Origin of the sequence: Streptomyces sp. NPDC088400 (assembly GCF_044753355.1) — a bacterium.
Lineage (GTDB): Bacteria > Actinomycetota > Actinomycetes > Streptomycetales > Streptomycetaceae > Streptomyces.
Window position 1 is genome coordinate 171,213 of the sequence record NZ_JBIVMZ010000007.1, and the last position, 230,686, is coordinate 401,898.

A 230,686-nucleotide genomic window follows, 5' to 3' on the forward strand; every position below is an offset into this window, starting at 1 on the left:
AAGGTCGTCGACCGGGTGCACATGGTCGCCGACCACGAGGGGCTGGCCACCTGCCGGCTGCTGGCCCGCACCGAGGGCGTCCTGGTCGGGGAGTCCGCCGGGCTCGCCGTGTTCGGCGCGCTGCACCACGCCCACCACCACCCGGGGAGCCGCATCATCGTGGTGGCGGCCGACGACGGCGCCAACTACCTCGGGGAGACCTTCGACGACGACTGGCTGTGGTCGCGCGGCCTGTTGCAGACCATCGAGGAGGCAGGACTGACCTCGCTCGACGCTCTGGTCGAGGCCGCCCACGACCCGGTCAGCCCGGCGGTGCCCGAGGCCCGCGCGGGAGCCGACGACCTGACCGCACCGACATGGTGACCGGCGCGGAAGGACCGGCGATTCCGGCCAATCTGGAACGGCTGACCGCGCGGATGGACGAACTCGGCCTGGATGCCGTGGTCGCCACCACGTACGAGAACGTCCGCTACCTCACCGGCGTGTCCAGCGTCGCCCTGGAGGTGTTCCCGCACTCCGGGCAGTTCTACGCCGTGGTCACCCGTGACCGGCCCGAACAGATCCGGCTGGTCACGTCCCGCTGCGACGCGGACCAGGTTCAGGATGTCCTGCCGCCGGTGGCCTCGGCCACCGGATACGGCACCTTCCACCGGGAGCGGGGCGAAGACGTCGTCCTGACCGACGACGAGGAGACGCTGTGGCGGATCGCGGTCGACGGGCCGGCGCCCGCCACCGCCCTCGACGCCCTGGTCCACACCCTGCGGGCGGCCGGGCTGGACCGCGCGCGTATCGCCGTCGACGAGGAGGGCGTGCCGCACGGGTATCTCGACGCGCTGCGTGAGGCGGTGCCCGGGGCCGCCGTACGGCTCGGCTCCGAGGTGCTGCGCTGGACCCGGAAGGTCAAGACGCCCGAGGAGATCCGGCGGCTGACGGCGGTGGCCGCTCTCACTGAGGAGGGCATCCGCGCGGTCACGGCCGCGGCCCGCCCGGGGGTGACCCAGCGCGACCTCGTGCGCGAGTTCGAGACGACGGTGGTCGCCGCCGGGGCCCGGCCGAAGTTCACCCTGATCCATTTCGGCCGTGGTGGTGTGGCGGGCCAGGCGGTGTCCCGGGAGCCACTGCGGCGCGGCGACTCGCTCTGGCTCGACGTCGGCTGCGTCCTGGACGGCTACTGGTCCGACATCGCCCGTCTTCACAGCCTCGGTGAGCCCTCCGAGCGGCTCGCCCGCTACCACGCGGCCATGGTCGCCGGGGAAGACCGGGCGCTCGCCATGGCCCGCCCCGGCATGACCGGCAAGGAGCTGTTCGACCTGGCCGTGGAGGCGGTGCGCGAGGCGGGGGTGCCGCACTACCGTCGCCATCACGTCGGCCACGGGATCGGCGTGGAGATCTACGAGCCCGTCCTCATCACCCCCGACAACGACGACTGTCTGGAGGAAGGCACCGTGGTCAACTTCGAGACGCCGTACTACGAGTTCGGGCTCGGCGCGGTGCAGATCGAGGACCCGTTCGTGGTGACCGCCGGCGGGAACCGGCTGCTGACCACGTTGGATCGGCGTCTGACAGTGATCGGCTGACGGACGATCGCCGCACCGGCGTCTGACAGTGCTCGGCTGACGGACGATCGCCGCACCGGTCTCGGCGGCCGGCTGCCCGGCCGGGTCGTCGTGCCCTCCTCGCGCGTCGATCCGGCCCGGGATCTGTCCCTCGGCTTCCGCGAGATCGCCGGGACGCGGGCCGGGCCACGACTGTGCCTGGTGGAGCCGTTCGCCCGGGTCCCGGTCGTGCTGGACGGCGCCGATCCGCACGGAGACTTCCCGCGCGACACCGCGGTGGCCAGAAGCGCATGTGAGCGCTCCCTTTCGGTTCGGCCTTCCCGCCGTGGGAATCGCTGACGTAGGGCCGGACGCGGCGGGCCCCCACCCGCCGCGTCCGGCCCCACGTCAGCCGGCCCTCAGAACCTGGCTTCGTGCATCGGTCTCATGCCAGGTACCGACCACGACGACTCGGGTGCCGCGCCCCGCCCCGGTTCCAGATCGCCGGTGAGTATGGCGTGATGCAGCCGCTGAAGCATCCCTGAAGGGTCCACACCCAGCTCCTTGATCAGGCAGTCCCGTGCGCGCTGGTAGACCTGCAGGGCCTCGGAGCGGCGTCCGGCACGGTGCAGCGCGACCATCAGCTTGGCCTGGAACCCCTCGTGCGTGGGCTGCGAGGCAACCAGCTTGATCAGTTCGGCGAGCAACTCGTGGTGTGAGCCCAGCTTCAGATCCGCCTCGATCCGCAGTTCCAGGACGCTCTTGTGGATCTCCTCCAGCCGTAACGCCTCGGAGACCAGTACCGGACCGGGGTTCATGTCGATCATCGCCGGGCCGCGCCACAGCGCCAGGGCCTCCCGCAGGGTGTCTGCCGCACGCTCGACGTCGCCGGCCGCCAGCTGGACCCTGCCCTGCTGCGCCAGCGCCTCGAACCGCAGCGAGTCCAGGTCTTCGGAGGGCAGCCTCAGCATGTATCCCCCGACGAAGGTGCGCAGTTCGTCCTCCGGGCCCCGGCCCGTTCCCGAACCGCCCGCCAGCCGCAACGACTTGCGGAGCTGGTAGATGTACGTCTGGAGCGTCGTGGCCACACTGCTGGGAGGGCGGTCCTCCCATACCTCTTCGATCAGCTGCTCGTTGCGCACCACCTGGTTCGCGGACATGGCGAGCAACGCCAGAATCCGCCGAGGTTTCGGTGCCGTGGGAGTGATGTTCTTGCCGTTCACTGCCACTGAGAATGGACCTAAGAGGCTGATCTGCATGGCCTCCACACCCTTCCGTTGTGAATGCAAAGAACCGTTTTCCGTACCGGGCGCAGACGTCGGAAATCGCGTCGTCCGCCGCGCAGTCGGGACGGCACCAGACAGAGATAGCGTGCTGTGATGAGGCCGGATGTCGACGCGTCCGAGTAACCCTCCGGCATTTCACCCGCAGGACATTCCCGGTGAAATCGGTCAGGGGGCGTTACCTGCGCGCCACATCATGCGGCGACGAGGTGAAGATCTCCTGGCAGGGCGCCCTTTCGGGAACCGGTCGCCGACGGCCGTCGACCGCCGTCGCCCCTACGCGCGATGCGTGACGCGGACACCGGCGACCCGTGGAGGGTCTGCGGCGCCTACTCACGGTCGACTTTCGCTCAGACGAGCGAGCGTCGTACGCATGGCCACGCGGTCGTGGCGGCGAGGGGCGCGGTAGGTGGTCGAGAAGAGTAAGACATCCTGTCAATCCCCCGATTTTCTGGATGGCATGGTGCCGTTCCCCCGGTACATTCCTGGCGGGCCGGGTCCGTTGTCGCCATGGGCAAAAAGCTGCGTTCCAGACTATGCCGTGCAGAATATCCTTGCGCAAGTGAACAGCGGATTCCGGCAGTTGCGACGATGAATATGCACGGGCAGGGCCTGGCTACACCTATTCCGCACCGGACCACGAGTCCCTGTCATACGGACTCGGGCCGGCCGACAGGAAACACGAGGTCAGCGGAATTGCGACCAGAGCGCTCGTTCTTCGGGCTCCGGCGGAGTATTCGGAATGAGCCGTTCTGGGTGTCCCGGAACAGGCCCCCCAACGCCCTCGCCCGCGGCCGGGTTCGGTGATTCCGGAGCCGTTGGTCCCCGTCTCCGGTCGGCTCCCGAATCCGGGTCGGGCTGTGGGTACGGGTCGCACATGAAGACACCGGGCGCCGGCGGCATGCCGCCGGCGAAGGTGCCCATGATCTGGGCTCCCGTGCCCAGGTCACGTGCCAGTGCCAGGAACATCCGGCCGCACCGTCGCAGAATCCCCCGTGCCTTCATCCGCGGACCTCGCCCTCCGTGTCGACTCCGGTCCTCCGTATCCTGTGCGGAACGGCTCGACTTCCAGTCAAGGCACAGTAAAGTCACATCCCGGCCCGCTCGTGACGGTATGTCGCCCGCCTCGCGCCCGGTCGCCGCACTCACTCGACGCGGCAGGAGGCCAGGGCCACCAACACGACCGGCCGGGGGGGGGGGGGGGGGGGGGGGGGGGGGGGGGGGGGGGGGGGGGGGGGGGGGGGGGGGGGGGGGGCGGGGGCGGGGCCCCCCCCCCCCCCCCCCCCCGGCCCCCCCCCCGCCGCCCCCCCCCGCCCCCCCCCCCCCCCCCCCCCCCCCCGCGCCCCCCCGCCCCCCCCCCCCCCCCCCCCCCCCCCCGGCCGGTTGCGTGTCGGGTGTCGGGTGTCGGGAGCCAGGGGGAATGCCCTGCCGTCAGGAGTGCTCGATCGCCACCCGGGGCAGCCGCTTGGCCAGCCCTTCGGGAAGCCACCAGGCGTAGCGGCCGAAGAGGTGCATGACCGCGGGCAGGACGAGGCAGCGGATGATCACGGCATCTACGAAGACCGCCACGGCCAGGCCGAAGCCGAACTGCATGAGCATCCGGTCACCGCTGAACATGAAGGCACCGAAGACCACGATCATGATCGCGCCGGCGGCGGTCACCACTTGGCCCGTGGTGGCCAGGCCCCGGCCGATCGCCAGGGCCGCGTCCTTGCCGCGCTCCCACTCCTCGTGCATACGGGAAAGCAGGAAGACCTCGTAGTCCATGGAGAGACCGAAGACGATCGCGAAGATCATCACCGGGACGTACGCCTCGATCGGCCCCTTCTCCATGCCCAGGGCACCGTTCTGGAAGACCAGTGTCATCACGCCCATGGCGACGCCGATGCTGAGCAGGTTGAGAACCGCGGCCTTCAACGGAATCAGGATCGAACGGAACACCAGAAGCAGCAGAAGCATCGACAGGCCCACGACCACGGCGATGAACACCGGCAGCCGGGAGGCCACGGCGTCGGAGAAGTCCTCGGCGGAGGCGGTGCTCCCGCCCACCAGGAAGGTGCCGTCCGTCTTCGCGGCGACCGACGGCAGCACATCGTCCCTCAGTTGGCCGACGAGCTCGTTGGTGGCGCCGTCCCGGGGGGCGGAGTCCGGGAAGACGATGATCGTGGACAGGTCCTCGCCCACGGACTGCGGAGGCAGCGCGGCGGCGACGCCCTTGGCACCTTCCAGCGCCGTGCGCGCCTCGGTGGCGGCTGCCGTGTCGCCCTCGGCGAGCACGATGAGCGGTCCGTTGAATCCCGGCCCGAAGCCGTCGGCCAGCAGGTCGTACGCCTGTCGCGTAGTGGTGGAGCGGTCGTCGGTACCGGCGTCGGCGAAACCGAGCCGCATGTCGAGCGCGGGCAGCGAAAGGCCGGCGAGCAGCGCGGTCGGAATCAGAGCGGCTGCCCAGGCCCGCCGCTGGACAGCGCCGGACCAGCGGCTCCAGCGCTCGCCGCCGGCACTCCTGCCCTTCTCGACACGGCGGCGCACCTGCTTCTCGATCCGGCCGCCGAAGACGGCCAGCAGGGCGGGCAGCAGCGTCAGCGACGCGATCATCGTGAGCAGCACGGTCAGGGCGACGGCCACGGCCACGCCCTGCAGCGCGCCCAGGCCGAGGACAACGAGCCCGAGAAGGGCCACGATGACCGTGCAGCCGGCGAAGAACACCGTGCGCCCCGCGGTGTCGATCGCCCTGATGGTGGCGGTACGCCGGTCGGTGCCGTCGATCAACTCGCTGCGGAAGCGGGAGAACACCAGCAGGGCGTAGTCGATGCCGACGCCGAGGCCGACCAGCATCATCAGCGGCGCGGTGAAGTTGGCGATCGTCGCGACGTGCGAGGCGAGGACGATCAGGCCGAGGGTGGTGCCGACGGCGAAGAGCGCGATCGCCACGGGCAGGACGGCCGCGAAGAGCGACCCGAAGAGCAGGACGAGGATCACCAGGGCGGCGAGGATGCCGATGCCCTCGGCGGAACCGCTGTCCTCACCCTGGGCGGCCCGGACCGGGTCGCCCGACAACTCCACGCGCAGGCCGTCGGTACCGGCCTTCTGCGCGGTGTCGATGATCTTCTGGGCGTCCTCGGCCGGGATGTCCTCCGACTGTTTGTCGAGCGCCACCGTGGCGTAGCCGATGGTGCCGTCCTCGGACAATGCCTGGCTGTTCCGGTAGGGGCCGGCGACGCTGACGACGTGCGGCTCCTTCTCGACCTGGGCCAGCATCGACTCGGCACGCTCGCGCGTCTGCGTCCCGGCGAGGCCGCCGTCCGCCTTGAGCACGATCGTGATGGTGGAGCCGGCCTGCGCGGGAGCCCGCTCCTGGAGGACGTCGAGCGCCTTCTGCGAATCGGTGCCCGGCAGTCCGAAGTTGTTGCGGTAGTCGTCGCCGACCGCCTGGGAACCCAGGCTCACCGCCACCAGGACGACAACCCAGCCGACCAGCGCCCACCAGCGACGGCGGTACGACACCTGGGCGACGCGTTCGAAGAGGCTCGGCCTCGCCGTCCCCGGCGAGTCACCCGCCTCGACAAGGCTCTCTTGGGACGTGGCCATCGCGGTTCGACCTCCCTGATCCGTGGCATCACCCCACCACGATAGATAGCTTGGCTACATGTAGGTGACCGACACTAACACATGGCGTAGATTGTCTACATGATGTCTGAAGCGCTACGGGGCCATCTGGACGCGCTGATCCTCGCGGTACTCGAAACGGAGCCCCTGCACGGATACGCGGTCATGGAGGCCCTCCAAGTGAGCAGTGGCGGAGCTCTCGACCTGCCGACCGGGTCGCTGTATCCCGCGCTGCGCCGGCTCGAACGCGCGGGGTTCGTGGAGAGCGAGTGGAGTACGGTCGGCGGCCGTCGCCGTCGCACGTACCAACTCACCTCGGCGGGCAGTCGCGCGCTGGCCAACGAACGAACAAAATGGCGAGATTTCGCCGCCATGGTCGACGGAGTCCTGCGGCCGGGCTCAGCGACGACCTGACGGCGAGTGAGCGGTCGGCACGTGAGGTGGCCGTGCCGACAGTTCGGTGTGCCCGCGCGGCGGAGGACAGAGGTGTGCCGCAGGCGACGACGAGGTACCGGGCGGCTCCCCGGGAGGTCGCTCGCCGAGATCGGGCCCGGCCGGAAGCGGTCCGGCCGGTGGTCAGGCCGCCGTCAGACAGCGCCGGCCCGACACCGCGATGCCGACCAGCGGGATGCCCAGCAGCAGGGCCGTCATCGGCAGGCCCGTCGGGCTCAGGAGCGACTCCGTGGCCGTGCTGTAGAACGTCAGCAGCACCCCCAGCACGGCGAACACGGCACAGACGACGAACGCGAAGAAACCGGCCGCACGGACGAGCTTGCGGCGTGGGCCCAGGTAGCGCACTCCGGCACCGGTGGCGATCGCGACCGCCAGCGCCATGCCGATGGCACCCCCGCCGGTCCACCGCACCACGGAGTTGACCAGGTCGTATCCGGTGCCGGTGGCGTCGTCCATGCCGTGGCCGGCCAGGCGCAGCAGCATCCACCAGGCGACCGGCTGGATCGTCAGGACGGCGGAGATCAGCACTGCGGTACGCCGGCCCTGGGCCAGCGCCAGCTCGGTCTGGTAGTCGGGGGCGATGGTGCCGACGGGTCCGAAGTCGGCCACCGCACGCCGCTCGGCACTCGCCCGGTCCAGGCCGCTCTCCTCGTATGCCTCGGCCGCGTCGATCAGCCCGTCACGGGCCTCTGCGAGCAGGTCGGCCTTGACCGTCCGTGGGCCGTACAGGGCCTCGTCCAGCTCAGCGACGTATCGGTCAATCACCCGGGTCTCCCTGGAGCTCCTCCGCCGCGTGCATTTTTCCCTGAGTATAAGAATTTCGGAACACCTGCCGATCAGGGACATCCCTGAGGTATCCCTGAACCAGCCATCGTCCTCACGGATGGGGTCCAGCGGTAGCCGTCCGGTCGTGCGCGGCGCCGTTCCGGGGCCGAACGGCGCCCGCGAGTACCCCGGCCCGGTCGTGCACCCCCGCCCGGACCGAGGTTCCGCGGTGGGCCCGGCGTCAGCCCGCGTCGGCGGGCGCGAGCAGCCCCGGGTCGTCGAGGAGGTGCTCGACCAGGTCGGGAACCGTGGGGCGGTCGAAGACCAGGGTCGCGGACAGTCTCAGGCCGGTCGCGGCGGCCAGCCGGTTGCGTAACTCCACCCCGGCCAGGGAGTCGAAGCCCATGTCCTTGAACGACTGGTCGAGGTCGACCTCGTCGTCGTCACCGTAACCGAGCACCGTCGCCACCTCGCTCACCAGCAGATCCGCCAGCACCTCGCGGCGGCCGTCCGCGGGCAGCGACGTCAGCCGCCGGGACCACGCCGGGCCGCCCTCGCCCTCGCCCTCGCGCCGGTGAGCCGGGCGACGGGCCGGTGCGCGGACGCCCAGGCCACTGAGCAGCACCGGCAGGCCACCACTGTCCGCAAGGGCGCCCAGCGTCGGCCGGTCCCATCGGACCGGCAGCACATGGGTACCGCCCGTGGCCAGCGCGGCGTCGAACAGGGCCAGTCCCTCGGGCACCGACAGCGCGGCCACACCGCTCCGCCTCATCCGTGCCCGGTCGGCCTCGGACAGCTGACCGGTCATACCGCTGTCCGGCTCCCACAGGCCCCAGCCGAGCGAGGTACCCGTCATGCCCGCCGCCCGGCGGTGGTGGGCCAGTGCGTCCAGGAAGGAGTTGGCGGCGGCGTAGTTCGCCTGTCCCGCCGAACCCAGGGTCGCGACGACCGAGGAGAAGGACACGAACGCGGACAGCCGCATCCCCGCGGTCAGTTCGTGCAGGTGCCAGGCCGCTGTCGCCTTCGGGGCGAACACCCGGTCCACGGCGTCCGGCGTGAGCGTCTCGACGGTGCCGTCCGCGAGGACCCCCGCCGCGTGCACGATCGCGGTGAGCGGGTGCGCCTCCGGGATGTCCCGCAGCAGACCGGCCACCGCCGTCCGGTCCGTGAGGTCGCAGGCCACGAACGACACTCGCGCGCCCTGTCCGGTCAGTACCTCCGCCAGCTCCCCGGCCCCCTCGGCGGTCGCACCCCGGCGTCCGGCCAGCACCAGATCGCGCACGCCGTGGTGGGCGACCAGATGGCGGGCCAGCAGCCTGCCCAGCGTGCCGGTGCCGCCGGTGATCAGGACGGTGCCTTGCGGGTCGAAGCCGGGCGGCAGGGTCAGCACGACCTTGCCGGTGTGCCGCGCCTGGGCCAGATGACGCAGGGCCCGCGCGCTCTCCCGCACCGGCCAGGTGGTCACCGGCAGCGGTGTGAGCACACCTCGGCCGAACAGACCGAGCACCTCGGCGAGCATCCGTTCGACGTGCTCGGGCGCGGCCCGCAGCAGGTCGAAGACGTCGTAACGGACGCCGGGATGACGCCGGCGCACGTCCTCGGCGTCCCGGATGTCGGTCTTGCCGATCTCGACCAGGTGGCCGGAGGTCCCCAGCAGTCGCAGCGAGGCGTCGAGCAGCGGGCCAGTGAGCGAGTTGAGCACGACGTCGGGGCCCGCTCCGCCGGTGACATGACGGAACATCTCCTCGAAGTCGTCGGTGCGGGAGTTCGCGATGTGATCGTCCGCGACGCCGGCCGCGCGCAGCGTGTCCCACTTGCCGGGCGAGGCGGTGGCGAAGACCTCCGCCCCGAGATGCCGGGCGAGCTGGACGGCCGCGAGACCGACCCCTCCGGCCCCGGAGTGCACCAGGACCCGGTCGCCGGGGCGCACACCGGCCAGCTCGACCAGGCAGTGGTATGCCGTCAGATACACCACCGGCACCGTCGCGGCCCGCACGAACGACCAGCCGTCCGGGATCCGTGTCAGCAGCTGCCGCTCCGTGACGGCCACGGGGCCGAACGCGTTCCTCCGTACCAGGCCCATGACGTGGTCGCCGGGCCTGAGGTCCCGGACCCCGGGCCCCGTCTCCAGGACGACGCCGGCGCCCTCCAGGCCCAGGCCCTCCTGGCCCGGAACCATGTCCAGGACCACCACCACGTCACGGAAGTTGACGCCCGCCGCCCGCATCGCCACCCGGACCTCCAGCTCGCCGAGGGCCCGCGTCCGGTGGTCGTCCGGGACCAGGGCGAGCCCGTCCAGGGTGCCGCTCGTGCGGACGTCCAGGTGCCAGCTGCCGCCCGGCGGTGCGGTGAGCGTGGCGCGCGGGGGTGCGGCGGTCAGCCGTGGCGCGTGCCAGGCGGTGCCGCGCCAGGCCAGCTGCGGTTCACCGGTCGCCGCCGCCGCGGCAAGCCGGTCCGCCCGGCTCTCCCCGGTCCGTTCGCCGTCCAGATCGAGGAGCGTGAACCGACCGGGGTGTTCGCTCTGGGCGCTCATCAGCAACCCCCGGACCGTGGCGGCCGGGAGGTCCGGTGCGGGCGCGCCCGCACCCACCGCGACCGCGTTGCGGGTCATCACCAGCAGCCGTGCCGAACGCAGTTGGCCGGCGGCCAGCACGTCCTGCGCGAGCGCGAGCGCGGACCGGGCGGCCTGCCGGCCGGCCGCCGCCGGGTCGTCCTGGCCGGACGCGGTCTCCCGCGGTCCGGGGGGCCAGAACACCGCCACCAGATCCGGTACGGGGGCGCCCTCGTCGAGCGCCGACAGCAGCGCGGGGAGATCGGGGTGAACCACGGCCTGCGGCAGGTCCGGGTGCGCGGTGCCGAGCACCGCCCAGCGCGCGGCCCGATCGGGCGCGTCGGCGGACACCGGCTGCCAGTCCACCTCGAACAGGGCGTCCGCCGGTGTGCGGTCCGGTGCCGTCACCGCGGCGCGCGGGGTCGGGCGCAGGACGACCTCCCGCACGGTCACGACCGGCGCCCCGGACGGGTCGGTGAGCAGCAGCCGGGCCCGCTGGTGCCCGGTGACCGTCACGCGCACGCGTACCTCGTCCGCCTCCACGGCGTGCACCCGCACCCCGGCGAAGGAGAACGGCAGCAGGATGTGCTCGCCGCTGTCCGTCCGGTCCAGCGCGTCGATGACGAGGGCGTGCAGGGCCGCGTCCAGCAGCGCCGGATGCACGGCGAACCCGGTGACATCGGTGTCCGGGTCGAGCCTCACCTCGGCGTACAGCTCCTGCTCGCGCCGCCAGAGGGCCCGCAGGTTCCGGAAGGCCGGACCGTACTGGTAACCGGCGGCGGCCAGCCGGGCGTAGGCATCGGTGGTGTCGAGCGCCGCCTCCCCGCTCCGCGGCCACGGCACCGGCTCGTCCCGCACACCGTCAAGAAGCGGTGCGAGGGTTCCCGAGGCATGGCGGGTCCACCGGCTGTCCGCGCCGCCCGCGGCCCCGGCGGACCGGGAGTGCACCGTGAAGGCGCGGCTGCCCGTGGCGTCGGCGCCCGAGGCGGCGAACTGAACATCCACCGCTCCGTCGGCAGGCAGCACCAGGGGTGTCTCCAGCACGAGTTCGTCCACGGCGAGGCCGCCGAGCCGGTCCGCGGCGTGCGACGCGAAATCCAGCAGGGTGGTGCCCGAGAGCAGCGCCGTGCCGTGCACGACATGGTCGGCGAGCCAGGGCCGGTCGGCTGCCGAGATCCGTCCGGTGAGCAGCAGGCCCTCGTCGGCGGCCGACTCCACCGCGGCACCGAGCAGCGGATGCCCGGTCGTCATCGCACCGAGCCCGGCGGAACCGGTGACGGGCGACGACGAAAGCCAGTGGCGGCGGCGCTGGAAGGCGTAGGTGGGCAGTTCGACCGCGTCCGCGCGGCCCGGCGGCAGCAGCGTCGGCCAGTCGACCGGCGTGCCCCGTACATACGCCTCCGCGAGCGAGGCCAGCAGCCGGCGACGGCCGCCGTCGCCCCGTTGCAGGGTGCCCAGGGCGGAGCCGGGGACCCCGGCTGTGTCGAGGGTGTCCTGGACGGCGACGGTGAGCACCGGGTGCGGGCTGCACTCGATGAACAGCTCGTGTCCCGCGTCGATCAGTGCGGTGACGGCGTCGTGGAACCGCACGGGGGCGCGCAGACTCCGGAACCAGTGCTCCGCGTCCAGGCGCGTGGCCTCGTCGAGCAGGCCGCCCGTGAGTGTCGAGTACAGGGGGATCTCGGGGCGGCGCGGGGCGACCGGGGCCAGCAGGTCCAGCAGCTCCTGGTGCAGCGCCTCGACGTCCGGGGTGTGCGAGGAGTAGTCCACCGGGACCACGCGCGCGTGCACGCCTTCGGCGTCCCAGGCCGCGACCAGGGCGGCCAGCAGCGGCGCCGGGCCCGCGATCACGGTGGCCGCCGGACCGTTGACCCCGGCGATGTGCACCCGGCCCGTCACGGCGGGGTCGGCGAGCCGGTCGCGGACCCGGTCGGCCGGCAGGGCGACCGAGGCCATGCCGCCGGTGCCCGCCAGCCGGACCAGGGCCCGGCTGCGCAGGGCGACCACCCGGGCGGCGTCCGGCAACGACAGGGCGCCCGCCACGCACGCCGCGGCGATCTCGCCCTGGGAGTGTCCGACTACCGCGTCGGGCACCACACCATGGGCACGCCACACCTCCGCCAGCGATACCATCACGGCCCACAGCGCGGGCTGGACGACGTCGACCCGGTCCAGTGCGGCGGCGTCCGGCGCGCCGGTCAACACGTCGGTCAGCGACCAGTCGGTGTACGGGGTGAGCGCCTCCGCGCACTGCTGGACGCGGTCCCGGAACACCGGGGAGCCGTCGAGGAGTTCGCGCGCCATGCCGGCCCACTGCGAGCCCTGCCCGGGGAAGACGAACACGGTCCTGGCCGCCCTCGCCCGGCCCCGGATCACCCCGGGCGGGTCGTCGCCCCGGGCCAGAGCGGTCAGCAGCGCGCGGAACCCGTCCAGGTCCTCGGCGAGCACCACCGCCCGGTGCTCCAGCGCGGCGCGGGTCCCGGCCAGCGCCCGGGCGACGTCGGCCGTGCGCGGCGGGGGCGAGGCGGCCAGCGCGTCGGTGAGCCGCGCGGCCTGCCTCGCCAGGGCCGGTGCGCTGCGTGCGGACAACGGCCACACCGACGGGCTCCCTTGCGGGGCGGGGCCCGTGCCGGGCGGGTCCGCAGGGTCCGGCGCCGGTGTCAGTGCCGGTGCCGGTGCCGGTACCGGTACCGGTACCGGTGCCTCTTCCAGGATCAGGTGGGCGTTGGTTCCGCTGATGCCGAACGAAGAGACGCCGGCCCGGCGCGGTGTGTCCCGGCGCTGCCACGGACGGGCCTCGATGAGCAGTGCCACGCTCTCCTCCCGCCACTCCACGTGCGGCGTCGGCGCATCCACGTGCAGGGTGCGCGGCAGCCGTTCGTGGCGCAGGGCCTGCACCATCTTGATGACCCCGCCGACGCCGGCGGCGGCCTGCGCGTGTCCGATGTTCGACTTCAGCGAACCCAGCCACAGCGGACGGCCGGCGGGTCGGTCCCGGCCGTAGGCCGCCAGCAGCGCCCGGGCCTCGATCGGGTCGCCGAGCCGGGTGCCCGTGCCGTGCGCCTCCACCGCGTCGATGTCCCCCGAGGAGAGCCCGGCGGCGCACAGCGCGTCCCGCACGACCTGCTCCTGGGCCGGCCCGCTCGGCGCGGTCAGCCCGTTGCTCGCGCCGTCCTGGTTGACGGCGGAGCCACGGACGACGGCCAGCACCCGGTGTCCGTTGCGGCGGGCCGCCGACAGGCGTTCCAGGACGATCAGGCCGACGCCTTCGGCCCAGGAGGTGCCGTCGGCGGCGGCGGCGAACGGCTTGCAGCGGCCGTCACCGGCGAGTCCCTGCTGCCGGCTGAACTCCAGGAACATGCCCGGCGTCGCCATCACGCACGCCCCGCCGGCGAGCGCGAGATCGCACTCGCCGGCCCGCAGCGAGCGGACCGCCAGGTGGAGGGCGACCAGTGAGGAGGAGCAGGCGGTGTCGACGGTGAGGGCCGGGCCACGCGAACCGAGGGTGTAGGCGATGCGTCCGGAGGCGACGCTCGTGGTGGTGCCGGACAGGAGATAGCCCTCGACGCCCTCGTCCCCGGTGCGGGTCAGCGACCCGTACTCCTGGGCGGTGACTCCGGCGAACACACCGGTGGGGCTGTCCCGCAGGCCGGTCGGATCGATGCCGGCGTGCTCCAGCGCCTCCCAGGCGGACTCCAGCAGCAGTCGCTGCTGGGGGTCCATGGCGAGGGCCTCGCGGGGGCTGATGCCGAAGAACTCCGCGTCGAACTCGTCGGCGTCGTGCAGGAATCCGCCGAGACGGGTGACGGTGTGTCCGGCGGCTCCGGCATCCCCGGCCGCATCGTGGAGTTCGTCGATGCGCCAGCCCCGGTTCGTCGGGAACGGGGAGATGGCGTCGGTGCCGGAGTCGACGAGACGCCACAGGTCCTCGGGACCGCGCACCCCACCGGGGAAGCGGCAGGCCATACCGACGATCGCGACGGGATCGCGGTCCCGGTCCCGGAGGTCGGCGAGTTCCTGCCGGGTCCGGTACAGCTCCGTGGTGGCCCGTTTCAGATACGTACGCAGTCTGGTCTCGGTCATGACGGCCCCGGAGTCGTCTTCGGGACCCGGCCCGGGATCAGGCGTCGAACTCGCGGTCGAGGAGGGCGAAGATTTCGTCATCGGTGGCGGTTCCGATCTGCTCGGTGAGGTCGTTGACGTCGTCGGGCACGTGCGCGCTCCGGGTGCCGGGGAGGACGGACAGCAGGGCCCGCAGTTCGCGGACGAGCCGTTCGCCGTTCGCCGGGTCCGGCGGTTCCTCGGACAGGGCCGTCCGCAGTCGGTCGAGGGCCGCGGGTACGGCGGAGGCCGGTTCGGGCCCGGGGCGCGTCAGCTCGCTCAGGAGGTACTCGGTGAGACCGGCGGGCGTGGGCCGGTCGAAGACGAGGGACACCGGCAACGGCAGTCCGGTCAGCTCCCGCAGACGGTCGCGGTACTCCACGGCGGTGACGGAGTCGAACCCGGCGTCGCGGAAGGAACGGTGCGGGTCGATCGCCGCCGCCCCCGGATGTCCGAGTACGGCGGCGGCCTCGGCCCGCACCAGCCCCAGCGCGGAGCGATACCGCTCCCGACCGACGCGACCTGCCAGCACGCGGTGCCAGTAGGGCTGGTCGGCGAGCTCTTCGGGCCCTGCGACCGGGCCGATCCCCGCGGGCGTCTCGGCCGCGGGCGTCTCCGCCGCGGCGGTGGAGGCCGGGGTGGTGGGTGCCGGGGTGGTGGGTGCCGGGGTGGCCAGGACCGGCGCGGTGGCCGCCGGCGGTCCCGGGGTCCCCAGAGGCCGGTCGGTGCGCGGTGCGGGTGGCAGCCAGTGGGGGTGGCGTTGGAAGCGGTAGGTCGGCAGGTCGGCGCGCGGGCCGGGAGCCAGCAGCGCGGACCAGTCGATGTGCCGGCCCGCGGCATGCAGTCGGGAGACGGTGGTGAGCAGGGCCGTCGGCTCGTCGTGGCCGGGGCGGAGTGTGGCGGTCAGGAGGGGGGCCGGAGCCCCGTCCGGGTCGGCGGGCGGCAGACAGCGGGCTGCCTGCACGGTCAGGGCCGGTTCGGGTCCGACTTCCAGGTAGGCGCCGGTCCCGTACGCGTCGAGTGTGCGCACGGCGTCGGCGAACCGGACGGTGGCCCTCACGTGCCGGGTCCAGTAGTCCGGTGAGCACAACTGCTCGGCGGTGGCGAGGGTGCCCGTGACGTTGGAGACGACCGGGATGCGGGGCGGGTGGTAGTCCAGGCCGGCGGCGACGCCGCGGAACTCGTCCAGAATCGGGTCCATGAGCGGCGAGTGGAACGCGTGGCCGACCCGCAGCCGCCGGGTTCTGCGCCCCCGCGCGGCCCAGTGTGCGGCGACCCGCTCGACGGCGTCGGCCGCGCCCGAGACGACCACGGACTCCGGTGCGTTGATCGCGGCGACATCCACGGCGCCGGGGGGCAACGCGGCCCGCACCTCCGCCGGGCTCGCCCGCACCGCGAGCATCGCGCCCTCGCCCGGGGCCCCGTGCATCAACCGGCCCCGGGCGGAGACCAGCGCGGCCGCGTCAGGAAGCGAGAGCACGCCGGCCGCGTGGGCGGCGACCAGTTCACCGACGGAGTGCCCGGCGAGCACGGACGGCCTCACGCCCCAGGACTCCAACAGCCGCAGCAGGGCCGTCTCCACGGCGAACAGGGCGCATTGGGCGTAGTCGGTGCGCCAGGCGAGGCCGTCGGCGTCCGGGGTGTGGAACAGCAGGTCGTGCAACGGCCGGTCGAGATACGGGTCGAGGTGTTCGCAGATCTCGTCCAGGGCCTCGGCGAAGGCGGGGAAGGCTGTGTACAGGCCGCGGCCGGACCCCGGCCAGTGGACTCCCTGCCCGGTGAACAGGACCGCGAGCGCCGCGTCTTCCTGCGCACGGCCCTTGATCACCGCCGGATCGGGGCGTCCCTCGGCGAGGGCGTCGAGAGCGGCCAGCGGCGGTCGCCCGTCCGTCGCCGGCAGCACGGCCCGGTGTTCGTGGTGGGCACGGGCGGTGGCCAGGGTACGGGCCGCGTCGGCGGGTTCGGTCCCGGGGCGGCGCAGATGCGCGGCCAGGGCGCGGGCCTGGGCCCGTAGCGCGGGGGCGGTGCGGGCGGACAGCAGCCACGGCACGGGCGCGCCGGGCACGGCCTCCTTCCCCGGGCCGCCGAGGAACGGCTCCCCCGGCGTTGTCGCCGTCGCGGCCCGCTCCCGCGATCCGCCGGGCACGGCTTCCGGCGGCGCGGCGAGAACGACATGGCAGTTGGTGCCCCCCATGCCGAAGGAGGAGACTCCGGCGAGCGGCGGTTCGTCCGGGCGGGGCCAGCCGGTGAGAGCGGCCTGTACACGCAGGCCCAGGTCGGCGAGGGGGACGGCGGCGTGCGGGGCGGTGAAGTTCAGGCTGGGGACGAGTCGCCGGTGACGTATGCACAGTGCTGTCTTGAGCAGGCCCACCAGACCGGCGGCACCCTCCAAATGCCCGACGTTGGTCTTGGCGGAACCGACACGCAAGGCGTCGCCGGGGCCGCGTCCCGCACCGTGGACGGCTCCGAGGGCCGCGGCCTCCACCGGGTCGCCGACCCGGGTGCCGGTGCCGTGCAGTTCCACGTACTGCACCCGGGCGGGGGCGACACCGGCCGTCGCGCAGGCGCGGCGCAGCACCGCTTCCTGGGCCCGGCTCCCCGGCACGGTCAGCGGGTCCGGTCCGTCGTCGCTGTTCATGGCCGAACCGAGGACGACGCAGTGCACGCGGTCGCCGTCGGCGAGGGCGCGTGCGAGCGGCTTGAGCACCACCAGGGCCGCGCCCTCGCCGCGTACGTAGCCGTCGGCCCGCGCGTCGAAGGTGCGGCAGCGGCCGTCCGGTGACAGCGCGCCGAACCGCATCGTCGCCAGGAGGCTGCCGGGAGCCAGGTTGAGGTGGACCGCCCCCGCGAGCGCGAGACCGGCCTCCCCGTTCCGCAGGGCCGCGCAGGCCAGGTGTACCGCGGCCAGGCCGGAGGACTGCCCGGTGTCCACGGTGAGGCTGGGGCCACCCAGCCCCAGGAGGTGGCTGATCCGGTTGGCGATGACGCCGCGGTGGACACCCGGCAGGGTGTGCGCCGTGACGGCGGCGGCGCCCCGTGCGTGGGTGAGCTGCGCATAGTCGTCGGCCATGGCGCCCACGAAGACGCCGGTGCCGCTGCCGCGGAGGCGGGCGGGCACGACGAAGGCGTCCTCCAGGGCCTCCCAGGCCAGTTCCAGCATCAGACGCTGCTGCGGGTCCATGGCCACCGCCTCGCGCGGTGAGATGCCGAAGAATCCCGCGTCGAAACCGGCCACGTCCGGGAGGAAACCGCCGCGCGCCGGAGCGGCCTCGTCCGTGCCGAGCCGGCCGTAGCGGCCCGCGGGCGCCTCGGTGATCGCGTCGTGGCCGTCGCGCAGCAGGTCCCAGAAGGCGTCGGGGCCGGGCGCGCCGGGCAGTCGGCAGGCCATGCCGATCATCGCGATCGCCTCGGGAGGCGCGGAGGTTGCCGCCGGGGTGCTCAAGGTGGTACTCCCTCGTGGGTCGGGTCGCCGGGGTGGTCGGTCGTGGGAGCGGAGACGGCGGCCGGTTCGCCGACGCGGACGCCGCCGGGTGCGGACACAGCGGCCAGTTCGCCGACGCGGACGCCGCCGGGTGCGGAGGCGCCGGTCGGGCACACCGCGGCACGGGCGTGAACCCCCGTGCGGGCAAACGGAGTTCAGGCGTCGGTGCGGGCGAGGACGCGGCGGAGCACGGTGTCCAGCGCGTGTGCGGGGTCGGGCCGTGTGGTCGCCGCACGCCAGGCGACGAAGCCGTCGGGGCGGATCAGGACCGCGCCGGTCTCCGTCACGCCCATGGCGTCGTGCCAGGACCGGTCCCGCTCCGTCACCTCGTGGCCGACGCGCAGCACGTCGAGGACGCCGCCGGTCCGCCGGGCCACGGCGCGCGCGGCGTCGTCCCATTCGGTCGCCTTGGAGCCCGCCATGAGCAGCGAGCGGCCGCGTACGAGGGAGAGTGTGGACACCGTACGGCCGTCGTCGGCACCGAGCCACAGGTGCGGCACCCTGGTGCCCGGGGTGCCGGACAGGGTGCGCGGGTCGGCGAAGTCGGCGGTGCCGCCCGCCTGTTCCCGTTCGCCGTCGATGACAGCGGCGGAGTGGTACCGGTATCCGAACATGACGCTGAGGGTGTCCGCGATGCCGGTCTCTGCCGGTCCGCCGCCGGCGCCCGACCGGGCTTTGAGGCGCAGCGCCGCCTGGCGCATGATCGCCCGCCCGACGGGTCGGCGCTCGGCGTCGTAGGTGTCGAGCAGGGCCGGCCCGGCCTGCCCGTGCAGTACGGCGGCCAGCTTCCAGGCGAGGTTGTGCGCGTCCTGGATGCCGGTGTTGGCGCCGTAGCCGCCCACCGGCGGGATGACATGGGCGGCGTCGCCGACGAGGAACACCCGGTTCTGCGCGTACCGTTCGGCCACCAGCGCCGCCATCTCCCACGGCAGGGCGCTCAGGACGGTCACGGGCAGGTCGCTCACCCCGACGGCGGCACGGACCAACTCCGTGCAGCGTTCGGGAGTGTAGGCCGGGAACGGGTCGGTGCCCGGGTCGTGGGTGACGATGAGCGTGCCCTGCCGCAAGCTGTCGTCGTGCCCGAGCACGCCGTCGACCAGGGAGTTGGCGATGCGGCACACGGCGAAGCGGCGTCCGCGCAGGGGGCCGCGCAGATCCGCCCTGAAGACGATGCTGATCTGATGACGGAGGGTGCCGCGGCCCTGCCGGGCGATGCCGAGACGTTCGCGTACGGAGCTGTGGGCGCCGTCGGCCGCGATCAGATAGCGCGCGCGGACCCGGCGTTCGGTGCTGGTCTCCCGGTCGCGGAGCGTGGCGGTGACGCCGTCGGCGTCCTGTGTCAGTTCGAGCAGTTCGGTGCCGAAGCGGACGTCGGCGCCGAGGGCGCGGGCGCGACGCAGCAGGATCGGCTCGACGCGGTCCTGGCTCAGCGAGAGGATGCGGGCGACGGGGCTGATGTCCCCGACGTCCTCGGGTTCCGGTATGCGGGTCACGGAGATCTCCCGCCCGGCCAGCGACTCGACCTTGCCGTTGAGGGTGTGCCCGGCGTAACCGGCGGCTTCGGTCAGCAAGTCGTCGGTCACGCCGACAGCGTCCAGCAGCTCCAGGGTGCGCGGGTACAGACCCCAGGCGCGCGGGTGGACGGAGGTGCCGGCGTGCCGCTCGACCAGGATGTGCCGCACGCCGTGCGAGGAGAGGAACAACGACATGGAGAGTCCCGCCAGGCCGCCACCGACGACCAGGACGGTGGCGGTCTCCTCGTGGCCGGGAGTGGTGTCCTCGTGCACGTCAGGCCCCTTCCGCGAGTGCGCGGGCCCCGGTCGGGGCCCATGTTCCGGTGAGCCTGTCAGGGGGCTGTGAAGGACGGCTCGAATCGCGCTCGCGCGCCGGTCCTCTCGTCCGACGCCGTAGGCCCTGTCTGAGGGATCCTTGCGCCGACCGGTCTTATTTCACCCGGAAGTTGGCCATCATCCCCATGTCCTCGTGCTCCAGGTTGTGGCAGTGGAAGACGTACCTGCCGCGGTAACCGGTGAAGCGGGCGATGATCTCCATCTCCTTGCCGGACTGGAGGTCGACGGTGTCCTTCCACCCCGCGTCGTAGGGCCCCGGGTCGTTCTGGTTGCGGCTGAGCACCTGGAAGTGGGCGAGGTGCAGATGGACGGGGTGGTGGGCGTCGCCGTCGAAACGCCAGATCTCGGTCGCCCCGAGTTCCGGCTCGGCGTGGTCCCGCTCGGGGTCGTACACGCGCCCGTCGATGTCCCAGCCGTCGTCGCCGCGCTGGTTGAAGTCGAACTTGCGGGTCACGGTGGCCGAGGAGCGGCTGAGCGGCTCGAAGTCCACGAGCTTGGTGGGCACCCGGCTGTCGTCCGCGGCCTTGCGGACCACGTGGAACCGCATGACCTTGCCGGTGCCGCCACTGTCGAGCTTGTTGACCATGTCGATCCGGGTGCCGACCGGGAACCGGGAGAAGTCCACCACCACGTCGAACCGTTCGGCCGGGGCCATCTGGATCTCGTCGTGCGCGATGGGCCGGCCCAGCAGGCCGAGGTCGCTGCCGATCTGCGCGAAGGCGCTGCCGGACTGCGGGCCCGGATCCAGGGCGAGCCGGTAGCGGCGCGCGTTCGAGGCGTTGAGCAGCCGGAACCGGTAGCGGGTATTGCTGACCTCCAGGACCGGCCAGGGCGCGCCGTTGACCAGGACGACGTCTCCGAGCACGCCCTCCATGAAGTCCCCGGTGACGCCGTGCTCGCTCTTCAGGTCCGGGTCGACGGCGGGGTAGTCGAAGGCGCCGCTCTCAGTGAACGAACGGTCGCAGATCATCAGCGGGATGTCGCGCTCGCCCTTGGGCAGCGGCAGGTTGTCCTCGTCGTCGTCGTGGACCAGGTGGAAACCGGCGAGGCCGTAGTAGACCTGCGGGCCGGTGAAGTCCATCCGGTGGTCGTGGTACCAGAGCGTGGCCGCCTGCTGCTCCAGCGGATAGTGGTACTCCCGGCTGCCCTGGGAGACGTTGCCGCCGTGCGCGTCGTGGCCGTCCCAGCCGCCGCGCGGCAGAATCAGGTCGGTCGGGAAACCGTCGTGCTCGGCGGGGGTCCGGCCGCCGTGCAGATGGACGGCGACCGGGACGTCCAGTTCGTTGGTGTGCCCTACGACGATCGGCCGGCCGCTGCGGGTGGCGAGCGTGGGCCCGGGGAAGAGGCCGTTGTAGCCCCAGATCTCTGTTCGCACGCCGGGGAGGATCTCCACCTGGGCGGGCTTCTGGACGATGTCGTAGTAGTCGACGCCCCCTTGCGTCCTCGCGGGCTTCAGGACGGGCGGGATGGGCAGCGGGGCCTGGAACGGGGTGGGGTGCCTGGCCCCGCTCTTGCGTAACGAGCCGGTGCTCTCGCCCTCGTCCTGACAACCGGTCAGGAGGGACGCGGCGGGCAGTGCCACGGCGGCACCCCCGGCGAGCCGCAGCAGTTTCCGGCGGGTCAGGGACATCCCAGGCTCCTCACTGATGGTGGGAGCGGCCGCCGTTGTGCCGTCCCACGCGTCTGCGCGCCGGCGACCACCCCCGTGGCTTTGACGGGAATTCTACATGTAGTAGTTCTACTTATGAGGTGATCTCGTGGCACGCGTCGCCCGCCCGGCACATGGGCCGCGCACGCGGGAGGAGGCACCCGGTCCACGAATGCCTCCTGCGCCGCCGCACGGCGCCATCCTCAGCGCACGCTCGTCGGGGGCGCCGACGCGGCGGCCCCGGTACGGGACAGGAGCCGGCCGCGCAGCGGGCCCGACGCCACAGCGAGGGCGGTGCCCGCCAGCAGTGCCAGCGCGGCCAGCAACAGGTAGTAGACGGCGTCGGGGACGACACCGGCGAGCTGTGCCAGTCGCCCTCCCGCCGCCGCGCCGACTGCCGCTGACAGCCAGAACATGCCGATCATCCGGCCCGTGTACCCCGGCGGAGCCACCTCGGCAGCCAGGCTCAGTCCGATGGGCGCGACGGCCAACTCCCCGCAGACCAGCAGCAGATAGGCCGCCACCAGCCACAGCGGCGACACCGGTCCCCGCACCGCGGCGGAAGCCGCCGCGGCCATCACCACGAAGGCGGCGCCGCCCAGCAGCAAACCGGCGGAGAACTTGGCCGGCGCCCCCGCCCGGCGGCCCAGCCGCACCCACAGGACCGCCGCGAGCGGCGACAGCAGCAGGAGAAACAGTGGCTGGACGGACTGGAACCAGCTGGCCGGCACCTCGAACGCCCCCACCGTACGGTCCACCTCGTCCCGCGCGAACAGATTGAGCAGCGCGGGCCCTTGGGCGAACAGCAGCCAGAAGACGGAGGACGCCGCGAGCATCCACGCCATCGCCCGCAGCCTCACGCGCTCCGCCCGGCCGACAACAGGCGCGCGCAGCAACGCCCGGTAGTACAGCACCGGGACGGCCAGGACCATCAGTCCTACCGCCATCAGCACCCGCTGAAGCGACAGCGTGCCGGTCGCCGCAGCCACCACCACCGCCAGTGCGGACAGCCCGACGGCCCAGCCTGCCCGGCGCAGCACCCGCCGCAACTCCCCGCCGGCCAGCGGCCGTTCCGGACGTACGCCCACGTCACCGAAGTGCGACCGGCCCGCCACGTAACAGACCACGCCGATGACCATGCCGAGCGCGGCGGCACCGAACCCCAGGTGCCAGTGGACCGTCTCGCCGAGGAATCCGGTCACCAGGGGCGCGAGCAGCGCGCTGACCTGAACGCTCATGTAGAACAGGGAGAACGCCGCCTCCCGGCGCTCGGGAGAGTTCTGGTAGAGGCGGCCGATCATCGCCGCCATACCGGGTTTGACCAGGCCACTGCCCGCGATCACCAGCCCCAGCCCCGGATAGAGCCACCCGGCGGACGGCACCGCGAGCAGGACATGGCCGGCGGTGATCAGCAGCCCGCCGTACAGCGTGGCGCGGCGGGCGCCGAAGAGCCGGTCCGCCAGCCAGCCGCCCGGCAGCGCCGCCATGAACACCAGAGCCAGGTAGAGGCCGGACAGTGCGGCGGCATCCGCCTCCGTCATGGCGAGGCCGCCGTCGTCGCGGTCCGACACCAGGTAGAGATAGAGGATGGCGAGCATCCCGTAGAAGCTGAACCGCTCCCACAGGTCGACCACGAACAGCGTGCCGAACCAGCGCGGTTGTCCCGCGAGGCCGATCCGCGCCTGCCCGCTCACCACGTGTCCCCGCTGCCCGCCGGCTCCGGACGGTGCAGCATTTCCACCACCGCGCAGGACCAGGTGAAGCCGGCGCCCACCCCGGCCAGCAGGCACAGTTGGCCCGGTGCCAGTGCGCCGGTGTCCACCAGGTGCCCGAAACCCGCGAACTGGTCGCCCGCGCCCAGGTGACCCACCCGCCGGCCCCACGACCACGTGGTCCGTTCCACATCGATGCCCAACGGCCCCAGGAAGTGGGCCTCCAGACGGGGCCGCCCCAGGTGCGGAAGCACGAACCGGTCCAGGTCCGCCAGTGTCACCCCGGCGTCCGTCAGACAGCGCTTGAGCACCGTCCGCTGGCCCTCGTCGATCCGGCCGAGCACACTGTCCAGGCCGGTGGCGGCCACGAAGTCGCGACGCGGCGGCTCCAGGTCGACCGGCCGGCGGACCGCGAACGGCGCGTCGCCGAACGGGTCGTTGCCCCGGTGCATCCCCTCCAGGCCTGGATCGGCGTGCGTCGTCAGGGCCAGGACTCGCGCGAACCCGCCGCGCCGCGACAGCACGAGAGCGGTGCCACCGTCGCCGTACGCGGTGCCCGCGTCGCTGCGCCACCGGTCGAAACCCGGCGGGCAGAACCGGTCCCCGGTGGTGATCAGGGCCTCGGACCGGTCCGTACCGCCGGCCAGGCAGCCGGCCGCCAGGTGCAGGGCGGCCATGCCGCCGTTGGACATCTGGCGCACCTCGATCGCCGGACAGGTGTTGCCCAGGGCCACCCGCTGCACATAGGACGCGGGGGCCCACATGTCGTGGCCCTGATAGAAGGTGGTGGCGTGCAGCAGCAGGTCGATGCCGGCGGGAGCGGACCCGGCCTGTGCCAGGGCCGCCCCGGCCGCTCGTGCCGCCATCTCCGGTCCGGACTCCCCCGGGGAGACCCGGACCGACTCGACCTCGCTACGCCACCACGCCCGCCGTCGGCACAACCCGGCGGCCTCGACCTCGGCCAGGGTCGTCGCGGGCGGGAGCCGACGGCCGGTGCCGGCGATATAGAGGTCGACGGGGGTCACGTGGACGCCTCCACGAAGGCCGCGACGACCTCGTACACCTCGAAGAAGCGGTCCCGCCCGCGGTCCTGGTACGGCCGCAACGGCGAGGTGGACGGCCGGTGCCGCGCGGTCTCCTCCCAGGCGCGGAAGGCCGCGAGGCTCTCCCACTCGCTCATCACGACCAGGCTCCCCGGATCACCCGCGGAGCGGAGCAGTTCGTTGCCCCGCAGCCCCGGCGTTCCCGAGAGGTTCCGGCTGATCTGCTCGTACGCCCGTTCCACCGCTCCCGGATCGCCCGCGGGGGCCCGGTGCCACAGCAGTACCCGGGCCCGCGCGGTCACGGGGCGGTCCCGGCGGACGCGCCGGGCAGGAAGTGCACCCCGCTCATGATGTGCATCGAGCCGCCGCGCCGGTACGGGTGCAGCTTGGTGCGGTGCTCCACATGGGCGTCGCTGTGCTCGAACTCCCGGAAGCGTTTCTCGTCGGCCCAGTCGCTGATCACGTAGTAGACCGACTCCTCATCGGCGCCGCGCATCAGCCACTGGCCCAGGTTGGCCGGATGACCGGTGATGACGTTGCCGATGGACAGCCAGGTCCGCTCGAAATCGTCCTCCATTCCCGGGTTGATCTCGAACCGCAGCAGCACCCGGAAGAGCGTGCCGTTCTCCGTCATCCTCAGATCCCTCCGTCCACGGCGAGGGTGGCTCCGGTCATGTACCGGGACAGGTCGCCGACGAGGAACAGCACCACATCCGCGACCTCGTCCGGGGCGCCGAGCCGCCCCAGGGACGTCAGCGCCCGGTAACGGGCCTGGAGCGCCTGGTACTGCTCGGGCGGCAGTGCCGCCGCCGCCTCGGTCTCGATCACCCCCGGGTCGACCATGTTGACGCGGATGCCGCGGCCGCCCAGTTCCTTGCACAGGGACCGGCTCAGACCGGTCAGACCGGCCTTGGCCGCGGTGTAGTGCGCCCGCTGCGGGAGGCCGACCGTGGCCACCCGGGAGCCGATGTTCACCACCGAGGCACCCTGCCCGAGCAGGGGCAGTGCCCCCTGTGTCACCAGGAAGGCGGCCGTGAGATGGGTGTCGATCACCCGGTGCCACTCGTCCTCGGCGAGCTCCGCGAAAGGGATGTGGCTGATGACGCCCGCGTTGTTGACCACGGCGTCCAGCGAGCCGTACCGGGCGCGCGCCTCCTCCAGCAGGCTCCGGACCTGGGCCGGATCCGTGACGTCCGCGCGCACCAGGTGGTGGCCGCCGGGTATCTCCTTCAGCTCGGAGGCGAGCGAGGCGGCCGCCTCGTTCTCCTGCCGGTGGCAGGTGAGGACGTTGGCCCCGGCCCGTGCCAGGGTGAGCACGATGGCCCGCCCGATGCCCCGGGTGCCGCCCGTCACCAGTACGTTGCGGTCGGTCAGTCGCACACTCGTCATCGTTTCTCCCCTGTCTGCCGGGCGGTGGTGCGCCGGGCGGCGGCCTCGACGCGTTCCTTGATGTGCGCCATCTGCACGGCGCTGTTCTTCTCCAGGTGCGCGGCCATCGCCGGGTCGTCGAAGGGCATCTCGTCCTTGACGTGGAACTCCTGGACCCAGCGCATCTCCACGCCGCCGTCGACCTCGCGGTAGTCCCAGAACAGGCGCATGAACTCGAACGGGCCGGTCTCCACCCGGTGCGCCCGCACCGTGCGGGTCGCCGGGTCGGCGGTGCGCACGGAGACCCAGTCGCGCACCTCGCCGTTCTCGTCCGGGTGCGTCGTGAGCCGGAACCGCACGGTCTCGTCCCGCCGTTCCAGGACGTCGACCCGGGCGTACTCGGTGAACAGCGCCGGCCAGGACTCGACGTCGTTCGTCATGTCCCAGACCAGGTTCATCGGCGCGTCGACGCGCACCGAGCACTCGGTGCGGGCGCTCATGGGGCCACCGCCCCGGAGAGCCGGCCGCGGACGTACCCGGCCAGTTTTCCGGGCGTGCTCAGCTCGGGGACCAGGTCCTCGGGAATGGCCGTGCCGTACTCCTTCTCGATCTTGCTGATGATCTCCAGCAGAGCCAGCGAGTCGTACCCGAGGTCGATGAACTCCAGGCCGGATATGTCCGACTCCAGGTCCACGGAGTCGTCGACTCCCACAGCTACGCGCATCACACGACGCAGATCGTCCAGGGTGAAGTCCTGCATGGATTCCTCCAGTTGGCGTGCGAGGTATGGGTCAGTCCCGGACGGCCCGGACGACGAGGGCGGAGTTGAAGCCGCCGTGTCCCCGGGCGAGCACCAGCGCCGTACGGACCGCCGTACGGCGGGGTCCGTCGAGCACCAGATCGATGTCGCAGCCCGGGGCGAGTTCGGTGACGTTCGCGGTGGGCGGGATGACGCCGTCGCGGATCGACAGCAGCGCCGCCACCACGTCGAGGGCGCCGGCTCCGGCGTACAACCGTCCGGTCATCGACTTCGGCGCGGTCACCGGCACCCGGTGCGGGCCGAACACCGCCGAGAGGGCCTCGGCCTCCGCCCGGTCCAGGTGCGGGACCCCAGCGGCGTCGGCGAACACCACGTCCACCTCCGCGGGCGCCACGCGGGCATCCGCCAGGGCCCGTTCCACGGCGACGCGCAGCGTCGGTGGCCGCCCGCGCCCGGGGGCCGGGTCGAAGGTGGCCGCGTAGCCGGCGATCTCCCCGTAGCGGTGCGGGGCCCCGCGTTCGGCGGCCCGCCGCGCGTCCTCGACGATCAGGATGGCGCCACCCTCGCCCGACACGTAGCCGCAGGCGTCGGCGTCGAAGGGCAGATAGGCGCGGGCCGGGTCGTCGCGGCGGCTGAGGTGTCCGGGCAGCTGGGCGACCAGCCCCGCCGGTGACATGGCCGACTCGGTGCCGCCCACCATGGCCAGCCGGTGCCCGCCGCGCAGCAGCCGGCGGCCCTGCCCGATGGCGTCCAGGCCGCCCGCCTGCTCGCTCACCACGACACCGCACTGTCCGCGCAGCTTGTGCCGGATCGACAGCTGCCCGGTGGTCGCCGCGAAGAACCAGGCGATCGACATGTACGCGCCCACGTCGGAGGGCGAGCCGCTCCACAGGTTCTGCAGCTCGCGCTGGCCGAACTCCACGCCACCCGTGGCGTTCGCGGTGACCACGCCCATCTCGTACTCGGGCAGTTCGGCCGGTACGACACCGGCGTCCGCGATCGCCATCGCCCCGGCCGCCAGCGCCAGATGGCTCATGGTGGAGGTCTCCACCAGCAGCCGGCTCGGCACGTGTTCCGCCGGCTCGAAGCCGCTGACCTCCCCGGCCAGCGTCACCGGGTACGGCGAGGGGTCGAACCGTTCGATCCGGTCGATGCCGCTCTTACGGTCCAGCGTCGCCGCCCAGTAGGCCTCGGTGTCCGTTCCGTTGGGGGCCATCACACCCATCCCGGTGACCACGGCCGTCATGCCGGCACCGCCTCCGGGTCGGCGACCACGATGGCGCTCTGGAACCCGCCGAACCCGCTGCCGACGGACAGCGCCACGTCCGTGCGGTGCTCACGCGCCGTCACCGGCACGTAGTCCAGGTCGCACTCGGGGTCGGGCCGGGTCAGGTTGGCGGTCGGTGGTACGACGTCGTGCGCGACGGCCAACGCGCAGGCGGCCACCTCGATGGAGCCGATCGCCCCGAGCGAATGCCCCACCATCGACTTGATGGAACTCATCGGCACCCGGTAGGCGTGCTCCCCCAGGGTCTGCTTCACGGCCGCGGTCTCGTGCCGGTCGTTCTGCCGGGTGCCCGAGCCGTGGGCGTTGACGTAGTCGACGTCGTCCGGGTTCAGCCGGGCCTCGTCCAGGGCCACCCTGATCGCCTCCGCCATCTCCCGGCCGTCCGGTTTCAGTCCCGTCATGTGGTATCCGTTGGCGCGGCCGCCGTATCCGGCGATCTCGCAGTAGACGCGCGCGCCGCGACGGCGGGCCGCCTGGAGCGACTCCAGAACGAAGAAGGCGGCGCCTTCCCCCAGGACGAGCCCGCGCCGTTCCGCGTCGAAGGGGCGGCATGCCGCGTCCGGCTGGTCGTTGAAGGTGGAGGTGGCCTTGATGGCGTCGAAGCAGGCCAGGGTGATGGGAGAGATGGGCGCGTCGGTCGAGCCCGCGATCACCACGTCGGCGCTGCCGTCGCGCAGCAGGCCCGTCGCGTGCCCGAGCGCGTCGATGCCCGAGGTACATCCCGACGACACCACCGCGGCCGGTCCCTCGGCCCCGCACGCCCACGCCACCTCCCGCGCCAGCGAGCTGGGAGCGAGGTAGTCGTAGAGGTGGGGTACCGCGTACGCGTGGTCGACGAGCCACTTGCGTCCGCCGTCGCTGACCACTCGGTACTCCTGCTCCAGGCCCGTCGTGCAGCCCACCGCGTTCCCCACGGTGACCGCGGTGCCGGTGGGCTCCAGGGAGCCGAGGTCGAGCCCCGAATCGAGCAGCGCCTCACGGGTGGCGACGACGGCCAGTTGGGCGGCACGGTCCATCCGCCGGATCTCCTGCGGGCTCAGTCCATGTGCGGCCGGGTCGAAGTCGGCCTCGGCGGCCACCTGGCAGCGGAAGCCGGCCGGATCGAAGAAGGTGATCCGGCGGGTGGCGGTACGTCCTGCCGTGAGCATCGACCAGAACGCGTCCCGGCCGATCCCGCCGGGTGCCACCACGCCGATGCCGGTGACGGCGACGCGTGACGCGTTCACCGCGCACCGCCGACGCGCGGGGGCGGCTCGTCCGACCGGTCCGGCAGGAACTCCGTGTCGACGTGGCCGAGTTCCGGTCGCGGCGCCAGCGGTGCCAGGTGGAAGATCAGCCGCGCCGGCTCGCTGCCGGGGTTGACCATGCGGTGGCGCACACCCGTCGGAACCATGACCGAGTCATGCGCCGTGAGGTCGATCAGCTCCTCGTCGATCCGGATCCGCAGCTGTCCGTCGACGACGTAGACGAACTCCTCCGAGTAGGGGTGGAGATGCTCGCACACGTACTCTCCCGGCTCCAGCGTCAGCGAGCCGCCGAAACCGGATGTCGATCCGACGGTGCGCGGGCTCAGCAGGACGCGGACGTCACCGCCGCGCCGCCGGTTCGGTTCGACCTCCGCGCGGCTGATTTTGCGCACCACGGGTGGGGCGGTCACGTTGTTCTCCTCGTCGCCGGGGACGCCGGCACCGGTCGCGTTCACCGGCCGGGCGTCCAGGTGTAGAACGCCTCGGCCATGGCGTCCTTCGGCTCCTGCCAATCGGGGTCGTACGGCGTCATGTACCTGGCGAGCCTGGTGTGGATGTCCTGGTAGAGGGGGTGGCTGCGCGCCCGGTAGAGGTTCTCGGTGATGTCCTGCTCGGCCTCGACGAGCTGGAAGTACAGGCCGTGGAACCTGAACAGGGTGCGGCGCGAGACGCCGACCATGTGCGGCAGTTCGGTCGCGTCCGACTCGGCCCAGATCTTGGCCACCGCGTCGGTGTCCTCGGGCTTCATCTTCGCGACGACAAGTGTCCTGTGGACCATTGATGCCTCCTTGTTCCCTGTGGGTCGATCCTCTCGGCAGGGGCTCAAGCCCCCGTGAAAGCTGACTCGAAGCCGTCAGCCGGTGATCCGGAACCGTCCGATCCGCACCCGTGAACCGGCCAGCAGCAGCTCGTCGCGCGTGGGCCGCCGGTCGCCGGGCAGCCCCACCCGCAGGGCGGCGACCGCGTGGGGCCCCTGCCGAGCGGCCAGGTCGCCGAGCAGGTCGGCGACCTCCTCCGGGCGCTCCACGATGCTCGGTTCGGCCGTCCGCCAGCGGCCCCGGAGCAACAGCCGCACCGGCCGGCCGGCGCGCAGGTTGACCGGCCAGCCGGTGCCCACGCTGGTCGCGAGGACCTCGGCGGCGATGTCCCCCCAGGGCCGGTAGGCCACCGGAATCCGGTAGCGGTTCCCGGTGCGGCGGCCGGTGTACTCCAGCAGCATCAGCCGCCGGCTGGCGAGCATGTGCAGCGGGGACAGCAGCAGCGGCCGGACGATCCAGTTGGCCGCCCGGGCGAGGGCGACCGGCGGCGGCTTCCAGTCGTCGGACGGCGGGCCCGTACCGCTCATGCCAGCGTCACCAGCTGGTAGAAGCCGTCGAAGACGCGCGGCCGGCCGGACGTGGTGCTGGTGACCCACGAGGACAGCACATAGCCGCCGGGCGGCAGCGACACCCCCAGCCACCCGAAGCGTCCCGGGGACAGCGGCGGGGAACCGACCGCACCGCCGGTGATCGGGTACGACGGCGGCGTGGTGCCGTCGCGCAGCGCGGCGAAGAACGCGTCGATCTCCGCGGCCGTCGTCCCCGGCCGCACCGGCAGCAGGACGGCCTCGTTCAGCGCTCCGGATTCGTTGACCACGAAGTGGGTCCCGGTGGAGTGCAGTCGTCCGCCCGGCACCCAGAACCCCGACCGGGTGTGCCGGATGACATCGACGGGCTCGGGCAGCCCACCGTTCCCCGGCCCCTTGACGGTCAGCACGTGCGCCACCGGACGGGCGGAGCCGTCGAAGTCGTAGGAGAGCAGGTAGTAGCGGCCGGGGCGCAGGACCGTGCTGAACGTCACCTCGTTGCCGGGCTGCACCGCGGCGCCACCGAAGTTCACCGACTCCCGCTCCACCACGGCCGCCGCGGCGGCGGCCTCGGCGGGCGTGGGCGCGGTGGTCATGCGGGTCAGGTCGTCGAGGTACGTGTCGATCGGAACGCGCACCTGGACGAGAGGCAGTCCGAGTCCGCCCGCCGTGGGCGTGGTGACGCGGAAGGTCACCGGGCCCGCGGGCACCGTCGCCGGTGCGGTGATCGTGTCGGGGGTGACGACGACGTCGTGGACCACTGTCCGGTCGGGGCGGCGGGCCGGGGACGCGGTCGCCCCGGACGCGGCGGGCAGCACCCCCAGCAGGGCGGCCGTAGTCGCGCCGGCGCCGAGCAGCATGCGCCGCCTGGACAGTCCGTCGAGGGACGCGGGGCCCCCGGGCGCGGGGGCGTGAGGGAGAGAGGTCACGGTACGGGTCTCCTTACGGATTGCGGCTGTTGCGAGGGGAGCGGGGGCGGCGGCGCCCCCGACCTCACGGGGCACTACACCTGGGCCGCGGTGGCGGCCGGCTTCGTCTTGTGGCCGACGATCAGCATGTCGGCATCCGTCAGCGGCACCGTCTCGGTGCGCCCGAACCCGGCCTCGGCGAGCCACGACCGGCAGTCGGCACCGGTGTACTCCGAGCCGCCCGCGGTGACCAGTTGCATGTTCAGGCTGAGCAGGAGGTTCTTCGGATCGCGCCGCTCGTCGTCGATGAGAGCGTCGTAGATCAGCACCGCGCCGCCCTCGGGCAGTGCGTCGTGGGCCTTGCGCAGCAGAGCCAGCCGTTGCTCGTCGTTCCAGTCGTGCAGGACGTGGCCGAAGACCAGCACGTCGGCGGTGGGCAGCGGGTCGGTGAAGAAATCACCGGCGTGGAAGTCGAGTTGGCCGGCCAGACCCAGCCGGTCCATGTGCTCGTCGAAGAACGGTTCCACCGGGGGCAGGTCGAAACTTTTTCCCCGCAGGTGCGGGTTGACCTTGGCGATCGCCGCGGCGAGATTGCCGCGGGCACCGCCGATGTCGATGAACGAGCGGCGCCCGCTCCAGTCGAACTCCTTGGCCAGTGCGGGCCCGACCAGCGCGTTGGCGCCGTCCATGGCGATCATGAAGCCGCGGACCGCCTCGGGCTTGGCGTAGAACTCGTCGAAGTGTGTGGGTCCCTTTGTCTGCGGTGCGCCGGTGCGCAGCAGTTCCGTCAGCTGCGCCCACAGGTTGAACTGCCAGTTCAGCATCTTCAGGAAGCCGCCCCGGAAGGGGAGCTTGGCCTCGTCGAGGTAGAGGTCGGCGGCCGGGCTGTTGCGGTAGACGTCGCCCTCGCGCTCCAGCGCCCCGAGGCCGACCAGCGCGTCCAGGAAGTCACGGACGGCACGCGGGTGCAGCGAGAGCCGCTCGCGGATCTCCGGTTCCCGCGCCGGTTCCCCGGCCAGCAGGCTGAACAGGCCGAGTTCGACGGCGCTGAGGAGGGTCTTGGAGGCCCAGTAGCTCTGCCCGAGCTCCAGCAGGGCGGCGGGTTCGGGGGCGGTGGGTTCGGGGGCGGTGGTGCCGGAGGTGCCGTGGGCGTGCGTGTCGGGCATGCGGAACTCCCTGGGAGACGAGCGGACGGGGAACAACTGCGGGTGGGGCCGGCGTACGCGCCGGCTCACAGGTCGAGGCGGACGCGGTACTGGTCCAGCCAGGCGTTCAGTTGGAAGAGCAGCTCCACGTGAGTGCGGGCCACCCAGGCGCGCGGTCCGGTGATCAGAGCCTGCGGGTCCTCGGTGAACGCACGGGCCGCTTCGGTGTCGATCAGCCCCGCGGCCGGCGCGTCACGGTCGGCGGCCAGGCGGCGCAGCCCGTCGCACAGGGCGCGCGCGTAGGCGATGTCCTGCGTCACCGGGTAGGGCGACTTGCGCCGTTGCAGGATCGATTCGGGCAGCACGTCCGTGAGCGCCGCGCGCAGCAGGCTCTTCTCCCGGCCGTCGAAGCCCTTCATCGACCACGGCGCGTTGAACACGTACTCGACCAGCCGGTGGTCGCAGTACGGCAGCCGCAGGGCCAGGCCCAGCGACTGTGCCACCGATTCGCTGTGCGGCAGCAGGGTCTCCAGCCAGTTCGTGACGTTGAGATACCAGATCTCCCGCATCCGGCGCTCCTCCTCGGAGGCACCGGTCACGTGCGGGACACGTTTCATCGCCTCCTGGTAGCGGTCGGAGCAGTAGCCGGGCACGTCCAGCTTGGCGAGCAGGCCGGCGTCCAGCAGGTCGGTGCCCATCCCGTGGCGGCCGCCGCTCCACTGCGCCATCGCCGTCCATGGAAACGTCTTCGCCGCGAGCAACGGAGGCATGGACATCCACATCGTGCCGCCGAAGACGCCATCGGCGGCGTCGCCGAGGACCGCCACGTCGGCGTGCTCCCGGATGGCCCGGAACAGCACGTACAGCGAGGTGTTCATGTTGCCCAGCGGGCTCGGCACGTCCTTCGCGCGCAGTGTGTTGGCGATCACCACCGGGTCCAGCAGGTCGTCCGTGCCGAGCACCACGTCGGTGTGTTCGGCGCCGACCCGTTCGACCAGCTCCCGGGCGTAAGGGGCGTCGGGCGTGGACCACACCTCGTCGGCCTGGAACGCCTTCTCCTGCTGAAAGGAGGCGGTGAAGGTGCGCAGGGGCGGTCCGCCGCGTTCGCGCAGCGTCCGGGCGGCGAGCGCCGTGACCCCGCTGGAGTCGAGACCGCCCGAGAGCATCATGCACACCGGCACATCGGCGTCGAGCTGTTCGGCCACCGCCCGCTCCAGCAGTTCCCGCACGGTGCGCACGGTGGTGTCCAGGTCGTCGGTGTGTTCCCGCGCCTCCAGCGCCCAGTAGCACTCCTCGCGCAGGCCCGAGCGGGTCACCCGGACCAGGTGTCCGGGGCGGACCTGGTGCATGCCGCGGAAGACGCCGTGCCCGGGGGTGCCGGCGTACGACAGGATCTCCCGCAGACCGTCCATGTCGACCACCGCTTCGACCAGCGGGTGAGCCAGGATCGCCTTGCGTTCCGACGCGAAGAGCACACCGTGCGCCGTGGGGTGGTAGAACATCGGCTTGTTGCCGAGCCGGTCCCGGGCCAGCAGCAGCTCCTGGCTCCGGTGGTCCCACAGGGCGAGCCCGAAGACACCCACCAGCCGCCGCACGCACTCGGCGCCCCAGCGCAGGTAGGCGGCGAGGACCAGTTCGGCGTGACCGTCGCCGCGGAAGTGGTGCCCGGACGACTCCAGTTCCCCGCGCAGCTGGGGCGCGTTGTAGATCTCCCCGTCGAGGGCGGCGACGGCCAGTGTCTCGGCGTCGGCGGTGAAGGCGACCGGCTCGGGCAACGCGCCCGGGGCGAGCGTGATCTGGCGGCGGTGGCCGAGCACCGCGCGTGCGCTGGACCAGAGCCCCTCTCCGTCCGGGCCGCGGCAGGCCATCGTCGCCGTCATCGCGCGGACGGTGGCCCGCTCATGCGTCAGGTCGCGACGGTGGTCGACCCATCCGGCGATACCAGACATGTGAGCTCCTCGTGTTGGGGTCGGCAGGTCGGTGGAGCGGCTTCGCGCGCCCGGCGGTGAACGGTGCGGGCGGCGGGCCGGGGCGTTCGCCGCGGGCTGCGGGTACGGGTCGTGCACGGCCCGGGCTGCCGGTGCCGGTGCCGACAGGCTGTCCCGCATCCCTCGCGCGGTTCTCAAGCCGGGGTGGAGCGGGCCCGGCACCGCCATGCGCACACCCTCGTGTCGAGCCCGCCTCGAACCGGTCTTGAGGCCGCACCGGCACCGTCCAGCGATGTCGTCCCATTCGTCGTCATCCGTTCCGCCACGCGCGGAGTAAGGAGAGGGGCCCATGATCGAACTGCTGGGCACGGCCGCTGTCATCGGCAGCGGCATCGTGGCGGGCGTGTTCTTCGCCGTGGCGGTCAGCGTGCTGCCCGCGGTGCAGACGCTGCCCGCCGACCGGTACGTGGAACTCCACCGCAAACTCGGCGAGGGATACCACCCGGTGATGCCATTGGTGGTCACCGTGGGAGTCCTCGCCGACCTGGCCCTGCTGGTGCTGGCCGACAACGGCGCGGTACGCGTTCTGTTCGGTGCGGCGCTGGTGGCCCTGATCGGGGTGCAGGTCGTCTCCCAGTTCGGCAACGTGCCGATCAACAAGCGGGTGCACGCCGTCGATCCGGCCGCCCTGCCGTCCGGCTGGCAGGACCCGCGGCCGCCCTGGCGCGCCTGGCACCGGCTGCGCACCGCTTTCGCCCTGGCCGCCCTGGCCGCCAACGCCCTGGCCGTGGCGCTGCTGTCATGAGCGCCCCTTCCAGGCCCACGACGACCCCCGAGGAGCCGGGGAGCGCGCCCGGGTCCCCGCGTCCGATGCGGGCGCTGGCCGTGGTGCTGCTGGGCGCGTTCATGAACCAGTTCGACGTCATGGCCGTGAACGTCGCGGTCCCGGAGATCCAGCGCGACCTCGGCGCCGGTGAGGCCGCCGCGCAATGGGTGCTCGCCGGGTACGCGCTGCCGTTCGCGTTGCTGCTGGTCACCGGGGGCCGCCTGGGCGACCTCGCGGGACGCCGTCGGGTCTTCCTCATCGGGACCGTGGGATTCACCCTCGCCTCGGCGCTGGCCGCGGCGGCCGGAAGCGTGCCGCTGCTGGTGCTCGCCCGGGTCCTGCAGGGTGCCTCCGCCGCCCTGATGGGGCCGCAGGTCCTCACGGTGCTCCAGGTGATGGTGCCGCCGGCGCGTCGCGGCCCGGCGATGGGCCTGTACGCCGCCGTGATCGGCCTGGCCAGTGTCGCCGGACCCGTCCTGGGCGGATTCCTGGTCCAGGCCGACCTGTTCGGCTGGGGCTGGCGCTCGCTGTTCCTGGTGAACCTTCCGGTGGGCGTGCTGTCCGTGGTGGCCGGGCTGCGCCATCTGCGTGAGTCCCGGGAGCCGGACGGCCGCCGGCTGGACCTGGCCGGGGTCGGGCTGGCAGCGGTGGCGCTCCTGCTGTTCCTGTGCCCGCTGACCTACGGAAGGGAGTTGGGCTGGCCCTGGTGGGCGTGGGCCGCGCTGGCCGCCTCGGCGCCGGCCCTGGGGCTGTTGGTCGTACACCAGCGGCGGCGGGAGAGGACGGGCGGCGCCCCGTTGATCGCCCTGCGCCTCTTCGGTGAACGGGCTTTCACCGCAGGGGTGTTGGTGACGTTCAACCTGGCGGCGCTGATGACCGGGTTCTTCTTCGTCTTCGTCCTGTTCCTGCGGCACGGCCTGGACTTCGGGGCGCAGCGGGCCGGGCAGAGCCTGCTGCCGTGGGCACTGGGCACCGCGCTCGCCTCCTTCCTGGCGATTCCGCTGGCCCGGCGGCACGGGCGTCGGGTGCTGGTCGCGGGGAACCTCGCGGCGGTGGCGGGCGTGACGCTCCTGACCGTCACCGTCGCGATGGCGGGCCGTTCCCTGTCGGTGCCCGAAGTGGTGCCGGGACTGCTGCTGTTCGGCATCGGTATCGGCCTGGTCAGCACGCCGGTGCTCAATGTGACGCTCAGTGGGGTCGTCCCCGCTGACGCGGGCTCCGCCTCCGGGGTGTTCTCCACGTTCCGCCAGGCCGGCGCCGCCGTCGGGGTCGCCGTCACCGGCGGGGTGTTCTACGCACTCGTCGGCGACCCGGCCACCGCGCGACCCACGGACTACGTCGATGCCGTCGTCGCGACCATGCTGCTGCAACTCACTGTTGTCCTCGTGACGTTGGGCCTGGTGTTCTTGCTGCCCCGCGAGAGCGGCAGCGCACCGCGCCCCCGGAAGGACTGAGCCACCCGGACGACCCACGCACAGGCGTCGGCCCCGGCCACCGGACGAAACCGGCGGCCGGGGCCACGGCGATGGGAACGGAGCCGCAGACGGAAACGGGGAGGCCTCAGCCCGCCGGCGTACGCCCCCGCAGTCGCCGTACGCCCCGGACGACGGCCGCGGCGATGCCGATGAGCATGATGCCGCCCCACAGCATGTCCGGCACGTTCGTCCCGGCCGGTATCGCGCACACCAGGAACAGCGCGGCCAGCGCCCAGGTCCGGCGGTCGGGGCCGGGTGCGGCGCCGCGGGCCCGCAGCGCGAGACAGGCCGCCGGCAGCAGCAGGACCAGGGACCACCACAGGGGCGGCTCGTAGCCGTCCACCGTGTTCTTCACCGGGGTGACGGCCAGCGCCAGCGGCAGCACCCAGACCGCCGCGAAGTAGCAGCCGGTCACCACCGCGGAGACCACCCACCACGGCCTCCAACCGCCGCCCGGTGAGGCGCGGAAGGCGAGCTCGGCCCGGTCCGCGATGTTGAACGGTGAGTACAGCCGGTGCCGCCGTCCGGTCACCAGCGTCGGCAGTGCCGTCACCTCGGCCCCCGCGTACCGGGTCAGCGCGCACAGCACGAACCCGAGCAGCGTGTACAGACCCAGCCCGTCGTGCAGTGCGGCCGGTCCGATGTCCAGGGGGTACGCCAGCGAGGGGAGCAGGAACAGCGCGGTGCCCGTCCACGGGCTCACCCGGTCCAGCAGCCACGCCGACAGGAGCCGGTACACCACCGTGTAGACGGCGGCGACCAGCACGAAGCACAGGACGGTCCGCAGGAAGTACGCACCGTCGAACCGGCTGTCGCGGTCCACCCGGTACCACACGGCGACGGCCGCGAAAAGCAGCCGCAGGACCCTGCCGGCCGGCGGCATGTCCAGCCCCACGACGGGACGGCCGTCCGCGCCGGCTACGGGCCGGGGCGGCCTCAGCGCCGCCCGTGGTTCGCTCGTCATTGCGCACACCTCCGGAGTACGGAAACGGAAGGGCCCTGAGCCAGGCGTCCTGGCGGGCCGGCGACCGGAACTACAGCAGCACGCCGATCGCCACGGCATCGACGCCGAGGGCGACGAGCGTGAAGGAGGCGCGCACCAGGTTCCAGTCGCGCCACCGGACCCGGCGGTGCAGCAGCCGGTCGAAGTCGGGCGGCAGGGACTCGGGGTCGAGCGTCTTGAGCCACTTGTTGATCGGGACGTTCCGCGTCAGCGAGACGAGGACCGTACCGGCCAGCAGCAGCACGGCCACGGCGTACAGCACCCGCGCGGCGTCCGCGGAGACGGTCACGGCCAGTACCAGGTTCGCCGCGAGCGCCGTGAGCAGACAGGCCGGCATGAAGGGGTCGAACCGCGTCACCAGCAGCTGGTGCAGGGCGACGTACCGCTGCGGCGGCAGGGTCAGGAGCAGGGGTGCGCCGAGTACGGCGATCATCATGCCGCCCGCCGCCATGCCACCGGCGACCGCGGCCACCGGCACGAGGATGTGTGTCAACCACTCCATGACTCCGCGCTCTCCGTTCGCCCGGGCAGCACGGCTGCCGACCTGTGGCGCCAGCGTCGGGGGACGCTCTCAAGCACGCGCGGAGGATCGCTGGAGGGGTGCGCCGGGGCCGCGGTTCCAGGGCGTCTCCACGGGTTTTCGAGCGGTCGCGCCCAGGATGCGTCCGGTCGAGCCTGGAGGTGAGCGCTGTGGAACCCACGAAGACAGCCCCGTATCTGCTGCTGTGGTCGGCGTCGGACAAGGAGCGGGAGGACCGCCGACGGCATGCCCTGCGCCGGTATCTGACCCTGGACAGGACACCGGACCGGTTGCCGCGCGCGGTTCGCCTGGCCGCCGGCCGGCCGGCGGCCGGTCCCGTGCGGGGCGCCGCCGTCGTCGACACTGTCGACGAGGCCGTCGGCGCGCTGTTGGGACCTGCTTCGCCCCGCGCGCCGCAGCGCCGGCCCGTGGCGCTGCTCTTCCCCGGCCAGGGCAGCCAGCACCTGGCGATGGCCACGGGCCTGTACGGCTACGAGCCCGTGTTCACCCGGGCCCTCGACCAGGTCTTCGCCGTGTTCGGCTCCGAGGGCCACCGGCTGCGCGAGGAGTGGCTGTCCGGCGACCCGGATGTCCCGCTGGACGACGCGACCCGCGCCCAACCCCTGCTGTTCGGTATCGGTTACGCGCTGGGCCGCATGGTGCTGGGCTGGGGCGTCGCACCCGCGGCGCTGCTCGGACACAGCGTCGGTGAACTGGTCGCGGCCACCCTGGCGGGCGTGTTCACCCTGCCGGACGCCGTCCGCGTCCTGCGCGACCGGATCGACGCCGCAGTGGCCACCGGTCCGGGTGGCATGCTCGCGGTCGCCGCGTCCGCCGACGAGTTGGCCGGGTACCTGCCGACGGGCGGTCAGGTGGCGGTCGCCGCGGTGAACGCGCCCCGCCAGACTCTGCTCGCCGGACCCGGCCCACAGCTGCGGGAAGTCGAGGAGAAGCTGCGCGCCGACGGCCTCACCTGCCGCAGGACAGCCGCCCTGCAGGCGTTCCACAGCCCCGTCATGGAGCAGGCCACCGCACGGGGCCGCAGCCTGGTGGCGGCCGTACGGCCCGGGCCACCGGCCTGGCCGCTGTACTCCGGCTACACCGGTGGTCCGCTCGACTCGGCCCACGCGGTCCGGCCGGACTTCTGGGCCCGGCAGCTGGCAGACCCCGTGCTGTTCTGGCCGGCGCTCGACGCGCTGCTCTCCGACGGACGCCATCTATTGCTGGAGGCCGGTCCGGGCCAGGGCCTCACCGCGATCGCCCGTCAGCACCGGGCGGTGCGCTCCGGCGCCAGCACCGCACTGCCCCTGCTCCCGGCCCGCCCGAGCCCGCCCGAAGAACACCGCCGCACCCTGCTCACCGCACTCGCCCGCCTGTGGACGGAGGGCCACTCCCTGGAGTCACCCGTCCCGAACCCGATGTGCCCCTGACCCTCGCGGCCTGGGGGGGGATCGCGCGGGCGCCCGGCCCGCTGCCCCGCCCACCCCTGACCGTCTGATCGTTCATCCCGTTTCGGAGGTCCCGACCGTGTTCGAGATGCTGCTCAACGCCGATATGCAGGCCGCGGCGCTCAACGTTCTCGTCTGGACGACAGCCGCGGTCTGCGCCGGGCGGTGGCCGGTGGAACGGTCGGCGCGACGGAGCCGGGCCCGAGCCGTGACGCTGCTGGCCCTTCTCGGGCTCGGCACGCTGCTCGTCCTCATGAGGATCACCACCGTCACGCTGATGGGCCGGCAGAGCCCACTGTTCGTCACCGACCGGCTCGCCGTGGCCCTGCCGGCGCTGGTCGTGCCGGCCGTCGCGGCTCTCTTCGGCACCTTGCCGCGCCTGGTGGCCTGGTCCCGTCGGCCGTCCCTGCGGTCCCGGACCGCCGCCTTCGCGCCGACGGCCGTGGTGCCCCTGCAGACCACGGCGCTGGGAGCCATGGTCGGCCTGTGGACGACGCTGTTCACCGTCCTGGCCCCTCCCCTGCTGGGACCCGCGCTGCTGATCCACTCGGCGATGGTGCTGTTCGCCGCGCTCGCCTGGTTCCGGCAGACCCGGAGGTGGCCGGCCGCCCGGTCCGGCGCGCGCCGCCGGGCCTCCCGCCCGGTGCGGGCGCTGCGCACCGTGGCCGCGCTGACCGCCGTCGCCGTCGCCGGTACCGCTCTGGTGAACCTGGCCGCCGCGAGCAGCCGGCTGCCGGACAGCATGAGCATGGGGCCCTCGGACGGCGGAGCGGGCCACCACTCGGCTGGGAAGTCCGCCACCGGGGCCGGCACGACCTCGGTGACCGAGCTGACCGGACCGCGCGACGAGCGCCCCGATCGCCGCTTCACCCTGGTGGCGGCCGAGCGGACGCTACGGCTCGCCTCCGGCCGAACGGTGCAGGCCTGGGCGTTCAACGGCCAGGCCCCCGGGCCGACGCTGCGGGTGAGACAGGGCGAGCTGGTGGAGGTCACCGTCCGCAACCGGCTGCGCGACGCGAACGTCTCCGTGCACTGGCACGGCGTGGACGTGCCGAACGCCGAGGACGGTGTCCCGGGCATCACCCAGGAGGCCGTCCGTCCCGGCGGCACCCATGTCTACCGATTCCGTCCCGAGGAGTCCGGCACCCACTGGTACCACTCCCATCAGCAGACCTCCGTGCAGCAGATGAAGGGGCTGTTCGGCGCGCTGATCATCGACCCGCCGAAGCCCGACCCGGTGGACCACGACTGGTTCCTCGCCATGCATTCCTGGCAGACCCGCGGCGACGACTCCGTGCCCGCGCTGGGCCTCGCCGACCGGCTGGAGCGGCGGCGGGCCGCGCCGGGCAGCCGGGTGCGTCTGCGGTTGCTCAACTCCGACCGCCTCACCCACGAGTTCTCCCTCACCGGGGTCCCCTTCCGGGTCACCGCCCTCGACGGCAACGCCGTCCACGGGCCCACTCCTGTCAGCGACCGCAAGCTCGCCCTCGGCGCGGGTGCCCGCTACGACGTGGAGTTCGTCATGCCGGACCATCCGGTACGGCTCACCGAGATCCAGGACTTCGTCGGCGCGCGCGACCGGGGCCTGCTGATCAGCGCGGACGGTCGCGGCACGGCCGTCCCGGATCTCCCCTCCCGCGCGTTCGACCCCACGGCCTACGGCACGCCCGCCCCGACGCCGTTCGGCCCCGGCAGCCGGTTCGCCCGGACCAAGACGATGATCTTCGACAACGAGATCAGCTTCTACGACGGCCGGTTCCGCATCACCTGGACCCTCAACGGCAGGACGTTCCCCGACGCTCCGCACCTCACCGTCCGTGAGGGCGACCTGGTCCGGCTGCGGTTCGCCAACCGCAGTCATTTCGACCACCCCATGCACCTGCACGGCCACCACGTACTGGTGCTGAGCAGGAACGGCCGCCCGGTGACCGGCTCTCCGGTGTGGCTGGACACCGTGAACGTCCGCGTCGGCGAGGTGTGGGAGGTCGCCTTCCGCGCCGACAACCCGGGCATCTGGATGGACCACTGCCACATCGGCGAACACGCCGTACTGGGGATGATGATGCATCTGTCGTACGAGAACGTCACCACCCCCTACCGGGTCGGCGAGGGCACCGGAAACCGGGCCGAATGACCGGCCGCGCCTTCGAGGCCACGCGGACCCGAATCCCCCGCGCCAGGACAGGAGAGCGAACGTGACGCACACGCACGACAAGGCCCCCGACGGGCAGAGGCGGTTCTCGCCCAGTGCTCTGCCCGGCATGACCCCCGGCCACCAGCTGATGTTCTTCCCGGTGGTCGCCGCTGTCAGCCGCGCGATCTGGGCGCTGGCCCGGCTCGGCGTCGCCGACCACCTGGCCGACGGCCCGCGCGAGGCCGCACAGCTGGCCGAGGCCGTCGGAGCCGATCCGGACGCACTCGCCCGGGTGCTGCGGGCCGCCGCCGCGATGGGTGTCTTCTCCCGGCTGCCGGACGGGCGCTTCGCCCTGACCCCGGCCGCCGAACTGCTGCGGTCCGATGTGCCGGACTCCCGCCGCGACCAGGTGCTGCTGCACGGCGACGACCTCACCTGGCTGCCCTACCGGGACATCCTGGACACTCTGCGGACCGGCGGACCGGCCTTCCCCGAGATCTTCGGTCGGCCGTACCACGAGCACCTGCGCGCCGACGCCGACGCCGCCGGACGTGTCGCCCGGACCGTGGCCGAGACCCACCGCGGCAACCTGGACTACCTGACCTCCCTGATCGACCTCACCCCTTTCTCCCGGGTGGTGGAACTGAGCGGCGACGGTCTGTTCCTGGAGAAACTGCTCAGCCGCCACCCGCACTGCTCCGGAACCGTCGTAGCGGACGCGGCGTCGCTCCCCCGGGACGCGCAGGCCCACCTGCTCAAGCAGGTCCTCCACGAGCTCTCCGACACGGAGGCGCTCCCCGTACTGCACGCCGTACGGGAGGCGATGGGAGACGCCCCCGAGCGGCGCCTCTTCGTCCTGGAGCGGGTGGTCGGCGCGAGCTCCCCCGACCTCGCGGCCGTGGTCGACCTGGACATGCTTCTGATCACCGGAGGCCGCGAACGCACCGCCCCCGAGTGGTACGACCTGTTCACGGCGGCCGGCTTCGAGGTCCTGACCGCACCGGCCCAGGGCGCTTGGACAGCCTTCACCTGCCGCCCGTCCCGCACACCGTCACAACGAGCGTCGGACACGGACGCGGCATAGCCGGAAGACCGGAGCCTGTGGACGTCCACCGTCGTTGCGGGCGAGGATGGCGTCGCTTCCGGACCGGACCGGAACGGAACGGACCGGACCGGACCGGACCGGATTCGAGGAGAGGCGCCCATGAAGCTCGACCTGGTCCACCCTGAACTGCGCCGCAGCGTGACGCGGATGCCGCGGATGCCGATCCGCCGGACGTGGGGGCGGCGCGCCGTTCGCGCCCTGATCGTCCGGCACGGGCCGGGCGAACCGGTCGAGGGCGTCGACGTCCGCGAAATCGACGAGGGGCGGGGCATGCGCCTGTACACCCCCGCCGGTGGTGGTTCGGGGGCGGCGCTGCTGTGGGTGCACGGCGGCGGGTACGTCATCGGCGATGTCGTCCAGGACGATGCTTTCTGCTCCACGACAGCTCGCGAGCTGGGCATCGTCGTCGTCTCGACGAACTACCGCCTCGCCCCCGAACATCCCTTCCCGGCCCCTCTCGACGACGTCTTCGCCGCCTGGCAGTGGTTGCGGGAGTCGGCCGGGACCCTCGGGGTCGACCAGGAGCGCATCGCCGTCGGAGGCTCCAGCGCAGGTGCGGGTCTGGCCGCCTGCCTGGCGCAGCGGCTGCACGATGCCGGCGGGGCCCGGCCCGCCGGGCAGTGGTTGTTCTCTCCGATGCTCGACGACCGCACCGCCGCGCGTCGCGAGCTCGACGTGGTGCGGCACCGGGTGTGGAACAACGCCGCGAACCGGACCGGTTGGGGCGCCTACCTCGGGGGCGAGCCCGGCGGTCCGAGCACCCCCGACTACGCTGTCGCGGCCCGGCGCGCCGACCTGCGCGGGCTGCCACCGGCCTGGATCGGCGTGGGCGACATCGACCTGTTCACCGACGAGTGCCACAGCTACGCCGAACGCCTCCGCGATGCGGGCGTGGCCTGCGACTTCGACCTCGTCACGGGCGCTCCCCACGGCTTCGAGGCCTGGGCTCCCGACACGCGCGTCGCCCGTGGGCTGCTGGAGCGCGGCCGTGTCTGGCTGGGTGCGCGGCTGACGGGAACGACCTCTTCGGCCCCCGGCGGGTCGTAGCGCCCCTCCCGGCACCATGTGCCCCGTCGCGGCGCCCGGCACGCGCGCTCGCCGCGTCGGCCGTGCGCGGCTTGGTCGTCGGCCCCCCGCTCTGACATCATAGGCAAACGGAACCTTGTTCCGAAAAGTGGGACAGGGAACATGGTGCCGCTCGGCGAGTGCGGTGGCGGAGGGAGCGGCGCGGTGAAAGACAGCGACGAGGGCGCGGGGCACCCGCCCCAGTCCAAGCGGGCGGACGCCCGGCGCAACAAGGAAACTCTGCTCGACGCGGCCGCCGCGGTCTTCGTCACCTCAGGCGTGGAAGCGCCGGTACGCGACATCGCGGCCGAGGCCGGCGTCGGACTGGGCACGATCTACCGCCACTTTCCGACGCGCGCGGACCTCATCATCGCCGTCTACCGGCACCAGGTCGACGCCTGCGCCGAGGCCGGTCCGGCCCTGCTGGCGACCAGCGCGACGCCGCACGCCGCGCTGGCGCAGTGGATCAACCTCTTCGTCGATTTCCTGGTCACCAAACACGGACTCGCCGCCGTGCTGCAGTCCGACAACGCCGGCTTCGACACACTGCACGCCTATTTCCTCGACCGCCTCGTGCCCGTGTGCACCCAACTGCTCGACGCCGCGGCCGGTTCCGGCGAGATCCGGTCCGACCTGACGGCCTACGAGCTCATGCGCGGCGTCGGGAACCTCTGCATCGGCGCGGACAGCGATCCCCGCTACGACGCACGTCGACTGGTCGAGCGCCTCGTCGCGGGACTGCGGCAACCGCGCTGACCCGCGCCCTCGCCCTCCTCGGCACGCTACAGCTCGTGCCAACTGCGCGTACCTGGAAGGGATTGGCCGGGAACGGACCACCGCCCCCGCCCCCGGCCCCGGCCCCTACAGATCCGCGCCAGGCAGGCCCTCGGGCAGGGACTGCCGCGCGGCCTCGGGCACGTCCGGGCAGAGCGCCTTCAGCAGGTGTCCGAAGATGGCGTCGTCGATCGGGCTCGGCTGAGCCGTGCCGTCCGCGTCGAACCGCTGGTACTTCATCAGGTTCCAGCCCATGGAGAACTGGCGCTCGCCGTCGAGACTCGACAGCGCGTACGTCCCGGCACCGAAAACCGCCCCGTCGTGGCCCCAGAAACGGCCGCAGGGCAGGTCGAGCGCGTAGACGAGAAGGCGCCGTACATGCCGGCCGCGTGGACGCCGTCGAGGTTGCCGCGCAGGGCGCCCCGGTCCAGTCCTCCCCCGGTCTCCGAGGCGGCGGACGCCGTGGACACGGAGGTGGTCATCAACAGTGCGGCGCTCACGGCGGCACCGACGATCCGGTCGCTTGTCATCCGGCCACTCCCCCATCCGGCCACGCCACGAAGGGACGATTCTTCCGAACTCCGGTCGAGTGACGCGTCCTTCGGACGGGCCGCCGGTGCTCCGCCCTCCGGCCGATGTGGCCCTGACGCATCGTCATCAAGGGCGATTCGCACACGGGCGCCTCCGGGGTACGGCGGATCAGCTCCACCCAGCGGTCTCGAACACACCTTTCATTCATTTTTCACCAATAATCGGCACTCACGGGTGGAAAAATCACGGACGACATCGCAGCGAGCGAACGAGGGGAACCGCACCATGCGTCTTTCGTGGACAACGGCCGCCGTCACGACCTGTGCCACCCTGGCGATCTCGACCACCGGCATCACCACCGCCCTGGCGGGACCCGCCGGTCAGACCCGTACGGCAGACCGCGCGGCCGCACAGGCGCCACGGGGGACGGGAGAACAGACCTTCAAGGCCACACAGACCACGGAGGCGACGGAGTCCACGCTGAGCCTCACCCTGGACGCGGCCACCGGCGGCAAACCCCAGAAGTTGTCGTCGGCCGACCGCCGGCTGATCGCCGGCCTCCTCGGTGAGCCGGTCGGACAACTCAACTCCGCCCGGCCGGCCGCCGCCGGACCGAACGCCACTCGCGGGGCGAGGGGCCCCGCGACACTACGATGCGACAAGAACCCGAGCTGGAGCGACGCCCGCGGAACTCTGAACGCCCGCTTCAACTGCCATCACAACACGATCAACTGGGGCTACAAGATCTCCGCGCAGGTGCGGGCCGTCATCACCGGCAAGGTCACGGAGAAGGGCGTGTCATGGTGGAACAACGGCAAGCGGAAGCCGAACAACGCGGGCCACGTGGTGGCGAAGAACTATCACTTCCACGGCACGCTCAAGCCGGTGAAGCACGGTGACCACGTGCAGTTCCAGGACCACATGACGTTCCGGGTGAACATCGGCGGGAAGCCCGGCACCGGCACCCTCACCTGGGCCGCGGACGTCAAGGCGAAGAAGTAGCCGGGCCCGCGATGAACCTCGACACCGACTCCGTACGCGACTGGGCCGAGAGCATCCTCCGCCAGCTCGACGCACCTCCCGGGCACACACTGGACGTCACACCGGCAGAGCCCGAGGACGCCCCCGGCCCCGAACTCGCGACCGGACAGGCCGGATTCACCTCCCGCCTGCGGACGCACGGGGGCGTGAGCGGCCCTGCTCAGGCCACGCCGGGGGACGAGGTCACCGTTGTGCGCGTCACTCTCGGGTACGCGGACGAGACCTCGACCAGTGTGCTCATCGACCTGGCCATGGGTGAGGACGACGCGGTGGCACTCCTGGCCGACCAGTTGCAGGACAGCGTGCTGGAGAACACCGGTGGCTCCCCGGCACCCCCCTGCCCGACCCCCCGCCACACCCACCCGGCGACGGCCCGAGTGGTGAACGGCACCGCCTCGTGGATCTGCCCCCAGGACAGCACGTCCCGGCCGATCCTCCCCATCCCGTAGGCAAGCCCCGAACAGCCACACGGTGACCGTCGGCATCAAAGCGGATCTCAGACGGCGAGCGCAAACGACCGATCAGGGCGGACCGGTGGCTGTTCCGGCGGGGCCCCAGGGGCTATTCCGGCGGGGTCGGGGTCTCGTCGCAGCGGTACATCACCTGGATGTCCAGCTCCAGCTGGATGGTGGGTCCCACGATCGCGATGCCCCTGGCGAGCATATTCCCCCAGTTCAGGGTGTATTCCTCCCGGTGGAGTTCGGTCCGGGCCTTGGCGGCGCACCGCAGTTCGTCGCCGTAGCCACCGTTGACGGATCCGAGGTAGTCGGTCTCCAGCTGCACGGAGCGGCTGTTGCCGTGCAGGGTGAGGCTGCCGTGGACGGTCCACTTGTTGCCCGGCCGGGGCTGGAAGCGGTGGCTGACGAAGTAGATGTGCGGGTAGTTCTCCACATCGAGGAAGTCCGCGGAGCGCAGGTGGTCGTCGCGGGTCTTGTTTCCGGTGGTGATGCTGGAGGCGTCGATGGTGCACTCCGCGTAGGAGTCCTGCGGCCGTTCCCCGACCTGCACGCCGCCCTCGAAGCGGGTGAACCTGCCGTGCACATTGGCCATACCGACATGGCGTGCGATGAACCGGATGGCGGTGTGCGGCGGGTCGAAGAGCCAGATGCCGGGCTCCGGCGGCTCCAGCGGGCGGGAGTGTTCCATCGAGATCCGTGACAGGTTCTGCCGGCCGGCGAAGATCTCGACCGTGGTCTGGACGGGCAGCAGACCGTCGGCCGTGATCAGTACGGAGTAACGCCCGGTGGGCAGGCCGATGGTGAGCGTTCCGAACGGGTCGGTACGGCCCCTCATCACCACGTGTCCGGTGTGGTTCGCCTTGACCTGGACCTCGGCGCCGTCCAGCGGATGACCGACGGGTCCGACGACTTCGAGGGCGAGGACTCCTGCGGTCAGAGGGACCCGGGACAGCAGCGCGGTTTCCTTGCGGCTGCCCTTCGCCTTGTTGCGCCTGAGTAGCGAGAGGCCCATGGTGACCCTTCATTCGTGTGCGTGGTGGTCCTTGAGCGGGTGGTGCTTGTCGCGTGCGTGGTGGTCCTCGTGTGGCGGGACTTGTGCGTGCGCCTCACGGCTTCCCTTGGGCCTCACTCACCGTCCCGGGCAAGGATCTGCCCCAGTGCGAGGGTGAGAAGCTTCGCCGCCGCGGGATCCGCGCCGGGGTGGCGGAAGGCGATGTGGTTGTCGGGACGTACGAGCAGACAGCCGCCGTCACCGGTCTCCCGCAGTCGCGCCCAGTCGCCGTACGGGTCCTCGTACTCCTGCCCGGGGCCGATGACCGCGGTGGCGATCTCCAGTCCCCAGCGCCGGGACGCGGCCTCGGCCGCCTCCCGCCAGCAGTCACCGCCGATTCCCGTGATCACGGTGAACCGGCCCTGCCCGCCGACGTCCAGAGTGGACAGGCCGGTGCGTCCGCGCGTGATCCAGGCGTGGGGCAGCCGCGCACCCGGCCGGGTCGTCGGCTGGTAGTGCAGTTCGGCGTCCCGCGCGTAACCGGGATCGGGGGTGCCGTCGGGAACGACCGCCGCCGAGCTGTAGCGCTGGTTCATCTCCACGCCGTGCGCGTTGAACTCGTACACCTTCGCGGCGATGGCCTCGCGGAGCCTGTCCCGGGCCGACTCGCCCTCGGGCGTGGCGGCCTTGCGGGCTTCCACCCGGTCCCACAACTCGTCCGGGTCGTCGGTCGAGAGCAGGTCGAGCGATTCGAAGAGGGGCAGGGTCTCGCCGATGCTCTTGTTGGCGCGCTCGACGATCTGCTTCCCCACCGGCACCCGCTCGGCGTCGTAGGTGTCCAGCAGGGCGGACGAAGCGGTGCCGTCGAGGACGAGCTTCAGCTTCCAGGCCAGGTTGTAGGCGTCCTGTATGGACGTGTTGGAGCCGAGGCCGTTGGACGGCGGATGGCGGTGCACGGCGTCCCCCGCGCACAGCACACGGCGGTCCCGGTAGCGCTCGGCGTAGAGCTGATTGACGGTCCACGACGAGGTGGAGGTGATCTTCACGGGTACGGTGTCGTCACCGATGAGGGGGCGTATCACCGACAGCGCGTAGTCCTCGGTGAGTTCGGGGGCGCCCTGGTCGAGATCGTAGCCCCAGACCACCATCCATTCGTTCCACGGGCGGACACATCGCACCAGCCCCGCGCCTATCCCGCCGACCGTCGCTCCGGGAGCGAGTACCCAGTAAAGGGTGCCGGGACGGTGGGCGGTATAGGCGCTGAGATCGGCCTCGAAGACGATGTTGAGGCTGCCCGCGATGCCCGTGCGGCCATTGACCGGCAGGCCGGAGTTCTCGGCGACTTTACTGCGACCGCCATCAGCACCGATGAGGTATTTGGCGTGAATCTCGTAACGGTCGCCGCGGAGCCGGTCCTTGACCAGTGCGGTGACGCCTTCGTCGTCCTGCTCGTGCGACAGGTACTCGGTATGGAAACGGAGCGAGGTACCACGGGATACGGCGGCCTCGACGAGTACCGGTTCCAGCAAATGCTGGGGCATGTCGCACATGCGGCTCGGGCCGGCGAGTTCGTGGCGCGCCCGGACCAGGGGGTCGTTGCCCCAGGAACGCAGCCGGCCCAGCTCGTCACCGGCCAGGCTGGAGCAGAAGACCGTGTTGCTCATCAGGTGCTGCGGCGTGGCCTGCGCCACCACCCGGTCCTCGACTCCGAGGTCCCGCAGGACTTCCATCGTGCGCTGGTTGGTGATGTGCGCACGGGGCGTGTCCGCGAGGGAGCCGTAGCGGGTCACGGCGATGTTCGGCACACCGTAGGTGCTGAGGGCGAGCGCCGCGCCCGCCCCCGCCGGACCAGTGCCCACGACAAGGACATCGGTCTCAATTCTCTGCACGGCTCAGCCACTCCTGTTCGCAAAGGTGAGGGGGACGGCGCAAGTGGTGCCGAAATACTAGCCCGTGTAATGCACCCTTCAACTTCGAGCTGTGACCACGCCTTGAAAAGCGGTCAGCCATGCGGTCCATTTCGTGTGCAAGATATGGACGGAAAGTGAATGCACTTCGCCGAATATTCATGAGCCGTCGGGCCCCGTCGCCGAACTCCCGCTATTCGGCCGGGAATCACGACCGCGCCCGGGGGTGGTCCCCCGGGCGCGGTCGGCGCGGTATGCGCACGCGATGTGTCGCGGATCGTTACGTAGACATCGTCATGTGAGCATCGCCATGCGAGCACCGATATGTGAGCGCCGTTGTACGCGCCGTTACATGAGTGCCTTCATGGGCTTCGTTGCACGGGATCCGTTCACGGGCGGCGTTACACAGGTCCGTTCATGACGGCGTTTACACGAGTCCGTTCATGGCGGCCTTTACAGGGGTCCATTCATGGGCGTCCTCCGGTCCTCACGTGAGCAGGTACGCCTTCACGACCGTCACGTCGTAGGTGTTGTCCTTCGTGTCCGTCAGCTTCGCCTTGAACGAGACCGACGTGGCGTCCTTCGGGTGACTCAGCGACAGGCTCTTGCCGCCGCCCTCGCCCGTGACGACCGGGGTCGAGGCCCACGTCGTACCACCGTCGTAGGAGACCTGGACGGACAGCGACTTGAGGCCCTTGCCCGCCGCCGGGCCCTGGACGGACAGCGGGACGGTGAGCTTCTCGCCGGCCGCCGCGGTGCTCGCCGGGCTCAGCTCGGGGGCGAACCGGACGGTGGACAGCGGGAGTTCCACCGGTTCGGTGCCCGAGGACTCCTTCGAGGTGAACGTCCAGGCCGCGGTGAGGCGGGTGGTGACTCCGGCCACCGTGGTGGAGCGGGTCGCGTCCGTGCTGACCCGGTACGGGACCGACGCCGACGGCAGACCGGTGGCGCGCCGGCAGAGTTCGCCCTTCGCGTCGACGACGTTCTTGCCGTCGGCGGTGATCACCGTCCGCTGCTCGGTGACCCCGGAGACACCGAAGTGGCCGGCCCCGTCGCTGAACTCGGGTACGCACACCTCCAGTTCGTCACCGAGGCGCAGGGCGGTGGAGCCGGAGCCGACCTTCGGACCGAACACCCCGGTGTTGTACGTCTTCTCGTACGTCTTCTTCGGCTCGTACGTCGCGGGCGCGTCCGACTTGAGGTGGACCCCGTCGTCCGCGTCCTCCGAGGACGGCTGCTGGGCGACGTTGAATTCCCACTCGAAGCCCTTGGGCGCGGTGACGTACGACTTCACCGTGGCCGGCAGGGCGAACGGGGCGGAGACGGTGCCCATCCCGAACGACTCGTTGCCCCAGAAACCGTTGACGGTGCCCTTCCGGTTCGCGGCGGACGCGCCGATCTTCAGGTTCACCTGGGCCAGTTCGCCCAGGGCCGCCTTGTGCGTGAAGCCGGTGTAGAGCGAACCGGTGCGGTTGTAGAGGAGGTTGTAGCCGGTGTTCCCCTTCTGCCAGAAGCCGCCGACCTGGGCGCTGAACTCGTTCGCGGGCAGCGCCGGGCCGACCTGGGCCGTCCTGAAGCCCTTGAACGAGTCCAGGAAGTAGCTGCCGCTGTAGCCTCCGCCGGGCGACGCCAGCGAGTAGTTGAGATAGCCGGCGACGTGCTTCGCCGACTCCGGCGCGGCGATCTCGACCGGCTTGGCTGTGCGTGCGTCGAAGGTGATCGTGGTGTTCCCACTGACCGAGATCTTCGGTCGCACCATCAGCGCGGTGTCCGGTTCGGCGTCGCCCTGGGGAGTCGCCACCCCGGCGCTGATCAGGTAGGTGCCCTTGGGCACCCTGGCTTCGATCGTGCCGTCACCGTCGGTGTCGTACGGATTCTCCCAGAAGTCGCCGAGATGTTCGTAGACGTCGGTCTCGGCCTGGGCGGGCTTGCCCTTGGTGTCGATGAACTTCAGTGTGAGGTCGTACGCCTCCGCCTCACGCGTGACACCGAACGAGGTACGGACGCTCTGGCCGCCCTCGGCCGCCCTGGCGACGATCGCGCCGGAGTAGGCGCCGTTCAGGCTGCCGACCGCGGTGTCCGTGGTGAGGTCGACGCTCGCGGTGCCGCCCGCGGGTACGGTGACCCGCTCGGCGCCGAGTGCGAAGAATCCGGCCGGGGCCGCCGCGCCCTCGGGACCGATGGTCTCCAGCGACAGATCGAGAGTGACCGGCTCCTGGCCGCTGTTGCGGTAGGTGACCTCCTTCGTCACCGGCTTGTCGTCGGTGTGCGGCCACTGCTGGACGCCGAAGCTCACCGACGTCTGCTCGCTCGCCACCGTCTGGGTGATCGCCCTGGTCAGGTCGGCCCTGCCGGTGCCCTGCTGGAACGGCGTCAGCCCGGTGCCAGGCTTGGCGGAGGCGGTCAGCGTCTGCTTGATCAGCGCACCGGTCCAGTCCGGATGCCGCTGCGCGAGGAGCGCCGCCGCGCCCGCGACGTGCGGGGTGGCCATCGACGTACCGGACATCGAGACATAACCGTCGCCCGCCGGGTCACCGATAACACCCTGGGCGGCCTTCGCCGCGACGATGTCCACACCGGGCGCGGTGATGTCCGGCTTCAGAGACCCGTCGGCCGTCGGCCCCACACCGGAGAAGTCGGCGATCCCGTCCTCGCGGTCGACCGCGCCGACGGTGAGTGCGGACGCCGCGCTGCCCGGGGAGCCCACGGTCCCGGCGCCGGGGCCGTCGTTGCCCGCCGCGATGACGAAGAGGGTTCCCTTCTCCGTGGACAGCTTGTCCACGGCGGCTTCCAGCGGGTCCGTCTCCGTACTGTCCGTGCCGCCGAGGCTGAGGTTGGCCACCTTCGCGCCCTGGTCGGCGGCCCACTGCATCCCCTCCACGATGCCGGACTCGCTGCCGTAGCCGCCGTCGTCCAGCACCTTGCCGTCGAGGATCTCCGCGCCGGGGGCGACGCCCTTGTACTTGCCGCCCGACTTGGCACCGGAACCGGCGGCGGTGGACGCCACATGGGTGCCGTGGCCGACGTGGTCGACGGTGTTGCCCGAGCCGGAGAAGTCCTTCTGCGCCACCTCGACGCCCTTGAGGTCCGGGTGCGTCTCGTCCACCCCGGTGTCCAGGACGGCGATCTTCACGCCCTTGCCGTCGTACCCGGCCTCCCAGGCGGCCGGGGCGCCGATCTGCGCGACGCTCTTGTCCAGGCTCGCCCGGCGCCTGCCGTCGAGCCACACCCGCCCGATGCCCGGAGCCGCCGTACGTACCGAACTCCGCTGCCCACTCGGCGCGGTGAGTGCCTGCCAGACCTCGGAGGAACCGGTCTTGGGCGCGGTGAGCGCCTCACCGCCGATCGCGGGCAGGGTACGGCGCACCGCGACGTCCGCGGCCGAGATGGCCGACTTCAGGCGCGCCCTCTCCTCCGTGGACGACTGTGTGGACGGCTCCGCGGACGACCGCGTGGACGACTTCGTGTACGACACGATCAGCGGCAGTGTGTCCCGGTGCGCGTCGTCGTAACGGCTCTTGATGAGCTCGGTGACGTTGAACAACCGCCGGTCCAGAGTGCCTTGGGCCACCAGACTCGCCGCGTCGGACGGCACGGCATACGTCGCGCCCTTGACCCGGCTGACGGATATTCGGACCCCCTCGCGGCCCTTGGCGTGCTGGACCCGCGTGACCCGGCCCTTGGCGTCCACGTGGATCCGGTCCCCGGTGATCAGGGTGACCACGGACGACTCGCCACGCGCCTGCCCCGCTCGCTCCGCCTGCTCCGCTCGCTCCGCCTGCGCGGCGAGCGTGTTCCCGCCGCCCGTGCCACTGCTGGTGCCGGTGGCGGCCCCTGAAGCGGCGCCCGTGGTGAGCCCCGCGGTGAGCAGGGCCGCCACCATGGCCGCGCCCGCCCTGTTTCTGCCGCTGCTCACGGCTCTATTCACACTTCTGCTCGCGCTTCCGCTCACGCCTTTGTCTCTGCTCCTGAGCAACTCGCCCCCAACGGTGAGGTGATGAATCGGCGGTGCATACCCCGTATGCCTCGCGTCGCGTCCCGGCTCCGCCTTTAAGTCCGACCGGACTAAGATCAACAGGGATCGCTCGGCACGGAAGACGTAGGACGTCCCGGACGGGTTCATCCGCGCGACGGCCGAATCGACGCGACCGCTCGGCGAGGCCCGTAGCAAGGACCGCCCCGACATTGCTCGAACCCTGTGCTCCGTGAGACGGGCAATACAGTGCGACATCGACCGGTCGAGCGACCTCGCCCCGCAGCTCGTCCGCATCGAGTGACCTCGCGTCGCGAGCCGGTGAGCCCTTTCCGGCCACGGTTTCCTGTCCTGTTTCCCGGTTGCTGTGGACAGCCCGCTGCGTCCGGTGGAGTGTGTCCCTTGCCCCACAACCCCCTTGTGCAGAAGGAGAATTCGCCATGCCCGCAGAGTCACGTGTGCCTGTGCGATCCGCGTCCCCACGTCTGCCCCGCCTGCTTGCGGGTACTGCCCTCGCGGTCGCCCTCGGCGCTATGTCACTCCTCATCCCCCACCCCGCGTCCGCCGCCGACCCCACCACGCTGACCAGCGGGTTCTACGTCAACCCCGACTCCTCACCGGCCGTCTGGGCCCGTGACCACCCAGGCGACTCGCGGGCCGCCCGCGTCCAGTCCTCCATAGGCTCGCGGCCGATCGCCCGCTGGTTCGGCACCGGCAGCAGCGCGTCGAGTGTGGCGAGCTACGTCGGTGCCGCGGACAGCCACGACAAGCTCCCCGTCCTGGTGGCCTACAACATCCCCGGCCGTGACGCCTGCGGCGGCCACTCGGGCGGCGGTGCGGGAAGCGTCGGCGCCTACCGCACCTGGATCGCGTCCTTCGCCGCCGCCATCGGGACGAAGCCCGCGGTGGTCGTCATCGAGCCGGACGCGCTCGGCGACTTCGCCTGCATGTCCTCCACGCAGGTCCAGGAACGCCTGGACATGCTCCGCTACGCCACCGAGAAATTCCGGGAGAAGGCGCCCAACACCTCCGCCTACCTCGACGGCGGCAACGCCGGCTGGGTCGCCCCGGCCACCATGGCGAGCCGTCTCAACTCGGCGGGCGTGCACAACATCCGCGGCTTCTCCGTCAATGTCTCCAACTACTACAGCACCGGCGCGTCCGTCTCGTATGCCTCCTCCGTCACCTCGGAACTCGGCGGCGGCGCCGGCTTTGTCGTCGACACCAGCCGCAACGGCAACGGCAAGGGCTCCAGCGGCGAGTGGTGCAACCCGGCCGGCCGCAAGCTGGGCACACCGCCCCAGACCGGCGGCGGAGCGGACATGCTGCTCTGGATCAAGACGCCGGGCAACTCGGACGGACAGTGCGGCATCGCCCCCACGGTCCCTGCCGGAGTGTTCAGTCCGGACATCGCGGTCCGCCTGATCGACGGCGTCTGACCGTAGACCGAGTCGACAACCCTGCGGGCCCCACCGGCAGACCAGCCCGTTCGGCCAAGTGCCGAGCGGGCTCGCCGAACGATGTCGCGCGGGAGGCGGGGAACGCGCGGACCATCGCCGAACAGTGCGAGCGCGTCCCCCAGGCCGGGAACGAGGCGGCCGAGTCCGAGGCCGGCGGCCATCGCGATCAGGATCCACCCGGCGAGGAAGCGGTCGAGGAACGACAGACGTCCGGCCACCGGCCCTGCGGACGCCGCCGTGGTGGTGGCTTCGGCGCTCACGAGACGGCCCCGGCGGATTCGGTTCGGCGGGCGGCTTCGGGTTCGGCGGGCGGCTGTCCGGCGGGGCGGGTGAGGATCGCGGCCAGGTGGTCGGTCATCCCGGGCAGCGGCCGGTAATACACCCATGTCCCGTACCCAGCTCGCGCTCGATGTCGCCGGCCGCGAACCGGGCGCACGTCAGCCACACCGTGGTTGGAACCCGATGAGCCCCTGATCAATACTGGGACCAGGACTTCGTGGAACGAACGTCTCGAGAGACCGCATTCAGGGAGGCCCGCACGATGGTCACGGTTGTTTTCGGCGCCCGGGGGAACGTCGGCCGCCATGTCGCCGGAGGTCTGGCGGCCCTGGGCGTGCCGGTCCGGTCGACGAGCAGGACACGGGACGCCGCCCATGTGGCGGCTGATCTGGATGCACCGGAAACGTTGCCCGCCGCGCTGGAGGGCGCGTCGCAAGTCTTTCTCTACGCCAAACCCACGGGCATCGACGGGTTCGTGGCGGCCGCTCGTTCGGCCGGGGTGCGGCACGTGGTGCTGTTGTCGTCCGGGGCGGTCGTGCAGCCCGGCGCCAACCGTAATCCGATCGCCCGGGATCATCGGGTCGTGGAGGTGGCACTGGAGGAGTCCGGGCTGTCCTGGACCTTCATCCGGCCGGGAATGTTCGCGACCAACACCCGATGGTGGTGGACACAGGCGATCAAGGGCGGGGAAGCTGTGCGGCTTCCGTACCCGGAGGCGCTGACGGCTCCCGTCAGCGAGCGGGACATGGCCGCCCTCGCGGTGACGGCGCTGACCGAGCGGGGGCACGGGCGACAGGCGTACACGCTGTACGGTCCACAGGTGCTCACCCTGCGTGAACAGGTTGGGCACATCGGCTCGGCCATTGGCAAGAAGATCGCCATCGAGACGGTCACACCCGAACAGGCGCGGGCCGATCTGGGCAGGACGATGCCCGCGATGGGAGTAGAGGCGATCATGCACGCGTGGGAGGCGGGCGCCGAGACCGTCCCCGAGACCTCCGCCATCGTCGAAAAGCTCACCGGAAGGCCTGCCCAGACATTCCCGGAGTGGGCGCGGGACCACGCCGACGACTTCCGTCCGTGACAACCGGGCTTCCTTCACCCCTCTCCATACGAAACCGAGTTCGCGACCAGGTTCAACTCGCCGCAGAGATCCGCCGGTTCTTCCACCGCCGCCGACGTCGGCCGCACATCGTCCACGGCTGCTTCGGTGGTCCAGACGTCCGTTACGGCTTCGGATGCGGCAGGACCGCGATCCCGTCCAGTTCGACCAGGGCCTGTTCGTCCCAGAGCCGTACGACACCGATCACCGCCATCGCGGGATACGCGCGGCCCGCCAACCGGCGCCAGACGCGGCCGAGTTCGGCGGCGTGGGCCGGGGGCGGCCGGTGCTCGGCCCATCTCGCGTAACCCAGTAGGCCACGCTTCACGTCGGTCGGTGTTCTCCTGCCAACGGTCCAGCCAAGCCAGGATTGTGCGGACGGCTTCGCGGTGGCCGCCGACGGTGATAACGCGTCGAGCAGCAAGGGCCGGCAGCGCAAGCACGCCCGTAATTATCTGGTGCCCCTCCCGGCAACCTTTGCCCTGTCGCGGCACTGGGGTTGTCAAACGACTCCCGCAGGTCAGCTCGAAATGCTCTCTCCTGTCACATGAGTTACATGGTTGGCTCCTTGAACACGCGGCCCACCTCAAATCCTCGGCAGAGGGAGGCCGGGCATCTGCGGGTGGCGCAAGTGCTGCCCGCCGTCGTGGACATGCAGCCGAAACGTCTCCGGTCCCGGCCGACCCGCCGCGTCGTAGGCGCTCAGGACCGTCTCAATGCGGTCCCACAGCTTGACCGGGCCGCCTTGTCGCAACTGCCAGGCGCCGTCGTCTGGGGTGAGGGTAGCGGCGGATCCGGTGATGACGTCGATGAGGTGCACCACCTCGCCGACCGTGGTCATCTGTGCGTCCGGCGCGGCGCTTTGGGCGAGGAACCGCAGATGGAAGGCTTCCTCGGTGGCGGCGGTGATCCTCTCCGGGCTGTGTTTCGCCTTGCGGTAGGCCTCGGGGAGGCCGGCGGCCCAGTGGGCGGGGTTCCCGAACGCCGGGGCGGCGTGCGTCCGCGCGGACATGAAGGAGACGGTGCCGCTCAGCAGATGGCCTTCGGCGGTGCCGTCGCCCTCGACGGTCAGCAGGACGCGGGCGTACCCGTAGAGCCAGCCGCTGAGGGTGAGCAGGATCTTCCCTCCGGGCCGGGTCTGGGAGATGAGGGCCGGAGGGACGGCGCGGAAGGAGCATGCGGCTACGATCCGGTCGAAGTGCGCCTCAGGCCAGTACCCGTACAGCCCGTCGGCGACCGCGAGCGTGGGGGTATGGCCCAGGCCGAACAGTGCGTTCGCCGCCGTCTCCAGGCGGTGCGGGTCCACCTCGATGCTGGTGAGGTTGGCGGAACCGAGGCGTTCGCACGCGAGCGCTGTGGAGTAGCCGGTCCCGGTGCCGATCTCCAACACCTTGTGCCCCTCGGTGACCTCCGCGTCCGTCCACATCCGCAGCACGAGCGACGGCAGGGTCGACGACGAGGTCGGGGCCCCGCCGTGCCGGTGGGCGGGCTGCTTCCAGTCCACTTCGTCACCGTCGAACTGCGTGATCAGCGTGGTGTCGGAGTATGCAGCGGCCAGCCACCGGCCGTAGTCGAGCTCGGCGGTGACTGGCTCCCACACTGTCATCCCCTGCCCGTCGCGCTTGTCGGCGGGCAGGTAGAAGCCGGGCACGAACCGATGCCGGGGCACCGTCTCGACCGCCTGGTGCCAAGCCGGATCGGAGAAAACGTCATCCGTGGCGAGGGACTTCGTCATGGCCTCGCGCAGGCGGGCCGCGTCGGTCTCAAGGTCAGCGGGCATGGTCACGGGCCGCTGCCTCCTTTCTGCTCAGGATGTCGGCGAACGCCTCGGTGATGGCCGGGGCTTCGGGCAGCCAGCCCCATTGCCCGTTCGGATTGCACTCAATGGCCGTCCAGGATTCGGGCAGGCGTTCGTCGCCGGTGAGGCCGAAGTCGAAACAGCCGAAGGCCAGGCCGAACAAGGCCAGGTATCTGTGCAGCGCGGCCTCGATCAGGGCCGGGACGCCGACGGGTGTGTGGATGAGGTTGTTCCAGTCGCCTCGGCGCCAGTCCAAAGCACCGTCCGGTGCTTCGACCCGGCTGGCGAACACCTGCCGCCCGACCACGGTGACCCGTGCGTCGCCGGTCTTGGGGATCTCGGCCTGGAACAAGTGCGGCATCACGGTGAGCGAGTCGTCGAAGGTGCCCGGATCGACGCGCTGGGCCCAGATCGCTCCAGCGTGCCCGTCCTCACCTGCGGGCAGGCCGCGGAACGGTTTGTAGATGATGTGGTCGTGCTCAGTGGCGAACTTCCGTGCCTGCTCGGCGTCGTTGGTGACCAGCGTCGCCGGAACCGTGAGACCGAGCTCGGCGAAGCTTTGCAGTTGGGCGGGCTTGAAGTCCGCACGGCTGACGGCGGCCGGGTGGTTCACATACCTCGCGCCGCGCAGGTTGTGCAGGATGCCGCCGAGACCGTGCCGAGCCTCGGCGGCGGCGAAGTCGCGCTGCTGGGCGGGCAGGGGGGCGAAGCGGACGGAGTACGCAGTGGGGCGACGGTAGTACACCGCCGCCACCTCCCCCAGTTCCACCTCGCGGCTTGCCGTACGCAGCCGCCCGCCCCATACCGGTGCCCCGGCGCCGATGCGGGCGCCGAAGGTCAGTCCGGGCCCGATATCGGCCGGGTCGACCCGGGCGACGGGCACCTCACGCTCGTTGAGTGCGGCGATGACCAGGTCGGCGGTGACGTCCTCCAGGGACGTGACGACCAGAACGAGGGGAGCCACTGGTCAGTCCGACTCATAGTCGGTGGTGTTGTCGTCCTGGGTCTGCGGCTGTGGGGTCTGCCCGTCACCGCCGCCGGACACCGAGGCAGTGCCCTTGGTCTTGTTGGTGCCATGCTTGCCCATCTCCACCACCTGGCCGGCGGCGTCGGTGTAGCAGGCGGTCTGCGTGGCCCCGTCCAACGTCACCGCCGCGTAAGGCGGCGGCCCCACCGGCAGCCGGTCGGTGACCAGCCGCATCGCCCACGGAGCCTCGGGCGCAAGTGTCACCATGCGAAATCCCCTTCCCTCACACAGGCGGGTAGCCCGGACGGCTCCCGCCTGAACAGAATCCGCCCACCACACGAACTCTGACCAGTAGCGTAGGTGTCGCGAAACGTCGCGGAAAAGACACGCTCCGTGACATTGTGTCGGGAGGGCGAGCACCCATGGCCAGCAGGACCAGCAACCCGCACCTCGCCCTGTGGACCGCCGCGAGCGGCCTGTCCCACGGCGAGATCGCCCGCCGGGTCGCCGCCGAAGCCGTTCGCCAAGGTCACCGCCAGATCACCCCGGACGCCACCCGCGTCCGCCGCTGGATCGACGGCGAACGCCCCCGCCCGCCGGTGCCCACTTTGCTCGCCGCCGTGCTCTCCGAGACGGTCGGCCAGCCGCTCACTCCCGGTGATCTCGGCCTCACGGCGGCCGGAGCCGTTCTGGATACGATCCAAGTCCCGCTGCTGACCGAAGCAGCCGCCCAGACCCTGGCCGGATGGACGCAGATGGACCTGTTCATGGACCGCCGCGAAACCCTCAAACTCGCTGTTGGGGCCCCGCTGATCCTCGCCGCCGAGCGGATGTTGGGTGGCACAGCCCGGCCCTTGAACCGGGCCGCCCAGGGATTCGACACCGACACCGTCACCGCGCTCGAAGAGGTCACCGCGTTCTTCACCCGAGCCGATGCCACGAAGGGCGGCGGACTGTACCGCTCCGCAATCGTCGCGCAGCTCGCCGAAGTCGCCCGCCGCATTCAAGACGGCGTTCCGGCCGGCCTGCGGGCCCGGGTCTTCGCCGCGACCGCCGACCTGGCCGCGCTCGCCGGATGGGTCAGCCACGATTGCGGCCGGTATGCGACGGCACAGCGCTACTGGAGCTACGGCATCTACGCGGCGGGCGAGGCCGGGCAGCCCGACCGAGGGGTGGAAATCGTCACCCGCATGTCGCACCAGATGATCTACCTCGGTCGCCCGCGCGATGCCCTCGGCCTCCTCGAAGTGGCCGCCGCGAAGGCTGACCGACCTGCGGCAAAGGCCCTGGTCGCCTCGCAGACCGGCCGGGTGCATGCGGCCCTCGGCGATGAGCACCAGGCCGAGACACATCTGGGCACTGCCGACGATCTTTTGGCAGACGGCCTGGGCGAGGTGCCCACGTGGGTGGCGTACTTCGACGCCGCCGAACACGCCGGCGCCCGTGCCGTATCCGCCCGCGACCTCGCTGCACTCGGCCGTCCCCACGGTCCCGCGAGCGTCTGCTTCCACGACGCGCTGGAGCTGCGGGCCCCTGGCTTCGAGCGGGTCCGTGTCATGGACCGCGTCGGGCTGGCCGCCGCGCTGTTCGACGAGGGCGAGGTCGAGCAGGCCGCTGCTGCTGCCCAGCAGGCGCTGGACGATGCTGCCCGTATCGACTCGGCGCTCGTGGCCTCCCGGCTCAACACCCTGCTGGACGCCACCCGCCCTTACCGCACCGCCTCGGTCGAAGAGGTCCGGGGACGGGCGAGGGACCTCGCCGCCGCCAGGCCGACGACAGTCGCGGCCTGAGAGCATCGGAATCATGGGCAAGCACCGCCGACCCGGGCCACCGAACCAGCCTTCCCGCGCCACCGCACGTGTCGACCCCAACGACCCGCTCGCTGCGTACGTAAAGAGGAGGCGTGCGCCCATGGACCAGTACCGGCGCCACCGCCCGCTGCACGGCGGTGCCGGCCACCTCCACCCCAGCGAAGCGAGGGTCCTCGAAGAGTGGACCGGTTTCGCGTACGAACCAGTCGGCACGGCTCCCGATCTCGCTGCGGCGCAGGCATGGGTGCATGATCTCGATCCCGGCACCGTGGATGGTGAAGAGTAGAGGCACGCCCGCCGTGCCCGGCGGCACCACGCATCTCATGTCATGTGGCGTCCCGGTTCTGATCGCGCATCATGTTCCGCAGGGCCTGCCGGGCGGAGATCAGGTCGTCCTGTCGCGCGGGCGCGTCAGCTCCTCGTTCCGGTGCGGGAACTTGACCGCCTCGATGAGCCGGACTCAAAGGCAACCGGCCCGCCGGGGCAGGGTCTGTGGGCCGCAGTCGGCCGGAGAGGTCAGGCTGCTGCCTCGTCCGTCGCGTGCAGCTCGACGTTGTGGGTGCGGAAACCACCCCGGGGCCTTTCTCGAAACCTGCCGAAGCATGCCGGCCGGCCGTCACGGCAGGACCGCGATCCCGTCCAGTTCGACCAGGGCCTGTTGGTCCCAGAGCCGTACGACACCGATCACCGCCATCGCGGGATACTCGCGGCCCGCCAACCGGCGCCAGACGCGGCCGAGTTCGGCGGCGTGGGCGCGGTAGTCCGCGATGTCCGTCGCGTAGACGGTCACCCGGGCGAGGTCGTCCGGGCCGCCGCCCGTCGCCGCGAGTGCGGTCAGGAGGTTGCCGAGCGCCCGCTCGAACTGGGCGGGAAGTGTTTCCCCCACGACCTTCCCGGTCCCGTCGAGCGCGGTCTGTCCGGCCAGGAGAACCAGTTGGCCGCCGGTGGCGGTGACCGCGTGCGAGAAGCCGGTGGCCGGGGAGAGCCCGGCGGGGTTGAGGCGCTCCAGGCTCATCCGTACAACTCCTTCGCGATGATGGTGCGTTGGACCTCGGTGGCGCCCTCGTAGATCCGTGGCGCCCGGACCTCGCGGTACAGGTGCTCCAGCGGATGGCCGCGCCGGAGGGCGCGGGCGCCGTGCAGTTGTACGGCGGCGTCGACGACGTACTGCGCGGTCTCGGTCGCGAACAGCTTCGCCATCGCCGAGCGCCGGGGTACGTCCGGTGCGCCGGTGTCGTACGCCTCGGCCGCCGCGTACACCAGCAGCCGCGCGGCCTCGGTACGTGTCGCCATCTCCGCGACCTGGTGCGCGACCGATTGCAGGTCCTTGAGCGGGCCGCCGAACGCGGTGCGGGCCGCCGTGTGGCCCAGCGTCGCGTCCAGGGCCGCCTGTGCCATGCCGACGGCGAAGGCGCCGACGCTGGGGCGGAAGAGATTGAGAGTGTTCATGGCGACCCGGAAGCCTCCGCCCACCTCGCCGAGGACATCGTCCCGGGACACGGACACGGCGTCGAAGGCGAGGGCGCCGATGGGGTGCGGGGAGAGCATCTCGATCGGGGAGCCGGTCAGTCCCGGCCGGTCGGCGGGGACGAGGAAGGCGGTGACTCCGCGCGCTCCGGCGCCCTCCTCCGTACGGGCGAAGACGGTGTAGAAGTCGGCCTCGGGGGCGTTCGAGATCCAGCGTTTCCCGCCCGTCAACAGCCAGCCGTCGCCGTCCGGTAGCGCCCGCAGGGCGAGCGCGGCGGCGTCCGAACCGGCGCCCGGCTCACTGAGCGCGAAGGCGGCCACGGCGCGGCCGGCGCGCACCTCGGGCAGCCAGCGGGCCCGCTGGCGGTCGGTGCCGGCCTGGACGACGGGGTACGTGCCGAGGCCCTGGAGGGCGAGCGCGGTCTCGGCCTCCGTACAGCCCTGGGCGAGGGATTCGCGCAGCAGGCACAGGTCCAGCGCACCGGCTCCGGCCGACCGGTCGCCCGGACCCCCGCCGTCCCTACCCTGACCGTCCGCGCCCGCACCCCGGTCGCCCGCTCTCCCGAACAGCCTTTCCAGCAGGCCGAGTTCGCCGAGCGCCGCGATCAGGGGCCGGTTCACCCGGCCCGGCTCGCCCTTCTCCGCGAGCGGGCGCAGCCGCTCCTCGGCCAGGGCCCGCAGTTGCGCGCACCAGTCGGTCTGTGCCGGATCGAGCGAGAATACGGGCATCCGAGCTCCCACTTCCTGCGCCTTTATCGCGGACCGTTGACTGTCGTCAACTTCACGATACGCTCGATGGGCGACCTCGACGACGCCCCGGACAGGGCCTAGGGGGCGAACCATGGAGCTGGAGCTGACACCGTCGGCCCACATCGACACCTTCGCGCGCGACCATCTCCCGCCCGCGGAGCAGTGGCCCCACCTCGTCCCCCTGCCGCCCGGGACGCGCTCGCCCGACCGTCTGAACTGCGCAGCCGAGCTGCTGGACCGTACGGCCGAGCGGTTCGGCGCGGACCGCCCCGTCTTCCGGACACCCTCGGGGGAGATCTGGTCGTACGGGGAGCTGCGCGGGCGCGTCGACCGGATCGCCCACGTCCTGACCTCCGATCTGGGCGTGGTGCCGGGGAACCGGGTGCTGCTGCGCGGGCCCACGACCCCCTGGCTGGCGGCCTGCTGGCTGGCGGTGCTCAAGGCGGGCGCGGTGGCCGTCACCGTACTGGCCCAGCAGCGGGCGCACGAGCTGGCCACCATGTGTGAGATCGCCCGGGTCCGCCATGCCCTGTGTGACATCCGGTCGGTGGACGATCTGGTCAAGGCGGAGGTGCCGGGGCTGCGGATCACGGCGTACGGCGGGGACGCGCCGGACGATCTGCTGCGGCTGGCGGACAGCAGACCGGAGCGGTACGCGGCGGTGGAGACGGCGGCGGACGATGTGGCGCTGATCGCCTTCACCTCGGGAACGACGGGCCGGCCCAAGGGGTGCATGCACTTCCACCGCGATGTGCTGGCCGTCGCCGACACCTTCTCGCGTCAGGTGCTGCGCCCGGAGCCGGGCGACATCTTCGCGGGCAGTCCACCGCTCGGTTTCACCTTCGGTCTCGGCGGGCTGGTGCTCTTCCCGATGCGGGCCGGGGCATCGGCGCTGCTGCTCGAACAGGCCCGCCCCGCCCAGCTGTTGGCGGCGGTGGCGGAGCACCGGGTGTCGGTCCTGTTCACCGCGCCGACCGCGTACCGCGTGATGCTCGACGAGCTGAGCTCGAAACCGTACGACGTCTCCTCCCTCCGGCGCTGTGTGTCGGCGGGCGAGAACCTGCCCGCCGACACCTGGCGTGCCTGGCACGAGCGGACCGGGCTGCGCGTCATCAACGGCATCGGGGCGACCGAGCTGCTCCACATCTTCATCTCGGCCGCCGACGACGCGATCAGACCGGGCACGACCGGGGTGCCGGTGCCGGGGTGGCAGGCGCGCGTCGTGGACCGTTCGGGTGCGCCGGTGCCCGACGGGGAGCCGGGGCTGCTGGCCGTACGCGGCCCGGTGGGCTGCCGGTATCTGTCCGATCCGCGCCAACTGGAGTACGTACAGGGCGGCTGGAATCTGACCGGCGACACCTACATACGTGAGCCGGACGGCTACTTCCGCTATGTCGCCCGCGCCGACGACATGATCATCTCGGCCGGTTACAACATCCCGGGCCCCCAGGTCGAGGACGCGCTGCTGGCCCATCCCGATGTGGTGGAGGCGGCGGTGGTCGGCCGTCCCGACGCGCTGCGCGGCGAGATCGTCGCCGCGTATGTCGTGCTGCGGGACGGGGTGGCGCGCGACGAGGGGACCGCCGGGGAGTTGCGGGGATTCGTCAGGTCCCGGCTGGTGCCGTACAAATGCCCGCGCGCGATCGTCTTCCTGGACGCCCTCCCCCGCACCCCCACCGGCAAACTCCAGCGCTTCCGGCTGCGCGGTCCGGCGCCTGGGAGCGCACTGAACGAGTGAGTCCGACACCCCCTGAGGTGATCACGTGGGAGGGGCAGGATCTAGGGTTGTCACGTGGCCGAGCAGCACACCCCCCGTTCCCTGATCGTCACCCTGTACGGCGCGTACGGCCGCACACCGGACGATTCCCCGCTCCCCGTCGCGGAGTTGATCCGCCTGCTGGGAGCACTCGGCGTCGATGCGCCCTCCGTACGGTCGGCCGTCTCCCGGCTCAAGCGGCGCGGCCTGCTGATCGCCGAGCGCACGGCGGACGGCGCGGCCGGATACGTGCTGTCGGCCGAGGCCCGCCAGCTGCTCGACGACGGGGACCGGCGGATCTACGCCCGTCCCTCGCCCCGGCTCTCCGACGGCTGGGTGCTGGCCGTCTTCTCCGTCCCCGAGGCCGAACGCCACAAGCGTCATCTGCTGCGTTCACGGCTGGGCCGGCTCGGCTTCGGGACGGCGGCGCCCGGTGTCTGGATCGCGCCGGGGCGGCTGTACGAGGAGACCCGGCACACCTTGCGGCGGCTCCAACTCGACCCGTACGTCGATCTGTTCAGCGGAGAGCATCTCGGCTTCGAGGCGACGGACCGCGCGGTGGCCCGCTGGTGGGACCTCGACGCGATCGCCGCCCTGCACGAGGAGTTCCTGGCCGCGCACGAGCCGGTACTGCGCGGGTGGGAGGAGCGGAGCGTGACGGAGGAGCGGGGCACGGCTTTGGCGCAGGACGCCTACCGCGACTACCTGTTCGCGCTCGACTCCTGGCGCCGGCTTCCGTACGCCGACCCCGGCCTGCCCGCCGAGCTCCTGCCGGAGAACTGGCCGGGCGAACGGTCCGCCGATGTCTTCGCCCAGTTGCACACCCGGCTGCGCGACGCCGGGCTGGAGTTCGTACACCGCCCGCTCACCACAGGGCGCCCGCTCACCGCAGAGTGAGGCGCGGCTTCGGGTCGTCGGTGCGGCCCGCCGGGGGCGTGCGGCTGCCCGCGCGGTACGGCAACGGCCAGGGCGCGGCCGGGCCTTCGTAGCCCTGGTCGGCCGCCGCGTGCAACGTCCAGTGCGGGTCGTAGAGATGGGGACGGGCCAGCGCGCACAGGTCCGTACGGCCCGCCAGCAAAAGGGAGTTGACGTCGTCCCAGGAGGAGATGGCGCCGACGGCGATGACCGGGACGGACAGGGTGTTGCGGATCCGGTCCGCGAACGGCGTCTGGTACGAACGCCCGAACTCGGGCTTCTCGTCGGGGACCACCTGGCCGGTCGAGACGTCGATGGCGTCGGCGCCGTGCGCGGCGAAGGCGCGGGCGATCTCGACGGCCTCCTCGGCGGTGTTTCCGCCCGGCGCCCAGTCGGTGGCGGAGATACGGACCGTCATGGGCCGGTCCTCGGGCCAGTCCGCGCGTACGGCGTCGAAGACTTCGAGGGGGAAACGCAGCCGGGCCGCCGTCGAACCGCCGTACGCGTCGGTACGTCGGTTGGTGAGGGGGGAGAGGAAGCCGGAGAGCAGGTAGCCGTGGGCGCAGTGCAGTTCCAGCAGGTCGAAGCCGCTGCGCTGGGCCCGCCGGGCGGCGGAGGCGAACTGTTCGCGTATCTCGATGAGTTGGCGGCGGTCGAGCTGATGCGGGATCTGGCTGACGCCCGGCCGGTACGGCAGCGGGGAGGCGGCGGACAGCGGCCAGTTGCCGGTCGGCAGGGGCTCGTCCATGCCCTCCCACATCAGCCGGGTGGAGCCCTTGCGGCCCGCGTGCCCCAGCTGGACGCCGATGGCGGTGCCGGGTGAGGAGGCGTGGACGAACGCGGTGACCCGGCGCCAGGCGTCGCCCTGTTCGCGGGTGTAGAGGCCGGTGCAGCCCGGGGTGATCCGGCCCTCGGGGCTGACGCAGACCATCTCGGTCATGACCAGGCCCGCGCCGCCCAGGGCTCGCGCGCCGAGGTGGACGAGATGGAGGTCACCGGGGACGCCGTCGACCGCGGAGTACAGGTCCATGGGCGAGACGACGACCCGGTTGCGCAGGGTCAGTCCGCGCAGCCGGAAGGGGGTGAACATCGGGGGTGTGCCGGGCGGGCAGCCGAAGTCCTCCTCCACGGTCCGGGTGAAGGCCGGGTCGCGCAGCCGCAGATTGTCGTGGGTGACCCGGCGGCTGCGGGTGAGCAGGCCGAAGGCGAACTGGCGCGGTGGCTGGCCGGTGTACGTGGCCAGCTCCTCGAACCAGCGCAGGCTGGCGGCGGCAGCACGCTGGGTGGACGCGACGACCGGGCGGCGCTCGTTCTCGTACGCGGCGAGCGCGGCCGGCAGATCCGGCTGCTCCTCGATACAGGCGGCGAGCGCGAGGGCGTCCTCGACGGCGAGCTTGGTGCCGGAGCCGATCGAGAAGTGGGCGGTGTGCGCGGCGTCGCCGATCAGCACCGTATTGCCGTGGCTCCAGCGGTCGTTGACGACGGTACGGAAGGCTGTCCAGGACGAGGCGTTCGAGCGGAGCGGACGCCCGCCGAGGGCGTCGGCGAAGATCTTGGCGCAGCGTTCGGTGGACTCCCGCTCGTCGAGGTCCGCGAATCCGGCCGCCTGCCAGACCTCTTCGCGCATCTCGACGATGACGGTGCTCGCCGACTCCGCGTACGGATAGCCGTGCAGTTGCATCACGCCGTGCGCGGTCTCGGCGATCTCGAAGCGGAACGCGTCGAACGCGAAGTCCGCGGCGAGCCAGACGTAACGGCAGCGGTGGGTGGTGACGGTGGGCCGGAAGACGTCGGCGTGGGCGGTACGAGTGAGACTGTGAACGCCGTCGGCGGCGACCACCAGGTCGTAGGAGGAGGCGAGTTCGGCGGCGGGCGGTGCCTCGGTGCGGAAGCGGAGCCGTACGCCGAGGGACGTACAGCGCTCGTGCAGGATCTCCAGCAGTCTGCGCCGGCCGAGGGCCGCGAAGCCGTGGCCGCCGGAGGTGAGGGTCCGGCCGCGGTGGACGATGTCGATGTCGTCCCAGCGGACGAACTCGCCCTGGAGCGCCCGATGGACGACGGGATCGGCGTGTTCTATGCCGCCGAGGGTCTCGTCGGAGAGGACCACACCGAAGCCGAACGTGTCATCGGGGGCGTTGCGTTCCCAGACGGTGATCTCGCGGGCGGGGTCGAGCCGTTTGAGCAGGGCCGCCGCGTACAGCCCGCCGGGTCCGCCACCGATGACCGCGACGCGCGGGGCGCGGGCCACGGCTACCGGCCCTGCCACTTCGGCGACCGCTTCTCGGTGAAGGCCGCGTGGAATTCCCGGTAGTCCTCGCCGTTCATCAGCAACGCCTGGGTGACGGCGTCCAGTTCGACGGCGGCGGCGAGCGGCATGTCCAGCTCGGCGGTGAGCAGGGCCTTGGTCTGGGCGTGGGCCAGGGCGGGTCCGTCGGCGAGCCGGCGGGCCAGCTCGGCGGCCCGTGCGCCGGACCGGCCCTCGTCGGTCAGCTCGCTGATCAGGCCGATCCGCTCGGCCTCCGGCGCGCGTACCGGCTCCCCGAGCATCAGCAGCCGGGTCGCGTGCCCTAGCCCGACCACCCGGGGCAGCAGATAGGCCGCGCCCATGTCACCGCCGGAGAGACCGACGCGGGTGAAGAGGAAGGCGAACCGGGCGGAGGGTTCGGCGATCCGGAAGTCGGCGGCGAGCGCCAGTACGGCGCCGGCGCCCGCGGCGACTCCGTGCACAGCGGCGATCACCGGGAAGGGGCACTCACGGATCGCCCGGACGACCTGTCCTGTCATCCGGTTGAAGTCGAGCAGCTGGGTGGTGTCCATGGCGAGCGTGGCGCCGATGATCTCGTCCACGTCGCCGCCCGAGCAGAAGCCGCGCCCCTCCCCGGCCAGGACGAGGGCGCGTACGGAACGCTCCCGGGACAGCTCCGCGAGGAGATCGCGCAGGTCGGCGTAGGCGCCGAAGGTGAGCGCGTTCAGCTTCTCGGGGCGGGCGAGGGTGACGGTCGCGACCCCGCCGTCCGGGTCCCGCGTCAGCCGGAGATGGCGCCACTCCTGAGTACGGGGCGCGGAGCCGGAAAAGGGGCTCGCGGAGTGAGTGCCGGAGTGACTCGTGGAGTGACCCATGGAGTGCGGCCTCCTTCAGCTGATGCTGCGGATGCTCTGTCGCGCTGCCTGCCCTGCTGTCCGTGCTGCCTGCCGTGCTGCTCTGTACGAGTCCACCGAGGCCATCGGTACGGGTCGGTACGGCCGTCGCGTACGGCCGTCGGCACAAGCCCCGCCCAGGAACCGTATCACTCGAATGTGACCGTCGTCACGAGTGCGCGATACGCCTGCGACCCTTCCGTGACACGTCCGTGAGGTGACGTTCGTAGGCTGCCAAAGGTCCCGTTCCGGTCAGGACATAAGTCCCATGCCCGGCGGGCCCCAGCCCCTTGCCCATACACTCACGCTCCGTATGGTTGAAGCTGATACAAGTAACCTCTCCGCGCCTCCCCCGCACCCGCGCCCCGATCGGACCCCACGCCATGCTCGAAGCCGCAGGCTCCTCTCCTTGGCGAGCCACGCTTCCGCACAGCGTCGAGGCCGTTCCTCTCGCGCGGGCCATGGTCCGTACGGCACTTGAGCATCTGGACGAGCCGACCCACAGCGACACCGCCGAGCTGCTCACCGCGGAACTGGTCGCCAACGCCATACAGCACACGACGGGGGAAACTCCCATCGAGCTGGTCGTGGAGGTTCTGCCCACCGGATGCCAGGTGGAGGTGCACGACGGCGATCCGGCCCCGCCGGGCAATCTCTCGCACCCCGGAACGATGCCGGACCCGTGGCAGGAGGACGGCCGCGGCCTGCTGCTGATCAGCACACTCAGCGCCGCCTGCGGCCACCGCGCCACCGATCAGGGCAAGGCCGTCTGGTTCACACTCCCCGCGCGCCGGGCGGAGAGTGCCTGAACCACACGTGAGCCGGGACCACCCGGAGAGCCCGGACTACGCGGACTCTTCGGATGCGGCCAGGGTGGCCACCAGGACGGCCTTGATGGTGTGCAGCCGGTTCTCCGCCTCGTCGAAGACCACCGAGTGCGCCGACTCGAAGACCTCGTCGGTGACCTCCAGCTCGGTCAGCCCGTGCCGCTCGTACAGCTCCCGCCCGACCGCGGTGCCCAGGTCGTGGAAGGCCGGGAGGCAGTGCAGGAACTTCACCGCGGGATTGCCCGTCGCGCGCAGGACGTCCATGGTCACGGCGTACGGACCGAGCGCGGCGATGCGCTCGTCCCACACCTCCTTGGGCTCCCCCATCGACACCCAGACGTCGGTGGCCACGAAATCCGCGCCCGCGACGCCCTCGGTGATGTTCTCGGTGAGGGTGAGCCGGGCTCCGCTGACCTCGGCGGCCTGGCGGGCCAGGGTGAGGATCTCGTCGGACGGCCAGTAGGCGCGCGGCGCGACGATCCGCACGTCCATCCCCAGCAGGGCGCCCGTGACCAGGTACGAGTTGCCCATGTTGAAGCGGGCGTCCCCGAGGTAGGCGTAGGCGATCTCCGTCAGGGGCTTGTCGCTGTGCTCGGTCATCGTGAGCACGTCGGCGAGCATCTGGGTAGGGTGCCACTCGTCCGTGAGCCCGTTGAAGACGGGGACACCGGCATACGCGGCGAGCTCCTCGACGGTCGCCTGGGCGTCGCCGCGGAACTCGATGCCGTCGAACATCCGCCCGAGCACCCGGGCGGTGTCCTTCGCCGACTCCTTCTTCCCGATGTGTGAGCCCGCCGGGTCGATATAGGTCGTGGCCGCCCCCTGATCCGCGGCCGCCACCTCGAAGGCGCAGCGGGTGCGGGTCGACGACTTCTCGAAGATCAGCGCGATGTTCCTGCCGCGCAGCCGCTGGACTTCGGCGCCCGCCTTCTTCGCGGCCTTGAGCTCGGCGGCCAGGTCGATCAGGCCGCGGACCTCCTCGGCCGTGAAGTCCAGCTCCTTGAGGAAGTGGCGGCCTTCGAGGTGTATCGCCATGGTGGCTGCTCCTGGGCGCGAATCGGGGGGTGGCACATACAGAGACCATGAAACTATATACGATGCTCCGTATTGCTATACGGAGCAGTGCGGGCCGCTCGGTGCCGTACGGACCGCTACGCGGGATCCCGCTCGACCGGACAGCTCATGCAACGGGGTCCGCCGCGCCCCCGGCCCAGCTCGCTGCCGGGAATCTCGATCACCTCGACCCCTTGCGTGCGGAGATGGGTGTTGGTGGTGACGTTGCGCTCGTAGGTGACGACGACGCCCGGCTCGACGGCGAGCACGTTGCAACCGTCGTCCCACTGCTCACGCGCCGCCGAGTGCACGTCCTGGGTGGCGGTCAGCACCCGGATCTCCGGCAGCCCGAGGGCCGCCGCCATCGCGCGGTGCATATGCTCCGGAGGGTGGTCGGTGACCTTCAACTCGCTGCCGTCGCCTCCCGGTTGGATGGTGTACGAACGGAGCATGCCCAGCCCCTCGTACTGGATGAACGTGTCCTGGTCGACCATCGTCATCACCGTGTCGAGATGCATGAACGCCCGGCGCTTGGGCATGTCGAGCGCCACGATCGTGGTGGCGGAGCCGGCCGCGAAGAGCCCCCGGGCCAGCATCTCGACGGCCTGCGGCGTGGTGCGCTCGCTCATCCCGATCAGTACGGCTCCCCTGCCGATGACCAGGACGTCGCCGCCCTCGATGGTGGAGGGGTAGTCGTCCTGCCCCTCCGACCAGTGGGCGAAGGCGCCGGCGTCCGGCCCGGTGAAGAGGGGGTGGTGCTTGTAGATCGCCTCGAAGTGTACGGTCTCGCGCTGCCTGGCCGGCCAGCGCATGGCGTTGATGGACACCCCGTCGTAGATCCAGGCGGAAGTGTCCCGGGTGAAGAGATGGTTGGGCAGCGGGTCGAGCAGAAAGTCGTCGAGGCCCATCACATGGAAGCGGACCGAGGTCGGCTCCGCGTGCCGCTCCAGGAACTCCCGCTTGGTCATCCCGCCGACCAGCGCCTCGACCAGATCGGCCGTCGGCAACTCGTCGAAGATCTCCCGCAGATGGCCCGTCGCGAGCGGGCCGTACTCCTTCTCGTCGAAGACGCGGTCCAGTACGAGCCGCCGCGCCGTCGGCAGCTCCAGCGACTCTCGCAGCAGATCGCCGAAGAGGTGCACCGTCACACCCCGGCCGCGCAGCACCTCCACGAACGCGTCGTGCTCCTCCTGGGCGCGGCGCACCCACAGCACATCGTCGAAGAGCAGCGCGTCCTTGTTGCCGGGGGTGAGCCGCTTCAGTTCCAGATCGGGCCGGTGCAAAATGACGCGGCGCAGCCGCCCGGTCTCTGAGTCCACACGAAATCCCATGGGCCTATCGTGACGCGATCACATCGCCAGCACCACCACCAGTCCGACGATCGCCAGCCCCAGGATGACCCCCAGGGTGAGGACGATGAGCCGCCCGTCCTGAATCCTGGACGGACGCTCGTCACCATCGACGCTCCCGGAGACGGGACCGGGCGGGGACGGGGGCACGGTGGGTACGGGGGGCACGGGGGCGGACCGTTCCGGACGGGGCTCGTACCCCCGGGGCAGCCCCCGTGCGGGAGTTGACTCGTACGACCGGGGTGGCTCGTGGGTACGGGACGACTCGTGCGACCGGGACGGCTCGTCGGCGCGGTGCGACTCGTACGACGAGGACTGGTCGTACAGCGACGGCTGTTCGTACGACGAGGACTTGTCGTACGACGAGGGTGCCTCGTAAGACCGTGGCTCCGCGTAGGAACGCGGTTGCTCGTACATCCCGGGCGGCTCGTAGGACCCCAGAGGGGCGTGGTCACGCAGCGCGCGGCCGTCACGGGAGGGGGCGTGGTCGGGAGACGGCTCGTGGACGATCTCCGGCTGTTGCCGGGTACGGTCGCGGCGCTCGGCCCTGAGAAGCGCCAGCCAGACCTCGTCCCGGATCCCCGGGCCGTTCTCCGCCTCCAGGATCTGCTGGACCGCCGCCCGGCCCGTCGCGTCCGGGCCACTGTTCAACTCGGGCAGCAAGGCCGTCAGCCGCCCGCTGACCAGCGAATCGCGTGACGCCTGCGGACGTACGACCCACTGGTAGAGCGCGGCGGCGTTGGCGGCCTGGGTCTCCTCGCTGGGCGCCCGGGTCTCGGACGCCGGCCACCGCCGACCCGCCACGAACAGCTTCCTGTCCAGCACCGCGAAGCACAGGCCCAGCCGCAGCCCCTTGCCCCACTCGCCGTACCGCGCGGCGGTCTCCTTAAGGATCAGCGTGACCGCCGCGTAGTGCAGGCCGCCCTCCCGCAGGACCTGGATCAGATCTCTGTTGGAGCTGACGCGCAGCGTGCGGACGACATTCTTCTGTACGGCGTTCGGTTCCTCCAGAGTGCGCAGCACGGCCACGAGCTTCTCGTAGCCGACCGTCCCGCGCCGCAGGCGGCGGCGGGCGATCAGGCCGACCGACCCGGCGGACGACGGCCACTCGGGAACGACCCGCCGGAGAGCGGGAGGGCTGGACGGCGGAGGTGACACGGACGGCCGCGGAGACGCCACGGACGGGGACGGAGACGGGGACGGGACCCGGGGCGGCGGCTCGGCACGCGGCGGTTCCGACCGGATCGGGTCGGTCCGTACCGGTTCGCCGCGTACGGAGTCACGGCGTACGGGGTCACTGCGTACGGGTTCGCTGTGCACGGGCTCGGTGCGCGGCGGCTCTGCACGTACCGGTTCGCTGCGTACGGGCTCCGTGCGCGGCGGCTCGCTGCGAACCGGCTCCGTGTGCGGTGGCTCGGCACGTGGCGGCTCCGACCAGGACGACTCGGCCCGTACGGAATCTGCTCGTCCAGAGTCCGGCCGTACAGAATCCGGTCGTACAGAATCCGATCTCGCGGAGTCGCCCCGTAAGGACTCGCCCCGAAACGTCTCCCCTCCAGTCGGCTCGTCCCGCACCGGCTCCGGCCGCCCGGATTCCGGCGTGTACAGCCTGCGGGGCCGGCCGCGCAGGCTGTACACGGCCTCCTCCGCCATATCCAGCAGCGCGCCCCCGTCGCGGTGGTGCGACCGGCGGCTCGCGGCGGCCGTCAGCGCCTCCGAGACGCTGAACTCCCCTTCCTCCCCCTGCTCGACCCCGCGCAGATAGTGGTCGACCAGCCAGCCGGCCACCTCCTCCGCCCGGTCCCCCAGCCGCTCCCCGGGGTCCGTCCGGGTCCGCTCGGTGTTCTGCGGCACCGGTCCCGCCCAGCTCCGCACGAAGACGAAGCGGATCGTCCGTTCCTCGATCGTGTCGTGGGTGGCGAACGTCCAGCCGCTGGGAATGAGCCCCCGGAAGATCCCGTACAGCCCCCACAGCACCCGGTGCGCGGCCTCGCCGCCCTGCCGGTCCAGCACGGTGAATTTCTGTCCCGGCCGCCGGAGCACCTCGGCGGCCACCGACTTCAGGGTCTCCTCCAGCGCCGGCAGTCCGAGCACCAGCGCGCGCCGTCCCTCCTCGGCCGACTCCAGCACCGCCGCCGTCCGCACCTGTTCCAGGCCGCCGCGCACCTCGCCGAGCCGCAGCCCGCCGTTCTCCCACGACCAGGCGTGCAGCCCCAGGCAGGTCTCGGCGTCCAGGGTGGCGGACGCCCCGGTCAGCGCGTGGCACACGGTGCTCGGCTGCCCGTCCGGGTCGGGCAGGGCGGCGCGGTGGATCAGCAGGACGCGCCCCTTGCTCTCCAGCCTGATCAGGGCCGGGACCGTCTCGGCGGCCGTGGTGCGCAGCAGCGGCGCGACATGGCGGAAGACGGTCTCGGCCGTGTCCCGGCCGTTCGACCAGGCGACCGGGCCGAACCCGGTGGTGCCCATGCTGTTGTCGGCCTCCCAGCGGAAGACGATCTGGTCCAGCAGCTCCTCATGACGGGCCATCAGGTCCCCACCTCACTCAGATTCGCTCCGGAGAGGAGCCCGCACATGGCGAAGATCGACAACAGCGGTGCCAGGACCCGACGTGGCCTGACACCGTGCGGATAGAGGCCGCCCCGCTCCTGGGCGCCGGTCGCCGCGACGAAGTGCAGCGTGCAGCGCGCGCAGTCGTCGAACGGCTTCAGCCAGGCGGGGCTGCCGTGGTGCGCGGCGAACGCGTACGCGTCGCGGCTCTCCTCGCGGAAGGTCCGCTCGTCCAGCTCCGTCGGCAGGGCCCGGCCGAGCCAGCGGTCGACCGACGGATCGAAGCGGAGGAGATCGCTCTTGTTCAGCGCGACCGCGGCCGGCGCCTCGATGTAGGAGCCGGGCCGCGGCACCCGGTTGAGTACGGTGGTGAACGCCTCGTCCCCCAGGTCCCGTTGCTGGAGCCTGGTCCGCGCGCGCACCGGGTCGAGCGCGGGCAGGCGCAGCGCCCGCAGTGGATCGAGTACGAAGACGAACGCGCCGATGCCCATGAGGAAGCCGGCCACCTCACCGTTTTCCGCGAGGTCCTCGCCCGCGAGGTCGAAGAAGACGACGGGCCGGGTCCCGCCGGGTCCGGTGACCAGCAGTCCGTCGGTGAAGTGGGCGAAGGACGCCTGGCCGGTGCGTTCGAGCACCTTGCCCCGGTGCAGGCGCTGGACCCTCTCCCGCAGGAACTCGCGGTGGGTGTCGGGGTTGAGGGGCAGGCATTTGAGTCCGTACGGTTCGAGGCCGCCCTGCTCGATCTCGCCCAGCATGGCCGCGAGCAGATGGGTCTTTCCCGCCGCCGAGCTGCCCACGAGCGCGATGGTGAGCGGCTCACCGTTGGTGAGATACGGGACGGGCAGGTAGTGCTGCGCCGTCGCGGGCGCGTGCGGGCAGATCTGGTAGGCCTGCCGGAGCGCGTCCTGACGGTGCATCGGACGGTGTTCCGTGCTGAGGTCCAGCGGCTTGGCCACCTTCTTGGAGTCGAGGGTGACCAGCCGGGTGTCGTCGAACGCGACCGGCAGCAGGCAGTGCGGGCAGAGAGTGGGCCGCCGGACCGGCGGCGGGGGCTCGGCGACGGTCTCACGCACGGCGGGCGGGACCGGGGCCGGGGCCGCGCCTCTGCTGAGCCAGGAGCGCAGGCCGCGCCGGGGTGGCGGATACTCGTAGCCCGGCTCGTCCCACGCCTCCCACGCCTGCCGGTCCCAGCCCGTCTCCTCGCGTTTCTTGGCGCGTTGGGCGTCGAACTCCGCGCGTGCCCGGCTGAGCGGATCGGCTCCGGTGGTCGCATGGGCGAGCGGGTCGCCGACATTGAGCAGCCGCATCAACTCGGTCGCGGCGGGGCGCTGTTCGGCAAGCGGGGCGAACACCCCGCCCTCGTGGAGGGCGGCCATCCGGCGGAACTCACCGAGGTCGGCGGGCGGTTCCGATCCGGGGCCCTGGCGGCCTGACAGCAGGAAGTAGACGAGCTGGGCGACGGACCACAGATCGTCGCGGTGGTCGGTGATCCCCACGCCCTGCCGCTGCTCGGGCGATGCCCAGGGGGCGGCGCCGTACGCTTCCCGGGGCTCGCCCGCGCGCAGCGCGCCGTACGGCTCGGCCAGCCGTACGTGGGTCCCGTCCCACCGGACGGTCCCCGGGGAGATCGCCCGGTGCACCAGCCCCACCTCGGCCAGCAGCCTTACGGCGAGTACGAGTTGGGCGATCACCTGTTGCTGTTCGGCGACGGTCAGCGTCCCCCGGCGCCGCTCGATCGGCTCGCCGTCCGGGACGCGGTAGAGGACGAAGGGCTCCGACGCCTCCAGGTCGAAGCCGACCAGGCGGGTGAACACCTCGCCGTACCGCTCGGAGCCGTACCGCCGCTCCACCGCGACACCCGCGCTCACCTGGCGCTCCAGCGACGCGTACGCGGCGGGGTCGCCCTGGGCCGCGAGTGGCAGCCGGTACTGGAGGACGCGCCAGCCTTCGCCGAGTGTCACCGCGCGGGCCAGCAGCGGCGCCGACTCCGGCGCCGGCCGGTCCCCGTGCCACCGCGCGGCGATACGGACGGCTTCGCCGCCGTGTGTGACGAATCCGAGCTCCGGCGGGTCGCCGTGGAGTCCCGCACCGTCATCACCTGCGGGGCCCGAGGCTCCCGCGTCAACTGAGGTCATGATCCTTCCCCTTGATCCCCCCGGACGGTCAGGACGATCTCCCCGCGCAGCGGCACCAGACGCAGTACGCCCGCGTGCCGCCCGCCCGGTGTCCAGACGACGTCCTCGCCCGTGGCATGCCAGCCGTCCTGCGGCAGATCCGCTTCGGTGCCCCGGCGCATCGCCTCCGGGGCGAACCTGATCTGCCGTATCGCCGCCGGGTCCTTGGACAGCATCCGGCGGTGCCCCGCCGCGCACAGCGGCACGGCCTCGTCGGCGTCCGCGCCGCCGTCCGGACCGAGCAGTTGCCCGACCCGGTCGGCGGAGACACCGAGCAACTCGGCGGCCCCCGGGCGCTGTCCGGGATCGCGGGCGAAGCGCGGCGGTGAGGTGGCGCCGTTGCGCAGCAGCCCGGCGTGTTCCTCTTCGAGCACCTCGGTCATGGGTGCGCGCAAGGAGGCCCGGCCTGCCTCCGCCGGATTGTTCTCCACGGTGGCCCAGCGGGTGGCGAGGATGCCCGAGACTCCGTCGGCGAGGTCGCCGAGGAGTGTTCCGGCGAGGGCGGGGCCGCCGTCTCCGCGCTCGCGTTCCAGCCAGGGCGGGTCGGCGGGTGGAGCGGACGGCCAGGAACCCGCTGTCACGTCGTACTCCAGGGCTGTCGCGGTCTGTTCGGGCGGGGCGGTCGACTCGTACCACCGCGCCTCGTCGCCCGCCGGCTCCTCTGCTGCCCGGGTCGGTTCAGCAGCCCAGGTCGGTTCAGCAGCCCGGGTCGGTTCGGCCGGCGTCATGCTTCCGGCCCAGTCGTCGTCGGCGGCGCTGTCGCCCCAGGTCTCCCAGCTCCAGGGCTCGGCCTCGCTCCGGCCCGCGTCCCAGGGCTCCCCGCCGACCGGACCGGCGGCGGGCACGGCCGCCTCGGACTCCCAGGCGCCGATCCCTTCGGGGACGGCGGCACCGAGCCGCTCCTCCGCGGTCTCGGCCAGGTTCCGTACGAGCCGGGCGACCGCGCGGGCGCCGTCCGAGCAGTGGTAGCGGGCGTCGGCGAACAGCCAGTCGTGGACGGCCGTTTCGGCCAGCAGGTCGTCGATGTCCGCGAGAGCACGTGCGGCCCACTCGCCGTCCGTCCGTGACCACCACAGGTCGACGGCCGCCGTCCAGTCACGCAGTACGAGCAGGACCAGGGCGGCGAGGGCCACGCACAGCGCGGTCGCCCCGGCCCAGGGCGGGAGGCCCAGCAACTGCCCGGCCAGACCGCCCAGTACGCCACCCGTCAGGCCGGCGAGCAGCCGGACGCCGGACGGGGTGCTGCCACCGCCGTCCAGTCTGCCGTCGTACGAACGATTGGGCCTGCGCCGCAGCATGAACAGCGTCGCGCCCGCTGCGGCGAGACCGGTCAGCGGCCCCAGCGCCCAGCCGAGCACCGGCCACAGCCCGGCCACGAGGGCCAGCAGGAACACCGGTGCCGCATGGACGAAGAGCGAGCCCTTGAGCGCGAAGCGGACGGGCGAGGCCAGCTCCCGCAGCCGCCGGGGGGAACAGATCTCGTCGAGCCGGGCGAGCCTCGCCGCACTGCCAGCCGGGGCGGACAGATCCGAGAGCGCGCCCAGCCGGGCGGCCACCGAGCGCAGCGGGAGCCCGTACGCGATCAGCCGTTCGGTGTACGTGCGCAGCCCCGGGCCGACCGTGCCGCGCGAGGCCTCGGGGATCTCCGGCAGATCGATGCCCCGTTTGAGCAGGCGGGCGCGCTGCTCCGGACGGAGCCGGTCGCCGCCGCCGTCGCTCAGGGCCCCCGCGATGGTGTCGCGGTAGTCACCGAGTTCGTCGGCGAGCCGCTCCAGCCGTTCGGGCAGGTCGACAGACCGGCTCCTGGGCCGGAACAGGCCGGTGGCGCGGCGTACTTGCTCGTATCCCTCCTCCGCGTCCCGCAGTGCCCGGTCGCAGTCCCGCTGCCGCTTCTCGGCCGGTCCGCCGGGCACCAGCCAGGAGCGGCCCTCCAGGCTTCTGGGCAGCGCGTGCCCGATCAGGGGCGCCAGTTGGGCGGGGACGGCGTCGCCGCTCCCCGAACCGGCGCCCGGTGACCCCTCGGTGACCAGCGCGGGGGTGGAGATCTCCTGGCCGATCAGCTGTTCCAGGGCCTGCCGCCAGGCACGGGTCCTGGCCTCCTCCGTCAGGTCGTGCTCCAGCACCCGGACGGCCGGCACCGCGACGCCGTGCAGGACGTGTTTCAGCTCGCCGAGGACCGCGTCGAAGACCGAGGGCTCCGCGAGGAGTTCGACCAGGGGGCGCAGGGCCTCGTCGGTCTCCGCCTCGGAGGCCCGCGGCGCGTGGCCCTCGTGCGACCCGGGTCCGGGGCCGGCTCCGAGGCCGGCTCCGGGGCTGGCTCCCGGACCAGGTCCGACACCAGGTCCGGCTCCGGCAAAGGCCTCGGGGATCCAGAGCACCCCCGCGGTCGGCGGCCCCAGGGCGAGCGGCCGCAGCAGTTTCCCCTCGTCCTGTCCGTCGACGGCCAGGCACAGCAGCCGGGCGGGTCCATACGAGTAGAGCCGCTCGTACAGGAGTTGATGCGCGGCCAGTTCAGTGGCGTCGTCAAGGACGAGGAAACGCCGGGCCTCGGACGCCCGCGTCCGCGCCAGTGCTTCGGTCACGACGTCCGTAAGGTCGTCACGCTCGGCCGCCGGGTCGCCGCGGTGGCGCAGATCGAGGCAGACCACCCCGGTGGAGTGTCGGTGGTCCCAGATCACGACCGGGTTCCCCCCTGTCCGCCGTCACGCTTGGTCGCGTCGCTCCAATCGCCGTCGCCCCAACCGTTGTCGTCCTCGTCTCCGTCGCCCCAGCCGCCGTCGTCCCTGTTCCTGCGGTCTCTGCGGTCCCTGTCGTCGCTGTCGTCCGTCTGGCCCGTGTTCCTGTCGTCCCTACTCCTGTCGTCCCTGTTCCTGGCGTCCCTGTTCCTGGCGTCCCCGTTGCCTTCGCCCCAACGGCCGTTGTCCCAGGGGTCGGCTCCCTGGGACGGCACGGAGGGCTCACGCGGCTCGAAGGACTCACGCGGATCAAGGGTCTCCTGCGGCTCCGCGTACTCACGTGGCTCCACGTACTCACGCTCACCGGCGGGCCTGCGTACCCCGGAGGACCCGCGCGTCTCTGAAGACCCGGAGGACCCACGTCCCCCTGAAGGCCCGCGCGACCCGCGCGTCCATCGCGGCTCCTGTTCCGCCGAAGGAGCCGCGCGATGGTGACCGTTCGCACGAGGGGCGGCGGCCCCCGGTCCCTGCGTGTGCCGCTGGTCGAGCGCGCGCAGCGTGGGCCGGGTGGGCCGCGACGCTCCCGGGAAACGCAGGTCGAGCGCCCCGTTGAAGGTCTCCTCCCAGAAGTGCCGCAGTGGTACGAGCCACTCCTCGTCCTCCGCGGTGAACTGCCCGGACAACTCGTCGAGCAGCTCCAGTTGGCGCGGCGCCACCTCGTGCACCAGCATCCGGAAGAGCGGATCCGGAGCGGTGGGCGTGGTGGAGAGCCCGGCGGGCTGGGTCCGCATCAGCCGGTCGCAGAAGTCCTCGATGATCTGCCCCTCGTCCAGCAGGGCCCACTGCTCGTACGCCCGCAACAGCCCGGCCCAGCTGGACACGTTGTCGTCGAACGACTCCAGCCGCAGCGTCATCGTGGCGGAATCGCCGTCCTGGAGCCTGATCCGGATCAGATCGGGCGAGGCGGGATCCCCCTGCGTGTCGACCCGGCCGTTCCACATCGCGCTCAGGACGCGGTGCAGGATGCGCCGCCGGTCGTCCTCCGTACTGGCCAGCCAGTCGTCGCGGTAGCCGAGGCGCTGTCTCCAGTGCAGGAAGTCCTCGCCGCCGGACGCGTCGCGCGCCTCCGCCCAGAGCCGCAGCGCCTGCCGGACCTCGGACACATCGGTGAGACTCATCCCGCTGCGGAACAGCACGACCGTGATGGCCTCGGCCTCCACGGCCCGGAACTCCGGCGCGGTGCCCGGATCGCGCGGCAGGTTGAGCTGGTGCTCCAGATACCGGGCGGCCCGGCCGTCGGCCTCGCTCTGCGGGTGCACGATCAGGACCTTCAGCGGGCCGCTGCCGTCGGGCGTGAAGCCGACGGGCAGCAGGCCGGCCAGTTGGGAGCGGAACTGCTCCAGCCAGCGGCTGTCGACGGTGGCCTCCGCGTCCTCGTCCCCGGCCGCCGCGCGCAGCAGTACGCCCAGGGAGGGCAGCAGCGGCCGGTCGTCCAGCACACCTTCCTCACCGAACAGCGCCTTGACGCGCCGCTCGACGACCTGCTTGACCTCCTTGACGGCGGCGCGCGGGGAGCGGCGTACGGCGTCGAGGGCGCGCTGCCAGTCGTCCGGCTGGATCAGCCGGGCGAGCAGTCCGGCGGCGTCCGTGTTCTCGGGCAGGCTCTCGTGCTGGGCCAGCCGGTCGAAGACGTCGTCGTAGAAGGCCGGGAGGTTGTTCTGCGGGGGCAGCAGGTAGGAGACACCGGTGCGGTCCTCCCGGTAGAGCTCCTTGCGGCGCTCGGCGAACAGCTTGCGCTCGTCCTCCTCGTGCGCGCGCAGCGCCCGTACCAGCTCCGCGATCTCCTTCGAACCGCGCACCAGCGGCGGGCGCCAGCGCGACTCGTGGTCCTTCCAGGCGCGGTGCCACTGGCGGTTGGCGCGCCAGCGGTACCAGGCGTCCTGTTCGTCCAGCGCGTCCTGGACGTCGGGGTCGCCCCAGCGGGCCGGGACCATGCCGGCCACACTGCGCCTGATCCGGGGAATCGGCGGGGCGGACGGCTCGACGCCCTCCGGCCGCTCCGGGTCGTTCTTACGGTTGTCGAGCATCCCGGCGAACCCGACCTCGGCCGGCCGCTGCGGGTGTCCGGGCAGCCCGGCCAGCACCCGCTCCAGCCGGAACGGGCCGATCAGGCCCAGCAGTTCGCGCACGCCGCTGCCCGGCCTGAAGTCCTCCACCAGCCTGGGGACCTCCCGGTCCAGCTCCCGGTCGAGCCGGCTCAGCCCGTCCTCCATGTCGCCGAGCCGGTCGCGCAGCGCCTGGCCGATCGCCTTGGTGCCCTTGGGCAGCGGGTCGGGCAGATCCACTTCCGGCGCGTCCCTGTTCCACAGCCGCCCGATACCGGACCGTTCGAACATGTCCCTGACCAGCTCGGTGCCGTTGTCGTCGGCACGCCGGGCGTCCTCGGTCATGCTCCGTACGGCCTGCGCGAGCAGCCGCCCGGCCACGATCTCCGCGAGGTCGTCCACCGGCACCGTCAGGGAGGCCGCCAGGCTGGTGGACATGCCCCGGTACCCGATCCCGGAACGGGACGGGGTGGAGCGCTCCACACTCTTGTTGACGAAGCTCGCGGCGAACGACTGGTGGTCGCCGTCCGTACGGCCCGCGGGGTTCTCGTCCCCCAGCTCCGTGCCGGTCAGGGACATCACCATCGCGGTGATCGACCGGCGCAGGTCCTCCGGCCTGATGCCGGAGGGCCGGCTGAACAGGAACGCGGTCTGTACGGTGGACGGCCGCAGCGCCACGAGGCCCTGCCCCGGATAGCGCACGCCGAGCGAGCCCTGCTGCTCGACATCCCCGAAGTCGGCCTGTGCGTCGGGCACGTTCTGGTCGTCCACCAGCCGGGAGAGATCCACCAGCGCCCGCGCGGAGTTCAGTTCCGCCTCCCGGCCGCCGCCCGCCTCCGGCGGGAACGCCGAGGGCATCACCACCAGCGGATAGATCTTCACCCCGGGCACCTTGGACTTACGGAACTCGTGCCCGATCAGATGCATGAAGTCGTAGAAGATGCCCGCGCCCGTACCGCCCGCCACGGAGAACGCCACGAACACGTCGCAGCCCCGGATCTGCCCTCCGCCCATCTCCCGCAGATCACCGGCCGATTGGCTGATCGTGCCGATCGCCGCGCGCAACTGCCGCAGGACCGGCTCCAGCCCACTGCGCAAGGTGGCGAAGAGCGCGGCCCGGCCGACGGTGGGCAGCTGACCGGCACCGTTGTGCAGCGGCGCCACCCGAGGCTGCCGGTCGTGGGGCGGCAGCCACCCCTTCGTCTCGTCGTGCAGGGCGACCCGCAGCATGCGGGTCACCTCGGGCGAGCTGTCGTAGTTGGCGGGCAGCAGATCGTGGATGACCCGTGAGGTACGGGCGTACGCGGCGGCCTCGGTGCCCTTGGCACTGAGATGCGGCAGCCGCTCCAGCTCCGCCTCGCTGAAGTCGGCGTACACGAACTGGAGGCAGTCCGGAAGCTGGAAAGGGGCACGCCGGCCGTCCGACACCAGCTTGGTGCCGTCCGGACCGCACAACTCCCGGCGCAGATCCCGCTCCAGCTCGGCGCCGATTTTGCCCCCTGTGCCGCCCAGACCGACGAACAGCATGGGCTGGTAGATCTTCATGTCGTCTCCCGTTGGGGCCGCCGCCGACGTGACGACGGCCCGTCGTCACTCAGAAATTCGGGTCGAACGGTCGTGAACCGGCGGTCTGCTCCCCCGTGTTCGGCGGGGAGCCGCCGTCGTCGCTCTGGCGCCGGGCGCGTGGGGGACGGCCGGACGTACCGTCCGAGGTGCGCGGCGAATCCGACTCGCGCCGCCGCTCCCCCCGCTGGTCTCCGCGCCGGTCTTCGCGCTGGTCCCCCCGCCGGTCGTCGTTCCCGGGGCGGACGCGTCCGTCGCTCCGGTCTTCACGCCGGTCCTCACGCCGGTCCGCGCTCCGATCCTCGGGCCGTCCGTCGCCCCGGCCCCGTCCCTCACCGCGTCCATCACGCCGTCCCTCACCGCGCGCGCTCCGTCGTCCGTCACCCCGTCCGTCACGGTCGGACGAGGCCGTACGGCGACCGGTCCGCGAGCGGCTCCGGTCGTCACCGGTCCGGTCCCGACCTCCGTCCCGACCTCCGTCTCGACCGACGTCCCGACCTCCGTCCCGGTCGCGGCGGCCCGGCCGGCCGGCCGTACGCCGGTCGTGAACGACGATCTCCAGCCCGTCGCCCAGAGACGCGGCCTCCCCCGGCCGCAGCGTCCGCTCCCTGCCCTGGTGCGGCCGGAGCAGGAACTCCCCGCCGGAGGTGCGCCGCAGCCGGTGCGTGGCGGCCGCGGCCGGTCCCCCGCGCTGGAGCGAAGGCGCCGCGCCCCGCGACCGGTCCACCACGAAGTGGAAGTCGCCGCCGGGTGTCTGTCCCTGCCGTACGGTCAGCTCGTCGGAACCGACCCCTTCGCCGCGCAACTCCAGCCGTACACCGGCCAGATCGCGCCTGCGCCGCCTCGCCCCGAGCTGTACGACCGTGAACACGGCGAGGGCGAGCAGCACTGCGGCCCCCGCCACGACGGCGCCCCACCACTGCTCCCACCAGGTGGGTACCGGTTCCACCACAACGCCGATGAAGGTGTTGTCCAGGACACGCCCGTCGTCGTCCAGATCGGCGACCGTGACGCGGGCGCCGACCTCGCCTGGAGCGATCTTGGAACCGAGAGTGATGCCGAAACCGACGTTCTTGTCCTCACCAGGCGCCACCTCGACCGTGGCGGGGCTGATCCGCAGCCCGGATCCAGCCGCTTGGTCGGCGAGAGCCAGCCGCAGCCTGCGCGCCTCGTCGCCCGTGTTCTTGATGGCCACGGTGCCCTTCACCACGTCACCGGGGTGCGCGTTCCCCCGCTCGACGGACAGTTCGGCCGTGACCGGCGGCGTACCCGATGTGACGCGCGCGTTCAGCGGCCGGTGATCGCCCGTGACCCCGGGCGCGGTCATCTCGGCCGTCAGCGCCAGATCCCCTGTGGCCGTGTCCGGTACGGTCAGCTTCCCGCTGAACATGACATCCCCGGCACGCGCGTCCGGCGCCTTGCCGTTGTCCGAGAGCGGCACGGTCAACGCGTCGAAGCCGCTGCCGGAGAGCCGGGCGGCGACCTTGATCCCCTTCAGCAGGGCCGGATCGTCGATGACGACCCCGCGCCGGGTCTGCATGCGCACCTCGACCACGGCCTGTTCGCCGGGGCGCGGCGACGTGGGAGTGAGCCGGACGGACGAACGCAACTTGCCTTGCCAGATGGCCCGTACGGCGACCTCCCGGCCTTGGTGCCCTTCCGGTGCCTCCAGATGGACACGCCATGTCCCGGGGCGCGGGTTCTTCACCCGCAGCGCCTCGACCGGACCGTCCTGGCCGGTGACCTCGAAGGTCGACCCGTCGAACGGCCCATGCGTGGGGACCTTCTTGCCGCGCGGGTCGTAGTAGGTCGCGGTCACCTTGGGGTCGTGTTTGCTGACCGTGATGGAGCCGTCGGTGGCGATCTTGGGAATCTTTACTTTCAGATCGGCGGGCGGCTTGCCGACCGACCCCTGGACCACCTGGGCGCAGCGCGCGGCGGCGAAGGTCTTCTGGAGCACCTTGTCGATCTCCGCCGAGCTGTCGAGCACCTGCATGTGCGGGGTGGCGGACGCCAGATAGGAGCAGCCGTTACGGAATCCGCCGGCGGCCATCTCGGTGAGCGCGGCCCGGTCGATCTCGCCGCCGAAACCGAGCGGCCAGATCTGTACGGACTCCTTGCGGGCCCGGCTCAGCTCCTCGGTCAGCTGTTCGGCCGCCTCCTTCTGGCGGCTCGTCGGGTCGGCTCCGTACTGCGGGCTGTCCCGTACGTCGAGCTTGCCGTCGGTGAGCAGGAAGATCACCTTGGGCGTGCCGGGACGGCCCCCCTCCTTCAGCCGGGTCAGCGCCTGGCGCAGGGCGGCCGGGAAGTCGGTGCCCGGCCCCATGGACGTGGAGTCGCGGCGGGACAACTGCTTGACGCAGTCGCTCAGATGCTCCCGTCCGCTCTTGTCGACCACCGTCAGCTCGCACACCTCACGTACTTCTGACTGGCCGTTCTTCTCCGAGCTGCTGAACCCGATGACCGCTGCCCGCGACCGCTCCGAGATCTCCCCCTGGCTGAGCAGCGCGGCGGCCTCCACCTCGCGGGACAGGTCCTTGTCGGAGAGGCTCTTCGACTGGTCGACCAGCACGACGAAGTCGATGGGGTCGGCGCCCTCACTGACGGCCCGGGTGTCGCCCGGCGCCCTGGCGGCGCTGCCGGGGCCCGCGCCCGTCGCCGCGAACGTGCTGACCAGGGCCAGCAGTACGCCGGCCAGCGCCGTCGTGCGCGGAGCGCTTCTCCCGCGCTCCCCACTTACGGGGCGGCTCCGGCTTATGGGGTGCCGCAGGTTTCTCTGGCTTCTCTGGTTACTTCTCATGTGCATCGTCTCTCACCACAACTCGCTCAGCAGGATCAGCACCGCGCCGAGCATCAGCGCGGTGCCGCCCAGGCGCAGCCATCGGTACTTGGCGGCCAGCACGGCGGCGTGCACGGTCGCTTGGGTCAGCAGCCAGCCCACGACGTCCTCGCCGGACGCGGTGAGCCGGGCCCTCAACGCCTCGGACGGGGCGCCGGTCGCGAGATCGCGCAGAAAGGTGGCGTCCGCGCCGATCCGGGTGCGCGGCAGGACCACCGAGATCAGCATCAGCAGTCCGGCCACACAGAGGAGTCCGCCGATGGTCAGAAGGGCCAGCGTCAACGGCGGCAGAGGCTGGGGCAGTCCGTCCTTGGAGAACGTGACGGCACAGAAGGCTATGGCCCCGGAGATCAGTATCGCCGCCTTCGTGTCGGCCCTGGCTATGTCCTCGCGGACCGTCGTGACCAGGCTCTCGGCCACGTACCGGAGATCGCTGGCGCTGGGCTCGGACAGGCCGGCACCCGTGGTCGCTGTGCTCATTCGTCACCCCAGTCGTCGAAGTCGGAGCTCGGCCTGGCGGCGCGCCGTGAGCCGCCCCGCTCGTCCCCGCGGTCGCGATCCTCCTCGCGGTCCCGGCGGTCGTTACGGTCCCGTTCCGCGGCGGACTCGACCCGCGTCGGCCGGTAGACCCGGGGCTCGTCGTCCCACGGGGGCCGCTGGGGCTCGGGGGCCCGGTCCCGATCACGTCCTCGATCCCGATCCCGATCCCGATCCTGATCCCAGTCACGGTCACGGTCCTCGGCACGGCCGCGGCCCCCGCCGCGATCACCGCCCCTCTCCCGGTCCCTGTCCCAGCCACTGTCGCGGTCGCGGTCTCGGTCTCGATCCCGGTCACCGCGGCCGTACCCTCGCCGTTCCCCCGAGCCGGGTCCCTCCTCCAACTCCCGGCGCTGCGGCTGCCCGAGGAGCAACTGGTCCGTGACCCCTCCGATCACCGCTCCACCGCTCTCCCGCAGCATCCGCAACATCTCGTACATCTGGTCACCGACGTCATGGCGTTCGAGATGCCCCGTGTCGAGCAGCCGGTTGAAGAGATTGAGGAAGTCCGCCTGCCCCTCGCGCTTCTCCTCCCGGATCGCGCTGCGGATCTCCCACTCCTTGTCGGGGTTCTTCGCCATGAGGTTGATGATTTCGGCCTCCTCACCCCGGCGGAGCACCGATTCCAGCTCGGCCGCCCGCTCCCGTACCAGCCGGCGTTCCAGTGCCTCCCTGCGCAGGTCCGCCTCCGCCTGTGCCTCGTTCTTGGTCATGTCGAAGTCGATCTCGTCGCGCTCGCTCTTCCGTCTCCTGACGGCGTCGCTCAGATCGATGAACACATGGATCGTGAGGCGCAGACCGAGGTCCCGGCCCAGCTCGATCCGGCCCTTGCGCAGCTCCTCCTGGACCGCTTCGTCGGCCCGCTGCGCGTCGGTCAGCCGGAAACGCCGGGAAACCTGGCGCAATTCGAGGAGGAGTTCGCCGTGCAGCAGTTCGCGCACGTCCCAGACCCGCTTGTCGACGACGGCGTAGGGATCTTCGACCTCCCAGTGGCACTCCACCCGCGCCTCGAAGAACTGCGCGTCGCCCGCGGCGGGCAGGGCCAGGTCGAACGAGGTCACGTTCCGCCCCAGCAGCACCTCGAAGACCGTGAACGGCTGGCGCAGCATCGGCTTGCCGTGGTCCTCGCGGCGGTTCGGCCACACCACGCTGTGCCCACCGTTCGAGTACAGCAGTACGGCGACGATCTGGCCGCTCTCGCGGCGGTAGGGCGGCCGGCGTTCCCGTACCAACGGCCCCACCGGGCTCTCGTTGTACTGCTCGACCCGCGTGTCCAGCGGGTTGTCCCCCGGCCCGCCCGGGTCGCGGGGCTGGAACAGTTCCTCGTCCCGCCCGCGTTGGGCCCTCGGGCGGACCGACTCCTCGTACCGGCCGCGGGACCGGAGCGGGTCCTGAACCCGGCCCTGCTGCTGCCTCGGCGGGGGCTGCTCCTCGTCCCGCTCGCGCGCTTCCCTCGGCCGGAACGGGCCGTTGTCGCGGCCGTCGCGCTCCGGCGACCGGAACGACTCCTCGTCCCGGTCATGCTCATCCCGCGGCCGGAACGAATCCTCATCCCGCCCGCGCCGCTCTCCGTACTGCGGTGACGGACTCATGCCTCGGCTCCTTCTCCCACCGCGTCCCACATCGCGCGGGCGGCGGTCCTGTCCAGTGGTTCGTCGGGGTCCCTGACCAGCCGCGCCAGCAGATGGCGCAGCCGGTCGCGGTCCCTGCGCTCCCGGGCCAGCCGGACCAGGAAGCCGCAGGCGAGGTCCCGTTGCTCCTCGTCACCGGCCACCGCGCGCAGCAGTGCGGCCAGCGCGTCCTGTGTCACCTCACCGGAGCGGGCGGTCGACAGCGCGCGCCGCACCAGGGCCGCCAGCTCCCCGGCCAGCTCGGGCCTGGCCTTCAGCAGGGCGACGACGAGCATCCGGTCGCTCTGCCCTTCGAGTTCGGGCACGTCCTGGAGGCCCCACAGGAAGGTGGTACGTGTCCTGAGCGCCCGGATCACGGCCAGCAACGCCAGGTCGGCGGACTCCCGCCGGCCCACCCTCAGCCAGCCTTCGAGGCGGTGTACAACGGTCGCCGGATCGGGTCCCGCCAGCAGCCGCGTCACACTGAACGAGGCCTCGGACAGCAGGATCGTACGGTCGTCGTCCTCGTCGTCATCGTCCACGCGCACCGATTTGCCCAGTGCGTCGAGCGAGGCGGAGACGGAACCGGCCGCCATCCCGTATCCGTGGGCCAGGACCGCGGTGATCCGCAGTTCGTCGTTGGCGCTGCCCGCCCACCCCTTGAGGATGCTGCGCACGGCCGGCTGTACGGACGGCTCCCGCGAGGCCTCGGCCAGCGCGGTCGCGGCCGACATCCGCTGGACGGGGCTGTCGGCCGTCGCCATGGGGAGGACCAGTTCATCGGCTCCGTAGGCGAGGTCCCAGGAACACAGCACGCCCGCCGCGATGGAGGCCCGTACCCACAGCACGGGCCGCGCGTCGTCGCACAGGGCCCGCAGCCAGCGGACCAGCGGGCCACGGGTGTTGTGGTGTCCGTGCCACACCTCACGCAGTACGGCGGTGGCCAGCGCCTCCCCCTGGAAGTGGATGGCCCGCACCGGTACCTGGGCGTCCCCGAGGTCGAGTTCACCGTCCTTGAGCACGGACCGGGCGGCGACCGGCCGGGCCTCCGCGTGCGTGCCGAACAGCCGGCGGCCCACGGGCGTCCCGGGGTCGAGGGTCACCGCCAGCTCCCAGGCCAGCTGCTCGCCGGCCTCGGCGGTGAGGCTGTAGGGCGAACCGTTGAACACCGCGACGGCGATCCGGAACGCGGAGGCGCTGAGCGTCGGCAGGGCCTCGGGAAGTGTGCCGGGGCGGTCCGCCCCGGCGAACCAGGACCGGGCCTGCGCGCCGACGAAGGTCGAGCAGTCCTCCAGCAACCGCTCCTCCGTCAACTCCCCCTTCTGACGCAGCGCGAGACGGTCGGCGAGCCGCGCGGCCTCGCCCGGACGCAGTTCGTCCAGGCCGAGGGCGGCTTTCACGTCCGGCCGGGCGGCCAGGTCCAGGGCCTCTTCGAGGGCGCTCCGGGGCTCGTCCTTGAGCGCCACCCGGAGGTGACGCAGGAGTACGTCCTCCGAGGGAGGGGGCGGGCAGACCATTCCGTACCGTCCGCGCAGCAGCCGGTCCGCCAGATCACCGCTCTCCACCAGCACCACGCCGAAGGCGTTCGCCGCGACGAGCCGGCTCCTGAAACCGTCGAGATGCAGTTCGGTCAGTGCGGCGCTGCGGACCCGGGTACGGCTGCGGCCGTTGACATGCTCCGTCTCCTGCCATCCGCCGTCGTCGGCCTCGATCTCCAGGAGATGGCCGTGCCCCTCGCTGATCCCGGTGATCTCGTGGACCTTGCTGCTGGGGTCGAGCCGGATCACCCGGTTCTCCGCCAGTTCGGAGAGCAGGGCGAGGGCCGTCGCCGTACGCCCGCTGTTGTGTTCCCCGCACAGCACCAGCAGTCCGCGCTCGCGCAGGTGTTCCTTCATCCGCCGGTAGCCGGCGGCCTCGCAGTAGATGGCGCCGAGCCGCGCCAGTTCCTCGGCGTGGACGGGACCCTGGACCATGACATGGCCACCGGCGACGCCGAACTGGCTGATGAAGGTGGAGCCTTCGAAGTACTGGCCGTCCGCACCGAAGTTGACGGTCCGTCCCGGGTGGCCGGCCGCGAACGTACGGCGGGCGGCGTGCGCGTTACCGGAACCGCCGGTGCCGCCTACGGCCTCAAGCGGGTTGCGCCCCGCGTGGTCGAACGGATTGGCCTCGGGCTGTTCCGGGCTGTCCCCCTGGCCGTCCCCCGACGACTGTGACGGCTTGCTGCCGTGTGACGGTCTGTTGCCCTGGCCCTGTTTACTGCCCTGGCCCTGTTTGCTGCCCTGCGCCGGCTTGTTCGGCTGCGCCGGTTTGGGCTCCTCGTTCGGCGCCTCGGGAGCGGCCGGAGCCTCGTCAAGGTCGCTCATGCGCCGTCACCGGACTCCGTGCCGGTGGTGCGATCGGAACGGTCGGGCAGATCGGAACGGTCGGTTCGATCAGATCGCTCGGATCGATCAGATCGCTCGGTTCCATCAGATCGCTCGGTTCGGCGCTCGGATCCCTTGCTGAATCCGGTGAATCCCCCGTGGATCACGTTGCCCTCGAAGTACTGCAGGTCGCCCTGGGCATTGATCGTCCGTCCGACGCCGGACGACTGCGGATGGTCCCCCGATCCGGGCTCAGGTAACCGTGGGCCGTTCAGTGGGCCTTTCACCGGTCCGGGCTCAGGTGGCGGTGGGCCGTCCCCCAATGTCGGCCCACCGCCGGTCTTGTGCCGCGCCGTGCCCCCCGAAACCGACGGCTCGGAAAGCCGTGGGACAGGAGGCGCGGATAACCGCGGGATGTGGAACCAGGCGGTCTCGTCCGTCTCCTTGAACCGGACATGAGCGCTCCGGTAGTGCTCGGGCTCCACATAACGCCCGCCCTCCGCCACCACATTGGCGTACAGCCAGTCGGACACGACCAGCAGCAGATCCGCGCCGGGCGCGTCCACCATGATCTGCTTGGCGGTGGGGCTGTCACAGAGCCGGCAGGCAAGGTCGACAGCCCTGCCCACCAGCCCTCTGCCGTCGTCGAACACAGGTCCCAGATTCATCCCGACCCGCAGGCGCAGCCGGTCGGCACTGCTCCAGTTGTGCTCACGAAGGCACTGGTACAGGGTCTCCAGCCAGCGTCCGACCATCAGGGTCGGAGGCGTGCCCGGATCGAGAGCGGTGAGGATGCCGTCCCCCCGGTCCTCCTGGTGGATACGGTCCAGCTCGACCCCCACCGAGCCGTACGCCTCGCCGAACGCCCCGTACAGGGCGTCCCGCATGCGCTTCTTGGCTTCCATCCCCAGCGTGCCCGAACCGCAGGCGTCGCCGAATACCACCAGTCTGCTGACTGCTCCCACACTGTTCACCGAGTCCCCCTGTGCCGTGGTGACAGGTCAAGCCTGGCCGCCTGTCACGAGCGGCGATGTAGTCGTTTACACAGTCGGAGGAGTTTTCTCCGGCCGTCCCCCACGCGATGGCTGCGCCGCCTGTCCTTCGGCGAGGAGACGCAGCACCTGTATGTCCGTAACGAGCAGTTGTCGGTTTCCGGTACGCACGACGTCCTGTTCCCGCAGCAGGCGCAGTGCTTTGGCGACGGCTTCCCTGGTGGCACCGATCGCCGCCGCCAGATCGTGCTGGGGCAACGGCAGTTCGACCGACGTGCCCTCGCTGCCGACCCGGCCGACGCGCTCGGTCAGCTCCACCAGCCGCGCGGCGAGACGCTGTAGTACGGAGCTGGAGGCCAGCGAGCGGCGTTCGACGTCGGAACTGCGCAGCCGGGCGCTGAACTGGCGCATGATCAACGAGGTGGCGTGCGGACGAGCGGCGAGAAAGCTACGGAATCGCTCCCCTGACACGACGGTCGCCTCGACCTGGCCGAGTGCGGTCACGGTGGCACTGCGCGGCCCTTGGTCGAAGGCCGCCATGTCACCGATCACCTCACCCGCGCCACGCAGAGCCAGGATGAGGCGGGCGCCCCGGTCGGTGTCGACGGAGACGACGGACCAGCCGGAGCGGAGGGCCAGGACGAAGGTGGTCGTGTCCCGTTCCCTGAGCATCAGTTCGCCCGGCAGGTAGGTACGCCGAGTCCCCAGGGCGAGCAGCGCGGAGCGGTCGTGTGGCGTGAGAGCGTCAAGAAACGAACGATTACGTTCGAAAAGACTCATGCGCCACCCCCGTGCGGCTCATCCCGGCCGGCGAAAGGACCGCCGTCTGTGCGGCGCGTTCCCCCTGTACCAACTCCCCGTTGATCAAGGGATTTTGACGATCCATCACGCGGTGGGGAGAAAACGGTAAGGGCTCGTCACAACCTCGTCAACACGACCATGATGCTCCTCCGGCCCTCCTGTTACCGCCGGAACGGCCGAATCGTCCCTTGTTTTTCGGTGACCTTGACCCACCACCCCGGGCCAGGCGGCACCCCGCAGCCGGAGCGGCGCCGGACGCCCGGAAGAAACAGCAGGTCAGCGGCGGGGACCCAACAGTTCCGATTCCAGCACCAGGACACCGACGACCGTTTCGCGGGCCCACCGGAGCGATTGGCCGTCGGCCAATCTGCCCCGGCCGCCACGCCTGGGAGCGCACGCCCGCAGGCCCCGTACCGCCAGAGCTATCGCTTCTTCACGGAGCTTCGTGGTACAGCGCGTACCACCCAGCGGGGCGAGGTGTGCGGGAGGATGGTGCGCATGGATCAACTCGGTGCCGCGCTGCGGGCGTGGCGGGACCGGCTGGATCCCGCGACGGTGGGCTTCGCACACGGCTCACCCCGTCGGGTCCCCGGTCTGCGACGCGCGGAGCTGGCGACGCTGGCCGGCATCTCGGTCGAGTACGTGGTCCGGCTGGAGCAGGGACGGGTGGCGACGCCTTCGGCGCAGGTCTGCTCGGCCCTGGCTCGCGCCCTGCACCTGTCCGACGACGAGCATGCTCACCTTTTGCGCATGGCAGGTCACGCAGCGGATCCGTGCCGGGTTCCGCGAATGATCCCGGGGAGCCTGTACCGGATCGTGGACCAGCTCGCCGGCAACCCGTTGGCGATCTACGACGCCACCTGGCAGTTGCTGCACTGGAATCCGCTGTTCGCGGCCACGTTCGGCGATCCCACGGTCCACGGTGCGGGAGATCGCAACGTCCTGGTCTGGCAGTTCCTGGGTGAGCTGCCCCGGGTCCGGCAGACGGCGGCCGAGCGGGCGGCGTTCGAGGAGTCCCTCGTCGCCGACCTGCGCGCGACGACGAGCCGGTACCCCGACGATCCCGACCTCGCGGCGTTGCTGTCGAGGCTGAACCTCAGCCCGCGGTTCCGCGAGTTGTGGAACCGCCGAGCGGTGGGCGGTCACCAGAGTGCGCACAAACTCGTCCAGCACCCGGATGTCGGAGACATCGCCATGAACTCCGACATCCTCACCACTCAGGACACGAACCTCCGCCTCGTGGTGTACACGCCGCAGCCAGGCACCGACGCCCGCGGCAAACTCGAATTCCTTGCGGCCATTGGGGTCCAGAGGATGTCTCCGCAGAAGTGAAGGCCCGCGTTCCGCCTCGTCCGGCGGACCAGGCCGCTGGGTGGTACGCGCGGTACCAGGACGTTTCGTAGCTCCCGCCAACCCTCCCGGGGACCCAGCATGGAGTGCGTGAACAGCGCACGACCGTGCTGTTCGGACCAGGAGGAGCCAGCATGACCACCACATTCATCACCGGAGCCAACAAATCCCTGGGTTTTGAAACCGCTCGTCGCCTCGTCGAGGCGGGGCACACCGTCCTCCTCGGTGCCCGCCACCGTGAGCGCGGCCGGGCCGCGGCCGAGTCGCTCGGCGCCCGGTTCGTTCAGATCGACGTGACCGACGACGCCTCGGTCAAGGCCGCGGCCGCGGATGTCGCCGCGCATGAGGGAACGATCGACGTCCTGGTCAACAACGCCGGCGTCCTCGGCAAGGTCGGCCCCGTCGAGGAGTACACCGCGACCGACGTGAGCGCCGTGCTCGACGTGAACGTCGTCGGGATCGTGCGCGTCACACACGCCTTCCTCCCGCTGCTGCGCAAGTCGCCGAACCCCGTCATCGTCAATGTGTCCAGCGGAATGGGCTCCTTCGGTATGACCCAGGACCCTGCGCGGATCGAGTCGCGGTATGCCTTGCCCCTCTACTGCGCCTCGAAGGCCGCGGTCACGATGCTCACGACGCAGTACGCCAAGGAACTGAAGGACGTGAAGGTCAACGCCGCAGACCCCGGGCAGACCGCGACCGACTTCACCGGCGGCCTCGGACACAGCGTCGCCGACGGCGCGGAGTCCATCGTGACCCTCGCGACGATCGGCCCGGACGGGCCGACGGGACAGTTCATCGGCCGATCCGGGAACCTCCCGTGGTGAAGCTGCCCTGAGCCCAGAGTCGGTCGACCCGCCGCCTTGCGCATACCTCATGCTCGTCATCTCTACGCTCAGTGATCACGAAGGACGGCCGTGCCCGCGCTGCCGGCTTGCCCGCTCGAACCCCTGTGGGACCAGTTCGCCGCGATCCTCCCCGTCCGGGAGGAGTTCCTTGATCTACGGGCTTCTCAACGGCTCGCTCCCAGGTCCTGACCGGTTCGTCGGCCGGGTGGGCGAGTTCGACGGCGACGCCGTGGCGCCGGCGTACTGGTCACAGCCATCAACGAGAGGCTGTGACCAACATCCTCATGCTCGTCCTGGTGGCTTTCACTGGTCTTCGGTGTCGAATGCCTGGGCAACGGCGAGGCTGTCCTCGTAGATATGGTGCCGGGTGACCAAGCCGTCTTCGAAGGTGAGGTGCATAGCGAACCGCGCGCGATACGCACGTCCGGTGGACCGAGCGGTCTGGCGAATCTTGCCGGTCACGACCGCGTCGTTTCCGTCGATGAGGATGCGCTCAACCTCAGTCGCCACCTGCTCCGGCACGTGATGCTCGGCAAGTTCGCGATAGTGGGCGGCCGCGTCGGCCCGGGTGGACCGATGACGGATCCAGGGCGTGGCAGTACGACCGTGCTCGGCCTCTGGCCAGTTCAGCTTCCAATCGCCCCGCTCGGCGTACAACTCGGCGATGCGCTCGGGGTCACCCTCACCGATGATGCGCAGTAACTCCTCAGCCGCGGCCCGTGTGTTCGCAGATGTGGCTATGGACATGATTGGCCCCTCCGTATGGTCCGCGTCCTGCTCGCGCGGCGAGATCACCAACCTAGCCCGCACAGTCCGGCCGAGACTATTACCTCCGAAGTACAAGCGCATCATCAAGATCCACCTTCGAAACGCACCTAGAGCCTCTCGTTTGGATCTTGCCGGGCTCGCGTGCCCTGGCACCGCGCCTCGCCGCGTTGTCGTCACTCCACGACGCTCCGCGTCGCCTCACTCCTCCGCCTTGCGATCCACGGCACCAGACCCCGCTCCCTGATCCGGCCTGATCCAAACGAAAGACCCTAGGGCCGCGGCACATACGCGACGGAATATGACCGGCAGGGACGCCATCCGCAGAGCCCTCGGTCCGGCCCTGGCGTCGGCCACCCTGGTCTCCTCAGGCGGAGCCAGGGGCAGTTGGCGGTTCCGCAACGCCGATGAAGTTCCCGGCCACGGGCCGGATGCGGACCGAGCATCCAGACGAAGAGCACCGTGTCGTAGCGTCGCGGCGGCTGCCACTCGAAGAGTGTCGGCCTTCACCTTCGGGCGAGGTCAAGAGGCAAGGTCAAGATGCACGAGTGCCCGCGCGGCACCGTCAGCGCGCTGCCAGCGCGCTGAGCTCGGCGATCTCGCCGGGCCCGACCCGGCAGCACCCGCCGACCAGCCGTGCCCCCGCGTCCTGCCAGGAGCGCAGCCTGGACGCGTCGAACGCCGCCTCCCCGCGCCAGCCCCGCGCCACCGCGTCCCACTCCTCGCCGCTGTTCGGGTAGACGACGACAGGCTTGCCCGTCACCGACGCGGCGATCTCCACAGCACGGTCCGTGTCCCCCGGCTCACAGCAGTTGATCCCCACGGCGATCACGGAATCGTTCCCGGCGGCCAGGGCGAAGGCGTCGGCGAGCGGCTGCCCGGCCCGGGTGTGGTCCCCCGCGATCGAGTACGAGAGCCAGACCGGCACCCCGCAACCGTCGGCGGCTCGCAGCAGCGCCTCCGCCTCGTCGGCGTCGGGCACGGTCTCCAGCGCGAGCACATCGGGACCGGCCGCGGCGAGGGCCTCGATCCTCGGCCGGTGGAAACGCTCCAGCTCCGCCACCGACAGTCCGTACCGACCCCGGTACTCGCTGCCGTCCGCGAGCATCGCCCCGTACGGACCGACCGAGGCGGCCACCCACACGTCCCGCTCCCCGGTCTCCCCGGCGGCGCGCGCCAGCTCCACACTCCGGCCCAGCAGGGCGCTCGCCTCGTCCCGTGCGACACCACGCTGGGCGAAGCCCTCGAAGGTCGCCTGGTAGCTGGAGGTGATGAGCACCTGCGCGCCCGCCCGCACGTATGCGGCGTGGGCGGCCTCGATCTGCCGGGGGTCGTCGACGAGAAGCCTCGCCGACCAGAGTTCGTCGGACAGGTCGCAGCCCTGGGCCTTGAGCTGGTTGGACAGACCGCCGTCGAGAACGACTGTTCCCTCAGCGAGGACGGCGGCGAGTGTACGGGCGGGCTTCACTGTTGCTCCAGAACTGGGGGAGGAGGTCCACGTCGAGCCTATGCCTCCGCGGTGTTCCCGGTCTGTGGCCCGCCCCGGCGGGTGATCCCGCGAGCCGGACGGCACCGCGGCGGATCCGGATACCGCGCTCAGCGGACCCACGGGCCGTCCCACTCCCGCCCTCGCTCACGCTCCCACCCCCGTTCGCGCTCACGCTCCCGTGCGCGCTCCCGTTCCCGTTCCCGCTCGCGCTCCATCGCCACGAGCCGGCGCAGCATCCCGCCCACCCGGTCGTTCGACTCGTCGGCGGCGTCGATCGCCTCTATGCACTGCCAGTACAACGCCTCCTCGTCCGTGTCACACGCCACCGCGACCAGCGCGATGCCCACCTCGCCCAGCAGCACTCCGAGTCCTGCCAGAGCCGCTCCGGGGTCCGGCACCGCGGAGAGCTGGGCGCCCCGTACTCCGCCGGTCCGCAGCCCCGGCTGATCCGGTAATCCGCACCCTCGCCCGCCCGCTTCGGCGAGCTCGCGCGCCGCGCCTTTCAGCTCTTTCGGTCCGGTCAGCGCCAACTGGTTGCCGATCGCCTGGGCGAGAGCCTGTGCCTGCCAGGCCTCCGCGATGACCTCCAGCGCGTCGGCACTGCCGGCCAGAGCATGCCGACTCACTCCGATGAGCCGTTCCGCATCCATCCGCAGCCCCCGTTCGTACGACAATCCTGCCCACTCGCTCCACTACCCAGAGTGAGGTAATGGCGGCAGAAACGCCAGAGCAATGCGGAAATCTGTGGACAGCAGGCTCGTTGTGCATAACTCGCCAACTCCGAAGAGTGACAGTCACCGGGATTCAGGCTCCGCAGAAGACGGCTTGGGCGGGTATCGGACCTCATTCCGGTCCACCTTGGCGGCGAGCGCGGCCAACGCGTCGATGCCCAGCACCTCGCAGAACTGGAGCAGATACGCCAGGACATCCGCGACTTCATCGGCCACCCGGTGGGCGGATTCCGGGTCCTCCATCACCCGCGCCGACTGCTCCGGCGTCAACCACTGGAAGATCTCCAGCAGTTCCGAGGCCTCGACGCTCAGCGCCGCCGCCAGATTCTTGGGGGTGTGGTACTGCCCCCAGTCCCGTGCCGCCGCGAACTCGGCCAGCCTGCGCTGCAGTCCCGCTACATCCAATTCCGTCATGGGTCCAGATCTACCACCGAGACACCGGCGGCTCCGCGCGCGTACGAGGCATCGCCGACCGCCCCCACCAGCCTGAGGGGCCCCTCCGCGCAGACCGCCGCCGCCAGAAACAGCAGTTCCCGCGCCTGCCGCCGGTCCAGGCTCCGGTCGAACCCGTCCGCGAGGACGGTGAGCGACCGCAGCGCCGCGGGCACTTCCACCGCCTGGTCCCCCGCCGGCACACCGGGACCGGTGAGCAGCACGAGCGCCAGCGCCAGATACCTCAACTCCCCCTCGCCGAGCCGGTCCACGGGAGTCGCCGCCCTGACCCCCGAGGCGTCCCGGACGGGCAGCGCCCGTACCGTACCGTCGCCCAACTGCTCGACCGCCAGCTCCGTCACCGGCCCCGCGCACCCGGCGCGCGCCGCCGCGGCCAGCCGGTCATGGCTTGCCCCGCACCGGTCGCGCGTACGGTCCAGCACCGCCGCCAGATTCTCGCAGCCGCGCCGCAGCCAGCCCTGATCTGCGGCCACCGGCCGCCGCATGAGCTGCGGCTGCGGATCGCAGGCGAAGACGGATCGCAGCGCCACCACGGTCTGTTCGGCCGCGGCGAGCACCCGCAGCTGCCCCTCCGTCCGGCCCGCGACACGCAGCGGCAGCAGTGCCGTGCCCAGCCGGTCGTCGGGCAGCGGGGCGCGGGTCACGGGCGCCGCACCCGCCGTGTGCCAGGCCGCCTGTACCGAGGAGCGCCCCGGGTCGCGCAGCGCCGTCGTCAGCAGGGTCTGCCCACCGCCGGTCAACCGCTCGCCGACGATACGGAGTTCGGGCTCGGCCTGGACGGCGAGATCGAGCTGTACGGGGCCGGCCGGGCCGTCCACGGTGCAGCCGATCCGGAAGCCGCGCCGCCCCTGCGCGTCGGCCGCGGCCCGTTCCGGAACGCAGGCCACCGGATCGGGGAACACCTCCCGGAGCGAGGCGCCCGCGCCGAGCCGGGCGAGGGACTCGTACGCGCGCAGCGCCGTGGTCTTTCCGCTGCCGCTCGCCCCGGTGAAGAGCGTCATCGGGCCCAGCGGGAAGGCGGCTCCACGGTGCGAGGTGAAGGCCGAGAGCCGCAGTTCGGTGACGATGGGGCGGGTGCGGGTAGCTTCCATGGCCGGACCGTATGCGGCACAAATGGTGCCGAACCGTTCCGCCTGGAGGACCTTCCTACGATCGGGGGACGAGTGTCCGCCCCGGGGGACACAGGGCCCGCCGGGGTACGAAGTCCGGGGTCCGGGTACGGGGTCCGGAGCAAGGGTCCCGGCGCCCGGCGGCAGCGGCAGGACCCCCGGAACCTCAGGGGACGATGTCCGCGGCGATCCCCTCGACCTCCGTACCGGCCGGTGCCAGCAGGAAGACGTTCTTGTCGACCCGGTGCATCCCGCTGCCGAGGCCGAAGACCACCCCACTGCTGAAGTCCAGGATGCGCTTGGCCACTTCGGTCTCCGCGCCGGTCAGATCCAGCAGCACCGGAATCTTCGCGATCATATGGTCGGCGACCTCCCGCGCGTCCGCGAACACCTGCACCCTCAGGACGATGAAGCGGCGGTTCTCCGCCGTGTAGTCCCGGGGCGCGGTGGTGTGGTCGACCCGCGAGGGCCACTCGTTGCGGCCACGCAGCGGAACGACCTGGGCCAGCCCCTCCCACTGCTCGTCGGTGACGTCGTACCTGTCGTACCTGTCGTACCTGCTCACCGGACCACCTCGCCCGCACACGTTGTCTGCATCCGGCCATCCTCCCGCGCCTCACCCGTTCGGGCCAATCAGCGACACGGCCCGGTTCGCCGACCGTGATCGGCGCCACTACCGCACCGGTCAGGCGGGCCGACCACACGTCGAAGCCGGCCGAGGCGGGCAGCGGGCAGCCCCGCCGCGAGCGGCGCCCGAAATCGTCCCCGGTCAGGGCCGGTGCGAAACTGTGGGGGTTCGTCACACCGCTCCGGAATCGAGACCGCCTTGCCCCACCTTTCCACCGTCCGGGCACCGTTGGCGCCGATCGCGGCACCACTGCTCGCGCTGGCGCTCGCGCTCACCGGATGCGCCGAGACCGGGGCCGACTCCGGTTCCAGGTCCAGTTCCGACTCCGGCTCCAGGGCCGACTCCGGGTCCGGCTCTTCCTCGGACGTACGGCCGCCGAAGGCGAACGCGCCCTTCGACTACCAGCTCGGCGGAGCGTACGACCCGCCCGACGGAGTGACCACGGTCGTCAGGGACAGGACGGCGGACCCCGCCCCCGACGCGTACAACGTCTGCTACATCAACGCGTTCCAGACCCAGCCGGACGCCGCCGTGAAGTGGTGGCAGGACAACCACCCCGACCTGCTGCTGCACGATGCGGACGGCGAACTCGTCGTCGACGAGGACTGGGACGAACCGCTGCTGGACATCTCCACCGCCGACCGGCGCGACCGGTTGGCCGGTGTCGTCGGCGGCTGGATCGACGGCTGCGCGGACAAGGGGTTCGACGCCGTCGAGGCCGACAACCTGGACTCCTATCTCCGGTCGGACGGGCTGCTCGACCAGAAGCAGGCGATCAGCTTCGCCCGACTGCTGACCGCACGCGCCCATGCGGCAGGACTGGCGATCGGTCAGAAGAACGCGGCGGAGATGACCGGGCACGGGAAGGACACCGGCTTCGACTTCGCCGTCGCCGAGGAGTGCGCGCGTTACGAGGAGTGCGCGGACTACGCCGATTCCTACGACGACAAGGTGCTGGTGGTCGAGTACCGGGAGGCCGACTTCGCGGTCGCCTGCCAGGACTGGGGAGACCGGCTGTCGGTCGTCCTACGGGACAGGGACGTCGTGCCCGCGGGAGAGCCGGGCCACGTCGGCAAGCGCTGCTGAGAGCACCGCCGACGCCCCCGACCTCCCGCGCCCCGTAACCGTACGACCGCGCGTCACGCGTCACGCGTCAGACCAGGCGTCACGCGTCACGGGAGTCGGAGGACCGTCCCGACGACTCCCGTCGCTCACGCACCGCCAGCCGACGCGCCTCGTTCTCATGGAAAAGGGTGGCCAGCCGCTGGGTGTTCTCGTCGAGTTCGATGGGAGCGTTCTCGTCCTCGTCCTCGGAGATCAGACCGGCCGCCAACTGCTGCTGATGCTGCACCATCACGGGCGGCTGAGGATCGTGGTCGGAGGGGCGCGGGCCTTCGGGGCCGTCCGGGCCGAGACGCACGAGCCGCTCGATCCGTACGACCCTGAACAGGCGCCCCTCGACCTCCAGTTCGTCGGCCGGTTCCTCGTCGAAGCGGTCCGCCGCCTCGGAGTACGGCACGCGCTCCTGCGGATCGAGCCCGAGCTGCCAGGGGATCATGACGCGCAGCCCCATGGTCAGCGTGTCCCGCGCGCCCTGGGGCGTGGTGCTCGTAGCGCTGGAGTCCGGCCGCCAGCCCCTCCGGTCCTTCTCGGCCGTCATGAACGTCGCGGGCAGCATCATCCCTCCCGGGTGCGTGTACGCGGCGCGCCGGGAATCCTCCAGCACGTCGTCGGGCACGGTGCCCGCCTTACGCACCATCGACAGCAGTTCGACCTTCAGGATGCCTTCGGACATACCGGTGGCGATGACGGGATCGAACACGAACCCGGCCGTGGGGTCCGGGGCCCTGTATGCCTCACCCGGCTCCATGGGGTCCGGGTCGGTGGGCCGCGGCGGCTCGGGCCCCTCGGGCCCCGAGCGTACGAAGCACTCCGCGCGCGCGACCCGGTAGCGGACGCCGAGCACGGCCAGCTCGTCGAGGGTCTCCCACTCCATACGCTCGGCCGCGCGCATGCATTCGGCCTTCCCTTCCAGGTCACCGGCCTTCTCGGCCTCCTGGGCCCGCATCCGGAACTGGGAGCCCATGCTGTCGCGGGCGTCCTGCGGAGCCAGCCCCGAGAACGAGGAGACCAACACCCAGCCGCCCGCCTCCCGTTCGCGGATCACTCCGAAGAGCGGGCCACCGGCCGAGAGGATGTCCGGATACCTCTCCCGGGCCTGCCACGCCTCCACATCGGCCACCGCCTCGACCGGCCCGTCCGGCCCTGACACCCGGATCGTCCGGTATGCGGGAACGTTCTCACCAAGCTCTGCCATGCGCACCAGCATGCCCACTCCGACCGGGCGCACGGGGCGAATCCGTGGAAACAGCAGCCGACCGCGTGACACATCCCCATACCCGTACATACGTACGGGATCTTTCCCGGGCGAGATCGCTTCCGGGCGGCCGTCCCGGCGACTACCTCTGGCGCCGATGCCGCCAGGGCAGCCCGAACCTCCGCCGGGCGGACGGTTTCGGCAGGGCGGGACCGACGGTCGGGCCCTGGTACGGCGGTGGGTCCTCACCGGCCGGACCCGCGTTGTCGTCCGCCGGAGGATGCAGCCCCTCCTTGGCGTACCGGGTGGTGGCGATCGTCTCCACGAGCTGCTCGTCGGTGAAGTCCTCGGACCCCCGCACATGCGGTACGAACCCGATGAGCACGCCGTCCTCCACGACCTCCGCCCTCAGCCCCAGCACCGCGTCGATGTCCCAGACCGCCTCGCCCCCCTCGGCGAGCACGATCTGTACGCCGCACTGATATACCCCCAGGTGGGCCAGGTGGGCCATCACGCCCCGGGCCCGCAGCGACGTCACGAGACGGCCGGCACGTTCCTCGTCCATCCGATGGCCATCTCCCTGTGCGGCGGCTTCTGGACGGATATGTCCTACAGCACTCATGGTAGGCCGAATCCCGGGGAGGGCGAGCGGACTACGGGCGGGACTACGGGCCGGGCCACGCCGGGCCACAGGCCTGGCCGCGAACTGAGCCGCGATCCGGGCAACCAAACGGCTCCACGGGCGGGCCCACGGGCCGGCCCCCCGGTGAGCGCTCGGAACGGCCCCCGCCGGATCCGCGTCAGCGGCCGCCGGGGGCCACTGTCAGCCCGACCGTTGGACCGGCACACGGGCACCGGCCCATCCCCGTACTTCCTGTTCCTCCAGCGAACGGACCCACAGGTCCACGAGCACCGCGGTGTCCTCCCCGGGCCAGGGACCGACCCCGATGATCCGCATACCGGCCTCCTCGGCGGCCAGGATGCCGCAACGGGAATCCTCGACCGCCAGAGTGTCGGCCGGCTCGGCGCCGCAGAGCCGCGCGGCCGTCAGATAGACGTCCGGGTAGGGCTTGGGCCGGATGTCGTCGTCCGGCACCACGATGTGATCGAAGCGGGCGAGAAGTCCTGCCCTGTCGAGACTGGATTCGACGACCTCTCTCGGGCAGTTGCTGGCGACGGCCAGCGGGGCGAACTTCGAGACCTCCTCGACGAGTTCACGTGCGCCGGGCATGGTCACGGGATCGTCGGTGACCAGCGCGAGGAAATGCGCGAGCAGTCGGCCGGTCATTTCGGCGCCGAGTTCGGGGCGGCCCGCCTCGTCCGCCATGAGGCGTCCGCATTCGGTGTAGTGCAGCCCCTTGGAGCGCTCCGCGAAGCCGGGCGCGGGGGTGAAGCCGTACTCACGCAGGGCCCGAATGCGCGCCTCCTGCCAGTGGCTTTCGGTGTCCATGAGAGTGCCGTCGCAGTCGAAAACGATGGCCGCGGGGGTCCAGGAAAGAATGCGATGAGCTGTCATCCGCTTGCTTTCTGTCGAAGAGAGCCCTTAAAGCGGCAGCGCGGGCCGCCGCGACAGCGCGAAGCGCTGCGGGCGCGTTGTTGGTTACCCGCTGGCGAGCGGGCGCGATTCCGGCGGGCGCGGCCTTACAGAAAAGGCGAGTTCCGGCGACCACCGAAGAACATAACGATCACTACGCTAGAGAGGTAAACTCTGGGTAGTCAAGGAATCACATTAAGTGTCTCTATATGTTTATTGGTAGTCGAAGACGCCGAAAGCCTTCTGCTCGCCGTCCTGAATAAATCGAAAGACGCAGGTCGCGTGGTGTGGCACACACAGGACCCGGGCGGCCGGGCTGTATTCGACGAAGCGCGCGGCTTTCAGCCGACCGGCGGTAGGGCGCAGCAGAATGCCACGGCTTTCCAGGGCGGCGGCCTGGCGGGCGGCCTCCAGAAGGATCATGCCCGGCACATGATCGGTGGCGTGGTCGAAGAAGAACGGATGCCTCGCGTCGGCCGGTTCCACGAGGAGAGCGGCGCCGTCGGTTCCGATCATGACGTCATGTGCGCCCGCCACGCCCAGACTTCGTGGGTCGGGGCGGCTGACGTCGGCCGGCCGCGGCGGGCGGGGCGCGGCCGGCTCCGTACGCCCCGCCCGCACCGTGGCGTACCGCTCGGCGCCCAGGAACCGCGCACCGCCCCCGGCTTGGGCGAACGGCACCCCGCCGGCCAGGTAGGACACCTGGAGCCGCAGGCCGCAGACCGTACCGTCGAGCTCGCGACGCACCTCCCCCGCCCGCACCAGGCAGGTGACGCCGGTGGCTCCGGAGACCGCGCGCGGCTCGGCCGACGGGTCGAGAGCGAAGAAGAGATCGGTGATCAGCAGACGCGCGTCCGGAGAGACCGCGAAATACCGCAGGGGAATATAGATGCCGAGCTGACGCAGTGTTTCCACGATCATCAGCGGGCTGTGCAGATCTCCGCCGTCCCGCGGAAAGGTCGGGTGGGACCGGGACCAGGAGGCGGCGGCTTCGTATCCGCCGTTCCGCGCCCGGCGCACGTCGGTGAGCAGGACCTCCGCCACGGAGTCCCGGTGCACCAGCTCGCGGGCGACGGTGCGGGACCAGGACAGCGGCCGGGCACCTCCGGTGGTCCGCCGGGCCGCGTCACCAACCGATGTCTTCATGCGATAAGAACATCGCAATTCTTCCCGATGCGCACCCCAGCCCCCACCCCGTCATGCCCCCGCGAAAAGCGCTACATTGCATGCCGTCATTACGTACGGTCATTATGAGAACGGAACTCCGGGGGTACACGTGCAGGTTCGGGCTGAGCAGGTTCGTGCGAAAACGACGCGCAGGTTTCTCCTGGAGGCGGCGGCACTCCTGTTCGACGAACGGGGCTATGCCGGCACCAGCATCAGCGATATCAGCGCGCGATCCGGCCGCACCAGCGGAGCCATCTACTTCCACTACGCCAGCAAGGAGAATCTGGCACTGGCCATTGTGGAGGAGCATTTCGCGACCTGGCCGGGGCTGATCGGCCGCCACAGGTCGGGCGGCCTCCCGGCGCTGGAACGGCTGGTGAGCCTGAGTTTCGATGTCGCCAGAGCTTTCCGTGACGATGTCATCATCCGGGCCGGATCCCGGCTGTGGGCGGAGAGACGTGCCATCGACGCCGCGCTGCCGCGCCCCTTCGTCGGCTGGCTGGAGACGGTCACCGGCCTGCTCGAAGAGGCGCGTCAGGAGGGGCAGCTGGCCAAGGGCGTCACGCCCCAGGTGGCCGCTCATGGTCTGGTGTGCGCCTTCTTCGGACTGCACACCGTCTCCGACGCCCTGGAGGGGCGTCGTCAGATCGAGGAGGGGCTGCACGACCTGTGGATGCTGCTCCTGACCGCCCTCCAGGCGGAACCGGAGCCCGCCACCCTGCTCGCGCGAGTGCGGGAGCAGGAACGGGAGCACGAACACGGGCAGGAGCAGGAACAGGAACAGGAACAGGAACAGGAGCAGGAGCAGGAGCAGGACTGCGGGAAACGGGGCGGCGGGCAGGACCGGCGTGTGATGTCGGAGCGCGGCTGACGGCCCGGAGACCCGCACGCGGCACGCGGGCACGCACCCCCGGCGCGTGTGCCGCGTGCGAGCCGGGGAGTGCGAGCCGGGGCGCGGACCTCCCGGCGACTCCCACGACCATGCCGAACACTCCTGCGCAGAGGGCCAGTTCAGCATGGAGACCCGCGGCCGGGCCGTCCCTTTCGCCATCTGTCGCCTGGTGCGGGGCAACATTAGAGTGACGAAATGACCACTGATTCCGTTACTTCCCCACCCGCGCGCCGCGTCGGCGTGATCTTCGACCGTGATCAGCGCCCCGAAGATCTCGCGGAGTTCGCCGCCGCCGTGGAGGAGCTCGGCGCCGACGACCTGTGGGTCGTGGAGGACCTCGCCTGGGCGGGTGGCATCTCCTCGGCGGCCATCGCCCTGGCCGCCACCCGGCGGCTGCGCGTCGGGATCGGCATCATGCCGGCGCCGCTGCGCAATCCGGCGCTGCTCGCCATGGAACTGGCCACACTCGCCCGGGCGTTCCCGGGCCGGCTGATCGCGGGGATCGGGCACGGAGCGCCGGAGTGGATGGCTCAGGTCGGCGCCGCCATCCCCACCAAGCTGGCCCTGCTGGAGGAGACGATCACGGCCGTACGGTCCCTGCTCGCCGGCGGAACGACGACGTTCGACGGGCGGACGGTCCAGGTCGACGCGGTACGTCTGGTCCACCCGCCGGCCGAGCCGCCGCCGGTGGTCGCGGGCGTCGTACGGCCCCGGTCCCTGGAACTCTCCGGCCGCGCCGCCGACGGTACGGTCATGGCCGAAGGCCAGGGCCCGCGCGCGATCGAAGCCGCGCTCGACGCCATCGCGAAGGGACGGAAGACCGCCGCCCCCGCCCGGCCGCACGAACTCGTCCTCTTCACCCACCTCTGCGTGGACGACGATCCCGAGCGGGTGACCGCCGCGAGCGCGCCGGTCATCGCGGAGTACACCGAGTTCCTCCGCGTCCCGCCGGAAGAGGTGTTCCTCGTCGCCGGTGACGCGGCCACCACGGCCCGGCGGATCCGCGGTCTGTGGGACAGCGGCGCCGACACCGTCGTACTCCGCCCGGTCGGCGAGGACCCACTCGGCCAGGTCCGCTCGGCCCTCGCCGCGCTGGGCCCGTCGGACGCCTGAGAAACCGGCGACGCAACGGGCCGGCCGCCAACAGGTCGGCTCAGCCGCGTGGTACGGGCGCGCGCTCCGTCCCGGGTTCCAGATGCGGCGGGGCGCGGCGCACGGGCTCCTTGCGGACGAAAGCGGAGCGCAACGCGTGGTACGGCTCGCCGGGACCGTAGAAGTTCCGGTGCATCAGGGCCAGTTCCTCCGCCCGGTAGTCCGCGAGTGGCTTGACCGCCTCGTCGTGCTCACGGGCGGCCTTCTTGGCTGCGATGCGCTTCTGGACGTCGGAGGTCGAGGCGAGCAGGCTCGCCATGTGGGCGACCCGAGGCGCGAACTCCTGCGGCGACGCCTCGACGACCTGGTCCACCAGGCCGATACGGTGCGCCATGACCGCGGTCACCGGCATGGCCCGCTGAGTGAGGCGTACGGCCGCCGCCGCACCCACCCGGCGGGGCAGGCTGTACGTCCAGTACTCCGAACCGTACAGACCCATCAGCCGGTAGTACGGATTGAGCAACGCCCCGTCCCGGCACCAGACTTCGTCCGCCGCTGCGGCCAGCATCGCGCCGCCCGCCGCCGCGTTTCCGCCGACCGCGGCCACCACCAGCCGGTCGGTGGTGTTCAGGATCCGCTCCACGAGGTCGTTCATCGCGTTGATGTTCGCCCAGGACTCCTTGGCGGGGTCCGCCGCGGCCTCGATGACATTGAGGTGGATGCCGTTGGAGAAGAAGTCCCGGCCGCCGCCCAGCACCAGGACCGAGGTCGGCCGCGACGACGCGAATCGGTACGCCTCCAGCAGCCGTCGGCAGTGCGCGGTGCTCATCGCCCCGCCGGGGAAGGAGAACCGCAGAAACCCGACCGGCCCGTCCTCCCGGTAACCGATGTCCGTCCAGGTGCGCCGGTCCTCGGCCGGGCTGAGCGGCGCGGGCACCTCGGGCAGCGCGGGGAGCCGGTCCCCCAGGGCCATGCGCAGGGCCATGGCCGCGGGCAGCTTGAAGGGTGCCGAGCCTCCCGTACGACGCCGCCTGCGCAGCTCCGGGATCCATACGGCGCCGTCCACCGTCGCCCGGCACACCGCCCCGGCCCGCGTGGCCACCAACTCACCAGGCCTACCGCCCAGTTCGTCCTCCGGATGCCCGCCGTGCAGGAACCATTCCTCGCCGAACAGTGTGTCCAGCACTCCCGGCTGGGAGTCGGCCGCCCGGAGCTTGCGCAGCACCACGGCGGTGGCGTCCGACGACCAGTCGACGCGTCGCACGTTCTGGTCCAGGTACGGCCTGTCGTGATCGTCGGCGTCCCAGCCCTCGCCGTGCTGCGGGCGAGGAGTGAAGTCACCGGCCCCGAAGCGCTCCACTGCACGAAGGACGGCCTCCAGCGCGGCGTCGGAGATCTCGTTGCGGTACAGGTCGCTCTTGCCCACCGGCGGCAGCGGGCAGCCGGCATGGGCCCAGACGGCGCCGCCGTCCATCACCTCGTCCGCCTGGAGCACGGTCACGCCCCAGCTCCGCGCGCCTTCGTGGATGGCCCAGTCCAGCGAGGACGGCCCGCGGTCGCCGAGCGGCCCGGGGTGCACGATCAGACAGGTGTGCGCCGTCCACACGTCCCGGGGGATCGTGGCCTTCAGTATCGGGGCCACGATCAACTCCGGCGCGTGCCTGCGTACGGCGTCCCTCAAGGGGTCGTCCCCCACAGTCAGATGTACCCGCAGGCTGTGGCCGCGATCGCCCAATTCGGCGAAGACGCGCTGCGTGAGACTGTTGAACGCGCTCGCGACGAGCAGGATCCGCATGTTCGGGCCTCCGGAACCGCCGTGCCCCGGCGTGAAGGTGGGTGGGCCCGGCGAAGAGGCGATCGTCTCCCATCGCATGAGGGCTTGTTCCCGAGACCCGCCGCGAAAGCGGTGACCAACCACACCTGCGAGTGGTCTTTCCGGCTTTCACCCCGAACTGTCTTGACGCATGAGCTAAGAAGACCGTCCCTGTAGGCCGAAGTCCGAGGACCGTCCCGATCCGCCGAAGGTCACGCCGTACGACCGGACCTGCGGTCCGGGGAGGCGGAGGGGCGATGCGCGCCCCGGCCCTCCGCCTCCCACGAACCGCCCCGCCCCTCTCTGTCCTGCCGGGCCTCTACACCCCCGTCACCGCCGCCCCCACCAGCCCCTCCGGATCCCGCGAGGCGTCGGAGGAAGCGGCTGTGGGCCGTGTCATGTAGCCCGAGGTGAAGAAGTACTCCAGATAGCGGTCGAGCAACACCGCGTCCACCGGCGGGCATTGCAGACCGCTTCCGGCCAGGGCCTCTTCGATGTTGCCACGGCCCAGCCGGGGGAAGATCCCTTCCAGGTACATCTCCTTGACGGAGATGTCGCCCTTGTTCACCCGGTCCACGCAGAGCGAGACGAAGGGCGCCGTCGGGCTGGTGGGATTCCGGGCGACATGGCGTACCAACTCGCCCACCCACTCCGCGTACGGCAGCATCCGCATCTCGCAGCCCGCCGCGCGCATCCGGTCCAGGACGTCGCTCAGTACAGCGGGGCGCGGGTTGGTGTGGTGGTAGACCCGGTCCGTCGCCTTGTGGTGGGTGGCGATGTGCACGACGGCCTCGGCGACATGGTCGACCGGCACGAAGTCCATCGGCAGCGCGATGTCGGGGGCCAGGCCCGTCTCGGCGATGGTCTTGAACAGCGAGCAGATCGCGGTTTCCGTGTTGCAGGCGCCGTGCAGCCGGTCCCCGGTGACCTCGTACGGCCGGTGGACGGCGACCGGAAGGCCCTGCTCCGCAGCGCGCCGCAGCAGGCCTTCGGCGACCCACTTGCTCTCCGCGTAGCCCATGGTGAGCCGGTCCGCGTAGGCCAGCGGGACATCTTCGTCGACCTCCCGCGCGCCCGCCGTGCCGAAGCCGGCGAGGACGGCCACCGTGGAGAGGAAGTGCACCGGCACCCGCCGGGGCGCGGCCAGTCTGACGATCTCCCGGGTGCCGTCGACGTTCGCGGCCCGCAGCGCGGTGTAGGGGTAGAGGAAGTTGACCTGGGCGGCGTTGTGCACCACCAGGTCCAGGGACGCGGCCAGGTCGGCGGTGTGTTCCGGGGAGAGCCCGAGTCCCGGCGCGGCGAGGTCGGCGGGGAAGCAGACCAGTCGGCGCCGCGCGGCCTCGTCCGCGCGCAGGCCGTAGCGGGTGAGCGCGGCCAGCACGCGTCTCTCGGCGTGCGCGGTGCCAGAGGCCCGTACCGGACAGTGGACACGGGCCGTCGTGTTCCGCAGCAGCCGGTCCAGGAGGAAGGCACCGACAAATCCGCTGGCACCGGTGAGCAGCACGTCGGACGGGTCGTCGGGGTGGGGCTCCGGCCCTTCGGCAGGCGGCAGCGAGAAGCCGAGTTCGGTCTCGCGTACGAAGTCGATGTCCGTGTCCGGTGACGGAGCCTCGGGGTGTCCGCCGCGGTGGGCGCCGACGGCCGCGGCGTAACCCTCCAGCGTGGAGTCGGCCAGCAGGGCGCGGATGAGAGCGCTGCCGAGGGCGGCGTCGAGGCTCAGCAACGCGAGCGTACGGGCGACGACTTCGGCGGCCAGCAGGGAGTCGCCGCCGATGTGGAAGAAGTTGTCCTCGGGAGCCGGTCGTACGCGCAGCACCAGGTGCCACACCTCGGCGAGCGCGTCCAGCAGTCCCTCCACCTTCGCGGCGGGACCGCCCTTGCCGCCCCCGCTCGCCCCGTCGCCGGATGCCCCGCCGATGGACGTCCTGTCCTGTGTGCCGCCGCCGTGCGGGCCCCCGGCGCGGGACTCGGCCGTGCCGGACTCGTCGGTGCGGGACTCGGCCAACAGGCGTTTACGGTCGACCTTGCCGCCGCTCGTCACGGGGAACCGGTCCTTGACGACGAGGGCCGGTACCGCCTGGGCGGGCAGCCACTGCACGCAGTACCGCCGCAGCGCGTCCACCGGCACGGTGTCGCCGGGCCGCGCGGGGGTGAGAAAGGCGGTCAGGGTGTCGGCCCGGAGTTCGACGACTGCTTCGCCGACCTCGGGATGGCAGCGTAACCGGGCCTCGACCTCGTCCAGTTCGATGCGCTGACCGCGCAGTTTGACCTGCCGGTCCAGCCGCCCCCGGTATTCCAGCAACCCGTCGTGGCGTTGTGCGACACGGTCGCCGGTCCGGTACAGCCGGCCGCCCGGCTCGTCCGGCCGGCTGACGAACCGTTCGGCCGTCAGCTCCGCGTCCCCGATGTACTCCAGCGCCAGGCCGTCCCCGCCTACGTACAGCTCCCCTTCCTCGCCCGGCACCGTCGGGGTGCCGTCCGGGCGCAGCACATGGCAGGTGGAGGCGCCGAATGCGCGGCCGATGGGGATGTCGGCCGTGTCCTCGGAGTCCTCGGAGTCCTCGGACAGCTTCGGCAGGATGTACGCGGTGGAGACCACGCTGTTCTCGGTGGGGCCGTAGAAATTGACGACGGTGGTGTCCGGGCACGCCTCCTGTACGGCGCGGACCAGGCCCGGGTCCATCGCCTCTCCCCCGGCGGAGGCGAACCGCAGCCCACGCAGGGCGCCGGGCCGGGTTCTGGCCAGGTGGTGGAAGACGCTGGTGGTGAAGTAGGCGACGGTCACGCCCTGGGTACGGAAGCGGTCCTCCAGGGCGGCCGGGGAGAGGAGTTCCTCGCGGTCCACCAGCACGAGGCAGGCGCCGCCGAGCAGTCCGCGCCAGATCTCGATCGTGGAGGCGTCGGACGAGAGGCCGTAGCCGTGCAGCACTCCGTCACCGGGGCCGGGCGGCGGCAGTTCCGGTTCGGACAGCACCAGTTGGACCACGCCCCGGTGCGGGATCGCGACGGGTTTCGGCCGGCCGGTCGAGCCGGAGGTGAACATCACGTAGGCGCGGTCGGTCGCTTTCGGGGCCGGCCGCGGAGTCCCGGCCGGGAGCCGCCGGGGAGACTCGCGCCGGGCCGGGGCCTGAGCGGCGTCCGCCACCGGGTCGATCTCGATACGGGTGTGCAGACCGCGGATGCGGCGGGTGCTGCCCGGGAGAATCACGGCGACATGGACTCCGGCGTCCTCGGCCATGGCCCGCAACCGGGCCGGCGGATGGTCCTCGTCGAGGGGTACGTAGGCACAGCCCGCCTTGAGGATGCCCAGGAAGGCGACCAGCGCTTCCAGTGAGCGGCTGCCGCACACCCCCACCGCGGAGCCGGGCTCGACGCCGGCCGCGAGCAGCCGCGCCGCGAGGTGGTCGGAATCCGCGCCGAGTTGTCCGTAGGTGATGACGTGGTCGTGGTAACGGGCCGCGGGTGCCTGCGGGGTGGCCCGCGACCGGGCCTCGAACAGCTCCGGCAGGCTGCGGTCGCGCGGGTAGGTGAAGCCCGGTGCCTGGCCGGGGTCCGGTTCGGGCGGCCGTGCCGCCGGTCCGGGCTCCGTCGTCAGGTCGGGCCGGGAGGCCGTACCGAGGTCGGGGTGAGGGGCCGTGCGGGGGTCGGTACTCATAACGGTCCTGCCTTCCGGCGCTGTCGTGGTCGGGTCAGCGGTTACCGTCGGCCCCGGCGAACTCGGCGGCGAAGGCAGCGAAGTTCGCGGTCCGCCAGCGCTCCGGGCGCATCCGGAAAGTGATGTCGTCGACGAGCTGCTCGTGCGTGGCCACCAGGTAGTCCCGTGCGTCGCCGGTGGCCAGATAGCGGTGGGCCATGGCCTCGCGCTCCACCGCGTCCGCCGGGTCGGCGACGGAGACGACCGGACCTTCCACGCTGACGTACCGGTAAGGGGGGGCCTCGTCCTGCACACAGAGGCTGAACCGCCCGGCCTCGTGCAGCAGTCGGGCCTTGACGGACTTACGGCCGGTCTGCACCACGACGTCCTTGCCGGGCTCGTACCGGTACCAGACAGGTACGAGCAACGGCGCGCTGGTTCCACGGGTGTCGGTGACACCGAGGACGCCGACATGGATGTCGGCCAGGAACCGCTCGCGTTCGTCACCTTGCATGACGGGCACCATCGAACAGCCTCCACAACTCGATCCGGACCGGTAGGCCCCAACAGCCCCGGCGGTAAGGGAGAGCAGCGGAACCGGGGCGGCGACCCACTCGGCCACCGCGCCGCGGGCGGGTCGCACGCACCCGCCGGACTCCGCAGCAAACGTCTCGCGGTACCGGTATGCCCCCGCCTACTCCAGATGACCCCGAAAGTAATCCATTTGGGGGTTTAATACTACGAATGCACCGGTAGGGGAAATATCCGACTGCGAGAACTGAGGGCGCCCGAAGCGGGATTCACCTAAGGTAGCCAGTCGGATACTTTGTGTGGTCTACGTCGAGATCCTCCTTCGGGGCCGCCTCGATCAGGAGGGCCGCCTCGATCAGGCCGGGTTACGCGTGGGGCGTCGTCGCCTGTACGGCTCCGTTACGTGTGCGGCGCTGTTCGGCCGGAGCCCCGGGCGTGCGACCGGGCGGTCGGCCGTCCTGACGAGACCCGCGGAGACCCTGCCGACGCGAGATCACGGAGAGACACAGAGAGACGGAGACAGACATGTCCGTGCCAGCAGCCCGCGTGGAGCGAGTCGGTGTGTTCTGCGGCGCCCGCCCCGGTGCCAGCCCCCAGCATCTGCGACTCGCCACCGAGTTCGGCGGGGCGCTGGCGCGCCGCGGAACGGGACTGGTCTACGGCGCCGGAGGGGTCGGCATCATGGGCGCCGTCGCGGACGCGGCGCTGGACGCCGGGGCCCCGGTCACCGGAGTGATCCCACGACATCTGTACGAACGTGAACAGCCCGACGAGTCGCGGACCGAAGTGATCGTCGTGGAGACGATGCACGAACGCAAGGCGCTGATGTACCGCCTGGCGGCCGGGTTCGCCGTACTCCCCGGCGGCTTCGGCACACTCGACGAACTGCTGGAGGTGGCGACCTGGAACCAGCTGGGCATCCACCACAAGCCGCTCGTCCTGGTCAACCGGGAAGGGTTCTTCGACCCGTTGCTGACGCTCCTGGACAACATGGTCTCCGACGCCTTCATCAGCCCGGAGGAGCGCGTCGTGATCCAGGTCGCCTCCGGGGTCGAGGAGGCCCTGGACCGACTCGTCGAACCGTCACTCCGGCCGGTCGCGCCGACGGCCCCCGCTTCCCCGACGGCCCCCGCCTTCCCTCCGGCCCCGGCCTTCTCGCCGGCCCCGACCGGACCCGCGTGACGCGCGTCACGCGAGCCGACGGTGCATCGGCCTGTTTTGCCTGTGGAGGCGTCGCCCGGAGACACTGGAGGTTCCCGCCAGCCTCGCGAGCCCCCGAAAGCAGCCTGACCGCACATGCACGACCACCTCCCTGTCACCCCGTCGGCCACAAGCGAGACGGGGCCGGACACGGGAACACCTGACGAACCGCTCTCCGGCGGGCTCAAGCAGCGGCATCTGACCATGCTCGGGCTCGGCGGCGTCATCGGGGCCGGGCTCTTCGTCGGCTCAGGGGCCGGGATCGCGGTCGCCGGGCCCGGGATCGTCGTCTCCTACCTGATCGCGGGCGCGCTCGCGATGTGCGTGATGCGGATGCTGGGCGAGATGTCGGCCGCGATGCCGGCGTCGGGGTCCTTCTCCGTACACGCCGAGCGGGCCCTCGGCCGGTGGGCCGGGTTCAGCGTGGGCTGGCTGTACTGGTTCCTGCTGGTCGTCGTACTGGCCGTGGAGGCGACGGGCGCGGCGCAGATCGCGCACGGCTGGCTGCCGTCCGTACCCCAGTGGGCGTGGGTACTGCTCTTCATGCTGCTCTTCACCGGCACGAACCTCGCCGCCGTGAAGAATTTCGGCGAGTTCGAGTTCTGGTTCGCCGCCCTGAAGGTCTTCGCGATCGTCGCGTTCCTGGTCCTCGGGCTGCTCGCGATCTTCGGCATCCTGCCCGACACCGACCCCGTCGGCCTCACGAACCTCACCGGGCAGGGCGGCTTCCTGCCGGGTGGCTGGCAGGGCGTCGTCTCCGGTGTCCTCGCCGTCGTCTTCGCCTTCGGCGGCCTGGAGGTCGTCACGATCGCGGCGGCCGAGTCCGACGACCCGGTGCGCTCGGTGGCCAGGGCGGTGCGCAGCTCGGTGTTCCGGATCCTGTTCTTCTACGTCGGCTCGATGCTGGTCATCGTGACCGCGTTGCCGTGGACGGCGCAGAAGGCGGGGCTGAGTCCGTACGTCACCGTCCTCGACGCGATCGGCGTCCCGTCCGCCGGGCAGATCATGAACATCGTCGTGTTCGTGGCTCTGCTCTCGGCGCTCAACGCCAACCTCTACGGGGCGTCCCGGATGGTCTTCTCGCTCGCCGAACGGGGTGAGGCGCCGGGCTCGCTGCGAAAGGTGAGCGAGGGGGGCGTGCCGCGCCGGGCGGTCCTGGCCTCCGTGGCGTTCGGCTTCGTCTCCGTGCTGCTCAATCTGAAGTGGCCCGACTCGGTCTTCCTCTACATGCTCAACTCGGTCGGCGCGGTGCTCCTCTTCGTATGGGCGCTGATCGCCGCGTCGCAGCTGCGCCTGCGGCGGCGTATCGAGGAGGAGGCACCGGAACGCCTGATCCTGAAGATGTGGCTCTTCCCGGGCCTGACCATCGCGGCGCTGGTCGCGATGGCGGTCTTGTTCGGGCTGATGCTGACCGACGACACGGCGCGTCCGCAGCTGCTGTGGTCCCTGGGTGCGGCGGCACTCGTCCTGGCGGTGGCGGGCCTGCGGGAGCTGCGCGCACGCCGCGTGTGAACCGGACGCCGGAATTCCGTGCGGCCCGGCCGCTCCACCGCCGTGTCGCCCGCCACCGATACGCGGGCCCCTGTCCGGCGCGAATCATCGCTCCGGCAGGGGCCCGCGTATCGGCGTCCTGACGAATCCCGGCAGGGACTGTCAGTAGGGGCCGTTCACATTGTCGATCGAGCCGTACTTGTCGGCGGCGTAGTTGCACGCGGCCGTGATGTTGGCGACCGGGTCGTAGCTGTCGGTCGACGTACCGGGCACGTGGTAGGCCTGGAACGTCGGGTCGATGACCTGGAGGAGCCCCTTGGACGGGGTGCCGGCCACGGCGTTGGAGTCCCAGTTGTTGATGGCCGCCGGGTCGCCCGCGGACTCGCGGATGATGTTGCGGTGGATGCCGTCGTAGGTGCCCGGAATGCCGTGGGCGGCCATGACGTCCAGCGACTCCTTGATCCAACCGTCCAGGTTGTCGGAGTACGTCTTCTCCGCCGCCGCCTGGACGACCGTGGCGCCCGCACCGGACTTCGCGTTTTCGGCACTCGCCTGTGTGGCAGCGCCGGCCGTGGCCTTCTCGGCCTTGGCCTTCTCGCCGATCGACAGCTTGGTGCCGGGGTGAAGCAGCGACGGGTCGTCGCCGACGGCCTTCTCGTTGTCCTGGTACAGCTTCTTCCAGCCGCCGCTCAGGGAATGCGCGTGCGCGATCTTGGAAAGAGAATCACCCGCGACCACGGAGTAGCTGGCCGGCTTGGCCTTGACGGCGGCGGGCGCGGTAGCCGCTTCGGCGGCGACATGACCCGCCGACGGGGCCGCACTGGCGGTGGTCGCGGCCACCAGCGGAAGGGCGAGTACGGCGCCACCCGCGCCCACGGCGACGAGGCCTCGGGCGAGCGGGCTGATTCTGGGACGACGGTGCTTGGCCTTTGCGGGCATGACGAATTCCTCTCCGTCGCCTGCGAGGTGAGCTGTCGGGTTCGGGCGGGAGATGCCCGGCCGCGTGGGAATGCGACTTCACCCCTAGCCGGTCCGGTATCGGATCAGCGACTTACCTGGGTTCCCCGCTCCTGCCGTAGGTGAGTGGGTGTGGTTTCCGGACAGCGGCAGGATTCGGCGTTCTATCCGGAGTGACGTGAAACTAGACGAGAACGTCCGGGCGAAACAAGTCCTGAATTCACAACGCCCCTCCATAAGGGAATCCGAACCGGCAAATCCCGGTCTCCCCATTCCACGCCAGGAAACTCAACTCTCCTTCCCTGTGAGCGAAGTGGACGGGCGAGCAAGAACCTCACCGCGGCGCAGGGCGTGACGGGAATCACGAGGCAAGGGGGGGATGCGCGTCACAACACCGAACAGAGGGCAGTAAGTTACGCGAATATTCCAAATAAGACTTAAAGCAAGAACGCCAGCAAAACGCCCATATGGGCGGCTGATGCTGTACGGGCCTCGTACTCCGCGACGACGACGCGACCGACGCCCCGGGACGCGCCCACCCCGACACCGCCCCATCCCGACATCGCCCGGCCGGGCAGCAACACCGACACTCCAGAGTTCGTTCCCACACAGCGAGTCACCCTCGTCCGGCCACTCCTTGCCCGGGTGCGCCGTCGGCGGCATCAAATGGGCAGCGACGGTCGCATTTCTGACTGCCTGTCGTCACATCACTCAGGAATATGATCTCCCGCTCAAGGCAACCGGGTTCATCCGGCAATGCAGGGCGATCGGGAGTCAGAAACCTTTCCGGCGCTTCCTTTTACCCGAGAACCGGCGAATTCCAGATTCTGGAGTCTGCGGAATACGCGGCACAGGGCTCGGGGATGTGGAGCGTCACCGGAGAATTGCCGACCGACACGGCTCTCGCCCCGCCCACTCGCGGGCGTCAGCCTGCCAGGCAGTCGCGCACAGCCGCGACGAGGCGGTCCGCACGGGCGTCGCCGTGGCCGATCATGCGGTTGGCGGTGTACGCGAAGCCCACGCCGAACTCGTCGTCGCCGAAGGCGAATTGGCCGCCGGCTCCGTCGTTGCCGAAACTGCGCTCCCCCAGCATCGGCCGGAAGGCCGGCGAGTCGAGCAGGAAGCCCGAGCCCCAGCGTGCCCCGGCGTCGAAGCCCAGCCACCCCTTGCCGGACGACATCTCGCGGACCGCGTCCGTCACGGTGTCCGGTGTGAGCAGCCGCTCCCGGCCCTCGATGCCGGTCACGGTGGCGGCGTAGAGCCCGGCAAGTCCGCTCGCCGACGCCGTGGCACCGGCTCCGGGCAGCTCCATTCCCAGCAGCGCCGGGTCGTTCCAGCCGTGCGGCTCGTCGAGACCGGGGAAGGCCAGGGCTCCGTTCATCGTCACGATGCGGGTGAGCAGGTGCTCGGGCCCTGGCATCCCCGGCCGTCCCTCGGCCTCGACGAGCCGGGCACGGCCGGCCGTCTCCTCGGTGGGCAGGCCGATCCAGGCCCGTAGTCCCAGCGGGTCGCCCACGACGCGGCGGAAGTACGCGCCGGGAGTGAGCCCGGTGATGCGCCGGATGACCTCACCGATGAGGAAGCCGAAGACGTGACCGTGGTACTCGTACGCCGTGTCCGGCTCCCACAGCGGCTTCTGCTCCTCCATGGCCCGGGTCACCGGTGTCCAGCCGGCGATCTCCTCGAAGCTGAGTACCCGGTCGAGGGCGGGGAGTCCCGCCCGGTGCCCGAGGACCATGCGGCAGGTGATGGCGTCCTTGCCGTGCTGCGCGAACTCGGGCCAGTACCGGCTCACCGGGGCGTCGAGGTCGAGGCGTCCCTCCTGCGCGAGGAGGTGGGCGCACAGGCTCACGATGCCCTTGGCACAGGAGAAGACCGGCACCACTGTGGCCTGGTCCCACGGCCGGCCGGTCCGCTGGTCCGCGACCCCGCCCCACAGATCCACGACCTTGCGTCCGCCGGCGAACACCGTGACGGCAGAGCCGAGTTCGGGGAACTCGGTGAAGTTCCGCGCGAACACGTCGGCGACGGCTCCGAAGTGCTCGTCGGCCCATCCGTTGCGCTGATCCACCGTGTCGCGCCCTCCGCATGGCCGTGGGGGCTCGTTGTGCCCAGGGGGTACGCGCCTCTGCCTCCCACGGTCGTTGACCGGGTCACAGTACGGCGATGCGCGATCTCGTCACGAACGATTTAGCTCGCGGACCGGCCTCAGGTCGACACCCCAGGCCTGGTGAGGCCGCTCTCATAGGCGACGATGACAAGTTGCGCTCGGTCGCGGGCATTCAGCTTGGCAAGCAGGCTGCTCACATGAGTCTTCACGGTCGGCAGACCGATCACCAGACGCCCGGAGATCTCGGCGTTCGACAATCCGTTCGCGATCAGCACGAGCACCTCCTGTTCCCGCTGGGTGAGCCCGGCAAGTCTTGGTGTGGGCCGGAATGTCTGGAGCACTTCGCCGCGGGGAGAGAACTTCGCGAGGAGGCGGCGCGTGACGGTCGGTGCCAACACACCGTCGCCGTCGGCTATGACGCGAATACCGGCGACCAGGTCGGAGGGCGAGGCGTCCTTCAGCATGAACCCGCTGGCACCTGCCTGAAGGGCCGGGTAGACATACTCGTCCATGTCGAACATGGTGAGAGCAAGCACGCGAACGTCTGCCATTGAGTCGTCGGAGCAGATCTGCCGCGTAGCGGCCACGCCGTCCATGACGGGCATACGCAGGTCCATCAGAACGACATGTGGTTTCAGCTCTCGGGCCAGTTCCACTGCCATGGCGCCGTCACTTGCCTCCCCGATCGCCTCCATTCCGGGGGTCGAATCGACAAGGAGACGGAAACTCCCACGCAACAGTGCCTGATCGTCCGCGACCAGCACCCGGACCGCCTCGGCCATCCCGGATTCCTCGCATGGTGTTCATTGGGCCATCGACTTCCGTCACGTTAGCAGTGCTGTTTCTCAAGGACCTTGCTTGCCGCATCAGTTGAGGGCAGGAGCGGCTCAGGCATCAGCCGGGTCCCGATGGTTCCCAACGGCTGTGCCGGACGTAGCCGGCGGCCAGCGCGGCCGCGGTCCAGAGCAGAAGCACAACGAACCCGGTGTAGGCGTTGGTCGAGTTGATGGTGAGCATCTGCGCACCGGCCCGGTCGGGGAAGTACCGCGCGACCTCCTTCGTCGCCCCGAGGACGGACAGGATCTGGGACCCGGCGAGCACCATCGGGAGCAGAATGGCCAGGGGGACAACGGCGCTTCGGGCCACCGCGGCCGCACCTGCCGCGAACAGGCTCATCAGTGTCAGGTAGACGACCGCACCGATCAGGGCACGGGGGACACCGCTCGCGTCGATCGGGGCGCCGTGGGGCCCGAGAGCGAGCTGGGTGACCAGGTAGCCGACGACGGTGACAGGGACCGCGACGGTCACGGCGGCGCCGGCGGTGACGGCCATTTTCGCGGCGTAGAGGCGGCCGCGCCGGGGCACCGCGAGCAGCGAGACCCGCATCATGCCCGACACGTACTCGCTTGAGAACATGAGTACGCCGAACACGATCAGCGTGAGCTGACCGTAGAGGATGCCGTCCAGGCCGGCCTGTCCGGGGGTGAAGTCGGCGCGGAGCCCGGGGCTGCCGGAGTCGATCGCGCCCTTCGCCGACCAGCCGCCGAGGGCGGCGATGAAGACGCTGAAGGGGACGAACAGCAGCAGTGCCGTGTACGTACCGCGGACGCCTCGCAGCTTGGTGAACTCGGCCCGGATGGCCGCGGCTGTCTCAGACACCGGTGTTCCTCGCTCCCTTGCCGATGAGTTCGAGGAAGGTGTCCTCAAGGGATTCCGTATGGGTACTCAGTTCGTCGAGCAGGACTCCGTTGGCAGTGGCCAGTCGGCTGATCTCGGCCGCCGGCAGGCCGTCAACCTCCAGACTGCCGTCCGACGCGGACATCAGCGAGGCTCCGTTGCGTTCCATTTCCCTGCCGAGCAGTTGAGGGTCCGAGGCCCGCACGCGTACATACGTCCGGCCGTGACGTCGGATGAAGTCCGACATGCCGGTGTCCGCGAGGAGTCGCCCCCTGTGGATGACGACCAGGTGGTCCGCGACCATGGACATCTCGGTCATCAGGTGGCTGGAGACCAGGACGGTGCGGTCCTCGGCGGCCATCCGGCGCAGCAGTTCGCGCAGCCATCGGATGCCCTCCGTGTCGAGACCGTTGACCGGCTCGTCGAGCACCAGGACGGGCGGGTCGCCGAGCAGGGCGGCGGCCAGGCCGAGGCGTTGGCCCATCCCGAGGGAGAACGTACCGACCCGCCGACGGGCCGCGCCCGTCAAGCCGACCATCTCCAGTACCTCTCCGACCCGTTTCCGGGCGATCCCGTTGCTCTGCGCGATCCACAACAGGTGGTCGGCGGCGGTCAGGCCGCGATGCGGAGCCGATGTCTCCAGCACGGCGCCAACATGCCGGGCCGGGTACCTCAGTTCGAGGTAGGGACGGCCGTCGATGCTCGCGGATCCGGTGTCCGGGCGCGTGAGACCGAGCATCATCCTCATCGTCGTGGACTTACCGGCTCCGTTGGGGCCCAGGAATCCGGTGACGGTTCCTGACCGCACCGTGAAGGTGAGGCCGCCCACGACGGTGTTCTGCCCGTACCTCTTGGTCAAGTTCTGGACGTTGATCACACGGCAAGTCTCATCGGGCGTCGTGTCGGCCGCATCGGTCCCGGGTCCGGATTGTCCGGACGGCCTTCGCGCACCGAAGCCATACTTGCGAATGAGACCGGGCGGTCTGAGTCCGGGTCAGTACGTCAGTGTCGCCAGGACCCGGAAGCCGGCGTCCGGCCGCGGTCCCGCGATGAGGGTGCCGCCGTGCGCGGCGACCCGCTCCCTCATCCCGACGAGGCCGATCCCGCCGCCGGACACGGCCGGCCGGGGCCCGGGCCCGGGGCCCGCGTCGGACACATCGATCGTCAACGTGCCCCGCTCCGCGGTGAGGTGCACCCGGCAGCGACTCGGCGCGGCATGCTTGATGACGTTGGTCAGCGCCTCCTGAACGATCCGGTACGCGGACAGCGCGACACCGTCCGGAGGTTCTTCGGCGTACCGGGACCACAGGTCGACGCATACGCCCGCCGCCTCGGCCGTCCGGATCAGAGCGGGCACGTCCGACAGCCCGAGAACCGGCCGGAAGTCCTCATCGCCGCCCTCCCCCTCCCGGCGCAGCACCTTGAGGGTGGCCCGCATGTCGCGCAGTGCACCGCGGCTGACGTCCTCGATCACCTTGAGGGCCTCCCGCACCTCCTCGGGGTGGGTGTCGACCACGTGATTGGCGACACCGGCCTTGACCGCGATCAGGCCCACGCTGTGCGTGACGACGTCGTGGATGTCCCGGGCGATACGGAGGCGTTCCTCGACCTTCGCCTGCGCGGCCGCCTGCTCGATGGTGCGCCGCATGTTCTCCTGCCGCTCCCTGACGGCCGACCCCATGGCCCAGGTAGCGCCGAGGACGAGCAGTCCGAACACGACCTGCACGACCTTGGTCCCGCCCTGATAGCTCTGTCCGCCCGTCAACGTGAGCAGGGCCGCGCCCGCCGCGCACAGTCCGGCGATGAGAACCGGGGACAGCTCCGGCTTCCGCCGCCTGGTCGTAGCCACCGTGTACAGGGCGTAGGCGGCGGCGAGAAACGGAGCCGGCCCGACACCGACGGCCAGCGCCACGCACGCCACGGTCAGGACGAACGCGAAGACCGGCACAGGCCGTAGCCGCCGGGCGACCAGTGGCAGTGAGGCGCTCAGCGACAGCAGCCATACGGCACCGCCGCTCACCTCGCCGCTGATGGCCGACCGCAACACGGAGACCTGTGGAAGCAGTGCGAACCCCATTGCCGCCGGCGCATCGAGCATGACCAAGCGCCGAAGCGGCGTAGCACCCATGCCTCGAAATTATTCGCTCGGTTCGCGGTGCGTCCAATGCGTCGCGACTGCCGGCCTCCATCAGCTGTACCGCGCGGACGTACAACCATGTGTGCAGAGAATGTGTCGGTAGGTGTGTCCCGGAACGCGACAGTCGAAGTCACGTTGACATCGTCAACAATCTGATGCACTGACAGAATGTGACACCTTCGTGTACGGTAACGACTCGGGCACACGGAGTTCTGCCACCATTGGCGGTACGCGCGTTACCAGGGGGACCGCCCTCCCGCGAAGAGGGGGCGTGTGAGGCACGGAGGAGTGGCAGTGGGCGAGGAACTGATCGGCGGCAGGTTTCGTACGACGGGGGTCATCGGTTCCGGGAACATGGGCGAGGTGCACAGCGCCGAGGATCTACGGGCGGCGGAGGAGGATCCTGAGCGCGTGGTCGCCGTCAAGACGATCCTCCGCCGGCGCTCGGGGGCGTTGGTCGACAGCGGTACGGACAGCAAGGCCGTTCAGCGTTTCGCCCGCGAGGTTCGCATCATGCGGCGTCTCGACCACACGAACCTCACCCGCCTCGTCGACGGTGGTGTCGACGAGGCGCACGGAGGTCTGCCGTATCTCGCGATGGAGCTCCTGGACGGCGAGACCCTTCGCGACCTGATCCATGAGGAGCGGCAGCTGCCGGTCTCGTGGGCCGCCGCGATCGGCGCCCAGATCGCGGCCGGTCTCGCCGCCGCGCACACCGCCGGTGTCGTGCACCGCGACCTGAAGCCGGCCAATGTCATGCTCACCCGGGGTGGCGTCGTCAAGGTACTCGACTTCGGCATGGGCCGTATCGCCGACGATCCCGACGAAGCCCGCCTGACCAGTACGGGCGTCAGCGTCGGCACCGCCCGGTACATGGCTCCCGAGCAGTTCGAGGCCAAACAGGTCACCCAGGCCGCCGACCTCTACGCGCTCGGGTGTGTGCTGTACGAGATGCTGGTCGGCGTACCGCCCTTCACCAGCGAATCGGCCTACGAGCTCGGCGACAAGCATGTGAACGGTGTTCCCAGCCCCGTGCAGCTCATCCGCGGTGCCGTCCCCTCCGAGCTGGCCCGTCTTGTCCACCGCCTGCTCGCCAAGGATCCGGCCGCCCGCCCGGCGGACGCGGCGGAGGTCCGCGACGCTCTGCTGCCGCTGGCCGCCCTCGACGACGGCTCGGACCTCCCTCACTGGGCCGCGCTCGATCCGGTCCGAGCGGTGCGGACCGCGGCGCCCGCGTCCGCCGCGACTCTCGCGCCCGTACCGCAGGAGCCCCGGCGGGCCGCCGCGGCTCCGGGCATGGATGTCTTCGGCGTCCACCGCACTCTGATCAGGGAGTACCGCTCCTTCACCGAGGGCGGCACCGTCATCCGCGACGACCGGATCGCCGGATTCGTCGAGGACGACCTCAACGCGAAATCACAGTGGCCGGACCCCTGGCTGTCGCTCAACCCCTTCTTCGCGGGCGGCGGTACGGTCCTCGAACTGGCCGGCCAGGGTGTGCTGCACGACGAGTGCGCCCGTATCTTCCAGGCGAAGAAGACCGAGGGCGGCACGGTTCCCGACGGTCGTCCGCTGACGCTGCACCAGCACCAGCGCGAGGCCGTCGACGCCGCCCGGTCCGGGGCGTCGTACGTCCTGACGACCGGCACCGGCTCCGGAAAGTCGCTCGCCTACATGGTCCCGATCGTGGACAAGGTGCTCAGGGAGCGGGCCGCCGCGGGCCCCCGGGCCGAGAAGCGGGTACGGGCCATCATCGTGTATCCGATGAACGCCCTCGCCAACAGCCAGCTCAAGGAGTTGGAGAAGTATCTGCGCGACGGCTACGGCGAGGGCCGGGAGCCGGTCACCTTCGCCCGCTACACGGGGCAGGAGGACGAGGCGCGCCGGAAGGAGATCCGCGACAACCCGCCGGACATCCTGCTCACCAACTACGTGATGCTGGAGCTGATGCTGACGCGGCCCGCCGACCGGGCCAGCCTCATCAAGATGGCCCGGGGCCTTGAGTTCCTGGTCTTCGACGAGCTGCACACCTACCGCGGCCGGCAGGGCGCCGACGTGGCCCTGCTGATCCGACGGGTCCGCGAGGCGTGCCAGGCACGGGAACACCTCCAGTGCATCGGCACCTCGGCCACCATGTCGACCGAGGGCACACTCGACGACCAGAAGAAGGTCGTGGCGGGTGTGGCGAGCACCCTCTTCGGTACGGCGGTCCGCCCCGAGCACGTCATCGGCGAGACCCTGGTCCGCGCCACCGAGGACGCTCCGGACACCGTCCAGGCCGAGCGACTCACGGCTCCCGCCGCCCCCCGCGCCTATTCCGACCTCGTACGCGACCCGCTGGCACGCTGGATCGAGACCCGTTTCGGCCTGGCCACGGACGAGGCCACAGGTCGTCTGATCCGCCAGCGGCCCGCCAAGATCGAGATCGCGGCGAAGGAGCTGGCGGAGCGGTCCGGGCTCGGCGAGGAGGAGTGCGCCGCCGCGATCCGCGCCACGCTGGAGGCGGGCTCACAGGCCCGTCATCCGGTGACCGAACGGCCGCTGTTCGCGTTCCGGCTGCACCAGTTCCTCTCCAAGGGTGACACCGTCTACGTCACTCTGGAGGACAAGCTCTCGCGCCACCTCACCCGCTCCTATCAGCTCGAACAGCCGGGCAGTGGCGGCAAGTTGCTGATGCCGCTCGCCTTCTGCCGCGAGTGCGGCCAGGAGTATCTGACGGTGTGGCGGAACGAGAAGGACGGAGAGGTCCGGTACGAGGCGCGCCGTGACACCTCCGCGACGGGCGGGCGGCAGGGCGACGGCTATCTGTACGTCGACCACGACCGGCCGTGGCCGGCCGGCACCCAGTACGCGGTGGACGACCGGCGACTGCCCGAGTCCTGGCTGGAGTTGGACGACAACGGCCAGGAGGTCGTCAGGAAGTCGCACCGTGATCGGGTGCCGCGTGCCATCACCGTCGACCCGCTCGGCCGGGAGAGCACCGTCCAGGACGGCGGCCTCCAGGCCGCGTTCGTCCCGTCCCCCTTCCTGTTCTGCCTGCATTGCGGGGTGGCCTACGAGCAGACCCGCGGGAAGGACTTCGCGAAGCTGGCGACGCTCGACCAGGAGGGCCGTTCCTCGGCGACCTCGCTGATTTCGGCGTCGGTGGTCAAGTCGCTGAAGTCGGTCCCCGAGGAAGCCCTGGACAAGAAGGCACGCAAACTCCTCACCTTCGTGGACAACCGCCAGGACGCCTCGCTCCAGGCGGGTCACTTCAACGACTTCGTGCAGATCACGCAGTTGCGGGGCGCCCTGTACCGGGCAGCCCTGGACGCGGGCGAGGACGGCATCCACCACGAGGACCTGGCGTCCACGGTGACGAACGCACTGAATCTCGAAACCGTGGACTACACGGGCGAGAGCGACCTGGCGCCGTCGCTCGCCCGCAACGCCGCGAGAACGCTGCGCGATGTGATCGCCTTCCGGCTCTATCTGGACCTGGAACGCGGCTGGCGCATCACCATGCCCAACCTGGAGCAGACCGGTCAACTGGAGATCGACTATGAGGACCTGAGCTGGGTGGCGGGCAAGCAGGACCGGTGGGCCGAGGCGCATCAGGCGCTGCGCGACGCCGATCCGGCCCTGCGCGCCGAGATCATGAAGGCGCTGTTGAACGAGATGCGCCGCTCCCTCGCCATCGACGTGTCGTACTTCCGGGACGACTTCGACTCGCTCCAGCGTGCCGCCGAGGAGCGGCTCGTGGACCCGTGGGTGCTGTCCGCCTCGGACAAGCCGAAGGTCGGCACCGCGTACCCGCACCCGTCCCGTCCTCATATGGACCGCTCCAGCCTGTTCCTGTCGGCGCGCGGAAAGTTCGGCAAGTATCTGCGGCGCGCGGACGAGTCGTTCAAGACGCTCGACTCCGACGATCTCCAGCTGGTGATCGCGGAGTTGCTGAAGATCCTGACCAAGGCCGGCCTCGTGAAGGAGGTCTCCGAGGCTCCGCAGCGCGCGGGCCGCTACCGCAGGCCGACCGCACCCGCCGCGACCGGTTACCGGGTGGCGGCACAGTCGCTCGTCTGGCGTGCGGGCAAGGGCGAGACGGGTACCCACGATCCATTGACGCGTACGTACCAGAGCGGCGACGGACCGCGCGTCAACACGTTCTTCCGCGATCTGTACAAGGACGCCGCGAGCGCGCTGTCCGGTCTGTTCGCCCGCGAGCACACCGCGCAGGTCGACCCCGAGGAACGGCAGAAACGCGAGGACGCCTTCCGTAAGGCCGAGTTGAAGCTGCTGTACTGCTCACCGACGATGGAGCTGGGCGTCGACATCTCCTCGCTGAACGCGGTGATGATGCGCAATGTGCCCCCGACACCGGCCAATTACGCCCAGCGCTCGGGCCGGGCCGGCCGCAGTGGCCAGCCCGCGCTGGTCACCACGTACTGCGCGACGGGCAACAGCCATGATCAGTACTATTTCCGGCGTTCGGAGCGGATGGTGGCGGGCGCGGTCGCTCCGCCCCGGCTGGATCTCGCCAACGAGGACCTGGTGATCTCCCACCTCCAGGGCATCTGGATCGCGGAGGCCGGCCTGAAACTGGGCCGCGCCCTGCCCGAGGTGCTGGATGTGTCCTACCCGGACTCCGGCGACCGGCCGGCCCCCGCTCTGGAGCTGCAACCCGAGATCCTGGCCGCCTCCCTCGACCGGGACGCGCAACTGCGCACCGTCGAGGCGTCTCTGCGCGTGCTGGGACCGCTGCTGCCGGACTTCGCGGACACCACCTGGTGGCACGACGACTGGATTCAGGACCGGGTACGGACGGTCGCCGAGCGGTTCGACCGCGCCTTCGACCGCTGGCGGCAGCTCTTCCGTGCCGCGCTCGACGACCAGTACATCCAGAACAAGCGCCGCCTGGACTACAGCCTGACCGAGGGCGACCGTATCCGCGCCAACGCCCGCCGCCGTGAGGCCGAGACGCAGCTGAACCTGCTCATGAACGAGAGCGCGGACAACAAGTCGGTTCTCTCCGACTTCAACCCCTACCGTTATCTGGCGTCCGAAGGCTTCCTCCCTGGCTACAGCTTCCCGCGGCTGCCTCTCGCCGCGTACATCCCGACCGTCGGTCGCCGCCGGGGGGACGGCGACTACCTCCAGCGGCCCCGGTTCCTCGCGATCCGCGAATTCGGCCCCGGTTCGCTGATCTACCACGAGGGCGCCCGCTACCAGGTGACCCGGATTCAGCTTCCGCCGGACTCCTCGGGCGACCTGGCCACCAGCCAGGCCCGCCGCTGCGCGCGGTGCGGTTACCACCATGATCCGGACCTGCGGGCCGACCGCTGCGATATGTGCGAGGAGCCGCTGGGCTCGGCGACGTACGGCCTGCTGCAACTGCACACCGTGTACACGACCCGCCGTGAGCGGATCTCCTCCGACGAGGAGGAGAGGCGGCGCGCGGGCTTCAAGCTGGAGACGTCCTACCGCTTCCAGGACCATGGCACCCGCACGGGCCGGCTCAACGCCGCGGTGTCCGATGCCGCCGGCGCACCCGTCGCCCAGGTGGCGTACGGGGACTCGGCGACGGTCCGCATCACCAACACCGGCCGGGTCCGTGCCAAGAGCGACGAACCGGCGGGCTACTGGCTGGACCTGACCGACGGCCGCTGGATGAACGACCGTGACGCGTCCGAGGCGTCCGGCGACTCCAGCGAACTGCCGGTGATCGACGCCGACGGCAACGAGCGGCGCCGCAAGAAGCGTGTCATCCCGTACGTGGAGGACCGCCGCAACATCCTCGTCGTCACGCTCGACGAGCCACTGCCCGAGCCGGTCGCGCTGTCCTTGATGTACGCGCTGGAGCGGGGCATCGAGGCCGCGTTCGAGCTGGAGGACGCCGAGCTGTCCAGTGAGCTGCTGCCGCCGGACGACGGCCCTCGCGACCGGATTCTGTTCACGGAGGCCGCCGAGGGCGGCGCCGGTGTGCTGCGCCGCCTCCAGTCGGAGAAGGACGCTCTGGCGAAGGCGGCCCGGCAGGCCCTGGCCATCTGCCACTTCGACGAGGACGGCGAGGACCTGGGCGGCCCGCACCCGGACCGGCCCTGCGCACTGGGCTGCTACGAGTGCCTGCTGACGTACGGCAATCAGCTCAACCACGCGCTCGTCAACCGGCATGCGGTGAGCGCTCTGCTGGTGCGGCTCGCCTCCTCGACGGCCACGAAGGACGTACGGGGCGAGTCCCGCTCGGAGCAGTTCGGGCGGTTGCTCGGCCGGAAGCTGCCGGCGATCGCGGCGGCCGAGCGCGATGAGGCGGTCGCCCGGGAGCGCCGGGCACGTGAGGAGCACCAGGCGCGCGAGGCGTACCAGGTGAACGAAGTCCAGGTGAACGACGTGAGCGAGGTGAGCGAGATCGTGGTGAGCGAGGACAACCTCCTCGCCTGGCTGAAGGACCGCGGCCTCCGCCTCCCCGACGAGGGCGAGACGCTGATCACTGAGGCCAACGTCCTGGCGGACTATGTGTACCGGCTGCCCGGCGTCAACCTCGCCGTGTTCGTCGACCTGCCGGACACCGAGACGACGGCCCTGCGCGACGAGGACGCCGAGGAGCGGCTTCTCGACGCTCGCTGGGACGTCGTCCGCTTCCCGCACGACACCGACTGGAACGAGATCGTCGCTCCCCACGCCCGCTACTTCGGCACGCCCGCCGCCAACTGAACACCCACCACGAGGACTTGACGACTCACATGGCACTCACGTACTCCGCAGGATCTCTGGTGGCGGCCCGCGGCCGCGAATGGGTGGTGCTCCCCGAGAGCAAGCCCGATCTGCTCGTGCTGCGTCCACTGGGCGGCTCCGACGACGACATCGCCGCCGTCTTCCCCGCGTTCGAGGCGGTGACGGGCGCCGAGTTCGCGGCACCCGAGCCGAGCGACCTGGGCGACCAGCGCGCGGCGGGCCTCCTGCGCACCGCTCTGCGGATCGGCTTCCGCGCGGGCGCGGGGCCCTTCCGCTCCCTGGCCGGCATCGCGGTGGAGCCGCGCGCCTACCAGCTCGTCCCCCTCCTGATGGCACTGCGCCAGAAGACCGTACGCATGCTGATCTCCGACGACGTCGGTATCGGCAAGACCATCGAGGCGGGCCTGGTCGCGGGCGAACTCCTCGCGCAGGGCGAGGCGACGGGCCTGGCGGTGCTCTGCTCCCCCGCCCTCGCCGAGCAGTGGCAGCAGGAGCTGCGCACCAAGTTCGGCATCGACGCCGAGCTGGTCCTGTCCTCCACCGTCTCGCGGCTGGAGCGCGGTCTGGACCTGGGCCAGTCCCTCTTCGACCGGTACCCGCATGTCATTGTCTCGACGGACTTCATCAAGTCCACCCGTCACCGCGACGACTTCGTACGGCACTGCCCCGACCTGGTGATCGTCGACGAGGCACATACATGCGTCGCCGCCGACGACACGTCCACCGGTTCGCAGAACCAGCTCCGCTACGAGCTGCTGCGCCGCGTCGCCGGGGACGAGACCCGGCACCTGCTGCTGGTGACCGCGACGCCCCACAGCGGCAAGGAGTCCGCGTTCCGCAATCTGCTGGGACTGGTCAAGCCGGAGCTGGCGTCGGTGGATCTGGAGTCCGAGGCGGGGCGGAAGCTGCTCGCTCAGCACTTCGTGGCACGCAAGCGGGCGGACGTACGCCAGTATCTGACCAGGGGCGACGGCCTCGACGACGACAGTCTCGCCGAGCGGACCGCGTTCCCCTCGGACCGCTACTTCAAGGACGAGACGTACAAGCTGTCACCGGCCTACCGGGCCTTGCTCGACGACGCCATCGCGTACGCGAGTGAGCGCGTGGAGGCGGCGGGCACCCAGGGCAGGCGGGAGGCGCGGATCGCCTGGTGGTCGGCGATCGCCCTGCTGCGTTCGCTGGTGTCCTCGCCCCGGGCCGCCGCACAGACGCTCACGACCCGCTCGGCCGCTGCCGTCGCCGCCAGCGCGGAGGAGGCGGACACGTTCGGCGCCCCGCTGAACAGCGACTCCGCCGACAGCGACGCGCTGGAGGGCATGGACGTGGCGCCCGGCGCGCAGACCGGGGACGCGGGCGCCCGACTGGCCGAACTCGCCTCGCGGGCCGCCGAGTTGGACGGAACGGAACACGATCTCAAGCTCAAGGCCCTGATCAAGCATCTCAAGACGCTGCTCGCCGACGGCTACAACCCGATCGTGTTCTGCCGCTACATCCCGACGGCTGAGTACGTGGCCGAGAAGCTCAGAGGAAAGGGCGGCATCCGCGCCGAGGTCGAAGCGGTCACCGGCACGCTCTCGCCGCAGCAGCGCATCGAGAAGATCGACAAGCTGGCGGAGAGGGCCGGCGACGACCCCGCGGCCCGCCGGGTCCTCGTGGCGACGGACTGCCTCTCGGAGGGCGTCAACCTCCAGCACTACTTCGACTCGGTCGTCCACTACGACCTCGCCTGGAACCCGACCCGCCACGACCAGCGCGAGGGCCGTGTCGACCGCTACGGCCAGAAGCGGGACGAGGTCCGGATCATCACTCTCTACGGTGCGGACAATGGCATCGACGGCAAGGTCCTCGAAGTCCTCATCAAGAAGCACCGGCAGATCAAGAAGGACCTCGGCATCTCCGTCTCCGTGCCCGATGAGATGTCGACGGGAGTGACGGACGCGATCGTCGAGTGGCTGCTGATGCGGGGCCGGGAGGACGAGAACGCGCTGTTCGGCGCGGACGCGTTCAAGGTGAGCACGGCAAAGCTGGACAACGACTGGAACTCCGCCGCTGAGCGCGAGAAGGCTTCCCGCTCCCGGTTCGCACAGCGCTCCATCCACCCCCAGGAGGTGGCGCGGGAGGTCGCCGCGATCCGGGACTCCCTGGGCGGCGCGGGCGAGGTCGACACGTTCGTACGGGAAGCGCTCGGCGCGCTGAGCGCGGTGATCCGCCCGTCGGGTACGCCGAGTGCGGCGGGTACATCGGGCGCTTCCGGTACTTCCGCTGCTTCCGGTGCGGACTTCACCGCGCAGGTGGGTGGCACGCCGGCCGGCCTGCGCGACGCCCTCGCACCGGTGGTCGGCGCGGAGACCATCGAGAAGGACCGCCCGATCTCCTTCCGCGCGAGCCCGGCGGTCGCGCGCGGCGAAGCGGCCCTGGTCCGGACCGATCCCGTGGTCGGCGCCCTCGCGGCCCACGTCCTGAACGCCGCCCTGGACACCCAGGCCGACGGAGCACGCCCGGCCCGACGCTGCGGCGTGATCACCACGGACGCCGTCGGTACGCGCACGACACTGCTCCTGGTCCGTTACCGCTTCCACCTCACGCTCCCCTCCCGCAGTGGCGAGAAGCAGCTGGTCGCGGAGGATGCCCGGCTGCTGGCCTTCCAGGGATCCCCGAAGAACGCGGTCTGGCTGCCGTCCAGGCAGGCCGTGGCACTGCTGGACGCGACCGCCTCCGAGAACACCGACCCGCACTTCGGCGAGCGCGCCATGACCCGCGTCCTCGGTCAACTCGGAGACGTGTCACGTCATCTGGAGGAGTACGGCGACGAGCTGGCCGCCGAACTCGATGCCTCGCACCGCCGGGTCCGCGAGGCATCCCGCGAGATCGTCCGTGGTCTGTCCGTCACCGCCCAGAAGCCCGCCGACATCCTCGGCGCCTACGTCTACCTGCCCGCCACGCCCACGCCCCCGGCCGGTGCCGTCGCCGCTTCCGCTTCCGCTTCCGCTTCCGCTGGAGAGTCCGTCTGATGTCCGCCACCACCCGCAATCAGGTGTTCTCCGCCGTCCACACGGTCGGCGCGCTGCTGCCGGCCGACATGCTGGTACGGATCAGCGAGGGCAAGGACGTCCCCGGCTCCAAGCCCGCCGACTACGGTCTGCCGTCGTCCCGCTCGGTGCGGGACGAGGCCGAACGCAGCTGGGAGTACCTGAAACCACTCTGGCGCGACCTGCGCAAGCGCCTCCCCGAGGACCCGGAGACGGGCACTCCCGCGCACGACCCGACCGGAGTCGCCGGAAGCGACTGGCTGGCCCCGCTCTGGCGCGAACTGGGCTTCGGCCCGCTGACACCCGTAGGACCGGCCGGGATCACGGCCGACTCCGACGCGGAGAAGAAGTTCCCGGTCTCCCACCGATGGCAGCACGCCCTCATCCACCAGGCCGCGTGGAACGCCGACCTGGACAAGCGACCTGGCGGCGCGGGCACGGTCCCGCCGCAGTCGATGCTCCAGGAGTGCCTGAACCGGACGGAGAGCCACCTCTGGGGCGTCCTGACGAACGGCCGCCAGGTGCGGGCCCTGCGTGACTCCAGCGCGCTGGCCACGGCGTCGTACGTCGAGTTCGACCTCGAAGCGATCTTCGACGGCGAACTGTTCAGCGAGTTCGTCCTGCTGTACCGGGTCCTGCACGTGTCCCGGTTCGCGGTGGCGGAGGACGCGGCGGCGTCGGCGTGTTGGCTGGAGAAGTGGCGTACGGAGGCGATCGCGTCGGGGACGCGGGCGCTGGACCAGCTCCGCAAGGGCGTCCAGGAAGCGATCACCGCCCTGGGCACGGGGTTCCTGCGGCACCCGGCGAACGGCGCGCTGCGCGAGGACGTCCGGCCCAAGGCGCTCCAGGCCGCGCTGCTGAGGATGGTGTACCGGCTGCTGTTCGTCTTCGTCGCCGAGGACCGCGACGCGCTGCTGTCGCCGGACGCCGACGACACAGCGAGGGACCGGTACGCCAAATATTTCTCGTCGGGCCGACTGCGCGCCCATGCCAGGAAGCGGCGGGGTACGGCACACGGTGACCTGTACGAAGCGCTGCGCATCGTGCTCGACGCCCTGGGCGACGAGGCGGGCCGGCCGGAACTGGGCCTGCCCGGCCTCGGCGGCCTGTTCAACGACACCGACACGGACGAGCCGCTGCGGAGCCTGAAGCTGTCGAACGAGGCGCTGCTGACAGCGGTGCGTCACCTCTCCCAGGTCCGGGACGGCAGCTCGAACCGACTGCGCGCCATCGACTACCGCCACCTGGACGCCGAGGAACTGGGCTCCGTCTACGAGTCCCTGCTGGAGCTGGAACCCAAGCACAGCGCGACCGAGCGCACGTTCACCCTGGTCGAGGTGGCGGGCAACACCCGTAAGACGACGGGCAGTTACTACACCCCGTCGTCGCTCATCGAATGCCTGCTGGACTCGACCCTGGACCCGGTCATCCAGGACGCGGTCAAGCGGGGCAAGGCGGCGGCGTCCGTGTCGGGGGCGGCGGACCCTGCCGACGCGATCGTCAACGAACTGCTCTCCCTGACCGTGTGCGACCCGGCGTGCGGCTCCGGCCACTTCCTGGTCGCCGCGTCCCGCCGTATCGCCAAGCAGGTGGCGGCGGTACGGGAGCACAACCCGGAGCCCACCCTGGGCGCGGTACGGCACGCCCTGCACGAGGTCGTCGCGCGCTGCATCTACGGCGTGGACCTCAACCCGATGGCCGTGGAACTGGCCAAGGTGTCGCTGTGGCTGGAGGCACTGGAGCCGGGCAAGGCCCTGAGCTTCCTGGACGCGCACGTGAAGCACGGGAACGGGCTGATCGGGGCGACGCCGAAGCTGTTGCGCGATGGCATTCCGGACGAGGCGTTCAAGCCGATCGAGGGCGACGACAAAAAGTTCGCCAAAGCGCTGGAGAAGCAGAACAAGCAGGAACGGGGTGGTCAGCGTGGCCTGTTCGACCTGGGCGGCGAGACAGAGGTCACCAATACGGTGTTCGGTTCCGGCCTCCGGCGGATTATTGACGCGCCGTCAGGCACGCTGACAGACGTACGCAAGCAGGAGGTCGCATTCCGCGACTGGTCCGAGTCGACGGAGTACGTACGTGCCCTGCACGTCGCCGACGCCTGGTGCGCGGCATTCACGTGGCGCAAGACTGTGGGTGCGCCGGCAGCTGTGACAGAGGGGCTGTTCACTCGCCTCCAGGACCCAGCGGAGGCCGCGGCTCCGCAGTCCACACACGACGAGATCGTGAGATTGCGAGACGAGTACCGGTTCTTCCACTGGCACCTGGAGTTTCCAGAGGTCTTCTCCGTCCCAGAGTCAGGTGCCGGTATCGACGAGGCAACTGGGTGGGCTGGAGGGTTCAACGCACTGTTGGGGAACCCTCCCTGGGAGCGGATCAAACTCAAGGAACAGGAGTTCTTCGCACAGCGAGATCCTGAAATCGCAAATGCCCCGAACGCGGCTTCCCGGCGCGAACTCATCGCAGCACTTCCCTATACGCACCCCGAGCTCGCCGCGGAGTTCAGCTCGAATAAGCGGCGCGGGGACGGCGAGGCTCACTTCATCCGCAATTCCAGGAAATACCGCCTCACCGGCCTCGGGACCGTGAACACATATGCCGCATTCTCAGAGAGCAACCGAAGCCTACTCAACCCGTTCGGCCGCATGGGGGTGATTGTCCCAACGGGAATCGCCACGGACACAACTACCCAACATTTCTTCAACGATCTGGTGCTAAAAAAGTCGATCGCAGCGCTGTATGACTTCGAGAACGCGGCCCCCCTTTTCCCTGACGTTCACCGCTCATTCAAGTTCAGCATTCTCTCCCTCACGGGCACTGCCCTACTGGAACGAGTCGCCCTGTTCTCCTTCTTCCTTCACGATCCAGCCGAACTGGATAACGCGGAAAAGGTATTCACCCTAACGCCAGAGGAGATAAACCTTCTCAATCCCAACACGGGAACCTGCCCCGTGTTCCGATCCCGACGTGACGCCGAGATCTCCCTCGCCATCTACCGCCTCCTACCGGTTCTTATCCAGGTTGGCACCCCCACGCGGAACCCATGGGGCGTCTCGCTGGGGCGCATGTTTCACATGACAGAGGATTCGCACCTTTTCCATACGCACGAGTCTCTCAAATCCGATGGATGGACACTTAAGGGAAATATCTTCACGAAGGGAAACGCCGAGATGCTACCCCTCTACGAGGGGCGAATGGGGCACCAATACACTCATCGTTTCGCCGACTCGACGGGCACTCACGAAACTTCCCAGCTTGATGTAAGGGATGCAGAATTTGTAGTGCAGCCTCAATATTGGATCTCTTCAGAAGAGACAAGAAAACGTCAAGAGCGCCGGAGATTCGGATGCAAGACCGGAATGCTTGGTCATCGACGCGTGGCTCGAAATAATGACGAGCGTACATCCATCGCCGCGCTCATCCCATGGGGGGCAGCTTCGTATGGATGGACCCTCTCAGCGGGCCCCTCTGCCGATAATTTGGCCATGCTGCTAGCCACATATAACTCTATCCCGTACGACTACGTACTACGGAACAGTTTCAGCCAGCCGAGCATCCCTCAGAGTACATCGGAGCAGATCCCCGCACCGCTCCCAGATGATCTTGAACTGCATCGCGCATTCATTATTCCGCGCACCACTGAACTCACCTACACCGCCCACGACATGACTCCGTTCGCCCTCGATCTAGGCGACACCGGCACCCCCTTCCTCTGGGACGAGGCCCGTCGCGCCATCATTCGTGCCGAGTTGGACGCCCTCTTCTTCCACTTCTATGGAATTCCCCGCGAGGACACCGACTACATCCTCGACACCTTCCCCATCGTCCGCCGCAAGGACGAGGCCAAGTACGGTTCGTACCGCACCAAGGAGTTGATCCTCGCCGAGTACGACCGCATGGCAGCCGCAGGTGTCAGCCTGGAGAACCCCTTGGTGGACGGCGAGAACTACACCTCCACACTCAGCCCGCCCCCGGGCCAGGGCCCGCGCCATCCGGCCCGGCCCGAGGCTGGCTGAGGTACCTCCGGTGGTACGGCTGAGCTCGGGAAGAGCTCAGCCGTGCGCGGCGTACCGTACGAACTGCGCCCAGCCGTCGCGGCCGACGGCGAAGAGCGGGTGCTCCACATCCTTGGAGTCTCGTACGTGGACGGCCCGTTCGGTGACAGCTACCTCGATGCAGTTGTCGCCCTGAGTGCCGCTGTAACTGGACTTGAACCAGGCCAGTTCGGTGTCGCTCATAGTGCTCCTCTGATCCGCTCCAGCAGACCCACGGAGTCCAAGGGCGTGAGGGCCTGTGAGCGGAGTGTCGCATATCGCCGATGCAGAACGGCGGCCTCTTTCGGGTCAGCAATCAGCCGGCCGCTCTCTTGCCCTTCGGAGTAGGCAAGATGCTTGCCGTCCGGAGTTTCCAGCAGGGCCAGCGGACCGTCCATGCCAGCGTGGCACTGGCAAATCGTCGGCATGATCTGGATCGAGACATTGCGGAGCGAAGCGAAGACCAGCATGTGATCCAACTGTCTGCGCGTGACATCGACTCCGCCCAGTTGCCGCTGCACGATGTGCTCATCCATCACGAAACTGAACGAGGTGTTGGGCCGCTCCCGAATGAGTTGCTGCCGCTGCAAACGGGCGGCCACCTGCGCTTCCATCTGGTCGTCCGACAGCGGCGGAATACTGTTGTCGAACGCCGCCCGCGCATACCCTTCCGACTGCAACAACCCCGGCACCAGCCGACACTCGTACGTACACAGGCTCACCGCCACCCTCTCCAGCCGCGCCCACCGCCGGAACCACGCCGCGATTCCCGGCTCCCCCCGCGTCAGATGCCGCGCCGCCTTGCGTAACGCCCCCGTGTTGCCCAGCGCCTCCTCGGCGCGCTCCACGAACATCTCGTCCGGCATGCGCCGCCCCAACTCCACCGATTCCACAGTGTGTTTGGAGAAGCAGACCCGCACGCCGAAGTCGACCCGGCTGAGCCCGGCGTGTTCGCGCAAGGCCTGGACGACGGCTCCGAAAGTCCGCAGACTGTCCGACGGGTCGGGCTCCCGTTCCCATTCGCCGCCCGCCACATCCACTTCGGCGTTGTCGGTCGTCATACGCGGCCACCTCCAGGTGTGTGCGTGAGATCTTCCCGCGCTCCAACTCACCCACAGTGGACGATCAACCGCCGTACCGTCCACTCTAAGTGCCCGTACGCTGACTCTGCGTACGCGATCGAATGCTGGTGCAGGTCTCCACGCAACCGCCACCGTGGCCCTCATGACCTCAGCATTCCCTCAGTCACCCGCCGTGCTGGGCACGTTCTCGCAGCTGCTCTCCTCCACCCGGCGCGGGGCCCGGCTCGCCCGGCTGCTCACCTCACAGCAACTCCGCGTCTGGGGGGTCCCGTCGGCTGTCACCGAACGCGCCGAGCAGATCGTCGCCGAGCTGGCCTCCAACGCCGTCCTCCACGGCCAGGTGCGGGGCCGCGACTTTCGCCTCGCGCTCGTCCTCGACGCCTCGACCTGGGCTCTCCGTATCGAGGTCACCGATGCCCATGGCGAGCAACTACCCACCCGCATGCGGGAGTCGGAGCCCGACGACGAGTCCGGCCGTGGCCTGCTCCTGGTCACCGCGCTCGCCGACGGTTGGGGGACGGAGCCGTATCCGCCTGGCGGCAAGACCGTCTGGGCGCTCGTGACCACCAACGCCTGAATCAGCCCGACCGTGCAGCGACAGGCAGTCAGGGGGCAACCTCCCCATCCTGTACCGGAATTCCCGCGTGCCGGGCATTCCGGTACAAGAAACCACCACCGACGGGTTCCCGGCCCGCCGAGCGTGATGGCAGCGGTCGTCAGGCGGTCAGCTCCGTCTCCTCCTGGTCCTCCAGGGAGACTCCGCCGATATTGGCCCGCTGGCCGTCCTCGTGCCCCTGCCGGTAGCCGCTGCCCTTGAACTGGCTCGGGCGCGACTTGCTCAGCTTCGGGTAGCGGGCCGCGACCTTCTCCTGCACCGCTGCCGTTCGGTCGGCGAGGACGAGGGCCACGCTGCGTCCCTCGGGGGCCTCCGAAGAGGCCTGGTGCCGGTCGTGCTCGGCCTCGTCCCGAGCCGCTCGTTCCGCCTCGCCGATCCGCGTGGTCACGGCACGGATGAAGCCGAGCATCCAGGAGCGCTTGTAGGCGCGCGCCTCCTCCCTGACCGGCCGGTGCTGCGTGGATGCCTGCTCGGCACCCTGCAACATCTGGAGCCGAAGGCTCACGTAAAGGACCTCCACGGCGTGCAGGTCCGAGGCGAAGCCGAACAGGTGCACCCGGTGCCGGTTCGCCTTGCCACCCGGGTAGATGGAATGGCAGCGCATGGCTCCCGCGATCCAGGCGAGGAGCCGCTTGCCCTCACGCATCCAGGGAGCGGTCACCTCGACCACCCGGTCGGCGGGCTGCTCCGAGGTCGGTTCGTCACCGGAGAGCATGGCCCGTTCGATACCGTGCTTGGCCATCATCTCCGTGGCCTTCTTGAGGAAGGCCTCGGCCTCGGCCTTGGTGGCCCCAGGGTCCTCGGCCTGGCGCAGGACAGCCTTGACCCGCGCCAGCAAGGCTGCGGGCAACGAACCGGACGTCGAGGGCGAGGGGGACGGCGTTTCGGGATCGTCCGGGCCGTTCGGCCGCGTAGTGCCGGTCGGTTCCTTCTGCCCGCCGTGTGCCCCCGCACCCCCGGAAGGGCCTACGCTCCCGGAAGGACCGCCCAGGTCGTTCAGCTCGTCATCTTCATCGAAGTCCTCCGGATCGCCCTCGCCCACCGACTCACGGGCCACCGCATCGGCCAGATCGTCCGGATGTGACACCAGCGTGCGCAGGACGGTCAACGCTTCCCGTGCCCAGTCGGACGCGTCGCCGGGGCGGACGGCGGCCCTGAGCGACCTGAGCAGGCCGATACCGCCGTCCGCCTCCGGTACCAGGAACTCAAGACGCGCGTGGCCGAGCCGGGCGAGAGCCGACAGCTCGCACAGGTCGGTCGCGCTGTGCCGGGAGTAGCGGATCTCGATGCCAGGCTCGGGATACCACTCGTCCGGCGCCGCTTCGGTAACCGACCCGTCCGATCCGTCCGGCCGGTCCGGCCCGTCCGCGAGGAAGAGACCGTCGAACAGGTCGAACTGACGGGGCACTTCGAGATCGGTGTGTACGTGGATCGCCGGCGACGATGCCCGGCCCGAGAGAGCCAGGGCCGCCGCCCGTTCCTGCGGAGAGGTGACGACGTGGTACCAGACCGGCACGGAACCACGCATCCCGTGCCAGGTCAGTTCGCCTCGTGCCATGCGTGCCTCGGCCTCGCGCGCGACCTCGTCGTCCGGCACGCCTTCGGGGCCGGCGTTCACCGGCGGAACGGGGACGCAGTCGAGGAACTCGGTCAGATACTCGTCGGCGCCCCGCCGGCTGGGGAGTTCACCGGTGGTGAGCAGGACACGCTCAGGGACCGAGAGCGAGTTGATCACCGGCTGGACGACGTGGTCGAGGTAGGTGTCGACAGCGTCGGACAGCTCCTCCAGAAACGCCGCGCCGGCCTCGGTCGCCTCGCTCGCCTGTTTCTCGCACCACTCATGCACGTACCGGGCACCAAGGCGTTGCCCCGCGAGGAACGCCAGATGCCCGGCGCCCTGGAACGCTTCCTCGTACACGATCAGGGAATCGGCGATCGAGTCGACCGCGTGCGGCTGCGCGAGAACCGCCTGGACGAGAAGCCGGACCGGTTCCGCCTCGGAGGCCAGGACATCGGTCAGTGGCGCGAGCGCGTACCCGTTGGCCTCGGGAGCCTTCTCGGGGTGTTGGATGTCCGCCGGTCGCGGCGTGCGCACGCCCCATCGGGAGACCAGTTCGTCGTCCGCGTACGACCCGTCGGCCATGAGGGCCCGGTCGCGCCGCCAGAGTGCGAGGAGCAGTTCCTCCCAGGCCTCCGCGTTCCAGGACCACAGGGCGGGGTCGCCGGCCAGGACGGAGGCGACGCGGACTTCTCGTACGGCGCCATGCAGATCATGGCGGTGGCCCTGCGGAATCAGCAGTTCCAGCCAGGCGACGGTCTCGCCCATCGGCCGGACGCGTGCCTCGTCGGCGGCGATGCGCAGCGTCACCAGCGCGTTCACCAAACGCTGGTCGCCCAGGCCGGAGGGGATCAGGGCGTGCAGCCGGGGGCTGTGATCGGCCAGCACGTCGCTCAGTTCGGTGACACGGGTCCGCAGCCAAATCCTTCGTGCCGTGGCGAATTCCGTGGCCGTTCCTCGGCCTGCCCCATGATCTGCCCCTGTCACATGGCCTGTGCTGTGGTCCGCCATGACGTTCTTCCCCTCCCCCGGGCCCCGGGCCGTCCACGTCCGGACAGCCGCCCGCCCCCCCTGCGACCGAAATGGGTTCACATCCTATGCGTGGTGTAACCGGCTTCTCACAGACGGCTGTCAGTGGTCCCCCGTACGCTCTTCGAAAGATCTGATGCGACGGGCGGACGAGGAGATCCATGGCGGACGAATACCCGGAGTTCTGTCTGCGGCTGCCGAACGGAGGGCCGCTGGCGCGGGGACGGCAGACCGATGAGCTCGGTACGAACGGAAGCCTGAGGTTCGTGGTCGGGGCGGGACAGCCGGTGCGCCCGGACGTCGTGCCGTCCTTCGCCACGCGTGCGGCCTCCGCGCACAAGGTGCGGGAGAGGCTGATCGGAGAGGGCCGTATCCGCCGGTCCGCCACCCGGGCCGACTGGCTGGAGACGTACGAGGAAATCGTCTTCAACTCCTCGTCCGAAGCCGCGGCCGTGCTGACCGGCCGTAATTCCAACGGCTGGACGGACTGGCGGACCGAGGACGGCCGCCCGCTGGGGAACTTCATGTCCGGGACGTCGTGGGGACCGAACCGGACCTGGCTGGTGCGCGGTTCGAATGTGACCGGACTCGACCTCGTACAGCGGCTCTGGCGCCCCGAGGGTCGCCTCACACTCGCCGCCTCCCATCTGCGGCAAGGTGTCGAACAGGGCATCAGCAAGGACCGGATGCGCGCCCTTGTCGAGGAGGACTACGAGTCCTCGGCCACGTACAACCAGAAGCGGCAGCTGATCGAGGAACTGCACGCCTTCCTGTCCCGGATGAGGCCGGGCGACACCGTGTGCACTATTTCCGGCGGGCAGTTGTACGTCGGCGAGATCACCGGCGAGGCGGAGCAGGTGGAGTCCGAGGACCGGCGGACCAATCTGCGGCGTCCCGTGGAGTGGCAGGCCACCGGGCACCCGTACGAGGACCTGCCCGAGGCCTTGCAGCAGAAGCTGTCCATCCAGCACGACGTCATCGACCTCAGCGCCGTGCGGGCTCTCGTCGAGGGGCTCGGCATGACGGACGAGGAGCTGGCCGACGAATCGGAGGCCATAGAGCGCGACCCGAGCGTGGAGATCCCGGCGATCACCGCCCGGCGTGAGCTGGAGCTCCCCGTGCCCACCGATGAGTTGGCGACCGAGCTCCTCGTCCACGGCACCGAGTGGCTGCGCGAGGTGCGTGACCTTCTGTGGGACGAGCGTCAGCTGGTGCTGTACGGGCCACCGGGCACCGGCAAGACCTATCTGGCCCTCAAGCTCGCGGAGTTCCTCGGCGGCGGGCCCGAGCAGGTGAAGCTCGTCCAGTTCCACCCTTCGTACGCCTACGAGGACTTCTTCGAGGGCTTTCGGCCGAAGGAGGACCCGGACAGCCGCGAGGTGGCCTTCCGGCTGACCGCGGGACCGCTGCGGGAGCTCGCCGACCTGGCGTCCAGCGAGGGCAACCGGCACATCCCGCACTTCCTGATCATCGACGAGATCAACCGGGCCAACCTCGCGAAGGTCTTCGGCGAGCTGTACTTCCTGCTGGAGTACCGCAACAAGTCGGTGCGACTGACGTACTCCGACGACGACTTCGCGCTGCCGCCGAACCTGTTCGTCATCGGCACGATGAACACCGCGGACCGTTCCATCGCGCTCGTGGACGCGGCGATGCGCCGCCGGTTCGCCTTCGTGGAACTGTCGCCGCGTACCGAGCCGACGAGCGGGTTGCTGCGGCGCTGGCTGGCCGAGCAGGGCAAGGACCCCGAGCCGGCCGAGCTGCTCGACGCGCTCAACTCCCGTATCGAAGAGCCGGACTTCCGGATCGGCCCCTCCTACTTGATGAGGAAGGGCGTCTACCGGGAGGGCGGCCTGGAGCGCACCTGGCGTACGAAGATCCTGCCGCTGCTGGAGGAGCACCACTACGGAGAGGGAGTGGACATCGAGAAGCGGTACGGGCTCGCGGCGCTCCGGGAGTCGCTGAATGCCCGGGAGCCTCTGGAGTGAGCGCGGCGAACGGTTCCGTGGTCGAGCTGGTGGAACACGCCCCGGGAACAAGCGTTCCGCTCCCGGACGCGGTCGGCCGGGCAATCGCCGCGTCGCGGATCGTGGACGCCGCTCCCGACGCGTACGCGCCGGGGCGGTGGGTGTTGCGGGCCGGCAGCAAGGTGGGAGCTGTCCGGGTGGATGTTCCGGACAGCGCGCCCGTCACGGTCCGGATCACCCCCAAGGTGCCCGTCGCCCGGCTGTTCTTTCTCCTCGGGTACAGCCTGGACCCGCGCGGCTGGCGGGACGGCGAGGTGGAGGTCGCCGAGCACCGGGATCTGCTGCCCGCGCTCGCGCACGCCGTCGAGCGGCAGGTGGACCGGGCGCTGAAGCCGGGACTGCTCCAGGGATATCTGGCCACGGAGGATTCCTCCCTCGTCGTCCGTGGCCGCGTCAGGGAGGCCGAGCAGATCCGCCGACGCTTCGGGGCCGCTCTCCCGGTCGAGATCGCCTACGACGAGTTCACCACCGACATCGCCGAGAACCGCATCCTGCGGGCCGCCGTCGACCGGCTGCTGCGGCTGCCCGGCGTCCCGCGTGACGTACGCCGGCGTCTGCTGCACCAGCGCTCCCGTCTCGTCGGCGTCACCCCACTCGTCCGCGGCCAGGAGCTGCCCGCCTGGCACCCCACCCGTCTCAACTCCCGCTACCACCAGGCGCTGCACCTCGCGCGCGCCGTTCTGGACGGCTCGTCCGCCGAGCACACGGCAGGCGGACTGCGCGTCGACGGCTTCCTGTTCAACATGAACAAGCTCTTCGAGGACTTCGTGACGCTGGCGCTGCGTGAGGAGTTCCGAGGCGGCGATCACCTCGTACGGCTCCAGGACTCGCACCACCTCGACGAGGCCGCGCGCATCCGCATGAAGCCCGATCTCGTGGTCTACGGCTCCGGGGGGCGTACGCCGCGGGCCGTCGTCGACGCCAAGTACAAGGCGGAGAAACGCGATGGCTACCCCGACGCCGACCTGTACCAGATGCTGGCCTACTGCACGGCTCTCGGTCTGCCGAGAGGTCACCTCGTCTACGCCAAGGGCAACGCCCCGCACACGGCCCACCGGGTGCGGTACGCGGGCATATTCATCCATCAGCACGCCCTCGACCTGGACCAGCGGCCGCCACTCCTGCTGAACGACATCCGTGCCATCGCCCGGCAGGTGATCGTCGGCCCGTGCGTATGATCAAGGCGGGATTGTCCGTACGGGGGTGGGGAGAACAGCAGTGCCGCAGCTTGCGCTGGCCAGCAGTTTCTGGGGGAGCTACGACGTCCTGGAGAAGCCCGTCAAAGCGGGTGTCCGCAAGGCGATGGAGAAATTCCAGCTGCTGACCGTGGCGGAGCTGCGCGCGGACAAGGGCCTGCATCTGGAGTCCGTCGACAAGGCGCGCGACCCGAGGATGCGGACGATCCGCATCAATGACTTCTGGCGGGGCGTGGTTCTGGCACCGGACGACGGCAGCGATGTCTTCCTGCTCGTCAACGTCGTGCCGCACGACGACGCGTACACCTGGGCAGCGAAGCGGCTGTACACGACGAACACGGCGACACGCGGTCTCGAAGTGCGCAACGTGGTCGCGATCGAGCAGCTGACCCCGGCGCTTGAGAAGGCGGCAGCAGCAGCGCCGAAGCTTCTGTTCGCTTCCTACTCCGACACCGTGCTGCGTGATCTGGGCGTGGACCAGCAGGTGTTGAGGGCCGTTCGCACCGTCATCGACAAGCAGCAGCTGGAAGCGTTCGGGACGCTGCTGCCGGAGGACCAGTTCGAGGTTCTGCAATACCTGGCCGAGGGTTTCGGCCCGGACGAGGTCTACCGCGATGTCGTGGCCGTACGGCGACCCGCCGACGCCGCTCCCGAACCGGACGAGGACCTGGCCGCGGCCATCGCCAACACGACGAGCCGCATCACCCTCGTCACCGGGCCGGGCGAGCTCACGGACATTCTGGAGAAGCCGTTCGCTGCCTGGCGGGTGTTCCTGCATCCCTCGCAGCGCCGCGTCGCCTACCGGACCTCGTACGCGGGCCCGGTCCAGGTCACCGGAGGTCCTGGAACGGGCAAGACGGTCGTGGCACTGCACCGGGTCACGCACCTGCTGTCACGCTCGCCCGACACACGCGTCCTGCTCACCACCTACACCAACGCGCTGGCCGCCACCCTCCGGGACAACCTGGCCCTGCTTCTGGACGGCGACCAGCGGCAACTCGCCCGCGTGGACGTCAGCACCGTGAACAGTTACGCCCACCGGGTCGTCACCGAACTCGGTGGCGCGGCCCCCTCGCCCATCGGTGACCGGGAAGAACGGCAGCTGTGGCAGCGCGTGGCCAAGAAGCTCGGGCTTCCGTGGACCGAGCAGTTCCTGGCCCAGGAGTACCGGCATGTCGTGCTCGCTCAGGACATCCGCGACCTGGACAGCTACCGGGCCGCCACACGTCGCGGGCGCGGCACCCCGCTCTCCCCCGCACGCCGTGGACAACTGTGGCCCGCGATCGAGGAGTTCGGTGCCCTCCTGCGGGAGAAGGGCACCACCACCCATCTCCAGGTGTGCTCCACGGCGGCTCGGACCCTGTCCGCGGCCGACGGTCCGGAGCTGCGCTACGACCATGTCGTCGTCGACGAGGCGCAGGATCTGCACCCGGCTCAGTGGCGTGTGCTGCGCGGGGCGGTCGCGCCCGGCAACGACGACCTGTTCATCACCGGCGACCCGCATCAGCGGATCTACGACTCACGGGTGTCGCTCGGATCTCTGGGCATCTCCGTGGCGGGGCGTACGAACCGGCTGCGCATCAACTACCGCAGTACGGAGGAGATCCTGGGCTGGTCCACCGGCATCCTCTCCCCGGTCACCGTGGAGGATCTGGGCGGCGAGGGCAGCGACAGCCTCGCCGGCTACCGCTCCCTGCTGCACGGCCGCAGGCCGCACACCGAGGGATACGCATCCGAGCAGGCCGAAGTGGCCGCGCTCGTGGAGCGGATCGGTGAGTGGATCGGCCAGGGCATCCGGCCGGCCGACATCGGCGTCTGCGCACGGTTCAACACGCTTCTGGACAAGGTGTACGACAAGCTGACGGCGGCTAACGTGCCGGTGGCGCGGGTCAGGGACAGCCCGGGGCCGGAAACGGACGGAGTCAGGCTCGCGACCATGCACGCGATGAAGGGGCTTGAGTTCCGGTGCGTCGCTGTCCTCGGCGCTACGGCGAGTGCCCTTCCCTTCGCCCGGGAGGTCACCGGTGTCGAGGTGGACTCGCTCCAGCACGGCTCCGACATGCTGCGCGAGCGGTGCCTGCTGTTCGTGGCCTGCACGCGGGCACGCGAGGCCCTACAGGTCTCGTGGAGCGGGGCGGTCAGCGAGTTCGTGCCGGACGGCGGGCGCCGCCGCTGACCGGCGTACCGAGCGCGCGCCGCTGACCGGGTATCGCGCCCGCTCGGTTACTCGGCTCGGCTACCGCTGCTCCGCTCCTCGGGAGTGAGCGCGCCGTTCCCCAGGCCGTCGCGGGCCAGCTCGGCCGCCTTCCGGCTCAGTTCCGCCACCGCGCCCATGCGCTCCTCGAACTCCTGGAGTGCCCGGAAGGCCGCTCCGTACCGGCGCTGGTCACCGATGTCCATCTGCGGAAGACGTGCTCCGCGGCCGTCGAAGCGAAAGGTGCCGCTGGAGCTCGTGGAGCGCCGGGTGTTGGCCGTGCTGTGCAGGAACCCTCGCAGGTAGTCGGTGTCGAGCTGGTCGCTCACCGACACCGGTTCCGGGTCCGCGTACTCGACGAGGCCCGCCCGCGCGAGGTCGGCGACGCTGACGGTCGGCCCCTTCAGGGACCCGGGCCCGCCCCCTGGTGCGAGGGCGGGAAGAAGGAGCGCGACCTGCCGCAGCTGCTCGTCCAACTCCGCGCGCAGGGAACGGTAATCGGCGCTGTAGTCGCGGTGTGACGCCGCCATGTGGCTCCCGGGAGTGAGATCGACGGTGTCATCGAGGAGATCGATCAGCGGCACGTCGGCGACCTGCCCGGACTCCGGATTCAGCCTTCCGTCCGGGCGGTTGTCGGTCAGGTCGACGAGTCGTACCGAGGTGGCGCCCTCCTGTGAAGAACGAGGTCGCCGCAATTGCCAGAGGTGCACGGGAAGCGCGTGGGACGCGGCGATGCCCGCGGGGAGTGCGACGACCTGTTCGAGAATGCCGCGTCGTACGAGTTCGGCACGGATACGACGCCCTCCTTTTCGGTAGGCGACGGAGGCCGGCATGACCATGAGGACCCGCCCACCGGGCGCCGTACGGCTGTAGGCATGCTGGAGCCAGGCCAGTTCACCTTCTGCCCGCGACGGCGTCCCCAGCTCCCAGCGGGAGTCGAGCAGCAGTGTCTCGCGGCCCCAGTCGGTGACACCGGCGGGCGGGTCACAAACGACGAGGTCGGCGCGGAGTTCCGGCCACTGGTCCGCACGCAGGGAATCGCCGGCGACGACGGTGACCTCGGCCCGCCCGGTGAGGCCCGCCCGGAGTTGCGCGAAGCAGGCACTGCTGGGATCGATCTCCTGTCCGAACCGCCTCGGCCCCTCCTCGGGTCCGACCGCGAGAAGGAGCGTGCCGATGCCGCAGGCGGGGTCGAACAGCGTGGCGTCGGCCGGTACATCTCCCGCGAAGTGACGTACGGCTGCGACGACTCGGGTCGAGGTGACCTGGTCGGAGCCGGCGCGCCGCACCGAATCGGTGAACCGCTCGCTGAGGCCGTGGACCACCGCGGCGGCGGATTCGGCCTCTTCCAGGCTTCTCACCAGGCGGACGACATCGGTGGAGAGCGCCGGGACCGGCTCGACTCGCGCCAGCAGCCGGACGACATCGGCAAGGCCGGTGATCATGTCGTCCCCGTGGGCGGCCCGCAGAGCCTGCCACAGCCGGACGTCGTCCGAAATCTCCTGTCCCTTGCGCTGCTTGTCCAACCACGCCTGGACCTCGGCCAGGACGAACAGCGGACCGCTCGTGCTACCGCCCGCTGGGGCGGGGAAATCCTCGTAGCGCCGCCGCCAGTTGGACACCGCTGCGCGGGTGACCCCGGCGAGACGGGCGATCTCGGAGCCGGAGACCAGCGGCTCGGAAGATGCTGAGGCAGCATTTCTCACGGGTTTCACGGGTTCACCGTACACGGAGTTCCCGAACGTCTGACCCGTTGACGTCGTACACACTTCCGTGGGGCCGGAGAGTCCGTATGCCGCGTGGCAGCGGGGCGCTCGGGGACGTACCCGCGCCCTCCATCCGCACCACAGCTCGTTTCACGCCATTGATCAGCCTCGTTTCGGAAATGACCGGACTCCTCTCGGGGACACGTGTGCATCGGCCCCACCACCACCGTTACCCTCGTCCCCCCGTGCGTCGCAGCGCGGTGAACCAAGGGGGAACAAGTGAGCACCATCCGCGAGGACCCGGACGGATACCGGATCTCCGTTGTCGACGACGACCCGCTGCGGGCCCGCCGCGAAGCTCGTGAACTGCTCGGTGAGATCAATGAGGTCGACCCGGGCGCCGCGCTGGATCTGCCCCGTCAGCGCGCGGCCGGCGGCGACACCGACAAGGGCGGGGTCTCCATGGACGCCGTCAGCCTGATGATCAGCTCCGGTTCATTCGTCGCCGCCGGGGTGCAGGTCTGGCTCGCGCGTGTCCCGCAGCGGACCATCGTCGCGACCCGTCCGGACGGGTCGACTCTGCGCATCACCGGCCGGGAGGCCCGCGACGACGACGAGCGGATCGAGCGGTTCTTCTCGAACGGCGAGGACAGTCCGAACGGCCCGAGTGGCCAGGATGACGGCAACGACTCGACAACGGAATAAGCGCGGCATGAGCGACAACGACCGGTACGCCATGCTCATCGGCGTCTCCACGTACACCAGCGACGCTTACCACGATCTCCCCGCTGTCCGCGCGGACCTGCACTACATGCGGGCCGTGCTGGAGAGTACCGAGATCGGCATGTACAACGACTGCGCGATGGTCGCGGAGCCGACCCGGGCGGAGATGCTGCACGCCGTCGAGTCGTTCCTGGAGGAGCGACAGCAGAGCGAGACGGCTCTGCTGTACTTCAGCGGGCACGGCGAGTTCTGCGAGAGCGACAACCAGCTGTACTTCCTGACCCGCGACACCGACCCGGACGATCTGCCGGGCACAGCCGTGCCGGCGGAGTTCCTGGAACGGATGCTCCAGTCCTGCCGCGCCTCCTCGAAGATCGTGCTGCTGGACTGCTGTTCCAGCGGCAGCGTGGTACAGGGCTGGACGGCCAAGGGCTCGGCGGATGCCGACGAACGGCCTGCTCCCAGTACACTCCTGCGGCCCACCGGGGTGTACTTCATCACCGCCTCCGATGCCCTCCAGGCCGCCTCCGCGATGGCGCCGGCCGGTTCCTCGCTCGGCACCTCCCGGTTCACCGGCGAGATCGTGGAGGGATTGCGCAACGGGCGTATCACGGACGGCGGCTGGATCACCCCGGACGATCTCTTCGACTACCTCACCACTCAGATGGTGCGCAGAGGCGTGCCCGAGGAACAGCGCCCGACCAAGTCCACGATCCGCGCCACTCACCGCCTGCACTTCGCCCGGAACGTCGCCAGTTCCGTCCACATCCCGCCGCCGCCCGGAGGCACCCCCGCCGACGCGCCGGACTCACCCGCCCTGCTCAAGGCGCGCGAACTGGCCGGGCTCGACGCCCGCGACGGCGTCGACTGGCAGCGGCTGCTCCGCTACTACGCCCACTGCCTCAACGCTCAGGCGGTGGCGGGCATGATGCCCGAACGCGACATGGGGCGCGATACCAAGTACTTCCTGCTGAACCGAGGCCAGGAGACCATCCAGTCGGGGCTGGCCCCGGTGCTTTCCGCTCCCTCCAACCTGTCCAAGCCGCAAGGCCGGTCATCGGGAGCGGACGGGGCGCCGGATTCCGGCACGCAGGAGTACTGGTACGGCTATCCGGCGATCACCCTGGCCGACCCGACCGGAGGCGGCGGCCGGCGGACCGGCATCCGGGTGGCACCCCTGCTCATCCAGCAGATGGAGCTGGCCCCGGACGAGGACGGTCGCGATGTGCTCCGGCCCACCGGAGTGCCGTCCCTGCACACCGGCGTGGTCACGGAGTTGCTGGGGGACGACGAAGCGGCCGACCTCATCGCCGGATGGCAGCCGACCTGGCAGGAGGGCAACGACGCGCAGATGTTGCGCGCCGTGGGCGATCTGCTGCGGGATCTGGGACTGCCTCAGCTGGAACCGCTGGAACCGTCCGCTCTCAGCGAGCGCACCGTGACACAGGCGCTGCGCTCCGGAGCACACAACGCGGCCGTGCTGCTGACGCCCTCCGGCGCGGAACGGCAAGCCACCAAAGCCCTGGTGGACAACCTTCTGGAGATTTCGACACGCACCGGGCAGATTCCCGGGACGGCGCTGGACGCGCTGCTGACCGGCGGCGAGGCGGAGGAGCGGCCGGGAGCGGCCGTCGTGGTGGCGCCGGGTCCCTGCAACGAGAGCCAGGAACGTGTGGTCTCGTCGGCGATGACACGCCCGCTGACCGTCGCCACCGGGCCACCCGGCACCGGCAAGAGCGAGGTCGTCACGGCCGTTGTCACCACCTGCGTAGCCGCCGGCCAGTCCGTCCTGGTCGCCTCCACGAACAACGAGGCGGTGGACGTCGTGGCGGAACGCTGTGACGCCATCGCGCCAGGGCTGCTCATGCGGACCGGCAACGCGGCTGCCCTGGTGCGGGAGGCGGAGAAACTGGAGCGGCTGCTCTCGGAACCCGGCCACACCCCACGGCGCGGGGCAACGACCGTGGCCGGGGAACTGCGCAACACCCGTGTGCGAGCCGAGGGGCAGCGAGCTGCCGCGGCCCGTCATGTCGACGAGGAGCTGCGGCTGCTCGAACTGCTACGGGACCGGGAGGAGATGTCGACCACGCTCGGGCTGGCCGTCACGGTCCTGGACGGGATCTGGGCGGGCGCGGACGCCGCTGTTCCGGGCCGTTGGGAGGCCAGGGCGCGGAAGGCCGCCACGGCCCGTTGGTTCGGCGGGTGGCGCAGAAGCCGAGTGATGGCCGCGTTCGTGACTGCCCTGGACTCCGGATCGGAGGGCTCGAAGGACTCTGAGGGCTTGGAGGGCTCGCGGCCCGAGTGGGCCTCGGTACGTCCGGTACCGTCCGGCCTGCTGACAGCGCTGGCCGATCTCGTATCGGTGGAACGGGAACTGCGGGAGCTCGTGCCCCTGAACGCGGCCCGGGACGAAGCGGCGTTGAAACACACGCGGCTGGAGACGGCGACCGTACTGTCGACGCTGTCGACGGAGCTGGCACAGGCCCTGTCCGGCGAGGCACTGTCACGGGGCCGTGCGCTCATGAGCCAGCGACTCCAGGCGCTGCGCCGCCGCGCGGGCTTCCAGAAGAGCCAGAAGCATCTGATGGCCCACATCAAGGGGTGGGCCATCAGCACCCACTCCGTGCGTCAGCTCGAACTCGCCCCGCAACTCTTCGACCTCGTCGTGATCGACGAGGCGAGCCAGTGCTCCATTCCCTCGGTGCTGCCGTTGCTCTTCCGGGCCCGTCGGGCGCTGATCATCGGTGATCCCATGCAACTGGGGCACATCCCCGGTGTCTCACCGCAACAGGAACAGCAGGCCCGGGTCCGGGCGGGGCTGCGTGCCGCACAGCTGGAGAACCACCGGCTCGCCTACCACGTGTACTCCACGTACCAGGCCGCCGCGCAGCACGGCGAGTCGGCGCTGCTGCTCGACGAGCACTACCGGTGTCACCCGTCGATCGCCGACATGGTCAACGGGTACTGCTACGCGGGGCAGTTGCGGGTGCTCACCGATGTGCGCCGGCAGGTGCCCGCGCTCGACCCGGTGGGTTCCGCCGAGCCGGCGCCGGCGGCCGGCTGGGTGGACGTGCCGTACAGCGAGTCGGCGCGCGGGCCCGGCGGCCGGTCATGGCGTAACCCGAGGGAGGCCGAGGCCGTGCGCGGCGTGGTGAACGAGCTGCTGGCGCGGCTCCCGAAGGATGCGACGGTAGGCGTGGTGACACCGTTCCGGGCGCAGAAGGAGGCCCTGGAGCGCGTGTTGCGGGATGAACGGGTCCGTGTGGGCACGGTGCACGCCTTCCAGGGCGGTCAACGGGACATCATGGTGCTGAGCCCGGTCGCGGCGGCCAACACTCCTCCGAGAACCGCGCATTGGGTGTCGAGCCAGGTCAACTTGTGGAACGTGGCGATCACCCGGGCCAAATCGCAGCTGATCACGGTGGGGGGCCACGCCTTCTGGCAGGGGCAGGCGGGGCTGCCCTCTCTGCTGGCGACACGGTCGGCGGCTCTGGGGGCCGGTGGCGACGATCACGACGGAGACACCGGACCGTCCGCCGGTGCGGCACCGGGAGAAGCGGCGCAATTCCGGGAGGAACTCGCGGATCGCCTCCAGGGCTACCTCGGCGCACAGGGGATCACCGACCTGGAGCGTTCGGCGGTGGTCGGTGGTCACGCGGTGGACCTGCTTTTCACATCGGGCGAGACCAACACCGCGGTACTGATCGACCCGGGCCCTCCACCCGGCCACGACCCGGCGCGGCATCTGCGACTGGCGCACGCGCGGGGCGACCTGCTGACCGATCTGCCGTCCGGTGGCACCGGGGCGAAGCCGGGGCCGGTGGGGCGGGTCGTACGGGTACCCGCATGGCGCATCCTGGCGGGCGACCAGCTGCTGGAGCCGCTGTTCCGCCACGACGCCGCGGACGGCACGGACGGAACACCTAGGAGCCACTGAGGAACAACGACCGACGCACGGGGCGAACGCTGATAGCCCCCCAGGCCCGGAAGGGCGGTACGGGCTCATGAGCGGCAACCGCGATCTCCCCACTGCCCCGGCCCGGTTGAAGCCCCCGCGGGCGATGCCGGAAAGCACCATGCCCCCCTCAGGCGCTGGAAGAATCGAACGCACCCTCGACCGCCTGCCGGACCTCCGGCTAGCCTGCCCACCCGAACAACTCGTCCGTGGGCCTGGCACCTTGCAGCCCGGATCGGTTTCCCGCCTGTCTTCTTCCAGCCAGTGCCGTCCGCCACCACGCCCTCCGGAGGGAACACGTGGACCAGCTCCCGCTGAATCAGGCTGTCTGCCCCTACCGCATCGACCCCACAGGCTCCGACATACACAAGGAGAACGAACGGCTGAGCGCCCTGGGCCCGGCGACGCGGGTCGAGCTCCCCGGCGGGGTCATGGCGTGGTCGGTCACCGACCACGCTCTGGCCAGGCGTCTGCTCACCGACCCGCGGGTCTCGAAGAACGCGCGCCTGCACTGGCCCGCGTACCGCGACGGCACATTACCGGAGGACTGGGCATTACGGATCTGGGTCGACGCCGACAACGCCCTGACCGCGTACGGCGAAGAACACACACGCCTGCGTCGCCCCCTCGCGGCAGCCCTCAGCCCTCGTCGCGTCCGGGCACTCACCGAGACCATCGAGGAGATCACCCATGGCCTCCTCGACGATCTGGTGTCCGTGTCGGCGTCCGCGCCCGGCTCTCCGGTCGACCTGCGGGAACGGTTCGCCTGGCGGCTTCCTCTCCAGGTCGTCAACCTCATCCTGGGTGTGCCCGACGAGATGCACGACCGTTTCCGGAACGAGATCGGCGGCCTGTTCGCCACCAACCTCGACGTCGCCGTGGCCGCCGCGCACCGCCAGGCCATCTTTCAACTGCTCCGGGAACTCATCGACATCAAGCGCGCGACGCCGGGTCCCGATATCACCAGCACCCTCATCGGGACGCACGACACCGAGACCGGCACCCGGCTGACGCAGGAAGAACTGGTGGGCAGCCTGCTGCTGCTGATCGGCGCGGGCCACGAGACCACCGTGAACCTCATCCACCACGGCGTCCTGGCTCTCCTCGACCACCCGGAGCAACTCGCCCTCGTCCGGGCCGGACAGGTCACCTGGGCGGACGTTGTGGAGGAGACCCTGCGCTACGAGGCACCCGTCGCCAACCTGCTGATGCGCTTCCTCGTCGAGGACGTCGTCGACGCGGAGAGCGGGCAGTCCTTCAGCCGAGGTGAGGCCGTCGTCATCAACTACGCGGCCATCGGCCGTGCTCCCGACGTGCACGAGAGCCCCGACCTCTTCGACGTCACCCGGCCCACCCGCGCCCAGCACATGGCCTTCGGATACGGAGCCCACCTGTGCGCCGGAGCGGAACTCGCCCGGCTGGAAGGCCAGATCGCCCTGAAGGCCGTGTTCGAACGCTTCCCGGACCTGGCCCTCGCCGAGCCCTCCTCCGGGCTCCGTCCCGTGGAGTCGTTCATCTCGAACGGCCACCAGACGCTCCCCGTCACCCTTCACCCGACCCGCCTGTCCGACCCCGGCACCGGACAGGCCGTCTGACCGTCCGGTCGGACGAACGGACACGTTGTAGGGTCCCCGCACCCCGGAGACCCTACGAGGCCTCAGCTCAGAGCTTCGCGCCGAAGTCCTGCGTCCAAAAGGTGCCGGACCTCCTCACATAGCCGACGCCCATGTGCCTGAACGAACAGTTGAGGATCTTCATCCTGTGGTCAGGGGAGTTCATCCAGGAATCGACCACGCCGACGGCGGTGAACTGGTCGACGGCGATGTTCTCGGCCAGCGACTTCCAGCCGGTATAGCCCGCTTCCTCGGCCCTGTTCTCCAGCGAGCTGCCATCGGTGCCGGTGTGCTCGACGAAGTCATGGTTCGCCATGTCGGACGAGTGGCGCTGGGCGGCTCTGTTGAGTGCGGCGTTGCTCCTGAGAGCCGGGCAGCCGGCTTTGGCCCTTTCGGCGTTGGTCAGTTTGATCACGGCCGCCCGCATCGACGCGGCGGTGGAGGCCACCGACGCGGGCGCGGCCAGCAGCGCGCTGGACGCGACGGCGCCGACCAGGACCGCCGTCAGGTAACGGGGGTCTGACATAGCTCTTCTCCCATCATCGCAAGGAACTACGGCCCCCCAGATCGTTGGCATCGGCAATACGTTCGGAAACGGCCGTGGTCTTCCAGAGCCGCACAGAGTGGTGACGTGACGTAGACCAGACGTGCTGCATGAGCTTGCCGTCGACCGACGTGAGGCCTACCGCCTCGAAGGCCATCTTCCAGGCAACTCCCCCCTCTCCGAGGAAGCGACTCACCGGCCCGCTCCACGACACATACAGCCGGTCACGCCTCGGCAGCAGCTGCTCCTTCTTGCCTCAGCCAGAGCAGGGGATCACGGTGAGCGTGGTCAGCCCGTACGCGGACCAGGTCGCCTGCTCCCACTCGGCCGGGCCCGGCACTACGTACGGCATGGTCATCGCCGCCTGGACCAGGAGCGCGGTCCCGATGCCGACCACCAGGGGTTCGGCCGCCCCGGTGCCCGGCCGCGCTCCCACCACGTCCTTGCACCCCTTCCGTGCGCCCCTTCGTCTGTCCACTACCGCTCGCAGCCCACTTCCTTTTACTTCACGTCCTGTTCCGGCCGAGCGCAGGACCCCGATGAGCCGGAACTCGCCTGGATGTTTGTCAACTCCATTGATTTTCTTGTGACTTGTGGGACCAAGGCAGTCGGCCGTAGTTGGTCTCCGTGTTATCCGCAGTGTCGCTCCTTCGTTCCCGCTCGACCAACAACCCCCGCTTCGAACGGAGTTCGCGTGACAAGACGTCGTGTCCCGGCTTGGGCGGGCAGCGCCCTCGCGGCCGTCCTGCTCGTCACCACCCAGAGCGGTATATCCACCGCCCTCTCCTTGTCCACTGCGGCTGACGCCGCCGCCTCCACGACCGCCGCTCCCACCGTTCCCGCCGCTCTCCAGGGCAAGCGGTTCACACTCGTCACCGGTGACATCGTCACCGTCGAGACGCCCGGTGACGGAGCCCGCATCGATGTCGAACCGGCCCCGGGACGCGAGCGCGTCGGCTTTCTTCGTACCAGGACGGGCCAGGACGACATCAGCGTCATCCCCACCGACGTGGCCCCGCTGCTCGCCTCCGGCCAGGTCGACGAACAGCTCTTCAGCCTCAGCGCGTTGGAACGCTTCGGCCTCGACGACAAGGCCGACGGCACAGAACACGCGGGCGGCCTGCCGCTGATCATCCGGCACAGCGGCGACCGGTTGCCCAGCGCCACCCGCGCCGAGGTCACCGCGCGGGACACCGTCGCGCTGGAATCGATCGACGCCACCGCCGTGACCCGCCCGAAGAGCGACCGGGGCGAGCTGTGGCGGACCCTCACCACTTCGGCCAAGGGCACGGAGCGCGGACTGCGCCCCACCGTCCAGACCGTCTGGCTGAACACCCCGATCGAAGTCACCTCAGCCGAAGCCACGTCAACCGACGTCGCGTCACCCGAAACCACCTCAGCCGAAGCCACCGACGCGCGAAAGGCGGCGGACGACCCGGAGACCACCCCGGAAGGGGACGTGGCGGTCGACGACCTGGTGGGTCAGATCAACGCGGACGGCCTCAAGGCGCGCGGCCTGGACGGCAGGGGCGTCCGCGTCGCCGTCCTCGACACCGGCGTGCGCACCACCCACCCCGACCTGACGGACCGGGTCTCGGCGTCCGCGAACTTCACCACCTCGGGCGGCGGGACCGAAGACATCGACGGCCACGGCACCCACGTCGCGGGCATCATCGGCGGCACGGGCGCGGCGTCCGACGGGAAGTACGCCGGTGTCGCCCCCGGGGCCGAGATCCTCAACGGCCGGGTGCTGTCCGGCCCCCTCAACCAGCTCTCGCAGATCATCAACGGCATGGAGTGGGCGGCCGACCAGGGCGTCGACATCGTCAACATGTCCGTCGGATCGACCGCGTTGAGCGACGGCACCGACCCCTGGTCGCTGGCCACCGAGGCGTTGCTGGACCGGGGAGTGCTCCCGGTCGTCTCGGCCGGCAACAGCGGGCCCGGGTCGTTCACCGTCACCCCGCCCGCCGCCGCCGAGGGCGCCCTCGCGGTCGGCGCGGCCGGCGGCGACGACACCGTCGCCTCCTTCTCCAGCCGTGGTCCCCTCTTCGGGGACGACACCGTCAAGCCCAACGTGAAGGCGCCGGGCGTCGCCGTGACCGCCGCCCGTGCCAAGGGCACCCCGATCGGCGACACCGAGCGCGAGGGCCCCGTAGGTCCGGTCGACGACAACTACACCCGCCTGTCGGGTACGTCGATGGCAGCGCCCGCGACCGCAGGCGCGGCGGCGCTCGTCATGCAGGCACACCCCGACTGGAAGCCCCGACAGGTTGCCCAGGCCCTCGTCTCCAGCGCCCGGCCCAGTGCCGACGAGTCGGTGTACGACCAGGGCTCCGGCATGATCGATGTGGAACGCGCCCTCGACCAGCCGGTGGTGGCGACGAGGACCACCGTGGACTTCGGCCGCCTCGCCTGGCCCCGTACCGACGGCACCACCCGCGAGGTGACCTTCGCCAACACCTCCGACTCCCCCGTCTCGCTGGACCTCGCCCTCGACGTCACCTCGACGCGCGGCAACCTGCCCACCGGCCTCCTCGGCCTGAGCGAGAACAAGCTGACCGTCCCGGCCCACGGCTCGGCCCCCGTGACGGTCGAGTTCCGGGACAACGGCATCCGTACCGGCGGCGCGCTCTCCGCCGTCCTGACAGCCAGGAGCGGCGACGGCTCCACGACGGCCCGGGCCCCGGTCGGGCTCACCCTGGAACCCGAGAGTTACGACCTGACCGTCCACCTCCGCGACCAGCTCGGCGAACCGGCCAGTGACATTTCCCTGGTCAGCCTCATGCCGCTCGACCGTGCCCTGGTGCCGTACGAGAGGCCGATCGTGGCGACCGACGACTCCACCATGAAGCTGCGGGCGCCCGCCGGGGCGTACGGCATCGCGGCGATCATCAGCCGCTACGGACCGGACAGTTACTGGTTCGCCAGCGACCACGTCCTCGCCGGTGAACCCCTCATAGGGGTGACGGGGTCGACCGAGATCACCCTCGGCGGCACGGCGGCCCGCAAGCTCGGCAACACGGTCGACAACCAGAACGTCGAGCGGATCTTCCAGGACGCCGGCATCCGCCAGAAGCAGACGACGGCCCCGGACGGGCAGAGCCGGCCGACGAGCACCGAGATCTCCGTGCGCTACAACCACCGTCCGCCCACCTACTGGGCGGTGCCCTCCACGACCCGTACGGACGCCTCCACCTACACGACGTTCCACCGCGAGGACCTGGCCGAGGGATACCAGTTCGACGAGCACGCCAGTGACGGGTACAGCTACCCCACCGCCACCGGACCGGTCTACTACCTCGCCGCCGTCCGGGAGGGCGGCATCCCGGCCGACCTCACCGGGCGGATCAGTGACTCCGCGCTCGCCCGGACCGAGGCCCACTACGGCGCGGCCGAGCAGACCGGAGCCCTCGACCGGCCGTTCCCGCTCAAGTCGAAGCTGGCCGCGGCGACCCTGAAGGGCATCGGCTCCTCCGGCCGCCGGGTCAACGTACCCTCGCCGGGCACGCGCACGGAGTACTACACCGCCTCCAAGGACGTCACCTGGTACCAGGAGCTGCGCAAGTTCTGGCAGAACGCCGACAGCGTCAGCCCGTTGACGGTCGGCGCCCTGTTCACCGAGCCCGAGGCCTTCCGGCCCGGACGCCGCACCGAGTACTGGAACCACCCGGTGGGCGCCCCCGCCCTCGCCGCCGACGGCCGCCAGCTCACCCGCGTCGGCGACACCGTCACCCTCGACCTGCCGATGGTCGGCGACTCCGACCGACGGCACCTGTCCATGACCGACGACGTCTACGCCACGTACGACTACACCCTCAGCCGGGACGGCGAACAGATCGCCAAGAGCCGTGACGGAGCCAAGGAGTTCCCGCGGAACACAGCGCTCGCCGCCTGGCAGGTTCCGGCCGGCACGGGCACGTACACCCTCAAGGCCCATGCCGACCGCGGCAATTGGAACGGCACGGCCACCGACGTCGAGGGCGTCTGGACCTTCGACTCCGCGACGGTCGCCGAGGACAGGACGGCGGCACTCCCCCTCACCAGCGTCCGCTTCACACCGAAGGTCGACGAGTGGTCCCGCTCCGGGCACAACCGGGTCGTCGCCGTTCCGTTCGGCATCCAGCGCACCGGCGACCAGCCACGCGGCGGGCTGCGCGCGCTGACCGTCGAGGCGTCCTTCGACGGCGGTACGACCTGGAAGCGGGTGCGGGTGGTGAAGAACCGGGCGCTGATCACACACCCGGATCTCGCCACGCTGCCCGCCGAGCACATCGACCGCAACGGTCATGGCTACGTCAGCCTGCGGGTCAGGGGAGCGGACCGTGTGTCGTCCTTCGAGGTGACGGTCAAGAAGGCGTACAAGCTCAAGACTTCCTGACACGCCGGAGTGCTGGACGGCCGCGCGAAAACGTGCGGATTGAGCGGCAGGGGCGCCGAGCAGGCGGTGCCGGACAGGGACGCGGCCGGCACCGCGGACAACGTCACGGAGTGTCGTCACAGTCCTGAGTACCGGAGCCGCTCGTCCGGATCCTGCCGGGCTCACGTACCGCGGCTCTCCGGCCTCACGTACCGCGGCTCTCCGGCCTCACCTGCCGCGGCTCTCCAGGCTCACGTGCCGCGGTTCTCCGGCCTCACCTGCCGGAATCCGCCCCGTCCGCCGCCCGGTCCTCGGGGAGCAGGCTGGAAATCGGCACCTCACTCACACCACGGTCGGCCAGCGCCCGGGCACGGACCCCGGCCAGGTGCGTCACATGGTCGAGCAGGCGGGCGCGGGCGCGCTCCGGCTGCTGATCGCGGATCGCCTCGAAGAGCGCCATGTGCTGGGCCTGGATGAGATCGCGGTCGAGGAGTTCCACGAAGACCGTATTGGTCAGCGGGCGCACGAGGTGCACCGAGGTCATCGCGAGTTCGAGGATGCGATTGCCGGACGAACGCGTGATGGCGGTGTGGAACTCGAGGTCGGTGGCCAGCCATGCGGCCATGTCGATCGTCGGGTCCAGGGCGCGATCGAGGGGGGCGGCCATCGCTTCGAGGTCCTGCTCGGTGCGCCGTTCCGCGGCCAGGGCCACGCACTGCAGTTCCAGGGCCACGCGCGCCTCGTCCACCTCACCGACGGACACGTCGCCCGCCCGGAACCAGAGCATGATCGCCTCGCTGAGGCGCGAGGCGACATCCTCGGCCGCGGGCACCACCACATAGGTCCCGCCCGAGCTGCCCCGGGTGGAGCTGATCATGCCGCTCGCGAAGAGCAGCTTCAGCGCTTCGCGTGCCGTGCCACGGGCGACGTCGAAGGCCGCCGCGAGCTCCAGCTCCGTCGGCAACCGGTCCCCGGGCTCCCACTGCCCGGCGAGGATCGCCTGACGCAATTGCTTCGCGATCTGACCCGACGCGTCGCGTCGGGTCAGCGCCTCGGGTGTGAACACAGGCATGTCTGCCTCCCCCACGGCCCCTCCTCCAAAGAGATCTGTTCGTTACCTACGACACACTTGCATGACACCGCACAGCCACTACTGTCCAATGTTAGACATTGAATGTCGGACTGATCGTTCGCTCCCCCAGGCTACCGCCACACCCCCGCCCACTGGGTGCCGTGCTCGGATCGCCCACCCCGCGGCCGCACAACACACCGCATCGCGAGACCGCATCGCGCTCGGTGGACGCGGCAGCGCCCCCCTGTCACGAAAGCCCCACCACGAAGCCCGTCACGAAAGGCAGACACCCCGATGAGCACCCATATCGACCTGAACTGTGACATCGGCGAGGGCTTCGGCCCTTGGCAGATGCCGGCCGACACCGAGCTCATGGAGATGGTCAGCACCGTGAACGTCGCCGCCGGGTTCCACGCCGGCGATCCCTCCACCCTCCGCGCCACCGTCGACCGGGCAGCCGGGCACGGGCTGGACATCGGCGCACATGTGGCGCTGCCGGATCTGGTCGGCTTCGGCCGGCGTCGCATGGATCTGTCCGCGCAGGAGGCCTACGACATCTCCCTCTACCAGATCAGCGCGGTCGCCGGGTTCGCCCGCGCTGCGGGAACCACGCTGACGCACGTCAAACCGCACGGCGCGCTGTACATGATGGCCAGCGCCGACAGGGCGATCGCGGACGCGATCGCCCGCGCCACGGCGGCCGTCGACAGCTCGCTCCGGCTCTTCCTGCTCGACGCCCGCTTCGCCGACCACGTCCTCGGCACGTACGGAGTCCACGTCGAGCCCGAAGGCTTTCCGGACATGGCGTACGCACCCGATGGGCAGCTCGTGCTCGAACGGACGAAGGCGCCCCGGCCACCGGAACAGGTGGCGCACCGTGCCGTGCGGATGGCGACCGAGAACGTGGTCGACGCGAGCGACGGCTCCGTGGTCCCGGTCCGCGCCCGCACGCTGTGCCTGCACAGCGACGCGCCGAACGCCGCCGCGACCGGCCGGGCGGTGCTGGACGCCTTCGCCGCGCACGACATCACCGTGCGCTCCCTCAGCAGCCTCGCCTGACGCCCTTCAGCCTCGTCCGACGCCCCGCCCTCAGCCCTCCATCGCCCGGAACCCTCGCAGGAGCACACCATGACGGAACACTTCGCCCTCGACGAGACCACGATCGCCGACGTCCACACCGCGTACCGGGCCGGAACGCTCACCGCCCGCGCCCTGGTGCAGGCCTACCTCGACCGGATCGCCGATGTCGACACCGTCGGCGCCGGAGGCCCGGAGCTCAACTCGATCCTCGCCGTCAACGCCGCCGCGCTCGCCGACGCGGACACGCTCGACGAACGGCTGCGGACCACCGGCGAGCTCTCCGGCCCGCTGCACGGGATTCCCGTCGTCCTGAAGGACCAGATCGAGACCGCCGGACTGACCACCACGTACGGTTCGCAGACCGCGAAGCACAACGTGCCGGACCGTGACGCGACGATCGTCGGCAAACTGCGGGAGGCCGGCGCGATCATTCTGGCCAAGACCACCATGCCGGACTTCGCCACCTCCTGGCACTCGACCTCCACGGTCAGCGGTCTGACCCGTAACCCTTACGCGCTCGACCGCGACGCGGGCGGCTCCAGCAGCGGTACGGCCGCCGCGGTCGCCGCCAATCTCGCGACGGTGGGCATCGGCGAGGACACCGGCGGTTCGATCCGGCTGCCCGCGTCCTTCTGCAACCTCGTCGGACTGCGCGTGACGCCGGGCCTCATCAGCCGCGACGGCATGTCCCCCTTGGTGGAACCCCAGGACACCCCGGGGCCCATGACCAGGACCGTCACGGACGCCGCGATCCTGCTCGACGTCCTCGCCGGATACGATCCGGCCGACCCGTACACCGCCACGGCGGCGATCGCACGGAACCGGACCAGCTATACGGACGCCCTGACCCCGGACGCGCTGCGCGGGGCCCGGATCGGGGTGCTGCGGCAGGCGTTCGGCAGCGCCGATGACCCCGAGGCGGAAGCGGTGAACTCCGTGATCGGCGCCGCCCTCGACCTGATCGTGGCGGGCGGAGCCGAACTCGTCGATGTCGAGGTCCCCGATCTGGACCACTACGTCGCCTACACCTCGGTGTACTTCTCCCGTTCCCGCGCCGATATGGACGCGTTCCTGGCGAGCCGCCCCGGGATCAAGGCCACCTCCGTCGCCCAGGTGCACGCCGACGGCCTCGCCCACCCCAACCTCGACCTGTTCGCCGGAATCGCGACCGGCCCGGCCCACCCGGCCGACGACCCCGAGTACTACCAGCGGCTGGAAGCCCGCGAACGGTTCCAGCGCGACATCATCGGTGTCATGGCCACGCACCGCCTCGACGCGCTGTGCTTCCCCGACGTCCGCATCGCGGCACCGACGCACGCCGACGTGCTCGCCTCGCGCTGGACCTGTCTGGAGTTCCCGACCAACACCGTTATCGCGTCCCAGCTCTGGATGCCTTCCGTCACCGTCCCGGCCGGATTCACCGCCGACGGCCTGCCCGTCGGGCTGGAGCTCATGGCCCTCCCGTACCAGGAGGCGGACATGCTGGCACTGGCCTACGGAGTCGAGCGGGCCACCGGCTCCCGGCGCGCACCGGAGTCGCGGTGACCTTTGAACGCGCCCCCGTCGTCGCTCCACCGTATGCCTCAGGCACCCCCTCACGCCTCACGGTTTGATGCCGTCGACGCCGACCGCCCGTCTCCAGCAGATCCTCTTCTACCGCGAGCTCGGCAGCGGCAGTTGCGTGAAATTCCGTAGTCTCCCCGCCGAACCGCCACCCCGCGGACGGGCGGTGGCGTCACGGGCCCAGCCGGGAACTGGTACGCACCGCGGCCTTGTTCATCACCGAACTGGGCCAGGGGGTCGCCGACGCGATGCGCCGACGGCAGGAACAGGCGAACTGGCCCGCCCTGCACGGCTTCAACACGGCACCGGTGCCACGCTCCTCAGACTGGCGTTCGGCCTGAGGGCGTGTGGCATGCGGCGGAGGGGCCGGTGGCCGGCGGTTACAGCTGCCCAGGTGGCGCGTAGCGGTAGAAGAAGGGCCCGATCCTGCCGGGCGGAACGGCCACATCCCCCCAATTGGTTGACGTATCAATAAAACTGATGCAAGGATGTTGCTGCGTCAACAAAACAGAAAAGCCGTCCGGTACCCCGGGACCCTCTCAGGAAAGGACAACGCCCCGCCATGACTCTCTGGAGCGCGGAGATCGATCGCCTTCGTCCCGTCATACGCGCCGAGGGACGCACGATGGTGGAGGCCATGTCCCCCGCATTCACCGCCGTGTTCCCCGGCGGCATGACCCAGGGGTACGACGCCGAGGCCCTGGACGATCTCCGTCGGCAGCTGTCCACCCCTGGACAGGATCAGGCCGTCGACCGGTACATCGAAGGACCGCGCGGTCCGATCAGGCTGCGTACCTTCGTGCCGGTCCGGCCCGCCCGCGCGGTGCTGCTGAACATCCACGGTGGCGGCTTCATCATGGGCTCCCCCGAGATGAACGACGGCCTCAACGCTTTTCTCTCCCGGACACTGGACCTCGCGGTCGTCTCGGTCGACTACCGCCTCGCCCCCGAGCACCCCTGTCCGGCGGCCCACGACGACTGCGAGACGGCCGCGTCCTGGCTGATCGACCATGCCGGCACGGAGTTCGGCACGACGCGGCTCCTGATCAACGGGGAGTCGGTGGGAGCCAACCTCGCGGCAGCCACCCTGCTGCGACTGCGCCGCCGGGGAACCGTGGACCGATTCGCCGCCGCGGTCCTGGAGTTCGGGGTCTACGACCTGTCGGGCACTCCCAGCGCCCAGGAGGAGACGGACCACGACGTACTGAGCGCGACGGTACTGCGCGGCATGATCGACGTGGCCCATCCGGAGCTGTCGCCCACCCAGCGCCGCGACCCTGACCTGTCCCCGCTCTACGCCGACCTGACAGGGCTGCCGCCCGTCCTGTTCGGAGTGGGCACCGCGGACCACCTCGTGGACGACACCCTTTTCCTGGAGCGGCGCTGGGACATGGCCAACCGCAATACGACACTCCTGGTCTACCCCGACGCCCCGCACGGCGGCACCGGCCTGCCGTCCGTACTGCCCCACTGGCAGCCCGCATTGCTGACATTCCTGGACTCGCGCCTCGCCGACACGGAGACGGCGGGTGACGGGGAACCGCGTCCCTGACGGCCTTCGGTGCGACCCCATCGGCGGGGTCCGACCGCGGGCCCGGTCCGGGGCATGCCCCTGGGTGTCGACCGGCCGGAGGCCGTGCTCCACGGGGACGACACCGAGGACGTGCCGAGGGGTGGGACCACACAGCCGGCCAGGGCGCCACGCTTCTCAGGCGCGCCCCTCGACCCCCTCCACCGCGGACACGATCCGCCCCAGGAACCCTCCGAGCGTTTTCATCTCATCCGTGTCCAGCGGGTCGAAAAACAGCTGTCGCACGATTTCCACATGCCCAGGTGCGGCTGCTTCGATGGTCTCTCTGCCCTTTTGGGTCAGACGCACCATCGAGCCACGGGCGTCGTCCTCGCACGCTTCCCGTACGACCAGTCCGCGTTTTTCCATCCGGCTTATCTGGTGGGACAGCCGACTCCGCTCCCAGTCGACCTCCGCACCGAGTTCCCGGGCCCGCAGGACTCCGCCCTCTGTCTCCGACAGGGGGGCGAGGAGGGCGTAGTCGGCGGCCGAGATACCGGAATCCTGCTGCAACTGCTGATCCTGGGCGCGCTGGAGGTCGCGGCACAGTCGGCGGTACGCGGCCCAGATCTCGGCCTCGCCCGGGGTAAGCCATCGCGGTTCGGACATATGCAGACACTACCAGCTTGTTGACGCATCACCAAAATGGCCTGGAATTCCCCGGCCCCCTTCACCCAGGAATCCGGTGTCTCCATCGGCTGTCGCAACCGTGCGGACCATCATTCGCAACCAGGACGCGCCCCGCAAAAGAAGGTCACCCCGTAAAGGGTGTGACACGGGAGGTTTCCTCATGACTACGTAATGGTTGCCGATGTCGCGGCGGGGGTCCGGCTGGAAGGGTCGCTGGTGGCGGTCGCAGTCAAGGCCGCCGCCGCTACGACCACGGAGACGAACATGGCAGCCAACGGCATCACCTACACCGGAATCGACGCGCTTCTGGAGCCCTCGAAGTCGGTGCTGCTGCTGATCGACCACCAAGGCGCCCAGTTCGCCGGTATGCGCAGCATGGACGCCACCCTGGTGGTCAACAACGTCACCGCCCTGGCCAAGGGCGCCAAGCTGTTCGACGTACCCACCATCCTGACCACGGTGGTCGAGGAACGCGGCGGCCACCTCATCAGCCAGCTCCAGGACGTCTTCCCCGAGCAGGCCCCCATAGACCGCACCACGATCAACACCTGGGAGGACCAGCGGGTCGTGGACGCGGTCGCCGCGACCGGCCGCAAGGACCTGATCATGGCCGGTCTGTGGACCGATATCTGCCTGGCCTGGCCCGCCATCCACGCACTCGCCGACGGCTACCGGGTCTTCGCCGTCACGGACGCCTCCGGCGCCGTCTCCAACGAGGCCCACGAACGCGGCATCGAGCGCATGATCCAGGCCGGTGTCATCCCGACGTGCTCCGGAACCGTCATCGCCGAGTGGCAGCGGGACTGGGCACGCGAGGAGACCGTACCCGGCATGACCGAGATCCTCCTCCAGCACGGCGGTGCCTTCGGCACCAGCCTGGCCTGGGAGCTCCAGCTCCTCGGCCAGAACAAGGACTGAGGAGCATGGGCCCCTCCGCCGCCGAGGGGCCCGAGGGGCCCCATGTTCGTGGTCCTTCCCTACGACGTCAGGCCGCTGGAGGGGAGGGCGATCAGGGCCGTGCGCGGCAGCAACGGGAGTGAGGGCAAGGCGGGCTGAAGGACGACGCCACTGAGCGGGGGACACGGGGAAGGTGCCACCCGCGCCGTCAGCATCGTCTTCCGACAGCGCGGGTGGCGGCAAGCAGGGGGCGGCTCAGTGGGCCGTCTGGCCGCCGTCCACGACGAAGACGCCGCCGGTGGTGAAGGACGCGGCCGGAGAGGCAAGGTGGAGCACCATGCCGACGATCTCCTCGGGATCGGCCGCCCGCCCCATCTGCGGTCCGGCCAGGACGATGTCCCGCTTGCCCGGGTCGTCCAGCCAGGGCTGGGTCATCGCGGTCCTGGTGAGGCCGGGAGCGAGCGCGTTGACCCGGATGCCGGCCTTGGCGTAGTCGACGGCGGCGGCCTTGGTCAGGCCGATCACACCGTGCTTGGCCGCCACGTACGGCGCCATGTCCGGGTCGCCGATAAGACCGGCGATCGAGGCGGTGTTGACGATGGCGCCGCCGCCCGCCCCGGCCATGTGCGCGATCTCGTACTTGAGGGAGAGGAAGACGCCCTTGAGGTCGACCGCGATCGCCTTGTCCCAGTCCTCCTCGGACTGCTCGGCCAAGGGCGCGGGTGGCACGAAGACGCCCGCGTTGTTGAAGGCGATGTGCAGATCGCCGTAGGTGGCCACGGTCGTGGACACCAGGTGCTCCACGTCGCGCGCGCGTGTGACGTCGGTCGGGACGAACAGACCCGTGCCGCCCTCCTTCTCGATGAGGGCGACGGTCTCGCCGCTGCGTTTGTCGATGTCACCGATGACGACGGTGGCGCCCCGCCGGGCGAATCCGAGGGCGGCGGCGCGTCCGATGCCGCCGGCTCCCCCGGTGATGAGGACGATCCTGCCGGTGAAGTCGAAGAACGGGTCCGTCACAACTGTTCAGCTCCTGATGGGAAGGGCACGGGGAGGGTCGGGGGTGTCCGCCCGGGGGCCTGGTGGGGTGAGAAGACGGTGCGGCGCTTCGCGTGCCGGTGCCCCCACCAGGGTTCGGTGCGTCAGAAGGTCACTCCGACGGTCACTCAGAAGGCCGCGGCGTCAGAAAGTGACGGTGATCTTGCCCTTCACGTGGTGGCCGACGAAGTCGAGCAGGGCCTGACGGGCTTCGGCGAAGGGGTAGTTGGCGTCGATCGGAATACGCAGCTCACCCTCGACGGCCTGAGCGGCGAGCGACGCCAGACGCCCTTCGGTCGCGCGCGTGCCGCCGTACAAGGCGGTGACGTCGCGGTCGAAGGCGGGCGGACCGCCGAGCGGGGAGACCAGGCGGCCTCCGGGCCTCGCCGCCGCGGCGGTGGCGGTGAGGGCAGGACCGGCGTTGGCCATGTCGAACACGACGTCGACTCCGCCGGGCACCAGGCGGTGGGTCTCCTCGGCGATGTCCACGGCCCGGTAGTCGAGGACATGGTCGGCGCCGAGGCCGCGCAGGAACGCCTCGTCGTCGGCGCGGCCGGTGGCCAGCACGGTCAGCCCCGCCCGCCGGGCGAGCTGGACGGCGTACGAGCCGACGCCGCCCGTCGCACCGACGATCAGGCCGGTGGAGCCGCGGGGCACGTCGGCGAGTTCGAGCAGCGCGGCGGCGGTGAGGGCGCCGGTGGGCAGGGCGGCTCCCTGCGCGGGCGTAAGTTCCGCGGGTCGTCGGACGGCGGAGGGGGCGTCGTCGATCACCACGTACTCGGCGAGGGCGCCGGAGGCGACGCCGTTCCAGGCGATGACCGGGTCCCCGGGGACGAACCGGGTGACGCCCTCCCCCACGGCTTCGACCGTGCCGCTGACGTCGACTCCGGGGACGAACGGGTGGGTCACCGGGATGGCGTCCCGCATGGCGCCGGTGACCAGCGCCTTGTCCACGGCGTTGAGGGCCGCGGCCTCCAGGCGGACGAGGAGTTGTCCGGGGCCGGCGACCGGTGTGGGCAGTTCCGCGATCTCAAGCTCTTCCAGTGGCCCGTAGGACCACGCGACCAGCGCCTTCATATCCGCTCTCCTCCAACAGTCGTTTGTTGACACATCAACAGTAGCCCATATGATTGACGTGTCAACATCCACCGTCGGGCTGGGGGGGACGCATGCGGGGAGCCGCGTCGACACGTTCGTCACGTTCGCCACGTCAAGGGGAGGACACCAGGGGCGAGTTGTACGGCAGAGCCCCTCAGATCGCCGCGCTCAGGCGGCTGGTACAGGACGCTCTGAAGGGCCACGGCGGGTCGATGGTCCTGGACGGGGAGCACGGTGTCGGCAAGAGCGCCCTACTGGAGCACGTACGCACCACATCGCCCGGCCTGCGTGTCGTACGGGTGGCGGGCACCGGCGCCGAACGGCGACTTCCGTACGCGGCCCTGCAGCGCGTGTTCGCCGCGCTGCGCGACCACGTGCCCCGGCTGCCGCCCCGGCAGCGGGAGACCGTGGAGGGCATGATGACCCAGGGGGCCATGGGCGCTGCGGGGCCCTTTCCGGGGCCGCGCGCCGACCACCCCGACGCCCTGCAGATCGGCCTGGCGCTCCTTCAGTTACTGTCCACGGCCGCCGCCGAACAACCGCTGCTGTGCCTCCACGACGACGCCCACCTGTTGGATCAGCCGTCGCGCGAGGCCCTGGCCATCGCCGCGCGTCGATGCGGCGACGCGCGGGTGGCCTGCCTCTTCACGCTGGCGTCGGCGCACTCCGACGACTGCCCCGAGCTGGCCTCGTTTCCCCGTATGCGACTGTCCGGGCTGATGGACCGGGACGCACTCGCGTTGCTGCGCGCCCACCTGCCCGCTCCGCTCGATCCGTCCGTCTGCGAGCGGGTCGTCGCCGACTCCCATGGCAACCCGCGGGCGCTGCTGGCCGTACCGCACGCGCTCTCCCCGACGGAGATGGCATCCGTACGGCCCCCGGCGCGGGAGTCGGACGGGTGGCTGCCGCCGGACTGGATGCGCGACGCGGTGAACGGCCTGCCGGACTCGGCGCGCCTGGTGCTCCTGGTGGCCGCGGCGGAACCGCTGGGGGACCCGGTGACCGTACTGCGGGCGACCGAGGCGCTCGGGCTCCACGGCGCCGAGGTGACCGAGGCGGAGTCCTCCGGGCTGATCGCGTTCGGACCGGGCGTACGGTTCGCCCATCCCCTGCTGCGGACGTATGTCTACGCGCGTGCGTCCGTCACGCGGCGCCGGCTGGTTCACGGCGCGCTGGCGGACACCTGCGACGTCCTCCGCGTTCCCGAACAGCACGCCTGGCACCTCGGGCAGGCCGCGGCCTCGTTCGACGAGCGCGTGGCGGCACGGTTGCAGGCGGCGGCCGAACAGCGGCTGACCCGCAACGAGACGAGGACGGTCGCGGTCCTGCTGGAACTGGCGGCGCTGCTGACGGCCGATCGCCGGCAGCGGGCGTCGCGGCTCCTGGCCGCCGCCTCGGCCTGGCGGCGCGGCGGCGGACTGCGGCACGCGCTGGATCTGCTGGGCCACCTCCAACTCGCCGCGCTGCCGCAAGCGGAGCGGACCGAGGCGACGTCCCTGCACGCGCGGACGCGGTACAGCGTGGACCGGGACGGGCCGGCCGCGCGGGCACTGCACGGGGCGGCGGAACACGCCCGCGTCCACGACGTACGACAGGAGGGCATCGCCCTGCTGGAGGCGCTGTCGGCAGGCGTCCACGCCGGTCGGCGGCTTCCGGCGGAGGTGCTGCGCACGGCTGCCGCGCGGGCGTGCGAGTTCTCCACGCGGGAGACCTACCGGGGCAGGGCCCAGGAGACCTCACGAGAAACGGCCGCACACCCCCACGAGGCGCTTCTGTCAGCCGTCGCCGCCCACACGTTGCAGGGCTACGGTCCCGCCGTCCCGCAGATGCGCCGGGCGGTGGACGCCTACCTGGACGCCCCGGCGCACACCGACCTCGACGTCGTCGGCGGCTGGCTGGCCTGTCATGCCGCCGTCGACGTCTGGGACGGCGCCGCCTGGCGGACGCTGGCCGACCGGCGGACCGCGGCGGCGCGCCGACTCGCCGCGGTGACGGCGCTCCCCTGGGGCCTGACGCACCAGGCGCTGGCGGACATCCATCACGGCGATCTGGCACAGGCGCGCGTCCGCGTCGCCGAGGCGTACCGGATCAACGAGGCCATCGGCGCCGTACCGCTGGACTACGCCGCGCTGGCACTGGCGGCCTGGAGCGGACGGCGGGACACCGTCGAGGCGTTGGCCGCGACCGGCGCCAAGGACGCCGCGGCACGCGAGGAAGGGCGGCTGCTGACGGCGGCCGAGTGCGCGCGGGCCGTGCTGTACAACTCGCACGGGCAGTACGGCCAGGCATACGAAGTCTGCGCCGAGGCGGTGTCGCTGGACGAGTTGGCGTACCGGAACTGGCTCCTGCCCGAACTGGTCGAGGCCGCGGTACGCACCCGGCACCAGCCGGACGCGCTGGCCGCCGCCGCCCGCCTGGAGGAATGCGCGCGGCTGACCGGCAGCGACTGGGCACGGGGGCTTCACCTGCGGGCCCGGGCCCTGCTGTCGGACGGCGACGAGGCCGACGGGCTCTTCCAGGAGTCCGCATGCGCCCTGACGTCCGCCGGTGCGCTCCTGCAGGCGGGCCGAAGCCATCTGCTGTGGGGCGAGTGGCTGCGCAGACAGGCCCGCGTGTCGGCCGCCCGGATACCGCTGCGCACGGCGTACGGCATCTTCAGCCGCGCCGGCGCCTGGTCCTTCCGGGAGCGCTGCGCGGGCGAACTGGCGGCGGCCGGTACGCGGGCACCGCGCTCGGAGGGGGGTGAGCCGACCGTACTGACGGCTCAGGAGCAGCGCATAGCGCAGCGCGTCGCCCGGGGCGACACGTCCAAGGAGGTCGCCGCGGCGCTGTATCTGTCCCGGCGGACCGTGGACACACACCTGCGCAGCATCTTCCGCAAGTTGGGAATCTCCTCGCGCCGACAACTGCGTGACCACGCGGTCGCGGTCACGCCGGAGAGGCGTGCCCGGGAGGAGTTCTTCGTTCCGCTGACGGAGAGTCCGTAGCCCGGCGAAGGCCTCGCCGGGGCCTCGGAAGCGTTCCGCCGCGAACCCACGCGGTGCCCCGTCCGCATATCGTGCGAAGTGCAAAAACGCAGGTCAGGCTTCCTTCTTGACCGGCTCCAGGATCGCCACGCACTCCACATGGTGCGTCATCGGGAAGAAGTCGAACGCCCGCAGCGTGCGCGGCTTGTAGCCGCCCTCCCGGAAGTACGCCAGGTCGCGGGCGAGAGCCGCCGGGTCGCAGGCGACGTAGGCGATCCTGCGGGCGCCCAGGCCCGAGAGGTGCTTGACCGTCTGCTTGCCGGCGCCCGCGCGCGGCGGGTCCAGGACGATCAGGTCCGTCTCGGTGATCCCGGTGCGCGGCAGCACCTGGTCGACCTTGCCCTGTTCGATACGGACCCGGGGCAGGTCCTGGAGGTTGTGGCGGGCGTCCTCGGCGGCGCGCTTGCCGGACTCGATGCCCAGCACCGCGCCGTTCTCGCCCACGCGCTCGGCGATCGCCCCGGCGAACAGGCCCACTCCGCAGTACAGATCCAGTGCCATGTCGCCCTTCCTCGGCATGAGGCCCTGCATCACGGCCTGGACCAGCAGCTGAGGAGCCTGCGGGTGCACCTGCCAGAAGCCGCCCATGCCGACGCGGTACGTACGGCCGTCGGCGCGCTCGCGGACGAAGGCGCGTCCGTGGACGCGGTGCACTCCCCCGTCGTGCTCCTCCACGCGCAGCACCGACACCGGCTTGTCCAGCTCCACCAGCGGCAGCCGGCCTCCCTGCTTCGGAGTGAGGACCACCTGGCGGTCGCCGGAGCCCGATGAGGCGATCGCCTCGACCGAGGCCATCTGCGGCCACTCCCGCCGCTCGACGCCCAGCTCGTTGACGCCTTCCGCGGCGATCATGCAGTGGTCGACCGGTTCGACTTCGTGCGAGCGGTGCTTGCGCAGTCCGGCGCGCCCGTCCTCGTCGATCGCGTACTGCACGCGCGAGCGCCAGGCCGGCACCTCGCCCGCGGGCAGCTTGTCGCCGGGCGCGGGCATGACGGTGCCGTCCCAGCCTGCCTGCTCGGGGGTGAGGCCCGCGAGGCGGCTCAGCTGCTCGGTGATGACCTCGCCCTTGAAGCGCCGCTGGGCGCCGGGCTTGGCGTGCTGCCAGTCGCAGCCGCCGCACCGGCCGGGGCCCGCGTACTTGCAGGGAGCCTCGACCCGGTCCTTGGACGCGTCGATGATCTCCACCGCGTCGGCGCGGAGAAAGCGGGAGTCCTCCTCGCCCTCCGTCACCCGGGCGCGGACCTTCTCGCCGGGCAGCGCGTGCCGTACGAAGAGCACCCGTCCCTCGTCGGTACGGGCCACACAGTGGCCCCCGTGTGCGACGGGGCCCACCTCGACCTCGTACTCCTCCCCGATCAGCGAAGCCTGGGGTTCTGTTTGCATGAGGGGGTGGCTCCAATGGATCAAAGGGTACGGCGGGACGGCAGCCCACCAGTCTACGTGCGTCTCACCCGTCCGCCCGCCACAACGAATGTCGCACGGTGAACGGGGACCGGCCGCCGGTCAGTCCTTTCCGCCGGCGCCCCCAGGAGCATCGCTGCCACCCGGATCCTTCGGCCTCGCGTCCACCGGACCGCGCCTCACCGAGCCCGGCGCGTTGTACACCGCCCTGCGCTTCGCCCGCTTCTTCGCCAGCTCGGAGGACTCCAACTGGTACGGCACGGAGGTCACCATCACCCCCGGGGTGAAAAGCAGCCTTCCCTTGAGCCGCAGGGCGCTCTGATTGTGCAGGAGGTGCTCGTACCAGCGGCCGACCACGTACTCCGGGATGTAGATGCTCACCGCGTCGCGCGGGCTCTCGCTGCGCAGGCCGCGTACGTACTCGATGACCGGCCGGGTGATCTCGCGGTACGGCGAGTCGAGGATCTTCAGCGGCACATTGATGCCGCGCCGCTCCCACTCCTCCCTCAGTACTTTCGTCTCGACCGGGTCGACGCTGATGCTGAGCGCCTCCAGGGTGTCCGAGCGCATCAGTTTGGCGTACGCGAGCGCGCGCAGCGTGGGCTTGTGGACCTTGGAGACCAGCACGATGGAGTGCACGCGGGAGGGCCGGACGTTGTCCTCGGACGGTTCCTCCGCCGCGGCGATCTCCGCGGCGACGCGGTCGTAGTGCTTACGGATCGCGGTCATCGTCCCGTAGAAAATCACCATGCCGAGCAGCGCGACCCAGGCGCCATGGGTGAACTTGGTGGCCAGGACGACGATCAGCACCAGACCCGTGAAGAAGGCACCGAAGGTGTTGATCGCCCGGGAGCGCATCATGTGGCGGCGCTTGCCGACATCGCGCTCGGTCCTCAGATGGCGGTTCCAGTGCCGGACCATGCCCGTCTGGCTGAGCGTGAAGGAGACGAAGACACCGACGATGTAGAGCTGGATCAGCCGCGTGGAGTCGGCTCCGTAGATGACGATCAGCAGCGCGGCGGCGCCGGCCAGCAGCACGATGCCGTTGGAGAAGGCCAGCCGGTCGCCCCGGGTGTGCAGCTGGCGCGGCAGGTAGCGGTCCTGGGCGAGGATCGAGCCGAGCAGCGGGAAACCGTTGTACGCGGTGTTGGCTGCGAGGAACAGCACCAGCGCGGTGGCCGCGGCGAGGAGGACGAAGAAGAACGTCCCCTCGCCGAAGACGGCGGCCGCGACCTGGGAGATCACCGGGTTCTGGACGTAGCCCGAGCCGACCGGCGAGCCGTTGTGGAGCAGATCCGTGGCCGGGGACTCGGCCATCTTCACGTCGGTGACCATGGCCAGGCCGATGATGCCGCAGAACATGGTGACGGCGAGGGCGCCCATCAGGGCGAGCGTCGACGCCGCGTTCTTGCTCTTCGGTTTACGGAAGGCGGGTACGCCGTTGCTGATCGCCTCGACGCCGGTCAGCGCGGCGCAGCCGGAGGAGAACGCCCGCAGCAGCAGGAAGACCAGCGCGAAGCCGGCCAGCCCCTGGTGCTCCGGCTTGATCTGGAAGTCGGCGGTCGGCGCGTGCATGGAGTCACCGAGCACAAGGCCCCGGAACGCGCCCCAGGCGATCATGAGGAACACTCCGCCGACGAAGACGTACGTGGGGATCGCGAAGAGCTTTCCCGACTCCCGTACGCCGCGCAGATTCATCACCGTCAGCAGCAGGATTATCCCGACGGCGCAGAGGATCTTGTTCTCCACGACGAACGGGATCGCGGAGCCGAGATTCTCCACCCCGGAGGCGATCGACACGGCGACGGTCAGGACGTAGTCGACCAGCAGCGCGCTGGCGACGACGAGACCGGCCCGGGGGCCGAGGTTGGTGGTGGCCACCTCGTAGTCGCCGCCACCGCTCGGATAGGCGTGCACGTTCTGCCGGTACGAAGCGACGACGGTGAACATCAGGACCACGACGGCCAGCGCGATCCACGGGCTGAAGTGGTAGGCCGACACACCCGCGATGGACAGCACCAGGAGGACTTCTCCCGGCGCGTACGCCACCGAGGACAGCGGGTCGGAGGCGAATACGGGAAGGGCGATGCGTTTGGGGAGGAGCGTTTCCCCCAGCTTGTCGCTGCGCAGCGCCCGCCCGATCAGGATCCGTTTGGGCACGTCGGTCAGTTTGGACACGGAGAGGATGGTATGCGCTCGAACTTCCCCCTGCGCCACCACCACCCCCTCTGTCCCGGAGACGTACGCGCGTCTGTCCCGGAGACGTACGCGCACGGGGATGACGGCATCGTCGGTGGTGCCGCATAAGCTCGACCCAGGGGAACGCCGTACACGGTGTCCCGCTGGGTACCCGGCATGTCGAGAAGGAAGAGTGAACAGGTTGTTTTCGCAGGTCATCGAGATGACCAGGACTGCGGGGTAAGGCGACGTGCACATCGTCATCATGGGCTGCGGCCGAGTGGGTGCCGCGCTCGCGCAGAACCTGGAGCAACAGGGCCATACCGTCGCCGTCATCGACCAGGACCCCACCGCGTTCCGCCGGCTCGGATCCGGCTTCGGTGGCCGTCGCGTCAGCGGGGTCGGGTTCGACCAGGACACCCTGCGTGAAGCGGGGATCGAGGACGCGGGCGCCTTCGCCGCGGTGAGCAGCGGCGACAACTCCAACATCATCGCCGCCCGGGTGGCCCGCGAGATGTTCGGCATCGAGAACGTCGCCGCGCGCATCTACGACCCGCGCCGCGCCGAGGTCTACCAGCGCCTGGGCATCCCCACCGTGGCCACGGTCCGCTGGACCGCCGATCAGATGCTGCGCCGGCTGCTGCCGTCCGGCGCCGAGCCCCTGTGGCGTGACCCGAGCGGCGGTGTGCAGCTCGCGGAGGTGCACACCTCGGCGAGCTGGATCGGCCACAAGATCAGTACGTTGCAGGAGGAGACCGGCGTCCGTGTCGCGTTCGTCACCCGGCTCGGCGAAGCGATGCTGCCGACGTCCCAGACAGTGCTGCAGGAGGGCGATCTCGTCCACGTGATGATGCGTACCGACGACATCGAGAAGGTCGAGGCGGCATTCGCCGAGGGCCCGGACGGAGGCGGGAACTGATGCGCGTCGCGATTGCCGGGGCAGGTGCGGTGGGCCGTTCCATCGCGGGCGAGCTGCTGGAGAACGGACATGAGGTCCTGCTGATCGACAAGGCACCGACCGCCATCTCGGTCGAGCGGGTCCCGCTGGCCGAGTGGCTGCTGGCCGATGCCTGTGAGATCACCTCGCTGGACGAGGCGGCGCTCCAGCGCTGCAACGTCGTGATCGCCGCGACCGGCGACGACAAGGTCAATCTGGTCGTCTCGCTGCTCGCGAAGACCGAGTACGGCGTGCCGCGAGTGGTCGCCCGGGTCAACAACCCGAAGAACGAATGGCTGTTCAACGAGTCCTGGGGCGTCGATGTCGCGGTCTCCACGCCGCGCCTGATGTCGGCGCTGGTCGAGGAGGCGGTGAGCGTCGGCGATCTCGTACGGCTGCTGCGCTTCAGCCACGGCGACGCCAACCTGGTCGAGCTGACGCTGCCCCCGGAGTCCGCCGTGACCGGCACCCAGGTCGGCGATGTGACCTGGCCCGAGGACACCTCCCTGGTCACCATCATCCGCGGGACGCGCGTGCTCACGCCAAGCCCGGAGGAGACGCTGGAGGCGGGTGACGAGCTGCTGTTCGTGGCGGCCCAGGCCCGCGAGGAGCAGTTGGAGGAGCTGCTGTCGGTACGCCGCGCGGAAGCGGAAGAGGACGCGACGGGCTGATCTCCGACCCGTCCCGAGACGGGTCACGTACCGTCCGGAGACGGGTACGTACCGTCCCGAGACGGGGTACGTACCCGCGGAACACACCACGAAGCCCGTACACAACACCAAGCCCTACACAGCACGAAGCCCGTCCGGCCGAGGACGAATCCTCAGCCGGACGGGCTCCCGGCCGATACGGTCACCGCACCGGGCGTATCTACTTGCGGTGGCGGGCCGCCGGGCGCTCTCCGGTCTCCGCGACGGCGGCCGCACGGGCCGCCTTGCGCTCCTTCTCCGCCTGCTCCTCCGCCTCCATCTCGGCGAACACATCGATCGGCGGCGGTGCCTTCGCGAGGAAGACCCAGGTCAGATAGACCGCCAGCAGGAACGGCGGGATCTTGAGCGCGATCAGCACCCAGCCGAACTGCGTGGTGTCACCCCACCAGTAGAGCGGGAAGAGGATCGCGCACTTGGCGAGCAGGATCAGCCCCCAGGCCCAACTGGCCTTCGCGTACGCCTTCTTGCGCCCGGGGTTACGGGTACGCCAGGAGAGGTTCTCCTTGAAGACCGGGCCGAGCATCAGCCCGATCAGCGGCACGCCCGCGAGGGTGGTGATGATGTACGCGAGCGCGAGCCCCAGCGTGTAGAGCATGCCCGGCAGGTAGAAGTCCTTGGCGTTGCCGGTCATCATCGCGAAGACGACACCGAAGGCCACACCGAAGACTCCGCTGAACGCGTGCTTGACGGTGTCCCGGCGGACCAGCCGGACCACGACGAGCAGCAGCGAGACGGCCAGGGCCGCGATCGCCGACGTGTGCAGGTCCTTGTTGATCGTGAAGATCGTGACGAAGAGCAGTCCGGGGAGGACTGTCTCCACCATGCCGCGCAGGCCGCCGAAGGCCTCGAAAAGCGCCGCCTCGGTGACGGTCTTGACATCGCCGTCCGGGCCGGACGAGCCGCCGGGGGACGAACTGTCCGGGGAAACGGGCGAGTTGGGGGAAGTGGGCGAGGCGGCGGGCTTGTCGAATGACGTCACCGGCTACTCCTGTCCGAGCGGTCGGAGTTCGTATTTGGGATTGAACAGAACCCGCCGGCCGTGACTCAGGGAGATCCGGCCGGAGGCGATCAGCTTACGGCCCGGCTCTATGCCCATGATCGAGCGCCGGCCCAGCCACACCACGTCCAGCGGCGCGGTGCCGTCGAACAGCTCCGCCTCCAGTGCGGGCACACCGGCACGCGGACGCAGGGTGACCGTCCGCAACGTACCAGTGACCCGGACGATCTGGCGGTCGTCACAGTCGGAGATCCGCGTGCACCCTGATGCCTGCGCGTCCTCCCGCAACTCTTCGCTCTCCAGATCCTCCTGGGAGCTGGAGAGCCGGTCGAGCATCCGGCGGAAGCGGCCGGTCGGCTTCTCAGCACTCATGCCTAGAGCGTACCGGGGAGCACCGACAGGCGAATCAAACACGAGATCACATGCCGGATCGGCGCTCGAACCGGAAGCTCTTCCCGGCCCGCCGCCCCACAGGGCGTCAGCGTTCGAAGCGGTAGCCCATGCCCGGCTCGGTGACGAAGTGCTTGGGGTGCGAGGGATCCGCCTCCAGCTTCCGCCGCAGCTGGGCCATGTAGACCCTCAGGTAGTTGGTCTCGGTGCCGTACGAGGGCCCCCAGACCTCCTGGAGGAGCTGTTTCTGGCTGACGAGCCGGCCCGTGTTGCGTACGAGCACCTCCAGCAGGTGCCATTCGGTCGGGGTGAGCCGTACATCTCTGCCCTCCCGGTGGACCTTCTTGGCGGCCAGGTCGACGGTGAAGCCCTCGGTCTCGACGACCGCGGTCGTGTCGTCGCCGTCCGCGCCGACCGGCTCGGCCCGCCGTACCGCGGCGCGCAGCCGGGCCAGCAGTTCGTCCATACCGAAGGGCTTGGTGACGTAGTCGTCGGCGCCGGCGTCCAGCGCCTCGACCTTCTCGTCGGACGTGTGGCGGGCGGAGAGCACCAGGATCGGGACGCGGGTCCAGCCGCGCAGCCCCCTGATCACCTCGACGCCGTCCATGTCCGGCAGCCCGAGGTCGAGCACGACGACATCGGGGTGACGGGCGGCGGCGAGTTCGAGCGCGCCCGCGCCGTCGGAGGCCGCGTCCACCTCGTACTTGCGCGCCTTCAGGTTGATCACAAGGGCGCGCACGATCTGCGGCTCGTCATCGACCACGAGCACCCGGGTCATAGAGGTCTGCCTTTCTGCTGTCCCGGTCATGAACTGATCCGGGCGGGTGATTCGGGGCGTACCGGCGCGCGTCCGGACGCCGCGGAGAGGGTGAGGACCATGGTCAGGCCGCCACCGGGGGTGTCCTCGGCGGTGAGAGTGCCGCCCATCGCGTCCACGAAGCCGCGGGCGACCGCGAGGCCGAGGCCGACGCCCGCTCCGCGCGGGGCGTCGCCGTGGCGCTGGAAGGGTTCGAATATCCGGTCCTTGGCGTCGTCGGGGACGCCGGGCCCGCGGTCCACGACCCGTACCTCGACCCGCTCGCCGAGCGCGCTGGCGGCGACGGTGACGCGTCGGCCCTCGGGGCTGTACTTGACGCCGTTCTCGACGATGTTGGCGACCGCGCGCTCCAGCAGGCCCGGGTCGACGGCCACCATGGGCAGCGATTCGGGGATGTCCAGGTCGACGCTGTTCTCCGGCACGCCGCCCAGTGCCCACGGGACCACCTCGTCGAGGTCGATCTCGCGGATCAGCGGGGTGACGGTGCCGGTCTGGAGCCGGGACATGTCGAGGAGGTTGCCGACGAGATGGTCGAGGCGGTCGGCGCCGTGCTCGATGCCCGCGAGCAGTTCCGCCTGGTCCTCCTCGGACCATTCGACGTCGTCGGAGCGCAGGGAGGTGACCGACGCCTTGATACCGGCGAGCGGGGTCCGCAGATCGTGGCTGACGGCCGCGAGCAGCGCCGTACGGATCCGGTTTCCCTCGGCGAGCGCGCGGGCCTGCTCGGCCTCGCCCACCAGACGCTGCCGGTCCAGTACGACGGCGGCCTGCGCGGCGAAGGCGGCGAGCACCCGGCGGTCCTCGGCGGGCAGGACCCGTCCGGAGAGCGCCAGCGCCATGTGGTCGCCGACCGGCATGTCCACGTCGGCGGACTCGGGGCGGTCGACGGGCTGGGGCCCGACGCTGCCCGCGCGGGTCCAGGGGTCGACATCGCTCGTACGTTCGAGCAGCGCCACGGACTCCATGGAGAACGTCTCGCGGACCCGTTCCAGCAGCGCGTCCAGCGTGGTCTCGCCGCGCAGCACGCTGCCCGCCAGGAAGGAGAGGATCTCGGACTCGGCGCGCAGCCGGGAGGCCTGATGGGTCCTGCGGGCGGCCAGATCCACGACGGAGGCCACCGCCACGGCCACCGCGAAGAAGATCACGATGGCGACCAGGTTCTTGGGGTCGTGCACGCTCAGGGTGTGGGTGGGCGGGGTGAAGTAGAAGTTGAGCAGCAGCGAACCCACCGCGGCGGAGGCCAGCGCGGGACGCAGCCCGCCGAGCAGGGCGGCCAGCACGGTCAGGAAGAGGAAGAGCAGGACGTCGTTGGCGAGCCCGAGCGTGTTGCCCATGTCGGTCAGCAGCAGCGAGAGCAGGACGGGTGCGACGACTCCGGCCAGCCAGCCCCAGATGATCCGGGAGCGCCCCAGGCGTGCGCCGCGCGCCACCGGCAGCCCGCGCCCCTTGGCGGCCTCCTCGTGCGTGACGATGTGCACGTCGAGGTCGGGCCCGGACTCCCGGGCCACGGTGGCCCCCACCCCGGGGCCGAAGATGTACTGCCAGGCCTTGCGCCGACTGGAACCCAGCACGATCTGGGTGGCGTTCACCCCGCGCGCGAATTCGAGCAGCGCGGAGGGGATGTCGTCCCCGATCACATGGTGGAAGGTGCCGCCGAGGTCCTCGACCAGCGTGCGCTGGACCGCGAGTTCCTTGGGTGAGGCGGCGGTGAGACCGTCGCTGCGGGCGATGTAGACGGCGAGGATCTCGCTGCCGGATCCCTTGGCTGCCATCCGGGCCGCGCGGCGGATGAGCGTACGTCCCTCGGGGCCGCCGGTGAGGCCGACGACGATGCGCTCGCGGGCCTGCCAGGTGGAGCGGATGTTGTGCTCGCCGCGGTACTGCTGGAGATACTCGTCCACCCGGTCGGCGACCCAGAGCAGCGCCAGTTCGCGCAGCGCGGTGAGGTTGCCGGGGCGGAAGTAGTGCGAGAGCGCCGCGTCGACCTTGTCGGGCTTGTAGACATTGCCGTGCGCCATCCTGCGGCGCAGCGCCTGGGGCGACATGTCGACCAGTTCGATCTGGTCGGCCCGCCGGACCACCTCGTCGGGGACGGTCTCCCGCTGCCGTACCCCCGTTATCGACTCGACCACGTCACCGAGTGATTCCAGGTGCTGGATGTTGACGGTGGAGACGACCTCGATCCCGGCCTGGAGCAGCTCTTCGACGTCCTGCCAGCGCTTGGCGTTGCGCGATCCCGGCACATTGGTGTGCGCCAGCTCGTCGACCAGGGCGACGGCGGGCCGTCGCTCCAGCACCGCGTCGACGTCCATCTCCGTGAAGACGCTCCCCCGGTACTCCAGCTCTCGGCGGCGTACTTCCTCCAGGCCGTGCAGCATGACCTCCGTACGCGGCCGGTCATGGTGTTCGACGAAGCCTACGACGCAGTCGGTGCCGCGCTCCACTCGGCGATGCGCCTCGGAGAGCATCGCGTACGTCTTGCCGACGCCCGGCGCCGCACCCAGATAGATCCGAAGCTTGCCGCGTCCCATGGCCCCATTGTCTTCCAGAAGAGCCACCGCGTCCGACGCGCCGGCTGTCTCGAAGTTACAGCCAGGGATGACGGCGAACAGGGCGGCACCGGTCTCTTGAGTCGGTCTTGACACGATTCTGACGCTCGGCCGACCCGCTCCGACGGTCGGCTGACCAGGCGGGTCGGCCGACCGGTCAGCGGGCGGCCGACCGGGCGGGTCAGCCGGCCAGCTCCCGGAGCGCGGTGTTGAGCGCGAGGACGTTCACCCGGGGCTCCCCCACGAATCCGAGGACGCGCTGCTGGGTGTGGTCCCTGACCAGCCGCTCCACCCGCCCGACGGAGAGGTGGTTCCGCTCCGCCACCCGGTGGACCTGGAGCTGTGCGTACGCGGGCGAGATGTCCGGGTCGAGCCCCGATCCCGAGGAGGTGACGGCGTCCGGGGGCACGGCGGCGGGCCGCACCCGGTATCCGGGCGTGGAGTTGTCCTTGATGACGGCCGCCTTGGCGTCCTCGACCGACTTGATCAGTTCCTTGTTGTCCCCCGACAGGTTGGTCGCGCCGGAGAGGATCAGCCGGTACCGGGTGTTGAGGCTGTTGGTGCCAAGGCCGTTGGACGGCCGCGGCTGGAACCACTTGAGGTCGGGCGCGGGGGTCTCCTGGCCGTTCTTCAGCGGCAGGTCGTAGCGCTGCCCGATGAGCGAGGAGCCGACGACCTTGCCGCTCTCCTTGACCTCGGAGCCGTTCGCCTGATGGGGGAAGAGTCCCTGCGCGAGGCCGGTGACGGCCAGCGGATAGAGCACACCGCACAGGACGGTGAGGACGAGGAGGGCGCGCAGCCCCGCCCCGAACAGCCGCAGTGCGTTGCCCGCCGAGTTGTTCATGGAGGTCATGCCGTTCACCCGATGCCGGGAATGAGGGAGAGGAGCAGATCGATGATCTTGATACCGATGAAGGGGGCGACCAGTCCGCCGAGGCCGTAGATCCCCAGGTTTCTGCGGAGCAGCCTGTCCGCGCTCGTCGGCCGGTACCGCACACCCTTCAGGGCGAGTGGCACGAGCGCGATGATGATCAGCGCGTTGAAGATGACCGCGGAGAGGATCGCGGACTCGGGCGAGAACAGCCGCATGATGTTGAGCGTGTCCAGGCCCGGATACACCACCGCGAACATGGCGGGGATGATCGCGAAGTACTTCGCGACGTCGTTGGCGATCGAGAACGTCGTCAACGCGCCCCTCGTGATCAGGAGCTGCTTGCCGATCTCCACGATCTCGATCAGCTTGGTGGGGTTGGAGTCCAGGTCCACCATGTTCCCGGCCTCCTTGGCGGCCGAGGTACCGGTGTTCATGGCCACGCCGACATCCGCCTGCGCGAGCGCCGGAGCGTCGTTCGTCCCGTCGCCCGTCATCGCGACGAGCTTCCCTCCGGCTTGCTCCCGCCTGATCAGCGCCATCTTGTCCTCGGGAGTGGCCTCGGCGAGGAAATCGTCCACCCCGGCCTCCTCCGCGATCGCCCGTGCGGTCAGCGGATTGTCGCCGGTGATCATGACGGTCTTGATGCCCATCCGGCGCAGTTCGTCGAACCGCTCCCGCATGCCCGCCTTGACCACGTCCTTGAGGTGGATGACACCGAGGACCCGCGCGCCGTCGGCGTCGTCCCGGGCGACCAGCAGTGGCGTACCGCCGGCCTCCGAGATCGCCCCGGTGAGCGCGGAGGCGTCGTCGGCGACCCGTCCGCCGCGCTCCTCGACCCAGGCGACGACCGAACCGGCCGCTCCCTTACGGACCTGATGCCGCGTCCCGCCGTCCACGAGGTCGACGCCCGACATCCGGGTCTGCGCGGTGAAGGCGACCCACTCGGCTCCGGTCAGCTCGCCCTGCCTGCGCTCGCGCAGCTGGTACTTCTCCTTGGCCAGGACGACGATGGAGCGCCCCTCGGGCGTCTCGTCGGCCAGCGAGGAGAGCTGGGCGGCGTCGGCCAGTTCGGCCTCCGTCACGCCCCTGACCGGCACGAACTCGGCGGCCTGACGATCCCCGAGCGTGATCGTGCCGGTCTTGTCGAGCAGCAGGGTCGACACATCACCCGCGGCCTCGACCGCGCGCCCCGACATGGCGAGCACATTGCGCTGCACCAGCCGGTCCATGCCCGCGATACCGATCGCCGAGAGCAGCGCGCCGATGGTGGTCGGGATCAGACAGACCAGCAGCGCGATCAGCACGATCACCGACTGCCTCTGCCCCGCGTACACGGCGAACGGCTGGAGGGTGACGACCGCGAGCAGGAAGACGATGGTGAGGGACGCGAGGAGGATGTTCAGCGCGATCTCGTTGGGGGTCTTCTGCCGGGCCGCGCCCTCGACCAGTCCGATCATCCGGTCGATAAAGGTCTCGCCTGGCTTGGTCGTGATCTTGATGACGATGCGGTCGGAGAGAACCTTCGTACCGCCGGTGACGGCCGAACGGTCGCCGCCCGACTCCCGGATGACCGGCGCCGACTCCCCCGTGATGGCCGACTCGTCGACCGAGGCGACGCCTTCGGTCACATCGCCGTCGCCGGGAATGATGTCGCCCGCCTCGCACACGACCAGATCACCGATGCGCAGTTCCGTGCCCGGCACCCGCTCCTCGGCGCCGCCGGCGCCCAGCCTGCGGGCGACCGTGTCGGTCTTGGCCCTGCGCAGGGAGTCCGCCTGCGCCTTGCCGCGCCCTTCCGCGACCGCCTCCGCCAGGTTGGCGAAGACAGTGGTCAGCCACAGCCAGCCGGCGACGGCCCAGCCGAACCAGTCCCCCGGGTCCGCCAGGGCGAAGACCGTGGACAGTACGGATCCGATCAGGACCACGAACATCACGGGGGATTTCACCATCACCCGCGGATCGAGTTTCCGTATCGCCTCCGGGAAGGACCTGAGCAGCTGCTTGGGGTCGAACAGCCCTCCGCCGACCCGGCCACCGCCGGGACTGTGGCCGGTGGGCACATCCTGGTGCGGCGCGCGGGCCGCGGTCCTTGGGGACATCGCGTTCTCTCGCTTCGTACGAGCGTTCATGACGCCAGCCCCTCGGCCAGCGGCCCCAGCGCGAGCGCCGGGAAGTAGGTCAGGCCGGCGACGATCATGATCGTGCCGACGAGCAGCCCCGTGAAGAGCGGTTTGTCCGTACGCAGCGTCCCCGCGGTTCCGGGCACGGGCCGCTGCTCGGCGAGCGAGCCGGCCAGGGCGAGGACGAACACCATCGGCAGGAAGCGGCCGAGCAGCATCACCACACCGAGGGTGGAGTTGAACCACTGGGTGTTCGCGTCGAGTCCGGCGAACGCCGAGCCGTTGTTGTTGGCGGCCGAGGTGTACGCGTACAGGATCTCGGAGAAGCCGTGCGGGCCCGAGTTGGTCATGGAGTGGCCCGGGGTGGGCAGCGCCATGGCCACGGCGGTGAAGCAGAGCACCAGCGCCGGGGTGATCAGGATGTAGCAGGCGGCGAACTTGATCTCGCGGCCGCCGATCTTCTTGCCCAGGTACTCGGGTGTCCGGCCGACCATCAGACCGGCCAGGAACACCGCGATGACAGCCATGATCAGCGCGCCGTAGAGCCCGGACCCGACACCGCCGGGCGCGATCTCACCGAGCTGCATGCCCAGCAGGGCGATACCGCCGCCGAAGCCGGTGAAGGAGGACATCGCGGAGTTCACCGCACCGGTCGAGGTGAGCGTCGTGGCCACCGCGAAGATCGACGAACCGCCGACCCCGAAGCGGGTCTCCTTGCCCTCCAGAGCGCCGCCCGCGATGTCGAACGCCGGGCCGCCGTGGTGGAACTCGGTCCACATCATCAGCGCGGTGAAGCCGATCCAGATCGCCACCATCGCGGCGAGGATCGCGTACCCCTGCTTGACGCTGCCCACCATCCTGCCGAAGGTGCGGGTCATCGCGAACGGGATGAGCAGGAGCAGGAAGATCTCGAAGAGGTTCGAGATCCCGTTGGGGTTCTCGAAGGGGTGGGAGGAGTTGGCGTTGAAGTAGCCGCCGCCGTTGGTGCCCAGTTCCTTGATGGCCTCCTGGGAGGCGACGGCGCCGCCGTTCCACTGCTGCGAGCCGCCCATGAACTGGCCCACTTCGTGGATCCCGGCGAAGTTCTGGATCGCGCCGCACGCCACCAGCACGATCGCGCCGACGACCGAGACCGGCAGCAGGATACGGACCGTGCCACGCACCAGGTCCGACCAGAAGTTGCCCAGCTCACCGGTACGGGACCGGGCGAAGCCCCGCACCAGCGCCACCGCGACGGCCATGCCGACGGCGGCCGAGAGGAAGTTCTGGACGGCGAGCCCGCCGGTCTGTACGACATGGCCCATGGTCTGTTCGCCGTAGTACGCCTGCCAGTTGGTGTTGGAGACGAAGGACGCGGCGGTGTTGAACGCCAGGGCGGGGCTGATCGAGGAGAAGCCGAGCGACCCCGGCAGGCCGCCCTGGAACCGTTGCAGCAGATACAGGAACAGAACGCTCACCGCGGAGAACGCGAGGACACCGCGCAGATAGGCGGGCCAGCGCATCTCGGTGGCGGGATTGGCGCCGATGGCCTTGTAGAGCCACTTCTCGACACGCAGATGCCTGTCGGAGGAGTAGACGCGTGCCATGTAGTCACCGAGCGGGCGGTACGCCAGGGCGAGCGCCACGAGGAGCGCCAGCAGCTGGAGCACCCCGGCGAGAAGGGGACCCATCGCTCAGAACCTCTCCGGAAAGAGAAGCGCGAGGACGAGATAACCCAGCAGGGCGACGGCCACGACCAGGCCGACGATGTTCTCGGCGGTCACAGCTTCGTCACCCCCTTGGCGACGAGAGCCACCAGCGCGAAGACCGCGATCGTGGTGACGACGAAGGCCAGATCGGCCATCGGGTGCTCCTGGATGAGTACGGAAAAACCTGACTCCCAGAGGAAACCCGCCGATCCGGCGGATTCGACGTCTGTTGACGGATCTCATACTCGCCGGGGCACCGGCTTGACGCACTTCCTACGCCTGCGTCCGTGACCAGTGAAAACGCCGGTGGGCCGCACCCCACGAGGGGTACAGCCCACCGGCCTGTCCGTTCCTGCTCCGAGGAGGTCAGCGCACCTCGGTGATCTCGGGACCGCGCTGGAGCTGTCCCATGCCACCGGAGAAGCGGGAGCCCTCCTGCTCGTCCTGCTGGACGCCCTCGGCCACCATCTGCGCGTCGTCCGGCAGCTTGAGGACGATCGGGTCGCGGGGCGCCATCGGGCCCTCGCCACGCACGACGACGGTGTCCCGGAAGATCTGCTCCAGCAGCCCGGCGGCCTCCGGCTGCACCGCGCCCTGTCCGGAGATCACGCCTCGCAGGAACCAGCGCGGTCCGTCGATCCCGATGAAGCGCACCAGCTGCACACCGCCGGTGCCGTCCGGCAGCTGTACGGGGACCTGGGCGCGCAGCTCCCAGCCCAGCGGACCCTCGACCTCGTCGATGATGCCGCCCTGCTGGGTGATACCGGAGGCGATCTCCTCGCGGACCTCGCCCCAGATGCCTTCCTTCTTCGGCGCGGCGAAGGCCTGGAGCTGTACGGCGCTGTCGCGCACGACGACCGTGGCGGCGACGATCGCGTCACCGGCGACCTCGACCCGCAGCTCCATGCCCTCGACCGCGGGGACGAAGACGCCCCCCAGGTCCACCCGGCCCTCGTCGGGCTTGGAGACCTCGGAGATGTCCCAGGGACCGTCGGGCCGGGGTGCCGGCGGAAGGTTCATACGGCGGGGTGCGTCACCCGCCTCGCTGCCGGCGTCATCAGCGTCGGTACCGGCCTCGTCGACAAACTGCTCGGCCTCGCCCGCTGCCTCCGCCGCGTCCTCTGCGGAACCACTTTTCTTGCGACGTCCGAACACGTCACTGTCCTTCCCGGTCGGATACGACCGAAGCGTATCGATTCCCACCCTGAACGCCGCCCACGGCGGCATGGCCACCGGTGGACCCGAAGCCCCCCTCGGCCCGCGCGGAGCCGGGAAGCTCCGCCACCTCGTGGAAGCGCACCTTCTCGACCTGCTGGACGACCAGCTGGGCAATCCGGTCGAACCTCTCGAACCGCACACTCTCGCGCGGATCGAGATTGACCACGATCACTTTGATCTCTCCACGGTACCCGGCATCCACCGTCCCGGGGGCATTCACCATGGCGACACCGCACCGGGCAGCGAGCCCGGAACGCGGGTGCACAAAGGCCGCGTAGCCGTCCGGCAGAGCGATGGACACCCCCGTCGGCAGCACGGCACGCTCCCCCGGGGCGAGCTCGGCGGCCTCCGTGGTGACCAGATCGGCTCCGGCGTCGCCGGGATGCGCGTATGACGGAAGCGGCACCTCCGGATCGACGCGGCGGATCAGTACGTCGACGGGGCCGGCAGGGGTACGGCTCATGAGTTCACCTCGAAGGCGCGGGCGCGCTCGATCTGGACGTATTCGGACGACTCCGACTCCGACTCCGACAACGCGGCGAGGTGCGGTGCCGGGCGTCGCGGGCCCGGGAAGATCCGCCGGACAGGCCCTGGGGCGTGTGATCCCTGGCGGGCGGGGGTGACCGTGAACTCGGCGGTGCCGCTCGCACTCACGCCGGCCCGCACCCGCAGGCCCAGTCCGTGCGGCTGGGCCTCGCCGCAACCGAAACAGTGTTCGTAGTGCGACCCGAGCAGCTCACCGGGTGCCGGGGCATCGGGGTGCCTCACCAGCGGTACGGCATCGGCCGGCGGCGTCAGCGGCCCTGCGGGGGGTCCGGGGGGCTTCCCCGGAGATGGCACGTTACTCACAGGCGCAGACCTTACCCGCGCGGTCGCCCGCGCACCGCACCGTGCCAAGCTTGGTTTCATGGACCCTTCCGTCGCGCGCTACGACGAACGCCTGACTGCCCCCCGTTCCTGGTGGGGGATCGCCGCTCTCATCGCGATCGCGGGCGGCCTGATGCTGCTGCCCCTGGGACCGTTGCCGCTGCTCGGCGGGGTGATCGGCGCGGGCGCGCTGGCGGCGGCCGGGGTCAGTTCCTACGGCTCCGCACGGATCAGGGTGGTCGCGGACTCGCTGGTCGCCGGCGATGCCCGGATCCCGGTCTCGGCGCTCGGCGAGGCCGAGGTGCTCGACGGCGAGGAGGCACGGGCCTGGCGCCTGCACAAGGCCGACCCCCGCGCCTTCATGCTGCTGCGCAGTTACGTCCCGACGGCGCTGCGCGTGGAGATCACGGACCCGGACGACCCGACGCCGTACGTCTATCTGTCGACCCGGGCCCCGAAGAGGCTCGCGGCGGCGCTGGACGCCGTACGGGCCGGTTAGGTCCTGTCTCCGGCTCAGGCCGGGGGCCGGGGGCCTGTCCGGCCGGTCAGTGCCCCAATTCCCCGGGCAGCTCCGGCGGAAGCTCCTTGGGCCGCTCCAGCGGCGGCAGTTGAGGCAGCGCGTCCCAGGGGACCTGGCGGGTCCGCAGATCCTTGCGGACGTGCTCGGCGACCTTCTTGGTGTCCCGCCGGTTCATCATCGCGCCGACGGCCGCTCCGATCATGAACGGGACGAGATTCGGCAGACTGCGGACCGTGCGCTTCATGATCTGCTGCCGCAGCTCGCGCTTCATCCGGCCGCTCAACGCGCCGTTGAGGCTCGACGGTCTGGTGATGTCGACCCCGCGCTCCTCCGTCCAGGACGTCAGGTAGGCGGTGCTGCGCTCCTTGAGCGTGCCGGGCGGCCGTAGTCCGTAGACCTCGTGCAGCTCCGCGATCAGCTTCAGCTCGATCGCGGCCACGGCGGTGATCTCGGCCGCCAGCTCGGCCGGCATGGCGGGCGGTACCGGCATCATCGCGGCCGCGCCCACACCCGCACCGACCGTCGAGCTGCTGTTCGCGGCGCCCGCGACCAGCTTGTCCGCCAGTTCCTCGGGACCGAGGCCCGGGAACTGGCCGCGCAAGGTCGCGAGATCGCGGACCGGGACCCGAGGTGCGTTCTCGATGATCCGGTCGGCGAGATGGGCCAGCGCCGCCTTGGCGCTGTCGCTTCCCTTGCGTACTCCCCGTTTCACACTGTCCAGGCGGCGGCCCCCGGTCATGGGGCCGTCGTGGCCTGTCCGTGCCGCTTCGAGCGAGGCCGTCAGGCCTCGCTCGTCGTCATGCGCTCCAGGCACCGGAGCGGGGTACTCGGCAGCGGGCGGATCGCCTTCTGCCGGGCCTGTGCCGCTCTGATGCGCCTCCGGCGAACTCTTGCCCTTGCGCCGGAAGCGCCGTTTCCGAGACGGTGTATCACCTGACACGACCGACCGGACCTCAGTCGCAGTCGCGGCAGATCGGCTGGCCGTTCTTCTCCCTGGCCAGCTGACTGCGGTGGTGCACGAGGAAGCAGCTCATGCAGGTGAACTCGTCGGCCTGCCTCGGCAGGACCCGGACGGAAAGCTCCTCGTTGGAGAGATCCGCGCCGGGCAGTTCGAGGCCCTCGGCCTGCTCGAACTCGTCGACGTCGACCGCTGAAGTCGACTTGTCGTTCCGACGTGCCTTGAGCTCTTCAAGGCTGTCCTGATCGACGTCGTCATCGGTCTTGCGTGGGGTGTCGTAATCCGTTGCCATGTCGCTCTCCCCCTCTGGGTGTCTGTGGTGTCTCAAGCGCTCGTAACGCGTGAGAGGCCGGACTTGTGCCCGACCTGAGGCGGAGATTTTGCCTCACATCAAGGTCTGTTACTCAATCGACACCCAACCGGACTCCTGAGGAGTGATCGGCTTCGGGTGGCGAGGGGGACCGTACACGGTCCCCCTGTCGTACCTCACGGGCGCCACCCCGTGTACTTCCCGTGATCCCGACCCCTGGAAACCCGGACTTTACCGGCTTTCCCATGGAGGCTTGATCACGCAGAGTAGATAGGCGGGAATTCGCCCCTGTGATCGATCACACAAGGCTCCGCCGCGAACCGGCCTCGAAAATTCCGCGCAAAGCGAACAAAGCAATCTGCTGCCCGAACACTGCGCGCAGTCTCTCAGACCGGGAGAGTGACACGCATCACGAGACCACCACCCTCGCGAGGTTCCGCGAAGATACGGCCCCCGTGCGCGCGTGCCACGGAGCGGGCGATCGACAGGCCCAGGCCCACCCCCTTGTCGCTCCCCGTCCGCTCCGTACGCAGCCGCCGGAACGGCTCGAAGAGATTGTCGATCTCGTACGCGGGCACAACGGGGCCGGTGTTGGACACCACCAGGACCGCCTGGCCCTGCTGCGTCTCGGTGGTGACCTCCACCCAGCCTCCTTCGGAGATGTTGTAGCGGACGGCGTTCTGCACCAGGTTCAGGGCGATCCGCTCCAGCAGCACGCCGTTTCCCTGGACGACGGCGGGGACGCACTCCCCGCGCATCTCCACCCCCTTCTCCTCCGCCTCCGCGAGTGCCTGATCCACCGCACGCGTCGCGACCTCGGCCAGATCGACCGGTTTTCGCTCCACGAGCTGGTTGTCGCTGCGGGCGAGCAGCAGCAGGCCCTCCACCAGCTGCTCGCTGCGCTCGTTGGTGGCCAGCAGGGTCTTGCCGAGCTGCTGGAGCTCCGTGGGCGCCCCCGGGTCGGAGAGGTGGACCTCCAGCAGCGTCCGGTTGATCGCCAGCGGTGTACGCAGCTCGTGGGAGGCGTTCGCGACGAAGCGCTGCTGCGCCGTGAAGGCACGCTCCAGCCGCTCCAGCATCTCGTCGAAGGTGTCGGCCAGTTCCTTGAGCTCGTCGTCTGGGCCGTCCAGCTCGATCCGGCGCGCCAGGTCGGAGCCGACCACGCGGCGCGCGGTCCTGGTGATCCGGCCGAGCGGCGACAGGACCCGCCCCGCCATCGCGTAACCGAAGGCGAACGCGATGACGCTGAGGCCGACCAGGGCGAAGATCGAGCGGCTGAGCAGATCGTCGAGCGCCTGCTTGCGCTGGTGGTTGACGCAGCTGTTCATCGCCGCGTTGAACTGCTCGGGCGGCGCCTGGTCCGGGAAGTTGCAGACATCGCTGCTGACCTTGCCGGTCACGATCTTGAACGGCAGCTCGCTGCCCACGTGCAGGGCCTGGGCCGCCAGCAGATAGATGATCGAGAGCAGCAGGATGCCGGCGATCAGGAACATCCCGCCGTACAGCAGCGTGAGACGTATCCGGATGGTCGGCCGCACCCAGGGCAGCGCCTGGTCCGGCCGCCTCGGGTCCCAGGTCGGCTTCGGGGGTGCCGCGGGGGGCACCGGGGTGGTTGCCACGGGCATCAGATCCGGTAACCGGAGCCGGGCACCGTGACGATCACGGGCGGTTCGCCGAGCTTGCGGCGCAGGGTCATGACCGTCACCCGGACGACATTGGTGAACGGGTCGGTGTTCTCGTCCCAGGCCTTCTCCAGCAGCTGCTCGGCCGAGACGACCGCGCCCTCGCTGCGCATCAGGACCTCCAGCACCGCGAACTCCTTGGGCGCCAGCTGGATCTCCTTGCCGTCGCGGAAGACCTCACGGCGGTTGGGATCGAGCTTGATCCCGGAGCGCTCCAGGACGGGTGGCAGCGGCACGGTCGTCCGCCGTCCCAGCGCCCGGACCCGGGCGGTGAGCTCGGTGAACGCGAAGGGCTTGGGCAGATAGTCGTCCGCCCCCAGCTCCAGCCCCTCGACCCGGTCGCTGACGTCCCCCGAGGCCGTGAGCATCAGGACCCGGGTGGGCATCCCCAGCTCGACGATCTTGCGGCAGACGTCGTCACCGTGGACCAGAGGGAGGTCACGGTCCAGCACCACCACGTCGTAGTCGTTGACCCCGATGCGCTCCAGCGCGGCCGCGCCGTCGTACACCACGTCGACCGCCATGGCCTCCCGGCGCAGTCCGGTGGCCACCGCATCGGCGAGCAGCTGCTCGTCCTCGACGACGAGTACGCGCACGTCGCTGTTCCTTCCTCTGGGCCCGTCACCCGTGATCAGGGCAGGTTGTAGCACTGTCTGTGCGGCCCCATCCTGCCCGTTACGGCCATAAACCGGAGGTAAGGCAATGCCGGATGACCAGGCACATCCGGGAAGGGAACGGATTTATTGAAGCGTTGAGGTTTCTCCCGCACCGAGCCTGGGGATGACGACTTCACACCCGAGATCGCGCCCTGTTTGTGGCACGCCACACCCTTATCTGTCATCCAGAGGCAGTGGGCGCGTGATCTTCCCGCCGTCGGCACACCCCCGTGCCACCGACCAAGACGTCGGCACACCCCCGTGCCACTGACCCACGACGAGGGGGCGCAATGGACGCGTTCACCGCCGGGCTTCTGCAGCGCATACAGGCCACGGAAACAGACCTCACCCGCGCCCGGGAAACGGGCGACGACTTCCTCGCGGATGTCGAACAGGAAGAGCTGGAAGACCTTCGGCGGCTCGCCGCCGAGCATGGTGTGGAGGTCGGCGCCGCCAGCGTCTGACCAGTACACCTGAGTCGTACCGACAGGTCGCACAGACACAGTCTTAGGGACACCCAGAGTCGCAAGACATACCGAGCCGTAGATACCTACAAAGAAGGGCCCCGGCGCCGAGGGGACGGCGCCGGGGCCCTTCCGTGTGCCACCTGGTCGTGTGCCAGCTAGTCGTGCCAGGCGCCGTACTCCTCCAGCAGCGTCTGCAAGGGCTCGAAGACGCCCGGGGTGGCGGCCACCGTGAGGTCCCAGCCCGGCCGGGTGCCGGGGCGGCCGCCGGTGAGGGCGCCCGCCTCGCGGGCGATCAGGTCGCCGGCCGCGAGGTCCCAGGGGTGCAGTCCGCGTTCGTAGAAGCCGTCCAGCCGGCCGGCCGCGACATCGCTCAGGTCGGCGGCGGCCGAGCCACCGCGCCGGATGTCCCGCAGCCGTGGGATCAGCCGCTGGGCGATCTCCGCCTGGTGGGTACGGACGGTGGCGACATAGTTGAAGCCCGTCGACACCAGGGCGCGTTCCAGCGGCGGAGCCGGGCGGCAGCGGATCGGCCGGTCGTTGAGGAAGGCACCGCCGCCGCGTACCGCCCGGAAGGTCTCGTCGCGCATCGGGATCCCGACCACCCCGACAAGCGTCTCGCCGTCGCGTTCCGCGGCGATGGAGACGGCCCAAGTCGGCAGACCGTAGAGGTAGTTGACGGTGCCGTCCAGCGGGTCGATCACCCAGCGGACGCCACTGCCGCCCACCGAGCTGGCACCCTCCTCACCGAGGAAGCCGTCGTCGGGGCGGTGCTCGGCAAGATAGCCGGTGATCAGCTTCTCGGCGGCGATGTCCATCTCGGTGACGACGTCGACGGGGCTGGACTTCGTGGCGGCGACGGCAAGATCGTCAGGGCGTCCGTCGCGCAGCAGGGCGCCGGCCCGACGCGCTGCCTCCAGGGCGAGCGGGAGCAGCTCGGCGATCAGGGCGTCGTCGGCCGGGGTGTCGCGGGCCTGGTTCTGTTCGGACGGGGCGTCGGTCACTGCGGGCTCCTTCAGACGTACGGGCTGTCGGCGCCCGCGGCGGCGGGCCTGGGGGCGCGGGCGGGGCAGCAGCCGATCGGACAGAGATCGTGGCTGGGGCCGAGGGTGCCCAGCGCGCGGCGTTCCACCGCGCATCCCCGCTCGGCGGCGGCGCGTTCCAGCAGCAGGTCACGTACGGCCGCGGCGAAGCGCGGGTCCGCTCCCACGGTCGCCGAACGGCGGACGGGCAGGCCCAGTTCGGCGGCCTTGGCGGTGGCCTCGGTGTCGAGGTCGTACAGGACCTCCATATGGTCCGAGACGAAGCCGATGGGGGCCATCACCACGGCCGGGACGCCCTCGCCGTGCAGCGTCTCCAGGTGGTCGCAGATGTCCGGTTCCAGCCACGGGGTGTGCGGGGAGCCGCTGCGTGACTGGTAGACGAGCCGCCAGGGGTACTCGATGCCGGTCTCCTCGCGCACGTCGGCCACGATCAGCCGGGCGACGTCGAGATGCTGCGCCACATAGGCACCGCCCTCGCCGTGCGCGTCGGCCGGCCCCGAGGTGTCGGCCGACGCGTCCGGGATGGAGTGGGTGGTGAAGGCGAGATGAGCGCCCGCGCGGACGTCCTCCGGGAGGTCGGCGAGCGAGGCCAGCACGCCGTCGACCATGGGGCGCAGGAAGCCGGGGTGGTTGAAGTAGTGCCGCAGCTTGTCCACCCGTGGCGGTTCGAGCCCCTCGTCGGCCAGCGTGGCGAGCGCGTCGGCGAGGTTCTCGCGGTACTGGCGGCAGCCCGAGTACGAGGCGTACGCGCTGGTGGCGAGGACGGCGATCCGGCGTCGGCCGTCCGTGACCATCTCCCGCAGGGTGTCGGTCAGATACGGGGCCCAGTTGCGGTTGCCCCAGTAGACCGGCAGGTCCACGCCGTGCTCGGCGAAGTCCTTGCGCAGCGCGTCCAGCAGGACGCGGTTCTGTTCATTGATCGGGCTGACCCCGCCGAACAGGAAGTAGTGCTTCCCCACCTCCTTGAGCCGCTCCTTGGGGATGCCGCGGCCCCGGGTCACGTTCTCCAGGAACGGGACCACGTCGTCCGGGCCCTCAGGGCCGCCGAAGGACAACAGGAGCAGAGCGTCGTAGGGGGAAGTCGCAAGCTTTTCGGGCATGATTCGATCCTGCCACCAGCCCTGTCGCACCGGGAACCGCGCCCCTGTTCCGACGGCGGGCCGCGCTCCCCGTCCGGGGGATTCCGCCGGAAAACACGGTGCGGTGCGCGGGTGCGACCGTAAGCTCTTCCCGCCCAGTTCATTCCTTACCGGAGTGCCCCTTGCCCAGTTCGTACCATGCGATTTTCGCCGCTCCCGGTAGCAAGGGATTCAGTGCGGCCGGCCTGATCGGCAGGATGCCGCTGGCCATGCTGGGCATCGGCGTCGTGACCATGATCTCCCAGCTCACCGGCCGGTACGGGCTGGCCGGAGCGCTCTCCGCGACGCTGGCGATGTCTGCCGCGGTGCTCGGTCCGTGGATCTCCCGGCTCGTCGACCGGCACGGCCAGCGGCGGGTGCTGCGTCCGGCGACCCTGATCGCGGCGGCGGCCGTCGTCGGGTTACTGGTCTCCGCCGAGCAAGGCGCCCCCGACTGGACCCTGTTCGTCTTCGCCACGGGCGCGGGCTGTGTGCCGAACGTGGGTTCGATGGTGCGGGCGCGCTGGGCGGCGATCTACCGGGGCTCGGCCCGCGAGCTGCACACCGCGTACTCGTGGGAATCGATCATCGACGAGATGTGCTTCATCTTCGGCCCGATCATCTCCATCGGGCTCTCGACGGCCCTGTTCCCGGCCGCGGGCCCGCTGCTCGCGGTCGTGTTCCTGGTGGTCGGCGTGCTCTGGCTGACGGCGCAGCGCGGCACCGAACCCGTACCGCAGCCGCGTGAGCAGCAGACCGGGGAGTCGGCGCTGCGCTCCCCGGGTCTGCGGGTGCTGGTGCTCACCTTCACGGCGACCGGGGGGATCTTCGGCGCGGTCGACGTGGTGACGGTCGCCTTCGCCGAGGAGCACGGGCACAAGGCGGCGGCGAGTCTGGTGCTGGCGGTCTACGCGCTGGGATCGTGCCTCGCCGGCATGGTGTTCGGCCTGCTCCATCTCACCGGACCGGCGGCCCGGAGGTGGCTGGTGGGTGTCTGTGTGATGGCCGTGAGTATGATCCCCCTCCAACTGGCCGGGAGCCTGCCGTTCCTGGCCGTGGCGCTCTTTGTCGCGGGCCTCTCCGTCGCACCGACGATGGTGACGACCATGGCCCTCGTCGAAGCGCATGTACCGCGCACCAAGCTGACCGAGGGCATGACCTGGACCAGTACCGGGCTCGCGGTCGGCGTGGCGCTCGGCTCGTCGGCCGCCGGCTGGGTGGTCGACGCGGCCGGTGCCCGTGCGGGGTACGCGGTGCCCGCCGCGGCGGGCACGGCCGCGGCCGTGGTGGCGCTCCTGGGGTATCGCCGGCTGCGCGAGCCGGTACCGATTCGGGGAGGGCGCGGGGCGGATGACCAGAAACCGGACAAGCACGGCGACCACGACGAGCGTGAACGCGTGGCGTAACTGGGCGGGGAACGTCACCGCCCGGCCGGCCCGCGTGGTGTCACCGGCCTCCGCCGAGGAACTCGCCGGGACATTACGCCGGGCCGCCGAGGACGGGCTCAAGGTCAAACCCGTCGGCACGGGGCACTCCTTCACCGCCACCGCCGCCACCGACGGGGTGCTTGTCCGGCCCGATCTGCTCACCGGCATCCGGGAGATCGACCGGGCCGCCGGCACCGTCACCGTGGCGGCGGGCACCCCGCTGAAGCGGCTGAACACGGCGCTGGCGAGGGAGGGCCTGTCGCTCACGAACATGGGCGACATCATGGAGCAGACCGTCGCGGGCGCGACCTCCACCGGCACCCATGGCACCGGCCGTGAGTCGGCGTCGATGGCGGCACAGATCCGCGCCCTGGAGATCGTCACGGCGGACGGCTCGGTGCTGCGCTGCTCCGCGGAGGAGAATCCGGAGATCTTCGCCGTCGCCCGGATCGGGCTCGGCGCGCTGGGCGTGGTCACCGCGATCACCTTCGCCGTGGAGCCGGTCTTCCTGTTGACGGCCCGCGAGGAACCGATGGCCTTCGACCGGGTCACCGCCGAATTCGACCAACACGTCGCCGAGAACGAGCACTTCGAGTTCTACTGGTTCCCGCACACCGGCAACTGCAGCACCAAGCGCAACAACCGCAGCGCGGGCCCCGCCGCTCCGCTCGGTCGGGTCAGCGGCTGGTTCGACGACGAGTTCCTCTCCAACGACCTCTTCCGGGTGACCTGTTCGCTCGGCCGGGCCGTACCCGCGACCATCCCCGCCATCGCCAAGGTCTCCAGCCGCGCCCTCTCCGCCCGCGTCTACACGGACCTTCCCTACAAGGTCTTCACGAGTCCGCGCCGGGTCCGCTTCGTGGAGATGGAGTACGCGCTGCCCCGGGAGGCCGTGGTCGGAGCGCTGCGCGAGGTCAGGGCGATGGTCGAGCGTTCACCACTTCGGGTGAGCTTCCCGGTGGAGGTCCGTACGGCTCCTGCGGACGACATCGCGCTCTCGACGGCCTCGGGCCGGGAGAGCGCGTACATCGCGGTGCATCTGTACCGGGGCACGCCCTACCGCTCGTACTTCACCGCCGTGGAGCGGATCATGACCGCGCACGGCGGCCGGCCGCACTGGGGCAAGATCCACACCCGGGACGCGGAGTATCTGTCCGGGGTCTATCCGCGCTTCGGCGAGTTCACGGCGGTACGGGACCGGCTGGACCCGGACCGGCTGTTCGGGAACGACTATCTGCGGCGGGTCCTCGGGGACTGACGGCCGATGCTCACCACACCTCCCCCGTTACTGGCGCTACTGGCCGGCCGTTCCGGAATCGGAGCCGGACCCGGAATCGGTGCCCTGTTCCGTGGCACCACTGCCGGAGTCGTCCGCTCCGGAGTTCCCCGTTCCGGAGTCTCCTGTCCCGGAATCGCCGGCAGTACCGGAGGGCGTCGGCGTGGGGGTCTGCGAGGCCTTCCCGCCGGCGGAGCCCGAGGGGGCCGTGGACGGCTCCCTCGACGGGTCGGCGGTGCCGCTCCGCCCCGTGCCGGCGCTCTGTCCGGTGTCGGGCGACGCGCTCGGATCCGTACCGCTGCCGCTGCCGTCGTCCGGGGTCGGGCTGTCCGACGTCCGGTCCGGATTCACGCCGGTGTCCTGGGAGTTGGAGGGGGTGTCCGACGGTACGGACCGCTCACCGCCACCGCGCACGGCCGACCCGACGGTCGTTCCCTTGCCGCCGCTCAGGTCCTGACCGGAGATCACTTCGTATCCGGTGATGCCGATCATCGCGACCAGGAAGACGGTGGCGGCCGCGCGGACCGGGCGCTTCCAGCCGCGCACCCGGCTGCCGTGCGTCGTGGCCTCGGTGAACTCACCGTCCAGACCCCGCGGCAGGCGCGGCGTCCCGGTCGCGTCAACAGGGACGTACGGATCACCCGGACCGCCTGGATCGCTCCGGCCGGGTGGATCGCCCGGCGCGTACATGACGACCGGATCGTCCTGTTCGTACCGCCCGGGATCGTCCTGTTCATACGGCAAAGGCACCTGGCGGCCCCCGGGCTTCGCCTGGACCGTGACCACGCGTATCTGCTCACCCGTACGGCGGAACAGGTGCTGGAAGACCGACCCCCCGCAGGTGGCGACCACGCTGACCACACCCGCGCCGATGATCGTGCCGTACACGCCGAGCTGGGAGGCGAGCACCGCCGCCGCGACTGCCGCGAGCGCGCTGCCCGCGACCTGCGGCACGTTCAGGTCGAGCCGCCGCTCCTGCTGTTCCCGCTCTCCATTCCGCGCCTCGCTCTCTTCCTTCCGGGTGCCGCTACTCAGCTTCTGATCCATCTAGAGCCCCTGCTTACCCATCTGTCCCACCTTGCACCAAGAAGGGACCGATGAGCGAAGTGGATAGTTCCGATTCCAGGGATTCTGTGAAGCAAGACACCCGGCCGCGACCGCGCCGAACCCCCAACTCCCCTGCCCGGACAGAACTTGGGCGGCGCGGCGGTCCACCCCCGTGGCCCGAATGGAGTACTGTGGCGAGCCCTGGGGCCGGACTCCCTCATGGGCGTCCGGGGACCTACGGGAAGGGGGCCGAACGTGGCACTCGATCCGGCGGAGCCGCGGCACCGCACGGGCGCCTGCTGCATGGAGTGACCGGGTTCGTCACTCTGCGTCGCAAGCAGGTACCGTGCCATAACGGCGAACCAGGGCCCCGGCCCGACACGCCGGGTAGTACGGAAAGGTTGTGGCAGGCTGCACCCGGGCAGGTCACACTCGACTAGCGGAAGCAGCGACGCACGTGACGTCGGCAGGCACCACCCGGGAGGTCCCCATGCCCGAACTGCGTGTCGTGGCCGTCTCCAACGACGGCACACGACTGGTGCTCAAGGCTGCCGACAGCACGGAATACACGCTTCCGATCGATGAGCGGCTTCGTGCTGCCGTGCGCAATGACCGCGCCCGCCTCGGCCAGATCGAGATCGAGGTCGAGAGCCATCTCAGGCCCCGTGACATCCAGGCGCGGATACGAGCAGGCGCCTCCGCCGAGGAGGTCGCCCAGCACGCCGGCATCCCGGTGGACCGGGTCCGCCGCTTCGAAGGGCCGGTGCTCGCCGAGCGCGCCTTCATGGCGGAGCGGGCCAGGAAGACCGCGGTACGCCGCCCCGGAGAGAACACCGGACCCCAGCTCGGCGAGGCCGTGCAGGAGCGGCTGACGCTGCGCGGTGCCGAGAAGGACACCGTCCAGTGGGACTCCTGGCGCCGGGACGACGGCACCTGGGAAGTCCTGCTGGTCTACTGCGTCGCGGGCGAACCGCACGCGGCGAGCTGGACGTACGACCCGCCCCGGCGGCTCGTCCAGGCCGTCGACGACGAGGCGCGCGCGCTGATCGGCGACACGGACGACACGGTCACGGCCCAGGAGCCGAGCTTCCCGTTCGTTCCCCGGATCGCGCGGCTGCCGCGTGACCGGCCGCTGGACCGTTCCCTCGATCGTTCTCTCGACCGGCAGTTGGAGCGGCCTCCCGCGCCCGAGCCGGAGGAGACCAGTGAACGGGACTCCCTGACCAGCCTGTTGGAGGCGGTGCCGAGCTTCCGGGGCGACATGATCGTGCCCGAGCGGCCCGCGCTGCCGGACTCGACCACGGATCCGGAGGACGAGCCGGAGGCCGAGGAGCCGATCGCGCCCGCCGCCTCGGCGGGTGCCGGGTCGGCGTACGCGGATGTGCTGATGCCCCGTTCGGTTGCCGGTCACCGGGACCGGCTCACGGGCACGACGGATCGCCAGGCCGAGGCGGACGGCGTGCGTCCGGGCCGGCGGGCCGCGGTACCGAGCTGGGACGAGATCGTGTTCGGTACGCGCCGCAAGAACAAGGAGTAACGGGAAGAGCGACAGCAGCACGTACCTACATACGTACGCCGAGGGGCCCGTACTCACCACGCGTGGTGAGTACGGGCCCCTCGGCGTACGGCTGGCGGCTGGCGGCTGTCGCCTGTCGGCTCTAGAGAGGGTCCGGCCCCGTGGCGACCGGTCGGGACTCGTCCGACGACCACTCGGACCAGGAGCCCGCGTACAGCGCCGCCGGGATGCCGGCGAGTTCCAGGGCGAGCACCTCCTGGGCGGCGGAGACACCCGAGCCGCAGTAGACGCCGACCTCGGCGCCCGGGGTGGCACCCAGGGCCTCGAAACGGGCCAGGAGATCCCGAGCCGGGAGGAAGCAGCCGTTTTCGGCCACATTTCCAGTGGTGGGTGCGGAGAGCGCGCCGGGGACATGGCCACCGACCCGGTCGATCGGCTCGACATCACCGCGGTAACGCTCCGCCGCCCGCGCGTCCAGCAGCAGCCCATCACGGGCCAGGGCCGCCGCCTCGTCGGCGTCCAGCAGGGGCAGCGCGCCCGGGGCCGGGGTGAAGTCACCCTCGGCCGGCGACGGGGTGTCGGTGGACAGCGGACCGGTCCAGGCGGTGAGACCGCCGTCCAGGACCCGTACGTCCGGATGGCCCGTCCAGCGCAGCAGCCACCAGGCGCGGGCCGCGGCCCAGCCCTGTCCGCCGTCGTACACGACAACCGGAGTGTCCTGCGAGATCCCCGCACGTCGCATCACCGCGCCGAAGTCCGCCGGATCGGGCAGCGGATGCCGGCCGCCCGTGCCGGGCGGGCCCGACAGCTCCTTGTCGAGGTCGACGAAGACGGCGCCCGGCAGATGTCCCGCCTCGTACTGGGGGCGGCCTGGAGGCCCGCCCAGCTGCCAGCGGACGTCGAGCAGTACGGGCGGTGTCGAGCCGGCCGACCCGGCCGACTCGCTCGCGAGTTGGGCTGCGGTGATGATGGCTGTCATGGGTGCCATCCTCGCGTACGGCCGGGCCCCACTCGTAACGGCGGAGAAACGGGCGGTAAACACCCGATCGAGATCCCGCCAAAAGCGGCGCGGTCGTGCGGCACCGCGTGCCACCTAGTGGAAGCATCTGGTCGGACGCGCGGCCCCTCCACCCCTGGGGCGTGTGGCGAGAGCGGCACCGTCCATCCCCCTGGGCGGGGACCCGCGCCCGCCCCGCACGGCCACCACGATGGTCCGAGGAGAGTGACGATGACCGAGGCAGCGATCCGACGCACACCCGGCACGCCTTGCTGGGTGAGCCTGATGGTGCACAACCTGGCGGAGACCCAGGAATTCTACGGAACGCTGTTCGGCTGGGAGTTCCGGCCGGGACCGCAGCAGCTCGGACCGTACGTCCGGGGTCTGCTGGACGGCAAGGAGATCGCCGGCATCGGCCAGCTGCCGCCCGGTCGGCAGCTGCCGCCCGGTCGGCAGCTGCCGACCGCCTGGCTGACCTATCTGGCGACGGACGACGCGGACAAGACGGCGGAGACGATCAGGAGCCACGGCGGCACGGTCGGCGTCGGGCCGCTGGACGCGGCGGAGGCGGGCCGGATGGCCATCGCCTCGGACCCTACGGGCGCCGTCTTCGGTATCTGGCAGGCCGCGGCGCACACCGGGACGGTGGTGGCCGGGGCCCATGGCACTCCGGTCTGGAACGAGCTGATCACGCGTGAGACGTCCTGGGTCGCCACCTTCTACAAGTCGCTGTTCGACTATGACGTGGAGGCCTTGGTCTCCGCCGACTCCGACGAGATGACACTGCGTCTGGACGGGCGGCCGGTCGCCTCACTGCGCGGGACGGGCCGGGCGCTCGTCCGCGACCGAGGCGCGCACTGGATGACGTATTTCGAGGTGGACGACACCGACGCGGCCGCGAAGGTGGTGACCGGGCTGGGCGGGCAGGTGCTCCGGGCGCCGTGGGACGGCCCGAACGGGCGGTTCGCGACGGTCGCGGACCCGGAGGGCGCGGTTTTCACGATCGTACGGTCGGCCGTTCGCTGACCTGACCTAGGGTCTTTCGTTTGGATCAGGCCGGATCAGGGAGCGGGGTCTGGTGCCGTGGATCGCAAGGCGGAGGAGTGAGGCGACGCGGAGCGTCGTGGAGTGACGACAACGCGGCGAGGCGCGGCACCAGGGCACGCGAGCCCGGCAAGATCCAAACGAGAGGCCCTAGGCGGGGCGCTCACCGGCCCGTCACCACCGGGTGACCGGCAGCTGCCCGCCGCTCACCCGGGGGTGACGGGCAGTACGTCCGGCGACAGTGCGCCGGCATGCGCCGAGGAGCTGGTCATGCGGCGCCGGTGGTGGCGGCGGCACAGGACCTCGTAGCCGACCTCCTCGGCGGGACGGTGCACGTCGCCGACGACCACCTGGGCGCCGTCGACGACCATTTCGCCGCCGACCGTGCGCGCGTTGTGGGTGGCCCGTTCCCCGCACCAGCACAGCGCCTCCACCTGGAGCTGCTCGACCCGGTCGGCCAGCTCGATCAGCCGCTGCGAGCCGGGGAACAGCTTGGTGCGGAAGTCAGTGGTGATACCGAAGGCGAAGACGTCCAGCCCGAGGTCGTCCACGATCCGCGCGAGCTGGTCGATCTGCTCGGGCGCCAGGAACTGCGCCTCGTCCACGATCACGTAGTCCGCCTTGCCGCCCTTCGACAGCCGGTCCACCAGGTACGCGTACAGCTCCATACCCTCGGTGGCCTCGACCGCGTCCGTGACCAGCCCCAGCCGCGAGGACAACTTGCCTTCTCCCGCCCGGTCGTCCCGTGTGAAGATCACACCCTGGAGCCCCCGGGCCGAACGGTTGTGGCCGATCTGGAGCGCCAACGTGCTCTTCCCGCAGTCCATGGTGCCGGAGAAGAAAACCAGTTCGGACATCAGTGGAAGGTGACCTTTCGGGTCGAGCAGGCCGGGCGGCGGCGACACCCTCCGGCCCTTGCGGGAGGTGTCGAATGCCCCGGCAAATCGGTGCTGCGGGCCGTCGGGCGAGTGTCGCCCGGAAGGTTACGAGCGTACTTCGAGGAGCGGGACGAGCTGCTCGACGGGGGTCATCGAGCCATGCATCCCGACCATCGCCGACTCGTGCGGTTCCTTGACGGAGGCGGTGATCACGACGGGGGCGTGGGCCGCCGCGACGACATCGCCGATCCGTCCGTACACCCGCTCGTCCATCGCGCCGGCCGGCCCGAACCAGCCCGCCGCGATCGCCTCGTCCCGGCTCGCCACCCAGAACTGCTCGCCGAGCACCTCGCGCCAGACGGTGAGAACGTCCGCCTCGGCGCCCGGCACGGCGTAGACATGGCGGGCCCGGCCCTCGCCGCCCAACAGGGCGACCCCGGCGCTCAGTTCCCAGTCCTCGTCGAAGTCGATGCGGGACTGTTCGTCGAAGGGGATGTCGATCATGCCGTGGTCGGCGGTCACGTAGAGCGCGCTCCGCGGAGGCAGTTGCTCGGCGAGCCGCTGGACGAGCCGGTCCACGTACATGAGTTGGCCGCGCCAGGCGTCGGAGTCGACGCCGAAGCGGTGGCCCTTGCCGTCGACCTCGCTGTAGTACGTGTAGACCAGCGACCGGTCTCCCGCGCCGAGTTCGGCGGCGGCCAGGTCCATCCGGTCCTCGCAGGAGAGCCGGCCGTGGAAGGTGCCGCCGCTGAGCGCGATCTTGGTGAGCGGGGTGTGCGCGAAGGTCGGGGCGGACACCTGCACGGTGTGCACACCCGCCGCCTCGGCGAGCTGGAAGACCGTGGGATACGGCTGCCAGACGTGCGGCTCGGTCCAGGGCTTCCAGCGGAGCTGGTTCATCAGCGCGCCGGTCGCGGGATCGCGGACGGTGTAGCCGGGCAGGCCGTGCGCGGCGGGCGGCAGCCCCGTACCGACGGAGGCGAGGGAGGTCGCCGTGGTGGCGGGGAAACCGGCCGTGAGAGGGCGGCCCGTGTGCCCGCGCGAGCTGCCGAGCAGGGAGGTCAGATACGGAGCTTCGTCGGGGTGGGCCTTGATCTGTTCCCAGCCGAGGCCGTCGATCAGGAAGACGCAGTTCCGGTCGGCGGGAGTCAGTTCGGAGATGGTCGCGGTCAGATCCGGTACGCCCTGGCCGGCCGCGAGCGTGGGCAGCAGGTCGGCGAGCGAGCCACTGCCGTACTCGGGCAGCGGCGCGGTGTCGAGGGCGAGCGGGACGGGATCCTGCCAGAGGGCCTCGGCGGCCATCAGCGGCCGGTCGCCGCGATCGCGGCGGTGGCTTCGGAGAGGGACTGGGCGAACACGAGCGTCTGGCGGACGGTGTCGGGGCCGTCGCCGGCCTCACTGACACGCAGGCTCAGGTCGTCGGCGGTGGAACTGCCGGTGTAGCCGTGGTCCGCCTCGCAGTTGGGGTCGCCGCAGGCGGCGGGCTCGAGATCGATCCGGGAGACGGCGCCCCAGCCGATGGTGAGGACGACCTCACGGGGCAGGGTGCCGGGGGTGTACGACTCCGGGTTGGCGACGACGCGGCTGACCACGACGGACGAGATCCGGTCGAGCTTGACCGACTCGGTGGAGGTGGTGGCGTACGGCGTCGGGGAGCTGGAGTCGGCTGCCTGCTCGTCGGTGTGGCTGACGATGAAACGGTGGGCCGTCAGCACCAGGACGGTGACATGCCGGCGCACCTCGTTGGCGTCGAAGGTCGTCTCCTGGTGCACCAGGTACGACGCGATCTGCTCACCACCGACTGCGGCCTCCACCGCCTCGGCCACGAGAGCCGGGTAGTAGCCGCTGCGCTCGATCGCCGTGCGCAGCCCCTGGGTCGTCGTACCGGTCTTCGCCATGGGCTCCATCCTACGGGGACGGGATGGCTGCCGGAGACGCCCGGAGGGCCTGGCCATCCTGCGGCCGGGCCTTCAGTTGATCCCCTCGGCCGATCCTCTCTGATCCCCTCGGCCGATCTCCTCCGATCTCCCCCGATCTCCTGGGTCGATCCCCTCGGTTGATCGGCTGCTCCTCCGGCGGCTCCCCTTCCACCGCTCAGTAGCTGGGGAGGCTGCGCGGGCCGAGATCGTCGCGGGCGGGGGGCGTCGCCAGCCGGACGCTCGCGTCGAGGACGGAGAGTCCGTGGGCGGCTACGACGACGGGCTCCAGGGCCACGGAGATGATCTCCGGGTGGTCGTCGACCAGCCGGGACACCCGCAGGAGCAGCTCCTCCAGGGCGGCGGTGTCAACCTGCGTGGAACCGCGCCAGCCGAACAGGAGCGGTGCCGTCCTGATGGATCTGATCAGCTCGGCGGCGTCGCGGTCCGTGGCGGGAACGAGCCGGTGCGCGACATCGCCGAGCAGCTCGGAGGGCGCTCCGGCGAGTCCGAAGGAGAGGACGGCGCCGGCGGCCGCGTCGATGACGGCCCGTACGACGGTGTCCACGCCCCGGGGCGCCATGGACTGGACGACGAGCCGCAGCTCGGCGGCCGTGCCGAGCGTCTCGGTCAGCTCGTGGTAGGCGAGGCGCAGTTGTGCCTCATCGGGGAGGTCCAGCCGTACGCCGCCGAGGTCGGCGCGGTGGCGCAGACGGGACGCGGTGGTCTTCAGGGCGACGGGGTACCCGAGCCGGGCGGCGGCGGAGACGGCGGCGTCGGGACCGGGGGCGGGGAGCGCCTGCCGTACGGGGATGCCGTACAGGGCGAGCAGTTCCCGTGCGTCGGCGGCGGTGAGGGGCGCGCCGCCGGCGTCGGACGCGCCGCCGAGCAGCCGGTCGATCAGCGCGGCGGCCGCGCTCTCGTCGATGGCGTCGTCGATGGCCTCGGGCACCTTTCCGGGCTCGGCGGCCTGCTGCCGCCACTGTGCGTATCCGACGGCCTCGGCGAGGGCGCGGACGGCGCGTTCGGCGGCGGGGTAGGCGGGGATCCGGCCGGAGGGGGCGGCCGCAGGGGAGCGCTGAACTGCTGTGTCCGTGGTTGCGGTTCCGGTCGCGGTTGGAGTTCCTGTTGCGGTTGCGGTTGCGGTTGCGGATCCAGGGGCGGGACCGGCTGCGGCTTCTGCTTCCGGACGGGCGTCGGGACTGACTGAGGTTCTGGCTCCGGGAGCATGGCGTGTGTCCGGCCCGCCGCCTGCCCCCGGCCCCGTACCGTCAGCGGCTGTTGACGTGGGCGGGCTGCCCTCCACCGCCGAGAGTGCCTCGGCCAGGCCGCCGATTTCCACGTGCACCACCGTGACCGGCTTCGCCGGGCCGCTCGCCACCGCCTCGCGCAGGGCGGTCCCCAGCGCGCCGCCGTCGGTGGGGTCCATCGCCGCGCTCTCGCCGACCCGGGGGATCGCCGTCACCACCACCGCGTCGCACGCCGGGTCGGACAGGGCCGCCGTGAGAGCCGCGCGGAAGTCCGCCGGGGACGCCGCGGTCGTGAGGTCCAGGGGCGGGAGGGGGCGCAGCCCTTCCGTGAGGCACGCGTCGTACGTAAGGAGGCCGAGGGATTCGGAGTTGCCGAGTATCGCGACGCGCGGGCCCCGCGGGAGGGGCTGGGAGGCGAGCAGGAGCCCCGCGTCGACCAGTTCGGTGACCGTGTCGACACGGATCACCCCGGCCTGCCGCATCAGCGCCGAGACCGTCGTGTCCGGGATACGGCTGACCGGGACCGCGTGTCCCGGTGGCGTACTGCCGCTGTGGCGCGCGCCCTTGACGACCACGACCGGCTTCACCAGCGCCGTACGGCGGGCGAGCCGGGTGAACTTCCGCGGGTTGCCGATCGATTCGAGGTAGAGCAGGGCGACATCGGTGTCCGGGTCCTCGAACCAGTACTGGAGGATGTCGTTGCCGGAGACGTCCGCGCGGTTGCCCGCGGAGATGAAGGACGACAGACCCGCGCCGCGCCGGTAGAGCCCGGAGAGCAGGGCGATACCGATGGCGCCCGACTGGGTGAAGAGGCCGATGCGCCCCCGGTCGGGAGGTTCGGGCGCGAGTGAGGCGTTCAGCCGGACGGAGGTGGCGGTGTTGATGATCCCGAACGCGTTCGGACCGATGATGCGCATCCCGTACGAACGCGCCTGCCGCACCAGTTCGCGCTGGGCCCCCTTTCCGGGATCGCCGCTCTCCGCGTAGCCGGCGGTGAGGACCACCAGGCCCTGGACGCCGTGCTGGCCGCAGTCCGCGACCGCTTCCGGCACCCGTTCCGCGGGAACGGCGAGGACGGCGAGGTCGACGGGCTCTCCGATCCGCGCCACGGAGCGGAACGCGGGGACGCCGTCGATCTCGTGTCGGTCCTCGGAGAAGGCGCTGTTCACCGCGTACGTACGGCCGGTGAAGCCCGCGTCGAGCAGATTGCGCAGGACCGTGCGGCCGACGCCGCCGGACGCGCGGCCGGTGCCGACGACGGCGACGGAGCCGGGTGCGAGCAGCCGCTGCACCGAGCGGGCCTCGGCGCGCTGTTCCCGGCCGCGCTGCACGGCGAGGGACTCGGCGGTGGGTTCGAGGTCGAGAGTGAGGCGTACGGAGCCGTCCTCGAAGCTGCGCTTCTGGGTGAACCCGGCGTCCCGGAACACCTTGATCATCTTGCTGTTGGCGGGCAGCACCTCGGCGGCGAAGCGCCGGATACCGCGCTCGCGGGCGACCGCGGCGATGTGTTCGAGGAGGGCGGAGGCGACTCCGCGCCCCTGGTGGGCGTCCTGGACGAGGAACGCGACCTCTGCCTCGTCGGCCGGCGCGGACGCGGGCAGTCCGCGCCGGTCCGTGCGGTCGTACCGGACGGTCGCGATGAACTCCCCTCCCACCGTCACCGCGAGCCCCACCCGGTCCACGTAGTCGTGGTGCGTGAACCGGTGCACGTCCTTGTCGGAGAGGCGCGGGTAGGGGGCGAAGAAGCGGTAGTACTTCGACTCGTCGGAGACCTGCTCGTAGAAGCTGACCAGACGCTCGGCGTCCTCGGTGGTGATGGGCCGGATCCGGGCGGTGCCACCGTCGCGGAGCACCACGTCCGCCTCCCAGTGCGCGGGGTAGACGTGATCCTGCGGCTTCTCCATGTCCAAAGCGTACGGCGCGAGCCCGGCAGGGGCGGGTCCGTAGCCGGGGGCCGGGTTCCCTGCCTGGCCGGAGGCCGTGGAGGGCTCTGGTACCGGGCCTGTTCGGGGCCGACAGATGAACTTTCGACGGCACATGAGAGGCTGGTGCAGGCATCATTTTGAGACTTTTTGCGACTTGAAGGGCAATACCATGGCTGAGCGCCGCGTCAATGTCGGCTGGGCCGAGGGCCTGCACGCCCGTCCCGCCTCCATCTTCGTCCGCGCCGCCACGGCCGCCGGCGTCCCCGTGACGATCGCGAAGGCCGACGGTAACCCCGTCAACGCCGCCTCCATGCTCGCGGTGCTCGGCCTGGGGGCGCAGGGCGGCGAGGAGATCGTGCTCGCTTCCGAGGCGGAGGGCGCCGACGCCGCTCTGGACCGGCTGGCGAAGCTGGTTTCCGAGGGCCTCGACGAGCTTCCCGAGACGGTCTGACACCCGACCGTACCGGGTAATTCCGCAGCGGAGCCGTGGTGTGCTGAATTCAGCACACCACGGCTCCGTTCTTTTGTGCCGACAGCTCGCGCGGATAACGCGTACGGATAAAGCGTACGGGCAGCAGGAAATAAGCCCCGCATATTTATGTTCTTTGTATACGGCTGGATTGTTAAGTACGGACGCTCGCGGTGTTTACGGCATGTTGCGAAGGCCTCACTCTTTCCCGGATCCGGCCTGGTTTCCGCAGCCTGTGCGTCGCCGCCGTCCGCTCCGCGTGCAGGGCCGTGAGCGCCCGCGCCCGCTCCGCGTCACCACGGGCCACCGCGTCCACGATCGCGCCGTGCTCCGCCCAGGACTCCACGGGGTGGGCGGGCTGCTCGGCCACGTACATCCATGCGATCTTGTGCCTGGTCTGGGTGAGCAGGGCGATCAGCCCCGGGCTTCCCGACGCCTGGGCGAGCGTCTCGTGGAACCAGGCGTCGAGCGAGCGCAGATCCTCGCCCTGGCCCCTGCGGGCCCGCTCCTGGCCCAGCCTGACCAGGCCGCGCAGCACCTTGAGGTGGGCCTCCGTGCGGCGCTGGGCGGCGCGTGCGGCACCCAGCGGCTCCAGCAGCAGCCGCACCTCCAGGAGATCCCCCGCCTCCTGCTCCGAGGGCTCGGCCACACACGCGCCGGCATGGCGGCGGGTGGTCACGAAGCCCTCCGACTCCAGGGTGCGCAGGGCTTCGCGCACCGGGACGCGGGAGACGCCGTAGCGCCGTGCCAGCTGCTCCTCGGTGAGGCGGCTGCCCCGCTCGAACAGACCGGAGACGATGTCGTCGCGGATCGCCGTGCATACCGAGTGCGCGGGAATGCGCATGTCCGAACCTCCGACTTAATCCGCGCGAAACTCTGCTGATTGACGCCTGTTCCGTGACTCTATTGCAATCAGCACGAATTTCCGATGGGGAGTCGGAATCCATGGATATCTTTTGGCCAGAGCGGCGGATACGGAAGGCCACCGGACCGCTCGAAAGGCTCCGGGCGGCACGGAAGGCCACGGAGGGCGCGGAAGCGCACGAAGGCCCCGGCACGGGCCGGGGCCTTCGGACGAGCGAAGTGATCGGAGTGTCAGTCCGAGCGATCGGTCGGAGCGGTCGGTCGGAGTGCTTCGTCAGACGTTCACGCCGTGCGCGCGCAGGTAGCCGACGGGGTCCATGTCGGAGCCGTAGTCCGGGCTCGTGCGGGCCTCGAAGTGAAGGTGCGGCCCGGTGACGTTGCCGGTCGCCCCCGAGAGACCTATCTGCTGCCCCGGGGTGACGCTCTGGCCGACGGAGACGCCGATCGAGGAGAGATGGCCGTACTGCGTGTACGTGCCGTCCTTCATCTTGAGCACGATGTTGTTGCCGTACGAACCGCCCCAGCCCGCCTCGACCACGGTGCCCGCGCCGACGGCAACGACCGAAGTGCCGGACGCCGCGCGGAAGTCGATGCCCGAGTGGCTGCCGGAGGACCAGAGGGAGCCGCCGCTCTGGTAGCCGGTGGTGACGTACGAGCCGGCGACCGGGAGCTGGAAGGCGTTGAGGCGCTTGCGCTCGGCCTCACGGGCCGCACGGGCCTCCTCGGCACGGATCTCCTTGGCGCGCGCCACGGCCTTGCGCTTGGCCTCCGCCTCCGCCACGGCCTGTGCCTTGGCACGGGCGGCGGCCTGGTGCTGGGCCTCCGCCTGGGTGTCGACCGTGCCCGCGAGGGACTCGTCGATGGTGATGGCCTGGGCCAGGCCGGTCTGCTGGGCCGCCTGGACGTCGGTGGTGGCGGCGAGTGCCGGGGAAGAGGCCAGGGTGCCGATGACTCCGGTCGCGGTGAGAGTCGCGGCGCCGGCGACGCTCGCGCCCTTGCGGCTCATTCTGCTCCGGGCACGATGCTTCCCGGTGGCACGGGTGAACGCCATGAAGTGGCTGGTCCTTTCCTTCCTTCTCGCCTACCGGGTTAGCTGACGGGTTCGGAGCAGGAAGGTCTCCTACGGGCCCCTCCGCGCCGGTGCGCGAAGGCGTCCGATTCACCCCAGGGACTACGTGGGTCCCCGGCTCCCCAGGCTCGCGCCTGACGGGGACTCGGCGATGACTGTCCGACGCCGCGGTGCGGCGCAACTGGCGAACAGCCGGACCGACGCTAAGCGGGTCATCTTTCGTTCGCCAAACAGACAGGAAGTTTTGTTGGCATCGCCACAGGGCAGACGGGCAACCTCTCCAACAAAACGGACATACCACGGGAACCCCGGCGACAGGTGTCGCCAGGGTTCCCTCCTGAGGCCGGATCAGCCGGTGACGACGGTCACTTCACCGATACCGAGAGCCTTGACCGGCTCCTCGATCTGGGCGGCGTCACCCACGAGCACGGTCACCAACCGGTCCACCGGGAAGGCGTTGACGGCCGCGGCGGTCGCCTCCACGGTGCCGGTCTCCACAAGGCGCGCGTACAACTGCGCCTGGAAGTCGTCCGGGAGGTGCTGCTCGACCTGGTCGGCCAGCGTGGCCGCGACGGACGCCGCCGTCTCGTACTTGAGCGGTGCCACCCCCACCAGGTTCTGCACGGCGACGTCCCGCTCGGCGTCGGTGAGGCCTTCGGCGGCGAGGGTGCGGAGCACCGTCCAGAGGTCGTCCAGCGCCGGGCCGGTGGACGCGGTGTCCACGGAGCCGCTGATGGCGAGCATCGCGGCGCCCGTCACCCCGCCCGGGGTCGAGGGAGCCGAGGAGCGCAGCACCTGGCCGAAGGCCCGTACACCGTAGGTGTAGCCCTTCTCCTCACGCAGCACCCGGTCGAGCCGGGACGTGAGGGTGCCACCCAGGCAGTACGTGCCGAGCACCTGCGCGGGCCAGACCCGGTCATGCCGGTCCGGGCCGATACGGCCGATCAGCAGCTGGGTCTGGACGGCGCCGGGCCGGTCCACGATCACCACACGGCCCGTGTCGTCGGCGGTCACCGGCGGTACGGGACGGGGAGCGGCGGTATTGCCGGTCCAGGTGCCGAGGGAGTCGGCGAGCACCGCGTCCAGGTCGACGCCGGTGAGGTCGCCGACGATGACCGCGGTGGCCGTGGCGGGACGTACGTGCGCCTCGTAGAAGGCACGTACGCCCGCGGCGTCGATGCGCTCGACCGTCTCCTCGGTGCCCTGGCGCGGTCGTGACATGCGCGCGGAGGCCGGGAACAGCTCCTTGGAGAGCTGCTTGGCGGCGCGGCGGCCGGGGTTGGCGGTCTCGTGCGGGATCTCGTCGAGCCGGTTCCGTACGAGCCGCTCGACCTCGCTGTCCGCGAAGGCGGGGGCGCGCAGCGCCTCGGCGAGCAGCCCGAGCGCCTTGGGCAGCCGGGATACGGGGACCTCCAGGGAGACCCGTACGCCCGGGTGGTCGGCGTACGCGTCGAGCGTGGCGCCGCAGCGCTCCAGCTCGGCGGCGAACTCCTCGGCGGAGCGCTTGTCGGTGCCTTCGGAGAGGGCCCGCGCCATGATGGTGGCGATGCCGTCGAGCCCTTCGGGCTCGGCTTCCAGCGGTGCGTCGAGAATGATCTCGACCGCCACCACCTGCTGTCCCGGGCGGTCGCAGCGCAACACGGTCAGGCCGTTGTCGAGCGCGCCGCGCCCGGGGGCCGGGAAGGCCCAGGGCCGGGCTTCGCCGGCGGTCGGCTGTGGGTGGAAGTCCATGGTCACGGCAGCGTCGGTCACTGGTCCGCCCCCTCGTGCTCGTCGGTCTCGGCGTCGTCGTCATCGGCGGCGGTGAGCGGTTCGTACACCAGTACCGCCCTGTTGTCCGGGCGCAACCGCTCCGCGGCGACGGCCCGCACCTCCTCCGCCGTGATGTCCAGCACGCGCGTGACGGCGGACAGCGCCAGCTGCGGGTCGCCGAACAGGACGGCGAACCTGCACAGCTCGTCGGCGCGGCCGGCGACCGTGCCGAGCCGGTCCAGCCATTCGCGCTCCAGCTGGGCCTGCGCCCGCTCCATCTCCTCGTCGGTCGGCCCCTCGGCGGCGAGGCGGGCCAGCTCCTCGTCGACCGCGGTCTCGATCTCCGGTACCTCGACACCGCCGGACGTCTTCACGTCCAGCCAGCCGAGCGACGGGGCGCCCGCCAGGCGCAGCAGCCCGAAGCCCGCGGCGACGGCGGTACGGTCGCGGCGCACCAGGCGGTTGTGGAGGCGGGAGGACTCCCCGCCGCCGAGGACGGTGAGCGCCAGGTCGGCGGCGTCGCACTCGCGGGTGCCGTCGTGGGGCAGCCGGTAGGCGGCCATCAGCGCGCGCGCCGGGACCTCCTCCTGGATCTCCTCGCGCAGCTCCTCGCCGATGATGTCGGGGAGTGCGCCGTCACGCGGCGGCTGCTTGCCGTCGTGGGACGGGATGGAGCCGAAGTACTTCTCGACCCAGGCGAGCGTCTGCTCGGGATCGATGTCACCGACGACCGACAGCACCGCGTTGTTCGGCGCGTAGTTCGTACGGAAGAACGCGCGGGCGTCCTCCAGCGTGGCGGCGTCCAGGTCGGCCATCGAGCCGATCGGGGTGTGGTGGTACGGGTGCCCCTCCGGGTAGGAGAGAGCGGTCAGCCGCTCGAAGGCCGTACCGTAGGGCACGTTGTCGTACCGCTGGCGGCGTTCGTTCTTGACGACGTCCCGCTGGTTCTCCATGGATTCTTCGTCGAGCGCGGCGAGCAGCGAGCCCATCCGGTCGGCTTCCAGCCAGAGCGCCAGCTCCAGCTGGTGGGTGGGCATCGTCTCGAAGTAGTTGGTGCGCTCGAAGCTGGTGGTGCCGTTGAGGGAGCCGCCCGCTCCCTGCACCAGCTCGAAGTGGCCGTTTCCCTTCACCTGTGCCGAGCCCTGGAACATCAGGTGCTCGAAGAGGTGAGCCAGGCCCGTACGGCCCTTGACTTCATGGCGTGAGCCGACGTCGTACCAGAGGCAGACCGCGGCGACCGGGGTCAGGTGGTCCTCGGAGAGCACCACGCGCAGGCCGTTGGCCAGCCGGTGCTCAGTCGCTGTCAGGCCGCCGGTACCGGCCTGCGCTGTGGCCGTGTGACCCATGGGCATGTACGTCCCTTCGATCGCGATATGGAGAAGTCCTGCCACTGTATGCAAGCGTGCTGACACCTGGCGAAGTTCCCGTGCCGTCGGCCGTACCGCACACCCGCCGTCACCCCCTGTGTCACACCCGCTGACACACTCGCCGTCCGTCGTGCCGCACACGCGCGACGCGCTCTCAACGACGGGTCGAGGTCAGCGTTGTCAGTGGCGCGGTCCACAATGGTCCGCGTCAGTTCCAGTAGTTGTCGTACAGAAACCTGTGAAGGAGCCGCAGCAGCGATGGCCCGCCGCAGCACGAAGACCCCGCCGCCGGAGGACTTCGAGGAGAAGATTCTCGACATCGACGTGGTCGATGAAATGCAGGGCTCCTTCCTCGAGTACGCGTACTCGGTGATCTACTCCCGGGCCCTGCCGGACGCCCGTGACGGCATGAAGCCGGTGCACCGCCGCATCGTGTACCAGATGAACGAGATGGGCCTGCGCCCCGACCGCGGGTATGTGAAGTGCGCCCGCGTCGTCGGTGAGGTGATGGGCAAGCTGCACCCGCACGGAGACGCGTCGATCTACGACGCCCTGGTCCGGATGGCACAGCCGTTCTCGATGCGGCTGCCCCTGGTCGACGGACACGGGAACTTCGGCTCGCTCGGCAATGACGACCCACCGGCCGCGATGCGGTACACCGAGTGCCGGATGGCTGACGCCACGTCACTGATGACCGAGTCGATCGACGAAGACACCGTCGATTTTGAGTCAAATTACGACGGCCAGGAGCGAGAACCGGTCACGCTTCCCGCCGCGTATCCGAACCTGCTGGTCAACGGCACCTCCGGGATCGCCGTCGGCATGGCGACGAACATGCCGCCGCACAATCTGGGCGAGGTCGTGGCGGCCGCACGCCACCTGATCAAGCACCCGGGCGCGGACCTGGAGACGCTGATGCGTTTCGTGCCGGGTCCCGACCTGCCGACCGGTGGCCGGATCGTCGGCCTGACCGGCATCAAGGACGCGTACGAGAAGGGCCGGGGCAGCTTCAAGATCCGGGCCACCGTGGCGGTGGAGGACGTCACCGCTCGCCGCAAGGGCCTGGTCGTCACGGAACTGCCGTTCGCGGTCGGTCCGGAGAAGGTCATCTCGAAGATCAAGGACCTGGTCTCCGCCAAGAAGCTCATGGGCATCGCGGACGTCAAGGACCTCACGGACCGCGCGCACGGCCTGCGCCTGGTCATCGAGATCAAGAACGGTTTCGTGCCCGAGGCCGTGCTGGAGCAGCTCTACAAGCTGACGCCGATGGAGGAGTCCTTCGGCATCAACAATGTGGCGCTGGTGGACGGACAGCCGCTGACGCTGGGCCTCAAGGAGCTGCTGGAGGTCTACCTGGACCACCGGTTCACGGTGGTGCGCCGGCGCAGCGAGTTCCGGCGGACCAAGCGGCGCGACCGGCTTCACCTGGTCGAGGGACTTCTTGTCGCGCTCATCGACATCGATGAGGTCATCCGGCTGATCCGGTCGAGTGACAACTCGGCGCAGGCCAAGGAGCGGCTGATCGAGCGCTTCTCGCTGAGCGACGTCCAGACGCAGTACATCCTGGACACGCCGCTGCGCCGGCTCACCCGGTTCGACCGGATCGAGCTGGAGAGCGAGCGCGACCGACTGAACGGCGAGATCGACGAGCTGACCGGGATCCTGGAGTCGGACGCCGAGCTGCGCAAGCTGGTCTCGACCGAACTGGCCGCGGTGTCGAAGAAGTTCAGCACGCCGAGGCGCACGGTCCTGCTGGAGTCCGCCGGTTCCGCGGTGACCGCGGTGCCGCTGGAGGTCGCGGACGATCCGTGCCGGGTGCTGCTCTCCTCGACCGGCCTGCTGGCCCGTACGGCCAACGGCGAGCCGCTGGAGGGCAGCGACGGCAAACGCGTCAAGCACGACGCGATCGTCTCGGCCGTGCCGGCGACGGCGCGTGGCGACATCGGTGCGGTGACATCCACCGGCCGGCTGCTGCGGATCTCGGTGATCGACCTGCCGCAACTGCCGGACACGGCCTCGGCGCCGAACCTGTCGGGCGGAGCGCCGGTCTCCGAGTTCCTCGCGCTGGAGGGGGACGAGGAGCTGGTCTGTCTGACCACGCTCGACGAGTCGTCCCCCGGGCTCGCGCTGGGCACGCTCCAGGGCGTCGTCAAGCGGGTGGTGCCCGACTATCCGGCCAACAAGGACGAGTTGGAGGTCATCTCTCTCAAGGAGGGCGACCGGGTCGTCGGTGGCGTCGAGTTGCGGACGGGCGAGGAGGACCTGGTCTTCATCACCTCCGACGCCCAACTGCTGCGCTACCAGGCGTCGCAGGTACGGCCGCAGGGCCGGGCGGCCGGCGGTATGGCGGGAATCAAGCTGACGGACGGCGCCTCGGTGATCTCCTTCACGGCGGTGGAGCCGTCGGCCGACGGTGTGGTCTTCACGCTCACCGGCTCGCACGGGACGCTGGACGACTCCGTACGTACGGCGAAGCTCACCCCGTTCGACCAGTACCCACGCAAGGGCAGGGCGACGGGCGGGGTGCGCTGTCACCGGTTCCTGAAGGGCGAGGACCTGCTGGTCCTGGCCTGGGCGGGGGCGGGCCCGGCCCGCGCCTCGCAGAAGAACGGCACACCGGTTGAGCTGCCGGAGCCGGACCCGCGCCGGGACGGCTCGGGCACGCCGTACGCACTGGCGATCGACGTGCTGGCCGGGCCCGCGCACTGACGTACGGGAGTCATGACCTGTCCGGGGCCGGGCCTTCGGGCCCGGACCCGGTCTCATTCCCGGACCCCGGCTCCGGGTCATCGCCGGACCCGGGATCGGGCTCCGGCTCGGGCACGTCCTCGGGCTCGTCCTCCGGCTCCGGCTGGGGCTCGTCCTCGGGCTCCGGCTGGGACAGGTCGGGTACGTAGCGCAGGACGCCCCACATGGCGCGTTCGTCGGCGGCGGCGTCCTGTCGCCCCGTCTCCTCACAGGCCTCCAGCTCCTTGAGCAGGACGTCCTGCTCGATGCCCGAGCCGATCAGCACCAGCTGGGTGAGCCGCTCCGCACCGCGCGCCCAGGGCGCCGGGTGGAAGCGCAGAGACCGGCCGACCGCGTGCAGGGCGTAGCTGTTGGCCGGGTCGGCGGCGCCGAAGTCGACAAATCCCTTGATCCGGTAGAGCCCTGGGGGCCTGGAGTCGAGGAAGGCCATGAGCCGCCGCGGATTCATCGGGGCGCGCGCCGTGAACGAGACGCTCTCGTACGCCGCGTGGAGATGGCCGTCATGGTCCGCGTGCCCGTCCTCCGGGTCCAGATCCTCCGTGTCCAGATCCTCGAAGGAGAGCTGGCGCGCCTTCTCCTCCCCGTCCGGGCGGACAGCCGGGTCGAAGAGCAGCTCCGGGTCGATCCGTCCGTACGAGGCGGAGACCACCGGCGTTCCCGGGCCCAGCTCCCCGATGACGGAGAGGATGCGCTCACGCTCCGTCTCCGCCACCCGGTCGGTCTTGTTGAGGACCACGAGGTCCGCGATCGCGAGATGCCGGTCGATCTCGGGATGGCGCTCCCGGGTGGCGTCGAACTCGGCCGCGTCGACGACCTCGACCAGCCCTCCGTACACGGTGTTCGGATGGTCGCCGGTGAGGATCATCCGGACGAGTTCCTGCGGCTCGGCCAGCCCGCTCGCCTCGATGACGATGATGTCGATCCGGGCGGACGGCCTGGTGAGCTGTTCCAGGTAGCCGTCGAGTTCGCTCGCGTCGACCGCGCAGCACAGGCAGCCGTTGCCGAGCGACACCGTCGATCCGACCTGCCCGGCCACCGTCATCGCGTCGATCTCGATGGCGCCGAAGTCATTGACGACCACCGCGATCCGGTTGCCCGCGCGGCGGCGCAGCAGATGGTTGAGCAAGGTCGTCTTGCCGGACCCCAGAAAGCCCGTGAGGACGACCACCGGGATCCGTGGGGCCTGGTTCCTGCTCACGCGTTGCGCCTCCGTGCTGCGTCGGGTCGGTTCCGTCCCGCTCAGGCAGCCGGCACCGGCTGTGGCGGGGGCGGTCCCACGTAACGGGCCGCCGGGCGGATGATCTTGGAGTCCTCCGCCTGCTCCAGGATATTGGCGCTCCAGCCGACCACCCGGGCCGCGGCGAAGGTGGGCGTGAACATCGCGCGGGGCAGGTCGCACAGCTCCATGACCACGCCGGCGTAGAACTCCACGTTGGTGTGCAGCTCACGGCCCGGCTTCAGCTCGGCCAGGATCGCCTCCACGCGCGCCTCGACCTGGACGGCGAAGTCGGCCAACGGGCCGCCGAAGTCCTCGGCGATGGCGCGCAGCATGCGGGAACGCGGGTCCTCGGTGCGGTAGACGGGGTGCCCGAAGCCCATGATCCGGTCCCCCGCCATGACCCGTTCCCTGATCCAGGGATCGATACGGTCCACGGTCCCGATCGCGTCGAGGGTGTCGAGGGCCCGGCTCGGCGCCCCGCCGTGCAACGGCCCGGAGAGCGCGCCCACCGCGCCGACCAGGCAGGCGGCGAGATCGGCGCCGGTGGAGGCGATCACCCGGGCGGTGAAGGTGGAGGCGTTGAAGCCGTGATCGACGGTGGAGATCAGGTACCGCTCGATCGCCCGCGCCCGCTCGGGATCCGGCTCCGAACCGGTCAGCATGTAGAGGTAGTTGGCGGCGTACGGCAGATCGTCGCGCGGTTCGACCGGTTCCAGGCCCTGGCCCAGCCGGTACAGCGCGGTCAGCATCGTCGGTACGGCCGCACAGGCGGCGAGGGCCTCCGTACGGCGGCGATCGGCGCCGATGTCGTACAGCGGGCTCAGCCCGGCCGAGGCGCCGTAGAGGGAGAGCGCGGTCCGCAGCCCGGAGAGCGGGCCCGACCGGGCGGAGGACCGGGCGATGACGGGCAGGGCCGCCGTGACCCCCTCGGGCAGTCGGCGCAGGGGCGCGATGCGTGCCGTGAAGGCGTCCCGCTCGGCCGCGTCCGGCAGTTTCCCGAGGAACATCAGGTGCCAGACGTCCTCGAAGCCGCGGCTCGCCGCCAACTCGACGGCGGAGTACTGGCGGTAGTGGTAGAAGCCCTCGCGCCCTCTGACGTCCCCGAGCGCCGTGTCGGTGACGACGACGCCCGCGAGTCCGCGAGGTACGCCGAGTCCTGAGGGCCTCCCTGCGGCCTCGGCCATCTCACTGCTGTCGGTTGTTCCGTTGATCCCGCTGGTCCCGTTGATCGGCATGCTTTCCTCCCTGGACTTGATTCGACTGTCCATGCTTGACTCGATCAGTGTCAATATTGATTGAATCAATGTATGTACGGTGAGGACATGGACGACGAGATCGCGGACGAGCAACGGCTGACCACGCGGGAGGCCGCCGACCGGCTCGGGGTGAAGCCGGAGACGGTGTACGCGTACGTCAGCCGAGGCCAGCTCGCCAGCCGGCGCGAGCCGGCGGGACGCGGCAGCACCTTCGACGCCAAGGAGGTCGACGCGCTTGTCCGCAAGGGCAGGCGTGAGCCCCCGGCGGGCGGCGATGCCCTCCAGCGGATCCGCACCGGCATCACGCTGATCGACGCGGACCGCTACTACTACCGGGGGGTGGACGCGACCGAGCTGGCGCGGCGCTTCCACTACGAGGAGGTCGCCGACTGGCTCTGGACGGGCACCCTGCGGACGGGGATCCGGTTCGACGCCCCCGCCGAGTCACTCGCCGCCGCCCGCCGCTCGGTCGATGCCCTGCCCGCGCACAGCGGCTCCACGGAGCGGCTGCGGGTGGCCGCCATCGCGGGGGCGGCCGTCGACCCGCTGCGCTTCGACCTTTCCCGGGACGCGGTGCTGGGGACCGCCCGCGCGCTCATCCCCACCCTGGTCGACTCGCTCCCGGCGGTCGGTCCGCCACACGACGGGGACGGCAGGCTGGCCCGGCGGCTGTGGTCCCGGCTGACCGCGCGACCGGCGGGTGAGGCGGGAATCCGTGCCCTGGACATGGCGCTGTCGCTGCTCATCGACCACGATCTGGCGGCCTCGACGCTCGCCGTACGGGTCGCCGCCTCGGCCCGTGCCCATCCGTACGCCGTGGTGTCCGCGGGCCTGGGCGCGCTGGACGGGCCGCTACACGGCGCGGCCAGCGGGCTCGCCCACCGGATGCTCACCGAAGTCCTGGAGCGGGGCAGCGCGGCAGCCGTGGTGGCGGACCACCTGCGGGCCGGCCGACGGGTGCCCGGCCTCGGCCACCGTCTCTACCCGGGCCGGGACCCGCGCGCCGAGGCGCTGTTCACCGTACTGCGGGAGCTTCCCGACGCCGGTCCCGTGCTGGCGGCGGCGCGGGAGGTGGAGGCGACCACCGCGCGGCATGTGCCGCTGCACGCCAATGTCGATCTGGCGCTGGCGGTGCTGTCGGTGACCGCCGGAATGCCGGCCGAGGCGGGCGAGACGGTCTTCGCCGTGGCCCGTACGGCGGGCTGGATCGCGCATGCCCTGGAGGAGTACGAGGAACGGCCGCTGCGGATGCGGCCGAGCGGGCAGTACCACGGGCCCCGCCCGCCCCAGCCGCTGCCCTGAAGCGTGCTCCGAGTCCTGCCCCGAGCAAAGAGGGTCAGTCCCGCAGCCAGACCGCCGTGTCCCGCGGCAGGCGCCCGTCGCCGTCCAGCGGACCGCTGGTGAGCAGGACGGCCGTGTGGCCGGGGAGCCGGGCGGGTTCGTCGGAGAGATTGACGACGCAGATCAGCCCGTCGGTACGGGCGAACGACAGTACCCCGGGAGCCGCCTCCAGCCAGCTCATCCGCCCGGCCCCGAAGCCCGGTTCGGTGCGGCGCAGCCGAAGGGCCTCGCGGTAGAGGGCGAGCATCGAGGCCGGATCGCCCGACTGGAGACCGGCGGCGTACGAAGGCCAGGACTCCGGCTGCGGAAGCCAGGGTTCGCCCACCGAACCGAAACCGGCGTACGGCTCGTCAGCCGCCCAGGGCAGCGGTACCCGGCAGCCGTCGCGGCCCGGATCCGTCCCACCGGAGCGCACGTGCATCGGATCCTGGATCCGGTCGAGCGGAACATCCACTTCCGGGAGACCCAGTTCCTCGCCCTGGTAGAGATACACGGCGCCCGGTAGCGCCAGCGACAGCAGCGCGGCCGCCCGCGCACGGCGCGTGCCGAGTTCCGGATCGGTCGGGGTCCCGAACTCCTTGGCCGCGAAGTCGAACCCGGTGTCCTCGCGCCCGTACCGGGTGACTGTGCGGGTCACGTCGTGGTTGCAGAGCACCCAGGTGGCGGGGGCACCGACCGGCGCGTGCTCGGCGAGCGTCTCGTCGATCGCGTTCCGCAGCCGGTTCGCGTCCCACGGGCAGGACAGGAACGCGAAGTTGAACGCCGTGTGCAGCTCGTCCGGGCGCAGATAGCGCACGAAGCGCTCGGTGTCGGGCAGCCACACCTCGCCGACGAAGATCGCACCGTACTCATCGGCGATGGCACGCCAGGAGCGGTAGATGTCGTGCAGTTCGTCCAGGTCGACATACGGATGCGGGTCACGCCCCGGGGTGAAGTCCGGCAGCGCGGGGTCCTTGGCGAGCAGCGCGGCGGAGTCGATCCGTACGCCCGCGACACCCCGGTCGAACCAGAAGCGCAGCACCTCCTCGTGTTCCCGACGCACCGCTGGATGGGCCCAGTTGAGGTCGGGCTGCTCGGGGGCGAAGAGATGCAGGTACCACTCGCCGTCGTCGAGCCGGGTCCAGGCCGGGCCGCCGAATTCGGAGATCCAGTCGTTCGGCGGGATCTCGCCGTGCTCGCCGCGCCCGGTCCTGAAATGGAACAGTCCGCGCTCGGGGCTGCCCGGTCCCGCCGCCAGCGCCGCGCCGAACCACGCGTGCTGGTCGGAGACATGGTTCGGCACCACGTCGATGATCGTACGGATGCCCCGCTCCCGCGCCTCGGCGATGAGCTTCTCGGCCTCGGCGAGGGTGCCGAAGGCCGGGTCGATGGTGCGGTAGTCCGCCACGTCGTAGCCGCCGTCGGCGAGGGGCGAGAGGTACCACGGGGTGAACCAGAGGGCGTCCACGCCCAGTTCCGCGAGGTACGGCAGCCGGGCCCGTACGCCCGCGAGATCGCCGGTGCCATCACCGTCACCGTCGGCGAAGCTTCGTACGTAGATCTGATAGATGGCGGCGTCCCGCCACCAGAGTGTGTCGGCGGGCTCCGGAGGACAGCCTTCCATGCGGTGTTCCTTTCGAGATGTTCGACGCCGGGTGCCGGTCAGCCCTTGGTGCTGCCCGCGCTGATTCCGGCGATGATGTGCCGCTGGAAGACGAGGAACATCAGCACCATCGGAACGCTGGCGATGACCATGGCGGCGATCAGGACCGACAGGGGGATGTTCTGCGACAGCTGGACGAGCGCGACACTGATGGGCTGCTTGTCGGTGTCCGGGAAGACCATCAGAGGCCAGAGGAAGTCCTGCCAGACGGCGACCAACGCGAAGATCGACACGACCCCGAGCACCGGTCTGGACATGGGCAGCAGGATCGACCGGAGCGTGCGCAGTTTTCCGGCGCCGTCGATCTCCGCCGCCTCCAGCACATCGCGCGGGATCTGGTCGAAGAACCGCTTGAGCAGATAGAGGTTGAAGGCGTTGGCGACGGCCGGCAGCCAGATGCCCAGCGGGTCGTTGAGCAGACTGGTGTGGATCAGCGGGAGATCGGCGATGGTCAGGTACTTCGGTACGAGAAGTGCCTGGGCCGGGACCATCAGGGTGGCCAGGATGCCGCCCAGGATCACTCTGCCGAAGGCCGGCTTGAGCTTGGACAGGGCATAGGCCGCGGCCGTACAGAAGACGAGTTGGAGGATCCAGGCGCCGGTGGCCTGCACCACCGTGTTCCACAGGTGGGTCGGGAGCCGCATCAGGTCCCAGGCGTCGGCGTACGCGCCGGGATCCCAGGTCTCGGGGACCGGTGTCGGTGGCGTCCGCACCAGTTCGTCCGGGGACTTCATCGCGCCGGAGACCATCCAGTACACGGGAAACAGGAAGGCCAGGACGAAGGCGAGGACGACACCGCTGAAGACGGTCCAGTAGAGCGCCCTGCCCCGGGTGGTCGCGAGCGTGAGCGGGGACACCAGGGTGCGTACGGCGTGGACTCGCTCGGCAGACACCCGTACGGAAGGGACTCGTGCGGGGGTGCGTGCGGAAGGGACTCGTGCGGAAGGGGCTCGCGCGGCAGGGTTGCGTACGGCCGGGATACGTCGGGTCATTGCCGGGCCGCGATCCTCTCAGTCGTCGGTGCGGGTGAGCCGCAGGTAGAGGGCGGAGAAGAGGCTGAGCACGATCAGCAGCATCACGCTCAGGGCGCAGGCCCCGCCGAAGTCGTTGTAGAGGAAGGCGTATTTGTAGATGAGGTAGAGGATCGTGACGGTGGAGCTCTCCGGGCCGCCACCGGTGATCACGAAAGGCTCCGTGAAGACCTGCATCGTGGCGATGATCTGAAGCAGCATCAGCATCAGGATGATGAAGCGGGTCTGCGGGACGGTCACATGACGCACCCGCTGCCAGAGACTGGCGCCGTCCAGTTCCGCCGCCTCGTACAACTCCCCCGGGATCCCCTGGAGCGCGGCGAGGTAGATCAGGACCGTGCCGCCCATGTTCGCCCAGGTGGCGACGATGACGAGGGAGAGAAGCGCGGTGTCCGCGCCGTTGGTCCAGTTCGACGTGGGCAGGTGGAGGAGGCGCAGCCCCTCGTTGGCGAGACCGGCGCCCGGATCGTAGAACCACTTCCAGAGCAGGGCGCTGACCACCGGCGGGATCATCACCGGCAGATAGACCACCACCCGGAAGAACGACTTCGCGTGGCGCAGCTCGTTGAGGACGAGCGCCATCACGAACGGCACCGCGAATCCGATCAGCAGGGCGATCAGTGTGAAGGTGAGCGTGTTGCGCCAGGCGGTGCCGAACTCCGGATCCTGGAAGACATGGGTGAAGTTGGCGGTCCCCACCCATTCCGGATCCGCGCCCGGGGTGTACTTCTGGAAGGCGATGATCACCGCGCGGATCGCCGGATACCAGGAGAACAGCGCGAAGCAGATCAGGCCGCCGATCAGGAAGCCGTAGGCGCGCACCTGATGGGACAGGGCGCGGCGAAAGGGGCGAGCGACCGGCCGTCGGCCCGCCGAGGGCGGCCCTGAACCGCCGGACGGTCCCGCGGCCGCACCGGCGTCGGGCCCCCGGGGAGCGTGGACGGTCTGAGTCCGGGTAGTTTTCATCGATACGTCAGCCTCGGGCCAGGATTCCGTCGATCTTGGACTGCGCGTCCGCCAGGAGCCGGTCGATGTCGGCGTCCTTCCTGGTGAGGACCGAGGAGACCGCTCCGTCGAGGACCGAGTAGATCTGCTGCGCCTTCGGCGGCTCCAACTTCGCGGTGAGCTGCCGGCTGCCGTCGAGAAAGGCCTGGTAATTCCCGACCGGGACATTGGCGTAACGCTTCTTCAGCGCCTGGTCCTTGGCGTCCGTGGCTCCGGTCCACAGCCGGGGCTCGGGAAGTCCGACCGGGGCCTTCACCTCGGAGGCACGCTGCCAGTTGTTGAGGCCGGTGCCCGGGGCGTTCGTCTGGAACTCCAGCCACTTCAGGCCGGCTTCGATCTGCTGCGGAGAGGCCTTCTTGCTGAACATGTAGCCGTCGCCACCGATGAGTGTGCCCTTGCCACCCGGCATCGGGGCGAGCGCCAGGTCCTCGTACGAACCGCCCTTCTCCTTGACCAGGATCGGCACGTTGTCCGGGGCGGCGAGATACATGCCGAGTTTGCCGGAACCCATCATCTGCTGGACGTCGTTGAGGATCAGCAACTGCTTGCTGCCCATGGAGTTGTCGCTCCAGCGCATGTCCTTCAGGTTCTGGAGGACTGCCTTCCCCTCGGGGCTGTCGACCTTCGCCTTCTTGCCGTCCGTACTGACGATGTCGCCGCCCTGGGAGTACATCTCGGCGGTGAAGTGCCAGCCGCCCTGGTTCTGCGCGCTGTAGTCGGCGTATCCCACCCGGCCTTCGCCGAGGTCCGCGATCTTCTTGGCTGCGGCGCGGACTTCCTCCCAGGTGGCCGGGGGCTTGTCGGGGTCGAGACCGGCCAGCCGGAAGAGTTTCCTGTTGTAGAGGAGGCCCATGGAGTAGTTGGTGCGCGGGACTCCGTAGACCTTGCCGTCGACCGTGTAGACGTCCCGGAGCGACTGATGGATGTCGTTGTAGCCGTTCATGTCCTTCACGTACGAGGTGATGTCCGCTGCCTGGTTGATGTCGACGACATGCCCGGCGTCCGTGAAGTACGTGTAGAAGACGTCTTCCATCTGGCCGCCGGCGAGCTTCGCGTCGAAGGTCTTGGGGTCCTGGCAGGGGAAGGCGTCATGGCCGACGACGTCGATGTCCGGATGCGTCTTCTCGAACGCCTTGATGTCGTCCTCGAAGCTCCGCCGGTCGATCTTGGCGCTCTTCGGCGGCATGCAGTTCACGGTGATACGCGTCTTGCCCCCGGCGGCGTCCTCGTTGTCCAAGCCGCACGCGGCCACTCCGGTGAGGGCCAGCGCGGAGGCCATGACTGCGGTACAGGTGCGGCGGAACCCAGAACGTCTCATCGGCGGGACCCCTCTAGGGCAGAGCGTCGGGAAACCCACAGCTGCTCGCTGTGTGGCGGCGCTCACTCAACCATCAACTACGGGACGCAGCAATATGTCGCGCCAATATCGCAAATAATTGACAGCGTTCCGGGGAGGGAGAGGAAAGGAGGAGAGGGGGAGGAAAGGAGGAGAAGGCTGTACGTGTCCGTACGGCCGCGTCAGCCGCGTGGCGCCTGCGCGGTCGAGCCCCGTACCACCAGCTCCGGCTCGAACAGCAGCTCCCCGGGCGGCACCGCACCCCCCTGGATCTGAGCGGTCAGCATGTCGACGGCCGCCCGCCCCATGGCCTCGATCGGCTGACGGACCGTGGTCAACGGCGGCTCGGTGCAGTTCATGAAGGCGGAGTCGTCGAAACCGACGACCGACACCTCGCCCGGTACGCCGAGCCCGCGCCGGCGCGCGGCCCGTACCGCCCCCAGAGCCAGCGGATCGCTGGCGCAGATGATCCCCGTGACACCCCGGTCCAGCAGGCGCGACGCCGCGGCCTGCCCGCCCTCCAGGGAGAACATGGTCCGCTCGATGCGCTCGTCCGGCAGCTCCGCACCGGCCGCTCTCGCCACCGCGAGCGCCGCCGCGAGCTTGCGCCGGGACGGCACATGGTCGGACGGGCCGAGCACCAGACCGATGCGCTCATGGCCGAGCGAGGACAGATGACGCCACGCCTGCTCGACCGCGACGGCGTCGTCGCAGGAGATGCAGGGGAAGTCGAGATTCTCGATCGGCGCGTTGATCAGGACGACCGGAATCCTGCGCTCCGCAAGTTGCCGGTAATGGTCGTGCGGGGCGTCCGCCTGCGCGAACAGACCACCGGCGAAGACCACCCCGGACACCTGCTGCTGAAGCAGCAGCTCCACATAATCCGCCTCGGAGACGCCGCCCTTCGTCTGGGTGCAGAGCACGGGGGTGAGCCCCTGCTGGGCCAGCGCCCCGCCGATCACCTCGGCGAACGCAGGGAAGATGGGGTTCTGGAGCTCCGGCAGCACCAGGCCGACAAGCCTCGCACGCTCTCCGCGCAGTTGCGTCGGCCGTTCGTAGCCGAGCACGTCCAACGCGGTCAGCACCGACTGCCGGGTGGCCTGGGAGACTCCGGGCTTGCCGTTGAGCACCCGGCTGACCGTGGCCTCGCTGACCCCAACCTTCTTCGCCACCTGAGCAAGTCGTCGCGTCATATACGCAAGACTATCGCAAATAACGCAAGCTACTTGCTTAACTATGCAAGGGGTAACGCAAGGGATGCGACTAGCACGGCCCGGGCACATGGCCGCCGCGTGCCGTCGCGTTCGTTTTCCGCCCGGCGGCACACGGCGGCCCATGGATCCTCGATCTTCGCGTGACGAGGAAAGTTCCAGAAAGGGGGCTCGGCCATCTACCGTTCGTACACATGAGTGCCGGACCGAGCACCTCGGGCAGACGACGGCGATTCGGCTGGCCACGCCGGGTCTTCTCCCAGGTGCTGTTGATGCAGATCGCCATCGCCGCGGGCGTCGCCGTGCTGGCCACGGGGCTCTTTCTCGCGCCCTTCAGCAACGAGCTGGACGAGCAGGCGATGAGCCGCGCCCTCGCGATCGCCGAGACCACCGCGTCGCCCCAGGTCGCCCACGCCCTCCAGACTTCCCGGCCGACTGCCGACGGGCCCGTACAGGCCGAGGCCGACCGCATCCGCCACGCCACCGGCGCCGAGTATGTGGTGATCATGGACAGGCGGGGCGTGCGCTGGTCGCACACCGACCTCGGCCAGATCGGCAAGGTCGTCTCCACCGACCCCAGCGAAGCCCTCGCCGGCAAGCACGTCATGGAACTCGACAGCGGTACGCTCGGCCGCTCCGCGCGGGGCAAGGTCCCGCTGCGCGACCACACGGGAAAGATCGTCGGGGCCGTCTCGGTCGGCATCGCGTACGACAGCGTCCGTGACCGGCTGCTCGCCTCGATCCCGGAACTGCTCGCCTACGCGGGCGGGGCGCTCGCCGTCGGGGCGCTCGCCGCGTATCTGATCTCCAGGCGTCTTCAGCGACAGACCCATGACCTGGCCTTCTCCGACATCTCGGCGCTGCTCACCGAACGCGAGGCCATGCTGCACAGCCTCCGGGAAGGGGTCGTCGCACTGGACGGCGCCGGCCGGATCCGGCTGATGAACGACGAGGCGCAGCGGCTGCTGGGGCTCGGTCCCGACGCCATCGGCCAGCCGCTCGACACGGTGCTCGGCGGCGGGCGCACCACCGAGGTGCTGACCGGGCGGGTGCTGGGTGAGGATCTGCTGACCGTACGGGGCAGCCGCGTCCTGGTCGCCAACCGGATGCCGACCGACGACGGCGGCGCCGTCGTCACGCTTCGCGACCGTACGGAGCTGGAACGGCTCGGCCGCGAGCTGGACGCGACCCGCGGGCTGATCGACGCCCTGCGCGCCCAGGACCATGAGCACGCCAACCGGATGCATACGCTGCTCGGGCTGCTGGAGCTGGACATGCACGAGGAGGCGGTGGAGTTCGTCACCGAGGTCGTCGGGGTGCACCGGGCCACCGCCGAGCAGATCACCGAGCGGATCCACGATCCGCTGCCGGCCGCGCTGCTGGTCGGCAAGGCCACGGTCGCAGCGGAACGGGGCGTCTCGCTGCGGCTCTCCCCCGGCTCCCTGCTGCCGGACCGGCTGGTGGATCCGCAGGGCCTGGTCACGGTCGTCGGCAATCTCGTGGACAACGCGCTGGACGCGGCGGCCGGCTCCGCGGACCCGCGGATCGAGGTGGAACTGCGCGCCGAGGGCCGCACGGTCGTCCTCGTGGTCTCCGACAGTGGTCCCGGTGTCGCGGTGGACCGGCGCGAACTGGTCTTCTCGGAAGGCTGGTCGACCAAGGAACCGCCGGCTCACGGCAAGCGCGGCCTCGGTCTTGCGCTGGTGCGCAGACTGGCCGAACGGCAGGGTGGCAGCGCGCGGGTCGGCGCGTCGGCGGACGGTGGCGCCGAGTTCACGGTCGTACTCCCGGAGGCGCTGACCGAAGCGACCGGACCGGACGAGCCGCAGGGACCGGACGAACCCCAGGGACTGGACCGGCCGGAAGGACCGGACCGACCGGAAGGTCCGTCCGAACCGGACCGCCCCGAAGGACCGGACGGAATCATGGGGCCAGGCGAACCGTGCGCGCGGGACACACCGCACGGCCAGGACCCGCACGAGCAGGACCCGCACGGGCAGAACACCCCGCACGAGCGGGCCACGGCAGGGGAGAAACAATGATCGACGTACTGGTCGTGGACGACGACGTCCGGGTCGCGGAGATCAACACGGCGTATGTGGCCAAGGTGGCGGGCTTCCGGGTGGTGGCCCAGGCCCACTCGGCCGCCGAGGCGATCACCCGTATCTCCGAGCAGTCCATCGATCTCGTCCTGCTCGACCACTACCTGCCGGACGAGAACGGGATAGCGGTGGTGCAGGAGTTGCGCCGGCTCGGCCACCAGACCGACGTGATCATGGTGACGGCGGCGCGGGATGTCGCCACCGTCCAGGCCGCGATGCGCCAGGGCGCACTCCAGTACCTGGTCAAACCGTTCAATTTCGCCGGGCTGCGGACCAAGCTGGAGGCGTACGCGCGGCTGCGCCGCACCCTGGAGGGCGGCGGCGAGGCGGAGCAGTCGGAGGTGGACCGGATGTTCGGGGCGCTGTCCGCCGCGACCGCCCCGGCCCTTCCCAAGGGCCACTCCCCCACCACGGCGGAGCTCGTACGCCAGGTTCTGCTGGCCGCCGACGGTCCGCTCTCGGCGCACGAGATCGCGGAGCGGGCGGGGATGAGCCGGCAGACCGCACAGCGCTATCTGAAGCTGCTGGAGCAGACCGGCCGGGTGCGGCTCACGCTCCGGTACGGCGAGACGGGCCGCCCGGAGCACCGCTACGCGTGGGCGGCGAGCGTCTGACCCCTGCCGCCGCAGTGAGGACGGCGCCGCCCTCACTGCACCCCTCGCCTCCAGGCGCAGGCGCTCAGGCCCGCCCCGGCCCCCGCGAGCGCCTCAGACCGCCCCCGCGCCCGTCAGTGACCGGACCTCCGTCTCCGCGTGCTTCGCCTCGTCCGGCGGCTCGGCCGAGGTGACCGTACCGACCCAGCCCGCGAGAAAGCCCAGCGGGACGGACACCAGACCGGGGTTGTCCAGCGGGAAGACCTGGAAGTCGACCCCGGGGAAGATCGCCTCAGGGCTCCCCGAGACCACCGGTGAGAGCACCACCAGCAGGATGGCCGGAATCAGCCCTCCGTACACCGACCAGACCGCGCCGCGCGTGGTGAAGTTCCGCCAGAACAGCGAGTACAGCAGTACGGGCAGGTTGGCGGACGCGGCGACGGCGAAAGCGAGGCCGACCAGGAAGGCGACGTTCAGATCCTGGGCCAGCAGGCTGAGCGCGATGGCGACCGCGCCGATGCCCGTCGCGGCCACCCGTGCCACGGCGACCTCACTTCGCGGCGTGGCGCGTTCGCGTCTGCGTTCACGTTCGCGTTCGCGTCTGAGCGAGGCGTACAGATCGTGGGCGACGGAGGCCGAGGAGGCCAGCGTGATGCCCGCGACGACAGCGAGGATGGTGGCGAAGGCGACGGCCGCGACCACCGCGAACAGGATCGTTCCGCCGGTCGATCCTGCCCCGCCGCCGAGATTGAGGGCGAGCAGTGGTACCGCCGTGTTCCCGGCCGCGTTCGACGTGCGTACCGCGTCGGAGCCGACCAGCGCCGCCGCACCGAACCCCAGCACGATCGTCATCAGATAGAAGCTTCCGATCAGTCCGATGGACCAGACGACCGAGCGGCGGGCGGCGCGAGCGGTCGGCACGGTGTAGAAGCGCGACAGGATGTGCGGCAGCCCTGCCGTGCCGAGTACGAGGGCCAGCCCCAGGCTGATGAAATCCAGGCGCGCGGTCCAGTCACCGCCGTACCTCAGACCGGGCGCGAGGAACTTCGCACCGTGTCCGCTGTGTGCCACGGCGGTGTTGAGCAGGTCGTTGACGTCGAAGCGGAAGCGGACCAGGACGAGTACGGTCAGCGCGATCGAACCGGCCATCAGCAGAACGGCCTTGACGATCTGGATCCAGGTGGTGGCGCGCATCCCGCCGAGCGAGACGTAGACGACCATCAGCGCGCCCACGCCGATCACCGTCCAGGCGCGCGCCGCTTCGCTCGTGCCGCCGAGCAGCAGCGCGACCAGGCTGCCCGCACCGACCATCTGCGCCACCAGATAGAGCACGGAGACGGTGACCGAGGAGGTGCCGGCGGCTATCCGGACCGGCCGTTCCCGCATCCTGGCCGCGACCACATCGGCGAGGGTGAACCGGCCGCAGTTGCGGACGAGTTCGGCGACCAGGAGCAGCACGACCAGCCAGCCGACGAGGAAGCCGACCGAGTAGAGCATGCCGTCGTAACCGAAGAGGGCGATCACGCCCGAGATACCGAGGAAGGAGGCCGCTGACATGTAGTCGCCGGCGATGGCGAAAGCGTTCTCCATGGGCGAGAAGAGCCGGCCGCCCGCGTAGAACTCCTCAGCGGAGCCATGCCTGTTGCGGCCCACCCAGGCGGTGATCCCGAGAGTGACCGCGACGAACGCGCTGAAGAGCAGTACCGCCAGGGGCTGATAGCCGTTCACCGGTCGGTCACCCGGCTCCCCCACACCGTCTCCCGGTCCTGTTCCTGTTCCTGGGCCCGCTTCCGGTCGAACACGATCCAGCGCAGTTCGAGCGCCGCACGGTCCCTGTGCAGCCGCGCATGGCGTGCGTAGGCCCAGGTCAGCAGGAAGGTGGAGAGGAACTGGCCGAGGCCCGCCAGCATCGCCACGTTCACCGCTCCCGCGACCGGCCGGGCCATGAACTCCGGCGCCGCCGTCGCCGCGACGACGTACGCGAGGTACCAGATCAGGAAAGCGATCGAAGCGGGAACGACGAACCGCCGGTAGCGGCCGCGCACCTCCTGGAACGCGGCGCCGCGCTGGACCTCCACGTAGATGTCGGCGGCCGCGGACACGTCGACGGCCCCGGGCGTATCGACAACCGCGGTCGTATCGGCGACCGCGCGGCTGTCGGTGGTCGTCACGAGCGAGCCCGTACCGGCCGGCTCACCCCAGTCCGAGGCCAGCGCGTCGTACCACGGGTCATCGAGCCGCACCGCTGCGGCGTCGCGCCCTTCCTGCTTCTCCACCGGTCAACTCTCCTTGTCGGCGAACCGTTTCGGCCGCGTAGACGAGAAGCATGGGCGGAGTGTGAGGATTCTTGGTTCCGCTCTCCCCCGACTTCACCCCTTCAGGTGACGGTTGTCCCGGAAGGCGGGGTGAGTCCCCGTTGACAGGCAGAGCGCGTACGGCCCCCACCCGTGGGTGGAGGCCGTACGTCCGGACGTCCGGGACAG

General features: G+C 70.6%; 170 protein-coding genes, 3 pseudogenes and 2 riboswitches (1 of these 175 running past the window's edge). Of the genes and pseudogenes, 56 read left to right on the forward strand and 117 right to left on the reverse strand.

The window, feature by feature from the left end:
- Together ACIQD6_RS19420 and ACIQD6_RS19425 are read left to right on the forward strand one after the other, a co-directional pair.
- Nucleotides 1–363, forward strand: the 3' end of a protein-coding gene (locus tag ACIQD6_RS19420) for a PLP-dependent cysteine synthase family protein (protein ID WP_401884102.1). Its footprint begins 702 nt before the window's first position; the window shows 363 of its 1,065 coding nt (coding positions 703–1,065); its start codon lies off the left edge, out of view; it ends in the stop codon at nt 361–363.
- Entirely contained in the window at nt 357–1,577 is a 1,221-nt protein-coding gene (locus ACIQD6_RS19425; protein ID WP_401884104.1) for a M24 family metallopeptidase, read from the forward strand. Before ACIQD6_RS19420 ends, ACIQD6_RS19425 begins: the two co-directional genes overlap by 7 nt.
- Before the next feature lie 377 nt (nt 1,578–1,954).
- Here ACIQD6_RS19425 and ACIQD6_RS19430 read toward each other — a convergent pair whose 3' ends face one another.
- The 3 genes from ACIQD6_RS19430 to ACIQD6_RS19440 all read right to left on the reverse strand — a co-directional run bounded on the left by ACIQD6_RS19430 (nt 1,955) and on the right by ACIQD6_RS19440 (nt 6,406).
- A complete protein-coding gene (locus ACIQD6_RS19430) occupies nt 1,955–2,794 on the reverse strand; it encodes a BTAD domain-containing putative transcriptional regulator (protein ID WP_401884106.1) in 840 nt (279 codons plus the stop codon).
- 711 nt (nt 2,795–3,505) lie between these two features.
- Nucleotides 3,506–3,823, reverse strand: coding sequence for a DUF6059 family protein (locus ACIQD6_RS19435; protein WP_401884108.1), 318 nt, complete (start codon nt 3,821–3,823; stop codon nt 3,506–3,508).
- A 426-nt stretch (nt 3,824–4,249) separates the two neighbouring features.
- A complete protein-coding gene (locus ACIQD6_RS19440; RefSeq protein WP_401884110.1) occupies nt 4,250–6,406 on the reverse strand; it encodes an MMPL family transporter in 2,157 nt (718 codons plus the stop codon).
- A 99-nt stretch (nt 6,407–6,505) separates the two neighbouring features.
- Between ACIQD6_RS19440 and ACIQD6_RS19445 the strand changes: the two genes are divergently transcribed.
- Nucleotides 6,506–6,838: a PadR family transcriptional regulator gene (locus tag ACIQD6_RS19445; protein WP_401884112.1), complete on the forward strand. Its 333-nt coding sequence runs from the start codon at nt 6,506–6,508 to the stop codon at nt 6,836–6,838.
- Between the two features lie 162 nt (nt 6,839–7,000).
- Here ACIQD6_RS19445 and ACIQD6_RS19450 read toward each other — a convergent pair whose 3' ends face one another.
- The 20 genes from ACIQD6_RS19450 to asnB form a co-directional block, all read right to left on the reverse strand.
- A complete protein-coding gene (locus tag ACIQD6_RS19450; protein WP_401884114.1) occupies nt 7,001–7,642 on the reverse strand; it encodes a permease prefix domain 1-containing protein in 642 nt (213 codons plus the stop codon).
- A 241-nt stretch (nt 7,643–7,883) separates the two neighbouring features.
- The gene (locus tag ACIQD6_RS19455; RefSeq protein ID WP_401884116.1) at nt 7,884–14,276 is read right to left on the reverse strand and encodes an SDR family NAD(P)-dependent oxidoreductase; all 6,393 of its coding nucleotides are present in this window, start codon (nt 14,274–14,276) and stop codon (nt 7,884–7,886) included.
- A gap of 37 nt (nt 14,277–14,313) precedes the next feature.
- On the reverse strand, nt 14,314–17,736 hold the full coding sequence (locus ACIQD6_RS19460; RefSeq protein ID WP_401884118.1) for a type I polyketide synthase: 3,423 nt from the start codon (nt 17,734–17,736) through the stop codon (nt 14,314–14,316).
- 194 nt (nt 17,737–17,930) lie between these two features.
- Nucleotides 17,931–19,562, reverse strand: a complete 1,632-nt coding sequence (locus ACIQD6_RS19465) for an FAD-dependent monooxygenase (RefSeq protein ID WP_401884119.1) — start codon at nt 19,560–19,562, stop codon at nt 17,931–17,933.
- 157 nt (nt 19,563–19,719) lie between these two features.
- A complete protein-coding gene (locus ACIQD6_RS19470; protein WP_401884121.1) occupies nt 19,720–21,255 on the reverse strand; it encodes a multicopper oxidase family protein in 1,536 nt (511 codons plus the stop codon).
- 221 nt (nt 21,256–21,476) lie between these two features.
- Nucleotides 21,477–22,967 (reverse strand): peptide MFS transporter, encoded by a 1,491-nt coding sequence (locus ACIQD6_RS19475; protein WP_401884123.1) that lies wholly within the window; start codon nt 22,965–22,967, stop codon nt 21,477–21,479.
- The gene (locus ACIQD6_RS19480; RefSeq protein ID WP_401884125.1) at nt 22,964–24,010 is read right to left on the reverse strand and encodes a ketoacyl-ACP synthase III family protein; all 1,047 of its coding nucleotides are present in this window, start codon (nt 24,008–24,010) and stop codon (nt 22,964–22,966) included. Before ACIQD6_RS19480 ends, ACIQD6_RS19475 begins: the two co-directional genes overlap by 4 nt.
- On the reverse strand, nt 24,007–24,330 hold the full coding sequence (locus tag ACIQD6_RS19485; RefSeq protein WP_401884127.1) for an antibiotic biosynthesis monooxygenase family protein: 324 nt from the start codon (nt 24,328–24,330) through the stop codon (nt 24,007–24,009). Before ACIQD6_RS19485 ends, ACIQD6_RS19480 begins: the two co-directional genes overlap by 4 nt.
- A complete protein-coding gene (locus ACIQD6_RS19490) occupies nt 24,327–24,662 on the reverse strand; it encodes an antibiotic biosynthesis monooxygenase family protein (RefSeq protein WP_401884129.1) in 336 nt (111 codons plus the stop codon). The genes ACIQD6_RS19485 and ACIQD6_RS19490 overlap by 4 nt, the downstream gene beginning before the upstream one ends.
- Nucleotides 24,663–24,664: 2 nt before the next feature.
- Entirely contained in the window at nt 24,665–25,417 is a 753-nt protein-coding gene (locus ACIQD6_RS19495; RefSeq protein WP_401884131.1) for an SDR family NAD(P)-dependent oxidoreductase, read from the reverse strand.
- On the reverse strand, nt 25,414–25,896 hold the full coding sequence (locus ACIQD6_RS19500) for an SRPBCC family protein (RefSeq protein ID WP_401884133.1): 483 nt from the start codon (nt 25,894–25,896) through the stop codon (nt 25,414–25,416). The genes ACIQD6_RS19495 and ACIQD6_RS19500 overlap by 4 nt, the downstream gene beginning before the upstream one ends.
- Complete coding sequence (locus tag ACIQD6_RS19505) at nt 25,893–26,156, reverse strand: acyl carrier protein (protein ID WP_401884135.1); 264 nt, start codon at nt 26,154–26,156, stop codon at nt 25,893–25,895. The genes ACIQD6_RS19500 and ACIQD6_RS19505 overlap by 4 nt, the downstream gene beginning before the upstream one ends.
- 31 nt (nt 26,157–26,187) lie before the next feature.
- Nucleotides 26,188–27,402 carry a ketosynthase chain-length factor gene (locus ACIQD6_RS19510; protein ID WP_401884137.1) on the reverse strand — a complete coding sequence of 405 codons (1,215 nt, stop codon included), beginning with the start codon at nt 27,400–27,402 and terminating at the stop codon, nt 26,188–26,190.
- Nucleotides 27,399–28,670, reverse strand: a complete 1,272-nt coding sequence (locus ACIQD6_RS19515) for a beta-ketoacyl-[acyl-carrier-protein] synthase family protein (RefSeq protein ID WP_401884139.1) — start codon at nt 28,668–28,670, stop codon at nt 27,399–27,401. Before ACIQD6_RS19515 ends, ACIQD6_RS19510 begins: the two co-directional genes overlap by 4 nt.
- Nucleotides 28,667–29,101, reverse strand: a complete 435-nt coding sequence (locus ACIQD6_RS19520) for a cupin domain-containing protein (RefSeq protein ID WP_401884140.1) — start codon at nt 29,099–29,101, stop codon at nt 28,667–28,669. The genes ACIQD6_RS19515 and ACIQD6_RS19520 overlap by 4 nt, the downstream gene beginning before the upstream one ends.
- Nucleotides 29,102–29,142: 41 nt before the next feature.
- Nucleotides 29,143–29,469, reverse strand: a complete 327-nt coding sequence (locus tag ACIQD6_RS19525; RefSeq protein ID WP_401884142.1) for a TcmI family type II polyketide cyclase — start codon at nt 29,467–29,469, stop codon at nt 29,143–29,145.
- Between the two features lie 75 nt (nt 29,470–29,544).
- A complete protein-coding gene (locus ACIQD6_RS19530; RefSeq protein WP_401884144.1) occupies nt 29,545–30,036 on the reverse strand; it encodes a hypothetical protein in 492 nt (163 codons plus the stop codon).
- Nucleotides 30,033–30,965, reverse strand: a complete 933-nt coding sequence (locus tag ACIQD6_RS19535; protein WP_401884145.1) for a hypothetical protein — start codon at nt 30,963–30,965, stop codon at nt 30,033–30,035. Before ACIQD6_RS19535 ends, ACIQD6_RS19530 begins: the two co-directional genes overlap by 4 nt.
- Nucleotides 30,966–31,039: 74 nt before the next feature.
- Entirely contained in the window at nt 31,040–32,110 is a 1,071-nt protein-coding gene (locus tag ACIQD6_RS19540) for a methyltransferase (protein ID WP_401884147.1), read from the reverse strand.
- Between the two features lie 65 nt (nt 32,111–32,175).
- Nucleotides 32,176–34,038 carry an asparagine synthase (glutamine-hydrolyzing) gene (gene asnB, locus ACIQD6_RS19545; protein WP_401884149.1) on the reverse strand — a complete coding sequence of 621 codons (1,863 nt, stop codon included), beginning with the start codon at nt 34,036–34,038 and terminating at the stop codon, nt 32,176–32,178.
- Nucleotides 34,039–34,366: 328 nt separating this feature from the next.
- Here asnB and ACIQD6_RS19550 point away from each other — a divergent pair, with 328 nt between their 5' ends.
- Together ACIQD6_RS19550 and ACIQD6_RS19555 are read left to right on the forward strand one after the other, a co-directional pair.
- Nucleotides 34,367–34,822: an anthrone oxygenase family protein gene (locus ACIQD6_RS19550; protein WP_401884150.1), complete on the forward strand. Its 456-nt coding sequence runs from the start codon at nt 34,367–34,369 to the stop codon at nt 34,820–34,822.
- The gene (locus ACIQD6_RS19555) at nt 34,819–36,297 is read left to right on the forward strand and encodes an MFS transporter (RefSeq protein WP_401884151.1); all 1,479 of its coding nucleotides are present in this window, start codon (nt 34,819–34,821) and stop codon (nt 36,295–36,297) included. The genes ACIQD6_RS19550 and ACIQD6_RS19555 overlap by 4 nt, the downstream gene beginning before the upstream one ends.
- A 106-nt stretch (nt 36,298–36,403) precedes the next feature.
- On the opposite strand, the gene ACIQD6_RS19560 is transcribed toward ACIQD6_RS19555, so the two are convergent.
- Together ACIQD6_RS19560 and ACIQD6_RS19565 are read right to left on the reverse strand one after the other, a co-directional pair.
- Complete coding sequence (locus ACIQD6_RS19560; protein ID WP_401884152.1) at nt 36,404–37,282, reverse strand: DUF6410 domain-containing protein; 879 nt, start codon at nt 37,280–37,282, stop codon at nt 36,404–36,406.
- Nucleotides 37,283–37,352: 70 nt separating this feature from the next.
- The gene (locus tag ACIQD6_RS19565) at nt 37,353–37,823 is read right to left on the reverse strand and encodes an anthrone oxygenase family protein (protein WP_401884153.1); all 471 of its coding nucleotides are present in this window, start codon (nt 37,821–37,823) and stop codon (nt 37,353–37,355) included.
- Between the two features lie 188 nt (nt 37,824–38,011).
- Between ACIQD6_RS19565 and ACIQD6_RS19570 the strand changes: the two genes are divergently transcribed.
- The 5 genes from ACIQD6_RS19570 (at nt 38,012) to ACIQD6_RS19590 (ending at nt 44,349) form a co-directional block, all read left to right on the forward strand.
- Nucleotides 38,012–39,271 carry an acyltransferase domain-containing protein gene (locus ACIQD6_RS19570; RefSeq protein ID WP_401884154.1) on the forward strand — a complete coding sequence of 420 codons (1,260 nt, stop codon included), beginning with the start codon at nt 38,012–38,014 and terminating at the stop codon, nt 39,269–39,271.
- Nucleotides 39,272–39,377: 106 nt separating this feature from the next.
- The gene (locus ACIQD6_RS19575; protein WP_401884439.1) at nt 39,378–41,423 is read left to right on the forward strand and encodes a multicopper oxidase family protein; all 2,046 of its coding nucleotides are present in this window, start codon (nt 39,378–39,380) and stop codon (nt 41,421–41,423) included.
- A gap of 61 nt (nt 41,424–41,484) precedes the next feature.
- Nucleotides 41,485–42,507, forward strand: coding sequence for a methyltransferase (locus tag ACIQD6_RS19580; RefSeq protein ID WP_401884155.1), 1,023 nt, complete (start codon nt 41,485–41,487; stop codon nt 42,505–42,507).
- 120 nt (nt 42,508–42,627) lie between these two features.
- On the forward strand, nt 42,628–43,575 hold the full coding sequence (locus ACIQD6_RS19585; RefSeq protein WP_401884157.1) for an alpha/beta hydrolase: 948 nt from the start codon (nt 42,628–42,630) through the stop codon (nt 43,573–43,575).
- A 183-nt stretch (nt 43,576–43,758) separates the two neighbouring features.
- Nucleotides 43,759–44,349 (forward strand): TetR/AcrR family transcriptional regulator, encoded by a 591-nt coding sequence (locus tag ACIQD6_RS19590; RefSeq protein WP_401884159.1) that lies wholly within the window; start codon nt 43,759–43,761, stop codon nt 44,347–44,349.
- A 105-nt stretch (nt 44,350–44,454) separates the two neighbouring features.
- Here ACIQD6_RS19590 and ACIQD6_RS19595 read toward each other — a convergent pair whose 3' ends face one another.
- Nucleotides 44,455–44,622, reverse strand: coding sequence for a hypothetical protein (locus ACIQD6_RS19595; protein ID WP_401884160.1), 168 nt, complete (start codon nt 44,620–44,622; stop codon nt 44,455–44,457).
- A 561-nt stretch (nt 44,623–45,183) separates the two neighbouring features.
- Here ACIQD6_RS19595 and ACIQD6_RS19600 point away from each other — a divergent pair.
- Together ACIQD6_RS19600 and ACIQD6_RS19605 are read left to right on the forward strand one after the other, a co-directional pair.
- Nucleotides 45,184–45,900, forward strand: coding sequence for a hypothetical protein (locus ACIQD6_RS19600; protein WP_401884162.1), 717 nt, complete (start codon nt 45,184–45,186; stop codon nt 45,898–45,900).
- 11 nt (nt 45,901–45,911) lie between these two features.
- Nucleotides 45,912–46,388, forward strand: a complete 477-nt coding sequence (locus ACIQD6_RS19605) for a hypothetical protein (protein WP_401884163.1) — start codon at nt 45,912–45,914, stop codon at nt 46,386–46,388.
- 112 nt (nt 46,389–46,500) lie between these two features.
- On the opposite strand, the gene ACIQD6_RS19610 is transcribed toward ACIQD6_RS19605, so the two are convergent.
- The 3 genes from ACIQD6_RS19610 to ACIQD6_RS19620 form a co-directional block, all read right to left on the reverse strand.
- Complete coding sequence (locus ACIQD6_RS19610; protein ID WP_401884165.1) at nt 46,501–47,409, reverse strand: YceI family protein; 909 nt, start codon at nt 47,407–47,409, stop codon at nt 46,501–46,503.
- A gap of 113 nt (nt 47,410–47,522) precedes the next feature.
- On the reverse strand, nt 47,523–49,277 hold the full coding sequence (locus tag ACIQD6_RS19615; protein WP_401884166.1) for an FAD-dependent oxidoreductase: 1,755 nt from the start codon (nt 49,275–49,277) through the stop codon (nt 47,523–47,525).
- 505 nt (nt 49,278–49,782) lie between these two features.
- The gene (locus ACIQD6_RS19620) at nt 49,783–53,211 is read right to left on the reverse strand and encodes a S8 family peptidase (RefSeq protein WP_401884168.1); all 3,429 of its coding nucleotides are present in this window, start codon (nt 53,209–53,211) and stop codon (nt 49,783–49,785) included.
- Between the two features lie 590 nt (nt 53,212–53,801).
- Between ACIQD6_RS19620 and ACIQD6_RS19625 the strand changes: the two genes are divergently transcribed.
- Nucleotides 53,802–54,707: a glycoside hydrolase family 6 protein gene (locus ACIQD6_RS19625; protein ID WP_401884169.1), complete on the forward strand. Its 906-nt coding sequence runs from the start codon at nt 53,802–53,804 to the stop codon at nt 54,705–54,707.
- 125 nt (nt 54,708–54,832) lie between these two features.
- On the opposite strand, the pseudogene ACIQD6_RS19630 reads toward ACIQD6_RS19625, so the two are convergent.
- Nucleotides 54,833–54,988 (reverse strand): annotated as a pseudogene (locus tag ACIQD6_RS19630) (arsenical-resistance protein); the annotation flags it as partial.
- Nucleotides 54,989–55,269: 281 nt separating this feature from the next.
- On the opposite strand from ACIQD6_RS19630, the gene ACIQD6_RS19635 reads away from it, so the two are divergent.
- Entirely contained in the window at nt 55,270–56,091 is an 822-nt protein-coding gene (locus ACIQD6_RS19635) for an NAD(P)H-binding protein (RefSeq protein ID WP_401884170.1), read from the forward strand.
- Between the two features lie 142 nt (nt 56,092–56,233).
- Here the strand turns inward: ACIQD6_RS19635 and ACIQD6_RS19640 are convergent.
- The 4 genes and pseudogenes from ACIQD6_RS19640 to ACIQD6_RS19655 all read right to left on the reverse strand — a co-directional run.
- Nucleotides 56,234–56,383, reverse strand: a pseudogene (locus tag ACIQD6_RS19640) (RidA family protein); the annotation flags it as partial.
- Between the two features lie 312 nt (nt 56,384–56,695).
- The gene (gene tgmC / locus ACIQD6_RS19645) at nt 56,696–57,895 is read right to left on the reverse strand and encodes an ATP-grasp peptide maturase system methyltransferase (RefSeq protein ID WP_401884172.1); all 1,200 of its coding nucleotides are present in this window, start codon (nt 57,893–57,895) and stop codon (nt 56,696–56,698) included.
- Complete coding sequence (tgmB, locus tag ACIQD6_RS19650; RefSeq protein WP_401884173.1) at nt 57,879–58,871, reverse strand: ATP-grasp ribosomal peptide maturase; 993 nt, start codon at nt 58,869–58,871, stop codon at nt 57,879–57,881. The genes tgmC and tgmB overlap by 17 nt, the downstream gene beginning before the upstream one ends.
- 3 nt (nt 58,872–58,874) lie before the next feature.
- Nucleotides 58,875–59,141, reverse strand: a complete 267-nt coding sequence (locus tag ACIQD6_RS19655) for a putative ATP-grasp-modified RiPP (RefSeq protein WP_401884174.1) — start codon at nt 59,139–59,141, stop codon at nt 58,875–58,877.
- Between the two features lie 155 nt (nt 59,142–59,296).
- On the opposite strand from ACIQD6_RS19655, the gene ACIQD6_RS19660 reads away from it, so the two are divergent.
- Both ACIQD6_RS19660 and ACIQD6_RS19665 read left to right on the forward strand, forming a co-directional pair.
- Entirely contained in the window at nt 59,297–60,664 is a 1,368-nt protein-coding gene (locus ACIQD6_RS19660; protein WP_401884175.1) for a Tat pathway signal protein, read from the forward strand.
- Nucleotides 60,665–60,677: 13 nt separating this feature from the next.
- Nucleotides 60,678–60,971, forward strand: coding sequence for a DUF6087 family protein (locus ACIQD6_RS19665; protein WP_401884177.1), 294 nt, complete (start codon nt 60,678–60,680; stop codon nt 60,969–60,971).
- A 330-nt stretch (nt 60,972–61,301) separates the two neighbouring features.
- On the opposite strand, the gene ACIQD6_RS19670 is transcribed toward ACIQD6_RS19665, so the two are convergent.
- Nucleotides 61,302–61,700 carry a RidA family protein gene (locus tag ACIQD6_RS19670; protein WP_401884179.1) on the reverse strand — a complete coding sequence of 133 codons (399 nt, stop codon included), beginning with the start codon at nt 61,698–61,700 and terminating at the stop codon, nt 61,302–61,304.
- Complete coding sequence (locus ACIQD6_RS19675) at nt 61,697–62,881, reverse strand: acyl-CoA dehydrogenase family protein (protein WP_401884180.1); 1,185 nt, start codon at nt 62,879–62,881, stop codon at nt 61,697–61,699. Before ACIQD6_RS19675 ends, ACIQD6_RS19670 begins: the two co-directional genes overlap by 4 nt.
- Before the next feature lie 112 nt (nt 62,882–62,993).
- Here ACIQD6_RS19675 and ACIQD6_RS19680 point away from each other — a divergent pair, with 112 nt between their 5' ends.
- Nucleotides 62,994–64,640 (forward strand): AMP-binding protein, encoded by a 1,647-nt coding sequence (locus ACIQD6_RS19680; protein ID WP_401884181.1) that lies wholly within the window; start codon nt 62,994–62,996, stop codon nt 64,638–64,640.
- 54 nt (nt 64,641–64,694) lie between these two features.
- On the forward strand, nt 64,695–65,555 hold the full coding sequence (locus tag ACIQD6_RS19685) for a PaaX family transcriptional regulator C-terminal domain-containing protein (protein WP_401884183.1): 861 nt from the start codon (nt 64,695–64,697) through the stop codon (nt 65,553–65,555).
- On the opposite strand, the gene ACIQD6_RS19690 is transcribed toward ACIQD6_RS19685, so the two are convergent.
- Nucleotides 65,542–67,839, reverse strand: coding sequence for a bifunctional salicylyl-CoA 5-hydroxylase/oxidoreductase (locus tag ACIQD6_RS19690; protein ID WP_401884184.1), 2,298 nt, complete (start codon nt 67,837–67,839; stop codon nt 65,542–65,544). The genes ACIQD6_RS19685 and ACIQD6_RS19690 overlap by 14 nt on opposite strands.
- Complete coding sequence (locus ACIQD6_RS19695; protein ID WP_401884185.1) at nt 67,824–68,693, reverse strand: enoyl-CoA hydratase family protein; 870 nt, start codon at nt 68,691–68,693, stop codon at nt 67,824–67,826. Before ACIQD6_RS19695 ends, ACIQD6_RS19690 begins: the two co-directional genes overlap by 16 nt.
- 401 nt (nt 68,694–69,094) lie before the next feature.
- Between ACIQD6_RS19695 and ACIQD6_RS19700 the strand changes: the two genes are divergently transcribed.
- Entirely contained in the window at nt 69,095–69,520 is a 426-nt protein-coding gene (locus ACIQD6_RS19700; RefSeq protein WP_401884186.1) for an ATP-binding protein, read from the forward strand.
- A gap of 36 nt (nt 69,521–69,556) precedes the next feature.
- Here ACIQD6_RS19700 and argF read toward each other — a convergent pair whose 3' ends face one another.
- From argF to ACIQD6_RS19760, 12 genes are all read right to left on the reverse strand, one after another.
- Nucleotides 69,557–70,573, reverse strand: a complete 1,017-nt coding sequence (gene argF / locus ACIQD6_RS19705; protein ID WP_401884188.1) for an ornithine carbamoyltransferase — start codon at nt 70,571–70,573, stop codon at nt 69,557–69,559.
- 116 nt (nt 70,574–70,689) lie between these two features.
- A complete protein-coding gene (locus ACIQD6_RS19710; protein WP_401884190.1) occupies nt 70,690–71,922 on the reverse strand; it encodes an arginine deiminase in 1,233 nt (410 codons plus the stop codon).
- Nucleotides 71,923–71,940: 18 nt separating this feature from the next.
- Nucleotides 71,941–74,466 (reverse strand): hypothetical protein, encoded by a 2,526-nt coding sequence (locus ACIQD6_RS19715; RefSeq protein WP_401884191.1) that lies wholly within the window; start codon nt 74,464–74,466, stop codon nt 71,941–71,943.
- Nucleotides 74,466–76,622, reverse strand: coding sequence for a hypothetical protein (locus ACIQD6_RS19720; protein WP_401884192.1), 2,157 nt, complete (start codon nt 76,620–76,622; stop codon nt 74,466–74,468). Before ACIQD6_RS19720 ends, ACIQD6_RS19715 begins: the two co-directional genes overlap by 1 nt.
- Complete coding sequence (locus ACIQD6_RS19725) at nt 76,619–79,339, reverse strand: hypothetical protein (protein ID WP_401884194.1); 2,721 nt, start codon at nt 79,337–79,339, stop codon at nt 76,619–76,621. Before ACIQD6_RS19725 ends, ACIQD6_RS19720 begins: the two co-directional genes overlap by 4 nt.
- Nucleotides 79,336–82,986: a tubulin-like doman-containing protein gene (locus ACIQD6_RS19730; RefSeq protein WP_401884196.1), complete on the reverse strand. Its 3,651-nt coding sequence runs from the start codon at nt 82,984–82,986 to the stop codon at nt 79,336–79,338. Before ACIQD6_RS19730 ends, ACIQD6_RS19725 begins: the two co-directional genes overlap by 4 nt.
- 49 nt (nt 82,987–83,035) lie before the next feature.
- Nucleotides 83,036–85,804, reverse strand: coding sequence for a VWA domain-containing protein (locus ACIQD6_RS19735; protein WP_401884197.1), 2,769 nt, complete (start codon nt 85,802–85,804; stop codon nt 83,036–83,038).
- 12 nt (nt 85,805–85,816) lie between these two features.
- Nucleotides 85,817–86,323, reverse strand: a complete 507-nt coding sequence (locus ACIQD6_RS19740) for a Pycsar system effector family protein (protein ID WP_401884199.1) — start codon at nt 86,321–86,323, stop codon at nt 85,817–85,819.
- Entirely contained in the window at nt 86,320–87,972 is a 1,653-nt protein-coding gene (locus tag ACIQD6_RS19745) for a hypothetical protein (RefSeq protein ID WP_401884200.1), read from the reverse strand. The genes ACIQD6_RS19740 and ACIQD6_RS19745 overlap by 4 nt, the downstream gene beginning before the upstream one ends.
- The gene (locus ACIQD6_RS19750) at nt 87,969–90,356 is read right to left on the reverse strand and encodes a hypothetical protein (RefSeq protein WP_401884202.1); all 2,388 of its coding nucleotides are present in this window, start codon (nt 90,354–90,356) and stop codon (nt 87,969–87,971) included. Before ACIQD6_RS19750 ends, ACIQD6_RS19745 begins: the two co-directional genes overlap by 4 nt.
- Nucleotides 90,353–91,330, reverse strand: a complete 978-nt coding sequence (locus ACIQD6_RS19755) for a hypothetical protein (protein ID WP_401884203.1) — start codon at nt 91,328–91,330, stop codon at nt 90,353–90,355. The genes ACIQD6_RS19750 and ACIQD6_RS19755 overlap by 4 nt, the downstream gene beginning before the upstream one ends.
- Before the next feature lie 66 nt (nt 91,331–91,396).
- Entirely contained in the window at nt 91,397–92,128 is a 732-nt protein-coding gene (locus ACIQD6_RS19760) for a Crp/Fnr family transcriptional regulator (RefSeq protein ID WP_401884205.1), read from the reverse strand.
- 519 nt (nt 92,129–92,647) lie between these two features.
- Between ACIQD6_RS19760 and ACIQD6_RS19765 the strand changes: the two genes are divergently transcribed.
- A complete protein-coding gene (locus tag ACIQD6_RS19765; protein ID WP_401884207.1) occupies nt 92,648–93,481 on the forward strand; it encodes a helix-turn-helix transcriptional regulator in 834 nt (277 codons plus the stop codon).
- 152 nt (nt 93,482–93,633) lie between these two features.
- Complete coding sequence (locus ACIQD6_RS19770) at nt 93,634–94,326, forward strand: SDR family NAD(P)-dependent oxidoreductase (RefSeq protein ID WP_401884209.1); 693 nt, start codon at nt 93,634–93,636, stop codon at nt 94,324–94,326.
- Nucleotides 94,327–94,650: 324 nt separating this feature from the next.
- Here the strand turns inward: ACIQD6_RS19770 and ACIQD6_RS19775 are convergent, their stop codons facing one another.
- From ACIQD6_RS19775 to ACIQD6_RS19800, 6 genes are all read right to left on the reverse strand, one after another.
- On the reverse strand, nt 94,651–95,094 hold the full coding sequence (locus tag ACIQD6_RS19775; RefSeq protein ID WP_401884211.1) for a nuclear transport factor 2 family protein: 444 nt from the start codon (nt 95,092–95,094) through the stop codon (nt 94,651–94,653).
- A 583-nt stretch (nt 95,095–95,677) separates the two neighbouring features.
- On the reverse strand, nt 95,678–96,580 hold the full coding sequence (mmuM, locus tag ACIQD6_RS19780) for a homocysteine S-methyltransferase (protein WP_401884213.1): 903 nt from the start codon (nt 96,578–96,580) through the stop codon (nt 95,678–95,680).
- Nucleotides 96,581–96,708: 128 nt separating this feature from the next.
- Nucleotides 96,709–97,251, reverse strand: coding sequence for a DUF6099 family protein (locus tag ACIQD6_RS19785; protein WP_401884215.1), 543 nt, complete (start codon nt 97,249–97,251; stop codon nt 96,709–96,711).
- A gap of 144 nt (nt 97,252–97,395) precedes the next feature.
- Nucleotides 97,396–97,746, reverse strand: coding sequence for a nucleotide pyrophosphohydrolase (locus ACIQD6_RS19790; RefSeq protein WP_401884217.1), 351 nt, complete (start codon nt 97,744–97,746; stop codon nt 97,396–97,398).
- Nucleotides 97,743–98,876, reverse strand: a complete 1,134-nt coding sequence (locus ACIQD6_RS19795; protein ID WP_401884219.1) for an ATP-binding protein — start codon at nt 98,874–98,876, stop codon at nt 97,743–97,745. The genes ACIQD6_RS19790 and ACIQD6_RS19795 overlap by 4 nt, the downstream gene beginning before the upstream one ends.
- A 184-nt stretch (nt 98,877–99,060) precedes the next feature.
- A complete protein-coding gene (locus ACIQD6_RS19800; RefSeq protein ID WP_401884220.1) occupies nt 99,061–99,459 on the reverse strand; it encodes a cell division protein SepF in 399 nt (132 codons plus the stop codon).
- A gap of 261 nt (nt 99,460–99,720) precedes the next feature.
- Between ACIQD6_RS19800 and ACIQD6_RS19805 the strand changes: the two genes are divergently transcribed.
- Complete coding sequence (locus ACIQD6_RS19805; RefSeq protein WP_401884221.1) at nt 99,721–100,608, forward strand: endo alpha-1,4 polygalactosaminidase; 888 nt, start codon at nt 99,721–99,723, stop codon at nt 100,606–100,608.
- 79 nt (nt 100,609–100,687) lie between these two features.
- On the opposite strand, the gene ACIQD6_RS19810 is transcribed toward ACIQD6_RS19805, so the two are convergent.
- The 4 genes from ACIQD6_RS19810 to ACIQD6_RS19825 all read right to left on the reverse strand — a co-directional run bounded on the left by ACIQD6_RS19810 (nt 100,688) and on the right by ACIQD6_RS19825 (nt 104,519).
- Entirely contained in the window at nt 100,688–101,839 is a 1,152-nt protein-coding gene (locus ACIQD6_RS19810) for a DUF5954 family protein (RefSeq protein WP_401884222.1), read from the reverse strand.
- Between the two features lie 142 nt (nt 101,840–101,981).
- The gene (locus ACIQD6_RS19815; protein WP_401884223.1) at nt 101,982–102,404 is read right to left on the reverse strand and encodes a hypothetical protein; all 423 of its coding nucleotides are present in this window, start codon (nt 102,402–102,404) and stop codon (nt 101,982–101,984) included.
- Between the two features lie 258 nt (nt 102,405–102,662).
- On the reverse strand, nt 102,663–103,355 hold the full coding sequence (locus ACIQD6_RS19820; RefSeq protein ID WP_401884225.1) for an HAD family hydrolase: 693 nt from the start codon (nt 103,353–103,355) through the stop codon (nt 102,663–102,665).
- A 231-nt stretch (nt 103,356–103,586) separates the two neighbouring features.
- Nucleotides 103,587–104,519, reverse strand: a complete 933-nt coding sequence (locus ACIQD6_RS19825; RefSeq protein WP_401884226.1) for a ScbA/BarX family gamma-butyrolactone biosynthesis protein — start codon at nt 104,517–104,519, stop codon at nt 103,587–103,589.
- 130 nt (nt 104,520–104,649) lie between these two features.
- Here ACIQD6_RS19825 and ACIQD6_RS19830 point away from each other — a divergent pair, with 130 nt between their 5' ends.
- Nucleotides 104,650–105,411, forward strand: a complete 762-nt coding sequence (locus tag ACIQD6_RS19830) for a ScbR family autoregulator-binding transcription factor (protein ID WP_401884228.1) — start codon at nt 104,650–104,652, stop codon at nt 105,409–105,411.
- 216 nt (nt 105,412–105,627) lie between these two features.
- Nucleotides 105,628–106,545 carry an LLM class flavin-dependent oxidoreductase gene (locus tag ACIQD6_RS19835; protein WP_401884229.1) on the forward strand — a complete coding sequence of 306 codons (918 nt, stop codon included), beginning with the start codon at nt 105,628–105,630 and terminating at the stop codon, nt 106,543–106,545.
- Nucleotides 106,546–106,585: 40 nt separating this feature from the next.
- Here the strand turns inward: ACIQD6_RS19835 and ACIQD6_RS19840 are convergent, their stop codons facing one another.
- The 3 genes from ACIQD6_RS19840 to ACIQD6_RS19850 all read right to left on the reverse strand — a co-directional run bounded on the left by ACIQD6_RS19840 (nt 106,586) and on the right by ACIQD6_RS19850 (nt 112,485).
- Nucleotides 106,586–108,319: a hydrogenase maturation protein gene (locus ACIQD6_RS19840; RefSeq protein WP_401884440.1), complete on the reverse strand. Its 1,734-nt coding sequence runs from the start codon at nt 108,317–108,319 to the stop codon at nt 106,586–106,588.
- A gap of 337 nt (nt 108,320–108,656) precedes the next feature.
- On the reverse strand, nt 108,657–111,992 hold the full coding sequence (locus tag ACIQD6_RS19845) for an amino acid adenylation domain-containing protein (RefSeq protein ID WP_401884230.1): 3,336 nt from the start codon (nt 111,990–111,992) through the stop codon (nt 108,657–108,659).
- A 34-nt stretch (nt 111,993–112,026) separates the two neighbouring features.
- Nucleotides 112,027–112,485: a pyridoxamine 5'-phosphate oxidase family protein gene (locus ACIQD6_RS19850; RefSeq protein ID WP_401884232.1), complete on the reverse strand. Its 459-nt coding sequence runs from the start codon at nt 112,483–112,485 to the stop codon at nt 112,027–112,029.
- A gap of 542 nt (nt 112,486–113,027) precedes the next feature.
- Here ACIQD6_RS19850 and ACIQD6_RS19855 point away from each other — a divergent pair.
- Both ACIQD6_RS19855 and ACIQD6_RS19860 read left to right on the forward strand, forming a co-directional pair.
- The gene (locus ACIQD6_RS19855; protein WP_401884233.1) at nt 113,028–113,684 is read left to right on the forward strand and encodes a TIGR00730 family Rossman fold protein; all 657 of its coding nucleotides are present in this window, start codon (nt 113,028–113,030) and stop codon (nt 113,682–113,684) included.
- 114 nt (nt 113,685–113,798) lie between these two features.
- On the forward strand, nt 113,799–115,214 hold the full coding sequence (locus ACIQD6_RS19860) for an amino acid permease (protein WP_401884235.1): 1,416 nt from the start codon (nt 113,799–113,801) through the stop codon (nt 115,212–115,214).
- 141 nt (nt 115,215–115,355) lie between these two features.
- Here ACIQD6_RS19860 and ACIQD6_RS19865 read toward each other — a convergent pair whose 3' ends face one another.
- The 6 genes from ACIQD6_RS19865 to ACIQD6_RS19890 form a co-directional block, all read right to left on the reverse strand.
- Nucleotides 115,356–116,132 carry a transglycosylase SLT domain-containing protein gene (locus ACIQD6_RS19865; RefSeq protein ID WP_401884237.1) on the reverse strand — a complete coding sequence of 259 codons (777 nt, stop codon included), beginning with the start codon at nt 116,130–116,132 and terminating at the stop codon, nt 115,356–115,358.
- 4 nt (nt 116,133–116,136) lie between these two features.
- Nucleotides 116,137–116,322: riboswitch (cyclic di-AMP (ydaO/yuaA leader) on the reverse strand.
- 753 nt (nt 116,323–117,075) lie between these two features.
- Nucleotides 117,076–118,221 carry a serine hydrolase domain-containing protein gene (locus ACIQD6_RS19870; protein ID WP_401884238.1) on the reverse strand — a complete coding sequence of 382 codons (1,146 nt, stop codon included), beginning with the start codon at nt 118,219–118,221 and terminating at the stop codon, nt 117,076–117,078.
- Between the two features lie 137 nt (nt 118,222–118,358).
- Nucleotides 118,359–119,042 (reverse strand): response regulator, encoded by a 684-nt coding sequence (locus ACIQD6_RS19875; RefSeq protein WP_401884239.1) that lies wholly within the window; start codon nt 119,040–119,042, stop codon nt 118,359–118,361.
- A gap of 112 nt (nt 119,043–119,154) precedes the next feature.
- A complete protein-coding gene (locus tag ACIQD6_RS19880) occupies nt 119,155–119,919 on the reverse strand; it encodes an ABC transporter permease (RefSeq protein ID WP_401884241.1) in 765 nt (254 codons plus the stop codon).
- Nucleotides 119,912–120,796, reverse strand: a complete 885-nt coding sequence (locus ACIQD6_RS19885) for an ABC transporter ATP-binding protein (protein WP_401884242.1) — start codon at nt 120,794–120,796, stop codon at nt 119,912–119,914. Before ACIQD6_RS19885 ends, ACIQD6_RS19880 begins: the two co-directional genes overlap by 8 nt.
- 135 nt (nt 120,797–120,931) lie before the next feature.
- Nucleotides 120,932–122,065 carry a sensor histidine kinase gene (locus ACIQD6_RS19890; protein ID WP_401884244.1) on the reverse strand — a complete coding sequence of 378 codons (1,134 nt, stop codon included), beginning with the start codon at nt 122,063–122,065 and terminating at the stop codon, nt 120,932–120,934.
- Nucleotides 122,066–122,428: 363 nt separating this feature from the next.
- On the opposite strand from ACIQD6_RS19890, the gene ACIQD6_RS19895 reads away from it, so the two are divergent.
- Genes ACIQD6_RS19895 through ACIQD6_RS19905 form a run of 3 tightly spaced genes read left to right on the forward strand, consistent with a single transcriptional unit; the run spans nt 122,429 to nt 135,830 of the window.
- The gene (locus ACIQD6_RS19895) at nt 122,429–128,764 is read left to right on the forward strand and encodes a protein kinase (RefSeq protein WP_401884442.1); all 6,336 of its coding nucleotides are present in this window, start codon (nt 122,429–122,431) and stop codon (nt 128,762–128,764) included.
- A 29-nt stretch (nt 128,765–128,793) separates the two neighbouring features.
- Complete coding sequence (locus ACIQD6_RS19900; protein WP_401884246.1) at nt 128,794–131,796, forward strand: DEAD/DEAH box helicase; 3,003 nt, start codon at nt 128,794–128,796, stop codon at nt 131,794–131,796.
- Nucleotides 131,796–135,830 (forward strand): Eco57I restriction-modification methylase domain-containing protein, encoded by a 4,035-nt coding sequence (locus tag ACIQD6_RS19905; protein WP_401884248.1) that lies wholly within the window; start codon nt 131,796–131,798, stop codon nt 135,828–135,830. Before ACIQD6_RS19900 ends, ACIQD6_RS19905 begins: the two co-directional genes overlap by 1 nt.
- 36 nt (nt 135,831–135,866) lie before the next feature.
- On the opposite strand, the gene ACIQD6_RS19910 is transcribed toward ACIQD6_RS19905, so the two are convergent.
- The gene (locus ACIQD6_RS19910; RefSeq protein WP_401884249.1) at nt 135,867–136,052 is read right to left on the reverse strand and encodes a DUF397 domain-containing protein; all 186 of its coding nucleotides are present in this window, start codon (nt 136,050–136,052) and stop codon (nt 135,867–135,869) included.
- On the reverse strand, nt 136,049–136,909 hold the full coding sequence (locus tag ACIQD6_RS19915) for a helix-turn-helix domain-containing protein (protein ID WP_401884251.1): 861 nt from the start codon (nt 136,907–136,909) through the stop codon (nt 136,049–136,051). The genes ACIQD6_RS19910 and ACIQD6_RS19915 overlap by 4 nt, the downstream gene beginning before the upstream one ends.
- 163 nt (nt 136,910–137,072) lie before the next feature.
- Between ACIQD6_RS19915 and ACIQD6_RS19920 the strand changes: the two genes are divergently transcribed.
- The gene (locus ACIQD6_RS19920; protein ID WP_401884252.1) at nt 137,073–137,507 is read left to right on the forward strand and encodes an ATP-binding protein; all 435 of its coding nucleotides are present in this window, start codon (nt 137,073–137,075) and stop codon (nt 137,505–137,507) included.
- A gap of 139 nt (nt 137,508–137,646) precedes the next feature.
- Here the strand turns inward: ACIQD6_RS19920 and ACIQD6_RS19925 are convergent, their stop codons facing one another.
- A complete protein-coding gene (locus tag ACIQD6_RS19925) occupies nt 137,647–140,115 on the reverse strand; it encodes a DUF2786 domain-containing protein (protein ID WP_401884254.1) in 2,469 nt (822 codons plus the stop codon).
- Nucleotides 140,116–140,294: 179 nt separating this feature from the next.
- On the opposite strand from ACIQD6_RS19925, the gene ACIQD6_RS19930 reads away from it, so the two are divergent.
- Genes ACIQD6_RS19930 through ACIQD6_RS19940 form a run of 3 tightly spaced genes read left to right on the forward strand, consistent with a single transcriptional unit; the run spans nt 140,295 to nt 145,532 of the window.
- Nucleotides 140,295–142,121 (forward strand): DUF4357 domain-containing protein, encoded by a 1,827-nt coding sequence (locus tag ACIQD6_RS19930; protein ID WP_401884255.1) that lies wholly within the window; start codon nt 140,295–140,297, stop codon nt 142,119–142,121.
- On the forward strand, nt 142,118–143,338 hold the full coding sequence (locus tag ACIQD6_RS19935; protein WP_401884256.1) for an McrC family protein: 1,221 nt from the start codon (nt 142,118–142,120) through the stop codon (nt 143,336–143,338). The genes ACIQD6_RS19930 and ACIQD6_RS19935 overlap by 4 nt, the downstream gene beginning before the upstream one ends.
- 40 nt (nt 143,339–143,378) lie before the next feature.
- Entirely contained in the window at nt 143,379–145,532 is a 2,154-nt protein-coding gene (locus tag ACIQD6_RS19940; RefSeq protein WP_401884257.1) for a UvrD-helicase domain-containing protein, read from the forward strand.
- A gap of 47 nt (nt 145,533–145,579) precedes the next feature.
- Here ACIQD6_RS19940 and ACIQD6_RS19945 read toward each other — a convergent pair whose 3' ends face one another.
- On the reverse strand, nt 145,580–147,265 hold the full coding sequence (locus ACIQD6_RS19945) for an N-6 DNA methylase (protein ID WP_401884258.1): 1,686 nt from the start codon (nt 147,263–147,265) through the stop codon (nt 145,580–145,582).
- A gap of 270 nt (nt 147,266–147,535) precedes the next feature.
- On the opposite strand from ACIQD6_RS19945, the gene ACIQD6_RS19950 reads away from it, so the two are divergent.
- The 3 genes from ACIQD6_RS19950 (at nt 147,536) to ACIQD6_RS19960 (ending at nt 153,529) form a co-directional block, all read left to right on the forward strand.
- Entirely contained in the window at nt 147,536–147,961 is a 426-nt protein-coding gene (locus ACIQD6_RS19950; protein ID WP_401884259.1) for a hypothetical protein, read from the forward strand.
- A gap of 7 nt (nt 147,962–147,968) precedes the next feature.
- Nucleotides 147,969–151,916, forward strand: coding sequence for an AAA domain-containing protein (locus ACIQD6_RS19955; protein ID WP_401884261.1), 3,948 nt, complete (start codon nt 147,969–147,971; stop codon nt 151,914–151,916).
- A 317-nt stretch (nt 151,917–152,233) separates the two neighbouring features.
- Nucleotides 152,234–153,529 carry a cytochrome P450 gene (locus tag ACIQD6_RS19960; protein ID WP_401884263.1) on the forward strand — a complete coding sequence of 432 codons (1,296 nt, stop codon included), beginning with the start codon at nt 152,234–152,236 and terminating at the stop codon, nt 153,527–153,529.
- 67 nt (nt 153,530–153,596) lie between these two features.
- Here the strand turns inward: ACIQD6_RS19960 and ACIQD6_RS19965 are convergent, their stop codons facing one another.
- Complete coding sequence (locus ACIQD6_RS19965; RefSeq protein WP_401884264.1) at nt 153,597–154,073, reverse strand: CAP domain-containing protein; 477 nt, start codon at nt 154,071–154,073, stop codon at nt 153,597–153,599.
- A gap of 274 nt (nt 154,074–154,347) precedes the next feature.
- Nucleotides 154,348–154,530 (reverse strand): hypothetical protein, encoded by a 183-nt coding sequence (locus ACIQD6_RS19970; RefSeq protein WP_401884265.1) that lies wholly within the window; start codon nt 154,528–154,530, stop codon nt 154,348–154,350.
- Between the two features lie 255 nt (nt 154,531–154,785).
- On the opposite strand from ACIQD6_RS19970, the gene ACIQD6_RS19975 reads away from it, so the two are divergent.
- Nucleotides 154,786–158,472 carry a S8 family serine peptidase gene (locus ACIQD6_RS19975; protein ID WP_401884267.1) on the forward strand — a complete coding sequence of 1,229 codons (3,687 nt, stop codon included), beginning with the start codon at nt 154,786–154,788 and terminating at the stop codon, nt 158,470–158,472.
- A 253-nt stretch (nt 158,473–158,725) separates the two neighbouring features.
- Here ACIQD6_RS19975 and ACIQD6_RS19980 read toward each other — a convergent pair whose 3' ends face one another.
- A complete protein-coding gene (locus ACIQD6_RS19980; protein ID WP_401884268.1) occupies nt 158,726–159,523 on the reverse strand; it encodes a FadR/GntR family transcriptional regulator in 798 nt (265 codons plus the stop codon).
- Between the two features lie 294 nt (nt 159,524–159,817).
- On the opposite strand from ACIQD6_RS19980, the gene ACIQD6_RS19985 reads away from it, so the two are divergent.
- The 4 genes from ACIQD6_RS19985 to ACIQD6_RS20000 all read left to right on the forward strand — a co-directional run bounded on the left by ACIQD6_RS19985 (nt 159,818) and on the right by ACIQD6_RS20000 (nt 163,718).
- Nucleotides 159,818–160,582, forward strand: coding sequence for a LamB/YcsF family protein (locus ACIQD6_RS19985; protein ID WP_401884269.1), 765 nt, complete (start codon nt 159,818–159,820; stop codon nt 160,580–160,582).
- A 69-nt stretch (nt 160,583–160,651) separates the two neighbouring features.
- Entirely contained in the window at nt 160,652–162,148 is a 1,497-nt protein-coding gene (locus tag ACIQD6_RS19990) for an amidase (RefSeq protein WP_401884271.1), read from the forward strand.
- A 227-nt stretch (nt 162,149–162,375) separates the two neighbouring features.
- Complete coding sequence (locus ACIQD6_RS19995; protein WP_401884272.1) at nt 162,376–162,507, forward strand: hypothetical protein; 132 nt, start codon at nt 162,376–162,378, stop codon at nt 162,505–162,507.
- A 221-nt stretch (nt 162,508–162,728) separates the two neighbouring features.
- Nucleotides 162,729–163,718, forward strand: coding sequence for an alpha/beta hydrolase (locus ACIQD6_RS20000; RefSeq protein WP_401884274.1), 990 nt, complete (start codon nt 162,729–162,731; stop codon nt 163,716–163,718).
- 156 nt (nt 163,719–163,874) lie between these two features.
- Here ACIQD6_RS20000 and ACIQD6_RS20005 read toward each other — a convergent pair whose 3' ends face one another.
- Nucleotides 163,875–164,345 (reverse strand): MarR family winged helix-turn-helix transcriptional regulator, encoded by a 471-nt coding sequence (locus tag ACIQD6_RS20005; protein ID WP_401884275.1) that lies wholly within the window; start codon nt 164,343–164,345, stop codon nt 163,875–163,877.
- A 285-nt stretch (nt 164,346–164,630) separates the two neighbouring features.
- On the opposite strand from ACIQD6_RS20005, the gene ACIQD6_RS20010 reads away from it, so the two are divergent.
- Nucleotides 164,631–165,284: a hydrolase gene (locus ACIQD6_RS20010; protein ID WP_401884444.1), complete on the forward strand. Its 654-nt coding sequence runs from the start codon at nt 164,631–164,633 to the stop codon at nt 165,282–165,284.
- Between the two features lie 234 nt (nt 165,285–165,518).
- Here the strand turns inward: ACIQD6_RS20010 and ACIQD6_RS20015 are convergent, their stop codons facing one another.
- Together ACIQD6_RS20015 and ACIQD6_RS20020 are read right to left on the reverse strand one after the other, a co-directional pair.
- Complete coding sequence (locus tag ACIQD6_RS20015; RefSeq protein WP_401884277.1) at nt 165,519–166,283, reverse strand: SDR family oxidoreductase; 765 nt, start codon at nt 166,281–166,283, stop codon at nt 165,519–165,521.
- A gap of 162 nt (nt 166,284–166,445) precedes the next feature.
- Nucleotides 166,446–167,378: an NADP-dependent oxidoreductase gene (locus ACIQD6_RS20020; RefSeq protein ID WP_401884278.1), complete on the reverse strand. Its 933-nt coding sequence runs from the start codon at nt 167,376–167,378 to the stop codon at nt 166,446–166,448.
- A gap of 158 nt (nt 167,379–167,536) precedes the next feature.
- On the opposite strand from ACIQD6_RS20020, the gene ACIQD6_RS20025 reads away from it, so the two are divergent.
- A complete protein-coding gene (locus tag ACIQD6_RS20025) occupies nt 167,537–170,386 on the forward strand; it encodes an AAA family ATPase (RefSeq protein WP_401884280.1) in 2,850 nt (949 codons plus the stop codon).
- A 93-nt stretch (nt 170,387–170,479) separates the two neighbouring features.
- Here the strand turns inward: ACIQD6_RS20025 and ACIQD6_RS20030 are convergent, their stop codons facing one another.
- A complete protein-coding gene (locus tag ACIQD6_RS20030) occupies nt 170,480–171,808 on the reverse strand; it encodes a class I SAM-dependent RNA methyltransferase (protein ID WP_401884281.1) in 1,329 nt (442 codons plus the stop codon).
- 120 nt (nt 171,809–171,928) lie between these two features.
- Entirely contained in the window at nt 171,929–174,004 is a 2,076-nt protein-coding gene (locus tag ACIQD6_RS20035) for an APC family permease (RefSeq protein ID WP_401884283.1), read from the reverse strand.
- Nucleotides 174,005–174,254: 250 nt separating this feature from the next.
- On the opposite strand from ACIQD6_RS20035, the gene ACIQD6_RS20040 reads away from it, so the two are divergent.
- The gene (locus ACIQD6_RS20040; protein WP_401884284.1) at nt 174,255–174,923 is read left to right on the forward strand and encodes an NAD-binding protein; all 669 of its coding nucleotides are present in this window, start codon (nt 174,255–174,257) and stop codon (nt 174,921–174,923) included.
- Nucleotides 174,923–175,612 carry a potassium channel family protein gene (locus tag ACIQD6_RS20045; protein ID WP_401884285.1) on the forward strand — a complete coding sequence of 230 codons (690 nt, stop codon included), beginning with the start codon at nt 174,923–174,925 and terminating at the stop codon, nt 175,610–175,612. The genes ACIQD6_RS20040 and ACIQD6_RS20045 overlap by 1 nt, the downstream gene beginning before the upstream one ends.
- A 199-nt stretch (nt 175,613–175,811) precedes the next feature.
- Here the strand turns inward: ACIQD6_RS20045 and ACIQD6_RS20050 are convergent, their stop codons facing one another.
- The 11 genes and pseudogenes from ACIQD6_RS20050 to ACIQD6_RS20100 all read right to left on the reverse strand — a co-directional run.
- Nucleotides 175,812–176,630, reverse strand: coding sequence for a DUF3159 domain-containing protein (locus tag ACIQD6_RS20050; RefSeq protein ID WP_401884287.1), 819 nt, complete (start codon nt 176,628–176,630; stop codon nt 175,812–175,814).
- A gap of 3 nt (nt 176,631–176,633) precedes the next feature.
- Entirely contained in the window at nt 176,634–177,020 is a 387-nt protein-coding gene (locus ACIQD6_RS20055; protein WP_401884288.1) for an OB-fold nucleic acid binding domain-containing protein, read from the reverse strand.
- A gap of 106 nt (nt 177,021–177,126) precedes the next feature.
- Nucleotides 177,127–177,816, reverse strand: a complete 690-nt coding sequence (locus tag ACIQD6_RS20060) for a response regulator (RefSeq protein WP_401884289.1) — start codon at nt 177,814–177,816, stop codon at nt 177,127–177,129.
- 26 nt (nt 177,817–177,842) lie between these two features.
- On the reverse strand, nt 177,843–180,386 hold the full coding sequence (locus ACIQD6_RS20065; RefSeq protein WP_401884290.1) for an ATP-binding protein: 2,544 nt from the start codon (nt 180,384–180,386) through the stop codon (nt 177,843–177,845).
- Between the two features lie 199 nt (nt 180,387–180,585).
- Nucleotides 180,586–181,248 carry a potassium-transporting ATPase subunit C gene (locus tag ACIQD6_RS20070; RefSeq protein ID WP_401884445.1) on the reverse strand — a complete coding sequence of 221 codons (663 nt, stop codon included), beginning with the start codon at nt 181,246–181,248 and terminating at the stop codon, nt 180,586–180,588.
- 14 nt (nt 181,249–181,262) lie between these two features.
- A complete protein-coding gene (kdpB, locus tag ACIQD6_RS20075) occupies nt 181,263–183,377 on the reverse strand; it encodes a potassium-transporting ATPase subunit KdpB (RefSeq protein ID WP_401884447.1) in 2,115 nt (704 codons plus the stop codon).
- 26 nt (nt 183,378–183,403) lie between these two features.
- Complete coding sequence (gene kdpA, locus ACIQD6_RS20080; RefSeq protein ID WP_401884292.1) at nt 183,404–185,068, reverse strand: potassium-transporting ATPase subunit KdpA; 1,665 nt, start codon at nt 185,066–185,068, stop codon at nt 183,404–183,406.
- 3 nt (nt 185,069–185,071) lie between these two features.
- On the reverse strand, nt 185,072–185,161 hold the full coding sequence (gene kdpF / locus ACIQD6_RS20085; protein WP_037727062.1) for a K(+)-transporting ATPase subunit F: 90 nt from the start codon (nt 185,159–185,161) through the stop codon (nt 185,072–185,074).
- A 291-nt stretch (nt 185,162–185,452) separates the two neighbouring features.
- Nucleotides 185,453–186,241, reverse strand: a complete 789-nt coding sequence (locus ACIQD6_RS20090; protein WP_401884294.1) for a DUF3710 domain-containing protein — start codon at nt 186,239–186,241, stop codon at nt 185,453–185,455.
- A 1-nt stretch (nt 186,242) separates the two neighbouring features.
- Entirely contained in the window at nt 186,243–186,767 is a 525-nt protein-coding gene (gene dut, locus ACIQD6_RS20095) for a dUTP diphosphatase (RefSeq protein ID WP_401884295.1), read from the reverse strand.
- Between the two features lie 125 nt (nt 186,768–186,892).
- Nucleotides 186,893–187,153 (reverse strand): annotated as a pseudogene (locus ACIQD6_RS20100) (PaaI family thioesterase); the annotation flags it as partial.
- Nucleotides 187,154–187,211: 58 nt separating this feature from the next.
- Between ACIQD6_RS20100 and ACIQD6_RS20105 the strand changes: the two are divergent.
- The gene (locus ACIQD6_RS20105; RefSeq protein WP_401884296.1) at nt 187,212–187,670 is read left to right on the forward strand and encodes a DUF3093 domain-containing protein; all 459 of its coding nucleotides are present in this window, start codon (nt 187,212–187,214) and stop codon (nt 187,668–187,670) included.
- Nucleotides 187,671–187,716: 46 nt separating this feature from the next.
- On the opposite strand, the gene ACIQD6_RS20110 is transcribed toward ACIQD6_RS20105, so the two are convergent.
- The 4 genes from ACIQD6_RS20110 to ACIQD6_RS20125 form a co-directional block, all read right to left on the reverse strand.
- Complete coding sequence (locus ACIQD6_RS20110; RefSeq protein ID WP_401884297.1) at nt 187,717–188,631, reverse strand: hypothetical protein; 915 nt, start codon at nt 188,629–188,631, stop codon at nt 187,717–187,719.
- Nucleotides 188,632–188,644: 13 nt separating this feature from the next.
- Entirely contained in the window at nt 188,645–188,941 is a 297-nt protein-coding gene (locus ACIQD6_RS20115) for a DUF4193 domain-containing protein (protein WP_030350183.1), read from the reverse strand.
- A gap of 404 nt (nt 188,942–189,345) precedes the next feature.
- Nucleotides 189,346–190,578, reverse strand: a complete 1,233-nt coding sequence (locus ACIQD6_RS20120; protein WP_401884298.1) for a sensor histidine kinase — start codon at nt 190,576–190,578, stop codon at nt 189,346–189,348.
- A 5-nt stretch (nt 190,579–190,583) separates the two neighbouring features.
- Complete coding sequence (locus ACIQD6_RS20125) at nt 190,584–191,237, reverse strand: response regulator transcription factor (protein ID WP_401884299.1); 654 nt, start codon at nt 191,235–191,237, stop codon at nt 190,584–190,586.
- A gap of 350 nt (nt 191,238–191,587) precedes the next feature.
- On the opposite strand from ACIQD6_RS20125, the gene ACIQD6_RS20130 reads away from it, so the two are divergent.
- On the forward strand, nt 191,588–191,761 hold the full coding sequence (locus ACIQD6_RS20130; RefSeq protein ID WP_401884300.1) for a hypothetical protein: 174 nt from the start codon (nt 191,588–191,590) through the stop codon (nt 191,759–191,761).
- 158 nt (nt 191,762–191,919) lie between these two features.
- On the opposite strand, the gene ACIQD6_RS20135 is transcribed toward ACIQD6_RS20130, so the two are convergent.
- Both ACIQD6_RS20135 and ACIQD6_RS20140 read right to left on the reverse strand, forming a co-directional pair.
- Complete coding sequence (locus ACIQD6_RS20135; protein WP_401884449.1) at nt 191,920–192,780, reverse strand: inositol monophosphatase family protein; 861 nt, start codon at nt 192,778–192,780, stop codon at nt 191,920–191,922.
- Entirely contained in the window at nt 192,777–193,904 is a 1,128-nt protein-coding gene (locus tag ACIQD6_RS20140) for a ferrochelatase (RefSeq protein ID WP_401884301.1), read from the reverse strand. The genes ACIQD6_RS20135 and ACIQD6_RS20140 overlap by 4 nt, the downstream gene beginning before the upstream one ends.
- A gap of 161 nt (nt 193,905–194,065) precedes the next feature.
- On the opposite strand from ACIQD6_RS20140, the gene ACIQD6_RS20145 reads away from it, so the two are divergent.
- Both ACIQD6_RS20145 and ACIQD6_RS20150 read left to right on the forward strand, forming a co-directional pair.
- On the forward strand, nt 194,066–195,328 hold the full coding sequence (locus tag ACIQD6_RS20145) for an MFS transporter (RefSeq protein ID WP_401884303.1): 1,263 nt from the start codon (nt 194,066–194,068) through the stop codon (nt 195,326–195,328).
- Complete coding sequence (locus ACIQD6_RS20150) at nt 195,273–196,607, forward strand: D-arabinono-1,4-lactone oxidase (protein ID WP_401884305.1); 1,335 nt, start codon at nt 195,273–195,275, stop codon at nt 196,605–196,607. The genes ACIQD6_RS20145 and ACIQD6_RS20150 overlap by 56 nt, the downstream gene beginning before the upstream one ends.
- A 36-nt stretch (nt 196,608–196,643) precedes the next feature.
- On the opposite strand, the gene ACIQD6_RS20155 is transcribed toward ACIQD6_RS20150, so the two are convergent.
- A complete protein-coding gene (locus tag ACIQD6_RS20155) occupies nt 196,644–197,672 on the reverse strand; it encodes a hypothetical protein (protein ID WP_401884306.1) in 1,029 nt (342 codons plus the stop codon).
- 490 nt (nt 197,673–198,162) lie between these two features.
- On the opposite strand from ACIQD6_RS20155, the gene sepH reads away from it, so the two are divergent.
- Nucleotides 198,163–199,209: a septation protein SepH gene (gene sepH, locus ACIQD6_RS20160; protein ID WP_401884308.1), complete on the forward strand. Its 1,047-nt coding sequence runs from the start codon at nt 198,163–198,165 to the stop codon at nt 199,207–199,209.
- Between the two features lie 121 nt (nt 199,210–199,330).
- Here sepH and ACIQD6_RS20165 read toward each other — a convergent pair whose 3' ends face one another.
- Nucleotides 199,331–200,167, reverse strand: coding sequence for a sulfurtransferase (locus ACIQD6_RS20165; protein ID WP_401884310.1), 837 nt, complete (start codon nt 200,165–200,167; stop codon nt 199,331–199,333).
- Between the two features lie 249 nt (nt 200,168–200,416).
- On the opposite strand from ACIQD6_RS20165, the gene ACIQD6_RS20170 reads away from it, so the two are divergent.
- Nucleotides 200,417–201,211 carry a VOC family protein gene (locus tag ACIQD6_RS20170; protein WP_401884312.1) on the forward strand — a complete coding sequence of 265 codons (795 nt, stop codon included), beginning with the start codon at nt 200,417–200,419 and terminating at the stop codon, nt 201,209–201,211.
- Between the two features lie 224 nt (nt 201,212–201,435).
- On the opposite strand, the gene ACIQD6_RS20175 is transcribed toward ACIQD6_RS20170, so the two are convergent.
- From ACIQD6_RS20175 to ACIQD6_RS20190, 4 genes are all read right to left on the reverse strand, one after another.
- Entirely contained in the window at nt 201,436–202,086 is a 651-nt protein-coding gene (locus ACIQD6_RS20175; RefSeq protein WP_401884313.1) for a thymidine kinase, read from the reverse strand.
- 126 nt (nt 202,087–202,212) lie between these two features.
- Nucleotides 202,213–203,409, reverse strand: a complete 1,197-nt coding sequence (locus ACIQD6_RS20180) for an alkaline phosphatase family protein (protein ID WP_401884315.1) — start codon at nt 203,407–203,409, stop codon at nt 202,213–202,215.
- Nucleotides 203,409–204,005, reverse strand: a complete 597-nt coding sequence (locus tag ACIQD6_RS20185) for a DUF5998 family protein (RefSeq protein ID WP_401884316.1) — start codon at nt 204,003–204,005, stop codon at nt 203,409–203,411. The genes ACIQD6_RS20180 and ACIQD6_RS20185 overlap by 1 nt, the downstream gene beginning before the upstream one ends.
- Nucleotides 204,006–204,201: 196 nt before the next feature.
- Complete coding sequence (locus tag ACIQD6_RS20190; protein WP_401884318.1) at nt 204,202–207,177, reverse strand: GNAT family N-acetyltransferase; 2,976 nt, start codon at nt 207,175–207,177, stop codon at nt 204,202–204,204.
- 190 nt (nt 207,178–207,367) lie between these two features.
- Here ACIQD6_RS20190 and ACIQD6_RS20195 point away from each other — a divergent pair, with 190 nt between their 5' ends.
- Nucleotides 207,368–207,649, forward strand: coding sequence for an HPr family phosphocarrier protein (locus tag ACIQD6_RS20195; RefSeq protein ID WP_401884319.1), 282 nt, complete (start codon nt 207,368–207,370; stop codon nt 207,647–207,649).
- A 172-nt stretch (nt 207,650–207,821) separates the two neighbouring features.
- On the opposite strand, the gene ACIQD6_RS20200 is transcribed toward ACIQD6_RS20195, so the two are convergent.
- From ACIQD6_RS20200 to ACIQD6_RS20215, 4 genes are all read right to left on the reverse strand, one after another.
- A complete protein-coding gene (locus tag ACIQD6_RS20200; protein ID WP_401884321.1) occupies nt 207,822–208,511 on the reverse strand; it encodes a GntR family transcriptional regulator in 690 nt (229 codons plus the stop codon).
- A gap of 294 nt (nt 208,512–208,805) precedes the next feature.
- Entirely contained in the window at nt 208,806–209,582 is a 777-nt protein-coding gene (locus tag ACIQD6_RS20205; RefSeq protein WP_401884322.1) for a M23 family metallopeptidase, read from the reverse strand.
- Between the two features lie 13 nt (nt 209,583–209,595).
- Nucleotides 209,596–209,761: riboswitch (cyclic di-AMP (ydaO/yuaA leader) on the reverse strand.
- 187 nt (nt 209,762–209,948) lie between these two features.
- Entirely contained in the window at nt 209,949–211,331 is a 1,383-nt protein-coding gene (locus tag ACIQD6_RS20210) for a M16 family metallopeptidase (protein ID WP_401884450.1), read from the reverse strand.
- A gap of 17 nt (nt 211,332–211,348) precedes the next feature.
- The gene (locus ACIQD6_RS20215) at nt 211,349–212,704 is read right to left on the reverse strand and encodes a M16 family metallopeptidase (RefSeq protein WP_401884452.1); all 1,356 of its coding nucleotides are present in this window, start codon (nt 212,702–212,704) and stop codon (nt 211,349–211,351) included.
- Nucleotides 212,705–212,977: 273 nt separating this feature from the next.
- Here ACIQD6_RS20215 and ACIQD6_RS20220 point away from each other — a divergent pair, with 273 nt between their 5' ends.
- Complete coding sequence (locus ACIQD6_RS20220) at nt 212,978–215,428, forward strand: DNA topoisomerase (ATP-hydrolyzing) subunit A (RefSeq protein WP_401884323.1); 2,451 nt, start codon at nt 212,978–212,980, stop codon at nt 215,426–215,428.
- Between the two features lie 10 nt (nt 215,429–215,438).
- Here ACIQD6_RS20220 and ACIQD6_RS20225 read toward each other — a convergent pair whose 3' ends face one another.
- Both ACIQD6_RS20225 and ACIQD6_RS20230 read right to left on the reverse strand, forming a co-directional pair.
- A complete protein-coding gene (locus ACIQD6_RS20225; RefSeq protein WP_401884324.1) occupies nt 215,439–216,665 on the reverse strand; it encodes a CobW family GTP-binding protein in 1,227 nt (408 codons plus the stop codon).
- Nucleotides 216,666–216,706: 41 nt separating this feature from the next.
- Nucleotides 216,707–217,870: a citrate/2-methylcitrate synthase gene (locus ACIQD6_RS20230; protein WP_401884453.1), complete on the reverse strand. Its 1,164-nt coding sequence runs from the start codon at nt 217,868–217,870 to the stop codon at nt 216,707–216,709.
- A 138-nt stretch (nt 217,871–218,008) separates the two neighbouring features.
- On the opposite strand from ACIQD6_RS20230, the gene ACIQD6_RS20235 reads away from it, so the two are divergent.
- On the forward strand, nt 218,009–219,244 hold the full coding sequence (locus ACIQD6_RS20235) for a citrate synthase (RefSeq protein ID WP_401884326.1): 1,236 nt from the start codon (nt 218,009–218,011) through the stop codon (nt 219,242–219,244).
- Nucleotides 219,245–219,278: 34 nt separating this feature from the next.
- Here the strand turns inward: ACIQD6_RS20235 and ACIQD6_RS20240 are convergent, their stop codons facing one another.
- The 5 genes from ACIQD6_RS20240 to ACIQD6_RS20260 form a co-directional block, all read right to left on the reverse strand.
- Nucleotides 219,279–220,886, reverse strand: a complete 1,608-nt coding sequence (locus tag ACIQD6_RS20240; RefSeq protein ID WP_401884328.1) for a glycoside hydrolase family 13 protein — start codon at nt 220,884–220,886, stop codon at nt 219,279–219,281.
- Between the two features lie 38 nt (nt 220,887–220,924).
- On the reverse strand, nt 220,925–221,917 hold the full coding sequence (locus ACIQD6_RS20245; protein WP_401884329.1) for a carbohydrate ABC transporter permease: 993 nt from the start codon (nt 221,915–221,917) through the stop codon (nt 220,925–220,927).
- An 18-nt stretch (nt 221,918–221,935) separates the two neighbouring features.
- Complete coding sequence (locus ACIQD6_RS20250; RefSeq protein ID WP_401884330.1) at nt 221,936–222,922, reverse strand: carbohydrate ABC transporter permease; 987 nt, start codon at nt 222,920–222,922, stop codon at nt 221,936–221,938.
- Between the two features lie 7 nt (nt 222,923–222,929).
- Nucleotides 222,930–224,279 carry an ABC transporter substrate-binding protein gene (locus ACIQD6_RS20255; protein WP_401884332.1) on the reverse strand — a complete coding sequence of 450 codons (1,350 nt, stop codon included), beginning with the start codon at nt 224,277–224,279 and terminating at the stop codon, nt 222,930–222,932.
- Between the two features lie 200 nt (nt 224,280–224,479).
- On the reverse strand, nt 224,480–225,490 hold the full coding sequence (locus tag ACIQD6_RS20260) for a LacI family DNA-binding transcriptional regulator (protein ID WP_401884334.1): 1,011 nt from the start codon (nt 225,488–225,490) through the stop codon (nt 224,480–224,482).
- Nucleotides 225,491–225,702: 212 nt separating this feature from the next.
- On the opposite strand from ACIQD6_RS20260, the gene ACIQD6_RS20265 reads away from it, so the two are divergent.
- Nucleotides 225,703–227,550, forward strand: coding sequence for an ATP-binding protein (locus tag ACIQD6_RS20265; RefSeq protein ID WP_401884335.1), 1,848 nt, complete (start codon nt 225,703–225,705; stop codon nt 227,548–227,550).
- On the forward strand, nt 227,547–228,224 hold the full coding sequence (locus ACIQD6_RS20270; RefSeq protein WP_401884336.1) for a response regulator: 678 nt from the start codon (nt 227,547–227,549) through the stop codon (nt 228,222–228,224). Before ACIQD6_RS20265 ends, ACIQD6_RS20270 begins: the two co-directional genes overlap by 4 nt.
- Nucleotides 228,225–228,317: 93 nt before the next feature.
- Here the strand turns inward: ACIQD6_RS20270 and ACIQD6_RS20275 are convergent, their stop codons facing one another.
- Together ACIQD6_RS20275 and ACIQD6_RS20280 are read right to left on the reverse strand one after the other, a co-directional pair.
- Nucleotides 228,318–229,931 carry a cation acetate symporter gene (locus tag ACIQD6_RS20275; RefSeq protein WP_401884338.1) on the reverse strand — a complete coding sequence of 538 codons (1,614 nt, stop codon included), beginning with the start codon at nt 229,929–229,931 and terminating at the stop codon, nt 228,318–228,320.
- Nucleotides 229,928–230,479: a DUF485 domain-containing protein gene (locus ACIQD6_RS20280; protein ID WP_401884339.1), complete on the reverse strand. Its 552-nt coding sequence runs from the start codon at nt 230,477–230,479 to the stop codon at nt 229,928–229,930. Before ACIQD6_RS20280 ends, ACIQD6_RS20275 begins: the two co-directional genes overlap by 4 nt.
- Nucleotides 230,480–230,686 lie beyond the last annotated feature (207 nt).

Bases quoted from the DNA above. Each gene is read 5' to 3' on its own strand.
- ACIQD6_RS19910 (WP_401884249.1), bottom strand. From the start codon at position 136,052: ATGAGCGACACCGAACTGGCCTGGTTCAAGTCCAGTTACAGCGGCACT.
- ACIQD6_RS19855 (WP_401884233.1), top strand. From the start codon at position 113,028: ATGTCCGTGCCAGCAGCCCGCGTGGAGCGAGTCGGTGTGTTCTGCGGC.
- ACIQD6_RS19700 (WP_401884186.1), top strand. From the start codon at position 69,095: ATGCTCGAAGCCGCAGGCTCCTCTCCTTGGCGAGCCACGCTTCCGCAC.
- ACIQD6_RS20250 (WP_401884330.1), bottom strand. From the start codon at position 222,922: ATGAAAACTACCCGGACTCAGACCGTCCACGCTCCCCGGGGGCCCGAC.
- ACIQD6_RS20000 (WP_401884274.1), top strand. From the start codon at position 162,729: ATGACTCTCTGGAGCGCGGAGATCGATCGCCTTCGTCCCGTCATACGC.
- ACIQD6_RS19735 (WP_401884197.1), bottom strand. From the start codon at position 85,804: ATGAGAAGTAACCAGAGAAGCCAGAGAAACCTGCGGCACCCCATAAGC.
- ACIQD6_RS20265 (WP_401884335.1), top strand. From the start codon at position 225,703: ATGAGTGCCGGACCGAGCACCTCGGGCAGACGACGGCGATTCGGCTGG.
- ACIQD6_RS19425 (WP_401884104.1), top strand. From the start codon at position 357: ATGGTGACCGGCGCGGAAGGACCGGCGATTCCGGCCAATCTGGAACGG.
- ACIQD6_RS19610 (WP_401884165.1), bottom strand. From the start codon at position 47,409: ATGGGCCTCTCGCTACTCAGGCGCAACAAGGCGAAGGGCAGCCGCAAG.
- sepH (WP_401884308.1), top strand. From the start codon at position 198,163: ATGCCCGAACTGCGTGTCGTGGCCGTCTCCAACGACGGCACACGACTG.
- ACIQD6_RS19825 (WP_401884226.1), bottom strand. From the start codon at position 104,519: ATGAAGACATCGGTTGGTGACGCGGCCCGGCGGACCACCGGAGGTGCC.
- ACIQD6_RS20175 (WP_401884313.1), bottom strand. From the start codon at position 202,086: ATGTCCGAACTGGTTTTCTTCTCCGGCACCATGGACTGCGGGAAGAGC.
- ACIQD6_RS20210 (WP_401884450.1), bottom strand. From the start codon at position 211,331: ATGGACTTCCACCCACAGCCGACCGCCGGCGAAGCCCGGCCCTGGGCC.
- ACIQD6_RS19695 (WP_401884185.1), bottom strand. From the start codon at position 68,693: ATGGGTCACTCCACGAGTCACTCCGGCACTCACTCCGCGAGCCCCTTT.
- ACIQD6_RS20070 (WP_401884445.1), bottom strand. From the start codon at position 181,248: ATGAACAACTCGGCGGGCAACGCACTGCGGCTGTTCGGGGCGGGGCTG.
- ACIQD6_RS20060 (WP_401884289.1), bottom strand. From the start codon at position 177,816: ATGACCCGGGTGCTCGTGGTCGATGACGAGCCGCAGATCGTGCGCGCC.
- ACIQD6_RS19740 (WP_401884199.1), bottom strand. From the start codon at position 86,323: ATGAGCACAGCGACCACGGGTGCCGGCCTGTCCGAGCCCAGCGCCAGC.
- ACIQD6_RS20055 (WP_401884288.1), bottom strand. From the start codon at position 177,020: ATGAGTGCTGAGAAGCCGACCGGCCGCTTCCGCCGGATGCTCGACCGG.
- ACIQD6_RS20005 (WP_401884275.1), bottom strand. From the start codon at position 164,345: ATGTCCGAACCGCGATGGCTTACCCCGGGCGAGGCCGAGATCTGGGCC.
- ACIQD6_RS19670 (WP_401884179.1), bottom strand. From the start codon at position 61,700: ATGAGCCTGGAGCGCCTCAACCCCGCCGGGCTCTCCCCGGCCACCGGC.
- ACIQD6_RS20255 (WP_401884332.1), bottom strand. From the start codon at position 224,279: ATGAGACGTTCTGGGTTCCGCCGCACCTGTACCGCAGTCATGGCCTCC.
- kdpB (WP_401884447.1), bottom strand. From the start codon at position 183,377: ATGTCCCCAAGGACCGCGGCCCGCGCGCCGCACCAGGATGTGCCCACC.
- ACIQD6_RS19510 (WP_401884137.1), bottom strand. From the start codon at position 27,402: ATGACGGCCGTGGTCACCGGGATGGGTGTGATGGCCCCCAACGGAACG.
- ACIQD6_RS19715 (WP_401884191.1), bottom strand. From the start codon at position 74,466: ATGGCCCGTCATGAGGAGCTGCTGGACCAGATCGTCTTCCGCTGGGAG.
- ACIQD6_RS19925 (WP_401884254.1), bottom strand. From the start codon at position 140,115: ATGGCGGACCACAGCACAGGCCATGTGACAGGGGCAGATCATGGGGCA.
- ACIQD6_RS19720 (WP_401884192.1), bottom strand. From the start codon at position 76,622: ATGACCTCAGTTGACGCGGGAGCCTCGGGCCCCGCAGGTGATGACGGT.
- ACIQD6_RS19915 (WP_401884251.1), bottom strand. From the start codon at position 136,909: ATGACGACCGACAACGCCGAAGTGGATGTGGCGGGCGGCGAATGGGAA.
- ACIQD6_RS19525 (WP_401884142.1), bottom strand. From the start codon at position 29,469: ATGGTCCACAGGACACTTGTCGTCGCGAAGATGAAGCCCGAGGACACC.
- ACIQD6_RS19850 (WP_401884232.1), bottom strand. From the start codon at position 112,485: ATGCAAGGTGACGAACGCGAGCGGTTCCTGGCCGACATCCATGTCGGC.
- ACIQD6_RS19865 (WP_401884237.1), bottom strand. From the start codon at position 116,132: ATGCCCGCAAAGGCCAAGCACCGTCGTCCCAGAATCAGCCCGCTCGCC.
- ACIQD6_RS19895 (WP_401884442.1), top strand. From the start codon at position 122,429: ATGGGCGAGGTGCACAGCGCCGAGGATCTACGGGCGGCGGAGGAGGAT.
- ACIQD6_RS20165 (WP_401884310.1), bottom strand. From the start codon at position 200,167: ATGACAGCCATCATCACCGCAGCCCAACTCGCGAGCGAGTCGGCCGGG.
- ACIQD6_RS20010 (WP_401884444.1), top strand. From the start codon at position 164,631: ATGGCAGCCAACGGCATCACCTACACCGGAATCGACGCGCTTCTGGAG.
- ACIQD6_RS19810 (WP_401884222.1), bottom strand. From the start codon at position 101,839: ATGGCAGAGCTTGGTGAGAACGTTCCCGCATACCGGACGATCCGGGTG.
- ACIQD6_RS19930 (WP_401884255.1), top strand. From the start codon at position 140,295: ATGGCGGACGAATACCCGGAGTTCTGTCTGCGGCTGCCGAACGGAGGG.
- ACIQD6_RS19530 (WP_401884144.1), bottom strand. From the start codon at position 30,036: ATGAGCGGTACGGGCCCGCCGTCCGACGACTGGAAGCCGCCGCCGGTC.
- ACIQD6_RS19965 (WP_401884264.1), bottom strand. From the start codon at position 154,073: ATGTCAGACCCCCGTTACCTGACGGCGGTCCTGGTCGGCGCCGTCGCG.
- ACIQD6_RS19920 (WP_401884252.1), top strand. From the start codon at position 137,073: ATGACCTCAGCATTCCCTCAGTCACCCGCCGTGCTGGGCACGTTCTCG.
- ACIQD6_RS19445 (WP_401884112.1), top strand. From the start codon at position 6,506: ATGATGTCTGAAGCGCTACGGGGCCATCTGGACGCGCTGATCCTCGCG.
- ACIQD6_RS19435 (WP_401884108.1), bottom strand. From the start codon at position 3,823: ATGAAGGCACGGGGGATTCTGCGACGGTGCGGCCGGATGTTCCTGGCA.
- ACIQD6_RS19555 (WP_401884151.1), top strand. From the start codon at position 34,819: ATGAGCGCCCCTTCCAGGCCCACGACGACCCCCGAGGAGCCGGGGAGC.
- ACIQD6_RS20260 (WP_401884334.1), bottom strand. From the start codon at position 225,490: ATGACGCGACGACTTGCTCAGGTGGCGAAGAAGGTTGGGGTCAGCGAG.
- ACIQD6_RS20185 (WP_401884316.1), bottom strand. From the start codon at position 204,005: ATGGCGAAGACCGGTACGACGACCCAGGGGCTGCGCACGGCGATCGAG.
- ACIQD6_RS19765 (WP_401884207.1), top strand. From the start codon at position 92,648: ATGGATCAACTCGGTGCCGCGCTGCGGGCGTGGCGGGACCGGCTGGAT.
- ACIQD6_RS19775 (WP_401884211.1), bottom strand. From the start codon at position 95,094: ATGTCCATAGCCACATCTGCGAACACACGGGCCGCGGCTGAGGAGTTA.
- asnB (WP_401884149.1), bottom strand. From the start codon at position 34,038: ATGTCTGGTATCGCCGGATGGGTCGACCACCGTCGCGACCTGACGCAT.
- ACIQD6_RS20115 (WP_030350183.1), bottom strand. From the start codon at position 188,941: ATGGCAACGGATTACGACACCCCACGCAAGACCGATGACGACGTCGAT.
- ACIQD6_RS19905 (WP_401884248.1), top strand. From the start codon at position 131,796: ATGTCCGCCACCACCCGCAATCAGGTGTTCTCCGCCGTCCACACGGTC.
- ACIQD6_RS20140 (WP_401884301.1), bottom strand. From the start codon at position 193,904: ATGCCCGAAAAGCTTGCGACTTCCCCCTACGACGCTCTGCTCCTGTTG.
- ACIQD6_RS19575 (WP_401884439.1), top strand. From the start codon at position 39,378: ATGCTGCTCAACGCCGATATGCAGGCCGCGGCGCTCAACGTTCTCGTC.
- ACIQD6_RS20220 (WP_401884323.1), top strand. From the start codon at position 212,978: ATGGCCCGCCGCAGCACGAAGACCCCGCCGCCGGAGGACTTCGAGGAG.
- ACIQD6_RS19770 (WP_401884209.1), top strand. From the start codon at position 93,634: ATGACCACCACATTCATCACCGGAGCCAACAAATCCCTGGGTTTTGAA.
- ACIQD6_RS20240 (WP_401884328.1), bottom strand. From the start codon at position 220,886: ATGGAAGGCTGTCCTCCGGAGCCCGCCGACACACTCTGGTGGCGGGAC.
- ACIQD6_RS19980 (WP_401884268.1), bottom strand. From the start codon at position 159,523: ATGCCTGTGTTCACACCCGAGGCGCTGACCCGACGCGACGCGTCGGGT.
- ACIQD6_RS20020 (WP_401884278.1), bottom strand. From the start codon at position 167,378: ATGAAGGCGCTGGTCGCGTGGTCCTACGGGCCACTGGAAGAGCTTGAG.
- ACIQD6_RS19455 (WP_401884116.1), bottom strand. From the start codon at position 14,276: ATGACCGAGACCAGACTGCGTACGTATCTGAAACGGGCCACCACGGAG.
- ACIQD6_RS20215 (WP_401884452.1), bottom strand. From the start codon at position 212,704: ATGCCCATGGGTCACACGGCCACAGCGCAGGCCGGTACCGGCGGCCTG.
- ACIQD6_RS19550 (WP_401884150.1), top strand. From the start codon at position 34,367: ATGATCGAACTGCTGGGCACGGCCGCTGTCATCGGCAGCGGCATCGTG.
- ACIQD6_RS20200 (WP_401884321.1), bottom strand. From the start codon at position 208,511: ATGCGCATTCCCGCGCACTCGGTATGCACGGCGATCCGCGACGACATC.
- ACIQD6_RS20155 (WP_401884306.1), bottom strand. From the start codon at position 197,672: ATGGATCAGAAGCTGAGTAGCGGCACCCGGAAGGAAGAGAGCGAGGCG.
- ACIQD6_RS19440 (WP_401884110.1), bottom strand. From the start codon at position 6,406: ATGGCCACGTCCCAAGAGAGCCTTGTCGAGGCGGGTGACTCGCCGGGG.
- ACIQD6_RS19600 (WP_401884162.1), top strand. From the start codon at position 45,184: ATGCGTCTTTCGTGGACAACGGCCGCCGTCACGACCTGTGCCACCCTG.
- ACIQD6_RS19760 (WP_401884205.1), bottom strand. From the start codon at position 92,128: ATGAGTCTTTTCGAACGTAATCGTTCGTTTCTTGACGCTCTCACGCCA.
- ACIQD6_RS19635 (WP_401884170.1), top strand. From the start codon at position 55,270: ATGGTCACGGTTGTTTTCGGCGCCCGGGGGAACGTCGGCCGCCATGTC.
- ACIQD6_RS20170 (WP_401884312.1), top strand. From the start codon at position 200,417: ATGACCGAGGCAGCGATCCGACGCACACCCGGCACGCCTTGCTGGGTG.
- ACIQD6_RS19840 (WP_401884440.1), bottom strand. From the start codon at position 108,319: ATGCGGATCCTGCTCGTCGCGAGCGCGTTCAACAGTCTCACGCAGCGC.
- ACIQD6_RS19955 (WP_401884261.1), top strand. From the start codon at position 147,969: ATGAGCGACAACGACCGGTACGCCATGCTCATCGGCGTCTCCACGTAC.
- ACIQD6_RS19560 (WP_401884152.1), bottom strand. From the start codon at position 37,282: ATGACGAGCGAACCACGGGCGGCGCTGAGGCCGCCCCGGCCCGTAGCC.
- ACIQD6_RS19785 (WP_401884215.1), bottom strand. From the start codon at position 97,251: ATGGATGCGGAACGGCTCATCGGAGTGAGTCGGCATGCTCTGGCCGGC.
- argF (WP_401884188.1), bottom strand. From the start codon at position 70,573: ATGGCGATACACCTCGAAGGCCGCCACTTCCTCAAGGAGCTGGACTTC.
- ACIQD6_RS20230 (WP_401884453.1), bottom strand. From the start codon at position 217,870: ATGGCCGAGGCCGCAGGGAGGCCCTCAGGACTCGGCGTACCTCGCGGA.
- ACIQD6_RS20180 (WP_401884315.1), bottom strand. From the start codon at position 203,409: ATGGCCGCCGAGGCCCTCTGGCAGGATCCCGTCCCGCTCGCCCTCGAC.
- ACIQD6_RS19430 (WP_401884106.1), bottom strand. From the start codon at position 2,794: ATGCAGATCAGCCTCTTAGGTCCATTCTCAGTGGCAGTGAACGGCAAG.
- ACIQD6_RS19860 (WP_401884235.1), top strand. From the start codon at position 113,799: ATGCACGACCACCTCCCTGTCACCCCGTCGGCCACAAGCGAGACGGGG.
- ACIQD6_RS19495 (WP_401884131.1), bottom strand. From the start codon at position 25,417: ATGACGAGTGTGCGACTGACCGACCGCAACGTACTGGTGACGGGCGGC.
- ACIQD6_RS19585 (WP_401884157.1), top strand. From the start codon at position 42,628: ATGAAGCTCGACCTGGTCCACCCTGAACTGCGCCGCAGCGTGACGCGG.
- ACIQD6_RS20235 (WP_401884326.1), top strand. From the start codon at position 218,009: ATGGACGACGAGATCGCGGACGAGCAACGGCTGACCACGCGGGAGGCC.
- ACIQD6_RS19985 (WP_401884269.1), top strand. From the start codon at position 159,818: ATGAGCACCCATATCGACCTGAACTGTGACATCGGCGAGGGCTTCGGC.
- ACIQD6_RS20065 (WP_401884290.1), bottom strand. From the start codon at position 180,386: ATGGGACGCGGCAAGCTTCGGATCTATCTGGGTGCGGCGCCGGGCGTC.
- ACIQD6_RS19470 (WP_401884121.1), bottom strand. From the start codon at position 21,255: ATGTCCCTGACCCGCCGGAAACTGCTGCGGCTCGCCGGGGGTGCCGCC.
- ACIQD6_RS19875 (WP_401884239.1), bottom strand. From the start codon at position 119,042: ATGGCCGAGGCGGTCCGGGTGCTGGTCGCGGACGATCAGGCACTGTTG.
- ACIQD6_RS20105 (WP_401884296.1), top strand. From the start codon at position 187,212: ATGGACCCTTCCGTCGCGCGCTACGACGAACGCCTGACTGCCCCCCGT.
- ACIQD6_RS20245 (WP_401884329.1), bottom strand. From the start codon at position 221,917: ATGACCCGACGTATCCCGGCCGTACGCAACCCTGCCGCGCGAGCCCCT.
- ACIQD6_RS19750 (WP_401884202.1), bottom strand. From the start codon at position 90,356: ATGAGCGACCTTGACGAGGCTCCGGCCGCTCCCGAGGCGCCGAACGAG.
- ACIQD6_RS19505 (WP_401884135.1), bottom strand. From the start codon at position 26,156: ATGCAGGACTTCACCCTGGACGATCTGCGTCGTGTGATGCGCGTAGCT.
- ACIQD6_RS20030 (WP_401884281.1), bottom strand. From the start codon at position 171,808: ATGCAAACAGAACCCCAGGCTTCGCTGATCGGGGAGGAGTACGAGGTC.
- ACIQD6_RS19710 (WP_401884190.1), bottom strand. From the start codon at position 71,922: ATGGGATTTCGTGTGGACTCAGAGACCGGGCGGCTGCGCCGCGTCATT.
- dut (WP_401884295.1), bottom strand. From the start codon at position 186,767: ATGAGCCGTACCCCTGCCGGCCCCGTCGACGTACTGATCCGCCGCGTC.
- ACIQD6_RS20205 (WP_401884322.1), bottom strand. From the start codon at position 209,582: ATGGCGTTCACCCGTGCCACCGGGAAGCATCGTGCCCGGAGCAGAATG.
- ACIQD6_RS20045 (WP_401884285.1), top strand. From the start codon at position 174,923: ATGCGCGTCGCGATTGCCGGGGCAGGTGCGGTGGGCCGTTCCATCGCG.
- kdpA (WP_401884292.1), bottom strand. From the start codon at position 185,068: ATGGGTCCCCTTCTCGCCGGGGTGCTCCAGCTGCTGGCGCTCCTCGTG.
- ACIQD6_RS20150 (WP_401884305.1), top strand. From the start codon at position 195,273: ATGACCAGAAACCGGACAAGCACGGCGACCACGACGAGCGTGAACGCG.
- ACIQD6_RS19745 (WP_401884200.1), bottom strand. From the start codon at position 87,972: ATGAGTCCGTCACCGCAGTACGGAGAGCGGCGCGGGCGGGATGAGGAT.
- ACIQD6_RS20130 (WP_401884300.1), top strand. From the start codon at position 191,588: ATGGACGCGTTCACCGCCGGGCTTCTGCAGCGCATACAGGCCACGGAA.
- ACIQD6_RS20190 (WP_401884318.1), bottom strand. From the start codon at position 207,177: ATGGAGAAGCCGCAGGATCACGTCTACCCCGCGCACTGGGAGGCGGAC.
- ACIQD6_RS19565 (WP_401884153.1), bottom strand. From the start codon at position 37,823: ATGGAGTGGTTGACACACATCCTCGTGCCGGTGGCCGCGGTCGCCGGT.
- ACIQD6_RS19730 (WP_401884196.1), bottom strand. From the start codon at position 82,986: ATGAAGATCTACCAGCCCATGCTGTTCGTCGGTCTGGGCGGCACAGGG.
- ACIQD6_RS19835 (WP_401884229.1), top strand. From the start codon at position 105,628: ATGACCACTGATTCCGTTACTTCCCCACCCGCGCGCCGCGTCGGCGTG.
- ACIQD6_RS19845 (WP_401884230.1), bottom strand. From the start codon at position 111,992: ATGAGTACCGACCCCCGCACGGCCCCTCACCCCGACCTCGGTACGGCC.
- ACIQD6_RS19890 (WP_401884244.1), bottom strand. From the start codon at position 122,065: ATGGGTGCTACGCCGCTTCGGCGCTTGGTCATGCTCGATGCGCCGGCG.
- ACIQD6_RS19660 (WP_401884175.1), top strand. From the start codon at position 59,297: ATGGCCAGCAGGACCAGCAACCCGCACCTCGCCCTGTGGACCGCCGCG.
- ACIQD6_RS19820 (WP_401884225.1), bottom strand. From the start codon at position 103,355: ATGACAGCTCATCGCATTCTTTCCTGGACCCCCGCGGCCATCGTTTTC.
- ACIQD6_RS19540 (WP_401884147.1), bottom strand. From the start codon at position 32,110: ATGCCCGACACGCACGCCCACGGCACCTCCGGCACCACCGCCCCCGAA.
- ACIQD6_RS19675 (WP_401884180.1), bottom strand. From the start codon at position 62,881: ATGCCCGTATTCTCGCTCGATCCGGCACAGACCGACTGGTGCGCGCAA.
- ACIQD6_RS19815 (WP_401884223.1), bottom strand. From the start codon at position 102,404: ATGGACGAGGAACGTGCCGGCCGTCTCGTGACGTCGCTGCGGGCCCGG.
- ACIQD6_RS19680 (WP_401884181.1), top strand. From the start codon at position 62,994: ATGGAGCTGGAGCTGACACCGTCGGCCCACATCGACACCTTCGCGCGC.
- ACIQD6_RS19790 (WP_401884217.1), bottom strand. From the start codon at position 97,746: ATGACGGAATTGGATGTAGCGGGACTGCAGCGCAGGCTGGCCGAGTTC.
- ACIQD6_RS19490 (WP_401884129.1), bottom strand. From the start codon at position 24,662: ATGACGGAGAACGGCACGCTCTTCCGGGTGCTGCTGCGGTTCGAGATC.
- ACIQD6_RS19665 (WP_401884177.1), top strand. From the start codon at position 60,678: ATGGGCAAGCACCGCCGACCCGGGCCACCGAACCAGCCTTCCCGCGCC.
- ACIQD6_RS19500 (WP_401884133.1), bottom strand. From the start codon at position 25,896: ATGAGCGCCCGCACCGAGTGCTCGGTGCGCGTCGACGCGCCGATGAAC.
- ACIQD6_RS19595 (WP_401884160.1), bottom strand. From the start codon at position 44,622: ATGGGCTGGAACCTGATGAAGTACCAGCGGTTCGACGCGGACGGCACG.
- ACIQD6_RS19625 (WP_401884169.1), top strand. From the start codon at position 53,802: ATGTCACTCCTCATCCCCCACCCCGCGTCCGCCGCCGACCCCACCACG.
- ACIQD6_RS20270 (WP_401884336.1), top strand. From the start codon at position 227,547: ATGATCGACGTACTGGTCGTGGACGACGACGTCCGGGTCGCGGAGATC.
- ACIQD6_RS19655 (WP_401884174.1), bottom strand. From the start codon at position 59,141: ATGGTGACACTTGCGCCCGAGGCTCCGTGGGCGATGCGGCTGGTCACC.
- ACIQD6_RS20195 (WP_401884319.1), top strand. From the start codon at position 207,368: ATGGCTGAGCGCCGCGTCAATGTCGGCTGGGCCGAGGGCCTGCACGCC.
- ACIQD6_RS19795 (WP_401884219.1), bottom strand. From the start codon at position 98,876: ATGGAAGCTACCCGCACCCGCCCCATCGTCACCGAACTGCGGCTCTCG.
- ACIQD6_RS19900 (WP_401884246.1), top strand. From the start codon at position 128,794: ATGGCACTCACGTACTCCGCAGGATCTCTGGTGGCGGCCCGCGGCCGC.
- ACIQD6_RS19990 (WP_401884271.1), top strand. From the start codon at position 160,652: ATGACGGAACACTTCGCCCTCGACGAGACCACGATCGCCGACGTCCAC.
- ACIQD6_RS19605 (WP_401884163.1), top strand. From the start codon at position 45,912: ATGAACCTCGACACCGACTCCGTACGCGACTGGGCCGAGAGCATCCTC.